Raw genomic sequence first — 230,686 nt, forward strand, 5'->3', positions numbered from 1 at the left:
TAGCGGTAAGTAAGAACGATCCCCTTGCCAAGGAAAGTTTCGTCCCCTTGAGCAGGCTGCTTGCTTTGAAGCTGGTCATGTTCCCACCAGACCATCAATGCCGAAAACTGATCGACCGTTTTTGCATGGAAGCCGGATTTACTTTGCAGCCGCATATAGTAACTACAACGTTATCTTCCCTGCTTCAGATGGTTCAGAGTGGAGTTGGCGCTTGTGTACTGCCTCGATTGCTGCTTGATAATCTTCACAATTTGGACATCAAGGTCGTGCACCTAAGGAATCCTACGCCTTCTCAAGACATTTGTCTGATCTCTCGGAGTGATAGATATGTCGGATACGCCATGCGCACATTCATTAAGACTTTGAAAGAATATATAAAGACAGCTATTACTCATGCGAAGTCTTCATAGATCAGCTCTCCAATAAACAAAAAGAGGTAAAGGGAAAATCCCCTTACCTCTGCTCAGACGTACTACTTCAACCTATTATGATTTGCCGTTAAGAATTTTGCCCTTAAATATGGCGACGACCATCACCAAGAGTAAAGGAACAACAAATGCTGCCGAACCCCATATTGGATGTAAAACGGATACGATCTCTGTCCATTCGGCACTGCCATCAAACCCTACAAGGGTAATCATAAACCCGAGTAGTGCCAGAGGCATTATGAATATGCGGTTATCGCTTAACTTGAACAATTGCGTCAAATATAAGCTGAGCACGTACAAGGTAACCGTCGTTTTCATAAAAGAGCCGAGAATGAGTGAGATTCCGATGATAGACTCAATCCTTTGGACGATTTCTTGAAACTCGACAATATGGGCAAGGGAAAAGAGGGCATATGGCCTTTTACCAGCAAGCGGGCCAAACGCCATGATGGTGCAAATGCTGGATATACATATGATGAGTACATTCAAAGCCAAAGAAGTTAATAACGTACGCGGAAGTTTTGGAGACGTTTCTTTGCTGACAAACGGCAGAAGCATGGCAATAAGGAAAACTTCTACATAAGGAAAGCCAAAGGTGAAGTATGCTCCATGAAGAATCGGCTTCATTCCATCCGGCATAATCGGCAGGAGGCTAGACGGATTATAATGATTCAATGCCAGCACAAGCACCAAGCCGATCATTAATAAAAGAACGATCGCGATCAACGTAAACATGCGCGCTATAACTTCTATTCCAGCATAAGCAGTAGCAGCCGAAATGGCGAAGGCAAGAAAAGTAAACACGTATAGCGGTGTTTCCCTCATCATCGAACTGACCATAAAAAGTCCGATATCCAGGACAATACCTGAAATCATTTGAAGAAGAAATGACAATGTGAAGATAGAAATCATTATAGTTAACCATGTTCCGATCAATCGCTGGCCGCATTCGACGAATGATAAGCCTGGATAGCGTTGATTCAGAAACAGGATACAAGCCAGAATGCAAAATCCTAATGCTCCCGAGATGAGAAGAGACAGCCAGGCACCATTGTACGCCCGTCCAATCAAAGGGCCGGGGATGTTAATGATCGAAGAACCTGTCATATACGCAAAAAATATCACTCCCAGTTGAAAAGAACTTATCTCCTGCTGCTCTGGCTTCCTATCTGACATCAACGACCCCTCCTCTCATCTGCTCCTTAATGGTTATTTCAAGAATGAATCAATTTCCCTTGCAGTTCCTTTAAACAGCGGCTCGAAGACATCATAATAATCAATCCAGTCACGGTTCATGACATAGTCCACTCCCATGTATAAGGAGAGTAGAATGAGCACGAGATAGATCGACATATCTTTTTTTGAACCTTTTTTCTTTACGTGAAGATAGTCAAAAAAATAAACATAACCAAACGCAACAATAATAACAATGTAACGTTCCATTATAGTTGCTCCCCCTTGAACTCTTAGCTCATGGCTCGGATGTCACCGGCTTGCTGATCACCGTTCCTCCTGTAACTAGCCTTAGCTTTACTTCGACGTTGAAGGGAATCTCCGCAAATGTATCATCCCATCCGTTACTTAAATTTTTCCACTGCTTTGGATGCTTCCGATAGATTAAATTACCGATCCCGATGACGTCAATCTTATTTTTCTGCAGATAATGAACCGTATTCCGTATTTTTGTTTTTATGGCTTCCTCCACTTTGTGAATGAATACAGCTTCTTCCTCCTTATTTTTGATCGAAGTGCATTTCAATTCACCGATCGCGCCATCACCTTGAGCTTTAACGTGTACAGTGATCTGATCACCTTTTATATGGGTCTTGATTTTAGTCTGCAGATTTATAATCTCCAACGTCTCCATTTCCTTGGATGGACTGTCACAAGGCAACTGAATAACGCCATCATCATACTCATTGCGAAGCATAACCAGGCCTTCAGTTTTCTTAGGTGACATAATGATTGCGAGCTTGCCCCCTTTGAACAAAGCAAGTCCGGCAGCTGAGAATACATCCTTGTTATCCTTGTTCTCGTAAACGTACGAAATATAAGAGTCGTTATGCGCACTTAACGACTGCAGCACCCATTTAAGCAAAGTCGTATCTATTGTTTTCGCTGAGGCGGAAGCGGCGAATTTCTTCGCGCTTAACAGCTGCTGTCCCATCGTCTGTTCGATAATAGGCTGTTTGTTCAGCATTTCACCAGCTCTGCCTTTAGCAATCATCAGAGAAACGGTTACCCTAGGCTCGTGATCGCGATAGAAAAAGTCAAGAAGTTCACCCATGTTGACGCTTCTGGCAAGTTGTTCTCCGATTACTATAACGCGCATATGACTCCATTGAGCTTTACGCCCTAGATGAATCGGGATATCGCGCACCGCTTCCATAACCGTAGTATCCGTCGTCGTAATATTAAGTCCTGCAGTTCCGTTTCCTGAGCTTGGTAAATCATGGCCGCCATGAGCCGGCTGAGGTCGGTACACCTGCGTCGTCATTTCGATTTTTCCGTTCTTGCCCTCATCCAGCGCAACACCCATCACGAACCCGCGATCAGGAAGTTCAAATTGGCTCCAACAACCTGAAAGCAAGGCGAGAATAACCAAAACGATTAGTAACTTTGCTGCTTTGTTCATTGGCTACTCCTTCGGCAGCAATGTAGTTGTTAGGGATCGGAATGAACCCGGGAGGATTGCAACAATTTTCGTAACGGCATGCGGACTAATACATCCCGAAGACCTCCAGTCCGTAATGGTCCTAATGGAGCCAAATAAGGCTGCCCTAGCGTTCGCAATCTGCAGAGATGAAGCAGCATGAATAGCAGGCAGACCATCATCCCGAAACCTCCTAGCAGCGCAGCGGAAAGCATTAACGGGAACCTCAATACCCGAAGTGCAATTGCAATGTTATATTGCGGAATAGCAAATGAGGCAATGCCGGTCGCTGCAACGATAATAACCATAATTGGAGAGGCAATCCCAGCTGAGATGGCTGCATCGCCGATAACGAGTGCGCCGACAATACTCACTGCTGAACCAATTGGTTTCGGAAGCCTAACCCCAGCCTCGCGAAGAAGCTCAAAGAAAAATTCCATTAATGCCGCTTCAAACAGAGCAGGCAGCGGCAAACCCTCCCTCGCGTCAATGATAGCAAGCAACAGGACTGTAGGAATGAGCTCTGGATGGAAGGTCGAAAAAGCAACATAGAGGCTGGGCAACAGCAAAGCCATCATGAACGCAACAATCCGAAGCCACCGAATCATCGTTGAATACACCGTACGTTGGTAATAATCCTCACTAGACTGGAAAAATTCCGTAAACAATCCCGGACATAACAGAATTCCTCCCGTGCCTTGCACCAGGACCGCTATTTTCCCCTCAAGCATGGCGGCTACCGCTACATCTGGCCGCTCCGTATACCGATGCTGCGGAAACGGCGTATAGGTAGAGTCCTCAATGAGCTGTTCGATATATGAGGTTTCGAGAATGTCCACTTCCTTGATTTTTTCCATTCTTCTTTTGAATTCCGTCAGCATTTCGGAGTCCGTGACACCGTTAATATAACCGTAAGCGACTGTCGTATTTGTTTTACCGCCGGCATCCATGATCTTGATCTTGAAATCTGGCGTTTTCAAACGAAGACGCAGAAGAGCAATGTTTTTAACCAGATTCTCAACTGTCGCTTCCCTTGGTCCCTGAACGACTGACTCGTTAGCCGGCTCAGTTACCTGCCTCGTCTCAACAGCAAGCACCTTGAAATCGAGTGCCTTATTCCATTCATCGAAGAAGATAACGAGATGACCTGCAGAAATATGTTCGATAGCCATGTTAAAATCAGTCAGCAGGTTTGGTTTTTTAGATGACACTACTCCCTGCTCAAAAAAGGATATAATTTGTGTTGGCGTAATAGCTGCTGCCGGACCAATCTCATAGGTCACCAAATCCTGCAAAGAGGACTTCATAAAGTTAGCTGTGTTTTCTTGTGCCAACGATGAATAATAGACCGAACAAGCTGAATACTTCTGATCCGGACCATAGTTCCAGTGCTGAAATACGATATCCGAGCAGTCTGCAAAAATAGCCTCGAGTCGCCGAATATTGTCTGGAAGAACTTCGGATATCCGATCTTGCGGTTCAGATGATGATGAATCTTCTTCTAAAGTAGGCTCATGGTTTTGAGTTAGCGAGCTATGTGGCATGCCGATATCTTTCTTGGTCATCAATACCCACCTTTTTTTACCACTTCGAATTAAATTTAGTGTGCGGAATTTCCATTTTTTTATACAAAGCCAGTCGAATATTCTAGATATTAAGGCTCTGTCACGCTTAAATTCTCACCAAAAATAGCCGCCAATCGTGCCGGCAGCCAGGTAAATATTGAACGACATAGTTCCCTGTTTAGATCAATGTTCAAATTGTATCCCTTGCTATAGGTTTAAGGCTGGCGGGAAAACGGGTAAGTAGATATACAATCTACTTGCGAGGGGTGAGAGCAATGAACGCATTCGAACGAAGCGTCGACCGCCGGCGCGAGCAGCAAGGCAAGCGCGACAATCCGGAGGGTATTCCGACGGAGAAAGAAAGCCTCTTCGACAAGTTCGTCAGCGAGCGCACGGTCGATCCGATCCCTGTCGAGGACCAAACCATTGAGCAGCAGGACGAGAAGGACAAAAAACGCACGAAACGCGATTCTTCCAGCGAGCGTAAGTATCGAACGGGGATTTGACTTTGGTCAAATCCCCGTTCGACGCCAGAGGACGGCGGAATCATTCGCCTTTAAGTTGCTCCCCGATTGTACACGCGCATCGCAAAGATATAAGCCACGAGCATAATACCGATGCACCACGCTAGCGCGATCCATATATCATTGCCCACAGGCTGATCTGACAGCAGCGAACGGATGGCCTCTACGATTGAAGTTACCGGCTGATTATCGGCAAAAGCGCGAACTGCCTTCGGCATCGAATCGGTCGGCACAAAGGCTGAGCTGATAAACGGCAGGAAGATAAGCGGATAGGAAAATGCGCTTGCGCCTTCCACCGATTTCCCGGATAATCCGGCTATCGCCGCCACCCAAGTCAGAGCCAGCGTAAACAGCACGAGTATACCGGTTACGGCGAGCCATGGCAGGACCCCTACCGACGAACGAAAGCCCATAATGAGCGCTACGAGAATGATGACGATAAGAGAAATGACGTTGGATACCAACGACGTCAGCACATGCCCCCACAGCACGGCGGAACGCGAAATCGGCATGGAGTGGAAACGCTCAATGATACCCCGTTGCTTATCCATAAACAGGCGATAAGCTGTATAGGATATACCGCTTGCAATCGCAATCAGCAGGATCCCGGGTAACAGGTAGTTCACATAGTTGTCCGTACTGGTTTGGATGGCGCCGCCAAACACATAGACGAACAGCAGCATCATCGCAATCGGAGTGATGCAGACCGTAATGATGGTGTCCATGCTGCGGAAAATATGCCGCATGGAACGTCCAAGCATAACGCTCATGTCGCTGAAAAAATATTTATTCAAGGTTTCTTACCCTCCCAAAATGAATGATCACCCTCGAAAGCATTAGCTGCCAATAATTGCGAGAAAAATTTCCTCCAATGAAAGTTGTTTTTCCACATATTCTACTTTTGCTGGCGGGAACAGCTTTTTCAGCTCCTCAAGCGTGCCAGTGATAATAATCCGACCTTCATGCAAAATGGCAATTCGATCGGCAAGTTGTTCAGCTTCATCCAAATACTGAGTGGTCAGGAATACCGTCGTGCCTCCGTCGGCAAGCTCCTTGACAATCTTCCAAGCCTCCATGCGTGCCTCGGGGTCAAGCCCCGTGGTCGGCTCGTCGAGGAAAATGAGCTGCGGCTTTCCGATCAAGCTCATGGCAATATCGAGTCTGCGGCGCATACCGCCCGAATAAGTGGACACTTTACGGTCGGCAGCGTCGGTCAATCCAAAGCGATTCAGTAAATCAACCGCGACCTGACGCGGATTTTTAAGGTGTCGCAGTTTTGCAATCATGATCAAATTTTCTCGCCCGGTCAATATCTCGTCTACGGCAGCAAACTGCCCCGTCAGACTGATCGACTCTCGTACACGGTCAGGCTTTGACGCGACATCATATCCGTTGACGGCGGCGGTGCCTCCGTCCTGTTTGAGCAACGTGGTGAGGATTCTGACTATCGTCGTCTTGCCCGCGCCGTTGGAGCCAAGCAAGGCGAAAATCTCGCCTCGCTTCACTTCGAAATCGACGCCTTTTAGGACTTCGGTGTCCTTGAAAGACTTTCGCAGACCTTTCACTTCAATTGCATTTTCCATCCCGAACCCCCTTTATTTCTTCTTATCCTTAACCTTCTTGTCGAATTCTTTGTCAATCGCTTCTTGAATGATGTCATCATAAGTTTTTGAATCTTTGATTAGATCATCGCAGAAAGCCGCTACATCACTGCCCGTCACTTCAAGCACGCCTTTCCCCAAGGCAGCGCCCCCTTCGAATAACTCGACAATCCCCGAGAGTAAACCTGTACCTTCGGTCAGCTCCACAGGGCCGACCTTAAAGAAATATTTTTGAATCTCCCTGTAAACAATCTGATAATCTTCCGGAAGCGCTTTGACACGCGCCACATGCGCTCGCCACTCTTTTTTGCCTTCGATCATATCTCGAATACTCATTATTTCACCCTCCTAGAGCTGTTTGTAATGATTCTAGCTTAGAATAGATAAATTATTTGCCTAATTTTTTAGCGATATTTTTGTTGAGCTGCTCGCGCCACTTATCTCGAATAGTCTTTGCCCCTTCTTCGCTTGCTAGCGCGGAACAGAAGCCTTTGATATCGTCCCCCAAAACCTCTTGAACGCTCTGACCGTCCGCCGCCGTTTCTTCGAGCAGGCCAAGCACGCCGTCCAGAATTGGTATGAGGTTGCGGCCTGTAAAATCGGAGTGCGGCCAAAGATTAGCATTAATTTCCCCCCATGCCGCTTGATAATCAGCCGGCAGCTTTTTGACTCGCGATTCAAAAGATTTCATTTCTTTCGTCATGTCGCTGCCGGTAATTTTTTCCCAAAAATTCATGATTGTCTCTCCTTTAACTCGTTCATTTTTGATGATACGAACAACCATTTATCCCAGAACCTCCGCAGCTCCTCGCGTCCCGCGTCATTAATCGCGAAAAACTTTCGCGGCGGTCCCATGTCGGAGGGCTTCTTGGTAATCTCCACCAGCTTATTTTTTTCAAGCCGGATCAGGATGGTGTACACCGTTCCCTCCACAACATCCGTGAAGCCGAGGGCGTTCAGGCTCCGCGTAATTTCGTACCCGTAGGTTTCTTTGCGGCTTATAATTTCAAGGACACAGCCCTCGAGAACCCCTTTGAGCATTTCCGTCAGGTTTTCCAACACAATCACTCCTTGCTATTCTGTACCACTGGTATTCAGTGATACTTACTACAGCTATAAAGTAACACTTAGTAGTTGAGTTGTCAATAGCGTTTGCTCACGGATATTGCTTTTCTTAAATATCCTATCCGCGGACGCTGCCTTTCGGTACAATGGACATGATAACTACTACTCAAACCGTTAGAGCCAGGAGGAACTTTCAAGATGAACGAACAATTCGAGCAGCTTTTTAATTCGGCTGAGGCACAACAACTGCTGGAGCAGATGTACGGCAGCGAAGAACGAGAACGACAGATCGACAGGTACCGGAAATGTATGGATGGATACCGTGCGCAATATGGAAAGACAGAGTCATTGAAATACTTCAGTGCGCCGGGTCGCACAGAGATTGGCGGCAATCATACGGACCATAATAACGGAAAGGTACTGGCAGCTAGTATTCAGTTAGATACAATTGCAGCGGCATCAGCCGTGGACACCGGAGTCATTTCCGTCATTTCCGAAGGGTATCCAGGTATATCCGTCATCCATCTAGATGATCTGGAGCCGCAGGCAGGCGAAGGCGGAACGGCTGCTTTGATCCGCGGTATTGCACACGGTTTCCAGCAGCACGGATACCGAATCGGGGGATTCAATGCTAACGTCAGCAGTAACGTGCTTCCGGCATCAGGCCTCAGCTCCTCTGCATCTTTCGAAGTTCTGATTTGCCAGATTTTAAATACTTTTTATAACAACGGAGAGATGGATGCGGTCATGATGTCTCGCATCGGCAAGCATGCCGAAAATCTCTATTGGAACAAGCCATCAGGGATGCTTGACCAGATGGCCTGCTCGCACGGTGGTATGATCACAATCGACTTTAAGAATCCGGCAGAGCCACGGATCGAGCGTATTCCAGGTACCTTTGAAGCAGCAGGCTACAGCCTTGTGATTGTCAGCACCGGTGGTAACCATGCTGACCTGACGGAGGATTACGCTTCAATCCCCAGAGAGATGCGGGCGGTGGCACAAGCCTTCGGTGTTGAGGTATGTCGCGATTTGACGGCAGAGATGATCTACGACCGGCTCGCGGAACTCCGCGCAACTGCCGGAGATCGAGCGGTGCTTCGGGTGCTGCATTACCTGGATGAAAATGACCGCGTCGGGCGGCAGGTAGAGGCTATTAAGGCTGGTGAGTGGCAGGACATGCTGAAGCATATTACCGCTTCAGGTAATTCCTCGTGGAAATGGCTGCAGAACATCTACCAAGAATCGGTATCCCGTGAACAAGGGATTGCTCTTACACTCGCCATTACCGAACGTTTCATCAATCAGTTGGGCGACGGTGCATGCAGAGTACACGGTGGCGGCTTCGCCGGCGTCATTCTCGCCGTTTTGCCACATGCGGCGGTAGCGGAATACCGAGAACTAATCGGGCGTACGACCGGAACGGAACTGTTCAAGATACGCGTGCGCGAAATCGGAGCGGTCTGCTTGAATACGCAATTGTAGGTTAGACAGCATTGAAGGCTCCCCTTATACGAACAGGTTAATTGCAATTACCTGTCTATCGTAAGGGGAGCCTAAACATGCGGTGAGCTGCCATTAGTCTTATCTGGATTACATTTCCTTTGGTTCAACGAGACAATCCTCACAAACCCGTTTAATCTCTAGAATAAGCCAAAACCGTAATACGTCGCTGCCGCGAATAAAACAGTCCAGAATACAAGACTCACAGTCATCCAGATGAGGACGTTTTTACGCGGGGCATTAAAAATCATGGCGAAGACGACTGCAACTTCCGTTCCAACAAGCAGCGGACCGATTACGGCGAGGCCAGGCAGTCCATACTTAACGAACACTTTATGCGCGCGTCTGCTCTTTTTGCTTTCCTGCAGCTGCCTCTCGTCGTACATGCGTTTTTTGTTCCTCCACTCCTGCCACCTGTGGAAGAGGAAGATCATCAGCAGAACGGTAAGCCAATTGCCCGTAAAAGCAAGAATTGTCGACCAGACAGGATTTAAACCAAGCGCAATCGCCAGCACGACAACCGCCGAAGACTCTATCCAGGGCAGCGCCGACAAAACGAAGACTGCCAAGTAAGACCATTCTTCAAGATATTCTCAAGCATCGTTGACCTCCTTCTAATCTTGATGACCTTTATTTATATGGTTAATTTGCATGTTTTTGTTCAAATGCGAGAAAATGTTTCAGTTATGTCCTCATGGTGAATCAGCCGCTGAAGAAGCAGCTGGGCACACTGGCGCGTTCACTCTTCAACATTTTTGATCTGATGGTTATGAGCTTTCTGGATGATCGACGCTATCCATAGAATAAGTGGAATTAAGAGCCCGCAAACAGGAAATAATACGTAATTCCACAAGCTAAAGAACAGATCAAAGATAGTCGCTACAGGACTAATAAGAGCTGTAATAAAAATGATTGGCGTGACGATCCAAATCACAACGCGCCAGTCTTCTATCCTAAGCCACTGCGCTGTTTCATAGCTTATAACGAATAAATAGATAGACAACGTGCTTGTGATTCCAAATATCCATAGTGAAAATATAAACGTATCGATGTTTTGAATGAAATCCATAATATCGACCGACCTGGAGTAGGAAAAATAGAGATCCTGCATTTTGGCTGCCATCGACGGTCCAAATACCGATATACCAAGTACGGTTATAATAACGAACGTAATCGAACATAAAGCGACGGCTCTTAACGACCAAGCCGATGCCTTTTTGGCTTCATTATTCATAAAAGGAATTAGAACCAATAAAAGCATCGATCCTCCAGCAAAAAGAGGAGCATGAGGCACTGTTCCTTTTATGATGGTCAGCCATCCTGTATCATAATAGACGGGAAGCAATCTTCCCCATCTTATATTTTGCATATTCAGAAAAAAGGTCGCAAAGATCACAGCAAAAAAAAGCGGTCCTACAATATCATTAAACCTCCCGATACCCCCGATTCCTCCACTTGTCAAAAAAACCATCAAAATCACTATGATCAACATGATAATCCATTCGGGAGCCCGATCAAGCAACGTACTGTGAATAAATTCTCCCGAGTAGCGCAGCATCATAGAGCAAATCAATATCCATGCAATGAAATAAGGTAAAACGACGACTCGCCCGAACCACCTGCCTAGAACCCTCTGACAGAATTGGACCAAGGATTGATTAGGGTTGTACAATCGAAGACGGGCTAGCAGGTAGCTAAAGACGGCAACCGCCATTCCGCCTAAGGCGATTGAAATCCATGCATCCTGCTTTGATATGACAACAACTTGTTTGATGAATGGAAAGACCAGGCTCCAATTAATGATTTGGATCAGCCAGAATAATTGAATCCCCGAAAGTACCATGTACCCTTTCGATCTCACCGATAATCCCCCCAACTACTTACTTTAATTCAACGGGTGCCGTAACTTGCCCTGGTGTTTTGCATTTCATTTTCACTTTTACCGAAACTTGAAGCTCGGAAAAGTAATTATCCCATCTCCCTTTGAACTTATGCCATTGGCGCGGGTGTTGATAATGCAGGGCTTCTCCAAATCTGAAAATATCAGAATGATATTGCTGCTGAACTTTTTTGATTAACTGTTGGACTTCCTTCTGTATCTTGCTATTGATTATATTTTCAAGTAAGCGAAGTTCTTTTCGCATTGCCGGATTCAAATTCGTGTTGTTTTCAGCGACGGTTCCGCTGCCGGTTAGGTAAAGGTCTACTTTTATCTGTTTATTGACAATTCGAGTATGGACCCGATATTCCAAATTCGTAAAATATAAACTGATATTGTCATGTTCTTTTCCGGCAATATTCAAGGAGTAATCAAAACTGGATTGCCTCCCAGTCATCCAATTGGTATACACGGATTCTTGATCATCCAAAAAACCAGCCAATTTTAACCCGTTTGTCTTGTTGAATACGGCGATGCCATAATAATAAGGCTTGGAGTCAGCCGTGAGAGCAATCGCAGGCGCGGATGGATGTACCCCTTCTGTAAAAGTATCTGCCATAAAATCACGGAAGTACATATAATGCAAGCTGAGCACATCTTCTTGACGCTTAAGCGCAATAGACATGTACGGTTCAAATACAGATTTTTTAGATAAGATTTTTTTTGCTTGAGCATCTTTTACAACAAACAGCTTTGAACGCAGCTCCGACCGAGGATTGCGAACGAATTGATCCAATAAATGGCCGATTCCTTTTTCCGCCAAAGGCTGGCCAATAACTACAACTTCGCGATGTCCCGGAAACAATTCCCTAGACAGTTTCTTTTGCATGTTCCGCATGGCATCGGAAACATTGATTCCGGTAGCGCTCGTCAATTCGAAACTTTTATCTGTTCCCCCTCCCCCGCTATCCTGCCCGCCGCTCAACCCCGCTGGTATTGCAATTTGAAAGCTCACCTCAAGCTTTCCGTCATCTGTCAGGTCTAAGCCTTCCCCCATATCGAATGCAAGACGATCCGGCTCCCTTCTGTTTTGGGTGCAACCGGTCATCATGGAAAGTAACAAGAGAATCAGCATCCATAGTTTACATAATCGCCTCATGCGTTTCCGCCTTTTCTCCTCTGATCTGCGTTTTTTGTAATTTTATACGGCCAACGAATCCACCAATCCTTAAGCCATTGTCCGGCAATTGGAGCCACCGGGGAAAGGTAGGGCATCCCGAAGGGGCGCAGCTGAACGAGATGAATCAAGATGGCAACAATTCCGGCCACCAGCCCAAACAGGCCGAATAAGCCGGAAAGAAGGATCAAGGGGAACCTAAGTATTCGTAGCGGAATCCCGAAGCGATACCGTGGAATGATGAATGAAGCGATACCGGCCGCCGATACGACAATAACAATGGGTGAAGATATGATCCCGGCGCGAACGGCCGCCTCACCGATGACGAGTGCACCAACCACACTCACAAGTGGACCAATCGTTTTTGGTAAGCGAATCCCAGCTTCCCGCAGTCCTTCAAACATAACTTCCATCATGAGTACCTCAATTAAGGTCGGAAAAGGCGCTCTTTCACGAAGGGCTGCGATGCTGATCATTAATTTGGAAGGGACCAGCTCTTGGTGAAAATTAGTCAATGCAATGTAGAATGAGGGTAAGAGAACTGAAAAGAGGGAGAAGAAATAGCGGATTGTCCGATTCAAGAAGACATACAGAAACCGCTCGTAATAATCATCCGGGGCTTGCAGCCCGCTCCAGAAGGTCATTGGAACAACAAGGACATAGGGCGTACCGTCTGTTAGAATGGCTACTTTTCCCTCCATTATTTCGGCAGAGACGACATCGGGCCGCTCCGTGTTTAGCATCTGCGGGAAAGGAGAAAAATGCGTATCCTCTATAGACTCTTCGATATACCCGGATTCAAAAATACCATCCATTTCAATGCGGTTAATTCTGGCAAGAACTTCATCCAGCAGGTTCGGGTCTACTATGCCCTCAATATAAGCGACGACTACATTCGTTTTTGTAAGCTTCCCTATCTTTATTGCTTCCAATTTCAGCTTCGTCGTCGCGAATTTTTTGCGGATTAGAACCGTATTCGTCCGGATGTCTTCTGTAAAGCTTTCTTTCGCACCTCGAAGAGTAGGCTCTGAAGTCGATTCTTCAATACTGCGAGTGGGCACTTTTTTGACCTGGGCGACGCAGGCAACCCCTTCCCCATCCGCTAATATGGCTAAATCACCTTTTAAAATGTGCTCTGCGATTTCGTCAAAGTCGGATAGTTTCTTCACTTGCAATCCTGAATAAAGTTCCCGCTCGCACATGTTGGTGATGTCCCCAATTGCGCCGAACCCTTGTGCTTGCCCTTCGAAAAGAATCGGCTTTAGCAGATTGGATTCGATAAGCTCAACATCAATCATGCCGTCGACATAGATTAACAGGATCCTGATTTTTCTGTGCGAATTCATTTCACGAAAAACAATATCCGAACACTTCTCAAACGCTTTCTTAAAATCCGACTTATTTTGATCTATATCTTTCGTTATCGGTTGATTTGAGGCTTCCATTTTTAATTTAGACAAGACCAATTGGAGGCTCCCCTTTCATTCCGCTTACATCGGATGATCGCCTAGTGTAGGATAGATTTTCCTGTAACGATAACTATTATTCATGTGCCACGGCCTGTAATATTCCCCTGATGTCAAGACACGAGGCGAAATAAAGCCAACGACCTTGGAGATAAGTTCTTATCATTTGCTCAAAACTAGAACTTATTTAAATAAAAAAAAAGCCGCATATTATTATGCGGCTTTCGATAGGTTTAGCAAATTAATCAATTGCAGGCTTCGCTAATTGCTGCGAGAGCTCGTATGCGCTTCGCTCTACCCAATTGCGGGCGAGCTTACCATCGCGAACCTCCCATACTGCGATGCCGGAGAGCTGAATCGGACGATCGTCGGGAGGAAAACCGAGAACACCTTGGTTATACCCCGTGACTACCCAGCGCGAAACGACGCGGGTACCGTCGGCGCTGCTGAACATGTCGAGGCTCTTTAGACTGATGTCGCGGATCTTCGAGGTGAAGGTTCGCGCCCACTCCTTAAAGGCAGCGCGGCCCACGACATCACCACCTGGGTTCGAGAGAATAAAGTCATCGGTGCAGAGACGGTCGATTGCGTCAAGGTCCTGCGGAAGGTTGTAAACTTTGGCCCAGAACTCCGTGAGAAGCTCTTCGCCGTGGCTGCTGAATGATTCCATCTGTCAAAATCACCTCATTCAAATATTTAGTTAAGACGGAACAGCCAGATTTAGTACTAGGCTGTCCCGTTCCTCTTTTTTTAATTAATGTTATGAAGTCCAATTGTCAGGTTCCAAATATTAACGGGATTGCTGAAGGATCGGAGGCCCAATAATTAGAGTATCATTCTGCTCGGCCAGCCGCCCAATTTCCTCGAGTGAATTTCGGCCGATTTCTGCGAAGAAATCGTCAATACCGCCAGGTGCAAAGGTGAAAAGGATACGTCCCATTTCGGATCCGACGTTAGCCCACGCGTGTGGTACACCGCGAGGAACCACGACGCTCGTTCCTGGAGTAGCATCAAATTCCTCTTCCCCGCATTGGAAACGGAAAGTTCCTTCAAGAATCTCGAATACCTCTTCCCTTTCCTTATGAATATGCTTCGGTGGACCAATTAAAGCTGGCACACGCGCTTCGATAACGGTTATCGCTCCTCCAACTTGATTGCTGTGGATGCGAATGGCCATTTGTTCGCCCGGCATCGTGTCAAACCATTCCAGATCCTTGGCGAAAGTAACGACTGCACCGGCTACGGCTTTATTTGTCTGTTCCATCTCTCATTCTCCTTAGTAAAGATGTTCTGTTGCCCTTGCAACTTTTCTTTTATATCGCAAACGTTATTCCTAGCAGCTGTTCACTAAGGCTCCAGAGCCGATCTGCTGACTCGGAATCGACTGCATATGGCATCACGCCTGAGTCCGTTAATGTCGAATTGTTGTCCAAATAAAATTCGGACTCTGCATCATGCCCCAAAGTAGCGATATCGCAGTTCTCACAATAGACGCCGCCCATATTGACAAGCTGTGGGCTCGTCGCGCACCATACGCTGGTAGCTGCTCCTTGCCCTACCGTCTTGAGATTTTTCGTTGGGTCGAGGACCGGCTGTCCATTCTCGTCGATGACACCTGCCGCGAGCAGTTCCTCCTGCGAAAGATGTTTTTCGAGACCAGTGCCGACGATGCTGCCCGGATGAAGGGAAAAGGCGCGCACGCCGTCGGCCTTGCCGCGTTTGTCCAGCGCGACCGCGAAGAGAATGTTGGCCGTCTTCGACTGGCCGTATGCCCCCCAGCGATCATAATCGCGCCGTTCGAAGTTGGGATCATCAAACACGACAGGGGAAAAGTGATGTCCCCAGGAGGAAACGGAAACCACACGTGCGCCATTCGCTTTACGAAGCGCAGGCCACAGCCGCGCGACAAGCTGGAAATGGCCCAGATGGTTAGTCGCGAATTGCGATTCATATCCACGCGAATCGCGAGACAAGGGAGATGCCATAATGCCTGCGCTGTTTACCAGGATGTGCAGCGGCTCACCTGAGGCAAGAAACTTATCAGCAAAGGCATTAATCGAGGCAGGGTCCAGCAAGTCCATCACTTCAATTTCAACCCCATCGATGTCCGCCAGTGCGGTCGTTGCTTTGTTGAGATCACGCGTCGGGACGATGACCTTGGCGCCAGCCGAACGCAGCACCCGCACGGTCTCAAGTCCGAGTCCGGAATATCCGCCGGTGACGATGGCCGTTTTGCCGGACAGGTTAATATATTTAATAACGTCTTCGGCTGTTGCTGAAGCTCCAAAGCCGGAGCCGATAGGTGTTTGCAATGTTGTCATAGAAAGTTCTCCTTTAAATGTTATTATAAAAAATGACTTAAATATCCTCGATAATAATGTCCGCAAGTCCACCAAATACGGTTTTGATTTATGTTGTTGTCATGTAGTAGGACTCCTCACTTAGATATTTAGACAATATACGTAATCTGTCTATATGACTATAGTATACGACTAGACAAACTTTGTAAAGTGTATAATAATAATTTCATGGACGACAAAAAGAAGCTTCATATTCTATCCGTTACATTGGACGTGTTTTTCAAGTATGGCTATAAGCGAGTGTCTATGAATGAAATTGCGGAGGCAGCAGGTATTTCGCGTGCGAGTCTCTATCTGTACTTCAAGAACAAGGAGGAAGTTTTTAACGCGACGATTCTTCATTATGGCGACATTCTCATTAAAGAAATTGTGGGAGGCCTTCCTTCCAGGAAAACGCCTGAAGACAAAATTTTATATGCGTTCGAGGTATGGTCAATAAACAATTTCGATCAATCGTTGAACTCGCCGGAAGTAAAAGATATGACTGACAGCTCATTTTCCTTTGCTCAAGAGGCACTCGATGCAAGCTACAATAAGCTTGAAGTCGTTCTGATCTCAATATTGGAATCTCAGACAAAATCCGACGGCAAACTTAACAGCCTATCTACAGAGAAATTGGCGCATCTTTTAACAAGCGCATTGCGCGGGTTTAAAATTGTCGCCAAAAACTCGTCGGAGCTTCGCCAAATGATTAAAGACTTGCTGCTAATTATTCTGAATAAGTAGTAGAGGCTGTTTCTTCTTCTGCTACAGGGAAAGCCGAATATAGAGCGGCTTAGTCACCTGAAAAACGAAACTAAGGCTGCCAATAGCTGGCAGCCTTAGTTTCATTTTTGCTATTATATCTAACTATTCATTACTCATCCCATCTGGAATGAAATACCTGATGACAGAATTTAAGACGCCTAAACCCGGCAGAAGCAGTTCGCACACATCGGCGTTAGTCGTGCCGCAGGTCTAATTTCCATGAGCAAGGATGTTGATAAGCTTGCCGAAAGGATCGCGGACATAGAATCGCCGAACTCCCCATGGCTCATCAACAAGTCCGTATTCTATCTTATATCCAGCACTCTTCATGCGTTTAAACATTGCATCGACATCATCAACTTCAATCGAAAGATCGGGCGTAGGCGTATTGGAGCCGCCCTGTGAGGCGAAACTTATTTGAACGCTCTCCTCCCCCAGCAAGCCATATGTTTCAATCCAACCATGATCCATTAATAAGTCAAGTTCGAGCATGTCCTTGTAAAAACTTTTTGCTGCCGAAACATTGTGTGAATGAATATTGGCAACTATTCGTTTTACCCTCATTTTAAGACCTCGATCCTAATAGTATATGAACCAATCATTATCCGTTGGCGCAAGCAACACAAAAAACGAGTTCATTCTAATGGTCTATACTGCAGTCACGATGATTGGCCGATTCTTTGTCACAATTATGGTGTGCTCGTGTTGTGCCGCAAAGCTGTTGTCGGGTGCACATAATGTCCATCCATCCATTTGCTCATTCATATAAAACACAAACCTGCCGTATACGGAAACGGGATCGGGAATATTTCCTGGTAGACCTGGACTAAGGACGGCAGCGTTACGTCTTCTGTTCCGGCACGGCCAAAGATCAACCCAATCAATTCCTCTTCGCTCAAATCTACCGGAGGTCGGTCTGTAGCATCTTTTAATTGCCAGAAACTGTTCTCCTTCCGGGTCAACTGAAGACCGGTTGCACCTGCATGCTTCTCCAGCCAAGGAGATAATTGGTCGATCAAAGCTTCGCCGCTCAGGATACAGACCGTGCCTGGTTGATTTTCCAGCGTCGACGGAATTGAAGATAACTGCGCTTGAATATCCTTCTCGTGCCACGGAATGGGAATCTCTAGCGACTGTAAGCCGTAGCGGCCAACAGCTTCGACGAACAGTCTCACAACCGCATCTGAATCGCCGCCATATTCCAGCACTGCCCCGTTTGGATTAGTCTCCGATGACACTCCAATAATCGCAAAGCTTGATATCTTCCCGTCTGACTCCTCTACCAGTACCCGCTGACTCATTCTCATTACGCTTGCGATGGCTTCCGCCTTAAGCAGCGTGCCGAACTCATTGACGCCAAGCTGATAGCGGACCATCCGGGTTTCCGCTGCCTCCTGCACGGCAAACCAATCGTCCGGCCGCATCTCCCGGATCTCGTTTTTCATTCCGGAGTTGCCTAGCAAAGACTCCGCTTGCAGCCCATTCATGCGGTAGCGGCTAATTTTCCCGAACAGTGCGCAGCCTGCCCGCGTATACAGCGAACGATCTCCGGAAACAAGCAGCAAGGATGCTCCTGCTTCTCGCGTGAATGACTGAACTTTTTCCAAAAGCAAGCTTGCATAACCTTTGCCTCTTGCCGACGTTTCCGTACAGACTGAACCAAGCGAGGCTACGCGCAGTGCAGCTTCGCCGATTCTGACCGTCCATAGAACTACGCCCATAAACGATACCAATTTTCCGTCTTCCTCGAATGCGCCGTAAGATAAATGCATGGCCGCATCGGAGAAAAGGAAAGGAAACAATTGGCCCATGGATGTCTGATCATCATCTCGGAATGTTGCATCCGACAATCGGACTGCTTCTTGCATTTCAGCACCTGTCAATCTTCGGATCTGTACCATTTTCATTCCTCCGCTCTCGACTCTATTAACCGTGGTTCCTGTCAAACTTCTTCGCCATATCGTTCAGCAATTCCTTTACCCGCTGCTATGTTTATAGGATTGGAGTAGATCTTGGATTCGTTTGAAAATCATGAAAAAACGGCCGTCACATACTCCGAAAAACGTTTCGCCGACGGCGCCAAAAATTTATCCCGTTTCTTGACGAGTCCGATTTCGCAGATGCTTCCTTCGTCTTTAATAGGCAACCACACCAAACCGTCGAGCATTAATCCGCTCGTTTTGGGAAGGATCGATAACCCGAGTCCGGCAACCACAAAACCCGCCACTGTCATCAAGTCCTCCGCTTCGTATGCTACGGCCGGTTCAAAACCGACCCGGCTGAAGCAGCTTTCGAGTGTCGACTTAAGCCCGCAATAATGTTTTACTTCGATAAACGGTTCGCCGGTCAGCTCCTTAAATTCGATTGTTTCCCGCTGCGCAAGTCGATGTGAAGGAGAAACCACGACATACAAGGGCGCCTTCACCATCGGTAACCATTCATAATCGTCCGATTCCAACTTGGCGGATGAAATCATAAGATCACAATCGCCGCTTTCCATATTCCCGCTAATGAATGTATGATTCCCTTGCACCAATTCGAACCGGATCTTCGGATGCCTCTCACGAAACCCTCGAATAAGCTTGGGTACCAGCTCCGCGCCAAGAATATTCAGATAGGCGACCCGGATGACCCCTGAATCGGGATTAGCTTGTTCTTCAAGCGCTTGCTTTCCCCTCTCCAACTCGGACAATGCGCGTTCCACCGATTCGGCAAACATTCTTCCATAACGGCTAACCTGGATATTCCTGCCTCTTCGCTCGAATAGCGGCACCCCCAATTCTTCCTCCAATTTGGATATGGAATGGCTTAAGGCCGGCTGCGTAATCGCCAACACTTCGGAAGCCTTCGTTACATGTTGAAACCGAACGACGGTAAGAAAATAATCAAGCTGAGTCAGCTCCAATTTAGTCATCCTCCAATTCATAAGTTAAATTCATGGTAATTATTATTATAATAAATTAGACGTTATGAATGATCAAGCGTAAGCTATAGCAAAGGAGATGATACAGATGACAACAACATTAAACTTAAAGACGATTGAAATCGATACGAACTTTCGAGGCATGCAGGAAGTACTGCATCCCGTGCTGATTTGGGACAATCGGGAGGCCGTCTTGATCGATGTCGGAATCCCATTCCGGTTGCCGTTGTTTCTAGAAGCTATGGCTCAAGAGGGAATCCCCTCTCACATGCTCAAAAAAATCATTTTAACCCATCATGATTTGGACCATATCGGAGGGTTAACGGAGCTTCTGAACGCTTTCCCGCATAAAATCGACGTACTCTCGACCGAAGAGGAAAAACCTTATATTCAAGGGGAGCAGCCGCATTTGAAGATTACCCCCGCATTCATCGACCAGTTTCGCGCCGCGCTACCCGCCGAACTACCTTCGGAAAGACGGAATGCAATCCTTCATTTATTGGAACATCCCCCCACGGCCAAAGTGGATCAAATAGTAACCGATAGAGAAGAACTCCCTCTCTTTGGCGGAATCGAGGTCATTCATACGCCGGGCCACACCCCCGGACATATCAGCCTCTATCTGAAGCAGCACAAGCTTCTAATTGCCGGAGACGCCATGATGATCGATAAAGGGCGTTTTGTGGAACCCGACAACTGCGTAGATGCGGATTTGGCAAAATTATCGCTAAGAAAATTGTTATCCTACGACATCCAAGCCGTTATCTGTTATCACGGGGGGCATTGCGAGGATAACGTTAAACAGCGTATCGAGCAACTGGCTTACAGTTAAATTGTTAAAAAGTAAATACAGGAATAAAAACAGCGGCCGCTATGGACAAAAAAACAGAGTCCTAGTACGCCGCTGTTTTATTGAGCTATCGTCTTTCGATTTCAATCTTCAAAACTTCACTCCTTTTATCATCGCAACTCCTGTCTTCCCTCAGATTTTCAGCTAATCCATAACCATGTCAACAGCCTGTTTCGCAAACGCAGCATAGGCTTCGACCCGATCCGGACATTGATCTATAGCCCATCTGAGGGTGTCGAAAGCTTTTAATAGCAGCAAATGCCTCATGTCAGCAAGGTCATTTTCACTTATTCCGTACCCGTCTAAAAACGCTTTGTATTCCTCCCTATTCGGGCTTTCTCTTAGTCCCAGCATCTGGCCCTGCATCAGCTGAGCAAAGGTTCCATGTGGTACCGCGCTCACTTCCGCATTGCACCAATCCAACAAGAAAACCTGGTTTGCCTGATTGATAATCGTATTTTTCAGAGAGATATCTCCATGGTTTAAGCCAAAACGGAACGCTTCTCTCTTCAATCGCTCAAACCGTTTTCTTATACGCTGAGAGTCCTGCATAGTTATTACCCCAAGCTGAATTAAGCGATCATGCTCCGTCAAACTATCCATATTATATTGCAAATATCCTTGCCAACTGCCGTCAGAACCTGAATGGGGAGGCGACTGAAACTCACCTTCGACGGGATCAATCAAATTTTCTCCGAAACCTTTTACTTGAATAGAATGAATAAGCCTGGCATATTCGCCGAGTTGTCTCCACACTTCAGACTTGTTAATTTCACTGTCCAATCCATTGTCGCCATCTATAAAGGTTTGAATCATATAGGCTGTATCTTCAAAGATACCAATGGACAATACCTCCGGTCCAAGAACACCGACTGCGGCCGCTTGCTCAATACACCATTTCTCTTTGACAAAGTTTGCGAACAAAGCTTTATCATTCATGCGGACAACGACTTTGCTATGCTCTGTTATCACTACGCATACCTGATTATCCATTCCTTTATCCATAATCTGGTATGAATCTTTTACCCGTTCCCGAAGAAAATCGCCTGCAATTCGTTCTGCCTTGGTAACTATGGAGTCTTCCATCATTGTTTTCATTCTCCTTATGTACTTTACTCCAACGACTTTACGTTCTAATGCTCCCTTTACTGTTTTATATAAGTATCTCCTATGTCCATTAACCCTTTTACAAAGATACGCTTATGAGCGATATCACCTTTGTAACCGTACACCCATTCTGGCCAAATGTAATCGGTGATTCCCCTTTTTCTACCTTCGAAATACGCAATACCTATTACCTTGCCAAGATGATCTGTGTCGGATTCTTCATATACATAACGATTATTCTCAAATACTATGGTGTCACCTCTAATTTCGTACTGATCAACCCAAACTCTTGTATTTAGAAAATAAATCGAAGCAAATAACAACAAAAAGAGAATAACTGCTGCCGCCCCTATTTTCCACTTTTTCACACCGATCCTCCTTTATCTCGTCGATTTTCGGAATATCTCCGACGATTTATTAGTAAAAAAGCAGACTGCCCTAGTCGTGCAATCTGCTTTTGGTTTTATTGCGATGCTCCATGCTGAATAAGAACCTGTTGCACATCCTCGCTACCTGCTGCTTGATTTGGAAGTTTAGCGCCTGCTTGGACGAGAGCTTTGATTACCGCAGCATAATTTCCGTTTGGATTTCGAATATGAAGCGATCCCCAGATGCAGCTGTTCAAAGGAGTTCCCCCGAATTCATTCACTGCATCCACAGAGGCGCCATGCTCAATAAGCAGGTGGACGATATCAGTATCGCCTTGTCCCGCGGCATGATGAAGGGCGGTAGCTGAACGTTCATTGCGCCGCGCATCGACATGGAAACCAACTTCGAGCATGAGTCGAACCGCATCTATTTGATGACTCCATGCCATATCTGCAATGACGCTCTGTTCTTCCGGCTGAAGGGTTTGGACGATTCCCGGATATTCTTCTAATAGAAGATCAACTGTTCTTCGGTCTGCCCGCATACAGGCAAGCAGCAGTCTATGCTCAACTGAACTATAGGTCAGCATCAGCTCTGTCATAGCATCATGACCTAGCTGCTCCGCGAGAAAGAGCGGTCTCGCAGCTCGTCCGATATTGTATTCGTAGATATGCCCTCCCGGAGCGGTGAAGTCCCCTTTTCCAACCTGTACCTGTAGAGAATTTGGATCTTCCTTCAACATACGGCGGACAAGCTCGATGTCCCCTAGCTTACAAGCCATAAAAATATCCGTTTGGGCTCCGCGTTGCACGAGATGCCTGCACTGGTCCAGATGGTTCACCGCATATTGAGCAGGAGTACCGTTATGGTCTAAATCTCGTTTATCAATATCAGCACCGTTATTCAGCAGGAAATCGATAATCACATGCGAACCTGCATAATGCAGTGGAACCTGCCCATCCGGCCCGCGAAGATTGACGATGTCCGGCTCCTCTTCCACCATTTTCTGAAGCGTTTCCAGCATTCCCAGTGCAGCCGCGACATGAGGGTCCACATGGGCTCCCCGTTCGATAAGATAACGGGATAATTCATGATGATTATGATGCAGAACGCCGAAGCCTCCCGCCCACCAGCTGCTTTTGACATTGATGTTCGCCCCGTATTCCAGCAATACATCGACCATCTTGCGGTCTCCCTTATGTGCGGCACTAACAATCGCAGGCGTATCAAAAGCAAACCAGGGTTCGTCGATTCGTGCTGTGAGCGATGGATGATGTTGCAGTAGCTGTCCTACAGCTTCGGAGTCGCATTCGTTTACTGCCTGTTTGAATTGTTCAAGGACACTCGTTTCCAGCTCATCATTTGAACTCGTCATATGGTTCTTCTTATTAGTCATAATACGATTATTCCTCCCAGCGTGCTGAATCGAGACTTGTCCTACAGCTGCTATAAATAGTTTATACGAGCTTTAAATGAAATATTGGATAGCCGGATATGATATTACATTTCTATCTCTATACATGGAGGTTATTGCATCGCTATGCGTGCTTAATACTCCGTTCTGCAAAATTACGGGTTTAAACCCTCTTTCAACTGCTCCGTTATAAGTAAACACCACACATTGTTCTGCAGCATTCCCGGAAATAATCAAGAACTCTATGCCCTGGTCTGCTAATATTTGATCGAGTTCTGTTTTCCAGAATGCGTTTGAGTATTCTTTCGTTACAACCAAGTCAGTATCTTTCATTTGAACATCCGGAATGGTACGATATAAGTCTTTATTTGATTCTAAAATCCCTTCATTATCTTGAATATGTATAATCACGTGCCTTTTAGACCGAAGCATGTCAGATACATGATTGATGTACTCACAAGCTCTATTTATTACCTTCTTTTCAATACCCTGCAGATGGATGGCTTGCATATCAATAATTAGAAATCCTATTTTCATCGAAGCTGCTCCTTTATGAATGAATCATCTATGAACCATTCTCTTTAATTCTATAAAAATGGCAGCTTATCCTGTATCGAAGGTGTTAAACCAAAACAAAAAAAAAGCCGCAGGATATGCGACTTTCTTTGTGAAAATATTCTTGTCGCTCCGCGAGGTCAGGACAGGCTATTCGCCGGCGCCTCATTCCACCTCGCGCTCGATATACAACGGGTTCGTCAGGCAGGTCATGACGGACTGGGCTGTGCTTGCTCCGTCTCGGCGAGCTTCCAGCCGGTAGAACAGCCGATCGGCCTTCCCTTCGAACCGCAAGCGGACACGACCGTCCGGAGCCTCGGCCGCCGGAACGTGCACCGCGGACGTCCCCATGGCAGCGGCAGCGGTCATTGCCGGAGCACCAAGCTCGCGCAGCGCGGCGATCTCGCGCTGTACGACCCAGCCGCCGTCCGAAACGTCCGCTTCCCACGCCTTCGCCGGAACTTCAGCCGATGCGGCGATGTGCCACGCCGCTTCAATTCCGCGATCCGACCACAGTGTGACGTGGTCACCCCGCGCGCCTTCCACGTCGATGACAAGTGGAATCGCTCCCGTCCCGTCGATCTCCGCCCGCGGCATCTGATCGCCGACGCCGTACGCCCCGGACGTCAGGTTCAGGAATGTCTCGTCGGGATCGAACGACAAGACGACGCGTCCCCGCCGAATGCTATCCAGCACGCCCTGCGCCGTCCCGGTATCCGTCCGCACGGCAGCCGTTGGCCGGCCATGCTTCACGAACCGGTCTTCGGCATGCGTATCGCTACCCCCGAGCGCGATCAGGCGGCGTCCGGCCGCCAGCTGTTCCTGCCACCAGGCGACGGCATGCTCGTTGAGCGCCCGCCACGGGCCGTTCCAGACTTCGATCGCGTCGTACGGCAAATCAAAGCCAAGCTCCCAAGGGCAGGACGGACAGAACGGATGGTTTAGCGACACGAAGCCGCCCTTCGCCCGAATGTCGCCCAGCTCCGCTTTCGCTCCCTCCGGCGTCGTGACGCGGAAGTCCCGCAGCGCCTCCGGCGCTCCGTACACGTTGGCATGGCCGAAATAGCTCGTCAGCTCTACGCCTGGCAGCAGCAGCAGTCGCTCATCGGGCACAAGCGCGGACTGGTTCTGCGACAACGTATTGTGGTCGGTCAGCGCCATGAAGTCAAGTCCTCGCGCGGCGCACGACGCTTTGGCCGATTCTATCGTATACCGCCCGTCGCTATGCACGCTGTGCATGTGCAGGTCGCCTTTCATCCATCTTTCGTGCGGCTCGGTCAGCACGACGTCAACCGTCACCATCGTACCGTCCGCGGGAATTTTGTACGCTCCGAGCAGCACAGCCCATTCGCCTTCGATGATCGGTCTTGCCAGATAGCCCGGCGTCGCAAGCTCCGTCCCGACAAAGAACGAAGCACGGGCGCCGCCGCTCCAGCCGACGATCCCATCCGGTGAACATAGACCGATGTCGACGACCGCCTCCGCCCCTGATTGCTCATAACGGTAAGACACATCGATGCGCTCCACGCGCCCTTCCAAATGAAACGGAACCTCCAAATAGGAGCGTTCTTCGTCCTTGCCGATCCTTCTGTGCATAGTAAGCCGCCGTTGTCCCTTCTCCATCGTTCACCCTCCTATTCTTTGCTGGCACCGAGCAGAATGCCCTTCATGAAATATTTCTGCACGAACGGGTATATGGCAAGCAGCGGAATAATGCTGATGACAATACCCGCCATCCGAACATTCGTCGTGACCAAATAGGTACCGGAGTTGCTGCTCGTGTCGATGATCATTGCTTTCAAAGCGACTTGAAGCGTATATTTCGTGGAGTCGCTGAGGAACATAACCGGCGCCGTGAACATGTTCCACCTTCCGACGAACTCGAACAGCGTCACGGTCGCAAGCCCCGCAGCCGCAAGACGCAAGTACATCGTCAAAAAGATGCGGAATTCGCCGGCGCCGTCGATCTTGGCGGACTCCGACATCTCATGCGGAATGTTCAGGAAAAAGTTACGCATGAGCAGAATCGAAAAACCGGATACGAGACCCGACAGCACAAGCGCGGTCAGCGTATTAATCAGGTGCAAATCCTTGTTGACCACGTAGAGCGGAATCATAATCGCTTCCTGCGGCACCATCATCGTAATCAGAATGAATGTAATCATCAGCTTTCTGCCCGGCAGACGGGGATAGATGAAGACATAACCCGCCAGACTGGACAGCAGCACGTGCAGAGTCGTGCCGATCAGCGTCACGATGACGCTGTTGAGCAGCGGCCGCCATATATCGAGGCTTTTCCATACGATCTCGTACCCTTCCGCATTGAACTGCTTCGGCCACAGCACGATATCCGGCTGCATGGAAGCGGTGCCCGATGAGAAGGATAGTGCCAGCACGTTAACAAACGGGACGATCATGGTCAGCATCAAGACTAGCAAAAACAGCGCGTTTAACGTATCGAATGCTTTATTCTTCCAACCTAACCGTTCGAATCGATCGGACATTGTTTACACCTCATCAAATCGTGTCATTCGCCGCACGACGAGCGTCAGTGCCAGCGTTATTATCAGGATGAAGAAGCTGGCCGCGGCCGCGGGGCCGAGCTTGATCTCCAGAATCCCTTTCTGGAACGTGTACATCATCAGCACATCCAACTTCGAGGCGACCGTAGGGTTGCGCAGAATGAACACCTGGTCGAAAATCCGCAAGACGCCAAGCGTATTCAGCAAAAAAACAACCTTCATCGTGTTGCCGAGCTGTGGGATCGTCACGTAAATCAGCTGATTCCAACGCGACGCACCGTCCATGCGCGCCGCTTCGTACAACGACGGATTTATGGACACGATGGCCGCCAGGAACAGAATGCAGGTGTAGCCCATTTCCTTCCAAGCGGTGAGGAGAATGACGATCCATCGCGCTAAGGTTGGGTCCGACAAGAAATTGATCGGCGATATATGAAAAAAATGAACCAATAACATATTGACAAGGCCGTTGTCCGGCGACAATAGGAAGATCCAGATCCCCCCAATGACGACCCAGGACAGCAAATGCGGCACATACAGAATCATTTGGGTCAGCTTCTTGTACCAGGCCTGCAGCACTTCGTTGAGCGACAGCGCGAGGATCAGCGGCGCGATGAAGCTGAAGAAGAGGATGCCTCCACCGATAACGAGCGTGTTGACCATGGCATCCCAGAACGTCGAATCGTGCAGCACGGCGTTGTAGTTCGTAAACCCGACATAGGGCCGGTCGCCCATCAGCTTGTAATCCTGGAAGCTGGTCTGCAGTCCTTTCACGAGCGGGTAATAAGCAAATACAAGAAAATAGGCGACGACCGGCACCATCATCACGTAAAGCGCGCCGTATCTCTTCAAGATCTTCATGACTTTATCCACGTCCTTATCTGGTAAAAGAAACCAATATCGGGAAGAAAAGCGGGCAAGCAGGGGATTCTTGCTCCCCTGCCTGCCTCATCGTGCTATGCAAGATTTGCGAATCCGATCCCGCGGGCGGCGGACTCGAAAGGCCTATTCGTCGATCAGTTTTTTGCCTAGCAGCTCGTCGTGCATTTTTTTCACGGCTTCGGCGGCGTCCATTTGGCCGGACATTGCCTTGAGCGCGTAATCATTTACGATTTTTTCCGCATCCGGCCATGTCGGCAGCGTCAGCTCAAGCGTCGCGTTCTTCGTCACGAGATCCTGCGCTTCTTGGACACCAGGCAGTTTGCCGAACGGATATTTGACGTTTTGGTTGTACCAGAACGGCACCCCGTGGTCCATATTGTGCTCCGTGCCGGTTGGCGTCAGCTTGTACGCGTCGCCTTCCTTGGTATAATCCTCATTCTCAATGCCCAGGCTGCCTAGCATGATGCCCGGTTCCGTATGCCAGAACTCCAGGAATTTCTTCGCGGCGTCCGGATGTTCGGCGTTGGCTGGGATAATCCAGAAGTCCGGATCCCCGCGGCGCATAAGGATACTGCCGTCAGCGCCCGGAATGCTCTCCAGCGCTTCCGCCTGGAATTTGGTGTTCGGGTCTTCCGTTTTCTTCATGCTGTTGAACATGCCAACCCAAGCATCCCAGTACGTAACCATGCCTACGCGGTCTGTGAGGAACAAGTTACGCATCTTTCCGCTGTCGTTCGTGACGAAGTTCGGATCCATGATGCCTTCTTTCACGAGCTTCGCGAACCATTCATACATCGGGACCGCTGCTTCCGTCGCGTACGGGATCGTGCGTTTGCCGTCTTTCATCACGTAGCGGGCTTTAAGACCCGCCGCGCTCATGAAGCCTTGGATATCATATAAACCGGATGTGCTCAGACCGTACGTATCGTTCTTGCCATTGCCGTCAGGATCATTTTCTTTGAACGCTTTTAGGACGTTGTAAAACTCATCGAGCGTCTTAGGTTCTTTCAGACCCAGCTTGTCGAGCCAGTCTTTACGGACAATCGGCATCGTGCCGCCCTGGAATTTACTAAAGACGGCCACGATATTTCCGTCCTTGCTCTTCAACTGATCCCATTCACCCGCCGGAACGACGGCCGGATCGGACAACACCGGAGATTTGGTGACAAAATCGGTCAAATCCGACACGACTCCTTGGTCGACGAAGCTTGCCAGCTTGTTAAGATCGCTGAGCTCGATCAGGTCATACTTCTCGCCGGAGCCGAGTGCGGTCAGCACCTTTTGGTCGTAATCGCTTGCCGGTTTCTCGAGCTTCGCTTCAATGCCTGTCAGGCGTTTGATCTCCGCTTCGAACTTTGCGTTCTCTTCCGGCGTCTTTCCGCCAATGTTGGCGTCGAGAATGCGCAGCTTCATATCTCCGGCCGGGGCATTCGCCGGTGCATTGGCTGGCGCGTTGGCGGCATTGCCGCCTGTATTCGCCACGTTACTGTCGTCGCTTTCCGAGCCGCAGCCCGACAGAAGCATTGTTCCTGCGACGGCGACCGTCGACATCGTCAACCATAATTTGTTCTTCATTTCGTTTGTTACCCTCCTGAACACGCGAGCATCATGCGTGTTGTGTGATGTGTGATGGATCGTAAACGTCGTGAACCAAGCGATTGACTTGTAAGTTAAACGGCAATTAAATAAGCGAAACGAGCATGGCGGGCAGACTTGCAAAGCGTCAACCGTGCGAGGCCGGCCGAGTTCGATTGACCAGCGTTCTATGGATATATTGGCGCCGGCGGGGCGCAGGAGCCGCGTATTACGAGCTCCGACGGTACGAGCACCCGCTTGACGGATTTCTCCGCTGTGCCGAGCTGCTCGAGCAGCAGCCGAGTCGCCTCGGCTCCCAGCCGGTCGGCATGGAGCCGAACGCCCGTGAGCGGTGGCGAGAATTCCGGAGAGAGTACGGAATCGTCGCTGAATGCGAATACCGACAATTGCTCCGGTATGCGCAGTCCGAGCTGCTCCGCCGCCTTGTATACGCCGAGTGCCATCGTGTCGGTATCGGCGATAACGGCCGTCACGTCCGGCGAAGCCGCTAAAGCGGCGAGCGCCGATTCGTAGCCGAAGGCATGCGAGGGCGAGTCTTGCAGCGGCTTGTACAGCATCCGCCCTGACTTCGGTTCGAGACCCGCCTGCCAGAAGGCCGCGGCATAACCCGCGCCGCGATCCGCCGATACGGTGCTTCCGGCGGGAGCGTTCAGGAACAGGATGTCCCGATGCCCGAGATCCAGCAAGTACCTCGTCACTTGAGCCGCCATGCCAATGTTGTCGTTGTCGACGTAACTGACCTTCCCTTCGTAGGGTCCCGGGGGGCGGCCCACAATGACAACGGGCAGGCCGATATGGAACCGGTCCGCGATCCGCTCATCCCCTTCGAGGGGATCCAGCAGGATCTCGCCGTCGACCGGATCGGAGGCGATGTGCTCGACCCGGCTGAGGTACGCGGGTGACAGGGTGTTAACGAGAAGTCTGTAGCCATGCTCGTAGCAGACGCGCAGCACCCCGTTCATTAGAGACAGGTGAAATTGGCCAAACTGGAACGATTCGCCCCGGATATTCAATCCGAGTATACGCGTCGAACGGTTGACGAGGCTTCTCGCCCAGTAATTCGGCTTATAGTGCAGCGCTTTGGCCGCCGCGAGAACGCGCTCGGTCACTTCTTTGCTGATGGGCCGCTTCCGGCTGAATACGTTCGAAACCGTGCCCTTGGATACGCCGGATGCCTTCGCTACGTCGTCGATGGTAGCCAAAAATCGTCGAACCTCCCTTTCATTGTCTTGCTCCGATGCGTGAACGGTAGATACCATTCTGAATATAAGCTTAAACCGGTTTTGTAAAATTCGTTTTAAATATATGATTATTTTTTGTAAATTCGGGATTTTCCATAATTACTCACGCATATCCAGATAGTTTTGGGTATATTTTCCCATTAAATAGGATAAAAGTAGCATTAAACCGTTTTAACAAATTCTTATCCTTTCCGGAGGCATATACATGCTACAATGAACCAATCTTGATCCGGAAAGGATGCTGAAGCATGAAGAGAGGTACGATGTTCAAGGGATTAAACGGAATTGCCGTAGGGGCACACCGCGGCGCATCGGCGTATGCGCCGGAGAATACAATGGCTGCATTTGAACGCGGTCTGGCTTGCGGGGCGGATCTAATCGAGCTCGACGTGCAACTGACGAAGGACGGTGAAGTCGTCGTCTTTCACGACCTGACGGTTGACAAAACGACGAACGGACATGGTCCGTTGCATGATTATACGCTTGCGGAGCTTCGCGCGCTTGATGCCGGCTCGTGGTTCTCGAAGGACTTTACCGGCGAGCTTGTTCCAACGCTTGAGGAGGTGCTTGCCTGGGCGCGGGACCGAATCCGCCTCAGCATTGAATTAAAGCAGCCGGCGGATCGTGAAGACCCTGCCCTCGCCCACCGGACGGCCCGGCTTGTCGCCGAGCACGGCATGAACGGTCAAGCGCAGATAATGTCGTTCCGGCATGATCTGGTGAAGGCCGTACGCGACATGAATGCGGACGTTCTGACGGCCGCGATCTGCGCGCGCGAGGTCGACAAACCAATCGAGCTGCTTGAGGAGCTCGGGGCGCAAATCTTGAATACGCCGCTTCAGTTTCTATCCAAGGATCGGGTTTCGCAGCTGCACGACCGCGGCTTCTACGTCTACGGCAGCATGTCCGACGATCCTGCCGTATTCGTGCAGCTGATGGCGATGGGCGTCGACGCGATGGATACGAATGTGCCGGACGTAATGGTCGAGCAGCGCCGGAATAACCGTACTGGCGAGGTCTCGATCGGCGCATCGCAGTAAACCGCTTGAAAGAGGAAGCAAAAGCAAAAAAAAACCGCTCGGCCGTGCGCGATGCACGGACCGGAGCGGTTTTTCGTATTTGTATAGCTAAACTTGGCATTCTTCACATAGGCCATAGACTTCAAAACGATGACGCAATATTTTAAAATTGCCGGGAAGTTGTACGCCAAGCTCCATTGGACAATCTTCAAATGCGAGTGTTTTTTCACAGTTGACGCAAATTAAATGATGATGGTGATGGGAATTGCAGCTTTCCCGGAATTTCAGACCGCCGTCAATAAAATAAAAATGCTCCAGTACTCCCATCTCGCTTAACATACGAAGGTTTCGATAAACCGTGTCAAAACTGACGTTTGGGTAATAGTTGGATAATTGGTCATATACGTCTTTCGGCGATAAATAACCGTCATGGTCGACAAAAATTTGAGCCAATCTTTTTCGCTGCTCGGTAATTCTCCAGCCATGCCTGGACATGGTATTTACCATTTCCAGTACTTTGCTGTGCTTATCCATAAATTTCCGTCTTCCTTTCGTTGTTATGCTGTTTTCGGTATATATACTAGTTTTAAGCATACCAAATAAACAGAAATTATTTCAATACATGAGCTAAGCCGGCTCTCCTCCCTGCGATTCCAATACAAAAAGCAGCCAAAACCTGCTAGACAGATCCTGAACTGCTTCCTGATTTTATAAAATCCTCCTGTGCTTTAGCTATCCAAAGTTGCCGCGCTGGACAATTTCCCCCGTCGGTCGTATGAGAAGACTGCCATTAAGACACCGAGAAAAGCACAAATCAAATACATAACGGAAAAAGAAGTTAGATCCGCAAGCGGACCCATTGCGGCACCTCCCATCGAAACTCCCAAATCTGCCATAGCGATAAATAAGCCCAGAAGCACATTGCGTCCCTGCTGCGGAAGCACGAAGGACAAATAGGTTGTTAACGTCGGATATAGCAGCGCTTGAGAGATTCCCATTAAACATGCGCTTATATAAAACAAGATTGTCCCGCCCCAGACAGAGCCGCTTACGCAAACGCCAAGCGATGAAGCTGCTACAATAAGCGCAATGGTCATGACATAACCAGCATGCCATTTTCCATCAGACGGGATTCTTTTCCTCAGGAAGAACCGGGCAGCTACAATGGTTCCTGCTTGCAACGTAAGGTATACAGCTGCGCTGCCGTTTGGAATCTCCGCGGCGTACAAAGGAATAAACGTAGTTATGGCTCCAAATACAATGGATGCGATTAGCATAATGACACTGCATCTAAATAAATAAGGATTGGTATACAGTTGGCTAAAGGATCGAAAGTGCGATACTCTCTGTTCCGTCGGTCCGGGTGCAGAAACTTGCGGATTGTCTATTCGAATGCTAAAACCCGCAACCCCCGTAAGGATGACAATAGCTAACATCGTCCATGCAAAAGAAGTCATTTCTCCAGACTGCCATATTCCTACCGCCAATAAGGGACCAATTACATTGGGGATTGAAGCAAATAAGGAATACAGGGAGATTCCTTGCGAACGTTCCTTATCCGGCAACGCATCAATAATGCCGAGCTGAAGAGCCATCGAGAAGAAGGCCGTACACGCTCCCTGTAGCATGCGAGCAAAGAAGTAGCCTTCCAGACCGGTAAAAGTATATAAAATCAGAGCCAATCCGTTAATAACGATGATTGTACGCAATACCTGAACAGGTCCCTTTTGTTGAATGATATGGCCTGCCCAAGGCCGGAGTAACATGGTTGTAAATAAGTACGCTCCCATTATGAGCCCAATTTCGGTATTGCTTGCCCCCAATGAATCTCCTTTTAAGGGGATAAGGACGTTTAGAATCGAATTCGCGCTAAAATATAATAGGGATAATAAATATAAACGCAGAAACGGCCACGACAAAGCACCTTTCAATGCCCCGCTCCTTTCTAATAACACGTTAATTAATAATCATCTGCAGCATCTTCCTGGCATAAGGGGATTGAACGTTATTTAAATGTTCAATGTTCACAATTTCCTCGACCTGACCGCTTCTCATGATCATGACTCTGTCGCATATAAAAGCTGCGGCTTTTATATCATGGGTTATAAAAATATAACCAAGCTTATCGTTTTCCTTGAGTTTTTTCAGTAATTGCAATACTTGCATTTGAACGGATCCATCCAAGGAACTAATCGCTTCATCCAATAGAATGCATGGAGATTCCGTCGCAATTGCTCTTGCGATGCATACTCTCTGGATTTGACCTCCCGATAACTCGTGCGGGTACTTATAGCGGCAAGACGGTTCCAAACCTACATGCTGCAAGAGATGATCGACTTTGCTTTGGTTGAACTTCCGGCTGCTTGTTTTCATATTCAGAGATTCCATAACAGCCTGTTCAACCGTAAAATAAGGGTTAATCGAAGAGGTATAGTCCTGGAATACAGCGCTTATCCTCCCCTTTCTGGCGCTTTTCCTTCCTATATCCTCACCTTTTAATAAGATCGTTCCTCTCTCGGGCTTCTCTATTCCCATTAGCAATCTTCCCAATGTGGACTTGCCGCACCCGCTCTCCCCAATAATGCCCAGGCATTCCCCTTGTTCGTATTGGAAGCTGATATTTTTCAATACTTGCTGCTTTTCACGAGAGAACATGCCGCCTTTTCTATAGGACATATTAACGCGATCCACGACTAACATAATCCGGCCCTCCCATTACCCTCCTAAAATGGTCATTAAGCTCCGTCTGCGAGGATACTAAAAACCGCGTATATTCATGCTTGGCTTCTGAAAACAAGATCGAGGCATCCCCTCGTTCGACAATGTTGCCGTTTCTCATCACGAGAACCTCGTCTGCCAGCCTTCTGACTACGCTTAAATCATGAGATACGAAGATCATGGAACACCCTATCTTCTCCCGTAAACGAACGAACTGTTCCATAACCTCGTATTTGGAGACGGAATCCAGTGCCGATGTTGGTTCATCCGCGATAATAATATCGGGTTCCAATACGATGGCCAAACTAATCATTACCCGCTGAAGCATTCCACCTGACAGCTGGTGAGGGTACTTATTCATGATCTCAACCGGGTCTTGCAGCCGTACGCTCAGCATCGCCTGCTTCATTTTCTCAACGATTTCGCTTCGATTCCAGCCATAATGGTGCATTAGCGTATCCCTTATGTGAACGCCGATAACACTCGTCGGATCAAAGGCTCGCATTCCGTTCTGCAGAATCATGTAAAGCTGCTTTCCCCTTCTTCGCCTCATTTCTTTCTCGGCAAGCTGGTTTAAACGGACTCCATTACATGAAATATCGCCGGATTGGCGGATCGTTTTTTTATTCAGTTTCATGATTGCTCTGCAGGTGAGAGATTTTCCGCTGCCGCTTTCGCCGACGATAGCCAAACAGCTTTCCGGCTTAAGCTCGAACGAACTATTCGGGACTAATACTTTTCCCGTAATGCCGTCCCAAATTCGCAAATTCGATACTTGTAGGATACTCATACTTGAATCAAGCCTTCCCATGCAGATTCGCCGCTTGGTATATTCCTTTTCCTTGCTTCTTCTTAGTGACAGACATTAATTTAGGATCCAAAGCGACTTGAAGCGCATCGGTAAAGAAATTGACGGCCGATACGAAAATAATGGTGGTTATCCCCGGTGCCAGCATCAATTCCGGTCTTGAGAACATGACTTGCCTTGCCTCATTCAACATCATTCCCCACTCTGCTTGCGGAGCCTGAACCCCCAAACCAAGAAAAGAAAATCCTGAAAGTTGCAAAATCATGGAGCTGAAGGCGCTGCTAGACGTAACCGCAATGTCCGGAAGCGAGACGGGCACGATATGCTTCCACATAATCCTGAAGCTGCCGACTCCCAAAGCCTTGGAGAACTTTATGTATTCTGCATTGGAATACTGCATAACAGAAGTGCGAATGATGCGCGCAAACCACGCCCATTTCATGAGCACGAATGCAAGGAGAATATTTTCCAGCCCCACCCCGAGAACGCCGATGATTGCCAGAGTCATCACGTACCCAGGGAAAGAAAGCGCGATATCGCAGACCCTCATCAAGAGGGCATCAATTTTCCCTTTGAAATATCCCGATATAAATCCTATGATGGTGCCTATTCCTAATGAAATGGCAAGTGTGACTAGTACCCAAAGAACACTGGGGCGGATGCCGTAAATTAATCGCGATAAAACGCAGCGCCCCAAATGATCATTACCCAGCAGATACTCCCAACTGGCAGAGGCAAATCTCAGTTCCATATGAACCTCTTCCGGATCGTTTGGTGCAATCCACGGTGCAAATACCCCAGCTGCTAACGTGCTTGTTATAATAAAGACGGACAGAAGAGCCAACCTATCCTTAAAAAGATAATGGAATCGTTTCATTACATATCTTCCCTTAATTTAGGATTTATCAGCGCGTTGATTATATCGGAAAATGTGTTGACCACAACAAAAGCAGCCGCCAATACGAGCACGTACGCTTGGATAATGGGGAAATCTCTGCTTAGAATCGATTTGACGCTCAGCATCCCGAGTCCGGGCCAAGCAAACAGATTCTCGATAACAACCGTACTCCCCAGAATGATTGGAATAGCCATGCAAAATACGGAGATGGCTACCTGCAAGGAATTCCTCAAGAGGCGAATCTTGATTCTGCCTTCAGGCAACCCGCATGCCCTGCCGAATAGCACATAATCTTCATTCAAATTAGCAAGCATAGCGCTCCTGACGATTCGAAAATAGATCCCCGCATAGTTTATCGTGATAACGCTGACAGGTAAAATATAGCTTTGAATGGAATCCATCCCGTTAGTCGGGAGCCAATCGAGTTTTACAGAGAAGTACCAGACTAACAGGGCTGCCAACAAGTAGGGAGGCATGGAAGTCAGGACAAACGCCACGCCTCTAATTGATTTATCTAAATTTTTACCTTCCGTTAACGCGCTGATCATTCCTAATCCAATAGAAAGAGCGATAACGGCTACTACCGAAATAATCGTTAATTGCAAGGTGTTCAAGAAGGCTGGCCCCAGCAAGGACCATACCGGCTTGCCCGTGACATAAGAGTTGCCGAAGTCTAACTGCAAGCAGGAAAGTAACCAGTCGAAATATCGGATAAGAAACGGTTGTTCCATTCCGAGAGCCCTTCTTGTCTCCGCTAGCAGCTCATCTGTTATTCGGGGTACGCCTTGCGCGTGAAGCACGACTTCGGCCGGATCCATCGGGGAAAGCGCATTTAGAACAAACGTTATAAAAGAGATGGTTAGCAGCAATGGAATCGCAAGCAAGGATCTCTTGAGGATATATCCGCCCATGAAATTCTCCTTCTTTATATAGAAAGGGGAAGTCCCGTTCTATTTAACATATCTTATTGGAAATACATTTGCTCGAACGGCAATTCGAATTGCGTTTGCTTAAAAGAGATGCCCTTCAAAGCTGTCGGAGCGACAACCGTCACGCTTCCGTTCGTAATCGGAATGAAGACGGCCTCGTCATGAACGATCGTTAATATATCCTTATAAAGTGACTTGCGGGTCTCTTCATCGGAAGATACCATGACTTCATCGATTTTTTTGTAAAGCTCGTCGGCTTGGGGGATTCCGCTTGTTGTATGGTAGTAGGCCGCTTCTGAGGTAAAAGAAGCAATCGTACTTTGCGGATCGTATGCAAGTCCCCAAGTTTGATTAAACAGCAAATCGTACTCTCCGGTTGATCGCCTGCTCGCGATAGAGGTGGATTCCTCTCCGAATAGATTCAATTGGAAGCCGATCTTCTTTAACGCGTTCTGAAGCATTTCTGCTTCTGCCTTTTGAGAGGAAGAACTGGCGTCGTAGTAAAGACTCATGATCAACTCTCTATTGTCTTTCTTTCTGATTTCGTCCCCAGCCTGCAAGGTCCAGCCTGCTTCATCCAGAAGCCTCATAGCGGTTTCTGCGTCATATGCCCTTTTCTTCAAATCAACGTTGGCATAATTGACATTGGATGAGAAGAGGGTTTCGGCAGGAGCCTCTGTCCCGTTAAAGAGCTCCCTGCTAATCGTTTCTCTGTCAATGGAATACCAAATCGCTTCGCGAACGGCTTTATCGGCTGCGGGACTTTCCAATCTGCTGCTATTGGCGACGATCATTTTCGTATTCATGGGTTCGCTTCTGATCAATTGAAATTCCCCGGTATCCGCCAGCATGTTCATGGCTTCAACATCTATGCTGTCCGCTCCCCGATCGTCCGTAAACACAAAATCAACTTCCCCCTTCTGCAAGGCCAAGAAAGTCGTCTCTCCTGCAGGTAGCACTTTTGCCGTAATTTTGTTCACGCGAGGCACGCCATTCCAATAATGCTCATTCGCTTCGAAAGCAGCATATTGATCGGTCTTGTGCTCAATTAATTTATAAGGACCCGTACCGTTAAAACCATTAACGCCGTCCTTCGTCTGGCCATTTATGAAATCATTCGGCGAAATGAAAACGTATGGCCTGGTCATGGACAGCTCAAGCAAGGTCGGATAGTAAGGCTCTGATAATACCAACTGTACGGTGTGCTCATCGATTACCTTCGTTTCCGCGAGCTTTGAGGATAGTTTAATCCAAGCATGCTTCGTTGCATTTTTTTGCACGGCATCGATGTTTTTCTTTACGGCTTCCGCGTTAAACGGAGCCCCGTCATGGAAGGTTACGTTCTTCCGGAGACGGAACGTATATACTTTGCCATCCTCCGAGATCTCCCATGATTCCGCCAGTAAAGGTTTAATGCCGTCTACTGTATTCTCAACCAATGATTCATATACGATGCCTTGTGCCGGCATCGATCCTGGATAGAGATGAGGGTTCATATCATTGATGTCTTTGGCCGTAGCATAGACCAGTTCCTTGGAGGGCACGGTATTTGCCTCCTTATTGGTGATACTGTTGTTGCTGCTAATCGAGCTGCATCCAGCTAATAATACTATCGCAAGCGACAGTGTAAACGGAATAAACCTTTTCTTAAACATTGCATTATCCCCCTGATCTACTTGTTCACGAATTCTTCGCCAATCCTGCGCCAGTCCTCTTCAAAGCTTTGAACGATAAAAGCATCGGACAACCGTTCATCCTTAAATTTTTGCAAGGTGTTTTCGATTTTACTTTCATAGGTCGCTATGAATTTATCGAGAGTCGGAGTGCTTGATCCGGTTATTCTAGCCATGCCCTGTATAATCTTGATCCGATAATAATCTTCTTTGGGCATACGAGGGATATCCCAGTACCCTTCTTTATTCACATAGATTTGCCTTATGGGGACAGCCGAGAAATCGAAATATCTCCCCTCTTGGTCCGGTTGAGAGAATGGATCTATCAACAAGGAAGCATATCGGACATATAACAAATATTCTTGGTGAATGGGACCAAAGCCGGTAAAATGATCGATATCATGACGGGACAGGCTCTCCGGTCGTACCGGATAATTATCGTCTGTCATAAATTTCAGCAGATTTACGGTACTTAATTTCATCTTTTCCAGCATGATTGAGATTTCTTTCCAATAGGAACGCATATCCCTGATGAGCTGTACCGTGATAGGTCCTTCGGGGTAAAGCTTATAAACGTATTTCTTCGCCTCTTCTTCTTTAAATACAACTCTTAATGAGTAATCATTCATGAACAGAGGCGGGTGCACGTATAAGGAGATGTTTCTCGATTCTGCTTCGATTGGAGAATCCATGACCTTCAGTGCCATTCCCAAATTTGCGTATAATTCTCGAAGTTTGCCGACGTTGGCAGATGGGAGCCGTGACGAGCCTGCATAAATCACTTTCTTGACTCCGGTCGTCTTCACTTGATTGGACGGCCTTTCATGAATCCACCTTGTATCGCCTAAGTAAGTAGAGAGGCTTATGACTTCCGCATCGGATTGAATTCCTTTTAAATAATGTCTCACCATGCTGTTTGATCCGAGAGTCGGAGAGATCAACATCATGCACCTTGCCTGCTTTAGGACCTGAACGTCGATTTGTCTGAGAACCTGTATGTATGCATCCGTAGTAACCGCCAATATAACGGTATCCCACTCCCCCGTTACGGCTGCATATCCATGAAAGACTTGCTCGAGCTGACACCTCCCTTCCAACCGCCGATGCTTATCATTTTGAACCACAACATTGATCCAATGATCGTTTTCATTTAATGCTTCGAAAAAGGGAGCCGAACGAACCGATTCCCGACCAGCGATTCCGACGCAACTCTTTAAATAGGTCTTTAACAATACGGCAATTTGAATGCTGACAGGTCCCGTGCCTAGAACTAAAACGCGATTGAAATCACTCATATAACCCTCCTATTCTCCGTGTTGAGTAAGTTTTTCTTATACAAGGCGACATCAAATACATGCTGAGGATGAATGATGGTATCGGTAAGCTCCCACTTCCGAGGATCCGCGTTTTGCTTCGGATAATTGAATAAAGACTTCAATTGGTCTCCGTATCTCATCGCCACGACCACATGCTCATTGGTCAAAGGGTGTAATTGGTCAAGCAAGTCATATTTAATGGCAACCGTTGAACTAAAGATGATATGGGTAACCTCTCTGATGTTTTCAATCTGATCCAGGAATTTGTTCTCAAGCTGGATTCTTAAATTTGCCCCCAGCCTATCGATCACCTTTCTCCCCAAAGCGATTGCCTCCTCATCGATATCGATGCCAATCACTTCGGCTCCGGTTTGCTTCGCTATATAAAGTGGAGTCATCGGAAATGAACCCGAACCCACCAATAAAACCGTGGACTGCGAATGAACGCCGAATCCTCCAAATTCTTCTCTAATACTGGACTCGATATTGCGAAAGTAATCGGTTCTGTCAGCTTCGCCGTTCAACAGTCTCTGCGCTCGATACTTTTCCATCATGGCCACGCATAGAGCAGATGTTTTTCTTAACTCATCCATAAAAGTGATAAACTTGGAAGTCGCTTGCCGTTCAAGCTGTTCCCATTCGATTTGGTTGCTTTCATCGATAATGAAGGCGGAGTAATCGTTAATTGTCCTCTCTAATTCCAAGCTATTGGGAGAACTCCCCTCTTTTGGAGAAGCTAGGGCTAAGAACCTTCTATGAAAATCAACCAAGCACTGCTGAAGTCTGGTGGCTGTTTGCACTCCGTTCACTCCCTTCAAGTTCGATAAATGCTTTACCTTGTGCCACTATGCTTACAACGCCTTCGATAACAAGACTTGTTATTTCTTGTTCCGAGCAATCGGCCTTAACGAGAATAGTACCGCCAGGCTGGGCAACTTGGGAGGTAATGGCCCCGTTGTTCTTCCAAGATAAATAGGCACCTAATGAAGCCGTCCCGGATCCGCATCCTTTCTCCCAAACCATGCTGTCTAACTCCGGAAGATAAATGAGCGGAGCCATCGCATTCGATTTCGGTTCAAACAATAAAATGCCGATTAAGTTAGATCCCAATGTTAAGCCTAACAATCTGGCTAATCCTTCAGCTCTGCTCCTCCATACAGGACTGAATGATTCTACTTCAATCACAATATGAAAAAAGTTATCGTACCTCACAATCGCCATACTTAAATCCTCTCCATCGTACATAACGGACTTCTGTTCTACCTTGTTGGGAAGAGGCATCGTCACCTGACAACCATACTTTTCGTTGACTTTATTCACGCGGCAAGCGACTAAGCGTTCCGTTCCCGAACTCTCCAATGTGATCTCCATTGTGGCATTTGGTTGAAGACCGCTCTCGACAGCCAAATAAGCAGCCATGGCCATACACGCATTGCCGCAAAACTCACCTCCCGCCATTTGCAGGCTTGCGTCTGCTCCTTTTTTATTCGGCTTGTTGATAAAACCAACTTGTTCGGCATACACGCTGTCATAAGACATTAATCGTGAAGCAATTGGTATGTATTCTTCCATGGGATGAATTGTCTTTACAAGAATAGTCATATTTTGAGTCGGGTTGACTTTCACAAAATCGATCTCCTGTTTCATTTCACCAATCCCTCCGTTTAATTGTAATAATTACTACTAAACGGCATGCATATCCGAATTCAAGCCGTTTGTTCGCCATTAACACATGAACTGAATTTCTAAATACCTACCGAACCGCTTAATAGTAATTATTACGATATGAAGATACCAGTCATAGGTTATTTTTGTCAATCCTTTCTTTTGAAAATTTTCCGGCTCACTATAACATCACGACAAAACAAATGTTTTGGTTGACTAATATATATACACGACTATAATAAAAATGAACGGTCTGTCTTTTTTTGTTTCTATATACTTTCTGTAAGCCAAAAGCTTCATAATCCAAGGAGGAATTATATTATGAGTAAAGTATGGTTTATTACTGGCACCTCAACAGGGTTCGGTCGACAATTCGTAGAGCAGTTGCTTCAAACGGAAGATAAAGTTATTGCAACTGCGCGTAACTTAGAAGCAATTCAAGATTTCAAATCTATTTCTCCTGATAAAGTGAGTATTGTAGCGCTTGATGTGACTGACAAAGAACAAATCAATACCGCCGTTCAAGAAGCTGTTGATCGATTTGGTAGGATCGATGTAGTAGTTAACAATGCGGGTTATGGGCTCTACGGTATGATTGAAGAATACTCCGATGAACAAATTAGAAAGCAATTTGATGTCAATGTGTTCGGAGTATTGGATATTATCCGTGCAACGCTTCCTATTTTAAAGAAACAAAATTCAGGACATTACATCAATTTTTCATCCTTTTTCGGAACTTGGGCAATGCCGCCGTTCAGCCTCTATGCTGCATCAAAATTCGCAGTCGAAGGGTTTTCCGAAGCAATGGCTATTGAACTAGCCGGATTCGGCATCAAGACAACAATCGTTGAACCAGCCGTGTTCGCTACCGATTTTTTGGGACATTCACTTGAACATACCGACAGAAAACCTGAATATGATTCTATATACGAAGCCTATAACGAAGGGATATCTTCGTTAAAAATAGGCGATCCCGTCAAAGCTGTGAAGACGATTATCGATATGATTAACAGCGAAAATCCTCCTCTTCATTTCCCTGTTGGTTCCTTTGCATCTCACAGTATCCGTAACGCTTTTAACAAAAGAATCGAAGAAATTAACGCTTGGGAGAAATTATCGATTGAAGCTGATTGAATGATGAACCCAACCTATATAGACAGTTCTGAATCATAAATGAATAATTACATTATTTTGGCGCCGATACTCCATCGGTGTCATTTTTTTATTAAGAATGTTTTTATTCTGTCTTCGTTGATTTTTTTTGTTTCAACCATTTATGTTAAAATAAATGAATGTTTGGACTTGGATTTGAAACATGTTCTTGAATGGAGGGAAAGAAAATCCGAAAAGGTGAGAAAACAAAGCACAGTGTTATTGAAAAAACTGCACTATTACTTAACCGCCAAGGCTATTTAACTACTTCTCTAGCTGAAATTACAAATGTAACAGGCTTGCAAAAAGGCGGGTTATATAACCATTTCAAAGATAAAGAAGAACTCATGGTGGAATCATTTAAGTATTGCTGTGCTCTCATTGATGAACGAATTAAGTTAGCTCTCGAATCGGAAACGACTTCTATTAATAAATTAATCGCTTTCGTTAAGCTTTATTGTGGATTGGATTTCCCGGGAGGTTGTCCCATTGCAAATGCGGCCGTGGAAGCAAGTTCGGCTTCAACTTCCTTATTTCAACATGCTCAAGAAGCAATGAATCAATTGTTGAACATACTTGAAAAGATTATTATTACAGGTATATCTAAGAAGGAAATTCAACCACATATTGATCCTGAAGAGACTGCTTTATTTATTCTTTCGTCTGCTGAAGGGGCGTTATTGATGTTAAAGCTTTTCCCTACCAACTCATCCATAACGGTTATAAAAGATCAACTTATCCGATATATAAATGATGACTTAAAATTTACTGACAACACCTAATATTTATGTATTAAAAAAGTAAGGGGACGATAAAAAATGCACCTCCATTATTAGTCGTTTCTAACAATGGAGGTGCATTTTACATTTAGATCGGTTGCTTTTTTATTTTATTAAATTATACCCTGAATAGAATGAGGTTCCAAATATTCAAGCATCCGGCCATCGGGATGTCGAACTATAATTAGAGTCCCAACCGGATTCCAATTACGGCGAATTCAAGCTCAAGCTCTGGCGCCTCCCATCGTATCTCAATAGGCTTGCCGGTTAGTTCACGATAAAAAGGCAACGCCTCATCCAACTGATTTACATGTATTGTTACATAAACGTCTTTGATCTCCATAGTCTTAAACCCTCTGTTAAATAGCAAAGCGAACGCCCGTTAATTCTACGCTTACGTTCCATAATCGGATGGCGTTATCGGGATCAATGGCATATGAAAAAACACCTGAGGCAAATCGAGTCTCCGTTACGCTAGCGATATCCATTCCATCGCAATAAACGCCGCCCTTATCATTTAGCTTCGAGCCGGTCGCACACCATACAATCGTGGCCGCTCCTTCGGTAAGGGTCTTGTTCTCATCGTTAGGTGGAAGCAAGGGACATGATCATCCCTTTTACCGCGAGAGCATTGAACGAGCAACCGACGGAGAAGTTGAAACGATCTTTCTGGATGACATTACAGGGAAAGATGATGTCGTGAATGAGGCCGCTCAGCGTTCCGATATCATTATCACAACCTTAAATCATGCGGAGGAAGTTAAAGCTCTTTTTGCGCGCCTCCACGATAAGATTGTTGTGATCGGGGCAACAATTGACTCTTCGCTGCTGCTTGAAATCGCCAGACTGAAGCAAGGCAGCCATGTGGCCTTTGTTTGTTTGGGAAAAATCGGAGGAGAATGGATGGCCAGTCGGATTCGGGAAGCCGGTATTAGCGACCTCCACTTCGAAACCATAGGGTTAAATGAACGCGAAAGTTTTAATGTTGACGCTCAGGGCTTGGATAAAATTTATGCCTCTACGGCCGTAGTTTCAGAGCTCAAAAAAATGTATCCGGATAAAACGGAGCTATTTCCGATGAAACTGGAACAAAGCAGTGAAAATTTATTATATGAACTCGCATCACAAACAAAATCAAGAGGCAGTTAGACTACTGCCTTGATAACTAGTTATATTCTCGATATACGAATGAACCTTCTTCTTCCTTCAAGTCTGACATTGACAATAAATTAGCAGCCGATTTTTTTCGGCTGCTGTTTTTGGTGTATTCAACTCAGTCTTTCGAATTGCTCCGTACCGATTGATGGGTAACTTCAAATGAAGTGAGATCAATTTGAAGATCCTGAAGCTGCTTCAAATGCACATCCGATAAAAGACCCAAGAGCTCTGTGCCTTTATCCGTTAATGCAATAAGAACGCTTCTTGCATCTTCTGGATTAGGCCGCCGCCTGATCAGATTTGATTTCTCGCAGCGGGACACTAACCCAACACAAGCATGGTGTGTAATCCTCAGCTTTTCAGCCACCTCAGAGATGGTTGCGTAATCACGTCCTGGATAGCCTTGAATGACAAGCATTAATTGGTGTTGTTGCGGGGTTAGACCTACCTCCCTTGCAGCGTTTTCACTGAAGTGAATAAATACACGCAGCTTATACCTAAAATTCGCCAACTGCTCATATAAGGATTTGGTTAAGTTTTGATTTGGCATTTATACATGCTCCTCTACATATTTATATCGTATTACGATACAAATTCCAGAATTCAATCCATTCAGATTTGGGGATGATTTCATGAAAGTAAGTGAGGCTTTTAAATCCATTTCCTTCGGATTTATTGTTTGCTATTTTTGCTGTTGGTCTGTTACCCTTCTTAGTCGTCTACAGCACAGCAGAGTTATATGGATTGATGGAATATTATGAATGGGGAGGAACGCCTTATCTCCTCCTGTTACCCAGATTGAAAAAGAATACCAAAAAAAAAGCAGGTTGATTATTCCTTTTTATATTCCAATTCATATTCAACTATTCTGTCTATTCATTGAGAATAGGCAGCTGGTCACAATAACAGGCGAAAGTGTGATGATTGTGCTAGTAGCGAGAACCCATTACCACAGCATAAACAGCAGCTGATTTAATGCCAGCTGCTGTCGTTATTGATTTATATAGCTTTATTTAAGAATTTGTACTCTTACCAACAACTGTTTTTTTGTCCAAATCAACAAAAACCATAAGATTACCAGAAGAATGTGTTTCAGTATGATTAAAAGTAACTATGTAGACTTCATCTAAATTATAGTTTTCAGCAATTACCAACTCTATTTCATCATTCACGGATACTTTTTTTACAATTGAATCTTTAAGGCTTGCCGGTATCCGTTCCTTTTCTTCATCAGTCAGGCTACCAAATGCTATCATCTCGATTGGAATGACATTATTAGATTCAAACATGCCACAACCAGCCATAGTTAATGCTAAAAAATGCAGTATTGTAATAAACCTTAATTTTCGCAAATTATCCCCCCGCATGCTAAATCTTAGTTTCTTCTTTGACGAATAATCGAAAAGCTTTGTTGCGTTATACTCCCCTTTTGCTTAAATAACTCGTACTATTTCGTGGATGCGCAACCGTATACAGATTCTTGTCCTAATACGGCTATTAAAAACAAATCAGCGTTACCGTTATGACGGTAACGCTGATTTGTTTACATTTATAATCACCCTGCGCACTGGTCTATTTCAGCGATCGCCTTTTGCAGGACTGCGTTCAAGCCGGCTCCAAAATGTCCCGCTTTCACGAATGCGATCAGATCCGGCTTCCATATAACGCCGTCCGCGTCGAAATCGGCCTTGGGATTGTAATGGAGCTGCCCTCTCTTCGTCCCGAAGGTGCGCAGGAATTCAATGGCATCCTTCCCGTTGACCTGACCATTGCCGTCTAGGTCAGCCGTTGGTGCAGGGTCCGTTCCAGGGTCCGTACCCGTTACCTCGTACCACGTGGTACCGAGATAGACCTGCCAACCGTCATTCCAATGCACGTTCGCTTGTTCCGTGACGATCCGCTCGGATGGCAGCCTGCCATCCTCTTGCAGACGGCTCAGCCAAATGCCTCGCGGAGGGCGCAGCTACGCAAATTACGCCTAATGACGGGTTCGCCTACCGCTCACCGGTCATGGACGGCGGCGTGCTGCTCTATGCGCGGAATAACCTTTCGACGAACAGCTCCGCGCTCGTCGTTGAGCGGGATGGCGCTGCGGCGGATCTTGCCGGCGCATCTTCAGTGGCTGGGGCCATTGTTTCGACAACGGGTACCTGGGAGTTGACCGTAACGCGGACAAGGAAGCGATCGGGCACGAAGGAATTAGCCGTCGGAGTCTCTACCACCAGTCGCGGTACCGAAGCGGCGCGTGCCGGCTGAACTAGAATGCTGAAGAGGCCAAGCAGCAGCAGGACGGCCATCGCTGCTTTCGCGAGCCGCCCTCTATGATTGATCCTGGTGTTCGAATTCTCCATTCTTTGATTTCTCCTCCTTATCATTCGGAACGTAGTCCTGCATCTAAAACGCAGCAAACGAAGCCCCGAAAAAAAGGGGAACTTCTCCTTTTGCCCATGCAAGACTATTATGCCTGTCCGAAACGGGGGGCGTACATAGGGAAATACCACTATTTGGAAGAACCATTTTACAGGGCCTAAGGCGTCACGGCAGCGGGACTATTCGGATGCACGGGCGAGTGACAAGATTCGACTTCTGTTGAAGCGCTGCTCGTTATGCCTCTCCCTTCAGTCCAAAGGTCTGCAACGGACCGAAGGTGGCCATGCGGGTCAGCAACAAAGCCATCTCTCGAGGTGAAATCTGCATACCGTGTTCCAACCAGTGCTGAATGACACCTAAATTTGCGGATGCCAAATAAGCAATAATGAACTCGCGCGGCACCGTTATTTGTTCGGATTGAAGCAAGGACAACTTATTAAATATATGCTTTTGCATAATCTGTCTCACTTGGATGGGATAAGCGGGATCACCTTTAGGTCCTAAGAGAACTTTGAAAAACACGGCATGCTTGGTAAAGAATTCGAACAATTCCAGAAAAACGGGATGAGGCTCGTTACGTGCGGCACATTTCATGATGTGACATACCTACCTTGCTTTTTCAAAAAGCAATTGTTTGATTAAATACAAATCTAATTTGATGGAGATGTTGAAGATGAATGTAAATGAAATGACAGGAAAATGGCTTGGCTGGATCGGAATAGTGTTAGCGGTTATCGGGTTTTTCTACGCTCCCGTATGGATGGGCACCATTGCCATTATCCTTGGACTCGTTTGTTTAGTTACTCCTAAAAAGGGATTGGCGTGGTGTTCGATTGGTCTCGGAGTCATTGCGTGTATCCTTCCATTCTTAATGTAATGAAACCCGATACGCAGTAACTGTTTAAACAGGTAGGTATGTGACATCATGGCAACCCTTGCACAGCAAGGGTTCTTTGATTTTCGGGCAACGGCTTTGAATAATTTTTGTTAAAGCATAAAGGAGCTCCAGTTACGGAGCTCCTTCATTACAATAGCATTTTATTTTTAACCATGATCAAATGAAATTCCTCATCTATCTGCCGCAAGTCTTTTCCGCTTTAATCCCTTTATATTTCATGACCTACCATTCCGCAATACTTCCGTCTTTATGGCGCCACACCGGATTTCTCCAGTTATGTCCGACTTCGGCCATTTTTCTAACATAGTCTTCGTTAATTTCGATCCCGAGCCCTGGTCCTTGCGGAATCGTAACATGACCGTCCTTGTAGTCAAATACGGTTGGATCCGTCATATAGTCCAGCAGATCACCCGTCTGGTTGTAATGGATGCCAAGGCTTTGTTCCTGGATAAAAGCATTATGGGCAGTCGCATCGACCTGCAGACAAGCGGCCAGAGCAATTGGCCCGAGCGGGCAGTGAGGCGCGAGCGCTACGTCATAGGCTTCAGCCATGGATGCAATTTTCTTACATTCGGTAATTCCGCCTGCATGCGACAAGTCCGGCTGAATGATATCCACTACCCCGTCGCTCAATAGCTGCTTGAAGTCCCAACGCGAGAACATCCGCTCGCCGGTAGCGATAGGAATGGAGGTATGCTTGGTTAGTTCCTTTAAAGCCTCGTTATTTTCCGGCAATACCGGCTCTTCAATAAACATCGGGCGATAAGGCTCCAATTCCTTTGCCAGAATCTTGGCCATTGGCTTATGGACACGACCGTGGAAGTCGATGCCGATACCAATTGATGGACCACAAGCATCACGTACGGCTGCAATCCGGGCAACAGCTTCATCAATCTTGTCATATGAATCGATATACTGGAGCTCCTCTGTTCCGTTCATCTTCACCGCTGTAAAGCCGGCAGCTACGATTCTCTTCGCTTCTTCAGCCACTTCGGCAGGCCGGTCCCCGCCAATCCAGGAGTAGACACGCATTGTATCCCGGCATGCGCCACCCAGCAGCTGATAGATGGGAGCATTATAGAATTTGCCTTTTATATCCCAGAGAGCTTGGTCAATTCCTGAGATCGCGCTCATCAGAATCGGGCCACCCCGGTAAAATCCTGAACGATACATCATTGACCAATGATCTTCAATCCTCATCGGATCTTTGCCAATCAAATATTCCATTAACTCGTGGACACAAGCTTTTACCGTTTCTGCACGTCCTTCTACGATTGGCTCGCCCCATCCCGTAATTCCTTCATCCGTTTGAATCTTCAGGAACAGCCAGCGCGGTGGAACTTGGAACAATTCATAGCTTTGGATTTTCATAATGTCCTCCTGGAGTGTGTGTTTGAAACCGCTTCAAATAACATATTCTTCAATCACCCTGCCATTTCCCTCCTCCTGCAAAAAAGAAAAACGTGCTCGTCTAATTAGACGGCACGTTCATTCTTAATAATTAATCATATGGGCGATGACGATAAGAACAGCCCCAATGACGAACCACATACACATGAGCGGCCAGAAAAACTTGACCCATTTCTGATACGGAATGCCTGACACAGCCAAGCTTCCCATCAGCGCTGATGAAGTTGGCAAAATCATATTCGAGAAGCCATCTCCAAGCTGGAAGGCAAGAACGGTAGTCTGGCGCGTTACGCCGATAATATCCGCAAGCGGCACCATGATTGGCATCGTTGTTACCGCCATGCCTGTACCCGATGTAATAAAAATGTTCATGACATTTTGGAACAGGTACATACCAAGCACCTGAATTGGACCTGGAAGCTCGCCGACCAAGGTGGACAGACCATAAACAATCGAATCGATCACGCTGCCTTGGTCCAGAACTACCATAATTCCACGTGCGAAGCCGATAATTAACGCACCATACGTAATGGCTTTTGCTCCCTTAACGAACTCCGCAGCAATACGGCTTGGTCCGTAACCGGCACAAAAACCGCTGACGATACCCATCGTCAAGAACAACGCAGCAAGCTCCTCCATCCACCAGTCTTTCTTGGATACACCCCAGACGAGAGCTGCAAAGCCTGCGGCGACAACGATAAGCGTCAAATAATGCTTAAGCTGCATGCGGGGAAGCTTATTAAGATCGAGTTCCTTCGTTTCCACTTCCCTCTCGAGCTCGCTAACGAGGCTCTTCTCCGGATTGCTGCGCACCTTGCCGGCATAACGCACGAGATACAAACTCGTTACGGTGATCAAACAGACGAGCAAGATGATCCGCAACCAGGCTCCGGAAAACATCGGTACTTCAGCTATTGCTTGTGCCAATCCTACGTTAAACGGATTCAGAATACCGGCTGTAAAACCGCAAGAAGCACCAAGCGATACCATAGCTGTACCTGTCAGTGCATCAAACCCAAGAGCCCTTGCCACGGCAATGCCAATCGGGACAAATACCATGACCTCCGTAGACATCCCCATCGTAAAGCCTGCTACGGAGAACAACAGGATGAAGATCGGGATAACCCATCTGCCTTTATTGGCAAAATTCCTCGCAACACGGCCCGTTAATGCCTCAATCGTCCCTGTCGAGGAAATGATCTCGAACGTACCACCGATAATCAGGATAAAAAACACGACGTCCGCAGAATCAATCAGTCCATGTACGATGGCCTTCGGAATACTCACAATACTGACGGGACTTGCATCAACCTCATGATAAGATTTCGGTACAACCAGTGTTTTTCCAGTTGCCGCATCCTCTACCCGGTCAAATTCGCCAGCAGGGACGACATAGGTTAATGCCGCTGCGACGAGAACGAGGAAAATGAGAATAACATACGTATGAGGCATTTTAAACCACTTGCGGGATGCTGTTTTTGTCGGGTCGTTCATTGCCTTATCCCCCATTTTTTTGTTTCTTCCACTGCTCAAATTCGTCACGCACGACTCTGAAGGCTTCTTTGTCGGTACATAAGTCATATGCGGTCATCGCAAGAGCTTTAGCTGCATAATTCAGCTCTATCATTCCTTCCTCCGATCCTGCTAATAAGGCAAATTCCGGAGTATGCGTATTGGCATCACCTAACCGGATGTAAGGATGGATAACGGCAGTCATCTGACTGACATTTCCAATGTCCGAAGAACCAACGCCTCCCTTCTGCGGCGGATCGCAAACCTCAAGCCCAAGCTCATCCTCCAAATTTCGGGCAAACAATCTTGCTAATGCTTTATTATTGTTCCGCTCTGCATAGATCAGACCTTCGGTAATGTCGACCGTTGCCCCTACACCTTCTGCTGCGCAGCGGACTGCCCGGTATACCTTTTCTCTGACGGTTTCCAGCTCCTGCACCGTTGAAGCTCTTAGAATAAATACCGCTTCTGTCAGCTCCGGCACCACGTTAGGCGCATCTCCGCCTTTTGTAATAATGCCGTGGATCCGTACGTCTTCCTTCATAAACTGCCGCAGCGAATTGATCGCCACATATGCGTTAACAAGCGCATCGAGCGCGCTAATGCCTTTTTCCGGCGATGAAGAAGCATGCGCCTGTCTCCCGTGGAACGTAAACGTTGCGTCAACACACGCCAGTGCGCCGCGAAGCACCATCGTTTTATTCTGAGGATGGACCATCATGGCCGCATCAACGTCGTCAAATACGCCGTCATCGCACATAATGATTTTTCCTCCGCCTTCCTCTTCAGCAGGTGTTCCTAGCACAAGGATTTTGCCCGGCAGCTCGGGAAAAGTATCCTTTAGCGCCAAAGCCGCTCCAACTGCAGCAGTTCCGATGAGGCTATGGCCGCAGCCATGTCCCAGACCTGGCAGCGCATCGTACTCCGCAAGCAATGCGATTGTTGGTCCTCCCGCTGACCCTTCCCAGGTTGCCCGGAACGATGTCTCCAAACCTGAAATGCCTTTCTCCACTTCGAATCCGGCTTCAATCAACGGCTCGGTGAGCCACTGTTGAGCCTTGTGCTCGTAAAAGCTAAGCTCCGGATTCGAGTGAATATTCAGCGACAGCGCCCGCAGCTGTCCGTCTCGCTCGTCAACTGCCTGTGCAATGCGGCGCTTAATTTCGTTTTCTGTATGCATGCTCATGAATTTCCCACCCGTTCTACTAAATCCGTATATTTATGCATCAATATGTATCAAATAATAAGGAAACATGCCCGATAAGTACAATTAATTGTTTTTTGGGGGACTGCATAACAATTTTTATGGTCTTTATTCAAAATGAAAAGCTCTGCTTCAAATAAGAAGCAGAGCTTTCTGTATGTTTAATGCTCGGATTTCATAAAATCAACAAACTTGTCTACGATCGCAAGCTCTCGCGTATGCTCCCGGTACAGCATCCAGGTATTCCGGCGGATTGATTCCCCGTTCTTCAGCTTAAGTTCGAGAGAATACACTCCATCCTCCGGTGTTACGAACACTCCTGGAACGATGGAATATCCTAGTCCTTGCTTGACCAATTCCTTGCAAGTCTCATAGGCATCTGCCTGCATCGCAATCAACGGAGGGACGCTGTAATGCTCATGCCACCATGTTTGTATGGTTTGACCAAGCGAGGAGGCTGCAGCGCGAACGACCTTCGACTTCGGCTCACTATACAGAATTTGCGGCAGCTCCGGTAATTTATCCAAATCAATCGGTTCACGGGAGATCAGGCAGATAGGCTCATCGTGCAGGAGATACTTTGCTTCCGGCCATTGATAATTCCCGCGGACGATGCCCACATGGATCTCCTGCTCCGTTAACAAATCTAGAATTTCCGCGCTTAACGCGCAAGTCACATTAAATTGCACCTCGGGATACAGGTCCTTGAACTTCCGCAGCAGCGGCGGCAGCTTGTATAAGCCATAATAGCTGGCTACGCCAAGACGAAACGTGCCTTTTACCTGACGGCTCATGTTAAGCAGGTAATCCTTCATGGCGTTCATCTCATCCCGCATCTTTTTGGCAAAGGCGGCCAGCGCTTCACCCTCCGGAGTCAAGTAAGTTCCCTTCGCATGCTTCATGATGATGGGAACTCCAAACTCACGCTCCATTTGCTGGATCCGGTACGTTAATGCAGGCTGCGTCATATATAGCCTCTCCGCTGCTTTAGTCAAGCTCTGCTCCTCGGCCACATACTGCAGAATTACCGCATCTTTCTCATTCAAACCAAACAGGCTCCTTTAACTTAATCAACTGATAATATTGCATCTATCTCTCCGCATAATTTCACCCAGTCGAAATGCTCCCTGGCATCCTGCTGCGTGCTATAGCAGACATCTTTAAGCAACTCCCCATTATTGCAGGCGCCAATCAATCTATGCGCTAATTCCCTATAATCACCTACAGCGTGGAGTGAGCCATAATCCAAAAGGCGATTTCCTTGTTTATAGGAATCCTCCAGAAGAACAAATCTACGTTCATGCTTGGTGACAGCTTCCCGGCTAGACTCTATATCTGATGTAATGAGATAACAGCCAAACGCTTTTGCCTCAGATACGACATGGGCGGATGCTTCATACAACGATGGCAGCGCAAAAATCTTCGCGCGGCGATACCAGTCTTGAAGCTGGTGTTTATCTTGAATAAATCCGGTAAGAACGATCCTGTCTTGCAGCTCCGGATTTGCCTGCAGAAACGCCTTCAGATGAGGCTGGAAAGCCTCATCAACACCCCCAATCAATACAAGCCTCCAGCTGTCAGGAATGGACAATGCGGCTATTTTAAAGGCATCCAATAATTGATCGGTTGCCTTAGCATGATTGCCTAAACGACCGACGGTTAGAATCAGATTCTCTTTTTCCTCAAACCTGATGTAGGAATCTATTTCCTTACCAAACGAATAAGAGCCGTTCGGAATGTAGTGAATGGGAACAGACCATTTCCGTCTGATATATTCGACCATTGATTCGCTGCTGATCAAATCACATTGTCGCAGGAACTGTAGAAAATAATCATTTAACGGTGTCCGATTAATCCAATGGATATTAGCATCCAGCTTTAAATAAACTTTACCCTTTGGATTAAGCTTCTTGTAACGGTCTACCGCCGCATAATAAAAAGGATAAAACCCGAACAAAAACAATATATCCATATGTGCTGCATGATCTTCTATGTATTGAACCAAGTCTTTGCTGCAATCATGAACATTGGCTCCAAATATCGTCTCAAGGGCGCGGTCCGGATGATAAGTGAACGCTGCTTCCAAATAGTTAAATTCAACATTTTCCTCGAACATGTTCAGGGAAGGCCAGGTAATAGATTCATCGCTAGGTTTATAGGTAACATATACCGCTTTATAGCCGTAATATTTCTGCATGAGATACGGAATAATCCCTACATCTTTCGTTAAGAGCGCATCGGTCAAACATGGTGCCAGCAAATAAAAGGTTTTTCTCTCCCTCATGACACACCTCTATTCTAAAATGCACGCCGCAGCACAATCCCCTACTTTATTCGTAAAATCTTATGGTCGTTTCGATTGGAATATACCGATTCCTAATCCCTCGGATAACTCACGCTCATAATGTCCATGAACGGCACTTTATCCAGCCCGGAAGTGGTTTCGATATGCACTCTTCCCGTTCTGGAATCCATCGTCTTGATGATTCCTCTGACAGACTCTTCTCTTCCCCAGACCGTCAGAAGAATGGTAGATTTTTCGTAGAAAGCTTCGCTCAATTGATTCCCGATCTCTTCTAATACAAACTCGTCTCTCGTAGGACGTTTTGGCACTTTTGCTTTAGCCATATGATAGATTTACCTCCAAATCAGCCTTCTTATTGTTGTCCAATCATAACACATTCTGAAGGCGTTGAAGATAGTCCCAGCATTTTACTCCAGCTAAGAGAATACATATAAAGGTGGATAGATTCTGATTCGGAGGTTGAACCATGGATAATAATCAAGGATTGCCTGAAAATAATGCCCCGATGCCAGACAAGAAGCCAGTTAAAAAGGAGCATCCTCACGGGCTATCTCCCTCGCAATGGGGCGCCATTGACAGTCCGGCAACGCTTCATTCGCAAACAGTTGGCGCACGCGGCCCGGTGCTGGAACAGGATAGTGTGTTGCATGAGACGATGGAGACCTTTATACATACCAAAATTCTGGAGAGACCCGTGCATGTCAAGGGCTGGGGGGCGTTTGGCTACTTCCAGACCGTGCATTCCATGGCTGAGCATACAAAGCTCTGCTTCTTGCAGCAGCCTGGCTATCAGGTTCCGGTAACGGTAAGATTCTCTCTTGCGGTTAGCAATAAAGGGACGCCGGATACGTCACGCAATGTGCGAGGATTTGCCACCAAGTTCTACACGGATCAAGGCGTCTTCGATATGGTGTTCAATCATATTCCGGTCTTTCTGGTCAGAGACCCGATGCGCTTTCCCGAGTCGATAAGAGCCTTTGAGCCTTCGCCAATCAACAACCTGATTGATCCGGAACGGTTCTGGAGCTTTATTGCAAGAGCACCGGAATCCACTCATTTTGTATTATGGCTGTATTCCGACGCCGGTACCGTCAAGAGTCTCCGCCACATCCCTGGTCACAGCGTTAATACGTATGTGTGGAGGAATGCGCAAGGTGTCCGCACGTATGTCAAATATCACTGGATTCCGTATGCCGGAGTCCAGCACATCGATCGTCAGGAGTCTGCCGAGCTGAGCTGTCAGAATCCGGATTATGCCGGTCAGGATTTATATGACACGATTGCTGCCGGAAAAACAGTTGAGTACGGCCTGTACGTACAGCTGATGGATCCAGCCGATGAAGCGAGACTCCCCTATGATCCACTTGATGACACGAAGATTTGGGATGAAGATCAGTATCCACTTCTGCCGGTCGGCAAGCTGGTCTTGAACAAGAATCCTGACAATTACATGGAACAGGTCGAGAAGCTGGCTTTCTCCCCTTCCAATCTGCTGGAAGGCGCCGAACTGTCCGATGATAAAATGCTGCAAGGACGCGCAAACATTTATTCCGATTCACAGCGCCATCGGATCGGATCCGACTTCCGCAAAGTGCCGATCAACCATCAGGCGAATTGGACTCCCGGATCGATGCAGACCAGCGGCAACGGCAGATACGTAGAAGGACATCTGGTACGGTCGGAAATTCCGAAGCCTGACGATTTCTCGCAAGCCGGTGACTATTACGACAGACTGCAGCCTGTTCAGAAAGATCACTTGGCAGAGAATCTGGCACTTGATCTTGCAGGCGTATCCCCAGAAACGCAAAGCATTGTGCTCAGTTACTTAAACAAAGCTTCAACCGAATTAGGTGAACGCGTAGCCCGCCAGATTCAGTCTCTGACTGACAAGAAATAGCGAATAAAAAATCCGTTCCCTGCCGGGAACGGATTTTTTCGATTATGCGGTAACTTTTGCAGCAGTCTGAATGCGATAAGTTCCCGAACCAAGCGTCAGCACCAGCTTGCCGTCATGTTCTAGGAAATGAAGCACGCCTTGAGCTTGATGGATTGCGGAACCGTTAACCGAGATGGCAGCTTGGGATGCTTCCTGCAGCCTCACTTCGGCTGTCGTATTCGGAGGCACTTCGAACTCGTACGTCACCGCACCTTCGTCACCGACACGCCATTCGCTGCGGATTAAGCCATATGCCGATTTATAAGTAGCTTTGGCAAAGTTAAGTCCCGAATCCGGGCGCGGACGGAGGAGAATCCGCTTATAACCCGGCTCCGATTCATCCAGATCAAGTCCGGCAACAACTCTATACAGCCACTCCCCAATCGAGCCGTAAGCATAATGATTGTAAGAGTTCATATCGTCGCTCCAGAATGTGCCGTCTGCCTTGATTCCGTCCCAATGCTCCCAAATCGTTGTTGCGCCTTGATGAATCGAATACAGCCAAGATGGATAATCCTCCTGCTGCACGAGCTTGACAGCCACATCATGGTGGCCGTTCTCCGTCAATACATGACACAGATACGGGGTGCCAACAAAGCCGGTCGTCAGATGGAATTTCTGTTCCGTGACATATTCGGCGAGCGTTTTTGCCAGCCGTTCACGAACCGTCCCCTCAACGAGACCAAACATTAACGGGAGTACATGCGCCGTTTGGGTATGTGCTGCAAGCCGTCCATTAGGGGTGATAAATTCCCGCTCGAATGCCTCGATGATCCGATTATACAATTCGCGGTACGTTCTGACGTCCTCAGTGCGGCCAAGCACCTCTGCAGTTTGAACAAACAACTTGGTAGAATAAGCATAGAAGCAGGTTGCGATCAGATCACGAGGCGTTGCTCCCACATAATCGCCTTCCTTGGCATCCAGCCCCAGCCAATCGCCGAAGTGGAAGCCGGTATTCCACAAGTGCTCATCCTGCCCTTGCTGACGCATGTACTCCACCCATGCCTTCATGCTGTCATATTGCTCTTCGAGAACTCTCTTATCTCCATAGCTCAGATAGACGACCCACGGACAAATGACTGCAGCATCGCCCCATGCAGCGGAAGAATACGAGCCTTGATCCAGCACATGCGGAACAACGAAGGGGACTCCCCCGTCATTGCGTTGATCGGCCTTCAGATCCCGAAGCCATTTAGCGAAAAACGGTGCAACATCATAGTTAAATGCCGCCGTGCGAATGAACACCTGCGCATCGCCGGTCCATCCAAGCCGTTCATCCCGCTGCGGACAGTCGGTTGGTACATCAAGGAAATTGCCGCGTTGTCCCCAGATGATATTTTGCTGAAGCTTGTTAAGCAGAGGATTAGAGCATTCGAAGGTTCCGGACGGTTCCATGTCGGTATGAATGACATGACCGGTGAACGTATCTAAATTCAGCGGAGCTTGCTCCGGCCAGCCTTCTACCTTCACATAACGGAAACCCTGGAAGGAGAAATGCGGCTCATATTCTTCTCCTCCCCCTTTGCAGACATAACTGACGGTCTGCTTCGCTTTACGCAGATTGCCAATATAGAAGTTGCCTTCCCGATCAAGAACCTCGGCATGCTGGAACGCAAGAGCGGTACCGGCTGGCAAATCTACGCGGAAATGAAGACGTCCAACCATATTTTGCCCCATATCCAATACGGTTTCACCCGATGGTGTCTTTATGAGCTCAATTGGCTTCAGCTTTTCTGTTATTCGTACAGGTTCATTTTCCTGCATAACAAGGATTTCCTTGGAATGTGCCACTTCAGCAACTTCTGTCCAGTCCTTGTCTTCATAAGCGGTCTCCGTCCATCCTGTCTTCTCCAAGCGGGCATCATAGGTCTCGCCATGATACAGCTCGGACATCAGAATGGGGCCGGTAGAAGCACGCCATGACGGGTCCGTGCACACAACCTCGGACGTTCCGTCATCATAATCAATATGCAATTGAAGCAGCAAAGCGCGTGTATTGCCATAGATGCTTTTCTGGTTATTCCAGGCCAAATCGCCCTTATACCAACCGTTTGCAAGCGATGCTCCTATGGCGTTACTCGTTCCGGCGAGGATTTGCTGGGTTACATCGTAAGCTTGTACCTGGAGTCTGCTAGAGTAACTCGTCCAGCCCGGCGTGAACTGCCAATCACCGACGCGCTGACCGTTCAGCTCCAGTTCATATAATCCAAGCGAGGTGGCATACACAGTCGCACGGCTGATGCTGCTGCGTGTATGGAAAGTTGTTCGGAGGAGGAAGATCTCCTCCGCTTGCGGATCAATAGCTGTGCTGTCAGGCGTAATCCACGCTGCTTTCCAATCCGAGACGTCCAGCAATCCCATTTCCCAATAGGCTGCTTCGCTCCAGTCTGATTCGCGGCCTTTGTTGTCCCAAACTTTAATCTGGTAATAGTAACGACCTCTTGATTGAAGCGGCTGGCCGCCATACTCCACGAGTACGGATTGATCGGATTCTACTCTGCCGCTGTCCCATACAACCGCCTTCTCATCTACACCATCAAATCCGCAGGATACTTGAATCTGATACGCAAGCTGCAACACATGAACATCATCGGTTTGGAGCTGCCAGCTGATTCTGGGCGTCCTGACGCCAAGTCCAGTAGGATTGTACCGGTATTCGCAGCGCAGGTGCGTCACTTGTAACAAAGTCATATTTTGAAATCCCCTTCCATCATCACTTATATGCCCAATCTGACGTTGGCATCTGTACCTTGATTGTATGGCAAGTTAGAACCCCTTTCAGGGGATGATTCGGACATTTTTATAGGTGGATCTGGACTTCTTGCAAACGGTTTCGTACGATGGAGAAAGATACTCGCAGGTGGTTATAAAGGAGGGGGAAGAAAATGAGCATTAAGCGCAGCACGTATGTTATGACCGGAGATTCATACTTCGAGCCGGGGGTTCCGATCTACGTGAACCGTGCTTATGAAAGCTTCGATATGAACGAGCATTCACATGAATTTGTCGAGATTACGTACGTCAGCGAAGGTGCTGGCGTTCATTATATTGCCGGGGAGACTGTACCTGTAGAGCATGGTACCTTATTTTTTATCCCTGTCGGGCAAAGTCATGTCTTCCGTCCCACAACGCCAAAAAAAGACCGGCCCCTAATCGTCTACAATTGCTTGCTGCCGGCTGCGTATTTTTCCGAGCTTCGAAATAGCTTTCCGCATGCATCGGTCATTTATGACGGTTTTGATGAGGGGTCCTGGTTCTCGATGAAGGATACGACCGGAGAATATCATGCGATGTTCCGCGAGCTCTACCAGGAATTTTCGGCCAAGCCGCCAGGTTACTTCGTTATTCTGGCCTCTCTTGTGATGCGGATCTTAACCGGAATGTACCGGCACAGGCTGCAGATCGCTGCCCCTGCCGGAGACCGTCCGCAATGGTTAACAGTCGATGAAGCCATCGCTTACATCGACTGTAATTATGCCGCTGAACTTAAGCTTGGTGAACTTGCAACGCAAGCAAGACTTAGCGAACGGCAATTCAGCCGCTTATTCCGCCGTCAGACGGGAATGAGCTTTATTGAATATGTGCAAAGCATCCGTATGGATGCGGCATGCCGGCTCCTGATCTCCAGCCATAGCAGCGTGGAAGACATAGCTGGCGCGGTCGGATATGCAGATCTCAAGTTTTTCTACCGGCTGTTCAAGAAAAAAACCGGGGTTACCCCCCGGCTCTATCGTGAAGCGATGAGGAATTAGCCATTCAAGACAGCGCTTTCCGTTCACCCTTTCATTTATTTAATCCGGAACGAATCTCCGTCGTCGACTACATCATAAATTTTGCAGCGGGATTCCGGCATGCGGAATGGCGAGTGCAGGATGAGCTTCCATTCCCCGGCAAAGGTCTGGAATAACATGCCATGCCCGCTGTCATCGTAGACAAGCGGCTCCAGCTGCTCCCACGGTCCTTCCAGCTTGCCCGTTGTTGAACGTGCAATCGTCTGAACGTAGCTGCCCTTCTCGTACGTTGACCATAACATAACCAGCCGGTTGTTCTTCGTCCGGTATAACTGGCAGCCGTCTGTTACAAACACGGATGGCGAACCGTCCTCCTTATGATCACCATTATCCCAAGGGGCTTCCGAACCGTTGAAGAGATGGATCGGATCCGAAGCACGGTCCGTCAGGTCGCTTGTTAATTGAACCGCTTCTACCGTGCCATCGGCTGTCTGAACCCATTCATGACAGTAGACCATCCAGGGAATGCCCTCTTCATCCACATACAAGGAACCGTCCAGCGTCATATGCTCTTCCGGCGGCACCGGTGCATCAAGCTTTATTATCTCGAAAGGCCCTTCTAACGAATCCGCTACCGCAATAACCGATCCCCTCCATTGAAGCGGGTAACCGCCATGCCCTTGACCTTCCAGCTTCTTGTCATTATTATGCAGCGTAACAAACAGATAATAACGGCCGTTATAGGCATGAACTTCTGGTGCCCATGCACCATGTTTCGGGTTAGCCCAGATGCCGTCGGGAATCGTGAAGACTACATAAGGCCCCTCCCAACTGACCAGGTCCTTGCTTTTATACGTAAGAACGCCATACCTGTCCATCCCATGTATTCTCGGGCCGCCGCCCGTGTACAAATAATAGGTTTGTGTAGACGGGTCAGCTGCCACGTACGGATCATGCGCCGGAATATCCGCCAGCTGATGGCCTGCACTTGGGTTTGCAATGTCTGAAGCGGTGTTATACACGTTCATATCAACAATCCCTTCCTATGGGTTGTAATCCTTATGAACATTTCTTTATAGATACTGCGATTCCTTTAGCTGTCCTTACATTTTCTATAAAAGCTAATCCAGATGCACCCTCCTGTACTCGCCAGGCGGAATTCCCATCCGTTCGGTAAATACGTTTGTAAAATAATGAACCGATTGAAATCCCGAATGAGCGGCAATTTCCTTGAGCGGAAAGATCGAAGTCTTCAGCATCATTTCCGCATGCTTTAGCCGTTCATTACGCAAATAAGTCAAGAAAGTATCTCCCCCGTCCAACTGAAACAGCCTGGACAGCTGCCTAGTTGACAGATTCATATACTCTGCAACCTCCTCAATCTTAAGCGGTCTTGACAGATTATCTCTGATGTATTGCTTGGACTGGCGAAGAACGGCATATCGGGTGGAATCCGTTGGCTTGGCCGGGTTTGGCTCGGAGACATCCCTCTCATAGCCCAGCGGCCGCACCAGACTTGCCAGCAGGAGGCCCGCCATCGTTCTCAAATCTTCAATCTCGTGATAAGGCTGGGTTGAAGCATGGTGATACAAGCCCAGCCAATAATGAATAGCCCGATCATCAAGAGCATCCTTGAATACCACATCACCGGTTTCCAGATTCTCCCCATACCGTACATACTCTTCTTCACGTGAACCAAGCTGGTCAAGTTCATAGGCCACATAGATTAGACACATTCCCGTCTCGCTGCGGATTTGATGCCAAACACCCGGCCGGGATACGAACAACGTTCCTGCATGCAGGTCATAGACCGTATCCTCATCCTGATATTCACCTTCGCCCGTCATTACGTAACACACTTCATAGAAAGAGTGCTTGTGCACATGATTGCTGTAATGCAGCTGTCTCCAGTCCCAATAATGGACCCGGAAAGCGAGTGTGCTCGTACGGCAATAGGTGAGCATCTCATTTAGAAAACGGCTGCCGTTATTAATAGCCTCGACATTCAATAAACTCACCGCCTGGCGCAAATTCTTAAAAGGATGGCTTTTTTCGCTAAATACACTAGCTGCCTTCAATCCTATAATCAAAGTATAAGTAACCGCTTACCTATACTTCAAGACGAGGAGCGAAAAAAAATGATTAATCAAGCTGATGTAGATTTTTATAAAGAAAATGGCTATTTGCTTGTCCGGGGTGTATTCTCTCAGCAAGAGGTTGGAGAAATGAGAACGGCACTGGACGGTATCCTTAACCGTGCCGCTCAATCCAAGTTCGATTCGAATGCCACCTGGCAAGGTGACTACCTTCCTCCCGATCAGTTGAAGAAGCTTGTTCTGAAAGGCTTCCATGATGTGCAATACCAGGATGCAGCCTTTACTCGCGCAGCCATCCATGCGAATATGGCGGCGGTCTTATCCCAATTGATTGGTCCTAACGTTCAGCTTCATCATAGTAAAATGCTCGTAAAACCGCCTGAAAATGGCGCTGCGTTCCCTCTTCATCAGGACGCTCCATACTTCCCGCATGCCACGCATTCCATGCTGGCGGCAAGCGTCCATCTGGATGATTCCGATATGGAGAACGGCTGTCTCTGCGTTATTCCCGGCAGCCACAAGAACGGCATGATGCCGCATGTCGGCCGTCATTACCTGGATCACAGAGAATATCCGATCACGATGGCGACGCCTTGCCCTGCACAAGCCGGGGACGTTCTTTTCTTCAACTATTTGACCATTCATGGCTCGGACATTAACCGCAGTACCCGCAACCGCCGCAATGTACTCTTCCAATACCGCGATCCGATGGATCTTCCAACGGCAGACGTTCACGTGAACTGGGGCCAAGGCCTAATGGTATGCGGAGAAAATCCGACTTACCGCGAATATCATGCAAACTATACCCTTCAAGCTAAATAAAATCATGAAAAAGGCAGCCCTCTCAGGCTGCCTTTCCTCTTTCTAGCAGAGCGCTTTACATACATCATAATCGCCAGCATCAATCTCTAACTCCATCCCTAATGCCAGCTTGGCTAACTGGCTTCCGATGAATGGCCCGGCTGTTAAGCCAGAAGCGCCCAGTCCATTGCCTGTGAGCAGATTATCCCAGCCTGGGACCTCGCCAAATACGGGCAGAAAATCAGCCGTGAATGGCCGGAACCCGACTCGCACTTCCAGGAACGTGCTGCCTGCAAGCTCCGGAGCGAGCGAAATCCCTTTATTCAAGATTTCCTGCATCCCGCCAGCCGTAATCCTTGTATCGTAACCGGAAATATCATTCTCATGGGTAGCTCCAATGACGATTCTTTGTTGATCAAAGGCAAGCAGATATTGGTCCGTTGGCGGCATAATAACAGGCCAATTGTCTGTCTGTTGATCGCAATTCTCAAGCTGAACATGCATAATCTGGGCTTTCTGATAGCTTACCTTGAAATCAATTCCAAGAGGCTGAAGCAAGGATCCCGCCCATGCCCCCGCACAAACAATAACCTTGTCTGCCATGTAATTCTCTGTACCAACAGAGACCCCTGTCACATGATCCGATTCATATTTAATCACGGCATCCCCGTAAATAAGCTTCGCGCCATTGCGCAGAGCGGAACGGATCAAGGCATCGCGCAGCGCCCGGCCGTCCACTCGGGCACCGCCGCTAATATGGACAGAAGAATATCCGGCTGCGAGCAGAGGGAACTGTTCTACGGTCTCTTTCTCATCGAGACAGGTGATGGTGCCGATTTCCGGTGCATCCTCCAGCCTTTGAACAGCACGCTCCTCCATTTTTGCTACTTTATCGGAATCCATATGTACGCTCAAGGCGCCAACCCGGGCATAACCGGTATCCGTTTCCCCTTCGGCTTCAAGAGCTGCGATTAACTCCGGATAGTATCGTGCACCGGATTTGGCAAGCTGATACCACGCTTTGTTGCGCCTTTGGGACAGCCAAGGGCAAATAATGCCGGCTGCGGCATCCGTAGCCTGTCCCTTGTCTTTACGATCTATGATTAGAACCTCAGCTCCCGACTTAGCCAGCTGATAGGCTGTTGATGCGCCAAGGATTCCCGCGCCAATAACGATGACTTTCATGCCTAACTCTCCTTCCTTCTGTACCTATTATAGCGGTAAGCATATAAAAAACGACAGCGAATCGCTGCCGTTTTCTCCGGATTCATTTCCTTAGGAGCTTATGATAGGTCTGTTCGTCCGATACAACAAATAATCTGGCATCCGCTGGAATAGGTTCATTCAATTTACGGTTGATCCCGAGATCCCCTCTGTCGGACAGAAGGGTTGCACCGTACTCCAGGGTGCCGTGGAAAGCATCTTTGTATGTTTTCCACTCCGGCCTAACCGGAATTTCATAGATGTCGTCCCCTACTTCCCGCCTGATCAGCTGGTTAATGATTTCCGAGCTTCCTTGTTGAAGCGCTGCCCTTACCGCAAGCCTGGAGACGGCATCATACGAGAGGACAAAATCATTCACGTGAACATGGCGGAAGTTCTTGGTGTTCTTGTCCTGCGTAATCTCCACCGTAGTATGTACGCTTGGATGCAGCCGCTCGATACTGGAGGCAATCAGAAGGGTCTTTCCGTCAGCCAGCGCGGGTTCGTCAATCCGTGTATCTGCAAAGATAATAACCGCCTTCGCCTGCTTGATCATCGCTTTCTCCAGTACTTCCTCAGATGACGGGTCTCCGCTTATAAAGTGGATCTCATGACGATCTGTGACCGGATGCTTATCCGATTCATCTATAATGACAATATGCGAGGACGGCGAGAAAGACAGAATCTCTTCAATGGCATACTGGGCTTTTTTGCTCCAGTTAATAATAATAATGTGATCTTTCCCGTGAAAATTCAATTTCCCTGCCTCCCAATGCTTATAGATGGTAGATAAGAGATCTATGATTTTGCCCATAATCAAGCTTAGCAGACCAATTCCAAAGACATAAATAAAAAGGGTAAAGATCTTTCCGGCTAAAGTTTTGGCAAAATAATCGCCATAGCCAACCGTGGCCATCGTGGTCATGACCCAATACAGCGCATTAAACCACGTATGGAAGGTAGACGGCTCAAGGGCATATGCGATGCTGGCACTGCCGAATACAAAGGCGATGACCATGATGAAGATGGTCCGGTTAGGCACCCGCATTACTTTCATCATCGTCCTTATAAAAAAAGGCAATTCACAGTCCTCCTCCAGACTAATTACGGATAGATTGCTGTTAGATTGTATTCGGCATAGCCTGCGCATTTCCTTTTATAACAATTGCCAATTCTCTTCCGTCAGTTCCCCCATCACCGACATTGCTGCTTTGCTGCCGGAAGCGGCGGCGTAAATTAATTGGGAAGGCATCACGTAGGCGGTATCCCCGGCTGCAAACACGCCTTCGGCAGTTGTCTTGCCCATAGCATCTATCACAATTCCGCCGTTGTCCTCGGTTTGATAACCCAACGCCTCTTTGAAATCGATCTTAGAAATTTGAGCGGGGTCAATGAAGCCTCCGCTGCGCTCAATGAAACTGCCGTCTGTGAAATGAACCTTCTCCAGCATGCCATTTTGTCCGGTTAGCGTGGCTATTGGCGTATCGATCACGCGAATCCTTCTTGCTTCAAGCTGCTCCCGCTGATCTGAATTAAGAATGTCTGCCGCTCCATTCGTGCACACGATCACGTCCCGGCTCCAATTCTGAAGAAGCTTCACTTTATGGAATGCCATCGGATTGTCCGAGATAACGACAAGCGGTTGATCCCTTAGCTCCCAGCCGTCACAGAACGGGCAGGCAAACAAGCTTTTCCCATAATAATCGGCAACTCCTTCAATGTCCGGAAGCTTTTCCTTCAAACCGGCAGCCAATATAACCTTCCTTGCCTGTATTTGTTCCCCCGCCTTGGTGTAAATGGTAAAACCATCCTTTGTTCTCCGGATATCTGTCACATCTGTTTCCCAATGCTGTACCGTTGGGTAACCTAGGACTTCTTCATAGGCAATGCGGCGGAATTCTGCCGGCTCAACACCGTCTCTCGTAATAAATCCATGGGAAGCGTGCGTGACCATATTTCTTGCCTGGCTGTTGTCGAAGAGCGCCACCTTCCTTCTCGCTCTGCCAAGCACCAGCGCGGCATTTAGTCCCGCGGGACCGCCTCCAACAATCGCAGCATCATATTTCATTTCCTTTTTCCCTCCAAATTGTTTTATAGACTTTATAGACTCTTAATATCTGTAATAAGGGTAAAAATAAACATTGCCCCTTAGGACAAGGGCAATGTGTTATCTCAACAACAGATCGACCAGCTTCGTATCCTTGAGCTTTTGCTCCATCGTATTTTCGGCCGACATCATCACCTGATGAATGCGGCACTCCGGATTCCCGCTGCTGCAGCATTCGAAGAGCGAAGTTGTACCTTCGATGGCATGAATGACATCGAGAAAAGAAATGTCTTCCTTCTTGCCTCTAAGCCGGTATCCGCCATTGGCGCCGGTAGCAGACTCAATCAGTCCCGCTTTAACCAGCTTTGTCAGTATTTTCGACAGGTATGTTGGAGAAACCCCCTGCCGATCGGCAAGCTGTTGAACGCCTACCGGTTTATCCGGCGCTGCAGCAACCATAAAGGCCATGGTGTGAAGAGCATAATTCGTCGCTTTTGAATATTTCATGTTGATCTCCTAATTACAGACTTTATGTATCTATAATAACTACAATCAAGCGGAGCCGTCAAGATGCTTTACTTTTACAAATGGCTGAGCACATAACCTAAAGCGATTACACTTATGATTATCGCAATAATGCTTAACACTAGGGCGATAACCAGTATTTTTGAAGTGTACTTCATTCTCGGCCTCCCGTCTATATGCATTACTTCTATAAACGTTTAGTGCACAAGGTTTGTTGCTTTGCTTCCGGTCAACAACAAAACAGCCGGATATCACGGCTGTTTAAGCTCAATACTTTTTATTTTTAATCCGATTGGTAAACGGCTCTCCTCTTATGCCGGAACGCTGAACATTCACCCTTACTTCAACTTCTACATCAGCGCGGGCAAATTCTTCATTCCAACGGTCCTTCACCTCTTTGAACTTTTTATAATCGGATATCCGTAATTTCTCGCCAAATCCGAAGATATCGGATTTATATTTTGTCTGCATGTTGATAATCGTGGCTGTAAGTTCTTTCTCAATCGTGCGATCCAACTCTTTGTTAATCTTTGTATATTCAACGGACTTGCCGGTAAAATAATTAGCGCATTGAATCGAGTTAATCGTTCCTGTGGCATGCATATAGACTTTCAAGACCGGTTTATTCTGCCGATACATGACTTTTTTGTTCACGGCAATATACTGAAGTGCGCTGCTTATCGTTTTTTGGGCATCACAGCTATAATTGTATATCGTGTTTTTTGCCTGATTTTGAAGAACGATCACATTTCTGGCTTCTCTATCCTTTAATTCACCTACCATCTTGTCCTCCCGGAAGACGGCAATCGCATGCAAATCCATCTTTGTTTGCTTATCCAGCTGTTTAGCGTAATCCATGGACTCCGCTTTATCGCTCGGGTTCGTAATTTGAGCGACCGGAAGAATGGGATTGCGTCCGGATTGGGTGAGATTATTAATGAATTGCAGCAAAGAAGTCGGGTAATTGCCTCCAACCTTCTCATGCAATTCATTTAATTGCATGAGAATTCGAAAGGACGGAATCGTTAGGCTTGGTGATGTCGTGGAGAAAATAGGCTTCATCGCCTTATCTTTTACCGCAATCAGGGTAAGGTTGTTACGAATCTGGTCGAAGCGGTCGGCAAAATCCAAATAATCGTAATCCCCTTCTCGCAGGAGTTCATCATCGATAGCAATTAATTGCATATGACTGAACTCCGGTTTGAGCGGTATTTCTTGCGAGATAGCACTGATCGCGCCGGATAAAGCATCCGCTTCATTATCAAACAGAAAGGAATTGGAGATGTTCTGGCGTTTCGTCTCCGTGAATTCGGAAGGATTGATCCCTTCGAAATAAAAGTGGTAACGAAACTTCTCGCCTTTGGCAATACCAACTGCGGTTATGACAAGTAAATTGCCAGGCTCGATCCGATCGGCACATCCTCCAAGCGTCATCATCAACACCGTACACACCAATCCGGCCAGAAGCATTCGAAGTTTAATCATAACAATGACCTCTTACTGTTCATTTGAAAATAAGGGTAACCGAAGGAACGCTGATTAACCAAGTACGCAAACAGGATAACGCAGCCAAGGAATACGCCAAAGATACCAAGTATACTTGCAATCCCGATGAATACGAAACGCAGCAATCGGATACTAAAAGCAAAGTTGTAATAAGTGAAGGCATAGCTGCTTAATCCGGTTAAGGCAACGATGATAACGACCACAATCGAGACAACACCGGCCTGCACCACTGCTTCGCCAATCACCAAGGCCCCTACGACGGTCAGGGCATTGCCTACAACTTTCGGCATTCGGACGGAACCTTCTCTCATAATCTCAAATGCCGCTTCGACTAACAATAATTCGATGACGGAAGGAAACGGCAGATTACTTCGAAGACCGGCAATTACAATAGCCAAATTAATGGGAATGATCTCATAATTAAAATTGATCACCCCAATGTAAATACCCGGCAGCAATAGCGTTATAAAAAACGCGCAATATCTCAGAAGCCTCATAAACAACATCATTGCAGCCGGAACATAAGCATCCTCAGGCGATTTAAAAAAATCCTGGAATACAGCCGGCAAGATAATGCCTTGCGGACTTCCCTCCATAAAAACAACAGCTCTGCCTTCGAGCAGCTGGGCGACACAAGAGTCCTGGCGCTCATTAATCATAAGTGTCGGGAAAAAATTCGCTTTCTTGTCGTCTCTTAATCCTTCCAGCAAGTGGTTAAGTGTCGCAACCTTCTTGCCTTCCATCCTTTGAATTCTTTGTCTGGCTTCCTGAAGCAATTCTGGTGCAATCACGTCATCCAGATAGACAAGCACTGCTCCTGTAACCTTGTCGCTCGAAAGGTCATAAGATTCAATCTGAAGGGATTTGGTGCGCAATACTCTTCGCATTATACTGATATTGGTTTCAATCGACTCCGTGAAAGCAATTTTAGGTCCATAGATGCTCTGTTGAATTTCCGGTTCGCTTATTGACCGTTCCGTGTAACCTCCAATTTCGATAGACAGTGCTTCGTATTCGCCTTCCACCAGGATACAGACGGAGTTTTTATTTAATTGGCGCGCAATTTGGATCCAATCGGTCAAATACATATAGTTGATGGAGGCAAGCGCTGCAGCACGGAACTGCTCCAGACTTTCTGCCTTCCCGGCATGTTGACTAAACGGCAGCATAAGCTTGCTGGACAAGTTCGCACTCCCGACCAGACTGGAATAATAGAGAATCCAGCACTTTCGTTCGTTGAACATTACAGGCACCTTAACAAAATCCGTTGTTTTGCCAAAGGAATGCTCGAAAGTCGATTCAAGCTCTTCCCATGTTTTATACAATAGACCGGTCATTCTGTTTCCTCCATCTGGACTTGATAAGAATGAGGATGAGCAATAGAGCAGGAATAACGAACTGGAGCGGAATATGGATAAAGACCGGAATAAAGCCAAGTCCCACTATAATATGTTCCGACATATTGTTGGAGACATAGTAGGATATTACGGTCGTTAACAGAAGATAAGGGATGATCAGACTCTTATATGCTTTTCCCGTATACCAGACCACGCCTTGAAGGGCGGCGTAAGCAAATATGCACACCTTTACAATCGCGGCAAGCATAATGGCAAAAATGACAAGCATTTCGATTCGTTCTATGAAGTTGCCAATGGAAATATTTCTCGCTGCGCTTACAAGCGGGAACAATGCACGCTCCCGAATCGATGGTCCAAATGTGATCAGCTCAATGAGGATTGTCAATGTAATCAAAAGCCCCGAGATGAGCACGGAAAAAACCCCTGCACGCACGACCTTGCCGGGCAGGTTCGGGAACATGGTGCCGGCAAATGCGGTAAACGCAATAAGCTCACCAAAAGGGAATTCCATAACTTGCGTAAAGGTTGATGGCAACAATGGCCCAATGCCATCACCCATGATCGGCAGCAGATTGTGGAAATCAAACTGACCGTCGGCAATTACGAGTACAACGAACACGATAAAGATAGCCGCAACCGTATACCCGAAGATGACAAACAGGTTAATGAAATTTTGCTCCCCGATCCATAACACGTACATGACGGTTGCCATAAAGCATAATGTGATCCATTCCAAAGGCACGGACGGAAGTACGGCATTGGTAATCAGTTCGGAGAAGTCACGCATATCACGAGCGCAGATATAGATAAAATACGTGATATAAATGACTCCCAGTATTGAGCCGCCTGCCTGGCCTAACGATTGCTTGAATAAGCTGTATATCGTTTTTTGCTCCGAATGACGGATGATGTACAAAAACCACCAAAAGAGGAACATGCCGATGAAAGTACAAATAAGAGGTACAATCCACGCATCACGACCAACGTCTGTCGCCAGATTCATCAATATCGCTGTTCCTTCAATAAATAGGAAGATTACAACAGACAGTTGAAACGGCGAATAGCTATCCATTTTTTTGATCACGGAGTGCTTCCCTTCCGTCGCCTGGCTTTTTCCGTTCTTTCCAATCCATTACCGCGCAATAAATAATGGCAGTAATCATAAGCAGAATGGCAACTACGAGCTTTTTGCTCTGAGAATACATCACTAGAAAGTTCCACTGCTCGTTCTGAAACAGACACAAAATATCCAGTGCAGTAACCAGAAGAAACATAAGAATAAAGAAGTACGTTCGCTTCATGTCCGCTCTCCCCCTATTTATTTCCTTAGGATGCCATGGGTTCTGGAAAAACATGCACAAAAAAAGAGCCATGCAAATGAATCCACGACTCTTTGGGCTAGATACTTTACTTGCCCGATTTGCTCATACAGCTTTACGATCATATCCTCCAGAGCATCCATGGCGTCTGCTTCATTCTTCATATAAGAATAGGCCAGCCGATAATACGCGTCTTTCTCTGCCATTATTAATTGCAGCAAGGCCTCCTTGTCCCCTTTTTTCGCTTTCTTCACTTGCTTGACGAGCTTCATGTTGTCACCTCTCTTTTACTCTAAGAGCATCGGCCGGCCCAAAAGGTTCATTTCATCCGAAAAAAATTATTATCTATTCTTCAATCGCGTTATGTTGCCAAAATAAAAAACCGCGTTTCCGCGGTTTCCTTATTTCACCTTCGCTCCGTGCGACATCGCAAACAAGACCGTTTGCTCCCGATCCATTCTTACGCCGGCAACCGAGAAGCTTTTGAAATCGACACCGTCTAATTTGGCCCCTCTTACATCCGTATCCTGCAGCTTGGCTTTGGACAGCACCGCCATCGTCAGATCACAGTCGCGCAAATCCGCTTTCTCGAGATTGGCGCCGGACAAATCCGCCTCATGAAATTTGATTCCGCGCAGATCCTGTTTGACCAGACGCGCATGCCGCAGGTTTGTATAAGACCAATCCCCTTGAATAATGCTGATCCCATCCATCGTGGAGTTGGTAAAATCCGACCCGGTCATCTTGCAGGCATCAAATTTCACGACAAACAGATTTGCTCCGTTAAAGTTGCAATTCTCGAATGCAGACTCCTTATGAATCGAACCATTAAGCATCGCTCCGCGGAAATCACATTCAATAAACCTGCAGTTTGCAGATGTCAGCTCATCGAGTGAACCATTGGCGAAGGAGCAGCGGTGAAACGTACAGTTGATGAGCTCTCCAAATCTTAAATCTTGCGCACCGAAATTAACGCCTGTATATGGTTGATCACTATATTGAAACATCTTTTTCCTCCCATGCAACTTCATACGTATTTTACTATAGCACACGGCTGTCAAGCCCCCGTATGAACGCTCGTGAAAGTCAAGCCATTTATTTTTCTATATAAAATAAATAAGCCGCGTTAGGCCGCGGCTCATTTTACAGGTGCTTGGTACATCGTTTTCAAGATTGAGCTAAGCTGCTCACTCATATGCTCAGGAGTTTGACTGAAGCCTTCTTCGCTCCACTGAATGAGCAGGCCCATTATCGCATTCACTTGATAAGCAATTACAAACATATTACTCAATCCGCTTGCCCCGGTGCTTTCGATCATTAGCCCCTTAATCTTCTCAAACAAGGAGTAGTAATAGGATATCGAAGATTTTTTGTCAAACACGATCTCATAGAATGGCTGATACTTCTTTACATGGTGGAAAATCCGGATCGTTGCCGGATCCAGCAGGCTGTGATTCATTTCCGTTACATGCTTGTAAGGCTCGTAATATGACTCCTCCAGATCCTTGAGCAGATAATGGAGATGCTCGTCAAACAATGCGCCTACATCGTTGTAATGCAAATAAAAGGTGCCTCTATTTACACCCGCCTCACGGCATAACATGGAGACCGAGATCGATTCCAATGTCTGCTTCTTCAATAAGGCAAGCAATGCCTGATGCAAGGCTCTCTTCGTCTTTACAATCCTCAGATCATTCTCATTCATGTCCTGCTACACCTCATGACTATCGGTTTATCGCAAATTCCAGTCCTATTAGTATAGCATCATCTGAGCAGAAAAAAAGTTGCAAACCTAACGGCTCGCAACTTCATTGATAGCTAATAGATTAGAATGCCGAAGTCCAGCCTGCGTCAGCTGCAAGAACAATACCGTTCACGAAGCTGGATTCATCCGATGCCAGGAACAAGGCCACTTGTGCAATTTCCTCCGGTTGTCCAATGCGGGGAATGACGCCTTGCGTCACTTTTGTACGGGATGCGCCAAACTCGTTCACATTGTTCATTGAAGCCGTGATGTTAGTCATTGTAGCACCCGGAGCGATCGCATTGCAGCGAATTCCTTTTTGAGCGTACATGAAGCCTGTGTTCTTCGTAATCCCGATTACGGCATGCTTCGAAGCCGTGTAAGCCGCACCTGCATGCGCACCGCTGAAACCGCCGGTCGACGCCGTATTAATAATAACGCCTTTGCCCTTCTCCAGGAAGATCGGGAGCGCTTTGCGAATCGCGCGCATTACCGCTTTTGTGTTAACGTCAAAGATCAGATCCCAACGGTCATCCTCCACGTCGCCAATAGCCGCCATGTTATCCATAATACCTGCGTTATTAACCAGAATATCAAGTGTTCCGAATTCTTGAACAGCTGTGTCGATCATCGTATGAATATCGTTCAGATCTGCAACGTTTGTTTTTACGGCAATAGCTTGTCCGCCGCTTGCTTTAATGCCTGCAACTACCGCTTCTGCGCCTTCCACATTCAAATCCGAGACAACTACCTTTGCCCCTTCTTTTGCGTACAGCTCAGCAATTGCTTTCCCCATGCCCGATGCAGCCCCGGTTACGACCGCTACTTTACCTTCCAAACGCATAACAAATCCCTCCGCATAAGTAAAAGTTATTGTACAGTTGTTCATTTAAATTATAAATAAGTAATAGACAGTTTGTCAAATAAAGAACAGTTGATTATGTATGGGACCACGACAGCTATAAATGTCCAATATTGCAACTCTGGTTGTATGCTTGGACGTATCGGCGAAAGTTATTCACAAGCTGCCTTTGATCTAATGCAAAAAAACGGAGCTTATGCCAACAACATTCGTTGTTCATAAGCTCCGTATTGTATGCACTCTTATTCAAACCACTCGCTGAAATGCTTGGCCAAATACGCCAGCTTTACTTCTGTCTGCCTGGAGCCGCCGCCCTCATGTCCGTTAAACGGATAGACGATGATCTCCTTCTCCGCTTGAATGCGGTTATACGTGGCAAAGTACATTTGAGCCGGACAAGTCTCATCCTTGAGCGCAACCGATGCGAGAACCGGGCAGGTAATCCGGTCTGCAAGATTCATCGTATCGAAGTAGCTCAAATTATCGACGACAAGGTCGGTCTGTTCCGGATGCCGCTTCAAATATTCGGCCACCGCACCAAAAGCTCCGTGGTTGCCTTCAATCCTTGCGACCAGATTACTGTTGCTTGGTACATCCACCATCGCCAGCTTTGGACGGCTATCCAGCGCGACAACAGCCATGCCCAGTGCGCCGCCCTGGCTTCCGCCTTCGATTACGATTTTCCCGGCATCGATGTCGGACTGCGCAATGGCGAAATCGATGGCCTTCAAACAGTCCATATAGGCATAACGGTAGTAATACTCCCATTTGTTATGTACACCTTTGCTAGCGACATTCGAGAGAAAACCATGTGAATAACTGGTGCTGTTGCCAGTCGGACCGCCCTGATCCCGGCAATCTACCGCCAGGACAGCCATCCCCATCATTGCCCAATGCATGTGCTCCGAAGGTTTCCCGCGGCTCCCCGAGAAACCATGATAATGAATGAGGCATGGATAGGATGCTTTCTTGAGAAAGGCCGGGATAATAAGCCAGCCGCGAATTCTCGTATCATCCAGACCATTATAGGCAATATCATAGACTTTAACATGTTTGCTCGGATAGTCTATCTCCGTCCGTTCAGGCTGCAGCGGAACACTCTTCGCCTGCTCGATTGTTGCGGTCCAGAACGTATCCAGATCATCTTTCCCCGTTAGTGGAGGAAGGTATTGATATAAGTCCTTTGTTACTTCTTCAATGTAACCCATCCGGAGACCCCTTCGCTTTTCATGTGATTAATGATTAATCCCATTAACTAAATTCAATGGCCGACGTATCCTTCACTTTCGCAAAGATACCAAATGCGTCATTGTGTTGTTCGATAATTTGTTCAGCCGTGAGGGGGCCTTGTCCAAACGTACTATGGGCATCCTTTACGACCGTCACGTCATAGCCCAATTCGACTGCTCGGCGGCAAGTGGCGTTAATGCAATAATCCGTCTGTAAGCCGGACAGGACAAGCTTCTTGATTCCTTTTGCCGCTAACTCCTGCTGCAGATTGGTCTCATAGAAGGAGTCAGGTTCGCGCTTCTGGATGATCAGATCCTGTGCAGCCGGGGGCGTAACCGCGGAGTGAATCTCCCAGCCAGGAGTATTTGTTTGGAGCGGCGTTCCTTCTGCTTCATTATGCTGGACATAAATGACGTTAATCTGGCTTTCTCTCGCCTTCGCAAGGAGTACGTTAATACGGTCTAACAATTGGTCAGCTGCATGGAGAGGCTCAGCCTCCTCAAACATCGCTTTCTGTACATCGATAACCATCAAAGCTGTATCTTTGCTCATACCCATAATCAGCCTCCTTAATTACCATTTAGGATAAGTAAGAAGTTCGCTTCTGACCAGCGGGTATCCTTTATAAAAAAGCAATTATATCAGCAAAATTGAAGCACCAAGCATCGGCGTCAGCACCATGCAAGTCTTGAGCATGACCACCGGCACACGCTTCGTGAATTTGGCGCCGACATAAGAGCCCAGCATCGTGCCGATGACGACTGCTATCAGCAACTGAATGTCCAGATAGCCAACCGAGTAGTAGCCGGCTCCCCCCGCCAGTGCAATAGGCATAATGACAAGCATCGTTGTCCCCGCGGCAAACCGCATGGACAAGCCTAGAATAAGCATAAGTCCCAGCTGTATAAACGGCGTTGAACCGATCCCGAACAAGCCGGACAATGCCCCGGTTATCAGCCCTATAGCGGCAGCGGACAAATAGAACTTCATCCCCTTTGCCTGCATGGGTGCTGATTCCGCCTTCCCGGCATGTTTTGCCTGATAGGCCATTCTGAACCAGAGCGCCAGTCCGGAGCTGAACAGCATCCCCGAAGTCATCCAGCCTAATTGATCCTCCGGAATAAAGGAAGACCAGCTGGAGCTGGCCCAGGCGCCAATCGCTCCTGCCAGACCAACGATGCCCCCCGTCTTCAGCATCATGTTCCCTTCGCGGTAATGGCTGACGGACCCCGATAAAGAAGAAAAGAACATAGCAGCAAGTGCCGTTCCTAAAGCCGTATGAATCGGATAACCGAACACAACGGTCAAGATCGCGATAATAAAGCCGGATCCCCCTGCCCCAACAAAGCCTAGTAGAAGTCCAAGAAGAAGCATCGTAGCTGTCACTTCGACCAGCATCATTGCTTTATGCCCTCCAAACCTGATGGGCTATTCCGATCGGCGGCGTCAGGCTTTCCTGAACATAGCTTTTTAAATCCAGCATCATGACGGATTGAGTATCGTTATACACCGGCCAATCAGGTAATACGGAGATATTCGGGTTACCGTTGTGAACAAAAGCATTCCAGGCCGATCGCATGCTGGTAGCCAGCTCCGAAGCTTCTGCTTGCACATAGTGCGGATCGGCGGATAGGGTAGCCGAATCACGTGTTGGATCCTCCATATAATGAATCAAGCTTCCTTCATAGCCATGTGTTGCACCTAAAGTTCCCCCGTAAGCAAGCCTATACATCCATACAGAAGAGCCCGTTACTGCAATCGCTTCTGCCAGCTGCAAACAGCCAATCGTATAGAGATGCTCGGACAAAGCTTTACTCCATGCCTTGTCTACGGGCAATGTCTCGGAGTAGCGGGTGAAGGTGTCCCACACAACAAGCTGGTTTTCACCAAACAATCTCTCCAGAGTGCCCGCATCCGGTTTCTGAAGCCCGGTATCGTAATAAATAAACATGGTTGCTTCATCCTCGTTGGTTCCGATCAGCAGCGGAGGCAGATTTCCCTCTTCCCTTATGGAGGCAAGAGGATCAAGCGGAATTTGGATGCCGTCCGCAACCGGACCAAACATATGCAAATTTCTCGAGGTATCCGATCCTACCTTCATTTGCGCTTCAATCAGCTGATCAGCGGGAAGCTCCAGAAGCTTCGCAGCCTCCTCCGGCTGAAGCCCCAAAGCTTCTAATAGCCTGCCAGTCGTTACTGCAGCAGTCTTCTTATCGCGTATCGATTGCGTTGCGCCGCTTTGCGCAATAGCCTGCCGGAACAATCCTTTGGCTGCTTTCATGGTATACAGAGTCGCCGTGCACTTGGCGCCTGCGGAATTACCCAATACGGTAACACGGGCAGGATCTCCGCCAAACGCTGCGATATTCGCCTGTACCCAGCGCAGTGCCTCGATGATATCCAACATGCCGTTATTTCCCGAAGCCGCGTATTCTTCTCCCAGAATATCTCCCAAGTAAAGAAAGCCTAACGCTCCCAGGCGATAGTTGAGGGAAACGTAGACGATGTCATCCTCGGCGGCATACCGGGAACCGTCACAATCTGCGCCTTTCCCGGAGGTAAAGCCGCCTCCATGAATATAGACCATTACTGGGCGAGGCTGATCTGCCGGACCGGTTGTCCATACATTCAAATTCAGGCAATCCTCTGAATGCTCGAGCCCCGGCAAGAAGCTATTCGGGTCATTGTACTGATGAGCGATTGGACCATACTCGCTGCAATCTCTGACCCCTTCCCATGCAGGCGGAGCCTCCGGGGGCTTGAATCTCAGCTTCCCGACCGGTGCGGCTGCATAAGGAATACCTCTAAATACGTACGAACCGTTTAGTTGAACGCCTTTTACTTGGCCAGATGACGTTTGAATAATCACTTGAGCAATTCTCCCATCCTGTTAGGTGATGTGACCATTATAGTCTTGAGAATCGATAAACTCTAATATATATTTAGGCATAGCAACTATAACTAAAGGGTTATGACGAAACGGAAAGTTAAGGTGAACAAAATGGAACTCCTGCAATTGAAATATTTCCAGACAGCCGCCCGTATGCAGCATATGACGCAGGCCGCCCAGCGGCTTCACATCTCCCAGCCGGCCTTGAGTAAAATGATTGCTTCCCTGGAAGCCGAATTAGGGGTCAAGCTATTCGAGAGAACGAATAAAACAATCCGGCTCAATGAGCACGGCAGGCATTTTCTAAGCAAGGTCGATATTGCTCTGCAGGCCTTGGAAGACGGCAAGCGGGAGCTGAGGGATCTGGCGGAAGCTCCTTCCGAGTTTATTACACTGGACGTTCGGGTCTCCTCCCACCTGCTTCCCGGTCTGCTTGCGGAATACCGCAAATCAAAGCCGGATACGCAATTTCATCTGCTGCAGCATGCCTTGCCCGGTGATCATGCCTTTGAATTTGACTTATGTCTGTCGGACGGCGCCACACCTCCGCCTGACTGCAACTCGGTCTCTTTGCTCCGGGAGTCCATTGTTGTGGCCCTGCCTTCCGACCACCATTATGCCGCGCGGGATCGTATCAGTCTGGAGGAATTGAAGGAGGAAAGATTCATCAGCCTTCCTCCGGGCAAATCGCTCCGTGAAACAACGGATGCGTTCTGCCGGCTTGCCGGCTTCACGCCACATATTCAGTTCGAGAGCGATGATCCTGCCACCGTCCGCGGTCTCATTCGGGCTGGACAAGGTCTAGCTTTCCTGCCAGCCATTACTTGGGGAGGCTCTACCGGGCCGGACGTCGTAACGATTCCTCTGCAGGAAAGTTACTGTGAACGCTCCATCTCTCTTCACTGGCCCAAGGGACGGTATTTGACCCAAGCCTCTGCTTCCTTCAGAGATTGTACGATTCAATACTTTGCTGAGTTGGCGAATGCTTATTCCAAGGCTTGAACCTCATATAATTCTTTGTTCACGGAATTCAGATAAGGTGCCCATTCGCCGTGGATATAGAGATTCAGCAGGTGCATCGCACGAGTACAAGCCGTATAGAAGAGCTTCCGCTCACTTTCACGGTTGTACGCTTCCGATGATGCATCATAGATCAATACGGCATCAAATTCCACGCCCTTAGCCAGATAAGCCGGGATAACCATCGCACCGGTCTCGAAGGTAAGGGTGTCTTTCGTAACGAGACGAATTTCTCCCAGTCCTAACGCTGTCAGTGCCTCATAAGCTTCCTTACTTTCGGCCGCAGTCTTCGTAATAACGGCAATGGAACCAAGGCCTTCTGCTTTCATGGCCTTCAGATCATGAGCGAGTTGACCGATCAGGGAGTTACGGTTATGTGCGGTTGTAATGACCGGCTTCCGGCCTCTTCGGTCGAACGGCTGAATCTCCTCTCCGCCTGGCAGCATGCTTCTTGTGAATTCCACATTTTCCTTGGTCGACCGATAGCTTCTTAATAAAGCGATTAACGAAGTTTCCGATTCTCCGTACAACCTTACGAGTGGCGTATCTCCGCCTTGCAGATTCGTTGACTGCGTGAAGATCGCCTGCCCAAAATCGCCTAATACGGTCATTCGGGCGTTAGGGAACAATCTCTTCAGAAAAGCATATTGGAATGGCGAATAGTCCTGCCCCTCATCTACAAAGATGTGCCGGACGATCGTATTCATCCTGGCTCCTTCAATTAACTCCTTCAAGAACAGATACGGCGTTGCATCCTCATAGTACAGCTCCTCGCGGCCCAGCTTCTCCCGTGTTTGTCTGGCTATCTCAAGCCAATGCGGCGGCACTTCTTCACCATCTGTCATGGCAAGATAGGCCGATTCCTTCTCATCAAACAGCTGGCCGTACAGTCCGTTTATATCCACGAACTTCATCCGCTTCACCATCCGCCGCAGCGGCTTGAAATGCTCTTTCACAATCATTTGGCGAAGCATAACCTCCTGCTGATCCGAAAAGTCGAAGACATTATCCTCTCCCAGATTCTCAAACTTGCGGAGCCGGTCTTGAACCTCAGCATACCGCTCGGATATTTCAAACATTTCCTCGTCGCGCTGGAACTTCTTAAGGAGCTCACTGTACGCCTCAGCGTATTGGTCATTATCGAGGTAATCCAGCTCATCGCCAACCCAGTCTGCCTCCTGCTCCCTGCGCGCAATTCTCTTCAGTTCCTTCAGCAGCCATTCCTGCAGCAGAATAACCCGGTTAGACAGCCTGACGGAAGCATCATAGCTGTAGAATTGCTCTGCTATCTGTTCGGCCGTAATCAGATCGCGATTCTGGAAGCGGATGCCCGTAAATCGCATGCCTTCTTTGCCCAGCCACTCTGCATAGTGCTGAAGGGCATGCAGGAAAGCTTCCGACGCTTTGTAGCGGATACCTTCAATTCTTGCTTCATATCCTTCGGTTTCCTGAGCTGTCAGGACATACTCGATCTGGTCAAACGGATCCTCAAGCTGCATCTCTCCTCCAAGCCAATGTCCCAGATACTCCTGGAAGGTCGTCTGCTGCATATTCTCCTCGCCAAGCTCCGGAAGAACGGTCGATACATAACTGTTAAACATTGAATTAGGCGAGAAAAGAACAATCTGATCGGCCTTCAGCCGCTCCCGGTGTTTATAGAGCAAATAGGCGACCCGCTGCAAGGCTGCCGAGGTTTTACCGCTTCCGGCAGCTCCTTGCACGATCAACATCCGGCTCGAATCATTGCGTATAATTGCGTTCTGTTCCTTCTGAATGGTGGCTACAATGCTTTTCATCTGATTATTGGCGCCTTGACCAAGCACCTGCTGCAGCAGGGAATCGCCAATCGTAACGCTCGCATCAAAGAAATTGATCAGTTCATTGCCTTTAATCTGATATTGCCGTTTAAGTTCCATCGTTCCTGAAATCAACCCGCCTGGTGTTGCATAAGCAGCAGGACCTGGAGAATGGTCATAATAAAGACTTGCAATCGGCGTACGCCAGTCGTAAATCAGGAAATCCATCCCGTCCGATGCAAGGAAGGAAGATACTCCGATATAAACTTGTTCGGTGTGGCCAAGACCTTTCTCCGTAAAATCAATTCGACCGAAATAAGGAGATTGCAACAGCCGCTTCATGTTCTTCCATTGCTGCAGGCGTTTCTGATGGCTTCGCTCCCGTTCGGACAGCAACGCAACCTGCTGTTTGATACTGAAGTAAGATTCCTCGAAATCTTCCTCTGTACTTGTATTAACCGTGACCTCCTCCCAGAAATGCCTGCGCATATCCGATGCCTGACCATACAGCTGATCCACTTCGGGCTGAAGCTCGGCCATGCGCTCCTTCAGCTTTTCCGTCACTTTGTTTAACCGGTCTTGCTCCAGTTTCCATTCTTTCTCCATCATTGCTATACACACTCTCCTTTTCGAAAAAAAATTCGAAAAAAATGATTTGACATTTGAAGACACTGCATGCTATTATATAAGTATAGATAAGATGTAATAACTATGCATAACATGAATAGATCTGCAGAGATCTTCTAACTATAGCACGATTCTTTTTGTTGCGCAATCATTTGTTCAGCCCTGCTTTCATGCAGGGCTCATTTTATTTATTAAGTACAAATAGGCCGCCCTTCGAAACCGAAGGGCGGCCTATTCCTATGCGCGCTGGCATCACAGCTCCACAATCTTGGTAGCGATATTTTCACAAAATGCCCTGTCATGCTCCACGAACAAGATGGTTGGCGAATGCTCCAGCAGGAGCTCTTCGATCTGCATCCGGGAGATAACGTCAATAAAGTTGAGCGGCTCATCCCAAATATGCAAATGAGCTTTCTCGCAAAGACTTTTGGCGATCAGAACCTTCTTCTTCTGCCCTCCGCTGAAGGCGGAAATATCCTTCTCGAACTGAATCCTGGAGAAATCCAGCTTGCGCAAGATGGCTTTGAAGAGACTTTCATCAATGCCATGGTCCCTGGCGTAGTCCGTCAGATTCCCCTGCAGATGGGATGTATCCTGAGAAACATAGGATATTTTCAGCTGGCTCCCTTTACGGAAAGTACCGGTATACGTCAGATCCTCTCCGCAGATGAGCTTGATGAGGCTCGACTTGCCGGAGCCATTCTTGCCGGAAAGCGCGATACGCTCCCCTTGTTCAATCGTAAAGCTGATATCCGAGCATGCTTCCTTCTCGCCGTAATAGATCGTGACATGCTCCAGTTCCACAAGCTGAGGCTTATGATAAGCAAGCTGCGAGATCTTCAAGCTGTCCGAGCTCTCGATGTTTTTGAGCAGTTTGGATTTATCGTCAATCGCGGACTGCTGTCTCTGCTCCATCGACTTTGAGCGTTTCATCATTTTCGCTGCTTTATGCCCGACATACCCTTTATCCACCTTGGAGCCGGAGTTTCTTGTGCCGTTTTTGGTCTTCTCTACTTCATGCGACCAATTATTCGTGCGTTTGGCTGCATCGGACAACCTTTTAATATCTTTCCTGAGTTTATCATTCTCTGCCAGCTCATAGTTATCCTGACGTTCTTTGTTCTCCCACCAGTCCGAGAAGTTGCCCTTCTGAATCTCAATATTCGTCTTATTGATGGAGAGAATATGGTCAACGCAGTCGTCCAGGAAGGTACGGTCATGGGAGACGAGGATAAAACCGCTCTTGCTGTTTAAATACTGGCTGACCAGCTTTCTGGCGTTCATGTCCAGATGGTTGGTTGGCTCGTCAATGAGCAGGAAGCTGTTTTCCTTCAGGAATAAAGCGGCCAGCAATATTTTCGTCTGCTCCCCGTTGGATAAAGTATTAAACGGCCGGTAGAGGACGTCATCGGACACTTGAAGCAGCGTTAACTCGCGCATTAACTCCCACTGCTTATAATCCGGATAGATTTCCTCCACGACATCGGTCGTGAGATATTCCGGATGCTCCACATGGAACGGAAAATATTCAAAGCTGACGCTTGCCGAAATATTCCCGTCGTATTCGTACTTCCCAAGCAGCAAATTCATAAAGGTGGTCTTCCCTCTGCCGTTACGGCCGGTAAAACCAAGCTTCCAATCCGTATCGATCTGAAAGCTTACATTCTCAAAAATATAATCGTAGCTGCCGTCATGGGCAAACGTAAGGTTCGTTACATTAATCATTGACATATAAATTCCCCCTGTAGATCAAAAAGAGCTGCAAGAAAGTTACCTTTCTCACAGCTCAAATAAATACAGCAAATCCATCCCCGGCATTCCATATGCTGGGCTGGAAAGGGATATTCATTGAGTGAAAAAGATGTAGTAACTTTCTCGCGCATAAAAAAATAAAACAACCGTTATCGTTGAGGCTCTGGTTTGTTTTATTAATTTTTATCATCGCAAGAAGGTTCTACATTTTTTCAACCCCAATCCTTAAATTACAGGTATCTTAACATACCCGTTTTTGAATATCAACCAAAGGGCTCGTTATTAATCTCAATCATCCTCTTTTCCTCTGCCCTTCCCTCCTTTATGCTCATCTGCTTTTTTATGATCTTTATCATCCTTGCCAGGACGGTCAGGTTTAGGCTTTTTGTCCGGCTTTTTGTCCGGCTTCTCACCTTTTGGCTTCTCCGGTTTTTTGGATTTGGCAGGCATACCCGGCGCTTTAGGGAAAGCCATCACAGATTCATTCACGAGTGCTTCGGTCATCAGCCTCTGGAATACGGCTGCCGCAGCCTTGGACGTAGTCGTCAAATAATGGCTCTCATCCGTATGATCATATCCGAGCCACACGGCTCCGACAAGCTGCGGAGTATAGCCGACAAACCAGTTATCCTTCATGCCTTGTCCGCCCGTCCCGGGCATTTCCGTCGTGCCCGTCTTACCGGCTACCGGTCGGTTCCCAAGTGATGCAACATCGCCGGTCCCTTCCTTCACGACCCCTTCAAGCATTGCGGTCATCGTGCGGGCAACCGCTGGTTCCGTTACTTTTACGCTATTGTTCGTATCGGCCTCGGCCACAAGCTCCCCTTCCGCCGATTCAATAAGCGTTATGGAATGTGCAGGTATCCGTGTCCCGTCATTCGCAAATACACCAAACGCCTCAGCCATATCTAAAGGGGATACCCCTTCCTGAAGCCCGCCAAGCGCCAGACCAAGCGTCCGGTCCTGATCGGTAAGCTCAATCCCGAACCGGCCTGCTGCTTCCATGCCTGCTTCAATACCCATCTCATTCAACAAAGAGACAGCAGGCACATTATACGAATGAATAATCGACTCATATATCGTTACTTCGCCATGATAGCTGCCGCCGGCATTCTTAGGCTGATAGCCCCCGAAATTAACCGGTTCATCCATCAACGTATCCTCTGGCGCGTAACCTTGTTCTAATGCCGGCGTATACACCGAGATCGGCTTCATCGTTGAACCCGGCTGGCGTTTCAGTTGAACGGCCCGGTTAAATCCGCGGAATGGCTGTTCGCCCCGACCGCCAATAAGAGCCCGGATTCCGCCATCTCTTGGATCAACCAGCACAGCTCCGCTTTGAATAATCCGATCGGAACGGCTTGCCGGGAACAGACTGTCCTGCGAATAGACCTTCTCGGCGGCTTCCTGCATTTGAGTGCTCAGGGTCGTATAAATCCGGAGACCGCCGTGCAGCACTTCATTTTCCGTCAGTCCGTACATTTGACCTGCTTCACGAATCACTTGATCGATGAAATAAGGATATTTGATTGCGTCACTGCTGCTTGGCTTCGAATCCCGAATATGCAGCGGTTCCTTTATCGACGCTTCGTAGGTCGACAGATCAATTTTGCCCTGATCCTTCATGAGCTTCAGCACCACATTCCTGCGGGCTTTCGCCTCTTCCGGATGGCTATATGGCGAAAGCGCGGAAGGTGCCTTGACGATACCCGCGAGCAGCGCAGACTCCGTAAGGGTCAGATCATCCACATCGACGCCGAAGTACACTTGAGATGCTTTCTTAATTCCCCAAGCTCCTTCTCCAAAATAAATCTGATTTAAATAATAGGTGATAATTTGCTGCTTATCGTAGTTTTTCTCGATCTTCTCGGCGAGCAGGAGCTCCTTCCATTTCCTTGTCCATGTCCGCTCCTGGCTGAGAAATACATTCTTCGCCAGCTGCTGCGTAATGGTGCTTGCCCCCTCCACCGTTCTGCCATTGGTCAGGTTAGTCAGCAAGGCGCGGCCAATCCCCTGAAGATCCGTCCCGCTATGCTCGAAGAACCTTCTATCCTCTACGGCGACAACCGCTTCGATTAGTTGCTCAGGCAAGTTGTCATAGCTGACGGCTTCGGCTTTTTTAGGTGAAATTCGCAGGACTTCCTTTTTGCTCTGATCGTAAAAAATAGTGGCCGCCGGCAGCGGCTCCTCCAGCAAGGATACATCTTGCCTCGCAACCAGCATGTTAAAAATGACCATGCCCGCAGCGGCAATCGCTATGCCTGCAATAACAACGGCAAGAACGAGCTTTTTCCAGATGCCTCGTTTCTTTGCTTTCTGATGATGAATGGCTGATCTCATACAACTTCCCCCAAGCTTTGAAGCAACATCCTGTTACTTTTGTCTTGGATAATAGTTCGCAGGTGAGATCTTTTTTCTGTACGTTATCCTCATGCATTTTCTTTCCGTTCTGCTCTTAAGTCATTAATGAGAATGTCCAGTCTGGCAATGATCCGTTCATCATTCCTCAATTTTTCCTTAAGTTTATGCTCCAAGCTGATGATTCCCATTATGACAATAACCATAAATATAATGATAATAATGACCATTCTATAAGTCCCTCCTGACCTGCGTCCACGCTTCGTTTCCACATTTTAACATGACGAGGGCTGATTGGAATAGATTGACCTTTATAAGAAAGCCCGCAACAGCATGACAGATACAACTCCAACGACAATCGTTCCCAACAAGCTGCGGGTAAAAATAGCCACAAGAAAAGTTGGCAGAGCGGCAAATAATTCAATATTATCCTTAAGGGAGGTCAGCTTCCCGTCTGTCATCAGCAGTTCATTGCCAAGCAAAGCGGCCATAACGGCAACCGGTATATAACTTAACCACCGCATCGCCCAATCCGGTATTTGCAGGCGGCTAAGCACCATAAGCGGAAGCACCCGCGGAAGAAAGGTAACTATTGAAGCACCAAGAATAACAGCGAATATCTCCCATCTTATTTCCATCGTTCAATCAACACTCCTATTGTTGCTGCACTTACGGTTGCGATAATAACCGCAACACTGCCCGACGTCACCATGCCGACTCCTACAACGATGCCAACGGCACACAGGATGACGACCAAATCTCTTGCCAGCTTCTTGCGCCCTATCATCTGCAGAACGAGCAGTCCAATAAACATGGCAGACAGGGCAAAATCAAGCCCGAACTTCTCGGGATTCGTAATCCATTGCCCCAAGAAAGCACCCGCCATCGTGGCAAGGATCCAATTGAGATAAGCTGTCACGTTAAGGCCGTTCATCCATGACTCGCTGAGCGCTCTCGTATTGGCTGCCTTGTTAATAGCAACGCCAAACGTCTCATCCGTAAGCAAGGAACCAATGATCATCGTCTTAAAGGCCGTCAAGTGTCGGAAATAAGGAGACACTGCCGCACTTAACAGGAGATGCCGAAGATTAACGATAAATACCGTAAAAATAATTGCTGCTATCGAGCCTTGCGCCGCCACCATTCCGGCAATAATAAATTGTGCAGAGCCTGCATAAATAAGGACGGACATGAGGGTAACCTCAAGCACGCTTAATCCGGAGGTATGACCAACAACGCCTGCCGCGAATCCGATGCTTAGATAACCTAATAACGTGGGTACGCAATCTTTTACTCCTTGAAGGAAGCTGTCCTCGTTCCTTTCCATTCTAAGCTGTACGTTCTCTTGCTGCATGTACTTCCCTCTCTTACATTAAACTATCCTGTTATAGTAGCATAAAAATAAGCCGCCAATTACGGCGACTTTACGAAAGTTCATGCTGCATCCCTCTCTGCTTCATCTCTTTGGGCTTAGATTTGAACAGAAGGAGACCGGCGATGAGCGCGGTTACCCCGATCGCTTTCTGAGCTGTGAATGGCACTTGCTCCAGCCCGAACCAACCAGCCGAATCCCACCATAAAGCACATAATAGCTGCGATGTCATGACGATCGTCGTCGCATAGCTTGGGCCTAGCAGCCGAACCCCCTTAACTACGCAGGTGACCACGCCTATACCAAGCACGCCGCTGAACCAGAACCATGCCGGCATGGCCTTCCAGCTCAGAAAATCCGCTCCTTCAAACAAGAAGCCCATACAAAGCGAAGCGATAAAGCCCATTCCTAACACGAGGGCCGTTGTTGAATTCGAATGCAGAACCGTATTTACATTGTTGTTGAACAAGGTCTGAACGCTGACGAGCGCCCCTGCCAATAGAGCCAAAAGAATGCCCGTTATCATCTATGCTCCCTCCGATCTCCATTCTCGTATATATTCCGCCCGGCTGCGGCTTCGAGCCCCTTGCGGTCCTTCACGACCAGGGTACCGCGGTTACGTTCAATCAGGCTCATGCTGCAGAATTGCAGAATAACCCGGTTCAAATGCCGATAGCTGGTGCCGATCAGATTCGCCGTATCCTTCAGATTAGCGGTGCTTACCTTCGCATCATCAAGCGTGGTGACAGACAGCAAATAGCTTGCAAGCCGGACTTCAACCGGATACAGAAGATTAAAGCTAAGCGATACCGATTTATTATAAAACTTGTGCGTAACCAGCTGCAGCATAAATTGCAGGAACGGTACTTCCTCCCGATACAGACGCAGCCAGCGTTTATGAAAGCCTACCGCCTCTACTGGCGTGACCGCAGATACCGTATTCAGATTCTCCAGCTCGTTCAGACACTCAATCTCTCCGATGACGCCAAGCGGGGATGTGAAATTAATTAGCAGCGTCTTGCCCTCTGCCGACGTGGTATATACTTTGACTTTTCCGCGCATGAGAAAAAAGATATATTCCGGCACCTCGCCTTGCGTGCATAGCGCTTCCTCCGGCTCGAACCGGTACAAGGCCAAGTGCTGCCGCAGCGAGCTTGGGAAAACATCGTCCAACGCATATTCGGTTAGATACTGGTGTATCCGCTTGGTATCCATCATTTCTTTCATCACTGCATCTCCTTCTTATTGGATATTTTAACCTCTCAGAAGGATAAACATAAGATGCCGGTTATCATAAGTGCTATTCCGATCCATTGCGGAGCTCGGAGACGCATTGCGGAATGACCGAACCATCCGGCTTTCTCCATTCCCAAAGTGACAAGAATTTGGGCGATCAGAACAGCCGAGACTGTTACTGCAGCGCCATTATGGTGAAATGCGGTGATATTGCTGAAAATAATAAAGGCCGCAAGTGCCCCGCCGAAGCGATAAGGCAGCTTTACCTGTCTCAGCTTTTTCCATGAGCGGTCCCCGGTCAGCCATACGATAAGCATGGCAGCAGCAAAACCCGTTCCTTGGGTTAAAGCCGCAGCCTGCCAGGTCCCGAGTTGATCTCCGATTGCCGCATTAGCTGTACTTTGCAGCGTTAGGAATACACCGCCCAATACAGCATAAATTATGCCTTTCATTCCCGTCTTCCTCCCGTTCATCATGCTCCCTCTATTAAACGATGAGCGGCGGATTCCGAAAAGGACATATGTCCTGAATGGTATTCGACGAAATAAAAAAAGCATCATTGCCTCTTAAGCAGCGATGCTTTCCTTATCTTTTTCTTTGTTATCATCGGTATTGCCTTGCATTTGATTATTCAAATCACGCAGCTCCTGCAGCTTGGTATCCAGTTCGGAGCGAAGCTGATGAAGCTCGCTTTTGCACAGGAATTGAAGCTTATCCAGTTCACTTGTACTCATGTTGCCCATCCGAATTTGATAAAGCAGCTTGTATTGCATCGATTCGCTTTCGCTGATCCGGTACTCCGGCATTCTCACGGGTTCGGTTTTTTGCAATTTAATTGTCGACATTGGTTAATTGGCTCCTTTATGTTTTTTTCTATCATAAAGGAACTGTATTAACCGCGTATTTGAACTGTGTTAGAAAAATATTAACTTTAAAGCGGATTGTTATTTCCTTGCTCTTACAATGAGGAACCATGGATACGTCATCAATCGTTCATACCAGCGCCCATACCAGTCGGCCGCTTCGGGAAGATTGATAAAATCCTTGCTCGGTTGCGGTTCAATCATCTGATCAAGCGTAAAATGCTCCGCGGTCGCGTTAACAATATCCATCATCGGTCTCCGATAGAAGGTCACCTCGATGGGACCCGTCTCCTTCTTCTTCCACACATCGGTTAACAGCTCGTGAGCGAAATAATCCGGCCGTTCAAAATGCTGATAATCCATAAACGGATGATGAATTGAAAATTGCAGGGTACCGCCTGGCTTCAGCACACGGCGAAACTCACGGAAGGTAGGACCCCAGTCCTTTAGGTAATGAAGAGTAAGCGAACTGACAATAAAGTCAAAGGACTCATCCTCAAACGGCAGCGGCTCGCTGAGATCACAGACGGATACGTTGGCCTGGTCTCCAACTCTTCTTTTGCATGCGGCAACCATCTCGGGGCTCAAGTCAATGGCGGTCACTTGCGCTCCGCGTTCCGCAAACCGCGCGGTATACCAGCCGGCAGCACAGCCGGCATCAAGTACGGTCTTACCGGACAGATCTTCCGGCAAAAGCTTCATCATAGCCGGCCGTTCATAGAAAGCGTTATGACCGCTGCTAAGATCAACCGTCTGTTCATACACGGCAGCGAGCTGATCGAAAGCCTGGACAACCTTTTCTTTCACGTATTATCACATCCTTTTTCCAAGGTAAGCTCCATTCGTCTGATCTTGGTCTTAAACGTCATGGCAAGATGTCCTTTCTTTCTTAGAAGCGATATTTCGCATGTCCTTTGTTCTTAAAAGACTGCACACCCTCCAAATGGAGCAGCTCTTCTTTCATTTGCAATCCGCCTCTAAATCCGGTAAGCGTATTATTCTTGCCAATCACCCGGTGACATGGAACAACAATAGGAATCGGATTCATGCCGTTTGCCGTGCCAACCGCCCGAACTGCCTTTGGCTTACCGACACTTTCCGCGATTTCTGCATAGCTTCTCATCTCCCCGTACGGGATGTTAAACAAAGCCTGCCAGACCGAATTCTGAAACGGGGTACCGCGAAAATCCAACGTGAACGTAAATTCCTTTCGTTTACCATCCAGGTATTCCTGCAATTGAAGCTTATAAGGTGCCACCTTAGCAGGTTCTTGCATAAGAAAAGCATTCGGAACTTTTTTCATCACCCATGCCTGAACGTTCTCCAAAGAAGATTCATGAGGGAGTGTTACTTGAACTAAGCCACAGTCGGTTGTTACCAGATAGATTGGCCGATTATCTAACACGGGATGAACCAATGTATCCCAGTAAACTTGCGTCATTTGTTTAATACTCATCAATTCTTGCCTCTTTCCTCTTATATCCTGCATCATTACGGTAATGATAATCTTACCATTCCTAAAACAAAACAAAAAGCCGCGAATATCGCGGCTTTCCCAAAGAACTCTATTCAACAATCAGCTTGCCAACCATCTTGCTATGTCCGGCACCGCAGACAATGGAGCATTGGAATTCATGCTCACCGGCTTTATCTGCAACAAACTCGGCTGTGCCGTTATTTTCTTTGATGTCTACATTAAAATCAGGAATCGCCAGACCATGGAAGCCTTCTGCGTTATTTAAAGTGATTTTGACTTTATCGCCTTTTTTGACGCGGATTTCTGGCTGATCAAATTCGAAATTGGCAGCTTTGACAGTGATGGCTTTCTCTCCGCCCCCACCCGAGGCATTATTGCCTGCATTGTTACCCGTTCCCACATTATTACCTGTTCCGGCATCAGTGCCGGCGTTATTGCCTGTTTCGGCGTTTGTTCCTGTGTTGGCGTTGTTAGTTTCATTGTCTGAGCCTGAACCGCAGCCTGCAGCAGTCCCCATTACGGTGACGGCAAGCGCAGCGATCATAAGCAGCTTACGGAATTTCATGGCAGCTGTCTCCTTTTTTGTTTTAATTTTTTGACTGGTCCAGTTCAATAATGTTCGATTTGGCTTCAGGCTCATCATCGGCAATCCCTTTGGTGGAATTCCGGAATTCACGAAGCGTATCGCCAAAGGCCCTTCCGAGCTGCGGCAGCTTTGCCGGTCCAAACACGATTAAAGCGATGGCTAATATGATAATCAGCCCAGAAACCCCTACATTGTTAAACATAACTTTTCCCTCCACAATTAAGTCGTTTGTACAGCAAGTTTCCGTTTATAGTAACGCGTCGAGATAAAAGCACTAATCTCGAAGAGTATGATTAGTGGAACGGTCACAGACAAATGGGATACAAAATCCGGAGGTGAGATAAGTGTTCCCACAACTGCCAGACCTACATACGCAAATTTTCGAACCTGCTTCATCTTGCCAGGAGTCAGTAACCCGATACGGGTCAGAAAGGTCATGACAAGCGGCATTTCAAAGGCGACCCCCATCGGCAGCAGGAAGCTGATGAGAAACGACATATAATGCTGGATGCCATAGACCTCTTGGGCTCCCATCGACTGATTAAGCTTGACCATGAACCGGATCATCATCGGCAAAGCCACCGTATATCCGAACAACACGCCGCATATAAACAGCACGGATGAGGTTGGTACATACAATAGGGTGCTTTTGGCTTCGGCCTCGGTCATGCCCGGTCTTGCGAATGCCCACAGGTGATACATCAGGAAAGGCAGCGTAAGAATGATCCCGACCAGCAGTGCGCATTTCATGTATACCGCAATGCCGTCCGACAGAGCAAAGACGCTCCATTCCACTTCAATAGAACCCAAGTGTCCTTTGACAAACGTCAGTATTTTTGGCGCTGCGTACAGCCCCGCACATAACGAAGCTATAAACCAGCCTGCCACATAAATGAGGCGCTTGCGGAGCTCGGACAAATGACTGATCAGATCGCTGTCGATCGTATCCGTCTGATTGCTCACACGAGTGAACCGCCTTTATCCAAATATTTCTGAATGCCTTCAGCTGTCCGATAAGCCAAAGCGCCTACCGTTGAGGTAGGGTTATATCCGCTGTTATGCGGGAAGTTAGAGGCTCCGCAGATAAACACATTCTCTGCATCCCACATTTGCAAATAATTGTTTACGACCGAGGTTTTGGGATCCGATCCCATAATCGTTCCTCCCGTGTTATGGGTAGACTGATAGGGCACAATATTATATTGCTTGATCGAATCGTGAATCTCCGTTTTGGTTGCCCCCATCTGATCAGCGATATCCTTCGTCTTCTGGGCAATAAACTTCACGAGCTCGCGGTCCTGGTCTTCGAAATCGAAGGTCATCCGGATAAGCGGCAAACCGAGCGCATCCTTATATTCCGGATCCAGATCCAGGAAGTGATAACGGTTTGGCATGCTTGCGCCTTGTCCGGTCACCGATAACACCCGATTCGTGTTATGAATCGTAGCCTTCTTGAATTCGGAGCCCCACTTCGGCGTACCTGCCGGAACGGGCTGGTATTGAATCGGTCTTAAGCCCGTCTGCGTAAAGCGGATGTTCGCGCCATGCAGAAATTTCAAGTCGCTGTGGTCGAAGTTATCGCCGTTGAAATCATCGATGCTGCTGCCAAGCGCTCCTGCTCCCATAGCGAGATTAAATTCACGGTCTTCGTAAAAAGCACTCGTGCTTGCCCCATTCACCTGGTAAGCATAGTTGCGTCCAACTGATCCTTTGTCCGTTTTTGGATCATAGGGCTCTCCCAGCTTGGAGAGTAAGAGCAGTCTCACATTCGTAAAAACATATCCTGCCAGAATGACGACATCGGCAGGCTGGGTATACTCTTCCCCTGTTGGCGTATGTATATAAGTAACGCCTGTCGCTTTTTTTCCGTTATGAATGATTTGAGTGACATTCGAATGGGTCCTAAGATCGAGCTTGCCTGTCTGCTTGGCAACCGGCAGCACCGTAACGACAGGATCCGCTTTCGCACCGTATTCGCAGCCAAACCTTTCGCAGTACCCACAATATTGACAAGGAGCGCGCTCTACGCCATCCGGATTTTTATAGACCTCTGACAGGTTAGCTGACGGAATGACATAAGGGTGGTAGCCCAGCTTCTTCGCTGCTTCTTCAAACAGCTTCATTCCGGGTGATTTCTTCATCGGAGCTGTTGGATAAGGGACCGACATCTTGCCAACCGTAGGCGGTACTTCCTTTTCTCCCGAGATGCCCGCCATCTGTTCGTATTTCACGAAGTATGGCTCAAGCTGATCATAGGTAATTCCCCAATCTCGGAGCGTCATATTCTCGGGAATTTTTTTCTTGCCGTAACGCTCAACGGTTTTGCTGTAAATCTCGAAATCATAAGGCAGGAACCTGTAATATTGACCATTCCAGTGAACCCCCGCCCCTCCAATCCCGTCGCCGAGCAAGAATGAACCGTAAGTACGCATCGGCAATGCTCTCATCTTCATTGTGTTTCTGAATGTGACCGTCTCTTTGGACAAATCCTGCATCAGCTCATAACGCGCTGCGTAACGAAGCTCGTCATGTACGTGATAATAATCCTGCGTATTGCGGCTTTTGCCCCGCTCTAATCCAACAACGGGAATGCCAGCCTTCGTCAGTTCGGCAGCGATAATGCCGCCGACCCAGCCCATTCCGACAATGACTACAGGAACCTTTGGTAGTTTAGTCGCCATTTTTGCTACACCCCTTCTCTATCCTAGCTCCAGATGATCATGCAAGCTTAACGGTTCTAGTTTCACAAACTCTTCTTTATCGATGTACTCGGTATAACTCATCTGGTTGCCAGGGAAATTCCTCATTTTCCAGCCCGCCATATTTCTATTTCCGCCGTACAGCGGGTCAGAGTATGCCCCCTCCAGCGTCAGATTAAGAAACATCGCGAAGAAGTTGGAGGCGGGAACATCCTTGATTCCAATATCATTCTTCTCGAATGCCGTCAGAACCGCATCCTGTTCCTCCGGCGCAATTTCTACAAACGGCTTCTTGTACTTGGTATTACTGTATTGATTCATGGCATCAAGTCCAAGCGCGATCAGCTCTCTGCGCTTAAAGATCAGCTGATAACCCTGGGTCTCTTCAGACTTGTAATAAGGCGGAAGCATATAGTCCCTTGCATTATAGCCATATTGACTATCCATCTGATGGTCCATGAAAAAGGCTACCCCAAGCTCTTTCGCCCCTGGTCCCAGATCATCGGCAGGGAATAAGCGCTCAGCGGCTGCTTCTGCCGTCAGGAATTGATCCTGATTAAAGAACATCAAAGCCTGGTTATAGTCTTTGTTGTCTGCTGCTGGCTGCTTGCCTTCCGGAGCCGGTGTCTTTTCCTCCGCATTGTTATTGAGATTAGAGCCTACAAGTCCGCCGATAACTCCCCCGAGGACTACGCCGCCAAGAGCAGTGCCTGAATACTTAAGAAACCTTCTGCGCGATTCGTCCTGAGGCTTATTCGGTTTATCATTCGCCATGTTCGTTGTCTCCTTGGTATCCGATTTAGAAGGTTTTCTAATTTTCTTCCAATTGATGCAAAATTATTCATGAATAATAAAACAACTCTGTTGTTTTTCATTTAGTACCTTGCAATAAACAGTACCGGGTGGTATATTGTAATAGCGTCATCCATAGATATAAACAGGTACTGTTCAATGTATAGTACTATGCTATAAACAAAACGAGGTGTTTACCCATTGAATGTCCAATTTAAAAAGGGTGTGTTGGAATTATGCGTGCTTGTCTTGCTGGATAAGCAAGACCGATATGGATATGAGTTGGTTCAAAAAATATCCAGCCAGATTGAAATTTCCGAAGGCTCCATCTACCCTATCCTCCGCCGGTTGACGAATGAAGAATACTTCACAACCTATTTGCAGGAGTCTACAGAAGGACCTTCCCGGAAGTATTACAGACTGACAGACAAAGGAAGAACTTATCTCTATGAGCTGATAGCGGAATGGAATGAGTTTGCAAATGGTGTCAATCAATTGATTAAGGAAGGTGTGAACAATGACGAGAAATAACTTTTTGCACCAATTAGATGCTGAGTTAAAGGGGATTCCCTCGCTGGAGCGTGCGGATATTTTACATGATTATGAAGAGCATTTTGTATTTGGGCTGGAGGAAGGAAAATCCGAAGAAGAAATTGCGGCCGCATTAGGCTCCCCTGCTCACATCGCCAAAGAGCTGCTTGCCGGTTATCATGTGAAGAAGGCTTCGGCAAGCTCATCTGCCGGGAGTATTATTCGAGCGGCTTGGGCCGTAATCGGATTAAGCTTTTTCAATTTGGTTATCGTGCTTGGCCCCGCTGTTGGAGTAGCTGGCGTGATATTCGCCGGATGGGCGGTATCCTTAGCCTTCCTAGGTTCACCGCTTCTTGTTATTGTTGATGCTTTTTTTCACCCTGACACCTTCATCCTATTCGATTTATTCTTCTCGCTTGGCATGTGCGGAATAGGCATCCTGATCGGAATGGGTATGTGGTATGTGACCAAGCTTGCGAAGAAAGCATCGATCAGTTATTTGAAGTATAATGTTGCTCTTGTTAAAGGAGGGCTCAAGCATGACAACTAAGAAAAAATTATGGGGTGCAGCGGCCGTCCTCATCCTTATTGGTTTGGCGGGGAGCTTGTTTACTTATCAGTACGGTGATGAAGGCAGAGAAATTTCGGAGCAACAAACGGTTCCCGGCGCGCAAGTTGCTGCCATTGCTATCAACTCTGATAATACCCGTGTCGAAATTCTCCCCTCCGCCGATCAGGATGTAAATATTCAGCTAGACGGAAAAGTAATGTCCAACGTAAAGCCGCAATTAAGCGTTAAAGCGGAAGATTCAACCTTGTTTATTAGCATGAATAAAGATCACCACAAATGGTTTAACTTTAGCTTCCATCAGGATTCTTTAACCTTGAAAGTTTATTTACCTGAAAAGCAATACAATGAACTAAAAATCACCAATGATAATGGCTATATTATGGCGAAGCAGCTCAATGTCGCTTCGATTCAAGCCTCAACCGACAATGGACGAATTGAATTCAGCGACACCGCATCTCAAGCGGTGAAGGTCAAAGCCGACAACGGGAAAATCACTTTGGATCATGTCACGGGAGTGTTGGAAGGAAGAACGGACAATGGCTCCATTACGGTGCTGACCAAAGAGATCACACAGAACATCACCCTTGATACCAACAATGGCAGAATCATGATTCAGACGGAAACGGAGCCAACGGACGTCTCCTTCTATACCCATGTTGATAACGGAAGAATTAATATCTTCGACAAGTACAAAGGCAATACCGTTGTTGGAGACGGGAAAACGCTTGTTAAGCTTACGGCCGACAATGGAAGTATTACGGTGAAAAAACAATAAGAATCAATAAAGCCGCCTCTTCGCTATGAAGGGGCGGCTTTATTCCATTAACGAAGAACATTTGCCGGTGCACCGGCTAGATAAGCTTCGATATTTTCTACAATCCCTTTGTAAAATCCCTGGTAAGCCGCTTCCGTCACATAACCGATATGCGGTGTTGCAAGCACATTCGGCAGCGTGCGGAAAGGATCATCCTGAGACAGCGGCTCCTGCTCGAACACATCGATCCCCGCCCCTGCAATTTTGCCGCTGCGAAGAGCGTCCAGCAAAGCTTCGCGGTCAACGATTGGTCCGCGGGAAGTATTGATAAGAAAGGCTGTCGGTCGCATCCGCTCAAGCTCTGCGGCGCCAATTAATCCTCTCGTTCGATCGCTTAATACAAGATGAATCGAAACAATGTCACTGCTCTCCAACAGCTCTTCCTTGGAGGAAGCCAGCGTCACACCAGCTGCTTCCGCTTTCTCGGCGGTAAGATTCTGGCTCCACGCCATCACCTCCATGCCGAAGGCTTGTCCGATCCTTGCCGCGTTTGTCCCGATATGGCCAAGACCAAGCAAGCCAAGTCTTTTGCCGCGAAGATCTACGCCAATCGTGCTTTGCCAGCCGCCGGATCTTACGACTTCATTCTCAAACACCAGGTTTCTTGCAAGGCCGAGAATCAGTGCCCAGGTCAGTTCGGTTGTCCCCTCGCCTCCCCCTTTAGTTCCGCATACCGTAATGCCTTGTTCAGCAGCAGCCGCAAGGTCGATAGAAGCGTTACGCATACCGGTTGTCACCAGTAGCTTCAGATTAGGCAGACGCTGAAGGAGATTTCTTCGGAACGGCGTTCTTTCGCGCATGATGACAACAATCTCGCAGGCTTCAATGGCCGCCACCAGTTCATCCTGATCCTCGAAATGATGATTAAATACTTGCAGCTCAAGCCTGTCCTTCACAGCCGACCAGTCCGCCATACTTAAGGCAACGTTCTGGTAATCATCCAGGATTGCACATTTCATCTGTTATTCTCCTCCTTGTCTAAAAGCAAAGCAGCAAGCTCCTTACCAGCTATTCTGGGGGAGCTTGCTGCATGTATCGCTATTATTTCGCTTGGATATAACCTTCTGCTTTGAGCAGTTCGGCGATCAATACAGCACCGCCGGCTGCGCCGCGAAGGGTGTTATGCGACAAGCCTACGAATTTGAAATCATACAGCGAATCTTCGCGCAGACGGCCGACGGACACGCCCATGCCTTTTTCAATATCACGGTCGAGCTTCGTTTGCGGTCTGTTCTCTTCTTCGAAGTACGTAATGAATTGCTTAGGCGCGCTTGGCAGACCCAGCTCTTGCGGACGGCCTTGGAATTCGGACCAGCGCGCAAGAATGTCTTCCTTCGAAGGTTTGTTGTCGAATTTCACGAATACAGTAGCCAGATGTCCGTCCGTCACCGGAACACGGATACATTGAGTCGTGATATGCGGCGAGCTTGCTTTCACGACTTCGCCGTTCTCTACGCTGCCCCAGATGCGGAGCGGCTCCTGCTCACTTTTCTCTTCTTCGCCGCCGATGTAAGGAATAACGTTATCCAGCATATCCGGCCAGTCCGTAAAGTTCTTGCCGGCACCGGAAATCGCTTGGTACGTCGAGGCAACAACCGTTGTTGGGTTAAATTCACGCAAAGCATGAAGAGCCGGAACATAGCTTTGAATCGAGCAGTTTGGTTTTACGGCAATAAAACCGGTAGTTGTACCGAGACGTTTTCTTTGTGCCTCGATCACTTCGAGATGATCCGGGTTAATTTCCGGAATAACCATTGGTACGTCCGGCGTCCAGCGATGAGCCGAGTTATTGGATACTACAGGAGTGCCTGTTTTGGCATAAGCTTCTTCCAGCGCCTGAATTTCTTTCTTAGGCATATCTACCGCGCAGAATACGAAATCTACGCCAGAAGCCACCTCTTCGACTTTCGAAGCGTCCTGCACTACGATATTTTTAACAGCTTCAGGGATTGGCGTATCGAGCTTCCATCTGTTCTGAACAGATTCAACATACGTTTTGCCAGCCGAGCCCGCGCTCGCCGCAATCGCCGTTACTTCAAACCAAGGATGCTGATCCAGCAATTGAACAAAGCGCTGACCAACCATGCCTGTTCCCCCAACAATACCAACTTTAAGTTTTTGTGACATAAGTTTTTCAAATCCTCTCCGTCTGATTTTGTATGCCGTACCTTACATGTATGCGGTATATTTCCCTTTGCTTGCAGAAAATAAAAAAATCCCACCCCCAAGACCGTAGTCTCAGGGACGAGATTGGAATCCTCGTGGTACCACCCTAAATTCGCAGGTATGTTGCCATACCAGCCTCTTCGAGTACGGCATTATCAATGGAATGCTTATACTCTAGCTCTATAACAGGAGCTCCTGTCGCACCATCCCCTTCATGTACCGGTTCCGATGCGCTGCTCAGAGTCTTTCTTCAATAAATAACTCTTTGCTCCTTTTCAGCGTACCGGAGCTCTCTGGGAAAGAATTGATTTACCTACTCGTCTCGTCAATGCATTTCATATTGCAGTTATAATAACAAAAATCCATTCCGAGGTAAACCCATTTCGACAAAAAAATTACGGCTTTCAGTCGCCAGCCCGTTAAGCTTCTATAGGCCTTCTTATAGACCCGGAATTAATCGAAACGAAAAAACCAGCCGGACTCCCTGTGGATCAGGAATCTTTGCTGGTTTTCGCTTGATTGCTGCTTATAGACGTACTAAAGGCTTCTCGGCAGGTCCCTCAAGCACTTCGCCGGTAATCGAGAAGCGGGATCCATGGCAAGGGCAATCCCAGGTCCGCTCCCCGTTGTTCCATTCCACTTCACAACCCATATGGGTACAGGTCGTATCCACGAGAAACAGCTGACCTTCCTTGTCCCTGTATCCGCCAGCCCGCCGACCATGTATTTGAACAACGCTGCCCTCATCCTTCTCAAGCTGCTCCGGTTGTTTCTTAACAAATTCGAGCTTGCCTGCGATCAAATGCTTGGCAACGTCCGCATTATCCGTGATGAGCTTGCCAACCGTCTTCCAGGACAAGGAACGCGAAGGCGAGAATAGGCCTGCGTACGGATCTTCCCGCTCCAGAATAAGATCGCGGATGATCAGCGCTGCTGCAGTCCCGTTCGTCATCCCCCATTTTCGATAGCCTGTTGCTATAAAGATGTTCGGATTGGACGCCGTGATCCGCCCGATGAAAGGAATCTTGTCTCCTGTTACGAGATCCTGCGCCGACCATCTGTAAGCAATTTCTTTGAGCTTGAACTGGTTCTCCGCAAATTTGCGAAGCTCTTCATAGTGATTGATCGTGCAAATTCCCTGCCCCGTCTTATGGCTCTGTCCCCCCAGAATGATGAGCTTGTTCTGGTCATCCAGAGGTGCATAACGGATGGAGCGCTTCGGATCCTCCGCGCTTAAATACATCCCGCCGGGATATTCTTCTTCTACCAACAAACCAAGCACATAGGAACGATCCGCATGCATTCGGGCAAAATAAAATCCCTGACCGTCATAGAACGGAAAATGGGTGCAGGATACGACGTATTTGCAATTGATCCGGTGCCCATCGTTTGTCATCACTTTAGGCGTATCTACCTGCTCCACGTCCACGGCTGTTGTATGCTCAAAGATCCGGCCGCCTGCCTTAAGGAATTCCTGAACCAGCTTGAGCAAATAATTCAGCGGATGAAACTGCGCCTGGCCGTCCATTCGAACGGCTCCAAATAACGGAATCTGCAAAGGCATACGGTCCAGATAAGCGCCTGGAATCCCAAGCTCCTGATAAGCCTTCGCTTCATTCTCCACCTTCACGGTATAGTCCACATGATGAGTGTATACATAGGCATCCTGCTCGTTATAGCCGCACTCGATCTGAAGCTTGTCTATCGTTTGATGGATGAAATTCATCGCGTCTTTAGCTGCCTGATAATAAAGCGAAGCTTTTTCCTTGCCTTCCGAACGGATGAGCTCATCGTAGATCAGATCATGCTGAGCGGTTATTTTGGCCGTTGTATGAGCCGTTGTTCCGTTAAGAATCTCGCCGGCTTCCACCAGCACAACACGAAGCCCCTCTTGGCTTAACAGATACGCCGTCGTTATACCGGATATTCCTCCCCCTACCACAACAACGTCTGCTTCAGTGTCTTGCTCCAGCTTCGGATACTTGGGACGTTCATGCTGGCTCGCAGTCCAATAGGATTCCGGAAACTGCGGCAGGTCTTTATGATACGACATGGTCGTACTCCTCTCGTAGGCAATTCGATTTCCTTAATTTGCACGATTCAGAGGAATTTATGTGCCGCTCGCCTATCTGCTAACCTCCCTGCCTCCAAGTCGCAGCAGCAGAAAGGTTCCGGCTATAATAATGACGCCGCTAAGGGCGTATACCGCCAACAAGGACCACGTCTCCTTGAGATAACCCGACAGGAACATGCCAATAACCATCATCCCCATAAAAACAGGCATGATTGCCCCGGATACCCTGCCCATATAGGCGAGCTCCGTGTTTTGCACAATAAGCGTCTGAATACCTCCCTGTATGGACGGATACACCAATCCGCTGATGATTAATAAGACAATGGTCAGCCAAATAAACGTGGATGCGCCGATTCCGATTGTACAGACAGCCGTAATGAGCAGGCCCGTGATGAACAGCAGCTGCGGCTTCGCTTTTTTCGCTAATCTCATCAGCGCAATCCCCCCAATTAACATAGCAGCACCGTTCGTCATTACCAGCCATTGCAGGAAAGCTGTATCCTGTCCTAGCTGCTCGACAACGATGAAAATTTGAAGCGGCTGAGTTAGTCCGGATGCAAATCCGACTACGGCAAAACCGAGACACAATGCTCGCAAGGCTGTATTCGACCAGACATAGCGTAATCCCGCTGTTAACTCTTTCATGAAGCTGGAATTCGTCTCTGTGTTTGACTCCTCCGTATCTCGAGGCAGTGTCGCCAATATGAAGGATGAACCCAGGAACAACACGGCTGTCATAATTAGAGAGACGTGAATACCAAGCTTCAGATAGACAAGGGTGCCGATAACCGGACCAAGTACCATAAAGATCGCAACAAGCGTTTGGGACATCGCCATAACCCCTTGCAGCTGTTCGGGCGGGACATGACGTTTGTACAGCTTCATGGCCGAAGGCTGGGAGAATTGAGACAGGCTGGCCGAAATAAACGATCCGATAAGCAGGGCGGTCCAGCCGCCGTTCATCAGCGCAAGCAGGACGGCCACTGCCGATATGGCTGAGAGCAAATCACTCCCCGCCATCGTCCTCTTTGGCCGCCATCGGTCAGCTAACGTTCCGCCAATTAGGGCGAACAGGAAGATTGGGGCGAATTCCGCTACCGAGATGAGGGATACATAAATCGGATTATTGCTGGTCAAATCCGTTACATACAGAAGGACGGCATAATTACGGATCCATATCCCAAGGTGCAGCAGCACCCGGGAGCAGATAATAGTTCGGACATAACGATTGGAAAACATATTGATTACCTCGAACTTTCTTTCATCATTGGATTGGAATGAGTCCGCGGGATCATTCATTAGTTTACTGATTTAGTAATTTACTAAATAACTGGTGTTAGTGTAAAACGGATTGCCGCTTTAGTCAATCCGTTTTTTTTTCAAAAAAACTTTCGCCCCCCTGTCACAAATCCGGTCTATTCATTGTCTTAGATAACAAAACCAACCCAATACGTTTAATCTGGAGGAACCGCATTGCGATCGCTGCGGGCATTTTCAGGGCTGCTTCGAGAACTAATCCCGCCAAGCAGCCGCAAGAAACCACACCTCAACAATGAGGGTGGTTTCTTGTCGTGCGTTACGCTATGATCATTTTAGTTAATATTTGGAGGTCGATGTGAGTTGACGGCAAACGATACAGCATTGGAAATTGAACACCTATACCGGGAGTATAAACCGCTGCTCACCTCAATTGCTTACCGGATGCTTGGTTCTATGAGTGAAGCGGAAGATGTCGTCCAGGATGTGTTCGTTACCGTCAGTAAGTCGGATGGGATCGACATCGTGCATCCAAAAGCTTATCTGGTCAAGCTGCTAACGAACCGTGTCTTAAATCTGATGAAGTCAGCTCCGCGGAAGCGCGAAAGCTATCCCGGGCAATGGCTTCCCGAGCCCGTGATGGATGGAGCGCCGCAATCATCGCCGCTTGATAATGTTATCCAGCATGAACAACTGGGTTACGCCCTGCTCGTTCTATTACAGACCTGTACACCGCCTGAACGTGCCGTATTTGTACTGCGTGAATCCTTTGGTTATGAGTATGCCGAGATTGCTGCCATGCTGGACAAAACCGAAGCGGCCTGCCGGAAAATTTTCAGCCGTGCATCCGCCAAGATTGGTCACTCCACTGCTCAGGACAAGGACAATAAAGCCGCGTTAGACGAGTCGATGACCCGCTTTGTTCAATCCTTCTCCGAAGCCATCTATACCGGCCGTCTGGAAAGCTTTATTCATCTGCTTACCGATGATGCCGTAATGTTAGCTGACGGCGGAGGCATTGTACGCTCTGCCTTTAATCCGATCATTGGTCCTCAAAGAATTCTTGCTTTCCTGGAAGGCATTGCACGAAAAGGCGCCTTCGAAGGAAGCTGGCGTCCGGCAATCATCAGCGGCCAGCTAGGCTTACTGCAACTAGAGGATGATAAACCTGTGAAAGTCTACCTCTTCGAGCCCGATGAACAGGCCAAAAAAATTCGTTCCATTTATTCGGTCTCCAATCCGGAGAAGCTGGCATGGGTCCAATAATCAAACAGACCATTTCTCGCATTTACGAGAAATGGTCTTTTTTTCATTGCAAAATCGCTTCTTTCAAGGTAAAATAACCAAACATCCTACGTTTGAACGAATGGAAAGGAGCTTCAACATGTTAAAGCAAACAAAGCGGTTAACGCTTGTAGAGCAAGTTGCCGAGCAAATCGAAAGCTTGATTGCTTCCGGCGCATGGGCTGTCGGCACGAGAATCCCCCCTGAGCCTGAGCTGATGGAGCAGCTGCAAGTCAGCCGCAATACTTTGCGCGAAGCGATTCGAGCATTAACCCATGCCGGTTTATTAAAAACAAGACAAGGAGACGGTACATACGTGTGCTCCTCCAGTGCGCTTGGCCCGATCTTAAAGAAACGGATCCTGCGTTCCAATTGGCTTGAAACGCTGGCAGTCAGACATGCACTGGAAAGAGAGGCTGCTCACCTTGCAGCAGAGCGCCGGGACAAAGAAGATTTGGAGCGGATGGCTCATTGCCTCAAGCAGAGTAAGCAGGCTATTCAAACCGAAGACGCTCATGCTTATGCCCGATGGGATCTTGAGTTCCACCAGACCATAGTCTCCTCTTCCCGCAACGGATTGCTCATCGAGCTGTATGATTACATTTCAGACAGCTTGCCGCCTATTCTTGTCGAGATGTTTAACCAGGTCGATTTTCTGTCTTTCTATCACAACCATGCGTTGCTGCTTGAAGCGATAACCGATCAGAACAGCACCAAGGCGGCAGCGTTGGTTCAGCAATATATACACGAAACACAGGAGCATTTTCAGAATGAAGACATCACCGGAGGACTGAACCCGCATGGAACAGATCAATAAAATAGCAAAACCGGATATTAAAAAAGCTTCTGGACTGCTTCTTGCCATAAGTATTATATTTGTCGCCGCCAATTTAAGGGCTCCAATAACGTCGGTTGGACCACTCGTCAGCTATATCCGCGAGTCAACTGGGATATCCAATTCGGTAGCAGGACTGCTGACTACGGTTCCCTTGCTAGCTTTTACGTTTATGTCCCCTTTTGCCGCGCAGCTCGCCCGGCGATATGGAGTCGAACGCGTCATTATGTGTGCGCTTATCTTTATCGGGGTCGGAACGCTATGCCGTTCCATCTCAAGCAGTGTTGCCCTGTTTGGCGGCACCATGATGATCGGCTTGTCTATTGCCGTTTGTAATGTGTTGATTCCCAGCCTTGTCAAAAGAGATTTCTCTAACAAAATAGGCTTAATGACCGGGATCTATTCGGTATCGATGAATATATGCGGAGCGCTTGCTTCAGGCATCAGCGTTCCGCTTGCACGTGATGCCGGCTTTGGCTGGCAAGGTGCCCTCAGCTGCTGGCTGGTGCTGACAGCGGTTGGCATCATCTGCTGGCTGCCAAGAATGAGCTATACCCGGCAAGGGATGGCTGCCGTTTCCCAAGCTAACAATAGCGCGGGAGAAGCCAAGCTGTGGCGCTCCCCACTTGCCTGGCAGGTAACCTTATTTATGGGGCTGCAATCCTTTATCTTTTATAACCTGGTTGCCTGGTTTCCGGAAATATTGAATAGCCGGGGGATGTCGAGCGACTCAGCAGGCTGGATGCTGTCGCTTATCCAGTTCTCCATGCTGCCTTTCACCTTCGTTGTTCCTATTATCGCGAGCCGGATGAAGAACCAGCGAATGCTCGTCGCCATCACGACACTGCTGTATCTTCTGGGCATTGGCGGACTGCTTATAGATAACAATTCCCTTGTCCCTCTATGGTCCGTGCTGATCGGCATTGCGGGGGCAGGCTCCTTTAGTCTCGCGATGCTATTCTTCACCTTACGCACCCGTACGACACAGGCTGCAGCCGAGTTGTCCGGAATGGCGCAATCGGTTGGTTATCTGCTTGCTGCAGTTGGTCCGCTTGTCTTTGGCGTCATTCATGACGCAACGCATCATTGGACGGTATCGATTGCGATGCTTATAGTTGCAAGTCTGCTGATCTTTGTGTTTGGAATGGGTGCTGCGCGTAACCGTTTTGCTGGTGAGCAAGCCAAAAGCCAAATAGATTAAAAAAAACAACTCCGGGGATCGGAGTTGTTTTTTTATCAGCCTTCCACAATATCCGCTTCAAGCTCGCTTGCGATCTCCAGCATCTTGGGAATGACTGCTTCGTTGCTGCCTGATACATACAGGTCTCCGCTATAGAGCCGGAACGGAATCTGGACATCCCCAAAGCTCCACATGAAGAAATCTCCTTCGATAGACATTGTGCTTTCAGGGCCCTTCACGGTAAAGACAGCGCTATATTCAAAATCCGGCTTGGATTCAAAAAGCTGTTTGCATTCTTCTAAAGTCAGGTCTTGCACATTGCCTGTTTCTTTCAACGATCTAGTAATACGGTAACGCTGGCTCATCGGAATAGGCCTCCTAAATATGATGTAAGTGCCTATTAGTATACATGACTTGAAGTCAGCCTTCAAAACCAAAATACCCGGGAAACCGTCTCAGCGGCTTCCCGGGTATCTCACATTAAAGAATAACGCCGTCTTTGAAAATGGCAATTTCACGGAAACCGTTGCGTTCGTTATGGGTCTCCCTGTCTCCAGAAGCCAGCTCAACGATCTGCTCAAGCAGCTCTTCCTGCAGCTCTTCCATTCGCTTGCCTTCAATTAGCTGGCCGGCGTTGAAGTCGATCCAATTCTTCTTGCGTTCCGCAAGCTGGGTGTTCGTCGAAATCTTCACCGTTGGCACAGGGCCGCCAAACGGTGTTCCGCGTCCCGTCGTAAACAGGACAATATGTGCACCTGCCGCCGATAACGCCGTAACCGACACAAGGTCGTTGCCTGGCGCCTGCACAAGGTTTAAACCAGGCTTCCTGGACGGTTCGCCGTACGGCAGAACGTCTGTTACGGTTGCATGCCCGCCCTTTTGCGTGCATCCAAGCGACTTCTCTTCCAGGGTTGTAATACCACCGTCTTTATTGCCCGGTGACGGATTCTCGTAAATCTCCTGCCCGTGACGGATGAAATAGCCTTTGAAATCATTCACTAAATTAACGATTCCATGGAAGACTTGTTCATCAGCCGCACGGTCCATCAATATCGTCTCCGCGCCAAACATTTCCGGCACTTCCGTTAGCAGCGCCGTACCGCCAGCAGCCGTTATAGCATCCGCTACACGTCCGACAAGCGGATTAGCGGTAATACCGGAGAAGCCGTCAGAACCGCCGCATTTCAGACCGATACGCAGCTTCGAGAGAGGCAGCTCCTGACGTTTGAACCGACCGGCATATTCGACCAGCTCTTCGATCAGCTTCAGCCCTTCTTCCAGCTCATCTTCAACCTCTTGGGATTTCAGGAACTTCACGCGGTCAGGATTATAGTCCCCAATCTCCTTCTTGAAGACATCAATCTGGTTATTCTCACAGCCAAGGCCAATGACCAGCACGCCCGCAGCATTACCGTGCCGGACAAGTGCCGAAAGCAGCTTCTGCGTTGCCGTCAGATCATCTCCAAGCTGGGAGCATCCGTATGGATGCGGGAAATGATACACGCCGTCAATCTCCCGTCCTTCGAACTGCCGGCCGGCGAGTCTTGCGAGGGTTTCACAAGTCTTATTGATGCAGCCAACCGTATTAATAATCCAGATTTCATTGCGGATGCCTACCTCGCCATCTTCGCGCACATAACCTTTGAAGGTTTTCGGGCAGCTGGTTTGGGCAGCTGGAGTTGAAGCCCCCGATTCTTGCATGGGCTTATATTCGTACTCCAGAACCTCACCTAATCCGGTACGAAGATTATGGGTATGAACCCAGCGGCCAGGCGTAATATCCTCTTTGGCAACGCCGATCGAATAGCCGAATTTATGGACATGAACGCCTGCAGCAACCGGTTGGATAATGATTTTATGACCGCGGGGAATCGCATCCGCAACAGCAACGGATTGCTCGCTGCCGTCTGCTGCCGGCCATCTCACGATCTCGCCAGGCTCGATATCGCGTAATGCGATAACTACATCATCCTGAGGATGAAGGAGTGTTGCGTTAGTAATGGTCGTATTTCTCATGCTTGTTCCTCCATTATTGCAAACTCATCTGCCAGTGATTCTAGCAAGCCATTCATCTCATTTAGATTACTGCCCCACCAGGATGACCGGCCTAGAATATCCGACAGCAGTTCTTTCACGCTGATCTCGCCGCTGTCCGCTTTATTCCATAACGCGGCAAGCTCCGAAAGAACAGCGGCATCATCACGAATAACCAGTTTACTGCCATCTAATCTAGTACCTGCAAAAGTGCCTTCTTCAGTCTGGCGAACACGGTACAGCTTGAGCAAGGAAGCAAATGCTTTAACAATAAACGGCGGCAGGTCACCTCTCCGCTCATAATAAGCCGCTAATGTCGGCAGCAGGCGGACCTTAAACTTGGATAGACTGTTCATGGCAATATCCGTCAGCTTATGCCGGACATAAGGATTGGCGAAGCGCTCCAGCACCTGCTCGGCATACACCTTCATCTCCGCTTCCGGAAGCGGCATTGACGGGATGATCTCATGAAAAACAACTTGGCGAAGTTGCTCGCCGATGGCCGGATGCTCAACAACTTCTCTTACTTCGCTCAAACCGTGAAGCAGTCCGTAAGCGGCCATCCATGTATGGGCGCCGTTAAGAATACGGACCTTGCGAAGCTGATAGGACTGCAGATCATTCGTCCATACGACGTTTAAGCCGGCCTTCACGAACGGCAGCCGTTCATCCAGCTCCTCTTCCCCTTCAATCGCCCATATATGATAAGGCTCAGCCGCATTAAGGAGACGGTCCTTGATTCCCCATTCCGCATAACGGTCATCTGCTTCCTCTGCCGGGAAGCCGGTAACGATCCGGTCAACGAGCGAATTCAGGAAACGGTTATGCGCGCGGATCCAATTGGCAAAAGCTTCAGGCAGCTTCCAATCTGCCGCATGCTGCAATACGATGTCGCGAAGCTTATCTCCGTTCCGCTCCACGAGCTCGCAAGGCAGCAGAAGCAACCCCTTTGACGGCTCGCCTCCGAAATGCTCAAATCTGCGATACAAGAGCAGCGTCAGCTTGCCCGGGTAAGATAAGATCGGCTGATCCGGCGCCCAATCGGAAGAGTGGTACACCAAGCCTGCTTCCGTTGTATTGGATACAACCAGCTCCAGCTCCGGGTTAGCCGCCATAGCGAGAAATCGGTCCCATTCCTGATAAGGATCGATAAAGGCCGAAAATACGGAAATCAGCTCGCGCCGGTCAACGAGTTCCCCCTCATGCAAGCCTCTGATCCACTGATAATAGAGTCCGTCCTGCTCTTTCAGCTCTTGCAGCTTCGCTGCACCCGTTGGGCGCGGCTGCGACACCGCAATACTGCCCTCGAAGAGCCCTTGCTCATTGCAGCGGTGAATCATCCAATCCACAAAGCCGCGGAGGAAGTTGCCTTCGCCAATTTGCAGCACCTTAACGGGATAAGACTTCATCCTGTCATAGGATGAAGCCTCTCCTTCCTGAAGGCTGGCGTAATTAAGCTGCGGAAGATCATTGATCAATCGGCTCATTGTGCAACCTCCGCCTGTACTTTTATGCTGGAAGATTCCGAGCCGAACCGGAAATATTGCTCGGCATTACGGTAGCAGATGCCTTCTACGATTGATCCGAGAAGCTCCATATCCGCCGGCACTTGACCGGACTCCACCCAATCGCCCAGCAGATTGCATAGAAGGCGGCGGAAGTATTCATGGCGCGGATAAGACAAGAAGCTCCGCGAATCCGTCAGCATGCCGACAAACCGGCTGATCAGACCCATATTCGCAAGGGATTTCATTTGAGCAAGCATGCCGTCAATCGTATCGTTGAACCACCAAGCCGAACCAAGCTGGATTTTGCCAGGAATCGTACCGTCCTGGAAGCTTCCGATGATCGCAGCCAAAACGTCGTTATCCGATGCATTCAAGGAATACAAAATGGTACGCGGCAGCCCTCCGTTCTCCTCCATGCTGTCGAGCAGCCGGACAAGCGGTCCCGCCAGCTGCCCGGTGTTGATGGAATCGTACCCCGTGTCGGGGCCAAGGCGTTTCATCATCGCCGTATTGTTATTGCGGTGGGCATGAATATGGAGCTGCATCGCCCAGCCATGATCGGCATAAAGACGGGACAAATACACCAAGGTATACGTTTTGTACTGCGCCTCTTCCTCCGTACTTACCGCCTCACCGCGAATCGCTTTCGCATAGATCGCTGCCGCTTGCTCTTCTGAAGCATCGGCATACATAACCGTATCAATGGCATGGTCGGACAATAGACAGCCGGTCTGGTGGAAGAACTCTACTCTTTCCTTCAAAGCTTTCAGCAGCAGGCTATAATCGGTTACATCATAACCGCAGACCTCCTGCAGTCGGCTGATCCATGGCAGGAAAGTAGCGCGATTGATCTCAAGCGCCTTGTCCGGACGGAACGAAGGCCGTACTTGGAAGCCATGGCGGTCTTCTTCCATCAGCTTGATATGATATTCAAGAGAATCCGCAGGATCATCCGTTGTACATACGACACGGACATTCGATACACGAACCAGCTCCTGAGGCGTCATCCCTTTGCCTTCGAACACTTTGCTCGCTTTCTCCCAAATGACCGGAGCATTCTTCTCGTTAATGATCTCTTCAATGCCGAACAAACGCTTCAGCTCCAGATGGGACCAGTGGTACAGCGGATTGCCGATCGCCATCGGAACGGTGCGGGCATAAGCGAGAAACCGGTCATAATCGCTGACTCCATCACCGCCGGTCACATACTCTTCTGCATTTCCGTTAGCACGCATCGCACGCCATTTGTAATGATCCCCGTACAGCCACACTTCCGTCAAATTGCTGAAAGGTTTGTTCTCGTAGATCGTTTTTGGATCCAGATGGCAATGATAGTCGATAATCGGCATCGGCTTTGCGAAATGCTCGTATAAACGGACAGCGGTGTCGCTATTCAATAGAAATTGATCATTCATAAAACCCTTCATCCGTCTCACTCCTATTCGTAAAATCGTACCAGGTCATCGACTTTAACCGATTGGCCTGTACGGATCGATTTGTTTGCTGCAATACCCGTGAGAATGGAACGTGCTCCATCGATATGGTTGGCTGCGCGTTTGAAGCGGTCTTCTACCGGTATGCCAAAGATATCGTTCAGGAGAACCGGATCTCCGCCGCCATGACCGCCTTCGCCTTCCTCAAACTCAGCTTTGTAAGCTTCGCCGAACATCGGGAATACGATGATGCTTACGCCTTTAACCGCGCCTTCGAGCGCCTTATCACCGCCGGAGTTGACGTAAGACTGCTCAATAACGGTCATTTCGATACGGCCTTTCGTACCGTTGAACGCAATCCGGTAGCCTTCCCAAGGCAGGTAGGCATTAAGCGAATAGGTCAGCAAAGCTTTGTTCTTGTAGCGAACCATGACGCTCATCGTATCCTCGATCGAGATGCCGTCGCCGAATACGCTCTGGTCGCGGCGATAGCCGTCTTCCTTCTCCGCATCGTAATACATCGCTTTCAGATGCTCGTTGTCATCAAGCGGCAGCGCAAACGGGTCGTCCTTCGCATTCGGATTGCCGGTTGCACGGTCATAAAATTTCGTTACCCCGCGTTTCTCCGCATTTTCCCTGCCGTAGAAGAGCAGGTCTCCCATGGCAAATACGGTTTCCGGCTCCGAGCCGATCCAGAAGTTAACGAGGTCAAAGTGATGGGTCGACTTGTGAACAAGCAGTCCGCCGCTGTTGCGCTTGTCGCGGTGCCATCTGCGGAAGTAATCCGCGCCATGCTGGATGTTCAGCAGCCATTCGAAATGAACGGAGGTCACATCGCCGATGGTACCGTTTTCAATAAGCTCCCTGGCTTTCGTATGATGCGGCGCATATCGATAATTGAACGTTACGCGCACCTGGCGTCCCGTCCGTTCCACGGCATCCAGAATCTCCTGGCATTTCTCCTCATCCACCGTCATCGGCTTCTCCGTAATGACATCGCAGCCAAGCTCCAGCGCACGGATAATATACTGATGATGGGTACGGTCAACTGTCGTCACAATAACAAATTGCGGCTTGATTTCTTCGATCATGCGTTCGAATTCATCGCTCATATACGTCTTGACTGCCGGGTAATCATATTTGTCTTGCAGAAGCTTGTTCGCGTAATCCATGCGGGTCTGATTCATATCGCAAAAAGCAAGCAGCTCCGACGTTTCGCGGTAGGTAGTGGCAATCGCCCCATAAAAGAATTCCGCGCGGCCTCCGGTTCCGACTTGCACATAGGTTTTCTTGTTAGACATGAACGTACATCTCCTTATTGGCTGGAATATGATTTCTTATATTCAAAATGTACAGCAATATCTGCTCAATATCTCCGCAATATATGCTAGAATTAATTCTATACCGCATATTTTGTCATACCGGGGGTCTTCCATCATGCAATTAAGTAACGAATTGATCTATGGAGATGCAGAGGATTTATTTTTTCTGGAGTATAACAAGCGCAAGGGGCATTTCACGATGTCCGTCGAGCATATACACGGCCAATATGAGCTCTATTATTTGTTTAGCGGGGAACGGCAGTATTTCATCAAAGACCGTACTTATCCGATTCAAGCCGGTGATCTGGTCCTGATTCCGGGCAACGAGCTGCACAAAACTTCGGATACGGGGGTCCCGAACCATGCAAGGATCGTCCTCTACTATAATGAAAAATATTTCGAGCGGTACGCGAAGGAAGAAGCCGCGCTGCTTCTGTCTCCCTTCCTTGGCTCGCGCCGCGTACTGCGTCTTGCTCATCAGGAACGCCTTCGGTTCGAACAGCTGCTTTACGGTCTGCTCCAGGAAGTGCAGGAGCGTCCCCCGGGACATGAAATGCCGATCCGCCATGCCGTAGCCGAAGCGCTCTTGTTCGCAGCCCGCCATGCGATTAATATGAAGCCGGAGTCTAACGACAGTTCCGCCCCTCCCTCCCCGGCTGCTGCCAAAGCAATGGAGATAGCCAGCTATATCGCCGGACATTTTCGGGAGCCGCTTACATTGGACAGCTTAAGCCGGCAGTTTCATCTCAGCAGCAGTTATCTCAGCCGAACGTTCAAGAAGTACACCGGCTTTGGATTAACGGAATATATCGGCATTACCCGCGTGAAGGAAGCGCAGCAGCAGCTTAAGGAGACGGATGAACGAATTACGGAAATTGCGGCTGAGGTCGGATTTGAAAGCTTGTCCCAGTTCGAGCGTGTATTCAAGACCCATGTCCGCCTCTCCCCTAGGGATTACCGAAGCCAGTATGGGCAAAAGGGATAGCATAAATAGTCAAAAAATATCCTTCGTCTTTTGAGCAAGGCTTAAGGTATAATAGTGGCTTACATCATGTTTAACATTCAGGAGCCTGTAACCACCATGAGAACATTATCGCAATACCCGAAAGAGATTAAAGTTTTCCTTCTCGCAAGTCTTATTAACGCCATCGGCAGCGCGCTGATGTGGCCGCTGGTCACGATGTTTGTCTTCGACCAGCTTGGACGCAGCATGTCCGATGCCGGTCTCGTCATTCTTGTACAATCCATTGGCGGGATCGCGGGTCAGCTGCTTGGCGGTGCGCTTTATCACCGTGTTGGCGTAAAAAAGCTCATCATTGGCGCCTTGGCCTTAAATGCAGCGGGTCTTCTGCTCCTGCCGGCGCTCAGCCATGCTTGGACGGTATTTATCGTCATGATGGGCTTAATCGGATTGTTTAACGCCCTTTCCATGCCGGCCATCCAGGCTTTTATCGGCTTCCGCTTTGCCGATCAACGGGGCGAGCTCTTCAATATTGTCTACATTGCCAACAATATCGGAGTGGCGGTAGGTACCGCGCTCAGCGGCTTTCTCGCCGATGTCTCCTACTCTCTCAGCTTTGTCTTGAATGGCGTTACATCCGGCGTGTTTTCCTTGTTCTTCCTCTTCTATCTTCAGCGGATCGGAACCGGCGGCGGGAATGACGCGGCAATAAAGCTGAAGAAGCGTGCTTCAGCGGGAACAAGCCTGTGGCTCCTTATGACCGACGTGCGGCTCTACTTATTTATGGCCCTTGGAGGCATGCTGATTAATCTGGGCAACAGCATCTGGAATACGGGCGTCTCTCCTTTTATTATCGAGCACGGGATGTCGAAGCAGATGTTTGGCTATCTCTGGACGCTAAACGGTATTCTGATCTTTGTCGCCCAGCCGGTAACCAAACTGATCAAACGCGTTGCGGCAAACTCCATAAAAGCTCAGCTGACCTCCAGCGCTGTTCTATATATGAGCGGCTATGTCGTCATTCTTGCGATGCACAGCTTCCCGGGAATGGTGCTCGGCATGATTCTGACTACATTTGGAGAGATGCTGATTGCTCCGGCCATACCAGCGTTTCTAAGCGAGAACAGCGGAAAACATGCCCCGTTCTACCTTGGTCTCACCGGCGGAATCGGTTCAGCCGGACGGGTAATCGGCCCGTATATGATGGGCGGATTATATGATGGCGGCGGATTGACGCCGGTGGCATGGCTTGCTGTCATTACGGCGGCGCTGTCCGTTACCACATTCCTTATTCATTCCATGATTAATAAAGAGAACACGGTCTCATCCGGCGCTCCGCAGTCCAGGCCGGTCAGTTCTTGATCAAAAAGGCTTGAACCTCAATGGTTCAAGCCTTTTTTTGATCCCCATTATCTAATTAGTAAAGAAAAGTTTTTAACCCGGCCTATTGCTCATATGAATGGAAGGAAGTCATAAAGCAGCTGTTTCTGCCCTCATTGACAGATTCATGCGAACTTGAGGGGGTGATACCGATTCCTCTTGTCACTCGTGCGACATTTAATGCTACCGGAGCGATTACGTTTACCGGCAATACGCTTGGTTTAAGCCGTTCCGAAGTGGCGGGTGTGCCAGGTACGCTGGATAGTATAGGTGCGTTTACGACAACCAATACCGCATCTGTCTATGGTACATATCCCGCCGGTACAACAAACGCTTATGCCAGCAACAGCTCTTCTGCCATCTTGACCTTGCCGGCAGGCAGCACCATTCTCTATGCAGAGCTGATCTGGGGCGGCTCTTATATTAATGCGACGGTTGATCTAAGTGCGTTTATTAATAACCCGGTTACTTTTACCACGCCTGCCGGAACGTTTAGTATCTCACCGGATTCGGCGACAAGCAATCAGGTCAATCTGGGTAACGGAGCTTTTGCTTATGTGCGGTCAGCCAATGTCACCTCACTCATTACACAAGGCGGTGCTGGAACTTATAGAACCGGCAACGTTGTCGGAACGATTGTTCTTGGCGGTGAAACAACGGCGAATCATTGCGGATGGACGCTGGGCGTTATTTATCAGAACACGTCTCTCCCCTTCCGCAATATGTCGCTGCGTGCCGGAGCTGTACTTGTGCAAGCTGACTCCGGACCTGTATCAACCACTCTAACAGGTTTTGCAACCCCAATTTCCGGCACTCTCGGGGGAAGAGCTTTATTCAGCGCCCAGGAAGGCGACGCGAACCGGACGGGAGATCAGGCTTTGTTCGGCCCTACAACGGGAACAGCAGCAGCCTTATCCGGTACAAATAATTTTGCGAATAACTTCTTTGCATCCCAAATCAATAATGACGCAGGTGCATTGAATACGACCGGCACATTCGGCAACCGCAATCAGACCAACGGTGCTCCGGGATCTAATATTTCAGCTGGAAGGCAAGGCTGGGATATTACCAATGTCGATGTTTCCGCACGCCTCATTAATAACCAATCCTCTGCCGTTCTAATCCTGACAACGTCAGGAGATGCCTATGTCGTTAATGCCAATGCCATTCAGATCAATATTAACTCGCCAATCATAAACGTTGTGAAAAGCGCAAGTGTCGCTGGGGCGGTTGTTGGGGATACGATTACGTACACCGTAACGGTCAGCAACACCGGTACAGCCAATGCGGCGAGCGTCGTTCTCACCGATGCACTGCCTGCGGGGCTTACCTTTGTCGGAGGCAGCGTAACCGTAGGCGGAATACCACGGCCGACGTACGATATTTTGTCAGGTGCTCCATTAGGAGCGTTGAATTTGAACAGCTCCGTTGTGATCACCTATCGGGCAATCGTCAGCTCGCTGCCAAGCACTTTCCTGTTGCCCAACAGCGCAAAAGCGGCCTTTACGTTCCAGATGGTTGCGGGCGGACAGAATATTACCGGAGTAATCCCTTCCAATACGGTCTCGACGCCGGTCTATTCCCCGATTATCGGGATTGCCAAAAGCTCTAACCGAACTACAGCCACGGTAGGCAGTACAGTGACGTATACCCTATTAGTCTCGAATACCGGGAATAGAGCCGCGAATGTCTCGCTTACCGATAATATTCCAACCGGCAGCTCCTTTATAACCGGAACCTTCCGGGTAAACGGATCTGTCGTAGCGGGTGCCAATCCTGCCGCTGGCGTTGCCATTGGATCGGTCGCTGCGGGTGCAGCCTCTACCGTCACCTTTGATGTTCAGGTCAATACTTTGCCTTCTCCGCCTCAATTTGTGGATCAAGGCACGGCGACATATACCTATTCGCCCCCGGACGGCCGAACGATATCCGGCTCTGCAGCATCCAACACATTAACGCTTCCCGTATCACTGCCGAATGTAACGGCAGCCAAATCCGTCAATGTAACGGATGTCGCAGTAGGCGAAACGCTTACTTATACGTCAGTTATTACGAACAACGGAGCGGAAGCCGTTACCAATGTATCGCTTACAGATGTATTGCCGGCAGGAACTGCCTTTGTACCGGGAAGCGTTACGATTGACGGTACGCCTCATGCGACTGCGAACCCGGCTACGGGAATTGCCGTCGGAACAGTTGCTGCAAACAGCTCCGCAACCGTTACCTTACAGGCTGCAGTCAGCTCGATGCCGGCCAGCGCACAGCTTATCAATCGCTCCAATGTTTCTTATACCATTGGAATCTTCTCTGGAACGGCGGCATCCAACAGTACAACAACGCCGGTCTATCAGCCCGTTATCCCTTTAACCAAATTGGCCAGCAGCACGGCAGCGACCGTCGGCGATACGATTACGTACACCATCCTTGCCCGCAATACCGGCAATCTGGCAGCAACCGTCACTCTCTTGGATAATATCCCTGCAGGCTCGAGCTTTGTTCCAGGCTCCGTGACGATTAATGGCGTTGCCAGTCCCGCGTCATCGCCTTTATCAGGGATCGTAATCGGCAGTTTGGCGCCTAACGGTCAATCAACCGTTACCTTTCAGACGCTATTGAACACCTTGCCGTCTCCACCTGTACTCGTTGACCAGGCAGCCTCTACTTATTCCTATACCTTGCCGAGCGGCAGAACATTAAACGGAAGCAGCAGCTCCAATTCCATTTCCATTACGGCTTCCTCGCCAAATGTAACGATAACGAAAACAGTCAGCGATACGGCAGCTGCCCTGCAGGATGTACTTACTTATATGCTTCTCGTTACGAATAACGGGATTGCTCCCGTCACGAATGTGGTGTTATCCGATCCTGTACCGCCAGGGTCAAGCTTTGTAACGGGAACTGTATTCATTAACAGCGTCGCTTCACCTCTGGCTAATCCAAATGCTGGCATATCACTGGGAACGATTAATGCAGGAGTGACGGTTACCGTTGCTTTTCAGATTCGCGTTGTCTCTCTGCCTGCTTCCGGGACCCTCAGCAATGCCGCAAGCGTCGGCTTTACTTCAGGTGCCTTCACCAGCACTTCCATCTCGAATACCGTTACTACTCCGGCCTCGGAAGCCGTTGTTTCGATCAGCAAATCAGCAAGTACGGACAACGCGACAGTTGGCGATACGTTCTCCTACAGCTTTACATTAACCAATTCCGGGAATACAGAAGCAACGGCCACGTTGACGGATACGGTTCCAGAGGGAAGTGTCTTTGTTGAGAACAGTGTATTGATCAACGGTGCTCCTACTCCCGACGCAAGTCCGGTAACCGGCATACCTGTTGGCGTGATACCTGCCGGAGGCTCCGCGGTTGTCAGCTATGTCGTCAATATTGTGGCCTATCCGGCATCCAGACAGCTGGTGAATCAAGCGGCTGCTTCCTATACCTTCACGCTTTCCAATGGACGCATCATCAATCGCTCAGCCTTATCCAATACCGTTACCGTGCAAGTTGCTCTGCCGAATGTCTCGCTTGTAAAGAGCGTCAGCCGGACAGTTGCAGTAACGGGCGATACAATGACCTTTACGTCCGTTCTTACAAATAACGGCATCGCAGCGGTAAATAACATTGTCCTTCGTGACCAGCTTCAAACGAATGCGGCTTTTGTACCCGGAAGTGTATTGGTTCAAAATGTTTCCCGGCCGGCAGCTTCTCCGGAAGCCGGCATATCTCTCGGTAGCCTGGCACCAGGGGCTTCGGTTACCGTAACATTCGAGGTGAGCATAACGATGGCAATCCCTTCAGAGATTACGAACCAATCGACAGCCAGCTTTACGTCCGGTACCTTCTCGGCGACAACCGCCTCCAACACAACGGTTACACCGGTCACGCAGCCGCAAATTGCTATAGCCAAAAGCGCAAGCACCGGCAATGCCACGCTTGGCGACTCCATTATCTACACATTGTCCGTTGCGAATACAGGCAACCTGGCGGCAGCGGTTATAGTGACGGATACCATTCCGGCAGGCACAACCTTTACGGAGAACAGTATAATCGTAAACGGTGTACCTTTTCCGGGCATCTCCCCTGTCACGGGCATCGATATCGGCTCCGTCGCACCCGGCGGAACAACGACGGTCACCTTCGGGGTTGTAGTCACTGCTCTTCCATCGCCGCAAGTCATCAGCAATACGGCAACGGCTGCTTATTCGTACACACCTCCGGATGGACGGACGCTTAACGGTTCCGTCAATTCCAATACGGTGAGCTTCCCTGTTTCCGCGCCTAATGTCGGGGTCGACTTAAGCGCGAACTACACCGCTGTAACGATAGGCGATACCATCGTCTATACGGCTGTCATTTCGAACAGCGGAATCGAAACGATAAACAATGTTCAGTTTACGGACCCTGCTCCGGCCGGAACCTCCTTTATCCCTGGGACTGTTACGGTTAACGGAACACCGGTGCCCGGTGCAAGTCCAATTGGCGGTATTCCGGTTGGCTCCATACCTCCTGGCGGTACGGTAACGATTATCTTTAGTAACAGTGTCAATGCGGTTCCCGACCCTGCTGTGCTCAACAATACAGCTTCGGTCACTTTTACTTCGGGAGCCTTCTCGGGAACGGCTTTCTCCAACACCGTATCAACACCGGTCTATCGGCCTGTTGTGTCGGTGGTGAAAAGCTCCAGCACTTCGAATGCCTCCGTTGGCGAGACGGTTACGTATTCTTTTCTTGTTTCGAACACCGGCAATTATCCGTCTACAATTACGTTAACCGATAATATTCCTGCCGGTACATCCTTTGTGCCAAACAGTGTTATAGTTGGCGGAGCTCCCGTCCCCGGCGTTGATCCGGTAACGGGGATTCCGATTGGTTCCGTCGCTGCAGGCGCAACAGTAGGCGTCATGTTCTCGGTCGTTATCGACACGCTGCCAAATCCTCAGCAGCTTACCGACACTGGCACAGCGAGCATATCGTATACCCTTCCTGATGGCAGGCCCTTTAACGAAACGGTTGTCTCCAATACGGTGACCTTCCCTGTCTCAGCGCCAAATGCTGCCGTCGTGAAGAGCACAACGTCCACTGCGGTATCGATAGGCGATACCGTTACTTATGCAACCACCATTACGAACAGCGGGATTGCCACGATTTCCAATGTCTTGTTTACGGATCCTATTCCAGCCGGATCCAGCTTTGTTGCGGGATCTCTTACCGTTGACGGTGTCCTGAGGCCGGCAGCAAATCCGGCAACGGGCATCATCATTGACGCGATCTCGCCGGGTGCAACCACTGCGATTGTTTTTAATGTCATCGTAACTTCCCTGCCTGCTCCGGCTGTACTGAATAACCAGTCCTCTGTTACCTTTACTTCGGGTGCGTTTTCGGGAGTCACGTTCTCGAATACGGTCTCGACGCCGGTCTATCAGCCGATCCTAAGCGCAGCGAAGACCGGAAGTACGACCAATGCTACCGTGGGCGATACGGTTACGTACACGGTGGCCATATCCAACACGGGCAATTACGGCGCGGATGTCACGATTACAGATACCATTCCGGCCGGCACCGTTTTTGTTCCGAATAGTGTAATTGTCAATAATCAGCCGGTACCGGGTGTTGATCCTTCAACGGGCATTCCGCTCGGAAACGTGACAACGTCTGCAACGGTCTCCTTCTCCGTCATCGTTCAGTCGTTGACAACGGGCCAACAACTTACGAACCAGGCTTCCGCGACGTATGCGTATACGCTTCCGGACGGGCGCACCTTAAACGGATCGCTTACTTCCAATACGCTTGTTATTCAAGTGTCCGCACCTAACGTAGCCGTTGTCAAAGCTGCTGCCGTACCAACTGCTGTCGTTGGGGATACCGTTACTTATACGATTGGGGTAACGAATAACGGCATAGCACCAATTAATAATGTCGTTGTCGGGGATGCCATTCCTGCCGGCGCTGTGTTCGTCGCTGACAGCGTAACCGTAGACGGACTACCTAGGCCCGGAGCGTCTCCTGCAGCAGGTATTTCGGTCGGCACGATTGCTCCTGGCATCACATCAACCATAACCTTTAATCTGACCATTACTTCGCTTCCGTCGCCGGCACCGGCACAGCTCAGCAATCAAGCCAGCGCTACCTTTACATCCGGTGCGTTCTCCGGATCAACGTTCTCCAATACCGTCAACCTGCCGGTCTATCAGGCCATTATTGCAATACAGAAGGCAGCCAATACGACCAATGCGACAGTTGGCGATACGGTCACTTACGATTTGCATATTACGAATACCGGCAACGTTCCGGCACAAGTCACGTTGACTGACCCGGTTCCTTCCGGCGGCGCCTTTATACCAAACAGCGTGCAGGTTAACGGAGTACCGCAGCCTGGCGCCAATCCGTCCGCCGGTTTCTCGGTCGGTACTGTTAATCCAGGCGATCTGATTGTGGTATCCGTCTCCTATGAAGTCATTATCCAAACCCTGCCGCCATCCCAGCAGCTTGTCAATACGGCAACCGGCACCTATTCCTATCTCGTGCCCGATGGCAGAACGATTGCCGGCTCGGTCAACTCCAATACGCTGTCTATTCCGGTATCCTCTCCGGATGTGTCCGTCGTCAAGAGCACATCCGCCATTGATGCCGTCGTAGGCGATGTCATCACTTATAACATTGTGGTGACGAATCTTGGAATAAGCCCAGTCAGCAATGTGATATTGGTCGACCCTGTTCCGACAGGCACCGTGTTTGTGCCTGGCAGCGTAACGGTGAACAGTATACAGGTGCCTGCGGGCAACCCGAATACGGGGATCTCGATTGGCACAATTGCAGCAGGCGCCTCCGCAACCGTAACCTTTAATGTTCAGGTGGTCGCGATATGACCCCGCCCAAAGACTTCAAGCTTCTGAACCAGACGCATGTCCGGTTCAGAAGCGGAGCCTTCGAGAGTGTCGCTTATTCCAATACGGTACAGACCCCTCTGGTCGGTCCGATCCTTACAGCCCATAAAACCGCTGCTCCTCTGAAGCTCATTTTGAATCAAACGGTAACGTTTAACATACTCATCTCCAATACCGGCAACCGTTCTGCTGAAATGAGGCTGGTAGATACGCTGCCGGCCGGTTTATCCTTTATTCCGAACAGTGTTCTGCTGGATGGCTCCCCGTTGCCGGGAGTCTCCCCTCTTAACGGAATCCCGCTTGGCAGCATCCAGGTTGGCAGCTCGGTACAGGTCATCTTCCAAGCTATCGTCATCGCTATTCCGGCATCCCATCTATTCCGGAATGAAGCAGAGCTGGTCTACAACTTCAGCACTTTGGACGGAAGAGTCGTCTCGGATTCGGTCATGTCCAATCAGGTAACTCTTGAAGTGGTACCGTTCCAGCTAGCTGTCCATGCCAGCTTAAGCTCGCCGGTAACCTTCCTGGGAGACGTGATCTTTTACGATCTGATCATTCGCAATGACGGCCTGCTGCCGATGGAAAATGTCATCGTATTTCTTCCCTTGCCGGAAGGGTTTGAATTTATCCCCGGCAGTGTAGTTATCGACGGTGTTCTTGTTCCCTGGATTGATCCTGCTGCGGGAATTTATATCGGATATCTGGCGCCTGGTGCAGTCGTTGCGGTCCGGGTAGCTATCCGGCTTGCCCAGATGCCCGCCGAAACCCAAATTCCATTCCAGGCTAATATCGAATATACGGTCAACGGGACATCTTACCGGACGCCTGCAAATCTGCTTATCCTGAGCGTTACCATTCCATCCTTAACGGTAAGCTTAGCTGTCGATCATCCCCGGACAACAACCGGCTCAAAGCTGACCTATACCGTAACCGTCACCAATGATAACAGCTTTGCAGTAGATGCCTATCTCTCCCGGCTTATTCCGCAAGGGACCACCTTCGTCCCCGATAGTTTGACGATCGGTGGTGCCCCGCGCAAGGGAAATTCACTGGCTGCAGGAATTTCGCTGGGAACCTTGGTAGCCGGTTCTACTACTGTTGTTGCTTATCAGGTAATTGTTCCGCCCGGTTATGCCGGTTCCGCCGATCCGCCGATTCTGAATCAGGTTGAAGCCACTTACACCTACAGACTGACAGACGGCAGAGTCGTTAAGCAAAATGCCATGTCCAATCCGGTTGCTACGGAAATTAACGCGCCAGTTATAACGGTTCATGCCCATGCCAAGCCGATGTATTATGAGGCTGAACGCTCTGTCTACTTCAGCATCTCCGTACAAAACACAGGAAATCTCGCTGCCGAAGCAACCTTATACCGGAGTGATTATCCGCTGGGCTTCTATCTCCTTGATCCGCAGCTCAATGACAATCAGATACCATCCTTTATGCTCACGGAAGGTGTGTTTCTTGGCCTTCTGGCTCCCGGGTCAACGGCTATAATCAGCTATTGGATTTATGTATCCGACTCCGAAGAGATCGCCAATGAATCGCTTACCCAAGTCGCAACACGCTACACCGCCCGCTATAACTACCATTATGAAGACGGCTACTACAACGGTGAAAGTCTGTCGAATGAATTGATCCTGCCGATTGAACAGAATATCGAATAACATATCGATTAGTATAAAAAAAGCAGAGGCTGGCAGCCCCTGCTTTTTCTAGTTCAACCTATTCCACATCCGGATTTACATTACATTCTTCAAGCTTTAACAGCTTCGTTTTGTACTTCCATTTGTACCCCAGCCATATCGCCAGGAAGAATGGAATGCCGATATAAGACGCCAGCATGAACATCCAGTCTACTTTGCCGTCCGAGAACGCGCTCACGCTTTGCCCGACAATAACGATCATACACATGATGCCTGCCAGAATAGGACCATACGGATACCATAAAGAGCGGTAAGGCAGGTCTTCCACTTTATGGCCTTGTGCTACATAAGCTTTGCGGAAACGGTAATGGCTGATCGCAATTCCCAGCCATGCGATAAAGCCGGACATGCCAGATGCATTGAGAAGCCAGATATAGACTTGTCCGTCACCGAAGAAGGACGCGAGGAATGCAAGCATGCCAATTGCAGCTGTCGCAAGCAAAGCGTAGACCGGAATGCCGCGTTTGTTCAGCTTCGAGAAGATCTTGGGAGCCTTGCCTTCCTTCGCTAATACCCAAAGCATGCGGGTCGAAGCGTACATACCCGAGTTGCCTGCCGACAAAACCGAGCTTAAGATAACGGCATTCATGACGGATGCTGCGACGCTTAAGCCGGCTTTTTCGAAAATAATCGTAAACGGACTTGCCGCAACGCTGTCATCCGCAAGCGTATCGGTTGTAAAGGGTATAAGCATCCCTACAACAAAGATCGCCAGGATGTAGAACAGCAGTATTCTCCAGAATACGCTGCGGATCGCGCGGGGTACATTTTCCCGCGGATTCTCGGACTCCCCTGCTGCAATACCAACAAGCTCCGTTCCCTGGAACGAGAAGCCCGCCGCCATACAGATCCCCAGAACAGCAAGCCAACCACCTGAAATGGGAGCATCGCCGGCTGTAAAGTTGCTGAAGCCAACAGCGTCACCTTTCCAAATCCCGACGATCATGAGCAGGCCAATTACAATAAATACAATAACAGTAATAATCTTGATCATTGCAAACCAATATTCCGATTCCCCGTAACCTTTAACAGACAGCAAGTTAAGACCTACCATCAAGGCAAGAAAAAGCGCGCTCCATATAAACGATGGACTGTCCGGAAGCCAGAATTTAATAATTAACGTTGCCGCGGACAGCTCTGCTGCTATCGTAATAGCCCAGTTATACCAATAGTTCCAGCCTAGCGCAAAACCGAAGGATGGATCTACGAATCTTGTTGCATACGTACTGAATGTGCCGGATACCGGCATGTAGGTTGCCATTTCACCAAGGCTTGTCACCAGGAAATACACCATGATGCCTATAATGAAATAACCTAGCAGCGCACCGCCTGGACCAGCGTCATGAATCGCTCCGCCGCTCGCCAGGAACAGCCCCGTACCGATTGATCCGCCAAGGGAAATCATCGCCATATGCCTTGCTTTCAGGCCTCTGCGTAACGTGTTCTCTTTCACGAACTTATACTCTCCCTTATCTATTTTTCCATTAGTGTCCCAATAAATAGCCGCCTTAAAACGCAAAAAAGCCGCCTTTCTTCACGAAACAAGAAAGACCGCCTTATCTTCCTCACTTTCCAAATATCAAGATAGCACAACATATTGCCGATGATTGTAGCAATATGACAGTTCCGTTCCTGTTCGGATACGGCCCCAGCCTGTCACGGTCAGTATACCGGACGGCTTCGGCGAGGGTACCTTTCTATCGGGATCGATGGTCTTTACTGGACCTTCCCCGATGTACTCATTAACATCGCAACCTCTACCTCATCTTGGTGGATGAGGATTTACTATTTAATTTGACTGACAATGTCTTATCATATAGACCTCTGGCTCATAAATCAATGGATAAATACGCCAGTTAGCCGTTTTGAACAAATGATTAAAGCAGCCACGGAATGTGCCTGCCTCTAGTTTGCAAAATTTCAATTTTATAAGAATCCATGTTGTAATCCGGGTTATGATTTAAAAATCCTTCCGTCTGATTGCTAACAACCCTGCGGCAAGAAAAATCAGGAAATAAACAGCCGTGTAATATAAAAAAGCATCAGATGGCGGGTTAACGACAGAAAAATAACCCAAAGAATCTCTGGATGAGAACCCTCCGCCCAAGCTCTTAACCTGGAACAGTTCGGATAACATCCTCTGCTGCAGCGCATCTGTTGGAATAAGGAGACGGATCAGTCCTGATACAATCTCGAGTGTATCGGATGCTTTCGTCGTTTCGTCCGTCCGGAACATTCCCGTTGCAATAACCCGGTCAAGCATTGTACCCAGCCAGCTCATCCCAAACAGCATCACCATTGCAACCCCGTTGCCAAGCGGCGCAAGCCAGCAGGACGCAAACATCGTAAGCGTTACCATTAAGAAAACGGGACTCATAAACAAAACAAACGCAGGCCCTATTGTGGACCAGTCAGGATGAGCACCTGCCGCGTAAGTGACAATAACAAGGATAGATACAAATAGAAGAAGAGCATAGGCGAGACAAAAAGTGACAAATCCAAGCCATCGTCCCATGTACCAGCGTGTTCGCGGAATCGGTCTTGCCAATACGGACTGCAGCACCCCATGCTCCGCTTCACCCGCAACAGCAGCAACAGAGCTGAAAATTGCCAGAAATCCCGTTGCGATTGATCCAAAGAAGAAACCGATCGAAAGCAAAATAGCGCTTCCTCGGAAGCGTTCAAGCAAATCATCTAGGCTTATGATGCCGGATTCAGACTGCGCAACAGATGCGCCTACGCTCTGCGCTATAAAATAAAAGGCGATCCAAAACAGGACCGTTAGCAGCAAAGTCATCAGGGTTACTTTTTTTCGAACAAGCTCTTTCCATGTTAACATCCAAACGGCAATCATCGGTTTTCCCCCCTATGCTCCAAACCCGATACTGCCTGTAAAAACCATTCGTCCAGGCTAGACTTTACTTTCTGTGTCTCGTATAAAGTCATGCCCTGTTCAATAAGAAGACGGTTAAAATAACCAACCTGCTCGTCCTCGGCAAGCCCGGCTTCCAGCCAATGCTCTCCCCATGCCGGCATTTCACTATTCTCCATAGGAACGATATCGACAGCAACGATCATCGTTTCGCGAAGCCAGTCCAGCATCTCGGGAGTCATTCCCCCTACTCGGAACCGCCAGCGCGAAGAAGCCCGGAGTACATCCGATACGCGTCCTTCCGACAAGATCCGGCCATTGTTCAGCAGAGCTACACGATCGCATAATTGTTCAACGTCCTCCAGTAGATGCGAGTTCAGGAAAATCGTTTTGCCTTCCTTGCGAAGACGCTGCAGCAGCTCACGCACTTCATGACGGCCAACAGGATCCAGCGCGGAGGCTGGCTCGTCCAGAAATACGATATCCGGATCGTTCAGAAGCGCGCAGGCGAGACCTAGCCGTTGCTGCATCCCTTTGGAATAACCTTTAATGCGGTCACGTCCCCGCTGTCCGATGCCAACCTCGTCCAGGAGCTGATTGATCCGGCGTTTTGCGGTCGAGCCCTTCATCCCGCAAAGCTTTGCATGGAACTGCATCGCTTCTTCTCCGCTTAACCATCCGGGATAGCGGAATAATTCCGGTAAATAACCGATGCGCCGCCTGGCTTCCACCGATCCCGCAGGTTGGCCAAACACTAACGCTTTCCCGTCCGTTGGCGATGTTAAGCCCACAAGCATTTTGACGATGGTGCTTTTACCAGCCCCGTTAGGGCCAAGGAAGCCAAAGGCTTCCCCGGCAGGAATGCGGAGCGTGACATCGTGACAGCCACGTCCGTTCCCGTAGTTTTTCGTTAAGCTGAATGTTTCGATCGCATAACTCATTGGACAATCAATTCCTTCACAATCTTTTCTGCGTCTTCACGTGCTTTAGCATCATACATGGTTACATGCTTGACCAAACCTTTTTCCAGCCATGTCGCACTCCAGCCTCCGCCCCAGCTTTCACTGTTTTCGAAGTATACGTCGGTGCCCGCAAGGACCGTCTTCGTCACTTTTCCGTCCGTAATAATCGGGAAAGGTACTTCTCCCTCGGATATCCGCGTACTTTGCATCAATACGTTTTTCAGGCTTTCCGGCAGAACAGGGAATCGGATTAAAGCTTCATAGGCATCTTCTGCTTCAATGGCAGGATCTATTTCCAGAACCGGAACCGGAGAAATGTTGACTCCAATATAACGCTCCCTGTCATCCGAATCTACAAAGCTGTAATCAGCACTAACCCCTTTATCCATTCGAAGTGTAATCGGCTTGCCGTCTACAGAAGCAGGCAGCAATTGCTTCGCTCCAAGCTTCTTCATTACACCGTTAATCGCATCGACGTCCAGACGGAATGTTAGGGCTTGCCCTTGCTGACCGTTGATCCGAAGCTCGGTTTGCTCGCCAAACGGCAGGTTCAGCTTCGCTGGCACCTGAATGCCGTATTGCTCGAGTGCTTGCGCAGCTGTTAACTCAGGATATCCTTCTCCAGTAACCGTCCGTTCGAATTTACCGAATTTGTTGCTGGACTCTGCCGATACGTCCGATCCAAAGAAGCCTTCCAATGCCGTCCTGAAATCATCCTCTTGAACGACCGCAATCTGGTTCATCTTAAACTTGCCCAAAATTGACGCCAGCGCTTCATTGGTGGACGGGATGGCGATAGCTGCGCAGATAAGGACAGCAGCAGCGGCAACACCCGTTTTCATGCCATGCTTTCTCAACCAGCTGCGATTAGGTGCCAGCTTCACCTCACGGCTTTCCTTTTTCTCTACAGCCAGACTCTCTGTAGTCGCATCAAGACCCTCTGCAGCTACTTGCGACTTGCCGCCTGCTTTATGCTCCGTATCTTCCGCCGTTACCCCTTCTTTCATCCATGCTTCCCAAATTGGAGAGCTTACTTGCTCTTTAAGCTTGAGCTCCAGCTTCGCCCAGGCTTCATTGGTTTCCTCCGAAGCCGGCAAGTTTAATGGCTTCCGCTCCAAGGCGTCCGTTTTAATGAACGGTTGATTTGTCATTTGCTTCCTCTCCTTATTCATGCGTCCATTGGTTTTCGTGCTTCAACGCTTGCTTGCGTAATCTTTCTCCCGCCCGCTTAAGCAGCATGCCTACCTGAGGCTGCTGAACATTTAATTCCTGCGCAATTTCGGAATAACTGTAGCCCGAATACCTCAGCAGCAGCATCTCTCTGTCCCGTTCCGGCAGGGAGTTCAACCAGCCTTGAACCTGCTCTTCATCCCCCTGCTTGATCACGGCGTGTTCGCCGGATTGGTAGGACTGCGGCTCTGTCATCAACTGCTTTTCCTGACGCTGCACCAGCATTCGCTCCCGCGCCTTTTGATCCAAATAATCGTAAGCACTTCTCGTAAGCACGCGATGCAGCCATGCCCCCACGGCTTCCGGAGTTGACGGCGGGTTCCTGTACAATTTCAGGAAAACCTCCTGTGCCAAATCTTCGGCGGCTGCCTGATCGCGCAGCAGTGCTGTCAGTTTTCGTATGACGGACGGATAATGCTTATGAAATATATGTTTAAACAAATCCGGCGCCGGATCTTGTTTGTTCATTTGTCCTTTGCCTCCCTACTATTCATTGCCTTCACGCTTGCCCCGGGCTCAACGTTGACATGTATAAGACGGGTCTCAAGTCTAATTTGTAACACCTTACATTCAGATATTTATAGAATGCCATAAAAAAGAATAAAAAGAGACTGTACCTTAGCCATCGTGGATGACTTTCGGTATAGTCTCAGTCTGAACAATCATGTGGTTATACGTTTACGGTATGCTTCTCGCGTGCAACCTTGGTGGCTTCAACCATATTGCGCAAAGACGCGATTGTTTCCTCCTTGCCGCGTGTCTTCAAACCGCAGTCCGGATTAATCCAGAACAGCTTAGGATCAAGCACCTGGAGCGCGCGGTCGATCATCGTCGTCATTTCCTCAACATCCGGAACCCGCGGGCTATGAATATCATACACGCCTAGACCGATGCCATGTTTGTACGTATTCACTTCAAAGCTGTGGATCAATTCGCCGTGACTGCGGGACGTTTCAATCGAGATCACATCGGCGTCCATTGCTTCAATGGAATCAATCATGTCATGGAACTCGCAATAGCACATATGAGTATGGATTTGCGTTGTATCTTGAACGGTGCAGGTAGTCATCCGGAAAGCTTTAACCGCCCAGTCCAAATAATGCGCCTGCTCTTCTTCCTTCAGCGGAAGGCCTTCCCGTACGGCTGGCTCATCCACCTGAATCATTCCGATTCCGGCATTCTCAAGAGCTTCAACTTCCTGACGAAGGGCGTAAGCCAGCTGGTAAGCGATCTGCTCCCGTTCGATGTCATCACGAACAAATGACCAGTTCATAATCGTGATCGGACCGGTAAGCATTCCTTTCACCGGACGATTGGTTTTGGATTGCGCATAGACCGTTTCCTCAACAGTCATCGCTTCTTTGAAGGCAACATCACCGAATATTACCGGCGGCTTCACGCAGCGGGAACCATAAGATTGTACCCAGCCGTTCTGGGTAAATGCAAAGCCTTCAAGCTTCTCCCCGAAAAACTCAACCATATCCGTCCGTTCAAATTCGCCATGGACGAGAACGTCAAGACCAATCTCTTCCTGATAGCTGATCCAGCTGTCAATCTGAGCTTGAATGAAGCTGGAATATTGCTCGTTGTTCCATTCCCCTTTGCGCCACGACTGACGTGCTTTGCGCACTTCTGTTGACTGCGGGAAGCTTCCGATCGTAGTCGTCGGGAATAGTGGCAGCTGCCATTTGTGCTGCTGGGCGGCATTCCGCGCTGCAAACGGAGATTTTCTGGCAGGCTCCTGCGTTTGAATACGTGCCACCGCCGTATGGACGTCTGCACGATTCCGGACATCGGACTGCTCCAAGGTCTCGAGCGCATGCTTATTCAATGCCAGCTCTTCAGCAACCGAAGCTTCCCCGTTATTTAAAGCTTCCGTAAGCAAGACCAGCTCATCGAGCTTCTCATCCGCAAAGGCAAGTGCGTTTTTCAGTTCAGGCGGCAGCTTGGATTCCGGCTTTGTTGTAACCGGTACGTGCAGCAGACTGCATGAAGTCTGAACAAGCAGCTTATCCGACGAAACAAGTCCTTGCAGCTCTCTAAGCAGAGCAAGCTTCTCGCCAAGCGGGGCTTTCCAGATGCCGCGGCCGTCAATGATGCCAGCTCCAAGCACCTTGTCTGCCGGGAAGCCGTATTCACGGACAGCAGACAGATTACCGCGAAGACCATGAACGAAGTCGAGTCCAATACCTTGCACGGGCAGCTTCACAATCTCCTTGTATTGCTCGAGTGAACCGAAGTAGGTCTGCAGTAAAAGGTTGAGCTGAGGAACGGCTTCCGCAAGCTTGCCATATAACGTATGCAGCCGTGCTACATCATCATTGCTTAGCTTGGTGACGAGTGCCGGTTCATCAATCTGAACCCACTGAACACCTTCTGCCACAAGCTCCTGAAGCACTTGCACATACAGCTTAAGAAGAATCGAGAGCCATGTGTCTACCTCGGATCTGCCATAACCCTTCGACAGCTTAAGGAACGAAAATGGACCTAGAATAACCGGCTTTCCTTCGATTCCGAGCTTCTCTTTTGCCTCGCGGTAAGCTGCAAGCGGTCTATTCTCGGTAAGGACCGGCTCCGCTCCGTAAAGCTCGGGCACGATGTAATGATAGTTCGTATTGAACCATTTCGTCATTTCACTCGCTGCTGCTTCCTTGGTGCCGCGTGCGACGCCGAAATAGACCGATAGCGGAACTGCACCGCCGTTATAGTTAAACCGCTTCGGAATAATTCCGAACATGGCGGCTGTATCAAGCACTTGATCGTAATAGCTGAAGTCATTAACCGGAATGTAGTCAATGCCTTTTTCCTGCTGCTTGCTAAGATGCTGAAGACGGATTTGCTGAAGCTGCTGATGAAGCTCTGTTTCCTCCAGCTTGCCTGCCCAGAATGCTTCCAGCGCTTTCTTCCATTCGCGGTTCTCACCGATTCGAGGGTACCCCATTACACTGCTCTTTGCCATCTTGCAACAACTCCTCAACATTTGTTACAAGAAAGATAACATGGTTTCAGAGTTATAGTGTAACTGTAAAATACTATATCTAGTTATAGCCAAAAGCTATATCATGGAACCGGCGAGATCGCGTGATGCAAGGCTTCTATATAAGCGGTTCCAAGCTTGGATAATGCCGTGCTGCGATGGGAAATCCAGCCTACATTAATCGTTTCGTCATTATCAAGCGGTACCGGAATAATCTCATTCCCGTTCAAATCCGCGCTTAATACACCGGTGGAGATGGTATACCCGTTCAGGCCGATCAGCAGATTAAACAAAGTCGCTCGGTCGTTCACACGAATGCTTTTCTTATGCGATAACGTGCTCAGAATCTCCTCTGCGAAGTGGAAGGAGTTATACTCTCCCTGGTCAAAAGACAAATAAGGAAATTCCTCCAGCTGGTCAATTGTTACCTTGGACTGCTTCGCCAGCGGATTCTTGATGCTGATGAATATATGCGGCTTTGCCGTAAACAGGCTCGTAAACTGCAAATTCGAGTCCTTTAGCAGCTTGTTAATGACTTTGCCATTGAATTCATTCAAATAAAGGATGCCGATCTCGCTTCGCAAGCTCTTCACATCTTCAATAATCTCATAGGTCTTTGTCTCGCGCAGGGACAGCTCATACTCATCCTGCCCGTATTCCTGCACGAGACTGACAAAGGCATTAACCGCAAATGCATAGTGCTGCGTCGATACGGAAAAATGCTGCGGTGACGGCTTCGCGTTCAAATACCGGTTTTCCAGCAGCTCGGCCTGCTCCACCACCTGACGGGCGTAGCTAAGAAACTCCACTCCCTCCTTGGAGAGAGCAATTCCTTTATTGGAGCGCTCAAATATCGCGAGCTGCAGCTCCTCTTCCAGATCCTTAATCGCATTCGAAAGCGTAGGCTGTGAGATAAACAGCCGCTTGGCCGCTTCATTGATGGAGCCGCGGCTTGCGACCTCGATGATGTATTTTAATTGCTGCAGTGTCAATGCTGTTCCTCCTTCTTAAGCATCCGAGTTCCCCGGCCGCCATCCGGTTTCTTGTGACCAGAGATGGGCCTTATGTACAATATCCCAGACGATTGGGCCTTTTCCCTCCACATACTTGATACGATCATGCTTATATTGCTGCATTAACCGGTGCTTCTCTGCAGCGTAGCGCAGGCAATCCTCCGGATGCTGCCGCAAATAATCCCGGAACAGCAAATTCAATTGCTCGGAGAAACTCCCTGCTTGTCTCACATGAACATGAGTTCTCCGCATGCCGGGAACTTCCCGGAAATATCGCTTCGTTAGGTCGGCATTGTCTTCTCTTAATACAAAACCATGCTGCTCAATCCGGGATCTAAAGCTGGGCAGATCTTCCAATCGGGGTACCGAAATTTGAATATCGATAACCGGCTTTGCGTCCAAGCCGCTGACAGAGGTTGATCCGATATGATCAATCCGAACGGCGATGTCCCCGAGCGCTGCTCTCAACCTTGTTGCTATAGCAAGAAACAGCGTACGCCAATGCGGATCGTGCTCCGCGATTATCCATTGATTCTCCAATGTTCCTGCCGCCTCCGTTCAGCCTTTAATCTTCAAACAGCTCTTGCAGCACGGTCTTCCGGTTCTCCAGAAATCTCCGCGTAACGATGTAATGAAGCGTGTCTTCATAACGGATCTCCTCTACCGGCTGCTCGTCAAAATTCAAAATTTGCGCTTCCGGATAGCCAAGCAGAATGGGCGAATGCGTGGCGATAATAAACTGTGCGTCAGCGGACAAATCCTTGATTACCCTCATTAAAGCAAGCTGTCTGGCCGGAGATAAGGCAGCCTCGGGCTCGTCGAGGAGATAGATCGCTTTTTTTCCGAACCGGTGCTTGAATAACGACAGGAATGCCTCGCCATGCGATTGATGATGCAAGGAACGTCCACCGTAATTGCTTAATACATCCGCATCGAGAGTATCAATATAAGAAGCAAAGTGATAAAAAGTTTCTGCCCGCAGAAAAAATCCGTTCGTCACCTTCGGCATCCAGGAAAGCCTGATGGCATTGCCTAATATAGCAGCCGAGGAATCCACCTCATATTCGTTATTCCTTCCGCCTCCGGCGGTATGAAAGCCGCATTGATAGGCAATGGCCTCAAGCAGTGTCGATTTGCCCGAACCGTTCTCTCCAACCAGAAACGTCACATTCGAGTGAAAATGAAGCTTGTCCAATGCCTTAATCGCGGGGATTGAGAAAGGATACTCCCTTTCATCCGTATATTCATCCCGCCTGATCTCCACGCTTTTCAGAAACATCAACGGTCAACTCCTATTGTCCTAATATCGTTGATTTGCCTGCCTTCAGATCTTACCTGTATTCCAGCTTAATTGTATACTTTCATTATCGCCGTCCTCATGAAGATCAGCAACCTCCATTACGGGATCGTCAACGCAATATCATTCAAGCTTGTTAGCTGAACCTGTTCTGCACCGCTATTTGAACTGCAGCTGCATCATAAAAGAATCAGCTCCATACGAAAAATGACTATCCCGACAGGAGATAGTCATTGAATAATCATATCATTAAGGTTGGATTCTAGGTTTATCCGCTTGGCAATTCGGATTGGGAACGAGCCCCAGCTGGGCAAGCTTCGTCAAATAGTAGCACTCTTCCCTCATCATATGATCCGGCATCAAGGGGCTGATCCGATCCAGCACTTCATCTGACAATTCAAGCTCTTCAAGCTCCTTAAGGAAGCCTGTGAACAGCTTCATCTCCATGTCGATCTCCTTGTGAAGCCTGCGGAACGCCGGGAAGTCTCTCAGCTCCGTCCTCATGTAGCCGGCCAGCTCAACGCTTTTTAAATACAGCTGGTTGAAATGCTCTTCGAATTGCTCCGTTCGTTTGATTAACGGCTTCTCCACCAAATCCAGATCACTTCCGATCGCAGCCGCATGTCCGGCCGCATCGGGAAGCCATAAGAAATCATGATGAAGCGCGTCAAATGCCGGAACCGGCTTGCCTGCCACAAGCTCATTCAGAATCCTTAAATATTCCTCCAGCTCATTGACCATATGATTCAGAAATGTTGGAGTAAGCATGATCATCACTTTGCCAAACAGCTGTCTCTCCAGAATATCCAGCTTGAATGCCCGGAATTCCGTTGTTAATTCGCAAGCCTGCTTGCTGATGAATTGACAATCCGCCTCTGACGAAGACTGTCTTGCGTACTCCAGCAGTTGGTCATAAGCGGTAATAAAATAGCCTGCTGTTTTAATATCCTTGGCTTCCACCGGTGATAGCGTATTAAAAATAAACCGGGCATGGTCCCCTAATATTTGCAGCCAGAAGCGATGCTCATACCATTCAGACTGTGCCAAACACGGATCCCTCCCTCTGCGCTTACATTCTTTTAGAGGGTATGACGGGAGCCGCGGATATATAACGGAGACTAGTTACTCTTCGGCTTAATTGTAATTAGCGCAATAACAGCAGCAACGAAGCAGCAGGCTGTTAAGACCCAGAATAACGAAGATTTGGATTGCTCAATAAGCAATGCGGCTAATGGAGGTCCGGCCGCAACCCCAAGAAACCGAATACTGCTGTAGAATGACGTTACGGTACCGCGCTGCTCCTTCTCAATGCCTTCGGTGAGCAGCGCATCCAGAGTTGGAAGGGCAGCCCCTAGGCCAATGGAGCCTGCGAATAAAAGCGTTATAATGACCCACAGCGTATCCCTGCCGCCAAAAGACAGGAACAGCAGACATCCGGCAGCTTCAAGAAATCCGATTACGCAGATCCATTTCATTAGCTTCTTTTTCTGGCCAATCCATTTGCCAATTGCCCATGATGTAGTACATAAAGCAACAAGAGGGATCGCTACAAGGCAGCCTTTAACGATTCCATGAATGCTCCGTTCCTCCAGTGTCTCCGACAAATAAAATAAGGAGGCAAATATCGCAAACATGTTAATACCGCCTGATACATATACCCCCCAAATCCATCTGCCCTTTTCCCGGAACAAGGAAACCACAGAATGAACAAATGTCTTGAAAGGAACGGCTGGCTTCTTATCCTTGGGAGCTTTCACCCATACCGCAACAAGAATGAACGAAATCAGACTGAATACCGGAATGAACCAGAATGGCATATACCAGGTCCACATCGCTAAAGCTGATCCGATAATTGGGGCAAGCACCTTACCAAATGTATTCGCGGTTTCAACGATACCAAGACCGCTGCTGACATCCTCTTCCTTTTTGAACAAATCGCCGACAAGCGGCAGCACAACCGGGAAACAGGCTGCTGCTCCCAAGCCTTGAAATAAACGACCCGTCATGACAAGCGCATAAGGTTTATCAATGGCGACTGCAGCCCATCCGCAAAAAGCACCGGAGGCCGCAACCAGCAGCAAACCTGGCAAAATGACCTTTTTCCTGCCGATCCGATCGGACAGATATCCGGTAATCGGGATAAACAAGATGGCAATAACGGCATACGACGTAATTAATAAGCTGGACTGAAAGGCGCTTATCCCCATTGCTTTTTGCATAGAAGGAAGAACCGGAATAAGGATGGAATTGGCTAAGGTCATCGTCAGCGGTATAGTTGCAATTGAAGCGAGATCTCTTTGCTTCTTGTTCTCCATGACTTCCTCCAAGTAGATCAGTCGGGATTAAAAAACACGCTGAAATTTAGAGTCTCCACTCCTGCATGATTTATGAACCAAGATTGAGTTGAATATTAATCGCTTGAGAAGGGATTCTAAATGTGTTCTTAAACCAAAGGAGGAATTCACAACATGCAATTTTCCAACAACCAAGCAAGCCAATCCCTTCACCAATGTGAGCAAATGATTCAACAACTCGTTAATCAAACGCAGCAAGCGAGCCACAATTATCAAATGCTGCTCCAACAGGAACAACAAAATGCGCAGCGTCTCGAGGAATTGGCTGCACGCGAGCAAAAAGCAGCTCAGATCATTCAAACAGCTCTGCAAGGTCATCAAACGGCCGTTCAACAGCTGCAGCAGGTATCGCAGATTTGCAAACAAGTGGAGAGCATGATTCACTCGCAATACAACTCCCCGATTTCGCAATCGTATACCCAAACTCCTGGCATCAATCCAGGTTATGCTGCGCACTCGTATAACAGCTTCAACGCTCACAACAACGAGGGCATCCATTCCAATACCAATTCCCAATTCAGATCCATGCAATAAGCTACAGGATCAATATGTAACAAGCCCGCAGCAGGCCTTAATGGCCTGAGCGGGCTTGTTTCCTGTTCGTTCTACCTGATTTTCCCGTAATCTTTTGCTTTAAAATGAATCTGACAGTCCACCTTTATGCGAGGATATTCTTCGCTCCAATTCAAGGCTTTCCAGGCTTCATAAGACATGCTGTTGCGGACATGCATCCCAATTCCCAGGCTATCGACATTGTATTGCTGCAATTGCTTGACCAGCCGGTTCCCCCGTTCAGACAAGATCTCTGAAACCTTCTTCTCTACCTGGTGCCGATCCGCATCTTTGCTTAATTTCAGATCGCCAATGTATTCATGAATGGATCCTTTGAAATTCGCTGCAATGGTCACATGGATAGGTCCGTTGGCATTATGTTTAACATGAACGGCCCGGTTGCTGACAACCGAAGTGAACATAATGTATTCATGGGAACCGTCATTATCGCGAACACTATCCAGATCAAGACCCATGTCCCCTTTCTTAAACTTGCCCCGCAGGATGGAGAATAACAAGACGTCCTTGTTATAGATTTTGCCAATGTATTTATAACCCCTGAATAACCCGATTCCATCAACCGTAATATCTTCGGCTTGTTCCTTAAGTATAGGTGCAATCGGATCAATCCCGTCATCATAATAATCGCGTTCAAATTCATAAAGAGTGGTCTTAGGTATGCGATTATTAGTACTGGCCTTCTCCAATAAACGGTTTATATATTTGTCAGTGGATAAATGCTGTTTATAGTCCTTGAACAGCATATCTTTTGCATTGCCATTAACCAGAGAAATTTTCACCAAGGGAGAAATCGAAGTATCCCTCAAAATACTGTTGATCTCATTAGAGAGATCTTTGCGGGCAAGAGCTTCCGAATAAAGAAGGACTCGGATTTGACCGTTCACAAGAAGCAGATCCGTCTCGTTGGCAAATTTTACTCTGGCATCCTTGGAGCTTTTTCCTACTGCGGAATGAAGCTCTCTCACAAGATCAATGGTTGGATCGGCTCTAGGGATACTGATGCCGATCTCGACTTGATTCTCCGGTGCCGCATCGTAGCTGGCTGCATAGGTGAAGCCTATTCTCTCCAAGATCCGGTAATCGCAACCAGGCAGCATAATGAGTATCGTCACAACTAGCAAGATCCTCATTATTTTATTCATGTGCCAGCCTACTTCCCATACTTTGAAACATCAGTACAATCAGCAGCAAAAGCGGTAATCCAAATGCAATTCCGCATTCAATCATGCTTAACGTACTAAGCCAATCTCCTACATCGTTAATCGTGTCCGGAATATAAGCAACGATAAAACACATTAGCATGAGCATAAAGGCAAGAAAGTTTGCTTTCAATTTGGGAAATATATGCTTCAGCATTTCCAAAGCACACCACTCGTACATCAGAATGGAGAACAGAACCGTAAATAAGATAAACCCGAAGAGCAGGTTCTCCATCCGTTCCATAAACGGAAATCGGATATAAGCCATCATTTCAAGCACCGGAAACGCCTTGTTCTTCAATTGCCCCAGACTATATACCCCAAAAGTGATGAATGCAAGATAACAATAGGTCAAGGTTGTAACGCTATTCCCGATCAAAGTGGCCTTAATAAGCTTGGTCTTCTGATTGGTATAAGCAAACAAGAGAAGAACAATCTCGTAACCAAGGAAGGAAGAATAAATATCAAGGCTCTCCAGATACGTAAACTTTCCTCCCTTGAACAAGAATGGCGTCAGCCGTGCCCAGTTAAAATCAGAATAGAAAAAGAAAGCCAGCAGCACCATCCAGATAAACAGCCAGAAGAATATGGTTGAGGTCTTGGTTATATTGTACAACCCTTTCGTTAACAGCCAGAATACAAGCAGATCCATAATAAGCTTGAATTCCATCGGGTTTGTTGTCGGGAAAGCATACATTTGAAAAATCAAGATATATTCCTTTCCCGCCATACATCCAAGCAGAGTCCAGACAACCGCCAGCGCAAGATATATGGGAATAAGCATAAATCTCGGGATGGACTGCTCCAGGATTTGAAAGATGGAGCGGCCCTTTCCAAGCTTGTACACCGCGGCAATCAGAAGGATATTCACGGTAGCAATAATGCCGAACCCAAATACGGTAATCCAGCCGTTTGTTCCAAACGTTTCCGCGAGCAGTTGCGGAAGGATTAGCGCCATGACTCCGCTCTGTATCATAAATACCAAGATCGTGGTATGAAAGGGGGAGAGCTTTTCATTGTTCTCCATGTTGATCTCTTCACTCCTTGGTTTTATTGCGTACCTTGTTAGGTGAATCACTCTGCGTTGGTCTCTCTCGCAAGGACTTGAACGGAGCGCGAATGAAGATATCCTTCCAGTCCTTCGGTTCAAATGGAGCAACGGGATTCAGGTAAGACGATCCCATGCTAGTAAGACCGCTTAGATGAATGACAATCGCTGCGATGCCAAACACCAATCCCAGATTTCCTAAGAAGCCGGCCAACAAGATGAGACCAAACCGTATTAACCGAATAGATGCACTCATGACGTAGCTGGGAATAACGAAAGAAGCAATGGCCGACGAGGCTACCGCAATGATCAGAATATTACTCGTTAATCCCGCCTGAACGGCCGCTTGGCCAATAACGATACCGCCTACGATACCAATCGTCTGACCGATCTTGGTCGGAAGTCTGGCCCCTGCTTCTCTTAGAAGTTCTATCGTTATCTCCATAAGCAAAGCTTCGTATAATGGAGGGAATGGCACTCTGCTTCGCGATTCCGTCAAGGTTAGCAGAAGATTTTCCGGAATCATCTCGTAATGAAAGGTTGTCACGCTTACGTACATCGCCGTGAAGCTGATCGTAATCACAAAGGCTATGAAGCGCAGCAGCCTGATCGCACTCCCTAGTATCCACCGCTGATAATAATCGTCGGAAGAAGAGAAAAACTCGAAGAACGATGTTGGCAAGGTGAATGCGGAGGGGCTTCCGTCCACAATACCGGCAACACGTCCTGATACCAGCTTAGATACGATTGCATCCGGCCGCTCGGAGGTAAGAAACTGCGGGAAAATCGAATATTTGCTGTCATCCATGTATTGAATGAGCATATTCGTGTCCAGCATGGCATCAACCTCAATCTCGCTGATCCGCTTCTTGGCCTCTTCCACAAACCGCATATTGACAATATCCTTCACATACAGCAAATACACATCCGTCTTGGTAATTTCACCAACGGACAGTCTCAGCACCTTCAGATGTGAACTCTTCAATCTTGAGCGAATCATGGCAAGGCTAGTACTCACTTGTTCCGTAAAGGCATCATGCGGACCGGTAATAACGGTCTCCGTCTCTGACTGGCTGATTGCCCGATTTTCCGGACTGTATACATTAAAGGCATAAGCATCCTGCCCGTTAAAAACCGCCACTCCGCCAGATAAAATTTCAAGGATTAACGACTTGCTGCTCGTCATTCTGAAGGGCTGCAAATGCTGAAGCATCTTCGCAACTTCCTCATCATTGCCGCTAAGCAAAGGCTTTAAGATATGACGGCTTAATTTATCCTTGTCGGTCATCTGATCAAAATAGATGAGATCGGTCTGATGATTGGGAAAAGTTAAATGTGTAATATCACTGCAGTCCTGAAACTCCTCAAGCGTGTGCGCAAGTGTCGGCGGCCTAATATCTTGCTCTGGAGGAAGCTGCTCCTCCTGTCCGGAGTTCTTCCCTGAATCCTTGATCATCATGGTTCGCAATACTTGAGAAAATGTCATTTGCACACCTCGGGATAGGATAGGATTGTTCTTATTTTGCATATTCTTCCTGAAAATTAACCAAAAAAAACCGCGATCATTGATCGCGGCTTCGTATATACGTTATATCGTCCGTGGCAACACCCTTATGACCACAAAAGAACGAAGGTATCATCACCTCCGTCCTTAATAAGATTCCAATTATTGCGACGGTACAGAGAAGCCGTACTTCACGAATATATCAAACGCTTCCCGTGATTGCAGGTAAATATAGAAGTCTTCTGCTTCCTTGCTGTGCTTTGTGGCTTTCACAATACCTATGGGGTATTGGATCGCCGTGTAGGCCGCCGGGTCTACCGTAAAAGCGATCTTCGCTTTATTAGAAGTCAAAGCATCCGTCTTATAGACGAAGCCTGCATCAGCATTGCCCGTTTCTACGTATTGCAGCACTTGTCTGACGTCTTTGCCTTGCACGGCTTTCGATTGAACTCCGTCCCATAGCTTGGCATTAATCAAAGCTTCTTTAGCGTAGCTGCCTGCCGGAACACTCTCCGGAATACCAATCGCAAGATGTCTAACCGAAGCCTTCGTCAAATCTGCCATGCCGGCGACAGCACTCTCTTGATCACCTGGAACGACAACAACTAGTTCATTGGTTAACAAATTGGTCTGTTCTGCAATCAACTGCTTATCCATAAGTGCCTGCAGGTTCTTCGTGGCAGCAGACAGGAACAAATCCGCCGGAGCTCCTTGCTCGATCTGCTGCTGCAGCGCACCGGATGCGCCAAAGTTGAAGCGAAGCTTGATGTTTGGATGTTCTTCTTCATAGGTTTTCTGAATCTCATTCAGCGCATCAGTCAAGCTCGCCGCAGCCGATACCGTAAGCTCAACCTGACTTTGGGCATCATTCGTTGCCTGTTCGTTCCCCTGCTTCTCCCCGCTGCATCCGGCAAGGATAACGACAATCATAACGAGACATAACCAAACCTTCTCCACGTCATTCCATCTCCTCCAAAGCACAACCAATTATATCTATTTAAATCTAGTTTATATCATACATCACTAACTAGGCCAATATTTAATGGACCATTTAACATATTTAAAAAGAAGCGGCCGTGCAGGAACAGTACCCGCACAGCCGCTTTTTCGATTCCGCAATCTCAGCTCAAGCAACGCCTTCGCATCTCCGGGCTCTAGCATTCTTAAGCAAATCTTGCTGCTGTTCATTTCCTTATTCCTTCGACCGTTCTACCTTATGGACAAACTTGTCCATAAGTTGCTGCAGCACTTGCAAGGTAGCAAAATCGGATAAACGGCCCTCGTCGTCAAACTTCATATGAGCTTGGGAGAGCTTAAGCTCAGGACGGTTGACCGGATCCATATCAAGCGCGAAGATAAGCTGGCGCAGATTCGTTTGCGCACGTGCCGTTCCGCCCGGACCAGTAGTAGCGCCCATAATGGCGACGGGCTTGGTGGCAAGCGGCGCACCGATATTTTTCCGGGATACCCAGTCAAGTGCATTCTTAAGAACACCAGTAATTAAACCGTTAAATTCAGGCGTACTGATCAGGAAACCGTCAGCTGAGCTGCACAGCTCGGCGAATTGCTTCACGGATTCCGGCAGATCTTCCTCCAGGTCCTGGTTATAGAGTGGCAGCTCGCCAAGGTCGGCGTAGGTATATGTAAAGTTTTCCGGTAGAAACAACGCCGCATTTTTTAATAACGTTTTGTTCATGGAAGCTTTACGCAAGCTGCCTGTCAGGCCAACAATATGATAGGATTGCGTCATGATGATAATCTCTCCTTCTCACTCACTTATACGTGTACAACAAGGCTGTACAACAATATAAGATTAACCGATTTCATCCTCCTCGTACATAGCCGCCTCCCTGTCCCGGATATGCCGGCGCAGGGTCGACGCAAGCTCGCGGTCTATGGTTCCTTTCTCATACAGGGATTGCACTTCATCCCGTTCCGCCTGGATCGCCACCCAATGCAGCTCTTTCCGAGCTTCATGGAAATCATGCGTTTTATTCCTCGAATGAATCGGCATGGCTTTCATCCGGCTAATAATTTGATGATAGTAGGCGGTTACGCATTCGGTTGGATCGTCCTTCGCTTCCGGTGCGCATCTAGCATCCATCTCTTCCAGCACCGCTTCCGAGCATTGCAATCTGAGTCCACGCAGGGCGGTAATATCCGCATCCGTAAAAGCAAGCTTATAACCGCTGCCGTTAAAGCTCGCTTTCACTTTATTCCATAACCCCTTCAGCACCATTCTCCACAAATGGAGACGGTTCGCAAGAATCAGCTCAATTTGGTCCAGCATTTTGAAGTAGAAGTTGGCATGCTTCTCACTGATGGCGCCTTTCTCCAATTGCTCGTCGACATATTTCCGCTCAATATCCAGCGCAATGATCCGCATCTCCAGCTCTTTCTGGCGTCGGCTCGGCAGCTGCCTGTTCTGATTCTCGATCATCTCCATCTGCAGAATCATCCGGCGGTATTCAGCAATGACAGACTCGATCGCTTCCTCGTTCGCCTCATGGCTCACATGCTCCAGGTGACGGATAGCCGCTCCCATGACTTTCATTTGCCATTCCCGTTCCTCATGGGCCTGCTCGGTTTCATCCGCAATCACTCGCTTCTTCGCAATTAGAGGCAATAGAATGCTGGCCGTCAGCAGCGACAACAGAATAATAAAGGCAGCGAGGAAAATAATGAGATCTCTCTGCGGGAACGGACTCCCGTTATTAAGCAGCAAAGGAACCGAAAACGCGCCCGCAAGCGTAACCGCTCCCCTCACACCGGAGATCGTCGTCAGGATAATCACCTTGAAGCTGAGCTTATCCTTGCCAATCCAGGTAAACAAGAATGTCCAGACAAAGCGCAGCACAAGCAGCAGAACGAAAATAATGACCGCATAGCCGATCACTTCCAGATTGTTAAAACCGGGATCCTTGAAAATCACCGTTGTAACCTGGGGAATTTGAAGGCCCAGGATAACAAAAACAAGCCCGTTCAGAATAAACAGGATAACCGACCATGTATTCACGGATACCGATTTGAGCCTAGGCATACTGTGATCAACCCGGTCATCCTCGATGGCATGTACAATCCCGCCTGCAACTGCTGCAAGAATGCCGGATACCCCTAGTTCTTCCGCCACAAGGTAAAGCAGAAATGGCGTGACAAGCTGAAGCAGCATATGCATCGTCTCGTCCTCCAGCCCTGCCCTTCTGAGCAAGTGACGGATGCCGATAATGATAAAAGCCAACACGGCGCCGACAAGCAGCCCGCCAGCAGCAATGACAATGAAGCTGAATGATGCCTTTTGCCAGGAAAAAACACCTGTCATAGCTGCCGCAACAGCAAATTTGAACGCTACAAGACCAGATGCGTCATTCATTAAGGCTTCGCCTTCCAGCAATCGCATCAGGCTTTTGGGCAGCTGAATCCGTCCGGCCAAAGCCCCAACGGCTACTGCGTCCGTTGGCGACAGAATGGCAGCAAGGCCAAAGGCTGCGGCAAGAGGAATAGTCGGGATCATCCAATGTATGGTATAGCCAATCACAAAGACCGTTACGAAGACCAGTCCGACAGACAGCAGCAGGATTGGCGCGCGCAGACGCCACAGCTCATCGCGCGGCGTATTTTTGCCATCGTTGTACAGCAAGGGAGCGATGAACAGAATAAAGAACAATTCCGGCTCCAGATGAAGATGTACGCCAAATGGAATAACGGTAATAACCGCGCCTAATACAATTTGGATAAGCGGTACCGGAATGAATGGAATATAACGATAAATGACATTGGAGACGCCAATCAGAACAAGCATGACGAGAACGATAACAAAAATTTCCAAGCCGCTACCTCCATCCTTTTTGTATGCAAAAGGGATCAGACGCCCGAGCGTGAGATCCCTTCTGTCTTAAACGTTTATCTGCCCATGTCCGTCAAGCCTGGAGCGTGTTCATTTGGCAGCTCCGGATTGTACGGTACAGCATAGCCTTCCGGAGGCGGTGTAACCTGAAGCTCTCCGCCGTTACGGCTAGGCGATTTACCGCTGAAGACTTCAGCAATTCTAGTGTCATCCAAGCGGAAGTTAAATTGCGCGTTGTGGAAGCCCATATCAACATACTTCCGGCATTCTGGATATTTGTTAATATCGTAGTTCGGTACCGGGAACAGATTGCCCCAGCTTACGCCAAGCGTTTCGAGTGCCTTCGCGAACGCATTCTGATGAGCGTTATCCCGAACGATCAGGAAAGCAAGTGTTTCTCGGAATGTTTTATTGGAGCTCATCTCGTAAATTCGTGTTTTTTGCAGTACCCCTGTTGATTCAAGCAGCAAATTATCCAACAAATCGGCAATCAAATTGCCGTGATTGTAGACATAATTGCCCATCCACGGGTTGCCGCCGGCATCAACCGGAAGCGAGCCTTGCGCGCCAACAATAAAATGATGCGGGTTCGCATGCTTGACCGCTTCATCCAGCGGAGCTCCATCTACACCTGCATTACCCGGAGTTTCTTCTCCTGAACCAGTTAACAGCTGATTAATCGTGGTTTGCACCAGCTCGACATGGCTGATTTCCTCCAGGAATACCCCTCGGATCAGATCGCGATACTGCGCCGCGTTTCCTCTAAAGTTCGTGCTTTGGAAAAAATACTGCATCATCGTGCGCATCTCGCCGTAATGACCGCCAAGCGCCTCCTGCAGAACCTTCGCTGCAGCAGGATCCGGCTTATCCGGAACGATCATATTGATCAAATCTTGTTTGTAGAAATACAAGGTTTATCCCCCTTTTGTTGGCTTAAGCGATAATAGCTTGCACCGCAGGAGAGCATTTCATTCTATGCTAATGATTTGCTCTGTAACGGGACAAATTATGGTCATCCATGAAAGCGAGGGAATTCGATGCATGAAGATATGACCTACGGTGAGGATTATCATTTTCTCCCCGTTACTTCAATGAAGAGCGGTTTTGGACAAGAGGTTCAACCCGACCTATTCTGCCTGACCATCCAAATCGTAAATGTCTGTTTTATTGGCGAGCCGGGGAGAAAGAACTGGGTACTTGTTGATGCAGGCATGCCGCATGCGGCTGATGAGATTATCTCTGTTGCTGAAGAACGATTTGGTGCAAATAATGCTCCGGCAGCTATTCTGCTTACTCACGGTCATTTTGATCATGTCGGGTCGATTATTGAACTGGTCAAGCATTGGAATGTGCCTGTCTATGCTCATCCTCTTGAGCTGCCCTACCTGACGGGAGAGCGCAATTACCCCACACCCGATGCAACCGTGGAAGGCGGGTTAGTCGCAAAGCTGTCCCCTCTCTTCCCTAACGACGCTATCGATTTAGGCCATCATGTATCTACGCTGCCAGAGGACGGTTCACTGCCAAGACTGGAAGGCTGGCGGTGGATCCATACTCCCGGACATACGCCTGGACATGTATCCTTTTATAGGGAAAGCGACCGCACCCTTCTGGCTGGAGATGCTTTTGTTACCGTGAAGCAGGAATCACTATGGAGCGTTATTACCCAGGAATTGGAGATCAGCGGTCCGCCGCGGTATTTGACGACGGATTGGACGAAAGCTTCTGACTCCGTTCGCAGGCTAGAGGCTTTAAAACCCGCTGCCGCCGTGACCGGGCACGGAATGCCGATGACAGATCAATTATTAGCAGACAGCTTGGAGAAGCTGGTACGGGAATTCGACAGCATTGCCGTTCCCGAGCACGGGAGATACGTACAATAATGAAAAAAGAAACCGCGGATTCCCGCGGTTTCTTTCTTTTCACCCTATGCTTCATCCGCAACCAGATGAACTTTGTCGCCTTGTTTGACAGTGCCGGTCTTCACAACGGAAGCATACACGCCAAACTGCAGATTGAACTCTTCATTTACTTTTCTGAGCAGCGACGGGTCCTTCACCTGCGTGTCGGGATCCATCGTAATAAGAACACAACGCTCACAGAAGCTGTCTACTTGCAGCTCTACTTCCCCAATCGCAAGCTTGCGCCCCAGCCAATCGCTTTCCGTAAACGCATCATCACTGACCTTTACGACGAAATTCGCGCGGAAGCGGCGTTCATCCAGCTCTCTGCCCCATGTTTGCTGCAGCTTGTTTAAGGAATGATCTGTTATAATCAAAATACTCGCCCCGTCAACGGACAACAGCTGCGGATGCTCCGGATGTGCTTCCTTCCAGTCTGACATCGTAAGACGCGTGGCCGTCTGGCTTTGAATGTCTTCTAATAAATGCTCATCCCAGCCGAATATTCTTCCGTCCGGTGAAGTAATACGAATTGTGCCGTCTTGAAAATTTGCCCGATAGTTAAGCAGATTGGGAATATTTCTTGCTGTTATGTATTTGTACCAGTCCTTCTTGGTCTCATCGTAGAGGCTGACAAACCGGTCTCCAAGCATGCCATATTGTTCAATCACACAATCCGCAAGCTTCTCGCCTGCAAATGATTTAACCGGGTACCGGTAAATCTCCAGAATCTCGCCTATCTGCACGTTCTTATGCTCCTTTATCTCATAAGTGAAGGTTCATTATTAGTCTATTCTAACGGATGTTACGGCAAAACGAAAAATGGTTATTATTATTTATTCTTCCAGCGTTATAATAGTAGTCTAATTCTATTTCTATACGGAGGGATATTCATGAAAGCAATCGTCATCAACGCCCCTGGGGCTCCGGATACATTTACTATGGCAGACATGCCTGTTCCTCAGCCAGGGCCAGGAGAAATCCGTGTTCAGAACAAAGCAATAAGCCTTAATCCGGCTGACTATAAAATGGCGGCAAACGGCAATCCGGCATGGCAGTATCCGTTTATTCCCGGTCTCGACGCAGCCGGAATCGTTGACGCCGTTGGCGAAGGCGTTACGAGGTGGGCTGTTGGCGACCGTGTCGCCTATCACGGCAGCTTCATGAAGCCCGGTACCTATGCCGAGTACAGTGTGACGAATGCCCGGACCGCCGGACGCATTCCGCAAGGGGTATCTTATGAAGAAGCTGCTGCCTTCCCTTGCGCAGGACTGACCGCCTATCAGGCGTTAATTGACAAGATGAATGTAAAAGCCGGCCGTTCCATTCTGATTCATGCCGGAGCCGGCGGCGTTGGCGGGTATGCGATTCAGCTCGCGAAGCTGTTAGGAGCATCCCCTATTCTGACTACCGCATCAGAAGCAAATAACGAATATCTGCAGCAACTAGGCGCTGATGTTGTTATTGACTACCATACAGAGGATGTTGCAGCCAGAGTAAAGGAAGCAACAAACGGTCTAGGCGTGGATTACATCCTGAATTCCCTTAACCGGGCAACAGCCCAAGCTGATCTCACCATGCTTGCTTTCGGCGGCCAATTAGCATGCATAGCCGGTGCTCCCGAAACAGTTGCCGATTTCCAGCCTTCCCATAAAACTTTCTCCGTTCATAAGATGATGCTCGGCGGCGCCCATCTGTCCGGCGATGCCCGCGCTGAAAGTGAGCTCGCCATGATGACGGAAGAGTTCATGCAGCTCATTGACGACAGGATGATAGATGCGATGGTCGAGAAAACCATTAGCCTGGCGGAAATTCCGGCGGAACTTACCCGACTGTCCCAAAGACATGTTCGCGGCAAAATCGTTGCAGTACTATAAATCGGGGGGTATTGCTATGAACATAAAAGAATCCGGCATTATATTATTTGTTGAAGATTATCCGGCATTACTCGACTTTTATGCTCGTCAGATGGGTCTGCCTGTCCGTGAACAGCAAACGAATCTTACCGTATTTGAATTTGGAGGCAGCTATCTGATGCTTGAGAGCGGCGGCGTTTCTTCCCCGGCTGCCAAGTCGCGTGCTCAGAACCCTACTGTTCTTCGGCTTGATGTGGAAGATTTCGAACAAACGGTACAGGAGCTTACGGATCGCCAAGTGACAGTGGACGTTATTACTCATAGCTGGGGAATAATAGGAGTCCTTATAGATCCGGAAGGCAATCGGATTGAGCTGAAAAAATCCTCATCTTAATCGTTCCAGTAATTCGACTAGCCGCTTATATTGCCACTCCCGCTCACGGTCTGTAACGATATCGGCTTCCTTCTTGTCTGCAAAGTCCCGGATCGCCGTAGCTGCGTAAGCAGCCGCATGCACAGCGTGATTGGCCACATGGGCCGTTGCTGCAGCATGTCCGGCTGCCCGGGCGGCGCGGGCTGCTGCGCTGCTCGTTTCGATAACGTCACGCGCTGCGGCATGTGCAGCAATGGCCGCTTTCCGCGCAGCCGTCATAGGCAGCTCGCCGCGCGACCATGCGCGGGCCGCATGAATGGCCTCCTGCATACGGTTATCCTCAGCCCAAATAGTCTCAAAGCAAGGCTTGGCACGATCGGCACAATCTGCTGCCCATAAAGCTAGGACGCGATGGTCCACATGTTTGACCAGTTCGGCTATTCGTCTGTCCTGCCCGATCAATCCTTTCATCTATTATTCAACTTTCGATGGTCATTTCGCTCCATATTCTTCGATCTCCTTTAATTGACGCAAATGATGGCGGGTATGCATGTCAATCAGATCAAACCACTCTCTTGCATTCAGCCAGCCAAAACCGCCATGTCTGAGTTTGTAATCTGGATGAATGCTATCAATCTGCTTATCCGAATCTCTCATCTTCTCTAATAACTGATTCAAATCTTGCAGATGTTCCTCTTTGCTTTTCACATCGTTAGGACTATACTCCATGCCTTCAGGCAATTTAATCTTGACCGGAGGAAAAGCACCCGCGTTAAACAGCGTATCTCCTGCTGCCGTCTTGCCCTGCGACTGTTTACAGTCAGAGGCACTACACTCCTCAATGTGGTCCAAATATTCCAGAGCTACGTCTACAATATGAGAATAGACCTGACCGATGGACCAGGTTCCTGGTCTAATCCGGTAACGTAATTGCTCTATCGAATAATACTCAAGCTTGCCTATATAAGTGTTTATAGCCTCCAGACCTCTCATTAGCCACCTCTTTTTATTCGCATCTTCTTATTCAAGTAAATAACGTGCATCTGACAGGATCATCTCAATGATAGGGACCAGAGATTATCTACCCTCCCGGAAAAAGAAAAACGCACTTTCCATCAAGGAGAAGTGCGTCTGTCTATAAAAATTATAATGTTTTGGATTTAGCAGTGTCAATCCGATTATATGACAATGACAACTCCACTATAGCGACGCTTTGGCAGTGTCAGCTGCTGCGGCCAGTGCTTTCCTCCAGCCTCCGTAGGAGGTGATGTCCTCTGCCCCGACTGTTCCATATGCCTCGCAAATAAATCCGGGAACGACGGTACCGTCTTCGAGCTCAACCTTCCCGATTCCAAGCGGTGCGGGAATAGCTGCCGTAAATGAACCGAATGCGGCAAGCGGCATCTCCCATACCTCCACTTCAATGGATGCCCCGCCTTGCGGCAGCTTCAGAAGCCCCGGCTTTGGCGGAGCCGTCTGCAGCTTCATCAATTTATAGGTTGCAGAAGTCCGGTCCTCCCGGATAAAAGTTGCGCCATGCTCCAGCATCTGGCGCTCAAGGGGCAGACCTCGCATATGCAGGCCACATACGGCTACAAGCGTGGAAGGCTGGGGCTCCTGTGCTTTGCGGACCGTCTCAGCCAGTTCGAAAAGCATTCCTTCTGAGCCGGAAGCTGCAAATAGCGTTATTCCGAATGGCAATGCCGCCGCGGCTTCGCCGGATTGAATGGCCAATGCGCTAAGGTCTAGCAGGTTGCAATGATTCGTATAAAGTCCCATCGCACTGTTTGTTCCGATCGGATCTGCGGCCACCTGCTCGCGTGTCCATGTTCCTCCTGCAGTCGGCATGACAAGTATTGCATCCTTGAGCAGCTGCCGAGCCTTCAGCTTGTAGCCTTGCAGCTTATGAAAAGCCGTAAACACTGAGGTTGCATCAAATTCCGGCTTGGTTGCACCCCGCAGCACCTTCTCCGTTACAGGGAAAGTCACACCTGGATTGGCATCGATGAACGATCCAAGCGCCGACCAGCGCTCCGCCACCCATGGCCCGTCATATAATAAGGCAGCAGCAGCCTGGAATAATTGCATATCCACGAATTCAACCGGCAGCTTCATTTCTTTTAATAGACGTACCGACTTCTCCCAAGCCTCCATATAAACATCTGCAAACGGACCATAGAAAGTCAGCTTACCTTCCGGGAGCAGCAGCTTTGCAGGCAGCTTTCGCTCGCCAATCCCAATCTCCTTCGACCACGGATCATCCACTTGGAAACCGCGAACCACCTGGTCAACAAGCTCGGCATCCTCCAGATTATGGGCAAATACCGTGACGCAATCCAGACTCTCGCAGGCTGGTACAACCCCTTTGCTCGGCCATGCGCCTACACTTGGTTTAAGGCCAACAAGATTATTAAGGGCAGCAGGCACTCTGCCCGATCCGGCCGTATCTGTACCGAGGGAAAATGCCGCATGCCCGAGAGCTACTGCTACGGCCGAGCCTGAACTGGAGCCGCCGCTGATCAACTCGGGACGCAGCGCGTTTTCCGTCTCGCCGTACGGGCTTCTTGTCCCGACCAGTCCCGTTGCGAACTGGTCGAGATTCGTCTTGCCGACTGGTATTGCTCCGGCTTCAATCAGGCGTTCAACCACTGCCGCATGCTCAGCCGGCAAATAAGCGTATTCCTCACAGCCCGCTGTAGTAGGCATGCCGGCCACGTCGATGTTATCTTTTACCGCAAACGGAATTCCCCACAGAGGCAAATGCACACGGTCAAGCTCCTTCAAACGATCCAGGTAACACTGGATGTAGGCGAGGGATGGCGAAGTAATCCAAATATTCTTCCCTTTATCGGCCTCCGCACGTTCAATAATGGTTTGAATGACTTGCTCAGGAGTCAAGGTACCGTTCAAATAACGCTCACGCAGCCAGGAAATGGTGACAGGCCATTGCATTTCGCTCATACGCGGGTCAGCTCTCTTTCCGATAATTTCGAAATTCCGACGATTAATTGACCGGCATTTACGCCGTCACCAGGCTTGACATGAACGGAATGTACAACGCCGTCAAACGGAGCGCTTTGGGAGAACTCCATCTTCATCGATTCCACGATAATAAGCGAGTCGCCCTTCTTAATGGAATCGCCGGGATTAACGAGTACCTTCCAGACGCTGCCCGGCATCGAACAAGTCATCGCATCTATCCCGGTCGGCAGCTCTTCGTCATTGACGGGCTTCGAAGAATCCTGATCGGATACGTACTCCGCAAGGCCAAGCTCCTTCCAGCGCTCGCGCTCTTCATTAAACGACTTTTGCTGCTGGCTCCGGAATTGTCCGGCACTCTCCTCGATCGAATCGAGGAACTGCAAGTATTCGCCAAGGTCAAAGGTTGTCTCCGTAATCTCTGCTTCAAACCGTCCGCGCGGGAAATCCTCCCGAAGCTGGAGCAGTTCCTCTGCCGTTACCGGATAGAACTGAATTTGGTCAAAGAAACGGAGCAGCCATGGCTTGCCGGCTTTGAAGCTTTCCGTTGAACGGAGTTTGTTCCACATTTGAATCGTGCGGCCAACGAATTGGTACCCGCCTGGACCTTCCATCCCGTATACGCACATGTAGGCACCGCCGATTCCAACGGCATTCTCCGGAGTCCAAGTCCGTGCCGGGTTGTACTTGGTAGTAACAAGACGGTGGCGCGGATCAATTGGCGTAGCAAGCGGCGCTCCCAGATAGACATCACCAAGACCAAGCACCAGATAGCTTGCGTCGAACACAATGCGCTGTACATCCTCAATACTTTCGAGTCCGTTCACGCGGCGGATAAACTCCAGATTGCTCGGACACCATGGCGCATCCGGACGAACGTTCTGCTGATAACGGTCAATGGCCAGCTGCGTAGCTGGATCATCCCAGGATAGCGGAAGACGGACAATTCGGGATGGCACGCGAATGGATTCAAGCGGCGGCAGGCTGCTGTCGATCGCAAGCAGCTGCTTGGCAGCTTCACGTACATTCATCCGTTTGGCATCAATATGCACCTGTACCGAACGGACACCAGGCGTCAGATCGAGCACCGGAATTACTCCGTTTTCACGGATTGCTTCTATTAGAGCATGCACCTGGAAACGCAGAAGCAGATCCAGCTCCAGGGAGCCATATTCGACTAGCAGATTCTCATCTCCGCTGCAGCGGATTGTAATCGGGAATTTCCGTCCTGCTTCCTCGCGGTACAGGACCGGATATTCCGGCGAGAAAGTCGAATGAATCTCCGGCAAACTGCCTGCATGAAGCTCATCAGCATGACCTTGCTGAATCGTATCAAGAAGCTCTTCCTGCAGCTTGCGCAGCTCTTCCGCTTCCTCCAGTGTAACAAGCTGGAAGCGGACTTTATCGCCGGGATGCAGCTGTCCAAGCTTCCAGAATTCAGCCGAAGCCGTCGTAACCGGGCAGACAAATCCGCCAAGACTTGGACCGTCCGGGCCAAGAAGGATCGGCATGTCGCCGGTCAGATCCAGCGTTCCGACAGCATAAGCATTATCATGGATGTTGGAAGGATGAAGTCCTGCTTCTCCTCCATCCTCTCTCTCCCATAGCGGCGCCGGGCCAATCAGACGGACACCGGTTCTCGAGCTGTTGAAATGCACCTCGAAGCTTGTATTCGCCAGCTGTTCCAAATATTCCGGCTTCAGGAATTCGCTTGTGCAATGTGGTCCCGGAATAACGCCAATCGTCCACTCACGGGAAATGGCAGGCTGGAGCTGCGCCGGAAGTGCATGCTGCACCTTAATCAAATCTGCTCCTTGATGACGGTTCACGCCAAGCACGTCACCGGTACGGAGCGCACGCCCTCCATGTCCGCCAAAGCCGCCAAGTGTAAAGGTAGCTGCGCTGCCCAGAATAAGCGGCATATCAAACCCGCCTTCAATAAGAAGGTAAGTGCGCAGGCCAGCTTCTGATTCCCCGAAGCTAAGCACTTGTCCGCGCTCTGCTCTTACCGGTGTATACATCGGAACAGCCACATCATCCAAAGCCGGCTTCATATCTGCACCCGTTACGCAGAACAGCATGCTGTTGCGGAATTTATAGGAGCCGCCGCGCAGCGTCAGCTCAAGTCCGCTTGCCTCATCCGCGTTACCGAGCAGCTTATTGCCAATTCGGAAAGCCAGTGGATCCATCGGTCCACATGGCGGCACCCCTACATCCCAATGGCCGACACGGCCAGGGTAATCTTGAACCGTTGTTTGAATACCGCCATCCAGCACTTCAAGGGCCGACTCGGAAGGCGCGAAGCCGTTCAGCATCTGCGTAAATACATCTCCCGTAGCGAATTGCTTCTCATCCAGAAGCGCTTGAACATATTGCAGATTGGTCGTAATACCATAGAAGCGCGTCTCGCTCAAAGCCTGCTTCAGCTTTGCGATCGCATCCTCCCGGTTCTCGCCATGGACGATAACCTTGGCCAGCATCGGATCATACAGCGTGGTTACCGTGATGCCGTCGCGTACCCAAGTTTCCGTACGAGCCTCACGGGCAAATAACGCCTGATCCAGCTGACCTGCACTTGGGCGGAAACCTTGCAGGCAATCCTCGGCATAAATACGGGCTTGAATGCTATGTCCTTTGGACGCTGGGACTAATGCTTCCAGGCCGTGCAGCTCACCTGCTGCCTCCTTCGCCATCCACTCCACGAGATCGAGGCCAAGCACTTCCTCCGTAACCCCGTGCTCCACCTGCAGGCGGGTATTCACCTCAAGGAAATAGAATTTGCAGCTGGACGGATCATACAGAAACTCAACGGTTCCCGCACTGCGGTATCCTGCCACAGCAGCAAGCCGCTTCGCGCACGCAAGAATTTCTGCCCGGACTTCAGCCGGGAATTGCGGAGCAGGGCTCTCCTCCACTACCTTCTGATTGCGGCGTTGAACGGAACAGTCACGTTCGCCAAGAGCTACAACTTCCCCAAATTCGTTGCCAAAGATCTGAACTTCGACGTGACGGGCTTTCGCAATATATTTCTCCAGGAACATGCCGCCGTTTTTGAAATTCGCTTCAGCCAGATGGCGTACACTATCGAAGGCAGTCCGCAGAGCTGCTTCATCTTCGCATACCCGCATGCCGATTCCGCCGCCGCCTGCTGTGCTTTTCAGAATAACCGGATAGCCGATTTCCGCAGCATGAGCCGCTGCTTCATCAAGCTCCGTCAGAAGAGGGGTGCCCGGAAGCAGCGGAACATTCGCTCTTTCAGCGAGCTCCCGCGCGGAATGCTTCAGGCCAAAGGCCTCCATCTGCTCAGGCGTTGGGCCGATAAAGACAATACCATTCTCGCGGCATGCACGGGCAAAATCCGCGTTTTCGCTCAGGAAGCCATAGCCGGGATGAATCGCTTGAGCTCCGGTGTCTTTGGCAATCTGGAGGATAAGATCCGCGTTCAAATAGCTTTCCTTCGCAGGTCCATCGCCCAGAAGCACCGCTTCATCCGCTTGGTCGACGTGTTGGCTGTCCTGGTCTGCTTTCGTATATACAGCCACAGAGGCAATTCCCATCTTGCGAAGCGTTCTTTCAATTCGGACGGCAATGGCGCCCCGATTGGCAATCAATACTTTTGTAAACATAGAAACCTCTCCTCTTCTCCCAGGATGTCTAGTTATTCCAGATCAGGACGCGAACCGGCGTCGGATTATAAGCATTGCACGGGTTATTAAGCTGCGGACAATTACTGATAAGGACCGCGGTACGGCCAACCGATTGCATTTCTACGTACGCTCCGGGCGAAGAGACGCCATCATCGAATTTCAGTCCGCCTTCAGGCGTAACCGGCACATTCATGAAGAAGTTAACATTCGGAGCGAGATCCCGTTTGCCATACGGTTCGCCGCGCTGCGCCAGCTGCAGCATAAACGTATCCCGGCAGTTATGCATGTGCAGCTTCTCATGCGCGTATCGTACGGTGTTGCTTTGCGCGGAGCAGGATCCGCCTACCGTATCGTGTCGTCCGCAAGTATCGGCGACGATCTTCACGAGTTCCTTGCCTGATTCCGCGAGCAGAACCGAGCCTGTTGTTAAGTAAATGTTCTGTTGATTCGTAATCGTGGCAACCGCGCTGTAATGATCCTCCGGGTTATCTGCATCGAAGAACAGCGTATCTGCTGCCTGATTTCCTTCCAGGTCCACAATGCGAAGCACCTGACCGGGCTCCAGGTCATACATCCAGCCATCCCCTGCCAAAATCACTTCATTATAGATCGCTGCCTCAGGCAAGCGTGTGCTCTCAACTCGGTTAAAGCTTCCCATTGGTTGTTTCCTCCTAAAATGAATTGTGAAGCAATTCATGCTTCGAAAGCGTAGGCTTTATGAATTGTGAAGCAATTCCTATATTTATCGCAATATTCCGACGATTATAGATCAAGCAATTGATGATAGCTCCATGTATTCTCGAATGCTCTGCGGTTCTCCGGTCTGTAATTCAAGCAATAATCTTCTTCGTCTACTGCGTCTGCTTCCGATACTTCAATGCTCACCGGGACCGAAGGATAATCGGTACGAGGATCCAGCGGGCTTGGCGTATTGGACAAGACGAACAGGACATCCATTTCCGTACGAAGAACGACCGTAGCTCCCGCCGGGCAATGATCAACGTCATAATGCATCTGCCCTTCATCGTCTACATACACCTTGGAGAACAGATTCACGACCGGCGACAGGTCTCTTACTCCAAGTCCGTTGCGAGTCAGCTCTACCGCGAAGTTCTCTTGCCCCGACCTGCGCCATTCATTACGCAACTCCTGATAGGTCGTCTTCCCGTATTTGCGGTCGGTTAGTGCTCTTGTTGTGTAGCCGCTTAGCGTATCATGCCAGCCCAGACTGTCCTCCACGATACTCGCAAGCACCCTTCCGTTATCGCTCATTAATGTGTTGCCTCTAGTCAAATGGGCAGTATATTGCGCTTTTAGTGAATCCGGCATATTGTAGCGTTCCGTTAAGTCCTTCGCGTTAAATAGCATGATCGACAGGTTAGCGCCTGCTTCCAGAGCGGTGAACCGGATCAGTCTGCCGCGTCTGACGACTCCGGACCATTTCTCCCCTGCACGAATCGATGTTTTCCAGATGCTGTTCATCGCATTTCCCCCTAAATGTTGATAATAAAAAAAGCCCGGGAGAATGATCTCCCAGGCTTTTATCCTTCCGTGTCATATGGCCGGCCGCAACTTCCAGCTTCCGCCATACGCCGTCTCTCGGACCAGCCTTGACTTTACTCGTCAACGGAACCCTAGACAGCTTTGCCGTTCTGGGTTATGTAACCTTCCAGAACTTATATTCAGATGTGATGATTGCTAACATAGCCCAAGTATAAGTGGATTGTTTTTCCGTGTCAATATACATTACATAAAAAATTATTTCAGGTCCGATTCCATCGTAGCGGATGTCGGAAAGAGCGGCGTTGCGCTTGATTCCCGTGCTGCACGAGTATGCCTGGTGCGGAACAAGTAATAAGTTACGCCAAAGACAAGCCATACACATCCAAGCAGCAGCGCCTGGGTATCAAGCAGCGTAATCAGCCAAATGATAAACGACGCCCCGATCAACGGGAAGATCAAATATTGGAACGTTTGCTTCAAGGAACGTTGTCTGCGCTTAATGAAGCACTCCACAATGACAGATATGTTAACAAAGGCAAATGAGGTTAAAGCGCCAAAGCTAACGAATTTAACCGCCATATCCAGACTAATGACGAGTGCAAGCAGAGAAATGATCGAGACAAGCACGATATTATTGACCGGCGTGCGGTATTTCGGATGAAGCGCCCCAAAAAACTTTTTCGGCAGGATCGAATCACGTCCCAACACATACATCAGGCGCGATACGCTCGTAACAGAAGTGAGCCCTTGCGTGAAGATTGCAAAAATTAAGACGGTCGTAAAGATTGCGCCAAGCGTTGCTCCTCCAGCGAGCTTCATCAATTCAAAACCTGCAGCATCCATGTTATTGAATGTCAGGTTAGGATATCGCATCTGGATAAGCACGGAGGTTGTAATGTAGAGGATGCTTGCGATAAGAATGATGAGCATAATGGCTTTTGGTATCGTCTTCTTCGCGTTGATTGTCTCCTCCGACAGCGTTGATACCGTGTCAAAACCGAGGAAAGAGAAGCAAATAAGCGAAGCGCCGGCAAGTAATGTGGACAACCCGGCATCCATATGCGTGAACGGCAGTACCACATCCTGCGCACCAGACAGCCCTTTGAACATATAGCCACAGAACAATGCGATAAACACGATTTGGAAGAGAACAAACATCTTGCTTAAGCTTGCGGAGAATTTAATGCCTGCAATATTGACGACAGCCAGGATGACATTCAGCAGGATGATCCAGACATAAGCCGGCACTGCAGGAAATTGGGCATTGAGATATATGCCAAAGGTCAGGCACGCGATAATCGGGGAGAACAAGTAGTCCAGCAGAATCGCCCACCCTACCGTAAAGCCGGGAATGGGGTGCAACGATTTCTTTACATACGTATAGGAGGAACCGGATCCCGGAAAAATCTTGGCCATGACGCTATAGCTGTAAGCCGTGAAGAAGATGGCTACGATCGACAGCGAGTATGCCTCCGTGATCATGCCCTTCGAAGCATCATAGGCAATTCCGAATACCGAGAAGTAAATCATTGGCGTCATCCAGGCCAGCCCGAGTGCAACAACCTGAACGAGTGTAAGTGATTGGCGCAGCGTAATTTCTTGTTTCATCTCCATACTCCTCCCTCAATCTGGACAAAAATAAAAAGCCGCGGGAAGATATTGTTCATATCCTCCCGGGCTTTTCTCCCTCCGTGGACACAGCCGCCTGGCTGTGCGTCCTCTCTCGGACCAGACCAGCGGCATGCCGCTGCGGAACCCTAGAGAACAATTGGCTATTCAATTGTTTAATCTCACGCGAGGTAAGCTCACATGCTTCGTTTCAACTTGATGTTATCTAATATAACATGAAATTCATGCTTTTCAAGACCTTTTTAGAAATTTATTCTTTTAATGTTCGTATTGTTCACATTGAAACGTTTTCCTTTACCTTTATAAAAAAGAAGCCTGCTCTACTTGGTGTAGAGCAGGCTTCTATCAATACTTCTACCAAATAATCTGCCAACTGTCTGTATCCATAGCCTTAATAATGCCTCGAGAACGAATATATTCAGCTGCCAGTTCTGCCATATCCGCTGCGCCTTCATAGAGGATCGGCTTACCGCGGAACATATCATAATTACCGCCCCCTCCTGCACGGTAACTGTTCATAACAACCGTATACTCGGCGTCCCTGTAAAGCTCCTCGCCATTTCGGGTAAGTCTCGTAATGCGTTCGCCAACAGGGAATGACAAGTCAATGTCATATTCAATTCCTGACCACATGTCGTAATTGTAATGCTGTGCTTTAGGTGTAAGATAATCCTCGCTTACTTTCAGCCGTCCATCTTGTCCGAGGTCAAAATAAGCCGCAGACTGCTCCAATGCCAACCTAATATCCTCACCTGTCAATCGCAATACACGCAGTGTATTCGGATACACGAAAGCAGACAGCACATCTCTCATGGTGATGATCGCCTCAAAGCCTCTTGACTCTTCGCTGAGCAGGGCCGCAACCGATAATTCCGCACCGGTAGCCTCTATCTGGACCTGATGGATGAATTGCACGAATGGATGTGGTGCCTTCCGGCATTCAAAAGGATCCTCAATTAACAGTTTCCCTTCCGTCCTGCCGATGGGTTGGTCCAGCCACTCTTGAGTCCTGCGCTCCACTTCCTCCGTAAGAGCCATCACTTGTTCGTCTGCTGCTATATGCAAACCGGGCTCGAGCAGACGGACAGTCTTCCCGCTAACCTCCCAGCGTCCCTCTTGCCGCTGAGCATCAACCGTTATTTGCCCCAAAGCCTGACCATTACATCCCGTCTGCACAATGGCAACACCATTCCATTCACCCGCTAGACAACGATGCTGATGACCCGTTATAAGGACATCAATCCCCGGCACCTCCATGCAGATGGCATAGGCCTGATTCTCGCCGGTTAACCGCTCCGTCGCTTGACCGGTATCCAGATGACGTTCAAACCCTCCATGATAACTGACAATCAGCAGATCCGGTTGTTCATGCTTCCGTATGTAAGCTGCCCACTCCTTGACCGATTCAAGAGCATCGAGGAACGCCAGTCCTGCAATATGACTTGGGTTCTCCCAATAAGGAATATAATGGGTTGTTACGCCAAGAATAGCCACCTTTAGTTTACCGCCTATCGACTTCACCAGATAAGGCTTCCCAAAAGCCGGCTCCCTTTCAGATACGATATTGGCAGCCAGCCAAGGAAATTCAGACCCGGACACCGCTGACCGAAGCTTGGCAAGTCCAAAATTAAACTCATGGTTCCCGGGCACTGCAGCGTCATAGCTAAGCCCATTCATCACTTCAATACAAGGATGAACCTTCGCACCGTAAGCGGCAGCATAGGCCGCAAATGGCGAACCTTGCAGCATATCTCCATTATCAATGAGCAACAGTTCCGGAGACTTTTTCCTCTCCTCTTTGATCAATGCTGCCAGCTTGGCAAGTCCCGATGAAGTCTCTTCCCCTGTCCGATAATCCAAAGGATGAATATAGCCATGTATATCGCTTGTGACCAAAATTACGCATTGCATGGTCTCCCTATTCATTGTCTGACCTCCCGAGCTTCTAAGAATTCTAGCGTCATTGTAACAGAGACCTATTATCCAAGATATGACTTTATAACCATTTACAAATACTTATCTCCTCTTTGACCTCCCGTTAATAGAACTTCCCTATAGTGGACAGGTATTAAAAAATAGAAATATTTGGAGGGTTTGGAATTGAAGAAACTGCATCTAATCGTCTTACCACTGTTATTGCTAACGCTGCTGATGAGCGCCTGCGGCAATAACAGCACGAACAACGGCAATAACGCTGCAAGCAGTAATGAAGCTAGTCCATCGAACACTGCATCAACTGAACCATCCCCGGAAGAAAGCAAAGCTCCGGAAGGCTATGTGCCAACTGAGCTGACTGTACAATTTGTACCCTCGCAGAATGCGGATACACTCGAAGCCAAAGCAAAGCCGCTTGAAAAGCTGCTGAGTGATAAGCTGGGCATCCCGGTTAAGGTCAGCGTATCGACTGACTACAACACCATTATTGAAGCTATGGCATCGAAAAAGGTTGATGTAGGCTTCCTGCCTCCAACGGCTTATGTTCTGGCGAAAGAAAAAGGCGCTGCCGAAGTTATGCTGCAAGCGCAGCGTTTTGGCGTGGATGACGCTACCGGCGCTCCTACAACCGATTTGGTGGATAACTACAAATCGATGATTATCGTGAAGAAAGATTCGCCGATTCAATCCGTTGCCGATCTCAAAGGCAAGAAAATCGCTTACCAGAACGTTACTTCCTCTGCCGGTTATGTGTGGCCTGCAGCTTCGCTGATGGATGCAGGACTTGATCCGCTCAAAGACGTTCAGCCGATTACGGTCAAAGGCCATGATCAAGGCGTACTTGCCGTACTGAACGGCGACGTGGATGCCGCTGCTATTTTCCAGGATGCACGTACCATCGTATCGAAGGATTATCCAAAAGTATTTGAAGATACACGTGTACTTGCATTTACGGAACCAATCCCTAACGATACAATCAGCGTTCGCTCGGATATGAATGCAGATTGGGTTGCAAAGATTCAACAAGCCTTTATCGATATCGGCACTGATCCCGAAGGCCATCAAATTATTTTCGACGTTTACTCGCATCAAGGCTACGTGAAGTCGGATGACAGCGTGTTTGATATCGTTCGCCAGTATAACGAAAAAGTTAAAACCGAGTAGTACCTGTCTTCTGTTGCCCATTCAGGCTTCGGACAAGCCAGTACAACGCCGCCTGCGGCCTGTACTGGCTTGTGCCGTTATCCGAAACTATCAAAAAGGATGATACTCATGATCGAGCTTCGCCATGTGACGAAAATTTACCCGAATGCAACCAAAGGGTTAAATGATATTAATCTGACCATACAGGAGGGCGAATTTGTCGCTATTGTCGGGTTGTCCGGCGCAGGCAAATCCACCCTCCTCCGCTCTATTAACCGTCTTCATGATATTTCTGAAGGAGAAATTATCATTAACGGTCATTCCATTACGAAAGCCAAAGGCCAAAAGCTTCGGCTGATCCGGCGGAATATCGGCATGATTTTCCAAAGCTTTAATCTGGTTAAGAGATCCTCCGTTATTCGGAACGTATTAGCCGGACGGGTCGGCTATCACTCCACGCTTCGAACGTTAACCGGACGTTTTCCGAAGCTGGACATTGAGCTGGCTTTCGAAGCGTTAAGCAGGGTTAATATCGCGGAGAAAGCCTACTCTCGGGCGGATGAGCTGTCAGGCGGGCAGCAGCAGCGCGTGGCGATTGCTCGTGTTCTTGCCCAAGAAGCCAAGATCATTCTGGCAGACGAGCCGGTCGCCTCTCTAGATCCGTTAACGACCAAGCAGGTCATGGACGATCTGAAGAAGATTAATTTGGAGCTGGGCATTACAACCATTGTTAACCTGCATTTTATCGATCTGGCCAGAACCTATGCCACCCGCATTATTGGGCTGCGTGCCGGTGAAGTTGTCTTTGACGGCCCTGTGTCCGAGGCCACAGATGAACGGTTTGCCGAAATTTACGGCCGTCCTCTTGGTCAGGATGAGCTGCTTGATGAGGCTGTCGTATGAGCTTACATATAAAGATGGAAACGAATGTGCATAACCAATCAGCTAGACCTAAGCCGCCGGGCCGAATCAAGCATTATTTGACCGCAGTCCTGATCCTGGCACTGATCTGGGGAAGCAGCAGACAAACCGACGCCTCATTTGCTGAGCTGTTCACGGGAATGCCAAACATGATGGATTTGCTGAAGCAAATGTTCCCCCCGCGCTGGAGCTACTTCGACAATATCGTGCACGGCATGCTGGAAACGATCCGGATGGCACTCATAGGCACAACGATCGGTACTATAGTCGCGATCCCGGTTACCTTGTTATGTGCCAGCAATCTGGCGCCGAGCCGCTGGCTGTACCACCTGTCCCGCCTGCTCCTTAACCTGGTCAGAACGATACCGGATTTGCTTCTTGCCGCCATTTTCGTATCCGTATTTGGACTTGGCCCCGTGCCGGGCATCCTGGCTTTGACGGTATTCACCGTTGGCTTGATCTCCAAATTAACGTATGAACTGCTGGAGACCATTGACCGCGGTCCGATTGAAGCGCTGACGGCTGCCGGCGGGAATTATATTCAAAGAATCGTGTACGGCGTTGTACCGCAAATTCAAGCGAATTTCATGTCCTTTGTTCTATATACGTTCGAAATTAATGTTCGCGCAGCTGCTGTACTGGGACTGGTTGGCGCAGGCGGCATCGGTCTTTATTACGAGGCTACACTTGGCTTTCTAGAGTATGACAAGACCTGTGTCATTATCCTCTTTACGTTAGCCGTCGTTCTGCTTATTGATTATGCGGGCACAAAGCTGAGGGAGAAACTGCTATGAATCAAGTTATGATCACTAAACCTAGAAAAAGCCCGTATCGCTGGCTTGTCTATATCGCCCTTCTTGCCGTATATATCTGGGCCTTCAGCGGAATTCCGTTCACCGGTATAAAGGAAACCGCAGGAACAGTTATTCAGTCGATCGCAAGAGGACTGTTCGCACCGGATTGGGACTATGTCTATCTCCCCGAAGGCGAAGATCTGCTGCGCGGTCTGCTCGACACCCTTGCTATCTCTGTACTCGGGACCGTTATTTCCGCTCTCGTAAGTATTCCATTCGCATTCTGGGCTGCTACGAATATAAACCGTTTCCGTCCAGTTTCCGGTACGGGAAAGGTTACACTTAGCTTCGTCCGCACCTTCCCGGAGCTTGTTATGGCCCTACTCTTCATCAAGGCTGTTGGCCCCGGCTCCTTCGCAGGTGTTCTTGCCCTTGGCCTTCATTCGGTCGGCATGCTTGGCAAGCTGTATGCGGAAGAGATTGAGAATATTGACCGCGGACCATCCGAGGCACTCCTGGCGGCAGGAGCCAATCGCCTTCAACTTCTGTGGTTCGCCGTACTGCCGCAGGTTCTTCCAGGCTTCTTGTCAATCAGCTTATTACGATTTGAGATTAACATCCGCTCCGCGACAATCCTTGGCTTCATCGGAGCAGGCGGAATCGGCACTCCGCTTATCTTCGCCCTAAACACCCGTCATTGGGACCGGGTTGGCATTATCCTGCTCGGGATCGTTATTATGATCACGATCATCGACCTCATCTCCGGCGCTGTCCGGAAGAAGCTGGTGTAATACGTAAGGCACGACAGCAAGCGGAAAGAAATACCCCGTCCGTACGCATATTCACTTACGTAACACTTAGCCTGGAGGGGCAAATGGAATTGGTCAAATGCCTCGGGGGCAAATACCCAAGCACTTCCCCTCCCCATACATATATTAAAGTATACTCCAGACGTAAGGAGGTGTTGTGAATATGTCAGGACTTGGTCATGGTTTCAATAACGTCGGATCAATTCTTGTGTTGTTCATCTTGCTGGTGATCATCGTCTGCGGTTGTGGTTTTGTAGGCGGTTGGGGCGGCGGTTGCGGCCCACAAGTTGGAGGCGTAGGTACAGGTAAAGGTTACTACTAATAACTGAAGCATCATGCCTCCATGATTGCGGACAAAAGTTATTTCTCTAAAAATATAATAACAAAAGACCCCTCCTCAGGGGTCTTTTGTTCGTTTGCGCGACAGGTCATCTATCTATCAAGGTTATTGATCCTCTAAGGTCAGTTGGAAATAGTCTTCTATCTAGCGGGTATTGGTCCAAGCAATTCATAACATAGAAGCATAATCTATAGTGTATTCTAAATTACTAGGAGGTTTTATTCTTAATGGCTTCTTCCGGTTTCATTCTTGTCCTGTTCATCTTGTTGGTCATTATTGCTTGCAGCTGTGGTATTTTTGGTGGCAGCAGCGGCTGCGGTCCTGTTCACGGCGGTTATCGTGATAAAAAAGAAAGCTAAAACAAACAAAACGGCCCCTCACGGGGCCTTTTGTTTGTTTATTTGCCGGAATCGGCCAGCATGGCATCAACCGATTTACTCATTTGCTTGAATATAAAATTTGGCGCCAATCGGCTCATTATCTTGAGCAGATTGCTTTGGCCTGGACGAATCTCAAGCTGATCCCGTTCCATGGCTTTGATCACATCATCCACAAGCTTCGCGACCTCCATCGGCACGCTGCCCTTCATATCATTCACCTCAAAAGCATCTACAAGCGTCGTTTTCGTTAATGGAGGTGCCAGCTCAAATACTCGAACGGTTGTATTCTTAAGCTGAGCCCGCAAGGATCGGGTATAAGAATGAACGCCGGCTTTTGTCGCGCCGTATACTGGCGAAATCGCGAAAGGAACAAAAGCAAGTGCCGACGACACGTTCATAATGGCGGCAGAGGGCTGATTTATTAATTGAGGCAGGAATTGATTTACCATGCGGATCGGACCGCTCAAGTTCGTCTCGATCTCGCGGTTAATGTCGATCAGATCGATCTCTTTGGTCTGCAGGTTGATTTTGCGCATTAACCCGGCATTATTAACAAGCATATTAAGCCCCGGGAACTGTGCGCATACGCGGCTGTGAAGCTCAGCAATCGCTTCAGGATCCGTAACATCACAGGCGAACGTATGCAGCTCCGGATATTGTATTTTCGCTCGCTCAAGCTTGGCCTGATCACGGCCGGATATAATAACCGTATTGCCCATTTCAAGCAAGCGGCCGGCAAGCTCCAGTCCGATGCCTGACGCACCGCCTGTAATTAGAATGATATTGGAATGAAGTTTCATTGGACTTGTCCCTTCGCTTTAACTTTATCGGCTGTATTTTACCATTTCGCGCTCCGTTTTGTCACCAAAATCAGGAATTTCGACTCTTTGGAAAACAAAAACAGAGGAACTAAAGTCCCTCTGCCGTTGGCTTTATTTAATATAGTTGTGGCTCACCAGATCGCCTTCAATCGCTTCCGTTGGAATGACAAACTCGACTATGCCCATAGAGCCCGGAGCAACCTCATATTTATTAAAGACGATAACCAATTTGCCGTCCTTGTTGATATAGAAGCTCTGATCCTTCTTTATCGACGAGAACGATTCCTCTATCGAGATATAGTCCGTTGCTCCGGCAATCCAATAGATCTTGTTGTCATCGCCTTTCATCTGCTCTTTCATTTGGGCAATAATATTGTCGCTTATTTGCTTAACATACTGTTCATCCTGGAACAGCATCGGCAGCGTAATCAGTCTCTGATTTTTCTTGTCAATGGTATCAAACTGCATCACCGTGGATGAAGATGCCGCTGTCTGCACGATATAACGGCCGATCGAGAATATCGTATCGTTATCCGTCTTCACTTCATATCCGGCATCTACACCGACATGTGCGTCGTTTAGACCTTGCTTCTTCAGTTCTTCAATCTCAGCCTGGAATTGGTCATACAACGCTTTACTCTCGTCCAAATACTTCTGATTCAATCCAAGCTGCAGCTCTTTGTTTTCCATGTTGGTAATCGCCGGGACTTTTATGTCTGCATCGTAATTCGATTCCTTCACCTTGAATTCTTGCAGCGTAAGGACCTTTATAATTCGTTCGACGCCAGGTATAGAGGAAAAAGCATTCGCAACCGTTGTACTGGCATTTATGGCAATCAGAAATACAAGAATAGCTGCCGCTGCCGTCATCCCTTTCACCTTCAGACGCTTCACTTTGCGTGTACGCAAGGCTTCCTTGATTGAACGGTTAACGAGCAGGTCCAGCTCCTCCGGAATGGGCACCGACTGGTACTCCTTTCGAAGATGCTCCAGTATATCATTCATTACTTAGTCTCCTTTAAGGAAGTATCCTTCAGTTTCACGCGAAGCAGCCTTAACGCCTGGTAGAGCCTGGTTTTGACCGTATTGACATTCTCGTGAAGCACGTCCGCTACCTCTTCAATCTTCAAATCTTCGAAATAACGAAGGACAACAACCTCCCGGTATTTAGAGGGCAAATCCTCGAGCGTTCTGGCCAGATCAATGTCCGTGTACGAATCTTCCGTACCCATTGCGTAAAATTCCAGCTTTTCCTGCTCCATGGAATGTACTCTCTTATGTTTGCGTAAGAAATCCAAAGAGGTATTGATGACAATACGGTAGAACCAGCTCTTGACTACCGCTTTATCCTTCAACAGCTCGATACTTGTCATCGCTTTATAAATCGCGTCCTGCACAATATCGAGTGCATCCTCTTTGTTTTTGACATAGCTATATGCCAGCCGGTAAATGTTTTCTTTGTTCTCCGTTATACAATCCGTCAGTATTTGATCGGTCTTTCTGTTCATGGCCGGCATACCCTTCTCTATATATGGTCACTTTGCGATAGCATCCATAAGCATAGCCGCATAAAACTCAGCGCCTTCCCGCTTTAAGTGAACGCCATCTTTGGAGAAATATTCGTCCTTCCCTTCACTTGCAGAATACCAGTCTACTACGGTGACATGACTGAAATCCTTGGCAATTTTAGGAATCATTTTATTCACCGCATCCTGCCAATTCCGCGGAACCCGCGTATTGACGAGGTAGATATGGTCTACCTTATCCAAGGACTGAATCAAAGCTATGAGCTGCTTGCTTGTAAACGCACCGTTCGTGCCCAGCTCAATAACAACCGTGCTGCCCAGTTTATTGTCAGCCTTCAACTGATCAATAACTTCCTGTGCCTGCCTCATCTGACGTCCGACTTTCCCGTCAATCACAATGCCTGGAAGATGTTTCTCCAGAAACGGCGCAGCATCCAGAATGACGGAATCGCCGATAACGGTAATGCCTTTGCCGGATTGATGCACGGGAGGTTTCGTTGTCTCTGGCGGCGGAGTCTGGTCCGCCAAGTCCTTATCCGGCTCTTCATTGGCGCCCTCCTCCCCGCCCGCAGGTTGTTCGGATGATGGCGGTGTTGACGGTTCCGTTGAAGGCTTTGTTGACGGTTCCGTTGACGGTTCCTTGGACGGCTCCGGCGTATGTTCCGGCTTAACGGTATGGTCTGGCTCTTTAGACGGTTTACCCGTACCCGTGTGATTTGTATTCTCATGAGCGTTACTGACATCAGGCGTCGTCTCATTCTCTTGAATGGGTTTATCGACGGTCTGATCATCCTCTTTACCCCCACCGTTTGGCGTTTGGGTTGGCGGCTGCACATTATAATCAGGCTTGCTGTCACTGTCTTGAGAAGCAACCGGTACAGATGCCGGTTTGGCCTTCAGCAGGTAATTTCCGAACGTGCTAGGTGCGAGCAATAAAGGAATAATGATAATAAGTGCTAGTGGCTGTACACCAAGCCATCTGACGGATAATACATTCCGAAGCTTCTCCCGAAGCGAGCCGCGGCGCAGCGGTTCCTCTACAAATTTGTAGGATAATGCTGCCAGTACAAAGCTTGCCGCAAGCTGTACGACAATCAGAAGTACGTTTGGATGACTTGCCTGGTTAGACGGATTAGTCAAGATAATAACGGGATAATGCCAAATATATAAGCTGTAGGAACGAACGCCAATCCAGCGGAGCGGACGGATTCCCATTGCTTTGCCCAGCAAGCCTGCAGGATGAGCAAGTACAGCGATCACAATAGCGGTCAGAATAGACAAACCAATAAATCCGCCCCTGTATAACGAAGCATCATATTCATTCATTCGGTACATCATGACGATAAGTACGATCAGACCGGCACCGCCAAGAATATCCATCGTATACCGGGAAGCTTTTGAAACGGTTGCATTAAGTTTATTACTTGGCCATATAACAGCAAGCGCAGCTCCAATCAAGAGACCAAACATGCGGGTATCGGTTCCATAATAAACGCGGCTTGGGTCGGAACCGGGTACATACAGAAAAGCCATGGCCAATGCCGATGCGACTGCTGCCCCAAGAATGAGGATAAACAGCTTACCGCGGCGGTGAGTCAAGAGCAGGAACAGCGGCCATATCAGGTAAAATTGCTCTTCAATGGACAAGGACCATAAATGACCGATTGGGGACGGCGGACCAAAACTTTCGAAATACGAGACCTGATGAAAGATAAGCCACCAATTGTTAAAGTAGAATATGGAAGATAAGTAGTCACCTTGCAAATGGTTCAATCTATTGGGATCGAGGAACAACAGCCATATGGCAACAAACAGCAGCATACAGAACATCGCGGGAAGTAACCTGCGAGCCCTTCTTATCCAGAAGTCCTTGAGGTCTAGCTTACCGTAACGCTGTTTCTGGATTAAGATTTGATCGGTAATGAGGTATCCGGAGATGACAAAAAAGATGGCAACTCCTATTAATCCCCCTTGCGCCCACTTCATGTTCAGATGGTACGCGATAACGGCGAGCACCGATAAAGCCCGTAATCCGTCTATTCCTGGCATATAACGTTTCTTGCTGTTCATGTTGTCTTCCATTGCTGCTTCCGTCCCTTACTTATTAAATAATTGCTATGTATTCAAGACGCAACAGCCCCCCAAAAAGTTTGCTCTCCTAGATGGAAATTTCAAACAAAAAACCAGCATTCCTTGTCTTCAAGGAATGCTGGTTGCAAGCTGCCGAATACCCTTCTCCATCTGCTTCAATGTGGCATACGAATAGGACAGCCGCAGATGTTCCTGATCCGTTTTGTCATAGAGATAACCGGGATTAAGCAATACCCCATTATTAAGGGCGGCTTCGAATAATGCCGGGATGGATATACCGCTATTAAGTTTAAGCCAAATATAAAACCCTCCGCCAGGCACCTTCCATTCTGCCTTTCCCTTCAAATAATGCTCCAGCAGCTGAAGCATATAGGAACGACGGGTCCGAAGCTCCTTCCTGACAAAGTCCAAATGCTCCCCATATTGCCTCTGCCGAAGAAATTGCATGACCGTCCACTGGGATAAGGTGCTCGCTCCATAGTCCGACTGCATCTTCACGTCCGCAAGCCGATGGATAACCTGCTCCGGTCCAATCACCCAGCCGATTCTCAGCCCGGGACTTAATGTCTTCGACATACTTCCGATATACAGGACAAGCCCGTTCTGATCCAGTGCCTTGATCGGCGGAGGCGACGGCTCATCCAGCCAAAGATCGCGATAAGCATCATCCTCCATCATCGGGAGCTTTTGCTGCACGCACAATTGATAGATCTCATGCCTTCTCTTGTCGGACATGACCGTACCCGTAGGATTATGGAAGCTTGGAATCGTATAGAGAATCGTTCCTTTCCCGCTTCTTGCGTAATGCTCCAGCCCCTTCACGGCCAATCCCTCTTCATCCATCGGCAGACCGGACATGCTCATTCCGGCAGATTGAAAGACCTGAAGCGACTGCAGATAGGACGGTGATTCCGTTAACACGGAGGAACCGTTCTTAAGCAGACCAAGTGCGATGAGCTGCAGGGCTTGAAGAGCACCGGATACGATAAGAACCGAATCCGGAGATACTTTGACGCCATATTGAGCCATATGCCTGCTTATTTCCTCGCGAAGGGTATAAAGCCCACGTGGCTCAGGATAGCCAAAATCCTTCATCTGTGATGGCATCTGCAGCAAAATTCTCTCCATCGCTTGCGGATAGAGATCCGGCGAAGGTTCACCCGTACCTAGACGGATAATGTCAGGGATAAACTCTGCATGGTTAATATCCTGAATCGTACGTTGGTTGGGCCGATGAACCCCCGTCTTCACGTAAGATTCCCAGTCCGGCAGCTTGGGTATGTTCTGATCGCCCATTATGGCAGCAACGATTGTCCCGCTCCCGCTCTTCCCAACAATCAGACCTTCTGCCGCAAGCTCCGCGAAGGCTTGTACAACCGTGCTCCGATTCACGTCAAAAGCTTTCGCAATGGCTCTCTCTGTAGGAATACGGCTGCCTGGCGGCCATTCTCCACGTTCGATTTTGTCCCGGACATAGTCTATGATTTGCCGGTACAGCGGTATTCCATTGTCTCTGACCGGCCTCCAATTGGTTTCAAACTTCATCGGTTTCCCCCATTACGCTTGACATTGGTTTGGTTGGGCTGACAACCAGCCGTTTGGATGGCGACAACGCCAGGTTAACCCTATACAATGAGACCATATTTCCAACATTGAAAGGCTGTGTTACCGTTGCCGTTCCTGCATGGTTTATTGCTTGCCATCGGTTTGATTCTGCCCCTCGGGGCGCAAAACGTATTTATATTTTCCCAAGGCGCGCTGCAGCCCAGATTCCGCATGACCCTGCCCGTCGTCATTGCTGCGGCGTTATGTGATACGGTGCTCATTCTGATGGCGATTCTTGGAGTCTCTGTTCTTATTATAAACGTCCCCGTCCTCAAAACCATTCTTATTGCAGCCGGGGTTATCTTCCTTGCCTACATCGGATGGGCGACCTGGCGTTCTGCAGGAAGGCTGCAAGCGACAGACGAGCGATACTCTCCCCGTAAACAGATCATGCTGGCCGTCTCGGTCTCCCTCTTTAATCCACATGCCATCATGGATACGATTGGGGTAATCGGTACAAGCTCCTTGCATTACAGCGGGCTGGAAAAAGGAATGTTCACCTTGGCCTGTATTATCATTTCGTGGCTCTGGTTTTTCTCTCTCGCCTCTGCCGGTCGATTGCTAGGCAAGCTGGATACAAGCGGGAGACTGATGAAAATAATGAACAAACTGTCGGCAATCCTCATCTGGACTTCCGCGGTCATCATGGCGGCAATCAATCTATAGCCTCGCAAACGCATGAAAGACCAACTGCTGTTGGTCTTTCATGGTCTCTCTTATGGCCCGATCTGTTCTTTCTCGACCTTCTGAGTCTTCAGATCAGGACGCCTTAATGTGAAATTGCTTTTCACTTCTACGTCCGCTCTCGTAAACAACGAATTCCACTCCTTCGCGATCGGTTTGAATTTGCGGAAATGATAGCGGTAATAATGCTGGCCAAAGCCAAACACATCTAGCCCAAATTTCTTTTGAACATAACTAACCGTCTCTTGCATCTGTTCATTGACGTAATTGGAGGTCATCTGCTCAATCGTTTCGTAGCCTTTAATCGTCGTCAGCTTCATGTTGCGGTCAATGCTTGTGATTTTTCCGTCCCCTTGGATATTAACCACTATTTTCGGCTTGTCGCCGTTCATCTTGACATGCATATGAGCGTGCATATGGTAGAACTGAACATCAATGCCACCGGGACTTGTTTGCTTGCCTCCCGGTCCAGGAATCGCAAACAAAGTGTTATTCACATAATCACCTGCCAGCATGACCATTCGGGTATGCTCATTCGACAAATATCCGATCAGCTTATCGCCTCGAAATACGGCTGCCCCTGCCATCTTGACAACAGCCGCCGGAGAGATCGTCTTAATGGCGTCAAGACTTTCACTTTTTTCAACATCACCCGATATTGTAATGGCCCCGAGCAGCAGCCCACGTCCTTCGGTTAGCAAAGCTTGTGCAATATCGAATAAATGGCTCCTCGGAACACCTCCGTATACTTTCCGGTAGGTCTCAACCTGCGTTTGTATTTTATACCCCGCATATAGTCCCCTTGCATATACTGTCTTCAGGAAATCTGACGCCGGAGCTCCCTTCCCCACCAGCACGATCACATCCTCACGGACATATCGGTTCCGCTGCAACACATCCATAAACTGATTGATCCCTTTGCGGGCAAGCCTTTCATCAATAATGATGACCCGGAAATGAGAAATCAGAATCATCCTTTCTAAATTTTCATTAATTCTCTGAGTAGCTTCAGCTATCGAATTTCCTTCCTTCGAGAAAATGACGGTAGGCGTCCCCCCTTTTCCCCCTTTGTTCGGATCGGTCTCCAAGGCATTGACAATTTCAAAGGTCACCTTATATTTCATATTATCCCCGGGCTCCAGTGCCATTCCGGTCACCATGGATGCCTTGTTCAACTCGGTTTGATCCCAGCACCCCGTACCACCCAGCACTACAGCTGTACATAGAATAAGAACAAGGAAGACACGGCAGGTTTTCATGTGACCCTCCTCTTATCCCACCGGGAGAATAGAGACATGTAAGGCACGCCAAAGGATTCAATCCTTGTCAGCTGTACCATCAGCAGGCAGCAGCCCAGTACAAGCCCATACAACCCGATTAGAGAGCTGAGCAGAATTAGACCAAACCGGAAAAACCTCACTTTGGAGCCAAACGTATAGATAGGTGCAACAAAGCCGGATATCGCCGTGAGCGATACGACAATCACATTAATGTTGGAGACAACCCCCGCTTGAACCGTTGCTTCCCCGAGGACAAGGGCCCCTACAATCGAGATCGTTGGTCCGACTAGACGAGGCATGCGTGTACCCGCTTCACGAAGAATCTCAAAGGTAATCTCCATGAGAAGGATCTCAATACTGGCTGGAAAGGGTATCCCTTCCCTCTGCGCTGCAATACTGGTCAGCAGAACGCTTGGAATAAGCTCCTGATGATAGCTGGTTACCGCAATGTAGAGAGCAGGTACAATAAGCGACAGTACAAAAGCGAAGTAACGGAGCCAACGGGAAAACACACCAATGACAACCCATTGATATTCATCCTCGGGAGATTGGAAGAAATCAGGGAAAATCGTCGGAACAATTAATACAAACGGGCTTCCGTCAACAATGATAGCAATCCGTTTATTAATCATGCAACTGCACACCGCATCCGGGCGTTCGCTGCTATAGACCGTCGGAAACAACTGAATGCCTTTCCCCTTGGAATGAAACATCTCTTCGATCCGTCCGGAATCAAATAGACTGTCTATGTGAGAGCTGCTCAGCGTTTCCCTCACCTGCTTCAGTATTTCCTCGTCCACCTCACCATCCAGATAAGCCATATAGACAGCGGTATGCGTCAAATAACCCAGTTCATACTTCTCAAAGCGGAGCTTCACATTGTTAAAACGTCTGCGGATCAGACTCATATTGGTATCGGCCGATTCCGTAAAGCCTTCCTTTGGCCCGCGGACGACATTTTGCGTCGAAGGCTCCTCAATTGATCTGGAGTTCAAAGTTCTGACATCAAGAACAAGGACTTGCGCGCATCCCTCAATGAAGATAGCGGCATTCCCAAGCACGATTTTGAACATCACATCGTCTATATTCTGCAAGGTTTGATGACTGAGCCCGGAGTAAGCGCTGATCTCGAGCTGTTGGAAGGTCTCCTCCTTGCTTATCGGCTCCTTATGCTCAGACATGGCCAGCTTCTTCACGACATGCTCCATAATAAAAGCGGAGTTTGTCATTGTCGTCAAATAGCACATAAGCCCCTTGTACTGCCCGACATCAACGGGTTCGACCGCAAGGTCCGTCGTTTCACCAAAAACCTGCTTGAGTTGCTTTTTTACTTTCTCCAAACTGTTCATCTGTTCGCCGGTAAGGCTTTGTTCTTCCGTACTCATGTGGCAGCCCCTTTCCGGTAACGGATTCGAAGCAGTATCAGCGTCAATAACGGTACCAGCAGTTGAAGAGGGATATGCATGGTATAAATAACGTACTTCAATCCCTCGGTTACATGCTCGGCGCTATTCCGAGTGACTAGAATCGAGAATGCACCTGCGACCAGAGCAAGAGGAAACGTTAACTTACCCGTTTTCACCTTGAAAATGCGGGCGATCCCCTCCGTGCAGGCGAATAGAAAGACAGAGCATTTCAAGAGCGTACCAAAAATGATGATCAGCGCGACCACGGCATCCATCCGGGTAATAATATTGGCAATGTTGATAAGCCGCGCCGCATCCAACAAGGCAAATACGGAGTACTTCTTGCTCTCGATCCCTAGCGACCAGATCTGAAGCAGATCTGAAATGGTCAGAATTATGCACGCGCTAATGAAGGCATATAACGTTATTTTCCGAAACCCCTTCGCTCCGCCAAGCTCCGGCTGGAAAACAAGAAAAACGATGATCTCTCCATAGGGGAACCAGAGTGAATGGGTAAACGCGGATTGGATAACCGGCCACATGCCTTTCGATAAGAACGGAAGCATTTGCTCCAGGATGATCGAGCTGCTGAACATTAAAAAGACGGCTAGTGTAACGAGCATCAGCAGGACAATGCATAAGATCAGCGATGCGAAGCGTGCGATGGCTTTAATCCCGCCTAAAGCCGTATATGCAATTAACATGATAAACAGTGATGTCAGAATCGGTACGGGGGTGATGCGCAGCAAAGCACTCATCACAAGCTCGATCATATCCCGGATATTACGGGCTGCAATGTATAAGAAATAAATGGCATAGAGGAGTACAAACATTTTGCCTGCGATTTTCCCCCAGGCTTTCTCCAGCATCGGATAAAGCCCCAAATCATGCTGCGACGATAACATGGCGCTATACAAGACAATAAAGAGGCATGCCGGGAAAAACGCGACAAGTCCAACCAGCCACGAGTCCGGAACCACACTAGGCGTTCCGAATATAATCGATGTACTCAGCAAAAAAACGAGCTGCAGCGTGAACGTATCCACCGGGTTAACTTTGCTTGGCGTCACGGTTCTCCTCACTCCCTTGCTTATTGGATTGTTTGCCGAATTTCTTCTTCAGGCGGTCGGTCATCTTGAAATCCACCCATGCGGCCATCACAAACGCAGCTGCAAACATAAAAACGGTCGAGGTGTCCGGGAAGACAGGCAGCAAATCCACAAACACTCGCACAAATGGTTGTTTAAAAACAAGAACATCCAAGCCTGCCATTAGCAGCAGACCGAGTACCGTAGCGACAAAAACCGCGAGGATGGTCATTCGGACACCCTCCCTAACTTTTAAGTTATTGTCATTTTGCTCCATTTGGGCTGGAAATATGTACAAAAAAAACACTGCGGTGTAACCGAAGTTACAACCGCAGCGCTTTATACTGCCTTATCTGTAAGAAGAAGCTCTTGATGTCTAGAAATAACGATGTCCATAATTTTCCGATAAATGTCTACAGCATATTCGGGCCTCAAGCCGTATTGCTCGGAGAGCTCAACAATTTTCTTGAACTGCTGCTCTTCACGATGAGGATCCTGTGAATGAAGCTGATGTTCCGCTTTGTATTCCCCTACTGCCTCTGTAAAGATAAATCTTTGTGCCAATAAAGCAATAATCTGTTGGTCCGTCTTATCAATGGCTGATCGCAGTCCTTCTAATGCTGTCATGTGCACCCTCCGTAGTCTGATGTCGCGTAGACGCTTTATAGCGATAAAGCATACATATATATTGAAGATAACATACAGATGCACCGCCTGTAAACGAAAAAAACCATCCATTCCTGAACAATTCAGAAATAAATGGTATTTTCGTTCGGATTAGTGTCCCATCATGACAGGTACTTCTACGTCTGCCCTCTCTTCATCGGACGAACGGACCGGTTTACGCAGCAGCAAGCCCAGCAATGCACCCGCAATGGCGATCACAACGACAACAAGGAAGGTCTCTCCATAAGAATGATATAACGCATGAACCGCAGGTGCTTGCCCCGGTTCCACAGCATCGTTAATTTTTGTAGTCAAATAGGTGCTGAGGCCCGCGATCGCAAACGACGTCATGACCTGCTGAGCTGCAGAAGTGAGCGACGTTACTCGGCCGACCAGACTTGGCGGCGATGCTAATATGAGATACGTATTCATCGGCATCATCGACAGCCCCATTCCGATTCCAAACAGGCCGGAGGTAATCAGAATAAGCGTCAATCCGTCATCAGCGGAGATGTTCGATAACAGGAACGAGGCACCCCCTACTACGCTAAGTCCTGTGACGATAAGCGGCCTCGCGCCAATCCGGTCAAACAGCCTGCCCCCGATTGGCATAAAGATTGCGGAGGCGATCGCTTGAGGCAGCATAATGAGACCGGATTCGGTAGCCGTATGCCCCTGTACCTGAATGAGCAGCATCGGAATGAGGAAGAACGTCCCCATCAGCGCGATTTGGGTAAACCATTGTACGATAATGCCCTTGCTGAAATCTCTGGAGCGGAATACCCGCAGCTCCAGAAGCGGCTGCTTGCTCCTAAGCTCAACGAAGATAAAGATAAACAAGGCGGCAGCTCCAACAATCAGCCCGGTTAATGTCTGAACCGATGTCCAGCTTGTTCCCCCCTCACTTACCCCATACGATAATGCCGCGAAAGCAAGCGGTCCAAATATAATGCCCGGAATATCCAGTGATTTCACCGCTTGTCGTTCAATATTCGGCAATGTACGCATGCCGGCAAAGATCCCTAGAATGCCAAGAGGGATATTAATGAGGAAGATCCAGTGCCAGGAAGCATAATCAATAAACACACCGGCTACAACCGGACCTAATGCCGGAGCAATCAGAACCGGGATTCCCAACATCCCCATAACGGATCCGACCTTCTCAGGCGGACTCAATCTGTAAATAATGGCAAAGGCAATCGGCATGACCATCCCTCCGCCAAGCCCTTGAATTACGCGGAACAAGATCAGCATTTCGATATTGCCTGCAAACGCGCATAGCAAGGACCCAACGGTAAACATCCCTACCGACACCAGGAAGATCCGTTTCGGCCCGAACCTGTCGGATAACCATCCGGCGAGCGGGATAACGGCTGCTTGTGCCAGCGCATAACCTGTAGTCGTCCACTGAACGACGGACAAGTCCTTCCCGAACTCCTTCATGAAGCCGCTTAAGGCTACGTTCATAGCGGTCCCATCCAGAATAACCATAAATAAACCAACAATAACAGCGATGAGCGGTGCGATGATCGACCTGATGGTGAACGTACTCGCATCCGGCACTTGTAGAACCGATCTTGTCATGTGTATCCTCCATTCGTGACTTCTGTCATTTGGATTATAGCCATAAAATGACCGTTGGTCAACATTAATTTATACCATTGGTCATTTTTATTATTGCTTATAATCGGTCTATATATTGTGATTTATGGAGCCATTACTCATTCAAATTGAATAAATCTATAGTAAAACTTGTACTTATGGTCATTAATTAATTGGACCCATTCCCATAATGGATATGTTATACTGTAGGCAATAACGGAGGATGATGGCTGTGAACCGAGAAGAGAAAAAGCTCGAGACCAAAAACCGAATACTTGAAGCGGCGATGTGCCTGTTTGCCGAACAAGGCTTTGAAGCCACTACCGTCGCCCAAATCACGGAAGCTGCCGGCGTTGCGAAGGGCACTTTCTTCAATTATTTCAAGACTAAAGAGGATGTCCGGGGTAAACTCGACAAATTAGTTACGATTGACGAATTAGTCAACCTGAAGGATAAACCCGGTCCCTACACTCCCCGCTTCCTGGCTTTGATCAAGACTTTAGGTGACTCGATGGCTGAGAATCACAGCATGCTGCTGTTATCCATTCAGGGCATGCTCGCTAACCATCAGAATATCGAAGAAAGCAAGGACGGGTTCTGTCTTATCATTGATAATCTTGTTCCCGTCTTTGAGAAAGGCCAGCAGACCGGGGAATTTACCACAACGATTCCGGCTCAAACCATGGCTTGTATTGCCACGCAAATCTATTTGGGCGTGATGCTGAATTGGGTGATGGGCATATCGAAAGACGGCTTCGGGGATCAGCTTTTGCTCTCCTTCCAAGTGTTTTTCGAGGGGATTTTGAAAAAGTAAGTAGAGGCAGACAAACAAGAAAAACCGTGCCGATGGCGCGGTTTTTCTTGTATCTTTAGCGTGTTAACCAGGGTGTGATGATTCTCATCAAGAATAGTCCAATGATTGCACCCAGCGTATTGAGAATAATATCATCAATGTCGAAGCTTCCTACTCTCGTTACCAGCTGAATCGATTCTACGAGGAACAGAATAAGAATAATGACCAGAAGGCATCTGACCACACGAAGCAGCCTGCGGTTAAGCACCGGGATAAATACGCCAAGCGGTATGAACAGGACAATGTTGCCGAACAGATTTTTCACCCAGGTATCCGTATTATAGGCATCCCGGTGATAAATCAAGGATTTGATCGTATGAAACGGGATGATGTTGTAATTATATTTGTTCCAATGGTAATAGTCCTCCCGGATAAACAGCAGCTTGAGCATAATTAGACTATACATTATGAATAGTGCCAGGATCATGAAGTTAACAGGCTTTCCCCAGCGCCAGCTTGTTTCCACCTGTTGCAAGCGATATTTAGCCTCCTTTCGGACACGCAGAAAAATAGCCCCTCTCCGCTTGTACACCGGCTAAGGGGCTTATCGTTATTTCGCCAAATTATAATCGTCTTCAATCTTGCCGCGTAATATAACCGTACCGTGCTTGGCATTCGTCAAGGCCGGCTTATCCGAATGCTTAACCTTTCGAACGATTTTTACTGGCGTCTTCTTGGGTTTGCTACCGAATAGTCGATCGAATAAGTTCATCTGGAATCGCCTCCCTCTACGTATAGTTTACGACAAATCGTACCAGCTTGTCCATATGTCCCAGCATCGTAAAGGGCCTTACGATATGCTCCCATTCCTGCAAATGCGCCTCAAGATCGATCGAATTCTCGATGGCGATCAGACAGCCCAGTCCCAGCTTCCCGCTATTGCGGATAAAGAGAAGCGTGTCGGAATCCGTATGGTCAAAATGACTTTTCACCTGTTCCCATGTCGGATAGGTCAGCTCGGTTTCAAGAAATTTGTCGATTGCTTTATAGTCCATACGGTCCTGGTCCGGCGTGCATGCACGGCCCCAGCGCCAGCTCGTCAGCTTATGCCTTCCCCGGTTGTTAATAACCAGAACAGCTCGTACGCCTGACCGCTGAACCTGGAACAGATGGCATACATCTTCAATCAGGGCATCAAACAGCAGATTGATTTTCTCAGCTTTGAGTTCACTCGTGGCATCCCGGCTGCTGACCGTTTCCTTTACATCTGCAATTAATCGCTCGTAATTACTGCGTGAACGGTATGGAGGCATTACGGCCGCATTCTCCCCCGATTTGCGTCTGGAAGCGAGAAATCCGGCTATTAGAGCTACAGGTGAAGCGTATACAATAAATAATATAATAAATTTCAGTCTGCCCTCGAGGGTATTGTCCGCTTTCCATTCGGCTAAGCGCCTGATAGGCTTGGACAGCATATCATTCAAGGCGAAGAGCTCTTCCAGCACGGCGGGAAGCATGACGCCAACCACAACCCAGAAGATGATCTGCCCGGCAACTGTGCCGAAGACGGCTTGTCCGAATTTTCTCAAGTCTAATCCCCTCCCGTCCTCATAACAGTATACTCGATGAAAAGTTTTCCAGGCAACAACAAAAAGCCCCTAATAATAGGGGCTAACGGTGCATTATTGTAGTTTGCCGCGTAATCGCACAGTACCATGAGAGGCTGGCGGAATCGGTTTATTTGTCTTAATTTCTGCAACAACCAGTTCCCTGCCGCTCGCCGTACGGATGGTACTCTGAGAAGCAACACGCAGCTGGAGCTTAGTTGTTTTCTTATTGCTAACGAACATGTAGGATCCCCTCCATTACCCATCATGGTCACATGCTTACAAATATATAACGAAGGAGACCAAATTATGAAACAGTTTGCCTCGCCAATTGAAGAACGGATTGAATAAAACGGCCCTTCCGCCCCGTATAGGTGATCCGTCATCAGGGTGCAGCAATGCCAGCTCTCTCTTCAGCTTATCGTATTCACTAAGTGTATGGGGATGTGCCTTCAGGTAGTCCCGGAACAACAGCTGATTCTGCCATTCTTCGCTGCCTGCCTCATAAACATGCAGATGATGAGTCCCGTTACGCCATTCCCCTTTACGGAAAAACCTCCGGTTCGGAAAGTCCGCCTTAGGCACATACTCATAACCAAGCCTCATCAGCGGTTCAATAAACGCATCCGCTTGAGCCAGCTCTTCTACACCAAGCGCAATATCAATAATCGGTTTGGCGGAAAGTCCTTGGACGGACGTGCTTCCGATATGCTCGATGATGCAGGTCTGTCCTACCAGCACCGATTGAATGGACAGCACGCGCAAAAAAGAGAGCAGCAGTCGCTGCTCTCTTCCTTATTTGCGGAAGGCTAGTCCCTTCTCGGCAAGTGCCTGACGAAGCAGCACGATGGCTGTTGGGCCCACGCCATGCAGCGCCAGCACCTCTGCTTCGGTCAATCCGGCAAACTGCTCAAGCTTCAGGTAGCCGGCATGGGTAAATGCACGCATAGCCGGCTTGCTCAGCTTGGCTGGCAATTCACTGACTTGATCCATGATTATCGCTCCAATCATTCTATAGCGCCGCTTCAATGCTGTCTTCTTGCTTCACCGTCTTCTTTCTTGGACCCGAAAAGTTAAGAAGCAGGAAGCCAGCAACAAAGATTAATGTACCAATTATAATATAGCTTGTAATCGGGTCGCGGAAGAAAATATAGGCCCACAGGATTGAGAACAAGACCGAGCTGTTGCCGACAATCGCCACAACGGCGAACGGCACCCGCTTCATCGCTTCAGCAAACCAGAAGAAGCTGAGGCCCGTAATCACACCCAGGCAGACAAGTGCGCTCCATGCTCCAACCGTTGATACTCCGGTAAATCCTTGCGTCTGGAACGGAATTGGAATAGACACCATCAAAGTTGCAAGCAAAAAGACGGAGAAATTCATGTTGCCGTTATTCATCGTCTTCACAAGCATACGCTGACTCAACACGTGAATAGCTGCGCCTATCCCCGCCAACGTGAATAGAACGGTCGTTAATCCGCTGCTGCCCAGCAGCTCGTCAAGCGGAACTCCGTTCCAGCCGACAACGATAACGCCGATGACGCATAATGCGGCGGACAACCAGCCTGCCCTGGTCACCTTTTCCTTGAAAATGACACTGCCCGCAAACAACAGAATGACGGTCTGCACAGGCTGAACGAGAATATTGCCGTAAGAGTAGCCGATCATGAGTGCGATGTTCTCGAAAATATAATTGGCAGACTTGCCTGCCGCCCCGAACCACAGCCATTTCATACGGTACCGGAACTGAATCTTGCCGTCTTTCATGAGCAGATAAATCGCGAGCACAATAACGCCAAAGAAGAACCGGCAGAACGATATTATTGAGCTGTCCACCATCGTGGATGCCGTCTTGACCAATACCCCAACAAAGCTCCAGGCTAATGTCGCCAGGAATAAAAACAAATAACTCACAAGCTGCCGCACCTTCTTATGTCTAGTTCAATTAATCAAAGTAAGCTTATAAAGTATACTCCTCGCGCCGGAAGCATGTCTATACAAAAAGACCGGCTTCACCAATCATTTAAGGTGATAGCCGGTCTTTGGTTATTTAGTTGCCCAGCTGTTCACGCCAGAAATATTTCGGCTGCCAGCCAAGCATTTTTTTTGCTTTATCGCTATTCAGAAGTGACTCATGGCCTTCAAGCGGCGCACGGAAATCTGTGACTTCCGGGTAACGGGCCGCCATTAGTTCACGGCTTGGTATATCCATACTGGACTCATCATTAGCAAGGTTAATCGCGACGGATCCAAGCCCTTCCGCTTTGATGGCGAGCTCGCAAGCCTCTGCAACATCACGTGTATCGATATAGCTCCACAGGATTCGCTCCCGCTCCACCGGGTTATGGATGAAGGACGGGAAGCGCTCGTACCATTCCGGCGGGATCACATTGCCGAGGCGCAGCGATACGACCTGCATGCCGGTACGCCGATGGAACATATCGGCAGTGGCTTCGTTAACGATCTTGGATAATCCATAGCTGTCTTGCGGCAGCTGCGGATGAGCCTCGTCCATCGGCACATATTGCGGACCAAACGGATGCTCCGCAAAGCAGATGCCGTAGGAAGACTCGCTGGAGGCAATAACAACCTTGTTAATCCCGAGGCCTGCCGCCGCTTCCAACACGTTATAAGTCGACATGACATTATTGCGGAAAGTAACCTCGGGCGGAACCATGCCTGCCCTAGGAATGGCTGCCATATGCACAACAGCGTCAGCTCCTGCCAGCGCACCATAAGTCTGTCCAAGATCTTCGAGATTTACAATCAAAGTCTGGCAAAGCGGCTCGTCCGGTTGCCTTGTATCTACGTTCAGTACTTCATAACCTTGGTCTACGAAATGCTTAACGATCCATCTTCCAAGCATCCCGCTTCCGCCGGTAACTACGACTTTAGCCATTTATTACGTCTCCTTCAGATCTTACTTCAGAATCGATTCAATTTGAGTCAGCACGTCTTCGCTCAAGGTAATGCCCGAAGCTTTGGCATTCTCGGTTACCTGATCCGGACGGCTCGCGCCTACCAGTGCGCTCGCTACATTCGGTTGACGCAGAATCCAGGCAAGCGCGAGGTTGCCTACGCTAATGCCAAGCTCAGCAGCGATGGCTTCCAGCTGGCGGACTTTGCCTATTTTTTCTTCCGTAATGCCTTTACCCATCCAATCGATCTTGGCGGCACGGCTGTCGGCAGGGAATTCGGTTGTTGAGGTGTATTTGCCTGTGAGCAAACCTTGTGCAAGCGGCGAGAATACAACCTGTCCGATGCCGGAACGTTCGCTGAGCGGGATGATTTCCTTCTCGATGTAACGCTCGAACATATTATAGATCGGTTGGTTAACGACAATGCGGTCGAGCAGATAACGGTCCGCCACGCCAAGTGCTTCCGCAATTTGCGAAGCTTGCCATTCACTTACCCCTACATACAATACTTTGCCGGAACGGACCAAATCATCCATTGCGCGCAGCGTTTCTTGAAGAGGCGTATCCGCATCATGACGGTGGCAGTAATAAATATCGATGTAATCATGGCCAAGACGTTTCAAGCTGGCATTCGCCTGTTCAATGACATGCTTGCGGGACAGACCGCGGTCGTTAGGGCCTTCGCCCATCGGCCAGAATACTTTTGTTGCCAGCACATAGGACTCGCGCGGATAAGCTTTAAGCGCTTCACCCACTAATTCCTCTGCACCGCCCCGTTCATACACGTTTGCTGTATCAAAAAAGTTAATCCCCAGATCATATGCTGTGCGAATTGCGTTTACCGCATTCTCGCGCTCCACATAACCGCCATATGTAAGCCAGCTGCCCAAGCTGATTTCACTAACCTTCAGACCTGTACCGCCAAGTTTCCGATATTGCATTGTTTTGCTCCTCCATTCGATAACTGAGATTAGAATAGCGTTTTCAAACCTAAACGGCTGTGCTCTCCTTAAGAGCAGCAACATACGTTATTCTAATGGACATCCGCCGGGTTGAAAAGAACTGAAATGTTTTTCATTAGATTGGTTCGAGGTTACCTACTATACTTGGATATACCTCAATAGGAATGCAACGCAAATAAAAAACGGCCGCCCATCAGGCGACCGTCTTCCTTGTAATCCTTATTCAAATTCAACGTTATGATAAACCTGTTGAACGTCTTCGAGGTCCTCCAGAGCATCAATCAGCTTCTCGAAGGAAGCCACCGCATCCTCAGGAAGAGTAACGAAGTTCTGCGCAAGCATCGTTACTTCGGCAACGACAAATTCCGTAATGCCGGCATTCTTGAATGCTTCTTGCACGGCATTAAATTGATCCGGAGCTGCATAGACCATCACGGACTCGTCTTCCTCCACGATATCGCGTACGTCAACGTCAGCTTCCAGCATAATTTCCATCACGTCATCCAGCGATTTGCCTTCGACGCCGATAACCGCCGTTTGATCGAACATATAGGATACCGATCCGCTTACGCCCATATTGCCGCCGGCTTTGTTGAAAGCCGAGCGTACTTCCGGAGCTGTGCGGTTCACGTTGTTCGTCAGTGCGTCAACAATGATCATCGAGCCTGCCGGACCAAAACCTTCATAACGAAGCTCGAAATATTGCTCATCCGAGCCGCCTTTTGCTTTCTCAATCGCGCGGTCGATAATCGCCTTTGGAACGTTATACGTCTTCGCGCGTTCTAGGACGAACTTCAGAGCGCCATTGGACTCCGGATTTGGCTCGCCTTTCTTCGCCGCTACATAAATCTCAAGACCAAACTTCGCATAAATGCGGCTTGTGTTGGCGTCTTTCGAAGCTTTTTTCTCTTTAATGTTATTCCACTTACGACCCATGCTGCACCACTTTCTTCATTTTTCTATACGCCTATTATAACGGCTTTTGGTTGTATTGGACAACTCCTAATCCAATCATAGTGCAGACATCCGCGCTGTTTAACGTCTAACGCGGAGCTTTTGAAGTCTTAAAGCATTTAGAACGACGGAGACCGAGCTTAATGCCATCGCTGCTCCCGCAACCCAAGGCGCAAGCAGGCCAATCGCCGCAATAGGAATGCCAAGCGTGTTGTAGCCAAGTGCCTAGAACAGATTTTGCTTGATATTGCGCATCGTCATCCGACTGATATAGATCGCATCCGGAATGCTTTCCAGATCACCGCGCATTAAAGTTACATCAGCCGCTTCCATGGCAACGTCCGTTCCCGTGCCAATCGCCATGCCGATATTGGCGGTTGCAAGTGCCGGAGCGTCATTGATGCCGTCCCCTACCATAGCGACGATATGGCCTTGCTGCTGCAGCTTTTTCACTTCCGCGGCCTTGCCTTCCGGCAATACCTCTGCCAGCACGTGTTCAATACCGGCTTGCCTTGCAATCGCGAGTGCGGTTCGTTCATTGTCCCCGGTTACCATTATGACCTTGATCCCAAGCTCTTTGAGACGCAGGACTGCCGATAAAGAGCTGTCTTTTATCGTGTCTGCAGCGGCAAGAATCCCTGCGTATTGACCATTGATGGCAACCAGCATCGCTGTTTTTCCCGCCTCTTCAAGAGCAGCCATCAATGGATATACTTCTTCCGCATAAATTCCGTTTTCCTCCATCAGCCTGCGGGTACCGATTCGTACAGATTTCCCTTCCACTACAGCCTGGATCCCAAAGCCTGGCAAGGCTTCAAACGATTCCGCAGCCGCAAAAGAGATACCCCTCTCCCGTATGCCATCGGCTATCGCAACAGCCAAAGGATGCTCTGACAGCTGCTCCGCACTGCCGACAAGCCTCAGGAACTCTTCCTCAGCCATGCCTTTCGCAACAACCAGATCCGTGAGCGATGGCTTGCCGTTCGTAACCGTCCCTGTTTTATCTACCATTACAACATTAACCTTATGTGTCTGTTCCAGATGTTCTCCGCCCTTGAACAGAATGCCCAGCTCAGCTGCGCGGCCGGAGCCCGCCATAATGGAGGTTGGTGTTGCCAGACCAAGCGCACAAGGGCAGGCGATAACCAGAATTGCAATAGCCGTCTCCAAGGCAGCCGTTATGTCACCAGGCTTAATAAAGATTAGCCAGACCAGAAAAGCAATAATCGCAATCCCCGTCACAATTGGAACAAAGATACCCGAGATGACATCTGCAACCCGCTGAATTTGCGCTTTGGAACCTTGAGCTTCTTCCACTACACGGATAATTTGAGCAAGAGCCGTTTCCGCTCCAACCTTCGTCGCCTGTACCTTCAGCATACCGTTGCCGTTGATCGTAGCTCCGATTACCGAATCACCGCGATTTTTTTCAACCGGAAGGCTCTCACCCGTCAGCATCGCTTCATCAACGGCCGAAGCGCCTTCAATCACGATGCCGTCAACAGGAATCTTCTCCCCTGGGCGGATAACAACAAGATCCCCTTTGATCACTTGCTCAAACGGTACGATCATTTCCTGTCCGTCTCGAACAACTGTCGCTGTTTTTGCTCTTAATCCCATTAGCGACTTGATCGCTTCCGAGGTACGGCCCTTCGCCAGTGTCTCGAACAGCTTCCCAAGCAAGACAAGTGTGATAAGAATGCTGCTTGTCTCAAAATACAACTCTGGTCCATGATGAACCGACGATCCGTCCGCTGCCCATTTGCCGGTTGCATACAGACTGTAGAAATAAGCGGCAGAGGTACCTAACGCGATGAGCACATCCATATTGGCGCCGCCGTTCCGCAATGCCTTATAGGCACTGACATAAAAAGAACGTCCGATATAAAACTGAACCGGTGTTGCCAGAATCAGCTGGAACCACGGGTTCATGAACAGCTCCGGCACATACAGCCAGGAGGTAAAAGAAAAATGGCCGACCATACTCCAGATGAGCGGAAGAGATAATAAGGCCGACAGAATCAGCTTTCTGATCTGCCCCCGTCTTTCGGGGTGATCCGCTGCGTCTGTTCTTTCCACGCGCTCCGCAGCGGCGTATCCAAGCTGCTCCACTTTGCGCTGCATGGCTTCGACGGTCACTTCATTTCCCGCATACTCCACACGGGCGGTTTCCATCGCGAAATTGACCGTAGCCGAGGCAACGCCAGGCAGCCTGTTTAACCCTTTCTCAATACGGTTAGCACATGCCGCACAAGTCATTCCGGTTATATCGAAGGTTGCCTGGTTATGTTCACTTGACTGCTTTGGAGGCATACGATTCACATCCATTTCTTATTTGATTCCGATGGCTTCAGTATACCCCCCACCCGTATATATGTCAATCATTAAAAATACCTATATGGGGTATACCGAAATCTCTCCCTATATATAAAAAACCTGCCTGACAACTAGCTGTCAGGCAGGTGCAGTTCATATATTATGCGTCAGCGGATTAGAATACTTTCGTGGTCCACGATTCGCAATTCCACGTATCGGTTACAACCTGTTTGTAGAATTCAGGTTCATGGGAGATCAGCAGAATGCTGCCTTTGTAAGCTTTCAGCGCGCGTGCCAGCTCTTCCTTCGCATCAACGTCCAAGTGGTTCGTCGGCTCGTCAAGTACAAGCAGGTTTGTCTCGCGGTTGATCAGTTTGCACAGGCGAACCTTTGCTTTCTCACCGCCGCTCAGTACAGCGATTTTACTCTCGATATGCTTGGTTGTCAGGCCGCATTTCGCAAGTGCAGCACGTACTTCGAACTGCGAATAGGACGGGAACTCATTCCAGATCTCGTCAATGCATGTGTTGTTGTTGGACTCTTTCATCTCTTGCTGGAAATAACCGATGCTGAGGATATCGCCCAGCTGGACGGAGCCTTCAAGCGCCGGAATTTCGCCAAGGATGCTGCGGAGAAGGGTTGTTTTGCCAATACCGTTAGCGCCAACAAGGGCAATCTTCTGACCGCGCTCCATCCGGAGATTCAGCGGTCTCGAAAGCGGCGAGTCATAACCGATAACCAGATCCTTCGTCTCGAAGATCAGCTTGCTGGAAGCTCTTGCGTCCATGAAGTTGAACTGCGGCTTCGGCTTCTCCTTCGCCAGCTCAATGACTTCCATCTTATCAAGCTTCTTTTGTCTCGACATCGCCATGTTGCGTGTCGCAACGCTTGCCTTGTTACGTTGAACGAAATCTTTCAGTTCAGCAATCTCCTGCTGCTGGCGTTTGAACGCCGATTCAAGCTGCTGCTTCTTCATTTCGTGAACTTCCAGGAAATGATCGTAATCGCCTACGTAACGGGTCAGCTCCTGATTTTCCATATGGTAAATCAGGTTAATTACGCTGTTCAGGAACGGAATATCATGGGAGATCAGTATGAAGGCATTCTCATACTCCTGCAGATAACGCTTCAGCCATTCGATATGCTGCTCGTCCAAATAGTTGGTAGGCTCATCGAGGAGCAGAATGTCAGGCTTCTCGAGCAGCAGCTTGGCAAGCAATACCTTCGTGCGCTGTCCGCCGCTCAGATCATTCACGTCCTTGTCCAGACCGATGTCCGTCAGACCTAGGCCGCGGGCGGTTTCGTCAATTTTCGCGTCGATCATGTAGAAATCCTGATTGGTCAGCGTATCCTGAATCGTGCCAACATCCTCAAGCAGCTTCTCGAGCTCTTCTGGCGATACGTCGCCCATACGGCCGTACATATCGTTCATCTCTTGTTCCATGTCAAACAAATATTGGAAAGCGCCTTTAAGAATATCGCGCATGGTAAGTCCTTTGCTCAGTACCGCGTGCTGGTCGAGGTAACCAACGCGCATCCGTTTGGACCATTCCACCTTACCGTCATCCGGCTGAAGCTTGCCCGTAATAATGTTCATGAACGTGGATTTGCCTTCGCCATTCGCGCCGATCAGGCCGATATGCTCCCCTTTGAGCAGGCGGAACGATACATCGTTAAAAATCGCGCGGTCGCCAAATCCATGGCTTAATCTTTCTACGTTTAATATACTCATGAATGCACCTTTTCTCTTTAATCTTTTTTCCTCGTTATATTATAAGCGTTAGAGGGTCCATAACTCAATGAAGGAAGTCAAGAAAAAATGAAAAAAGACGGCCTTTGGCAGGCCGCCTTTTCAGATTACGAATAAATCAACAAATTGATCTACCGCTGTACGTTCTAATGCCTCCTGATCCTGGCACAAACCGGCGATCCTCTCCGCCTGCTTCGCGGGGAACCGGGTCCGCAGATTGTCTGTAAATTTCTGCTCCAGCAGCGGAACGCCTTCCTCTCTCCTACTCCGGTGGCCGACCGGATATTCCACTTCTATTTTGTCCGTTGCGGAACCGTCCGTGAAAAACACTTGAACCGCGTTGGCGATTGATCGTTTGTCCGCAGCCAGATACTCCGCCGAATAGCGCGGATCTTCGACCGTACGCATGTTGTCCCGCAGCTTATCAATCCGGGGATCAGATGCCGCTGTATCCTCATAATGATCCGCCGTCAGTCCGCCATGAAGAAGGCCTATTGCAACCATGTACTGCAGACAATGATCACGGTCAGCCGGGTTATGCAGCGGCCCGCGCTTATCAATGATGCGAATAGCCGATTCATGAGTAGTGAGCTCAATTGCAGCAATGTCATCCAGCCGGTCTTTCACAAGCGGATGGAGCCGAATGGCTGCCTCCACCGCGGTCTGCCCGTGGAATTCCGCGGGATAGGAAATCTTGAACAGGATATGCTCCATCACATAGGATTCAAACGGACGTGCCTGCACGAGCGTCTTCCCTTTAAACAGCACATCCTGAAACCCCCATCCAGGAGCTGACAGGACGGAAGGATACCCCATTTCACCGCGGAGCGCCATCAAGGAAAGCCATACCGCCCGGCTTGTCGCATCCCCGGCTGCCCATGATTTCCTGGATCCCGTGTTTGGCGCATGGCGGTACGTCCGGAGAGCATGACCGTCCAGCCAAGCATGGGATACGGCATTGATGATTTCATCCTTGCTGCCTCCAAGCAGCCGGGCGACAACGGCAGTTGAAGCGATCTTGACGAGCAGCACATGATCCAGTCCCACCCGGTTGAAGCTGTTCTCAAGCGCGAGAATACCCTGGATTTCATGTGCTTTAATCATCGCCGTCAGCACATCGCGCATCGTTAACGGGGCGCTGCCTTCTGTCCTGATCTTACGGCTGATATAATCCGATACCGCGAGAATGCCGCCGAGATTATCGGATGGATGGCCCCATTCGGCGGCCAGCCATGTATCATTGTAGTCGAGCCAGCGGATCAGACACCCGATCTGGAAGGCTGCCGTGACCGGATCCGTCTGGATTGAGGTGCCCGGCACCCGCGAGCCGTTGGGAACAACGCTACCCGGCACAACAGGACTGATCAGCTTGGTGCATTCCGGATACCGAAGGGCCAGCAGACCGCAGCCAAGCGTATCCATCAGACATAGCCTGGCTGTATGGTAAGCTTCCGTGCTCGTCAGTTCCTTATGAAGAACATACTCCGCGATATCGACCAGCAGCGGATCGGGATCGGGCCGGTTATGATGAACCGTTACAGACATAATCGCTATACGCCTCCCTTACGGGTCTAGTTTCCTCTATCGCTGCGCGAGCGGCAGCCATTCTTGCGGATCCGGCCCGATGTAATCCGCGCTTGGGCGGATAATCCGATTTCTTGAGCGCTGCTCCAGGATGTGCGCCGACCATCCGGACAGACGGGAGAGAACAAAGACAGGCGTAAACAGCGAGGTTGGAATACCCATGTGGTGATAAGCCGATGCGCTGTAGAAATCAAGGTTCGGGAACAGCTTTTTCTCCCGGCGCATCACGTGCTCGATCCTCTCGGAGATATCGTACAGCCTCCGGTCACCGGCTTGCTCCGACAGGGCAAGGGACCATTGCTTAATCACGTCCGACCGGGGATCAGAGACCGAATACACGCGGTGGCCAAATCCCATGATCAGCTGCTTCTGCTGAAGAGCTTCCATGACACCTGCTTCTGCTTCATCCGGACTGGCATACCGCTCGATCAGCTCCATAGCCGCCTCGTTAGCGCCGCCGTGCAGCGGTCCCCGAAGCGTGCAAACTCCTGTTGTAACCGCCGAGTAATAATCCGACAACGTTGAAGCCGTAACTCTGGCAGCAAAGGTGGAGGCATTAAATTCATGCTCTGCATACAAAGTCAAGGACACATCAAGCGCTTTGGCATGCTGCTCGTCAGGCTCCTTCTGATGCAGCAGACTCAGGAAATGTGCAGCAACTCCGCCACCGCCGCCATAGGTATCGATCCGTTTTCCGGTTTGCTGGTAATGATACCAATAAAGAAGGATCGAAGACGTGCTGCCGATCAACCGGATCGCGATGTCCAGGGCAAGGCGGTCCTCTTCTTCCGGCTCAAAACAAGCGAGAGCGGAATAGCCGGTTCGCAGCACATCCATCGGATGGGTGCTTCCCGGCAGCAATTCGAGAATGCTGGTTAAGGCAGGCGGCAGAGCGCGGCTGACAGCAAGCTGTCTCTGGAACTGGATTAGCTGCTCTGCCGTCGGGAGCCAGCCATACAAGAGTAGATAGGCCGTTTCCTCAAAGGAAGCGAACTGGGCCAGGTCATAGATGGAATAACCGCGGTAGGATAATCCCTTCCCTTCCTTGCCGACAGTTGAGATGCCCGTCTGGCCGGCGATCACATCTGCTAGACCACCTTGCTTTTGTCCCGGCATTTATTGACCCTCCTTGTTATCCTTCTCGTTCATCCCGAAGAGCAAATCAAGCTTATGTTCATAATCATAGTAGTGAAGAAAATCGTACAGCTCGGCCCGGGTCTGCATTAGATTAATGACTTTCTGCTGCGAGCCTTCTTCACGGATAGTTCGATAGACGCTCAGCGCCGCCGCATTCATCGCCCGGAACGCCGACAGCGGATAAAGCGCAAGCCCAACGCCAGCCTCCCGAAGCTGTTGAGCGGTGAACAGAGGTGTTTTTCCGAATTCCGTGATGTTCGCCAGTATGGGGACCTGAACAGCTTCAGCAAACTGCTTATATTCGTTCAGATTGCCAACCGCTTCGGGAAAAAGCATATCTGCTCCCGCCTCCACATATTTGCGAGCGCGTTCAATCGCAGCCTCCAGCCCTTCCGATGCAAGAGCATCCGTTCGGGCCATAATAACAAAGCTGCTGTCTGTTCTGGCATCTACGGCAGCCTTGATCCGGTCTGCCATTTCATCCGTATGGACCATCGCCTTATTCGGCCGGTGACCGCAGCGCTTCTCCGCCACCTGATCCTCGATATGGACCGCAGCTACGCCAGCTCTCTGCATCTCCTTGATTGTACGGGCAATTTGAAACGCCCCGCCGAACCCCGTATCAATATCGACAAGAAGGGGGAGTTCCGTCACGCTCGTTATGCGGCGAATGTCTTCAAGAACGTCCTGAAGGGTCGTAATTCCGAGATCAGGAAGACCAAAGGATGCATTGGCAACTCCCGCACCGGATAAATATAGGGCCCGAAAGCCCACCTGCTCTGCCATCATAGCCGCGTAGGCGTTAATAGCTCCTGCTACCTGCAAAGGCTGCTCCGTCTTTATCGCTTCCCGAAACTTAAGTCCGGGACTCATACTCATAACGTCACCCTCATTTCATCAATCTGCTGCTGATTACAATGCGGTGAATCTCATTGGTGCCTTCATAGATTTGAGTCACCTTGGCATCCCGGAACAGCCGCTCGGCTGATAAGTCCTTCGACAGCCCATCCCTCCCCAATAGCCGGACAACGGCTCCGGATACCGCTACCGCTGTATCGGAAGCGAACATTTTGGCCATGGAAGCTTCCTTCGTGCATGGCCTGCCCTCCTGCCGCAAGGAAGCTGCCCGATAGACGAGCAGCCTGGCCGCTTCCGTTCTTGCTTTCAGCTCTGCCAGCTCTGCGTGGCTTTGCGTGTATTGAGCATGCTTGCCCTTTGGCGGCTGCAGCCGCTCCTGCAGAACCTGAACCGCTGCTTCGGCAATTCCTAACGCTTGTGCCGCTATGCCGATTCGGCCGCCGTCCAGCGAGCCTTTGGCAATCGCAAAGCCTTCGCCTTCCCTTCCCAGCCGATACTCTGCCGGAATACGCATCTGTTCGAAATGAAGCTCGCATGTATTAGAGCCATGAAGGCCCATTTTCCGCTCCGGCTTCCCGATATGAAGTCCTTCAGTATCACCGGGCACAATAAACGCCGTGATGCCACCCGCCCGCTTTGTTCCGTCTGTTACTGCAAACAGCAGATATATCCCCGCTGCCCCGGCGTTTGTAATAAACAGCTTTGATCCGTTCAGTTCATAGTCATCACCCTTCCGTTCGGCTGATGACCGTATAGCTGCAGCATCCGAACCGGCATGAGGCTCGGTTAAAGCAAAGGCGCCAATCGACTCGCCAATCGCAAGTCTCCGGACAAACTGATGACGCTGCTGATCTGTGCCATAATTCAGAATCGGAAGTGTGCAGACCGACGTATGCACCGATAAAATAACACCAACTGCCGCACTAATCCTCGAAACTTCATTGATTGCGATAATATAAGAGATAAAGTCCGATCCTGCTCCTCCCCATTGTTTCGGAATAGGAATCCCGAGCCATTCCCGCTCTGCCATCTGCCGGATCAATCCGATGGGAAACCGCTCTTCCGATTCCATCACAGGAACCGCTGAAGCAATCTCTGCTCTTGAAAATTGACGTATAGCCTGCTGCAGCTCCCGCTGCTCCTTCGTAAACCGGAGTTCCATGGACAATCGCTCCTTTCGGGTGCGATTCTAATCGTAGCTGTAAAAACCTCTCCCGGTTTTCTTGCCTAACCATCCGGCCGAGACATAATTGCGAAGCAGCGGACAAGGCCGGTATTTCGAATCGCCAAACCCTTCGTGCAGCGTTTCCATAATGAAAAGACAGGTATCGAGTCCAATAAAATCAGCCAGAGTCAGCGGACCCATCGGATGATTCATCCCGAGCTTCATGATCTGATCGATGGATTCCGGCTCCGCTACCCCTTCATAAACGGCGTAGATAGCCTCGTTAATCATCGGCATCAGAAGGCGGTTTGAGATAAACCCGGGATAATCCTCGACGCGGATCGCTGTCTTCCCGAGTGATTCTGCCAGAGCAACCGTTGTGGCGAGCGTTTCCTCTGAAGTGGACAATCCGCGGATCACTTCCACTAGCGGCATAATCGGAACCGGGTTCATAAAATGCATGCCGATTACCTGTGACGGACGTGTCGTCGCCCCCGCAATAGCAGTGATCGACAAGGATGAGGTATTTGTAGCAAGAATGGTCGAAAGAGGGCATATGCTGACTATTTCCCGGAAAAGTTTTTGCTTCAGCTCAAGCCGCTCCGGCACAGCTTCAATAACAAAATCTGAATTCCGGCAGACCTCAAGCGTGGTTACCGGCGAAAGCCTGTGCCACGCCGCTTCCCGCTCCTCCGTGGTTAATCGTCCTTTCTTCACCAAGCGGTCAAGTGAACTCGCAATGGCTGCCATTCCCCGCTCGGCGGCAGCATCGGTAATATCATAAAGCGATGTATCATACCCGTGCTGTGCCAGTGTCTGGGCGATACCGCTTCCCATTTGTCCGGCTCCAAATACGGTTACCCGGCGGACATGCTGTACCAGCTCCATAACTCTTCACCTCTGATTGATTCATCCCTCGACCTTCAGCAGAATCGCATCGCCTTGCGCTCCGCCGCTGCAAATGCCTGCGATACCCAGTCCGCCTCCCCGCCGCTTCAGCTCATGAATCAGCGTTAAGACGATACGGGCGCCGCTCGCTCCAATCGGATGCCCAAGCGCGATTGCACCGCCGTTAACATTGACCTTCTCCGGATCCCACCCAAGCATCTGACCGCTGATTAACACAACAGAAGCGAATGCTTCATTTACTTCAAACAAATCAATCTGCTCAAGAGGTATTCCCGTCTTCTGCAAAAGCTTGCGGATCGCGAGTGCCGGAACAGTCGCCAGATAAGCTGCTTCAGCACCGGCAGAAGCATGACCAAGTATCGTCGCAAGCGGCTTAATCCCTTGACGCGCCGCTTCCTCGGCAGACATGACGGTAACGGCTGCCGCACCGTCATTGACACCGGGAGCATTGCCGGCTGTGATCGTCCCGCTCTGGTCAAAGGCCGGCTTCAGTTTGGCCAGCTTAGCGGCATCCGTGTCCGGGCGCGGACCTTCATCCATGGCGAGCTGCGTGCCGTCATCCAACGTAACGGGGACTATCTCCTCAGCGAAGCGGCCAGACTGCTGAGCAGCTACCGCACGAACATGACTCCTTAGCGCCCATTCATCCTGCTCCTTGCGGCCGATGCCAAATTCATCAGCTACCCGGTTGCCGAGCGAACCCATGGGAACCTGATGGAAGGCGCATAACAAACCGTCATTACTCATCAAATCCACCATCGCCGCATTTCCCATTCTTGCTCCCCATCGGGCTGAAGGAACCGCGTATGGCGTCCGGCTCATGCTCTCCATACCGCCTGCCACCAGAATATGGGCATCACCCGAGCGGATCATTTGATCTGCCATCGTTATCGCTCTTAGCCCGGACGCACAAACTTTGTTAATCGTCTCCGATGGTACATCCCAGCTCAAGCCGGCAAGTCTCGCAGCTTGCCGGGATGGAATTTGGCCGGTTCCTGCCTGAAGCACCATGCCCATAATGACACCTTCGACCTGGCTTGCAGGAACACCGGATCTCTGCAGCGCTTCTTGAATGACGGTTGCTCCAAGCTGAACGGCCGGTACGGATTTGAATTGTCCGCCAAACTTGCCAAACGCTGTTCTTGCACCGGCTACGATTACAGACTGACGTGTAGACATGCCGTCAGTTCCTCCTATTCCGCCTCCAGGCTAGTGAATATAGCCGAGTACGAATATTCTTCAACGGCTTCGAGACTTTTGGCATCCCGCAAAAAACGTTCCACCCGATACTCGCGCATATAGCCGTATCCGCCAAAAATCTGTATCGCATCAATCGCGGTGGTTACCGCATGTTTTATCGCAAAAAACTTCGCCAGGGCTGCCTTTCCGCTGCCCAACTTAGCCAACGACCATGCCGCATCATAGACAAGCCATCTTGATGCCTCAACATTCGCCGCCATATCAGCCAGCTTAAACGCGATTCCCTGCTGGCGGCCTATCGGTTTGCCGAATTGCGTCCGTTCCTTTGCATAAGCAAGCGCAGCCTCTAACGCACCTTGAGCAATTCCCGTGGCCTGTGCGGCGGCGCCAATATCTCTCATATCATTAATGGCATTAATTAAACGAGAATGGCTTGATTTAGAAGGCTTGGAATTTTCGTTAACCACATTAAATAAATGGGATTGAAAACGGAGCTCTGCGGATGGCACTCCGCGTAAACCAAGCTTGCTGTTTGATGATCCAACGGTAAGACCAGCGGAATCATGAGGAATAACTCCAAGCGATACCCGGCCTCTCGTGTGCTTAATCAGAACAACATAGTCATCCGCTGTGCCAGCCAATTCAACCGACGGAATATGGCCCTCAAGGATATAAGAATTCCGGTTCTGAACCATTCTTTTGGACCTTAGATGCTGGTCACCGCAGGCAAAAGCTCCTAGCCTCGCCCCGGTAGTTAATGGCATTAATTTATCTTGCATCAACCGTTCGTTCCCACATTGACTGACAGTCCATGCAGCTGTTGTATGCGCACGAAGAACAGCTGACGTTGAGGCACACACGCGTGCCAGCTCCTCCAGCACGATGGCATACATCAGCAAGTCACTCCCGGCACCGCCCCATCGCTCGGAAATGGGAATACCCGTCAAACCCATCGCTGCCATACTGTCAAACAAGCTGCGATCTACCCTCTCGTATTCATCCCGGTCAATAGCCCCGGGGGCAAGCTCACCGTCAGCGAAATCTTTTACGGCCGCGCGGGTCAACTCGTATTCCTCGTCTAACTGAAACCGCATCTCCCCCTCCCCCTCCCCCTCTCTGCAAAGGACAAACTATTCGACGGATTCCGAGTCTAATTCAATATATGAGGGAGCCTTCCGCTAACATGCCGCACATAACAAAAAACCGCAGTCTATAAGACTGCGGTGCACAATTGCGGGTTGAGGCGCATATGACCGTTGTCTGTAAGACTGCGGTGAACAATTGCGGGTTGAGACGCAATATGACCGTTGTCTATAAGACCGCGGTGAACAGACGTGAGGTTATCCGCGTTTTGGCCGCTGCCAATTGGCTACGGTTGAATCACTCCGGTGTAAATATGAATCGCATCTCGCAAGAAAACGGCCATTCCCGGCTGCTCGGTATCATAATAAGCGGTGAACCGCTCATCATCCACATACATTTGGGCTAGCCCGGCATGGGCTTCCTTCGAATACTCTTTCCAATAATAGCACAGCCAGCGTTTATGGAGGTCTGCTGCTTTTTGTGCCAGATCACCTGCAGGATCTCCTGTTTTGAACGCAGCTGCCAGTGTCGTTTTGACCTCTTCCGCCAGCTGAGTTACTTCTTCAAATTGCTCCTGCGTCATATGACTCAGCTTGGCGTTAGACGCATTCACCGTGTCATCGCCGTATTTCTCGCGAATTTCCTTGCCGTATTTCTTCTCGTTCTCATCAATCATCTTCTGCTTGAAGCCTTCAAATTTCTGCTTGTCAGACATGTTTATTCTCCCTTCCGCATGTTCAATGGACAACTCGACATTCCGGATGAGCTCATCCAGCTGCCGTCTACGGTCGAGAAGCTGCTCGTGGTGCTCCTTCAGCGCATTGGCCTTATCAAAGGACGGATCGGTAACGATCTGCTTAATCTGTTCAAGACCAATGCCAAGCTCGCGGAAAAATAAAATCTGCTGCAGCAGATCAACCTCCGCCTCGCCATAAATCCGGTAACCGGATGAACTTACTCTTGCCGGCTTCAATAATCCAAGTTCATCGTAATACCGCAGCGTTCTTGTGCTAACACCTGCGAGCTGTCCCAGCTTCTGTACGGTATATTCCATCTGCTCACCTCCCGACAACCTTACTGTACACCTTGACGTAACGTGAAGGTCAACACCTATTTCGTTAGGATTTCTTAGGAACATTATACAATGCATGAAACCGTTCCCGTACGCTCAACCTAGTAGGGGTGGAGGTGAGAAATCATGACAGGACGTAATAATAAGCCCGATAATGATGGACCTGCAGCTAGTCCGTCACGCCTTGACCAATTTGGCGATAAGCTGGCTGACAACTCGGGATCCGTACCGAAAAAGCCGAACAAAAACAACAACAGCTGCAATTGAGCAAACTTTTCCGCAGAAGCAAAGGCTGCCCCAACAGGGCAGCCCAACTTCTCTTTAGGACTTCGCCGCGGCTGATTCTGCCGACGCCTCGTCCATATATAATTCCTTCATGATGGATTCAATCGGGATAACGTCAATTGCCATATCGACAATGCCATAGACTTCATTAAACTCCCGGATAAACCTTTTCAAGGGCAGCAGAGATGTGTCAATCTCCAGCGCGATCTCCAGAGGACCAATCCGTTCTGTAATCGTAATGCCCTGAATTCGAATGTCCGGTACCGGGGATTCCGTTGTCAAACGGACCGACTTCTTATCTCCCAATCGGCTCCGCAGAACTCCAAGCGAATCATCTACTACAATCTCGCCATGGTTAATCACAATGACTCTTTCCGCCAGCATCTCCACATCCTCCAGATCATGCGTGGTCAGGATAAACGTAACTCCCTGACTGTTCATGCTCCGGATAAAATGACGGATGTTCTCCTTTGCAATCATATCCAGCCCAATCGTTGGCTCATCCAGGAAAACAATTTCCGGGCGGTGCAGCATCGCCATAATAAATTCGCATTTCATCCGTTCCCCAAGCGACAGCTGGCGGGTAGGCTTTCGGATAATATCGCCAACGCTCAATAGCTCCGTTAAATCGTTCAGCGTCGATTGATACTGCCGTTCCGGCACCCCATAGATTGCTTTATTCATATAAAAGGCATCCACTGGAGGAATATCCCACAATAACTGCGATTTCTGGCCAAATACAGCCCCAATCCGTCCGACATATTGCCGTCTTTGCTTCCAAGGGACAAGCCCGAGAGCTCTTACTTCTCCAGCTGTCGGGTGCAGGACGCCGGTCAAGATCTTGAGTGTCGTTGATTTTCCGGCGCCATTCGGACCAAGGAAAGCAAGCATCTCTCCCTGAGGCACCGTAAAAGAAAGATCATGGACCGCTTTGATCTCCTTCATCGGCCTTCTGATCAAGTTACGCGTCACTTCTCGCAGCGTATGGCCGCGTTCATGGGTCATATAGGTCTTCGTCAGATTACGAACTTCAATCATATTAACCTGTATCCTCCTCTCCCAATCCGTCGTTAGCTGTCAGCCTCCCGCACTTGTATAACCTCGCAGCATACGGTTCCAGTACACCATGCCAAGCAGCAGGAAGCCCGCCGCGGGCAGCAATGCCCACAGACCCTCCCATCCGCTTCTGCCAAGCAGAGCTTCAGCCGGGACAAAAGCGATGAGCCCTACCGGGAGCACGTAAGTTAATACGTTCTGCATCGACTTCGAGAAGATTGTTCCCGGATACATGCCGAAGCTTGTAAAAGCATCGAATATATCAAAGACGCGGCTGCTGCCCACCCAGCGGAACAGCATACCGGACAGGAACAGGGATACCGCGCAGAGCATGGTTACCGAAGCCAGGAAGAGCAGACCGAATTGGAGCCATGATTCGCCACCCGGCATTGCCATCCCGCTCAACGCGTAAACAAATAACACCGTGCCGCTGAACAGCCTTCCAAAATCATCCGGATCAAACCCGGTAATCATGGCCATCAGCATAACAGGTCGCGGCCGGAGCAGAAGCAAGTCAAAGGTTCCTTCTCGGACATGGCCAAGTGTTGTGCCGACCATTCCAAAGAAGATTGGAAAGGCAACACCCTTCGACAAAGCAAATACCGCTTGAATGAGCAGGGCCTCATGCATCGTCCACCCGGGGAACGAAGCGCCGGACTTATAGACGAGCAAGGTAACCAGCGGAACGACAAGATCGCCGATAACAAGCATAATAACACTGATAATGAAATGACTGCGGTAAGCCATTTGTTCCGCAAATTTCGTCCGGATGACAGCTCCAAATAAGCCCTCTCTCATACGCCCACCCCCGTAAATCTCCTCATTGCCGCGTTGTACAGGAGAGTCATTGTCAGAGCGGTTACGACAACAGCAACGGCTTGAAGGCCAACGGCCTGTGCAAGGGTCAGATGAATGCCGGCAAGCTCATATTCTCCCCCGTACACCCTTGTCGGAAGATAGGTAATGAACTGGAATGGCAGGAAAAAGAGGATCTTCTGCAAGACTTCCGGGAAGAAGGACAGCGGAATAAATACGCCGGCGCAAATATCCTTCAGCAGCAGGAAAACCCGGCGAATCCCTTCTGCCCGGATGAGCCAGAAGGCGGTCAGCCCAACGCAGTAATTCACCATAAAATTCATCAGGAAGCTGAACACGATCGAAAGCAGTGCCCATCCAGGTGCGGCAGGCTGCATATTCACATCAAACACAAAGATAAACAGCAAGAGAACCGGCAGCACTTCAACCCAAATCGCTAACGATCGGTGTCCGATTTTCTGTGCGAGCGCAAACAGCCAATGCGGCAGCGGCCTTAAGGCAAAGGTGACGAACTTCCCGCTTCGTACCAGCATTTGCAGGTTCCAATCCGCGAAATCAAATGAAATATAATGAATGAGGCTTGCTACCCCGTAATACGTGAGCATTTGTTGATACGTCAGTCCGTTTAGCGTATCATGTCCCTCGTAAATCGCCTTCCATATGAAGACCTGCACGAGGAACATTACCGGACCAACCAACAGCGATGCCGCCATATGCGACCGGAACGCTGCCCACTCCTTGTAGGTAGCGAATCCGATCGCTTGAATGACGGCGGTCAGCCGCCTCACAGCCAGCCGGAGCCGATGATGTTTTGCGTACCGTTTATCGACTCCGGGCACCAATCGCTATTAGAAGGAACAAAGAAGACAACGACCGACTGATGCTGCGGATCCACGATCAGCTTGCAGCGGCCCGCGCCTTCATGTCCATAGGAACCGACCGGCAGCCAATCGTCATGTCCGGTAAGATTGGCTCCAAGTCCATACGTAAAGTTCTTGATCCGCCCTCCCCAGCAAAAGCCCTCAATCCCGCTGTTTAGAACATTCGAACTCATCTTCTCGACCGACTTGCGGGACAAGATTTTAATCCCGTCAAGCGTGCCGTTATTCAGCAGCATTTGCCCAAAACGGAATAAATCATCAAGCGTCGAGCTCATGCCGCCGCCTGCTCTTGGAGGACTGTAAGTTCGGTCATGTTGCTTAGTATCCCGATTCACGTCATGCTCATTGATCCAGCAAACCTCGGCGTGCAGCTCCTGCGGAATAACAAAGAACGTACGGTGCATGCCAAGCGGCTGGACAATCTTCTCCATCACATATTGCTCGAACGGAATCCCGCTAGCCCGGGCTACAATCTCGCCAAGAATACAAAATCCGGCAGAGGAATAGCTCCACTCGACACCTGGCGCTGACAACGGCTGACCGGATAACAAAGCACGAAGCCACTGGCTGCGCCGCTGCTTCTCCAGCTCTTCCGGATCGGTTACCGCATAAGGTCCTTCTGTCTCTGGTTCAAAGGCAAACAGGAGATCCCACCAGCCTCTTGGATAAGGCTCCTGAAAGTAGCCGGGATCCGCCTGAAGTCCTGATGTATGCGTCAGCAGATGCCAGATTTGAATTTTGTCATAGGTAGGATTCTTGAACTCCTCAATCCATTCCGAAACCGACTGTCTCAGAAACAGCTTACCCTGCTCTACCAGCTGGAAAATCGCCGTAGCGGTAAACAGCTTAGTCACCGATGCGATTTTGCGGATCGTTTCTTCCTTGTACACCGAATCAGGAGCATCATGCTTGAGCTGTCCAAAAGCGCCTTTCGCAAACACCGTCCCTTTCGCGGAGATCAGATACGCTGCGCTTTGAATTTGCTCTTGCTCAATCAGCTTCTTGAAATGCTCTTCCAGCCGAATCCGCGCATCCGGATCAAATCCGGTCTCCTGCGGCTGTATTGCTGTATATACGCCCGATGTTGACATGGGCAACCCTCCCATACATGGCTATTTGTTATTCCAAACCGGACCATACGATAGCTCGCGGCGTTAATACGGATTCATTCGTATAACCCTTGTGGCTTGGGACAAGGAAAGCAAACACCAATTCTTCAACCGGGTCAACGTACAACCCGCAATGGCCGTAGCCCTCGTGCGAGAAGGTTCCTTGGCTTGACAGGTCATAATGATCTACAGACCAGCCGAGGCCGTATTTGAAATCGGTATGGAGATTCCCCCAGCCTTTGCTCATTAACCCGTGCAAATGATTAGTTGTTTGCAGCTCAATAGAGCGCTTCGATAAGACGCGGTTGCCGTTACCGCTCCCGCCGTCCAGCATCATCTGGCCAAACTTCCACAAATCCTCTAGTGAAGAATACAGACCATTGCCAGCTACGTTTGGCATTTCGGCTGTCCGCTCGCGCGGGTTATAAATCTGGCTTTTCTCCCACTCATTCGTACAGCAGACCGAATCTCTGCGATCCTCGGGCACCTGGAAGAATGTATTCGTTAAACCAAGCGGAGTCAGAATCTCGTCTTGTATGTACTGCTCATAAGACTTTCCGGATACTTTGGCTATAATCTCGCCTAATACCGCGTAACCGCTTGAACAATAAATCCATTCTTTGCCCGGCATGCGCTGCATAGGTCCGGAGATCACAACCTGCAGCCAATTTATATGCGGATATGCTTTCTTCGCTTCTTTGGCCATCCACTCATACCATGGCAGACCGTATGGCTCCGTGTAAAAGCCGGGATCTCCCTGCAGGCCGGAGGTATGGGTGAGCAAATGGAATATGGTAATGTCTCGATGTTTATCATTGTCAAACTCGGGCAAGATCCGGCTGACAGATTCGGACAGAAAAATCTGCCCCCGGTCGATCAGCTGATGGATAGCCACGGCAGTAAATACCTTGGTGATGGAATAAATCTTGCGGATGGAATCCGGGAGCATATCAGCGCTGTCTTCTTCAGAACGGAGTTTGCCAAGAGACCGGTGAGCAAACACCTTTCCTTTTCTGGCGATAATGTAGCTTGCTGCTTGAATCGTGCCGCTGGTAATGATGGAAGCGTAATGATCATCGAGCCGGTTAAGATTCTGTCTGTCGAAGCCGGCTTCCTCCGGACTTGCGCTCGTCCAGCCTTCATGAATGTGAATCATATCCTGCATGCGAACGGACCCCTCCCTTTATTGGAGAATCATGGAAAATGGAAACATATCCCTATTCTAAGGGTACGAATGTTCGTATGTCTATGCAAAATTCGTATAAAACGAAAATATATTTTGCGGTTTAGTTTAAACCCTTGCACTTATCATGGGCCATAAAAAAATGCAGAACAAACGCACGAAGGTGCCTTGTTCTGCATTTCGGTTTCCCTATAAATTCTGCTCGCTTACCCCGGCTTCCGGATCAAAGGTCAACATCTTCGTTCCTATCTTATCGATAAAGAACCGGTCATGACTCACGGTTATAACCGCTCCAGGGAAATGAATCAACGCCTGCTCCATTACCTGAATGCTTGTTAAATCCAGATGATTGGTTGGTTCGTCCAAGATGATGACGGCTGCCCCTGAGAGCAGGCATTTGGCCAGTGCAACACGCGCCTTCTGCCCGCCCGATAAGTTGCCAATAAATTTGCTGAGATCCATCTCCGAGAATTGAAGCATGGACAGGAACTTATTCACCTTTTTCCGCGGGGCATCCAGTCCAAGACCATAGGTGTTCACCGCGTGGCTGACCGTATCCTTTGGATCAAGCTCCTCCCACATCCGGTTGAAGGAGGCGTAGCTTACGCCTCTCTCCCAGATGACTTCGCCCGACTGAGGCTTCTCCTGTCCCGTCAGCACTTTAATGAGGGTGGATTTCCCGCTTCCGTTAGGACCAACGATGACCAGGCGATCTTCCTTCTGGATATCGAAGCTGACATTCTCGAAGATCTGCCTGCCGTCATAGGTCTGGCTAATTTGCTTCACTTCGCACAGCTTGTCCGGAAAACGCAGCTTCTCGTAAATATCGGTGATCAGCACATTAACCGGATGCGGCTCGATCCGTTTCTTATTATCCGCCAGCTGACGGGAAAGCCGGTCTTTCGATGTCTTTTTGCTGCCGCGGCTGTCAATCTCCTCAGCCTCCATGAGGAGAAGCTCCTCTTCCCACTCGAACTGGCGGTCCAATTCCTTCTTGCGCATTTTTTTCTTACGAACATAATCGGTATAATTGCCGTCATACTCCTGGAAATGATAATTCTCGATCTCGATCGTTCTCGTAACCACTTTGTCGATAAATTCTCTATCGTGGGATACCAGAATCATGGCTCCTTTGAAACGGAACAACCACTGCTCCAGCCATGCGATCCCTTCCATATCGAGATAATTCGTTGGCTCATCGAGCAGAACGACATCCGGCGATTGAATCAGCATTTTGGCCAAGGCTGCGCGGTTTCTCCAACCTCCGGACAACTCATCGACCGGCTGATGGCGGGAAGTGTCATTGAACCCCAGCTTCGTAAGAACGGTATTAATCTCGACAGACACATTCCAGCCGTCCAAATGCTCCATTTGCTCAAACAGCTCCGCCTGCCTCGACAGCAGCTTGTCCATCTCACCGTCATCGGTGACCAAGCCCAGCTTCTCCGCAACTTCCTGAAGCTCACGCTCAATAAGGGCAACCTGCTCGAAGCACATTTCCAGTTCCCGTTGAACGGATAAGCTGCCGCTCAGCTCCGAGAACTGCGAGAAGTAACCGATTTTCACTTGCGGATCTATTTCCACCTTACCGGACGTCGGCTCGTCTTTGCCCATAATAAGCTTGAACACCGTCGATTTGCCGGCACCATTGCGTCCAATCAGGCCAACACGCTCGCCTTGACTCAGACGAAAATAAATATCGCGAAAGATCATAGCGTCTTCATATTTCTTCGTCACGTTCTCTAGTCTAATTACGCTCATCGCTATCATCCTTTCATTCATCTAACGATTATATCACTATCAGGAGCGATTCCGGGTATAATGAATAAGAGAATATCATGTAGAAGAGGTTGAAGATGACGGTATTTAAGGATTTGAGCAAGGAAATTACGACGGCTTTAAGCAGTTTGGGCTTTGACACTCCGACAGAGGTGCAGACGAAGGTCATTCCCATTGCGCTCGAGAAAAAAGATCTGGTCGTTAAATCGCAGACAGGCAGCGGTAAAACTGCCGCTTACGGCATTCCGCTCTGTGAGCTCGTGGAATGGAACGAGAATAAGCCGCAGGCTTTAATTTTAACGCCAACCCGTGAGCTTGCGGTTCAGGTCACGGAAGACATCACCAATATTGGCCGGTTTAAGCGAATTAAAGCGATAGCCCTTTATGGGAAATCGCCTTTCCATATTCAAAAAGCTGAACTGAAGCAAAGAACCCATATGGTTGTTGGTACTCCGGGACGAGTGCTCGATCATATTGAGCGCGGCACGCTTGCGCTGGAGAAGCTTGCTTATCTGGTAATCGATGAAGCCGATGAAATGCTCAATATGGGATTCATTGAACAAGTGCAATCAATCATTCAAGCTTTGCCAAGCGACCGGGTAACGATGTTATTTTCCGCCACCTTCCCTGAGGATGTAGCCAAGCTGTCACGCCGGTATATGGACAACCCTGAACGAATTGAGATCGAGGCAAGCGGGTTAACAACAGCAACCATTGAACATTCTCTCATTGAAGTGAAGGAAGCGGATAAGCTTGCGTTGCTTCAAGATATTCTCGTTGTGGAGAATCCGGACAGCTGTATTATTTTTTGCCGGACACAGGAAAATGTCGATAAGCTGTTCCGGTCGATGGCCGAACTCGACTTCCCATGCGACCGCATCCACGGCGGTTTGGAGCAGGAAGAACGATTCGAAGTGATGAATGCGTTCCGAAGAGGCCAATTCCGCTACCTGATTGCAACGGATGTTGCAGCGAGGGGGATCGACATTTCGAATATCACCCATGTTATTAACTACGATATCCCGCTTGAGAAGGAAAGTTACGTGCATCGTACAGGACGTACGGGACGTGCCGGCAAGAACGGAACGGCGATTACTTTCCTCGCGCCAAATGACGGCAGACGCCTGGCAGAGATTGAAGACTACATCGGGTTCGCGATCCCGAGAGTGAAAGCTCCTTCCGAAGAAGCGGTTGACCGCCGCCGGGAAGATTTCGAACGCAAAATCAATGTTGGGGTTGAACTAAAAAAAGACCGCCGCGAACAGTTGAACAAGCAGATTATGAAGCTTAACTTTAATGGCGGGAAGAAGAAGAAATTTAGAGCGGTAGATTTTGTGGGGACGATCGCCAAGCTTGAAGGGGTTACCGCTGACGATATCGGCATCATTACGATTCTCGACCATGTGACAGATGTTGAGATTCTGAACGGCAAAGGATCTCTGGTGCTTGAGCTGATGAAAAATACGACCATAAAAGGCAAGCAATTAAAGGTACGCCGAGGGAACAAATAAACCTTCCTAAAAACAAGAAAGCCGCTTAAGCTCTATGTGAATAGATCTTACGCGGCTTTATTATTAGAATACGCGAGGACGAAGTGTTTCTCTCTTTTCCCCGAATACACGTTGTTCCAGATCCTCAAGGCGGCGTTTGATCATAAAGTAATCAAATGCTTCCTTATCCTTCATCAGTTCTTTATGTATATTCGCCAGATCGGCTTCAAATTTCACGATCAGCTCCTGCATGCGGCTGTAATCCTTGATAATCTCATCCAGGAACTCATCCACCTGCTCTTGGTTGTAACCTCTCATCTTCTTCTCGAACTGCTTAGCATGTATTGTTTGCGCCGTTAATTGGATACCGTAGTTGCTCAACTCGCTCATGGTATAAATGCTCCTCTCAGACTTCAATAAAAAATAAATCGAATGACACCTAATCTATATAATACGACGAAATTCGACTTTCTGCAAAGCAAGAGCTTCCAGCAGCAAAAAAGGACTGCCTGACGCATGGTAGCGCCGAGCAGTCCCGGATTCGTTCATCCTTATTTCAGATAAAATACTTCTCTCAAAGGCCGGATCGGTTCCGCCTCACGGAAATCGAAGGAGCCTTCCACCATTTGCGAAGTGATTGCGTTCCACCGGTTGCACGGCTCGCTCTCGGCAATCATGCTGAACGCCTTCTCTACATCATCACATTCAAAGCAGTAGAAAAACTGGTTGCCATTCTGAAAGATCGAATAATTGCGGATACCCGCGCGCGAATGCTCTTCCATAATCTCCGGCCAAGGCGCCAGATGCATCGCTACGTATTCTTCAAGCATTTCCTCTTTAATTTTCCATGTCCAAGCGAATTTATTGCTGTTTTCCATGTGCTTCCTCTCCTTCTGAATCCTTGGTTTCAAGGTGCCACAATGACGATTCCCCGGGCTTGTCCTCTTGAAGACGTTTACAAAAAAGCCGACAGGTTCAATATAGGTTATCCATGTCATGGTGTAAAGAGAAGATTTTTCACGCCATATTCGGGGCGGCATGCGGGCAATCTAATCTAGCCACAGGATGTAGGCGCCATTCTATCGCAGGGAGGAATTAAATCCATGTCGCATAATAAACGACGGTCTTTCCAAGGTAAAATGCATGCACTGCAGTTCAACTCGTTAGAAGCTGAAAATAATGTGGCGGGCTCAACGGACCGCAACCGGAATCAAAAAGGCCATGTTCCGAACAGCCCATCAACAGGCTAGACTCGTTTTTTGTGCCAAAACGGCCGGAACCCTTGTCTATCAAGGATTCCGGCCATTCCTTATTTATTGCACATAATCAATGACTTCACTCCAATTGGCCCTGCCGTAATAGTCCTGGGCAACAGTCAGCTTGGGAATCCAGCTTAATGATCGTCTCGCGCCTTCTTTCAGCAGTTTTACTTCAGCGGAGCCTTGGCCGGATTGAACAAAAGCGAGCATCCCGTTATTCATAATGGTCGGAGCATAGTCCCCGTAGCCATCCATCCCGCGCGTCAGGTTTTTATGCTGGCCGGTACGGACATTAACCCTGGTCAATAGGGGCAGCGTTCTATCCTCTTCATCGCTCGACCATGCCGCTTCTTTTCTTCTCGATACAATAATCGCCTCATCCCGATCCCAGGTAAAATCGTTGTCGGCATAACCGGCTGGCGTCAGGACATGTTTTTTTAACGCAGCTATATCCTCCAGGATCGTCAGCTTCTTGTTCGAGGACGCTTCCCTGCCAATGCCTTCGACGAACGCAAGTTTGCCGCTTGTTGGACTCCACTGAAACCAATCCGTATAGCCTAACATCTGTCCGGCCTTCACAAAACTTTGGCCATCCGAGGATAACAAGATTAAAGTATTCGCATCTGAAGACAGAGAAGCGGTCGGCTTCGCAATAAAGGCGATCCATCTCCCGTCAGGCGACCACTTGAACGGGCTTGTCTGAATGGCGAAAAAATCATCTGATTGCCCGGGCAAACGGTAGAACAGCTGCTTCGTCCATGCTCCTGCCGAATCCGGCTTTAGTACATACAGTTCAATTGGCGCCCAGCCGCCTTCAGGCTGCAGCTCAGGGGCTGTGGAGACAAGCAGGCCGCTGCCGTCCGGCAGCCAAGAGAACTCCCCTACATTATCCATTAGCCGATCCTGCGAGTGATCGCTGGGCCGATCCGCCGAGACCACGCTGAGCGTTCTACCCGACAGGATAGCGAGGCGATTGCTGTTCGGAGCCCATTTGACATTCGAGCCCTCCCCCAGCTTTCGCATGCCGCCGGTCGCCGCTTCATACGTCCATACCTCCGGCCGGTTCTCATCCCGCAGGAAAGTCATCCATTTCCCATCGTCTGACCATTGCGGATAGCGGATATATTCTTCCTTGGTCAGCGGTTTTTGCACCTCATCGGCAGCCAGCCATAAATCATTGTTGCGAACAAAGGCCGCCCGCAGCGCTTCCCCTTCCCCTTCCGTTGCTGCTCCTGCCCCTGTTGCCATAATCATCTGAACACTGACAGCTGCAGCGACAATGATTCCCGTTAACTTTATCTTCACCGTTGTAACGCCTTCCCTTCATCGATGAAATCATGCTGCTGTGACCTAAACGCGATTTCCTCCGGCAGCTTCTTCGACATACTAGGTATGTCACGGCGTTTGTACTCAATAAGCTCCGATGAGTAGACCGATACGAACACACGACCGCTGCCGGCAAAAGCCCGGATGAGGATCGGCTGATTGTATTCGTTCCGGAAGACGAAATCCGGACCGTCCCAACTGACCGTGGCATCCCGTCCCGGCAACACATACGGTACATGCCTGCTATGTGAATACCGCTGTATGATTTTAAGCCCTGCGTTGTCAATGGCGTTAAACAAGGTGGAGGATACCTGGCAGATGCCTCCTCCTACCCCTTCGGACAACTCACCGCGGACGATTACCGCAGCGCTCGTATAGCCCTTCTCAACCGTTCGTGGTCCAACCGTACGATTAAACGAGAATGTCTCACCGGGAAACACGACGGTGTTGGAGATCGCTTTGGCGGCTAACGAGATGTTAAGGGAGCGGTTCTTATTGCTGCTGTTGTAGTAAGTGACATAATGGCCGATCGCTTTCTCCTTAATGCTGGCAAGCAATTCGCTGTCCACCTTCGCATGAATCGGTGTAAGTGGAAGAGCAATGGTCGAAGGCTGGTTATTAAAGAAATAACCGTAAAATTGGGTTGCGAATTGATCGCGATCCAGTTGATAGCCTGTTTTTTCAGGGACAATATTACCCCGGTCACCGATATATGCATTAACTGGCGGAACATTAATCTGTTGCTCCAGCTTGGCTTGCAGCTTGTTGAATTTCCCGATGTCCAGGAATGATGTTCCCGGAAGACCATACTCCTGCCGCTCGATATGGGCGAGCGGTTGTCCGCGGTGCTCAATCGTTAATTGCTCTGATAATAGTTGAGGTTGCTCAGGCTGCACGGGTTGTACAGGCTGCTGCAACAGGATAGCAAGGCTTGCTATCCAAATTCCATTTAATCCCATTCCTCACTTCTCCTATCCTCACATAAGCGCCATTACACCCGAGAATAATAATGGACAAGGAATAGTATGGTTCGAAGGCGCTTCAATTATTTTGAAACAGGAGGAAATTATGTTTTTCATGCGATTCAACCGAAATCTAGCTTGCGGGATCTTCGTGCTTTTTCTTAGTCTTAGTCTGGCCTTCTTGCCTGAAGCAGGTTCAGCAGCGGGTATGGAAGAGAACAGCGCACGTTCGGGTCTGTTATTATCAGTCAGAACAAGCCCATCTGCTCAATTCGAGAACCATGTAGCAATCGATGACCCGGATATTGTTCAAGCTGTTAAAGTTCCAAAATGGCACGCGACGGATGAAATGCCTCGCTTTACGGATCTGTATATTTCCAGGGAAGGCGTATCACCTGTGCTTCTTCGCGTAGATACAAACGGGAATTTATGGAATGAAGCTCAAATGAAAATGATCGTTCTCTCCGGGAAAGCAGCAGTGAAGCTAAATCAAGCAGCTGCTTCATTGCGTGAGCAGCATTATGGCCAATTGCTCGATTGGCAGGAAGCGGAGAAGCTGTTTTCCCGCAAAGCTGTTTTTGTCATCAAGGATATGGAATCGGGTCTTTCGTTCCGCGTACAGCGCAGAGCCGGCCATGATCACGCCGACGTACAGCCGGTGACCAAGGCGGATACGGAAATCATGAAGCAAATTTACAACAAGGGCTGGACGTGGGACCGGAAAGCGATTATCGCGGAGAAAGACGGCAAGCAAATCGCCGCATCCATGAACGGGATGCCGCATGGCGGGGACGGTATACCGGAGAACGGCTTTTCGGGGCATTTTTGCGTTCATTTTCTGAACAGCTCCACCCATAAATCCGATGCACCCGATTTGCCGCATCAGCTGATGGTTTATAAAGCTGCGGGCAAGCTGAGGAGCTTTATGGCTGATGCCACTCCTTATCAGCTAGGGGAAAGCCTCATTGAAGCCATCCATCATGATGAATACGAGATGATTCGCCTAATGACGGAAGGGTTGTCCAAAGAGCAGTCGGAAGCGTTGTTACGGCATAAGACAGATTGGCGGTCCATCCGGAGAAAGGATGGTCGTGAGCTTCCCCAAGAGGAGTCTCTGCTGTCCGAGGCTCAACTGGAAGCCGAGATTCTGCATTCAACCAGGGGGAGAAGATTTGTGCACTTCCATTCCCGATATGTAAGAACAAGCCCGATCAGTCCATGGGAGCTGAAGGAATTAACGGTTATATAGAACAAAGAACGTCCGCCACCTTATCGAGCAAGGTGACGGACGTTGTTTTCTTGTTTCTTAGAACGGGCCATTAACCGATGTCCCGTGAACATTAGGATTTGCCATATTAGGAGCAACCATATTCGGGCTTACCATGTTCGGACTAGTCATGTTCGGCTGAACATTTGGTTGTGCATTTCCTTGTGCCAGGGATTGAGTTGCCGGCATATCCATGTATGTTTTGTGGCAATACATATTGGAAATACGCGGAATAACTACTGTCTCGCCATGCTTCAGTGATTTTGGATTCGCAATGTGCAAATTGGCTTCTTCCAAGAGAGCATTCGGGATGTTGTAAGCATGAGCGATTTGGTCCATCGTATCCCCTGCTTGTGCTTGGTGATGAGCGTAATAATAGTTGCGGTCATCTTCCCGGATGAATGGAAAGAAGAACGGCGAGAAGAAAAAGAACGGGTACAAGAAACGACCAGGGAAGAAAGGATGCGGGAATGGCCTGAAAGGTGGACGGAATCCACCGCCAAATCCGCCTCCACCAAATCCGCCTCCGCCAAATCCACCGCCGCCAAAAGGTGTAAAGCCACGATTATCCATCAATATACCTCCGTTATATAGTCATTTGACTATATAACTTATTGAATCATGGGCGAAAAGGTTCCTATTTTCCCGTAACTTAAGCTACAGCTTTTTATAATCACGCTTCATAATGTTCATCACTAGTCCCGCCCATTTCGGATTGGCCGGGCAATACTTGCTTGCCACTTTATCAATCGTTGTAAAGCCTTTAGCAACATAGTTCTTGGCCAGCAGCTGGCCGAATTTGCGGACGCTGTCTCCCTTCGTAGCGAAGGAGAAGGCTTTATTATACTTGTCACTGTCTATTGCATTAAGCCCAAACAAATTGTTCTTCTTCTTGGCCAGCGTGCTTTTGCCGTTGCCGCTTTCCAGCTTCATAACCGCAATCGTAAAGTAAGCGTTAATGCCGTATTCTTCTTCAATATCAAGAATGGCTCTCTCCAAACCGTGGTTGGCAAGAGCGGTTTTCTCAAACAGCTTCGCTATATGTTCTTCGGTAAGCCCCGAATCCGATTCTACAGCTGAAGATGGCCTCACCGGTTCAGAACGCAGTTCTTTATGCGGTTTTATCTTTAATGTATCATTAGGCGGCACTTCAATGGCTTTGGCCACCGCTATTGTATTCGCTTTCGCAAGCACTGCCGGTGCAGCTGCCGCCACTGCTGGTGTCTCACTCTCTTCAACCAACTCTGCGTAACGCCCATGGACAAACCCCTGATCAGCCAATGCCAGCCAGCCGTTATCGGTTGTCTGACTCACCTTAATGGTGTCCCCTTGCTTAAGTACTTGAATTATATTGGAGTTTGCATCCGGCTGTTCGCGGACGTTGAGGTAATACGCGGTTACTTCGTATGTATGAACAGGTGGAGCTTGCACAGAGGGCGGTGCGATCGCGCTTAGTATTTCGGGGATGGTACTTGGTTCAGGCTCCGGCAATGATACCTCTTGCCTCTCTATTTGGTTAATTTCAGCAGCTTCCGGCAATTGCGGCGTGAACAGCTGTAAGGCTTCACTTTCCACGATATTGTCCCCGGCGATCGTCAGATGAGCCGCTGATAGATCATGCGTTACTTCGGCAGATACTTTATTTGAAGGTAAAAAACGCGTGCCCAAGGTCATGAACAAAGCTATACAAAGTACATATACAAACACTTGACGATTTAATTTTGTATGCATCGTTACACCTCTTCCCTCGTTTTGTAAATCAGACATACCTTCTGTGGTATAGGTTAGATTGTACATAGGAGGATTTGAAAAACGTGTCAAATATCCTGCGCGGCTCACTTGTTTCTTTGTCGGAGTTTAGGGTTAAACTTTGACCGAAAAAGCAGTTTTTGAACATATGCCGTCCATTCCAATCGGTTAAACCGATACCTGCTCGAAAAACTCGCTCCAATATGACCCTATACGTGAAAATTAGTAAAATAAAAACAAAAGAACCGCACAACCGTGCGGTTCTCTAGCTGTATTTGTACTATTCTTCCGACATTCGAGGTCCAGAATAGGACTTTAGAAACTTCTCAAGCTCCTCAAGCGTCCAACTTGGCTCTTGAAGGAGTCTGCCGCTCCGCGTTTCCTCGAGAAGCTCCAGCAGCCACTCCTTCTCTGTCTCCCCAAACTTCATGATTCCTTCGATCATCATTTTGGAACCATTCGGAATATAATCCCCCTTGAAGGATAGGACAGCTTCCATCCGTTTGATCCGTTCTTCGCATGCCGAGAGCTGCTTCAACAGCAGCGGTTCCACCTGTTCCTGGTTGCCGTATCGGATAAACGGCAAGGTAAGGAACACCGGATGCTGCGGGTAAGAAACCTGGCTGAGCTGCTCGTATAACAGCTTATCGAATGCTGCCTTCCCGCTTTCCGTAATCCGGTAGATCGTTTTGTCCGGGCGGTTCTCACCTGGTACCGCCACGATCTCCGCAGCCTCAATCTGCCCGTGATCCCGAAGCTGGTCTACGGCATAATACAAGGAGCCGTCACGAAGTCTAAAGCACTCATTCCAGTTCCGCTGCTTGATGGTTTGTCTAATATCGTACGGATGCCTGTCCCGTTCCATAAGTAGCCCCAGTATTAACAGCTTCATTGACATTAGGCTTATCTCCCCGAATAGGAGGGCTCTGGCTTCCCAGCTTCCTCTTTGCCTTGTTTCTGATTTGGTTTAGGAGCGAGTTCAAGACGTGCGCGTCCCATCATAATAGCAAAGACGAATGCCAGAACCGGCAGCAGCACGTTCCATTGGAATATAAACAAAATGGAATCTGACAGCTTGCCTAGCAATACCGAAACGAAATCTGCCGGCAAGCCCATTTGGGCTTGAACAGTTGGATCCAGAAGGGCCTGACCGCCTTTAATCTGCTCCGCCATTTCCGGCTTTATGCCCTGAACCTCCGACAGCGAATTCTGGAAATGCGACTTCTGCATCGTGCCGAATACGGTAATGCCGAGTGCAGAACCGATTGTACGGAAGAAGGTAATCAGCGACGAAGCGGAGCCTTTATATTGCGGAGGCACCGAGTTTAGAGTCGAGATGTTGAGCAAGGAGAACGATACGCCAATACCGAGACCGACGATAACCATAAAGACAGTAATCAGGCCGCGGCTGGATGAGGCATCCATCACATAGCCAAGCAAATACGTACCCGCCATTAGAATTATAGAAGAAACAATCATGACGTCACGATACCGGAATTTGTTCGCGATCCGCCCGCCGACTTGCGCGCTTACCACAACGCCAAGCATCATTGGTGTCAAAACGGTACTTGTACTCGTCGCCGACAAATGGAATACCCCTTGCATAAACAGAGGAATATAGGTAGCGACAGCAATCATAATGCCGCCGTACAACATGCTGATCATCATACTGCTTGTAAAGAGCTGTTTCTTGAACAGGGTAAGCGGAATAATCGGGTCTTTCGCCATTTTCTCAACAAAGAGAAAGACTACGGCAAGAATTCCTGCACCGGCAAGGAGCGAGATCGTCTTCGCCGAATCCCATGCCCAGCCGTCTGTACCGCCAAGCTCAAGACCAAACATCAAGGACAGGACTGCAGCCATCAGAATGATTGCACCGGCCCAGTCAATCACTTGCTTCCGGTGATTTTTCGATTCCTGATAACCTCTCGTAATGAAGATCAGAGACAGGATACCAATCGGTACATTAATGTAGAAAATCCATCGCCAGCTGATATTGTCTGTAATCGCTCCGCCCATAATTGGACCAAACACGCTCGAGATGCCAAACACGGCGCCGAACAGACCCATCATTTTGCCGCGCTTCTCAGCCGGGAACAGATCGAAGATAATCGTGAAGACAATCGGCATAATCGCCCCGCCGCCCACGCCTTGAATCGCGCGGTAGATAATGAGCTGAGTCATATCGGTTGCCGTACCGCACAGGATAGAGCCAATCAAGAAAAAGATTAAGCCTGAAATAAAGAAACGTTTGCGTCCGTACATATCGGACAGCTTGCCGAAGATTGGTGTAGCCACCACCATCGCGATCATATAAGCGGAATACACCCATACGAATTTATCCATCCCGCCCAGCTTCTCTATAATCTTGGTCATAGCGGTCGAAACGATCGTCTGGTCTAATGCTGACATAAACAGTCCAAGCAAGAGGCCCGCGATAACTAATTTGACACTGCTTTTTTTCGCGTCCATAAGAACTTCCCTTCTCTAGTCAATTATCCGTACTCAAATTTGAATATCCTAGCCTATTATACTCAAATTTGAGTGAAATTCAATCCTAAAAGGAATAAATTCTTTGTTAAGTTTTCTGGTGTATAATGACTATGAGAACTTAAAAGTTAGGTGGGATTTGTACATATGTCTTATTTATCGTTAAGCACGTGGAGCCTTCACCGGAATCTGGGACCTCTTCGCTGGACCGTTTGGAACGAAGAGAACGGCATTCATGATACGTCTATTCAAGATCAGCCTCAGATTCACTCGCTGCTGGAGCTCCCAGCAGCAGCAGCAAGACGCGGCTATCAGGCCATAGAAGTCTGCCACTTCCACTTCCCTTCCACAGAACCGGATTATTTGGCTCAGGTGAAGCAAGCTTTCGAGGCGGCTGGCTTGTCCTTTGATACCCTGCTGCTCGATTATGGGGATATTACTTCCGCTAATGATCAGCGCGTAACGGCCGATCTGGTGCTAATCCGCAATTGGATTGAGGTCGCATCCCTATGCGGCGCCAAGCAAATCCGGGTTGTAGCCGGCGAAGCCCCTCCAACCGATGAAGAGGCTCTCTCCTTGTCCGCAGCAAGACTTTCCGAGCTTGCGGATTACGGCCGCACGGTTGGCGTCAAAGTCGTAACAGAAAACTTCAAATCCCTCACTTCCACGGGAGCAAGCTGCATGAAGCTGTTTGGTCAATGGGGTGAGCATGCCGCTACGATCACGGACTTCGGCAATTTCCATGGCCCTCTTAAATATGAGGAGATTGCCCTTACGACACCTTTGAGCGTATCCGTCCACGTGAAGCCGCAATATGATGAGAACGGATTCCCCGATGAAGCCGAGCTTCGTAAATGTTTGGATACCGTCACTTCCGCTGGCTTCAACGGAGCTTTTGTTCTGATCTACGATGGTCCCGGTGATATGTGGGAAGGTCTGGAACGCGTGAAACAGATTGCTTCCGCTTATATCTCTTCATAAACATAAACAGGGCCACCCCAAACGGAGGTGGTCCTGTTTTTTTTGCAATTAGGATCATTCGTAATCTTAGGATTGCATTCCGGAAGAATGGGCTGCGATGATGCGGTCAATCTGCTCATTCCATGCCTCGTCCTCCGAACATTTGTCCGGATGGGCTTCGAACCAATCAACCGTTCGTTTAATCCCTTCTGCGAAAGGAACGTTTGCTGCAAACTCCGGCACCAGCTTCTTGATCTTACCGTTGTCGAATACACCGCTGACCGCTTTATCTCCAAGCAGGCCGCCTTCCAGATCGGGATCATGAGAGATCAGGAAGTCGGAAGAAATATGTACAAGCCTCGGCTTCACACCGGCAGCTGCACCAATCGCTTCATAAATTTGATTCCAGGTCAGTACTTCGTCGGATGTGATATGATACGCCTCGCCAATAGCGGCCTGCTTGCCAAGCAGCCCGACAAAACCTTTTGCGAAATCGGAGTTATGAGTCATTGTCCATAACGATGTTCCGTCGCCGTGAACAATAATCGGCTGTCCCTTGCGCATACGCGCAACCAGCGACCAAGGATGTGGCCAGCTGTTCAGGGATGCCGGAATCATCGTGTCTCCATAGGTGAATGACGGACGGACTATCGTAACCGGGAAGCCGGATGCCTCATACTCCTGCATGAGAAGCTGCTCACAGGCGATTTTGTCACGGGAATATTGCCAATACGGATTTTCAAGCGGCGTCGCTTGCTCGGTTATGATATAATGCTGCAGCGGCTTCTGATAAGCAGATGCCGAGCTGATGAAGATATATTGCTTCGTACGGCCTCTGAACAGTTCAATATCCGTCTGTACATGCTCCGGCGTGAAGGCGATCCAGTCTACTACCGCATCGAACTCGTAGCCTTCGAGCGCAGCTGCTGCAGACTTGGAATCTCGGATATCTCCCGCGATAACTTTTGCACCTTCCGGCACAAAGCCGTCCCGGTTGCCCCGGTTGAACAAATAGAGGTTGATGCCTTTCTCTACAGCAAGCTTCGATACCGCTTGGCTGATTAAGCCTGTGCCACCGATAAACAATACATTCATCTGATCATCGCTCCTTAAAAGAATTGCCACACTGACTTTCAATTAACAGTTTAAAGCTTGAAAGCGACAGGAGCAATGTTTACGGTATAATAGAGTAACAGATCAATAGAATAGGAGATAAGTTATGGACATTGTACAACTCCCCTTGGGCCACATTGACGAGGATACGGACCAGCCCCGCTACCAGTTCGACGAGGAAGCGCTAGTCGAGCTGATGCGCAATATTGAAGAAATAGGTCTGCTCTCCCCTATCAAAGTAAGAACAATTGACGGCGGAAGATATAAGATCATTTACGGCAACCGCCGTTATAAAGCATGCAAACGTTTAGGCCTTGCCACGATTCCTTGTATCGTAACGAATATGACTGACGAGCAGGATATCTATATGGAGCAAATCGCAGAGAACCTCACCCGTCAAGGCTTCTCTCCGATTGAAGAGGCGGAAGCCTTTAACAAGCTGATGACCGATCCGAAATTTAACCGCTCGGTCAAATTCCTCGCCAGCAAATTTGGCAAACCGGAATCTTACATAAAGAACAAATGCGAGCTTCTGAAATTTGGTGCTTCCGTACGAAAGATTATTATTGGCGGTACCGAAATCCGTAAGGACCGACTAACGGAGGATCAACTTCTGCCTCTGAAGGATTTGCCGATGGAGCATCGGGATCCGCTCGCTCTAATCATGGCCAGGGACGAGATGCCGGCCACCGATGTGAAGAAGATTGCCAAGCTGTTCAAGGACAAGGATATATCCGCCGCTACAAAGGACAAGCTCCTGTACAAATCCGGCCCCGGATTGCTGGAAACGTGGTCTATCCAACAGCATAACAAGGCAGAGAAGGCTAAGCCTGTCGAGCCGAAAGCGCCAAAAGCCGAGAAAACCGAGAAGGCTCCCTCAGCCGGCAACACAACAACCGAGACTACAGCATCCACCTCTATGCCAACGCCGGTAAATCCATACGAAGCGATGGACCGGAAGCTGAACCAGCTGCTTGCCGCCCTGCCGGCTTTCTCTCCATTGCCAGAGGAATCGGCTCTATCTTTGCAAGAGATGGATCCGGAAGAGAGAGCGGCCTTGATCCGGCGGATGGAAGCCCTATTAGATCAGTTGCGAAGCCATACCGAGGAATGGGATAAGCTGAAAAAGATCGCAGCAGCCAACTAGTTGGCTGCATTTTTTTTAACCTGCCCCAAAATCCAAATCAGGATGGGACAGATAATCCCAAAGATCATCGCATAAAACGGCCAGATGCGGTAACTGGTAACGAGTACAGCCGTATTTGGCCATACCACTCCCGCCAATACATAGGCTATCACTCCTAGCGGGATTAATAACGAGCGGTAATTCCCCAATTGGAATACCGAGGCAAGCCCTCTTGCGCTTACGTACATCAACAAGGACATTCGGAAAAAAATCGCAATAAACCAGACAACGGACACAGCAACCTCAAATCGTTCGAAGAATTCGCTAAAGCTTATCGTCCGTACTACAAAATAACTCGAAAAGGTTAAGCTCGATACAACCCCCGGGCTCAGAACCGTAATAACGATTAGCGTCACATATAGAAATAAAACGCCGGAATAGAGCGAGCTTTTCATAACAACGTTCCTCCACTTCTCCGGCTTCCGATCCTGAACCGTGAAATAGAGGAACAACACACTCTCGATATAGGGAAAAGCAATGTTCGTAAACGAAGCATTCACAATAGGCTTCCATCCAAACTCGAATACCGGCAGTAAGTTGGATACCTTTGCCGTCGGCAGTAATGGCAGATAGCCTAAAGCAAGCAGAGCCATTACAAGAAAAAACAATACTTCAGCTGCTCTGCCAATCGTGGTCACTCCGCAAAACACAACGTAAATGACAGCGCCAAGCATTAAAGCAAATATAGCTTCTTGCGGAGTTTCTGGCATAATGACCGTAGTTAGATACTCCCCCAGATCTCTTAAGGAAAGGCTCATAATCAGGAAAGGAAACATTAGACTGAACAACAGTAAGAACAGCTTTCCAAGCCATTTCCCAAGCAGCTTCTGGATGTATTCCTCAAACGGCACCCCATTAAGGTGCTTCATTATTCCTGTGTAGACCAGAATCATCATCATTTGGACGGTTAGCACAAGCAATAAAGAAATCCAGGCGTCTTGCTTTGCAACGGATGCGAGATGAGTGGGCAGAACCAGAAAGGCACTGCCCAGCTGATACAAGATAAACCACATTGTCATTTGCCGGATCGTAAGCTTTTCTGACCTCATGCCTTCCCCCCACACTTCTACGACTCTGACTAGCTAAGCAGCCTGGACACGAATGTTTCTACGGGCTTGAATATATTCTCAATTCCCTTCATCGGGCTGGGCAATGGCACATCGAACTGCTTCAGCAAGATGAAGGATGCCCCTACCGCCAGAAAGCAAGAGCTTACAACGATGTCGCGGACTGCTTGCTGCTTCAGCAAGGCACGATATTGCACATAAGCCCCGCTAAGGAACAGCAGCAATATAATCATGTTCATCGATATTCCTTCTTCCTTATGGCTGCTAATGAACGCTATTTGTGATTTTACCGGTCTTGCGAAGCTCACTCTTGACGATAACCTCAAACTTCAGCTCATTCTGAAACACGTCTGGCCATATCTTTTTCCAAGCCTGCCATTGTCCCGGATATTTCATATGGAAGTACTCCCCGAACCCGAAGATATCCGCTCCGAATCTTTTCTGGACATGAATAATACTATTTTCAAGCACTTTCTTTTGCTCTTCCCTAGCTGCTTGCTGCAGCTGGCTGAACACTTGTATTTCCGTTAAATCAGCCTGACAGTGGTATTCACCAATATTAGCTTCACTGCGCAATTCAACACTGACAAAGGGCTTCCCGTTCCTTATAGAAGGTGTTATCTTAACCTTCGAATTATATACTTCTACCACAAAATTCCCCTTCGAATCTGGACAAGCAACATGGCCCACGGTGCTATGTACATTGTTTGTAATAAAGCTGTAGCCTTTGCTGTCCGATTCATTCAGCCATCCAACAATCCGATCATCAAGCATTACACCAATGCCGGTATAGTTGTACTCTGCCAGAGACCTCGGCTGCTTGATATTATCCATTTTCATCCCTTTTTTTCGGTTGCCAACGAGAGTAATGCCTGTAAGCACGGGCTCAATGCCATCTTTCGTTGACTTCTGCATCATATCTACAACGTTAACAGCCGAAGTAGGTGCCCACGCACGCTCCGACACCTTGAGCGACTTATACAGATCCATGGCGGGCAGTACTTCCATGGGGGTAACAAAAGAAAGAATTTCCTTCGCCGAACAGCCTCTCGCAACAACCATGTGAAAATCCGGACGGACCTCATGATCGCGAAACAAAAAGTCGAGCGGATTACGAATTCCTCTCTTAGCCACCTCTTCGTCCAGGATGACGATCCGCATATGGGACAGATACATTCTTCTTGAGGCTTTCGTCGTAATCTTGCGAAGGGCTTCAAAGATTGTTGGTGCACGCTCTGTAAAAACGATAGCAGGCGAGCGCTCGCCTACAGATCGATTGATCGACATTTGCGAAGGATCCGATACTTGAACGGATATTTGATATTGTTTGTCCACCCAATCGATGCCCATCGCAAGAACAACCGAGATGGCATTCAGCTCCCGCCGATTCCAGCAGCCAGTTAATAACATAACCAGCATAATCATGGCCATTATGACAGCCCCAATTCGGGTAAGGACATTCATGATGACTTATCCTGCCTCGTCTGTCCTTTCGAAGACCTCCAGAACGGCATGCGGAATATGGCGTCATTCTGATTGCTCGCATGAAAAGGTGCGGCTGGACTTAAATAGGGAATGCCAAAGGACTTCAGATGGCTGAGGTGTACGACAAGCAAGATGATGCCGATTGTCAGGCCGAATATGCCAAATGAAGCCGATAAGGCCATAAAGACAAAACGAATGATCCGTATCGGAATGGACATGGAATACGATGGAATGACAAAGCTGGCTATTGCCGTAATGGCTACAATAATGACCATGGCTGCCGATACAATGCTTGCTTCCACGGCAGCTTGGCCAATTACAATCGTTCCAACTATGGATACGGCCTGACCAATGGTTCGGGGCATACGGATTCCGGCTTCCCTTAAGATTTCGAACGTCGCCTCCATCAGCAGAGCTTCAATAAAAGCCGGCAATGGTACGCCTTCCCGCTGAGCTGCTAGACTAAGCAGCAGCTGTGTCGGCAGCATGTCCTGGTGGAATGTGGTTAATGCGATATAAACAGATGGCGCTAGTAAACAAATGGCTAATGAAACATAGCGAAGCATCCGAATCAGATTGCTGTATAGAGGACTTTGATAATAGTCTTCCGCTGATTGTATAAAGTCGATGAATAACGCAGGAGTGAGCATGACAAATGGAGTCCCGTCAACAAACAGCGCAACCTTACCTTCCATAATCCCAGCCGCAATGGAATCAGGCCGGTCCGAGTTGTAAATGGTCGGAAACAGGCTAACCTGCTTTTTAACATGCAGAATCTCTTCCAAATACTCCCCTTCCAGTACCCGGTCCTGCTTGGAAGCTTGCAAGCGGCCAATAAGCTGTCTAACCAGCTTGTCATCCGCCATGCCATCCATGTACATAACGGCCACATCTGTTTTGGTCATTTTTCCAACCCTGAGAGAAATTAATCTCAATCGTGTATCCTTCACCCTGCGTCTGACAAGTGTTGTATTTGTACGAAGCGTTTCGGTAAAGGAATCCTGCGGTCCGCGGACAACGGATTGGGTTTTCGATTCTGTAATGCTCCTGTCTTCCCAGCCGGGCATCGTTACACCCAGGCCATCCACGGTACCGTCCAGCATGATAAATAAGCTGCCGGAAAAAATTTGCTCCAAAGCAGCCTGAACGGTACGGATCACTTGTACTTCGCCTGCATCCAGCACTTGATCCTTCAGAAATTGAAGATTAACCGAATCAACAGGCGTCCGATCGAGCAAAGCGGAGATTACGCCGTTCTGAAGCTCCGTTTTATCAACCATGCCATCGAGAAAGAAGATAGCTGTCTTCTTATTGCCCGCAATAACGAGCTCACGAACGATAAAATCCGAGCTGTAGCCCATGAGCAGCTTCATTCTTTCCATGTTGGCATGCAATAATGGGGAAAAACCTTCAGCTGTCATCCCCGCTCCTCCTTCCTGACACCAGCATTATACGCGGTCCGGATCCATTCCCTTTGTTTCCCGGCCAAACAACAAAACCGTAAGCGCGCCAATGACAATCGCAATAAAGAAAATAACAAACACGGAAGTGATAGACGTTCCGTTACTGATCAGCAAACCAACCAGGTAAGGTCCGATAATGCCGCCGATCCGGCCGAATGCTGCAGCAAAGCCAACACCGGTGGAACGTATACTTGTGGGATACAGCTCTGGTGTGTAGGCATACATCGCTCCCCATGCTCCCAGGTTGAAGAAAGACAGGAAGATTCCTGCAGTGAGCAGCATTCCTGCTGTCCCGGCATTACCAAACCATATGGCACATACCGCAGTCAGAAGCAAATAGACGCCAAGTACGGCTTTCCGCCCTATTCTTTCAATTAAATAAGCAGCTGTAAAATAACCCGGCAGTTGGGCTAATGTGATAATCAGCACATATTGAAAGCTCTTAACAAGCGTAAATCCTTTCAGCACCATAACGGTCGGAAGCCATAGAAACATGCCGTAATAGGAGAACACGACCGTAAACCACAGAATCCACAAGGTAATTGTCGCCCGTTGGTATTGGCCGGACCAGATGGAAGACATCCTCTGGCTGAAGCTAAGCTTTCCCTTGTCTGCCTGCTCCTTGTAGCGAGGGGAATCATCGATTGCTCTTCTAAGGAATAAAGCATACAACGCAGGTAAAGCCCCGATGACCAAAGCCAATCTCCAGCCATAATGCGGAATAAAGAAATACGAAATAAGAGCGGCCAGGATCCAGCCGCCAGCCCAGAAGCTCTCGAGCAGCACGATCGCTTTCCCTCTTACCTTCACGGGCACCGATTCGGATACAAGCGTTGATGCGACAGGAAGCTCACCTCCCAGACCAAATCCCGCAATGAAACGAAAGACGGCCAGGACAAAGAAATTCGGTGCAAGGGCGGATAAGCCGCTCGCTACGGAAAACAACAGCAACGTCCACAGCAACACCGCTTTGCGGCCGTACCGGTCAGCGAGCGAGCCGGAAACAGCAGCGCCAAACGCCATCCCGGTAGAGTTAATGGCGGCCAGCAGGCCAATCTGCTGTGCGCCAAGATTCCAATCAACGCTTAAGGCCGCTGCGATAAAGGAGACCAGCCCGACATCCATGGCATCAAATAGCCAGCTGAAGCCGGCGCTTAACAGCAGCTTTCGGTTCTTCCGTTCACGGAACAATGAAGTCTCGCTCATGTTGACATTGCCTCCAGCTTTAGCATGATAGTTATTTACAATGTGCCCTGGAATGAATGCCATTATGTAACAGGTACTCCGAATGGGACAATGCTGATCCGAAATAGGATGGATAGAGATAATAAAGGCTCGAGGAGGCAGGAATGAGAAATAAACAGACTTATGTTATGGTCGTCATCCCCATGGCGGAGGTAAAAAAATTCATTTTAATTGATGTGATCTTCAGTACAGCCGCTTATTACGCGATAATCATTCCCTTTCATTCCATTATTGCCGCGACAGCCGGAAGCATGACGTTACCCGTAATGATCCGGCGGACGTTAAAGCATCGCGGCAGACGTTAGCATAGAAGCCTATTTATTTGTTTATCCACTCGGAAAGAGTCTGGCGCAGCAAGTAGACAAAGCTGCTGTTCTTTTGCAGCACTTCACGAAATCGGTCCGGATAATCCGTATAGATTCCGTCTACTCCCCAGTTCAGCGCACGGTCCATGTTTAATTGGTAATTGACGGTATAGGGATAAATGCGAAGGCCGGATTTCTGAACCTTATGAACATAGGCGGCATTGATTTTCGGAAAATTAGGGCTGATCCCTTGCGCATATTTTTTAATTTTGCGCAAAGAGGCATCGCTGATCCGGGCCGGCGTGTTATACCACATCAGCTGGAGTAAGACGATCCGGTCATTCACACGATGGATTTTCTTCAAGCTCTTGGAGTCAAAGGACTGAATAATGACATAATCCTCCAGTCGGAATTGACGGATTACCGCCAGCAGCTTTTCTTCAATTCCCGGGTTGAACTTGGTATCTTTAATCTCCAAAATATAATTCGTTTTCTTGCCAAAGGCCGCGAATATATCTTGGAGCGAAGGAACCTGCTGCTTTGCGAATTCTTCTCGCGCATACATTGGATAATGCTTGTTGAACCAGGAGCCCGCATCAAGCTGCTTGACCTGATCAAGCGTCATTTCCGCTATTTTGCCCTTTGCGTTGGTCGTGCGGTTAACGGTATCATCATGCATCGCGATAATGTGGCCATCCTTGGTCAGCTGCAGATCAATTTCCAGATAATCCGCACCCGAATCTATAGCGCTGCGAAAGGAAGCAAGCGTATGCTCGGGGGCATAACCGGATGCGCCGCGATGCGCAATAATGGCCGAATGCTTCGTAAACCGTTGACCTGCGGAAACGGCAGGATGCTCGGCCAAAGACAAGATAAGAACAAGGACAACAGCAATAAGCAAGCCATGCAGCATATAGAAATAAAAGGACGAAATTTCTTTCCTTCGCATTGCTGAACGCCTCCCTTCTGTTGCCCTTAACGTCTCACGGCATTTCCCTTTTTATGCGATTTCTCCCGACGAAAAAAAGCTGCTCCCCGTAAAAAACGGAAAGCAGCTTCATGAATTCGATTAGTAAGTCGCGCCTTGCAAAAACTTGACCCTCTCGCCCATCGGAGGAATTTCATTACCCTCGACATTAATTTCGACCACTATCGGGCCTCTCGATTGGTCGAACCATTCCTTCGCAAGCTCCGGCCGGAGCTCGTCCAGCGATTCCGCCTGCGCATAACGAATGCCAAGCGCTTTGGCAATATCCGCGATACTTGTCCGCTCTTGGGAGAAATCTTCCAGGCAGCGTTTGTACTGCATCATATGTCCATGATACACCATGCCAAGACGCGCATTATTTATGACAACGAACACAATCGGGAGATTGTATTCCTTAGCCGTCAGTACTTCCATGCCATGCATAAAGAAGCAGCCGTCCCCGGTAACGCTGATCGTCGGACGATCCGGCTCCGCAAGCTGAGCGCCTAATGCTCCGCTAATGCCTGACCCCATACCGCCAAAATTAATATTGATGTCAAAGGCCTGATTCTCGCGGATCACGAGATTCTGAATCGAATACGTCATAAATTCACCGATATCCACGTAATACCGTGCGTTGTCCGGAGCGATAAGATTCAGCTGACGAATAGCCGATCTTGTACTCCAATCCTCCGTCCCCGGACCCGCAGTTTCCACTGCGGCAGCGGCTTCTTTATAGGCACTTGTTATTTCCTCAAGCTGTTCTTCCTGCACACCAGAGGTCAAGCGGTCAATCAATTGCCGGACGACCAGCTCAATATCCCCATGTACCGGATAATCCGTATCGAAGTTTTTGCCAAGCTCACGCTTGTCGTGATCAATATGGATAATCTGCTTGCCGTTCACCAGCCGCTCATCCCAGCTGCTCGTCGCGGACTCCCCTAACGCGGAGCCAACGATCATTAACAGATCATGTTGATTGCCGCGGAGATAGTCAACTGCAGAGTCATTGCTCGCCAATCCGTATACGCCAAGGGCAAGCGGATGATTTTCCGGGAATGCCCCTTTGCCGCGAGGGGTGGTAGCCACATGCCAACCCGTCAGCTCGGCAAACCGCCGCATCGTATCTTTAAATTGTTTGGAGCCATGACCTAGAAGTAAAGCTCCGCGGCGTCCCGCTTTCGCAATAGCAGCTGCCGCTGCTTCCACTTCAGCAAGAACAGGTTGAACTGGCTGCGTCAGAACAGCTGTTACTATTTCCGGCTCCCCAATGTCCGTCATTTGCATATTAATCGGAATCGTAATATGTACCGGACCCGGTATCCCGCTGATTGCCGTGTTATAGGCTTCCGCCAGAACGCGCGGCAGCTCCTTGGGATCGGTAACGGTCTTGCTTAATTTGGTGACGGACGCGAAGATTGGATCGGCGTTAAGCTCCTGCCCTCCGCCCCGTCCGAATTTAGTTGTAGGAATAGCTCCTGTCAGGAAAATAACCGGAAGCTTCTCGCGCCATGCATTTGCAGCAGGTGTGACCAGATTGGTTGCGCCGGGACCGCTCGAACCGACACATACGGATGGAATACCTGTAATTCTTGTATAGGCTGCCGCCATATACCCTGAACTTGACTCATGCTTGGCTACAATGGATGTTAATTCTGGAAGTTCATGCAAGCAATCATACAATGCATTGATAGAGCCCGCCGGGACTCCGAAAATGTACTTGACCCCTTGACTAACCAAAAATCTTAACCCCGCTTCAATTGCTCTCATCTTATTCTCCTCTATCTATTTTTCCTTATTTCATCACGGTAAATTTAAATATAGAGCCTTCGCCTTCCGTTGATTCGAATGAAATTTTTCCCCCGTGCATTTCTATTAGTTGCTTCGATATCGCAAGGCCAAGGCCAGTACCGTTAATTTGATTATTAACCTGGTAGAACTTAGTGAATATATTTTTCTGTTTCTCCATCGGGATCCCGATTCCGGTATCGATGACTTCGATAGTCATCCCGCCGGCTTCCATATACGCTTTAATCGTAATTTTACCTCTCTGAGGGGTAAATTTAATGGAATTGGAGAGCAGGTTCAATAGAATCTGCAGGATCCTCTCACGGTCCGCACGCATCGTTTTGCCCGCGTCGGCGTGAATTTCAACGGCAAGCTCAAGCTTCTTCTTATTGATGAGAGAGTCAACAATATGCGTTGCTTCACGAATCATCTCTTCAAAATCAAATTCCGAGTAAGTAAGCTCGAACTTCCCGTTCTCCATCTTGGCGAAATCAAGCAGCTCATTAACTTGATTCAGCAGGCGTTCAATGGATTTACCAGCCGTCTCAAGCAGATCGAGCTGGGAATCATTGAGCTTGCCAAGCACTTCCTTCCGCAAAATATCAACTGTGCCTTTCACCGCCGTAATTGGCGTCCGGAGCTCATGTGACAGCGTTGCGATGAAATCACTCTTCAGTTCGTTCAAGTACTCGAGCTCTTTCACAAGGCCTTCCAGCTTGAAGTTCGCCTGTTGCAGCTCCATCGAACGAACATTAACCGAATAGTCCAGATTCTCGGTATGGATCGCATTCGCAAGCGCAGTGGCGGTAACATCCGCAATGGATTGACAGAATTCAATCTCTCCCTGCTCATATTCACGGCACTTGTGCATCGTGGGGATGACGACATCGCCAAATACGCGATCCTTCGCCACTAACGGGATGATCAGCAGGCTCTTAATGTTGAACATCTCGCAAGCCCGGTGGTCCGGACGCGGATCCGCATAAACATCAGAGATCGCAACTGCTTTTTTCTCCGTTACAACCTCATAGAACAGCTTGTCTTTATCGATGCTCAGCTTGATTTCCTCGCGGTGTCTATTCTTCCATTCCTCTTCCGTTACGCTGACCGAGGAAATATGATAGGGCTCAATCGTACGGTCTTTCTCGTTATACAGATGGATGCCAACCTCGTCAGAGCCTGTAGCCCGCTTCATATAATGGAAGCAGGTTTTCAGTACTTCGCGGACAGACAGCGACTTGGACAAAGCCTTTGTCGCATCAAGCAGCAGCTGCTGCTTGTCCACCAGGTTTTTCGTATTTTCGAACATTTGGATATTATGAATAGCAACGCTGACCATGTTGACGAACGCTTCCGTCACTTCAATCTGCTCGCGCGTCAGATTCATCGGCTTGCCGAAATCATGAACAAATACAACTCCAAAGACAGCATCGTTCACAATAACCGGAATACCCAGGATGGATTGGATCTTCATAAGGAGCTTCTTGTCATCGTCAATCCGTTCATCAATACTGGTATCCCCGATATAATCGCTTGCTCTTCTCTCAAGAATATCCCGGACGAAGCTGTCCTTCTGCGGATCAATCAGCAGTTCCGTAATATCGATGGACATCTTGTTTCCTTTGTAACCAATAAACGTGCCGTCAGGCTGCTTGAGGAAAAAGCCGACCAGATCCGCCTGCGTAATTTCACTTGCGATCGCATCAACGAATACCTGCAAAATATCGGAAAGCTCAAATTGCGAATTGATTACTTTCGTCATCAGAAACAATTTCTTGAAGCTCTTTAATTCCATCATAATTATTCACCTGTCCATCCGTTTAATAGATCGTGATCTGATTTTTGCCGCTTTGTTTGGAACGCAGCAAGGCTCGATCGGCAAAGCCTATTATCTGTTCAAAGGAATCATGATTAGAGCTCTTCGTAACTCCGATGCTGACTGATGCTTTAGCCCCTTGTTCCACCAGCGAGCCGATAGCCAGCTCATTCACCGTTCGGATAATCTCCTGCGCGGTTTCAACGGCCACATCTCCCTCGTGCAGCAGCACAAGAAACTCGTCTCCGCCAAAACGGAAAGCAAGATCACTCTCAGGTGTTATCGCTTTCTGGATGATAGCAGCAATCTCTTTCAGCACTTGATCGCCTACAAGATGGCCATAGGTATCATTGATGGATTTGAAATTATCCATATCGATCATAAGCATTGCGCCAAAATCCGATAAGCTAACCGATGATTCTAATAAGACTTCGTTGAGATACATCCGGTTATAGAGTCCGGTCAAGGCATCGGTATTAGCCCTCTCGGACAGCTTTTCCGTGGCGCTTATTAACCGCTCAAGCTTTTGCTTTTGCCCCAAGGCAAAGTTCACCTTCATCTCGAGCAGGTCAAGATCGTAAGGCTTGGTCAGATAATCGAAGGCGCCAAGCTGCAGGCCTTGCAATATATCCTTCTTCTGCACGTTTGCAGACAAGAAGATGACCGGTGTATCAAACCCTTCCCGGCTCATCCACTGCTTGCAGACGTCAAAGCCCGACATATCAGGCATCATCACGTCCAGCAAAATGAGATCCGGTCGAACCTCATCGTACATCGCTAATGCTTCAGAGCCGCACTCTGCCGTATGTATGCTGTAATTTAAAGAGTTCAAAAATATACGAAGAATCTGTACATTATGCGGTTCATCGTCTACGATGAGTATCTTTTCACGCAATGACATACTCCAACTCTCTTTCCGATTTCATTCACCTAGGGTTAAGGTTCTCATCGTCATTTGCTCGTCGATGATGTCAAGAAACAGATTGACGAGCTGTTCATCAAACTGTGTATTTGCATTTGTTATTAATTGCTTCCTTACTTCATCCACATGCAAGGAACTTCGGTACACACGGGTTGAAGTCATCGCGTCGAAAGCATCAGCCAGGCTTACGATCCGGACAAGAAACGGGATTTCATCACCCTTGAGTCCATCAGGATAACCTCTCCCGTCAATCCGCTCATGATGCCATCTGACAATAGGCAGAATGTCCTGTACTTCCGGCAAATCCTTCAGCAGTTCATAACCTATAGCCGGATGCTGGCGGATGACGCCAAACTCCTCGTCCGTCAGCCTGCCGGGCTTCATCAGAATATGATCCGGAATCGCAAGCTTGCCGATATCATGCAGGAGAGCCGCCACCTTCAGCAGCTCAAGCTCAGACGGGCTAAGGCCAATCTTTTCTCCAAGCAATAAGGAATAAAAGGCGACATTATAGCAATGGTCCACCGTAAAGCTGTCCTTCATCCGCAGCGTATTAAACAGGCTCTCGTAAGACTGCTCTTTCAGAAATTGCTTGCGGAAGTAGATCTTGTCGATGAGCTGATCCATATGCAATTTGTTAATTCGGCAAATTTGAAGCTCTTCAGGTGTCAATGATCGCTGAGTTTGAAAACAGAGCAGGAGTGTGCCATACGTTGAATTACGTTTAATATGGAAGGGATATATGGTGTGAAAAGACGTCTTCTCAAGCGAGATTCCGTCTATCTTATCATCTTGTCGAAGTGGTCTTCCATCCGGGATACGCTCGAAGAAATCAGCCTCAACCGCCAGCTGTTGAAGCTGATTCGTATCCACTTGCAGCATATTATAGGTATACGCTGCAGGCTCCTGACGCTGTGAATCTTCCATTAGAAACAGGCAAATATGCTCACAGCCGATCGTCTCTTTTAAAAAATGGCCAAGAAGCCCCATTGAATCAAAGATGGAGTTTGAGTTAATGACGCTCTTGAAAAATACCGAATTTTGCATGCTTCAACCTCTATTTCTCAATAATACATGAAGCTTTAATCCTTATTTCATTCGACATATAGTTATTTTCTCCTCTATTTGTATAGAAAAAATTGTCGTTTCCTGCAAAGCTGATATATCGGCCTATTCTCTTGCCTCTTCCCTTAACGGCATCGCATCTACCGGAATATGTTTCAGCGGTATTAATTGAGCTTCAAAGCTTCCTTCGTAATGGAAAACCGTGCCGAATACGGGGTTAGTCACAAGCACGTTAATCCGGTATTTCTTCATGTCTTCGTCATACCATTCCATGACATCGGCCGTTCCGGTCAGCTGCGGCGGACAGGTAAATTGAATCAGCCCTTCGTAAAAACGCTGGTCGCCCGAGCGGATCCGGATTCCTCCATTGCTTGCTGCCGTAATGTCCAAGTCTACCGCCAAATGCTGTTTGTTTCCTAAATAATCAACGATTCTTTCCCTCTCCGTGCTGTAAATCATTGTCGCGTCAAAATGCCGAACAGCCCGCTTGAATTGAAACTTGCGGATCCAGGTTACGGTCTCCCTGCCATGACCATCCTGATACGCATAATTCTCAATCGTAAAAGGTATGCTGCGGCCGCCTTGCGGGAACATGATATGCCGCGATGCTCCGACAGCGAGCGGTAAAGCTGCCCACTTCGCAAACCAGATCCGGTCCATCACGCCTTGACCGATGGATGCGACATGATCCTTGCTGCTGAATCCAAACCGCTCCTGAATACGCGGATGGAGATTTTCGAATTGCGCGCCTAGAACTTGTTCATAGATGGATCTGGTCATTTCTTCATTTCCCCTTTCTTCCGTATGCAATTACTAGCGTTAGGCAGCTCCCGGCAGGTCCACATGCCCGTCAAACCGAGTCCAATCATCGCGGCACTAAGTACTAACGGATTAAAAGGCTCCGCCAAGAGAGAAGATCCGCCAACTAATGCACCTGCAGTAAGGCCTAGCAATCCGATAAGCTGTAGCCCATAGATCCACTTCGAGCGGTGATAATGGAGCAGGAGAAGTCCGAGAAGAATCTCTGCTCCACCCAGCCATTGCAAGGCAATCAGTTCAGTCCCCTGAAATATGTTCATGCTTTGCATAACGGCAAGCTCACCGGCTTCCGGAAACATCCATTTCGGAATGAGGCCTTCATACAGCCATAGAAAACTTAATATTGCTGTACTTAAGTAATGGAGCATGATCCGCTGAAGACTGACTGACGGAGGAATTTGCTTCTCCAGCCATAACCGCAGAATATCAAAGCTTAAGGCGGTAGCCCATCCGAACAAAGGCCGGAACAGCAGCCGGTCGAACCATTGTCCAGGTATTCCAAACCGGGTTGCGTAATCATATTTGGTAAGGAAAGTAACGGAGTCCGCGTTCGGCCGGTATTGCCAGTAACCCGCCCCATGACGGATTAATGAAATCGGCTGCTCCGAGCCAAAGGCAAGCGTGGATAACCTACCTCCTGTCTCGCTATGAACGGATGATTTCGT

222 protein-coding genes, 2 pseudogenes, 3 riboswitches and 1 other annotated feature (2 of these 228 running past the window's edge) are annotated in these 230,686 nt (G+C 48.8%); of the genes and pseudogenes, 45 read left to right on the forward strand and 179 right to left on the reverse strand.

The annotated features are described in order from the left end of the window. On the forward strand, nucleotides 1–410 hold the end of the coding sequence (locus BM200_RS06410; protein WP_091182745.1) for a LysR family transcriptional regulator. The gene continues 493 nt to the left of window position 1, outside the view; only the last 410 of its 903 coding nucleotides appear in the window; its start codon lies off the left edge, out of view; its stop codon occupies nucleotides 408–410. A 75-nt stretch (nucleotides 411–485) separates the two neighbouring features. Here the strand turns inward: BM200_RS06410 and BM200_RS06415 are convergent, their stop codons facing one another. Genes BM200_RS06415 through BM200_RS06430 form a run of 4 tightly spaced genes read right to left on the reverse strand, consistent with a single transcriptional unit; the run spans nucleotide 486 to nucleotide 4,646 of the window. Further along, nucleotides 486–1,604 (reverse strand): GerAB/ArcD/ProY family transporter, encoded by a 1,119-nt coding sequence (locus tag BM200_RS06415; RefSeq protein WP_091182747.1) that lies wholly within the window; start codon nucleotides 1,602–1,604, stop codon nucleotides 486–488. Between the two features lie 33 nt (nucleotides 1,605–1,637). Beyond that, nucleotides 1,638–1,871: a hypothetical protein gene (locus BM200_RS06420; RefSeq protein ID WP_091182750.1), complete on the reverse strand. Its 234-nt coding sequence runs from the start codon at nucleotides 1,869–1,871 to the stop codon at nucleotides 1,638–1,640. A gap of 28 nt (nucleotides 1,872–1,899) precedes the next feature. After that, complete coding sequence (locus BM200_RS06425) at nucleotides 1,900–3,063, reverse strand: Ger(x)C family spore germination protein (RefSeq protein ID WP_091182753.1); 1,164 nt, start codon at nucleotides 3,061–3,063, stop codon at nucleotides 1,900–1,902. A 29-nt stretch (nucleotides 3,064–3,092) separates the two neighbouring features. After that, nucleotides 3,093–4,646, reverse strand: a complete 1,554-nt coding sequence (locus tag BM200_RS06430; protein WP_245772915.1) for a spore germination protein — start codon at nucleotides 4,644–4,646, stop codon at nucleotides 3,093–3,095. 275 nt (nucleotides 4,647–4,921) lie between these two features. Between BM200_RS06430 and BM200_RS06435 the strand changes: the two genes are divergently transcribed. Continuing rightward, a complete protein-coding gene (locus tag BM200_RS06435; protein WP_091182754.1) occupies nucleotides 4,922–5,152 on the forward strand; it encodes a hypothetical protein in 231 nt (76 codons plus the stop codon). Between the two features lie 50 nt (nucleotides 5,153–5,202). Here BM200_RS06435 and BM200_RS06440 read toward each other — a convergent pair whose 3' ends face one another. The 5 genes from BM200_RS06440 to BM200_RS06460 form a co-directional block, all read right to left on the reverse strand. After that, nucleotides 5,203–5,940 carry an ABC transporter permease gene (locus tag BM200_RS06440; RefSeq protein ID WP_091183556.1) on the reverse strand — a complete coding sequence of 246 codons (738 nt, stop codon included), beginning with the start codon at nucleotides 5,938–5,940 and terminating at the stop codon, nucleotides 5,203–5,205. A 66-nt stretch (nucleotides 5,941–6,006) separates the two neighbouring features. Next, nucleotides 6,007–6,753 (reverse strand): ABC transporter ATP-binding protein, encoded by a 747-nt coding sequence (locus tag BM200_RS06445; RefSeq protein ID WP_091182757.1) that lies wholly within the window; start codon nucleotides 6,751–6,753, stop codon nucleotides 6,007–6,009. Nucleotides 6,754–6,765: 12 nt separating this feature from the next. Then, nucleotides 6,766–7,107 (reverse strand): DUF1048 domain-containing protein, encoded by a 342-nt coding sequence (locus BM200_RS06450; RefSeq protein WP_091182759.1) that lies wholly within the window; start codon nucleotides 7,105–7,107, stop codon nucleotides 6,766–6,768. 52 nt (nucleotides 7,108–7,159) lie between these two features. Next, nucleotides 7,160–7,507 carry a DUF1048 domain-containing protein gene (locus BM200_RS06455; protein WP_091182762.1) on the reverse strand — a complete coding sequence of 116 codons (348 nt, stop codon included), beginning with the start codon at nucleotides 7,505–7,507 and terminating at the stop codon, nucleotides 7,160–7,162. Continuing rightward, on the reverse strand, nucleotides 7,504–7,812 hold the full coding sequence (locus tag BM200_RS06460) for a PadR family transcriptional regulator (protein ID WP_281248350.1): 309 nt from the start codon (nucleotides 7,810–7,812) through the stop codon (nucleotides 7,504–7,506). The genes BM200_RS06455 and BM200_RS06460 overlap by 4 nt, the downstream gene beginning before the upstream one ends. A 222-nt stretch (nucleotides 7,813–8,034) precedes the next feature. Here BM200_RS06460 and BM200_RS06465 point away from each other — a divergent pair, with 222 nt between their 5' ends. Beyond that, the gene (locus BM200_RS06465) at nucleotides 8,035–9,321 is read left to right on the forward strand and encodes a galactokinase (RefSeq protein ID WP_091182765.1); all 1,287 of its coding nucleotides are present in this window, start codon (nucleotides 8,035–8,037) and stop codon (nucleotides 9,319–9,321) included. A gap of 158 nt (nucleotides 9,322–9,479) precedes the next feature. On the opposite strand, the gene BM200_RS06470 is transcribed toward BM200_RS06465, so the two are convergent. The 7 genes from BM200_RS06470 to BM200_RS06500 all read right to left on the reverse strand — a co-directional run bounded on the left by BM200_RS06470 (nucleotide 9,480) and on the right by BM200_RS06500 (nucleotide 16,182). Then, nucleotides 9,480–9,908: a small multi-drug export protein gene (locus tag BM200_RS06470; RefSeq protein ID WP_091182768.1), complete on the reverse strand. Its 429-nt coding sequence runs from the start codon at nucleotides 9,906–9,908 to the stop codon at nucleotides 9,480–9,482. A gap of 170 nt (nucleotides 9,909–10,078) precedes the next feature. Then, on the reverse strand, nucleotides 10,079–11,200 hold the full coding sequence (locus tag BM200_RS06475; RefSeq protein ID WP_091182771.1) for a GerAB/ArcD/ProY family transporter: 1,122 nt from the start codon (nucleotides 11,198–11,200) through the stop codon (nucleotides 10,079–10,081). Between the two features lie 19 nt (nucleotides 11,201–11,219). Then, nucleotides 11,220–12,377 (reverse strand): Ger(x)C family spore germination protein, encoded by a 1,158-nt coding sequence (locus BM200_RS06480; RefSeq protein ID WP_091182773.1) that lies wholly within the window; start codon nucleotides 12,375–12,377, stop codon nucleotides 11,220–11,222. Continuing rightward, the gene (locus BM200_RS06485) at nucleotides 12,374–13,855 is read right to left on the reverse strand and encodes a spore germination protein (protein ID WP_139230757.1); all 1,482 of its coding nucleotides are present in this window, start codon (nucleotides 13,853–13,855) and stop codon (nucleotides 12,374–12,376) included. The genes BM200_RS06480 and BM200_RS06485 overlap by 4 nt, the downstream gene beginning before the upstream one ends. 247 nt (nucleotides 13,856–14,102) lie before the next feature. After that, nucleotides 14,103–14,531, reverse strand: a complete 429-nt coding sequence (locus BM200_RS06490; RefSeq protein WP_091182777.1) for an ester cyclase — start codon at nucleotides 14,529–14,531, stop codon at nucleotides 14,103–14,105. A gap of 120 nt (nucleotides 14,532–14,651) precedes the next feature. Further along, nucleotides 14,652–15,125, reverse strand: coding sequence for a cupin domain-containing protein (locus tag BM200_RS06495; RefSeq protein WP_091182779.1), 474 nt, complete (start codon nucleotides 15,123–15,125; stop codon nucleotides 14,652–14,654). Between the two features lie 49 nt (nucleotides 15,126–15,174). Beyond that, complete coding sequence (locus BM200_RS06500; RefSeq protein ID WP_091182781.1) at nucleotides 15,175–16,182, reverse strand: oxidoreductase; 1,008 nt, start codon at nucleotides 16,180–16,182, stop codon at nucleotides 15,175–15,177. Between the two features lie 207 nt (nucleotides 16,183–16,389). On the opposite strand from BM200_RS06500, the gene BM200_RS06505 reads away from it, so the two are divergent. Then, complete coding sequence (locus tag BM200_RS06505) at nucleotides 16,390–16,947, forward strand: TetR/AcrR family transcriptional regulator (RefSeq protein ID WP_091182783.1); 558 nt, start codon at nucleotides 16,390–16,392, stop codon at nucleotides 16,945–16,947. A 231-nt stretch (nucleotides 16,948–17,178) separates the two neighbouring features. Here BM200_RS06505 and BM200_RS06510 read toward each other — a convergent pair whose 3' ends face one another. From BM200_RS06510 to BM200_RS06525, 3 genes are all read right to left on the reverse strand, one after another. Then, entirely contained in the window at nucleotides 17,179–17,532 is a 354-nt protein-coding gene (locus BM200_RS06510; protein ID WP_091182785.1) for a glyoxalase superfamily protein, read from the reverse strand. 197 nt (nucleotides 17,533–17,729) lie between these two features. Next, a complete protein-coding gene (locus BM200_RS06520; RefSeq protein WP_175532757.1) occupies nucleotides 17,730–18,869 on the reverse strand; it encodes a GNAT family N-acetyltransferase in 1,140 nt (379 codons plus the stop codon). Nucleotides 18,870–18,997: 128 nt separating this feature from the next. Beyond that, nucleotides 18,998–19,882, reverse strand: a complete 885-nt coding sequence (locus tag BM200_RS06525) for a LysR family transcriptional regulator (RefSeq protein WP_245772916.1) — start codon at nucleotides 19,880–19,882, stop codon at nucleotides 18,998–19,000. 97 nt (nucleotides 19,883–19,979) lie between these two features. Here BM200_RS06525 and BM200_RS06530 point away from each other — a divergent pair, with 97 nt between their 5' ends. Beyond that, on the forward strand, nucleotides 19,980–20,723 hold the full coding sequence (locus BM200_RS06530) for an MBL fold metallo-hydrolase (protein ID WP_091182791.1): 744 nt from the start codon (nucleotides 19,980–19,982) through the stop codon (nucleotides 20,721–20,723). A 162-nt stretch (nucleotides 20,724–20,885) separates the two neighbouring features. Here the strand turns inward: BM200_RS06530 and BM200_RS06535 are convergent, their stop codons facing one another. The 9 genes from BM200_RS06535 to BM200_RS06575 all read right to left on the reverse strand — a co-directional run bounded on the left by BM200_RS06535 (nucleotide 20,886) and on the right by BM200_RS06575 (nucleotide 30,388). Next, the gene (locus BM200_RS06535) at nucleotides 20,886–21,830 is read right to left on the reverse strand and encodes a phosphotransferase (RefSeq protein ID WP_245772917.1); all 945 of its coding nucleotides are present in this window, start codon (nucleotides 21,828–21,830) and stop codon (nucleotides 20,886–20,888) included. A gap of 56 nt (nucleotides 21,831–21,886) precedes the next feature. Further along, on the reverse strand, nucleotides 21,887–22,216 hold the full coding sequence (locus BM200_RS06540) for a hypothetical protein (RefSeq protein WP_091182793.1): 330 nt from the start codon (nucleotides 22,214–22,216) through the stop codon (nucleotides 21,887–21,889). 95 nt (nucleotides 22,217–22,311) lie between these two features. Beyond that, nucleotides 22,312–23,613, reverse strand: a complete 1,302-nt coding sequence (locus BM200_RS06545) for an ankyrin repeat domain-containing protein (RefSeq protein ID WP_091182795.1) — start codon at nucleotides 23,611–23,613, stop codon at nucleotides 22,312–22,314. Nucleotides 23,614–23,685: 72 nt separating this feature from the next. Next, nucleotides 23,686–24,168, reverse strand: coding sequence for a cysteine hydrolase family protein (locus BM200_RS06550; RefSeq protein ID WP_091182797.1), 483 nt, complete (start codon nucleotides 24,166–24,168; stop codon nucleotides 23,686–23,688). 183 nt (nucleotides 24,169–24,351) lie between these two features. Beyond that, nucleotides 24,352–25,809 (reverse strand): CehA/McbA family metallohydrolase, encoded by a 1,458-nt coding sequence (locus tag BM200_RS06555; protein WP_091182799.1) that lies wholly within the window; start codon nucleotides 25,807–25,809, stop codon nucleotides 24,352–24,354. Nucleotides 25,810–25,820: 11 nt separating this feature from the next. Beyond that, a complete protein-coding gene (locus tag BM200_RS06560; protein ID WP_091182802.1) occupies nucleotides 25,821–26,690 on the reverse strand; it encodes a carbohydrate ABC transporter permease in 870 nt (289 codons plus the stop codon). A gap of 3 nt (nucleotides 26,691–26,693) precedes the next feature. Then, nucleotides 26,694–27,569, reverse strand: a complete 876-nt coding sequence (locus BM200_RS06565; protein WP_091182803.1) for an ABC transporter permease subunit — start codon at nucleotides 27,567–27,569, stop codon at nucleotides 26,694–26,696. A 144-nt stretch (nucleotides 27,570–27,713) separates the two neighbouring features. Beyond that, entirely contained in the window at nucleotides 27,714–29,165 is a 1,452-nt protein-coding gene (locus BM200_RS06570; RefSeq protein WP_091182806.1) for an extracellular solute-binding protein, read from the reverse strand. A 188-nt stretch (nucleotides 29,166–29,353) separates the two neighbouring features. Continuing rightward, on the reverse strand, nucleotides 29,354–30,388 hold the full coding sequence (locus BM200_RS06575; protein ID WP_091182807.1) for a LacI family DNA-binding transcriptional regulator: 1,035 nt from the start codon (nucleotides 30,386–30,388) through the stop codon (nucleotides 29,354–29,356). Between the two features lie 287 nt (nucleotides 30,389–30,675). Between BM200_RS06575 and BM200_RS06580 the strand changes: the two genes are divergently transcribed. After that, nucleotides 30,676–31,467: a glycerophosphodiester phosphodiesterase gene (locus BM200_RS06580; protein ID WP_091182810.1), complete on the forward strand. Its 792-nt coding sequence runs from the start codon at nucleotides 30,676–30,678 to the stop codon at nucleotides 31,465–31,467. Between the two features lie 87 nt (nucleotides 31,468–31,554). Here BM200_RS06580 and BM200_RS06585 read toward each other — a convergent pair whose 3' ends face one another. From BM200_RS06585 to BM200_RS06630, 10 genes are all read right to left on the reverse strand, one after another. Next, the gene (locus BM200_RS06585; RefSeq protein WP_091182811.1) at nucleotides 31,555–31,980 is read right to left on the reverse strand and encodes a Fur family transcriptional regulator; all 426 of its coding nucleotides are present in this window, start codon (nucleotides 31,978–31,980) and stop codon (nucleotides 31,555–31,557) included. A gap of 194 nt (nucleotides 31,981–32,174) precedes the next feature. Next, nucleotides 32,175–33,377, reverse strand: coding sequence for a staphylopine family metallophore export MFS transporter CntE (gene cntE / locus BM200_RS06590; protein ID WP_091182815.1), 1,203 nt, complete (start codon nucleotides 33,375–33,377; stop codon nucleotides 32,175–32,177). A gap of 25 nt (nucleotides 33,378–33,402) precedes the next feature. After that, the gene (locus tag BM200_RS06595) at nucleotides 33,403–34,146 is read right to left on the reverse strand and encodes an ABC transporter ATP-binding protein (RefSeq protein WP_091182817.1); all 744 of its coding nucleotides are present in this window, start codon (nucleotides 34,144–34,146) and stop codon (nucleotides 33,403–33,405) included. Beyond that, nucleotides 34,124–34,954 carry a staphylopine uptake ABC transporter ATP-binding protein CntD gene (gene cntD / locus BM200_RS06600; RefSeq protein ID WP_091183561.1) on the reverse strand — a complete coding sequence of 277 codons (831 nt, stop codon included), beginning with the start codon at nucleotides 34,952–34,954 and terminating at the stop codon, nucleotides 34,124–34,126. Before cntD ends, BM200_RS06595 begins: the two co-directional genes overlap by 23 nt. Nucleotides 34,955–34,961: 7 nt before the next feature. Further along, nucleotides 34,962–35,849 carry a staphylopine uptake ABC transporter permease subunit CntC gene (gene cntC, locus BM200_RS06605; RefSeq protein WP_091182820.1) on the reverse strand — a complete coding sequence of 296 codons (888 nt, stop codon included), beginning with the start codon at nucleotides 35,847–35,849 and terminating at the stop codon, nucleotides 34,962–34,964. Further along, complete coding sequence (opp1B, locus tag BM200_RS06610) at nucleotides 35,849–36,781, reverse strand: nickel/cobalt ABC transporter permease (RefSeq protein WP_091182822.1); 933 nt, start codon at nucleotides 36,779–36,781, stop codon at nucleotides 35,849–35,851. The genes cntC and opp1B overlap by 1 nt, the downstream gene beginning before the upstream one ends. Before the next feature lie 53 nt (nucleotides 36,782–36,834). Beyond that, a complete protein-coding gene (cntA, locus tag BM200_RS06615; RefSeq protein WP_091182824.1) occupies nucleotides 36,835–38,454 on the reverse strand; it encodes a staphylopine-dependent metal ABC transporter substrate-binding lipoprotein in 1,620 nt (539 codons plus the stop codon). Between the two features lie 17 nt (nucleotides 38,455–38,471). Next, entirely contained in the window at nucleotides 38,472–39,767 is a 1,296-nt protein-coding gene (locus tag BM200_RS06620; protein WP_091182826.1) for an opine metallophore biosynthesis dehydrogenase, read from the reverse strand. Next, a complete protein-coding gene (locus tag BM200_RS06625) occupies nucleotides 39,764–40,588 on the reverse strand; it encodes a class I SAM-dependent methyltransferase (RefSeq protein ID WP_091182829.1) in 825 nt (274 codons plus the stop codon). The genes BM200_RS06620 and BM200_RS06625 overlap by 4 nt, the downstream gene beginning before the upstream one ends. Continuing rightward, nucleotides 40,551–41,435, reverse strand: coding sequence for a histidine racemase CntK family protein (locus tag BM200_RS06630; RefSeq protein ID WP_091182832.1), 885 nt, complete (start codon nucleotides 41,433–41,435; stop codon nucleotides 40,551–40,553). Before BM200_RS06630 ends, BM200_RS06625 begins: the two co-directional genes overlap by 38 nt. Nucleotides 41,436–41,774: 339 nt before the next feature. Between BM200_RS06630 and BM200_RS06635 the strand changes: the two genes are divergently transcribed. After that, nucleotides 41,775–42,587 (forward strand): SDR family NAD(P)-dependent oxidoreductase, encoded by an 813-nt coding sequence (locus BM200_RS06635; protein ID WP_091182834.1) that lies wholly within the window; start codon nucleotides 41,775–41,777, stop codon nucleotides 42,585–42,587. Nucleotides 42,588–42,778: 191 nt separating this feature from the next. Then, on the forward strand, nucleotides 42,779–43,387 hold the full coding sequence (locus BM200_RS06640) for a TetR/AcrR family transcriptional regulator (protein ID WP_091182836.1): 609 nt from the start codon (nucleotides 42,779–42,781) through the stop codon (nucleotides 43,385–43,387). A 356-nt stretch (nucleotides 43,388–43,743) separates the two neighbouring features. On the opposite strand, the gene BM200_RS06645 is transcribed toward BM200_RS06640, so the two are convergent. Continuing rightward, nucleotides 43,744–43,983, reverse strand: a complete 240-nt coding sequence (locus BM200_RS06645) for an SDR family NAD(P)-dependent oxidoreductase (RefSeq protein ID WP_091182839.1) — start codon at nucleotides 43,981–43,983, stop codon at nucleotides 43,744–43,746. A gap of 100 nt (nucleotides 43,984–44,083) precedes the next feature. Here BM200_RS06645 and BM200_RS06650 point away from each other — a divergent pair, with 100 nt between their 5' ends. Further along, nucleotides 44,084–44,533 carry a hypothetical protein gene (locus BM200_RS06650; protein WP_139230758.1) on the forward strand — a complete coding sequence of 150 codons (450 nt, stop codon included), beginning with the start codon at nucleotides 44,084–44,086 and terminating at the stop codon, nucleotides 44,531–44,533. Between the two features lie 124 nt (nucleotides 44,534–44,657). Here the strand turns inward: BM200_RS06650 and BM200_RS06655 are convergent, their stop codons facing one another. The 3 genes from BM200_RS06655 to BM200_RS06665 form a co-directional block, all read right to left on the reverse strand. Further along, nucleotides 44,658–45,092: a MarR family winged helix-turn-helix transcriptional regulator gene (locus tag BM200_RS06655; RefSeq protein ID WP_091182844.1), complete on the reverse strand. Its 435-nt coding sequence runs from the start codon at nucleotides 45,090–45,092 to the stop codon at nucleotides 44,658–44,660. A 463-nt stretch (nucleotides 45,093–45,555) separates the two neighbouring features. Next, entirely contained in the window at nucleotides 45,556–45,894 is a 339-nt protein-coding gene (locus tag BM200_RS06660; RefSeq protein WP_091182847.1) for a hypothetical protein, read from the reverse strand. Between the two features lie 203 nt (nucleotides 45,895–46,097). Beyond that, entirely contained in the window at nucleotides 46,098–46,418 is a 321-nt protein-coding gene (locus BM200_RS06665; RefSeq protein ID WP_091182850.1) for a hypothetical protein, read from the reverse strand. A 29-nt stretch (nucleotides 46,419–46,447) separates the two neighbouring features. On the opposite strand from BM200_RS06665, the gene BM200_RS29640 reads away from it, so the two are divergent. Continuing rightward, a complete protein-coding gene (locus BM200_RS29640; RefSeq protein WP_139230759.1) occupies nucleotides 46,448–46,798 on the forward strand; it encodes a hypothetical protein in 351 nt (116 codons plus the stop codon). Between the two features lie 348 nt (nucleotides 46,799–47,146). Here the strand turns inward: BM200_RS29640 and BM200_RS06675 are convergent, their stop codons facing one another. Then, complete coding sequence (locus tag BM200_RS06675) at nucleotides 47,147–47,506, reverse strand: TetR-like C-terminal domain-containing protein (protein ID WP_091182854.1); 360 nt, start codon at nucleotides 47,504–47,506, stop codon at nucleotides 47,147–47,149. Nucleotides 47,507–47,585: 79 nt separating this feature from the next. Between BM200_RS06675 and BM200_RS06680 the strand changes: the two genes are divergently transcribed. Beyond that, complete coding sequence (locus tag BM200_RS06680; protein WP_091182856.1) at nucleotides 47,586–47,789, forward strand: C4-dicarboxylate ABC transporter; 204 nt, start codon at nucleotides 47,586–47,588, stop codon at nucleotides 47,787–47,789. Nucleotides 47,790–48,032: 243 nt separating this feature from the next. Here the strand turns inward: BM200_RS06680 and dgoD are convergent, their stop codons facing one another. The 6 genes from dgoD to BM200_RS06710 all read right to left on the reverse strand — a co-directional run bounded on the left by dgoD (nucleotide 48,033) and on the right by BM200_RS06710 (nucleotide 54,564). After that, nucleotides 48,033–49,181 carry a galactonate dehydratase gene (dgoD, locus tag BM200_RS06685; RefSeq protein WP_091182858.1) on the reverse strand — a complete coding sequence of 383 codons (1,149 nt, stop codon included), beginning with the start codon at nucleotides 49,179–49,181 and terminating at the stop codon, nucleotides 48,033–48,035. Nucleotides 49,182–49,304: 123 nt separating this feature from the next. Beyond that, nucleotides 49,305–50,714, reverse strand: coding sequence for a YfcC family protein (locus tag BM200_RS06690; protein WP_091183563.1), 1,410 nt, complete (start codon nucleotides 50,712–50,714; stop codon nucleotides 49,305–49,307). Nucleotides 50,715–50,718: 4 nt separating this feature from the next. Next, entirely contained in the window at nucleotides 50,719–51,918 is a 1,200-nt protein-coding gene (locus BM200_RS06695) for a M20 family metallopeptidase (RefSeq protein WP_091182860.1), read from the reverse strand. Nucleotides 51,919–52,097: 179 nt separating this feature from the next. Further along, complete coding sequence (locus tag BM200_RS06700; protein ID WP_091182861.1) at nucleotides 52,098–52,982, reverse strand: LysR family transcriptional regulator; 885 nt, start codon at nucleotides 52,980–52,982, stop codon at nucleotides 52,098–52,100. Between the two features lie 20 nt (nucleotides 52,983–53,002). Continuing rightward, nucleotides 53,003–54,220: a glycosyltransferase family 4 protein gene (locus BM200_RS06705; RefSeq protein WP_091182864.1), complete on the reverse strand. Its 1,218-nt coding sequence runs from the start codon at nucleotides 54,218–54,220 to the stop codon at nucleotides 53,003–53,005. 92 nt (nucleotides 54,221–54,312) lie between these two features. Next, a complete protein-coding gene (locus BM200_RS06710; RefSeq protein ID WP_091182865.1) occupies nucleotides 54,313–54,564 on the reverse strand; it encodes a YolD-like family protein in 252 nt (83 codons plus the stop codon). Between the two features lie 182 nt (nucleotides 54,565–54,746). Here BM200_RS06710 and BM200_RS06715 point away from each other — a divergent pair, with 182 nt between their 5' ends. After that, nucleotides 54,747–56,138 carry a catalase gene (locus tag BM200_RS06715; protein WP_091183565.1) on the forward strand — a complete coding sequence of 464 codons (1,392 nt, stop codon included), beginning with the start codon at nucleotides 54,747–54,749 and terminating at the stop codon, nucleotides 56,136–56,138. Nucleotides 56,139–56,180: 42 nt separating this feature from the next. Here BM200_RS06715 and BM200_RS06720 read toward each other — a convergent pair whose 3' ends face one another. Next, entirely contained in the window at nucleotides 56,181–58,871 is a 2,691-nt protein-coding gene (locus BM200_RS06720) for a glycoside hydrolase family 78 protein (protein ID WP_091182868.1), read from the reverse strand. A 194-nt stretch (nucleotides 58,872–59,065) separates the two neighbouring features. Between BM200_RS06720 and BM200_RS06725 the strand changes: the two genes are divergently transcribed. Continuing rightward, complete coding sequence (locus BM200_RS06725; RefSeq protein ID WP_091182870.1) at nucleotides 59,066–59,932, forward strand: AraC family transcriptional regulator; 867 nt, start codon at nucleotides 59,066–59,068, stop codon at nucleotides 59,930–59,932. 35 nt (nucleotides 59,933–59,967) lie between these two features. On the opposite strand, the gene BM200_RS06730 is transcribed toward BM200_RS06725, so the two are convergent. Both BM200_RS06730 and BM200_RS06735 read right to left on the reverse strand, forming a co-directional pair. Continuing rightward, nucleotides 59,968–60,939 (reverse strand): glycoside hydrolase family 43 protein, encoded by a 972-nt coding sequence (locus BM200_RS06730; protein WP_091182872.1) that lies wholly within the window; start codon nucleotides 60,937–60,939, stop codon nucleotides 59,968–59,970. A gap of 93 nt (nucleotides 60,940–61,032) precedes the next feature. Continuing rightward, nucleotides 61,033–61,920, reverse strand: a complete 888-nt coding sequence (locus BM200_RS06735; protein ID WP_091182875.1) for an AraC family transcriptional regulator — start codon at nucleotides 61,918–61,920, stop codon at nucleotides 61,033–61,035. 129 nt (nucleotides 61,921–62,049) lie between these two features. Between BM200_RS06735 and BM200_RS06740 the strand changes: the two genes are divergently transcribed. Beyond that, nucleotides 62,050–62,829: a phytanoyl-CoA dioxygenase family protein gene (locus BM200_RS06740; protein WP_091182876.1), complete on the forward strand. Its 780-nt coding sequence runs from the start codon at nucleotides 62,050–62,052 to the stop codon at nucleotides 62,827–62,829. 42 nt (nucleotides 62,830–62,871) lie between these two features. On the opposite strand, the gene BM200_RS06745 is transcribed toward BM200_RS06740, so the two are convergent. From BM200_RS06745 to BM200_RS06820, 16 genes and pseudogenes are all read right to left on the reverse strand, one after another. Continuing rightward, a complete protein-coding gene (locus tag BM200_RS06745) occupies nucleotides 62,872–63,993 on the reverse strand; it encodes an NAD(P)/FAD-dependent oxidoreductase (protein WP_091182879.1) in 1,122 nt (373 codons plus the stop codon). Nucleotides 63,994–64,075: 82 nt separating this feature from the next. Beyond that, nucleotides 64,076–65,092, reverse strand: a complete 1,017-nt coding sequence (locus tag BM200_RS06750; RefSeq protein WP_091182881.1) for a potassium channel family protein — start codon at nucleotides 65,090–65,092, stop codon at nucleotides 64,076–64,078. 75 nt (nucleotides 65,093–65,167) lie between these two features. Further along, nucleotides 65,168–66,079 (reverse strand): NAD(P)/FAD-dependent oxidoreductase, encoded by a 912-nt coding sequence (locus tag BM200_RS06755; protein ID WP_091182883.1) that lies wholly within the window; start codon nucleotides 66,077–66,079, stop codon nucleotides 65,168–65,170. 99 nt (nucleotides 66,080–66,178) lie between these two features. After that, nucleotides 66,179–66,565 (reverse strand): Rrf2 family transcriptional regulator, encoded by a 387-nt coding sequence (locus BM200_RS06760; protein ID WP_091182885.1) that lies wholly within the window; start codon nucleotides 66,563–66,565, stop codon nucleotides 66,179–66,181. Between the two features lie 285 nt (nucleotides 66,566–66,850). After that, complete coding sequence (locus tag BM200_RS06765; RefSeq protein WP_091182887.1) at nucleotides 66,851–68,068, reverse strand: Ger(x)C family spore germination protein; 1,218 nt, start codon at nucleotides 68,066–68,068, stop codon at nucleotides 66,851–66,853. After that, entirely contained in the window at nucleotides 68,065–69,426 is a 1,362-nt protein-coding gene (locus tag BM200_RS06770; protein ID WP_091182890.1) for a spore germination protein, read from the reverse strand. Before BM200_RS06770 ends, BM200_RS06765 begins: the two co-directional genes overlap by 4 nt. Continuing rightward, nucleotides 69,407–70,531: a GerAB/ArcD/ProY family transporter gene (locus tag BM200_RS06775; protein ID WP_091182894.1), complete on the reverse strand. Its 1,125-nt coding sequence runs from the start codon at nucleotides 70,529–70,531 to the stop codon at nucleotides 69,407–69,409. The genes BM200_RS06770 and BM200_RS06775 overlap by 20 nt, the downstream gene beginning before the upstream one ends. Further along, nucleotides 70,512–70,748: a hypothetical protein gene (locus tag BM200_RS06780; RefSeq protein ID WP_091182895.1), complete on the reverse strand. Its 237-nt coding sequence runs from the start codon at nucleotides 70,746–70,748 to the stop codon at nucleotides 70,512–70,514. Before BM200_RS06780 ends, BM200_RS06775 begins: the two co-directional genes overlap by 20 nt. A gap of 104 nt (nucleotides 70,749–70,852) precedes the next feature. Next, nucleotides 70,853–71,038 (reverse strand): annotated as a pseudogene (locus tag BM200_RS06785) (RNA polymerase sigma factor); the annotation flags it as partial. A gap of 129 nt (nucleotides 71,039–71,167) precedes the next feature. Next, on the reverse strand, nucleotides 71,168–71,773 hold the full coding sequence (locus BM200_RS06790; protein ID WP_091182898.1) for a pentapeptide repeat-containing protein: 606 nt from the start codon (nucleotides 71,771–71,773) through the stop codon (nucleotides 71,168–71,170). Between the two features lie 131 nt (nucleotides 71,774–71,904). Then, on the reverse strand, nucleotides 71,905–72,471 hold the full coding sequence (locus tag BM200_RS06795; RefSeq protein WP_091182900.1) for a TetR/AcrR family transcriptional regulator: 567 nt from the start codon (nucleotides 72,469–72,471) through the stop codon (nucleotides 71,905–71,907). A 121-nt stretch (nucleotides 72,472–72,592) separates the two neighbouring features. Beyond that, a complete protein-coding gene (locus BM200_RS06800) occupies nucleotides 72,593–73,354 on the reverse strand; it encodes an SDR family oxidoreductase (RefSeq protein ID WP_091182903.1) in 762 nt (253 codons plus the stop codon). Nucleotides 73,355–73,614: 260 nt separating this feature from the next. Beyond that, the gene (locus BM200_RS06805) at nucleotides 73,615–74,580 is read right to left on the reverse strand and encodes an acetylxylan esterase (RefSeq protein WP_091182906.1); all 966 of its coding nucleotides are present in this window, start codon (nucleotides 74,578–74,580) and stop codon (nucleotides 73,615–73,617) included. A gap of 43 nt (nucleotides 74,581–74,623) precedes the next feature. Further along, nucleotides 74,624–75,154, reverse strand: coding sequence for a cysteine hydrolase family protein (locus BM200_RS06810; protein WP_091183567.1), 531 nt, complete (start codon nucleotides 75,152–75,154; stop codon nucleotides 74,624–74,626). An 84-nt stretch (nucleotides 75,155–75,238) separates the two neighbouring features. Beyond that, complete coding sequence (locus BM200_RS06815; RefSeq protein WP_425434535.1) at nucleotides 75,239–76,000, reverse strand: sulfite exporter TauE/SafE family protein; 762 nt, start codon at nucleotides 75,998–76,000, stop codon at nucleotides 75,239–75,241. A 7-nt stretch (nucleotides 76,001–76,007) separates the two neighbouring features. Continuing rightward, the gene (locus tag BM200_RS06820; protein ID WP_091182948.1) at nucleotides 76,008–77,471 is read right to left on the reverse strand and encodes a carboxylesterase/lipase family protein; all 1,464 of its coding nucleotides are present in this window, start codon (nucleotides 77,469–77,471) and stop codon (nucleotides 76,008–76,010) included. A gap of 132 nt (nucleotides 77,472–77,603) precedes the next feature. Here BM200_RS06820 and BM200_RS06825 point away from each other — a divergent pair, with 132 nt between their 5' ends. Beyond that, nucleotides 77,604–78,494, forward strand: coding sequence for a LysR family transcriptional regulator (locus tag BM200_RS06825; protein ID WP_091182954.1), 891 nt, complete (start codon nucleotides 77,604–77,606; stop codon nucleotides 78,492–78,494). On the opposite strand, the gene helD is transcribed toward BM200_RS06825, so the two are convergent. From helD to BM200_RS06905, 17 genes are all read right to left on the reverse strand, one after another. Then, nucleotides 78,479–80,917: an RNA polymerase recycling motor HelD gene (gene helD, locus BM200_RS06830; protein ID WP_175532759.1), complete on the reverse strand. Its 2,439-nt coding sequence runs from the start codon at nucleotides 80,915–80,917 to the stop codon at nucleotides 78,479–78,481. The two genes, BM200_RS06825 and helD, sit on opposite strands and share 16 nt — an antisense overlap. 270 nt (nucleotides 80,918–81,187) lie before the next feature. Then, nucleotides 81,188–82,666 (reverse strand): Lsa family ABC-F type ribosomal protection protein, encoded by a 1,479-nt coding sequence (locus BM200_RS06835; RefSeq protein ID WP_091182956.1) that lies wholly within the window; start codon nucleotides 82,664–82,666, stop codon nucleotides 81,188–81,190. A gap of 309 nt (nucleotides 82,667–82,975) precedes the next feature. Continuing rightward, the gene (locus tag BM200_RS06840; protein WP_091182959.1) at nucleotides 82,976–85,027 is read right to left on the reverse strand and encodes a transglycosylase domain-containing protein; all 2,052 of its coding nucleotides are present in this window, start codon (nucleotides 85,025–85,027) and stop codon (nucleotides 82,976–82,978) included. Nucleotides 85,028–85,116: 89 nt separating this feature from the next. Continuing rightward, nucleotides 85,117–85,275 carry a hypothetical protein gene (locus BM200_RS29905; protein WP_175532760.1) on the reverse strand — a complete coding sequence of 53 codons (159 nt, stop codon included), beginning with the start codon at nucleotides 85,273–85,275 and terminating at the stop codon, nucleotides 85,117–85,119. 81 nt (nucleotides 85,276–85,356) lie between these two features. Further along, nucleotides 85,357–85,683, reverse strand: a complete 327-nt coding sequence (locus BM200_RS06845; protein ID WP_091182962.1) for an AzlD domain-containing protein — start codon at nucleotides 85,681–85,683, stop codon at nucleotides 85,357–85,359. Continuing rightward, a complete protein-coding gene (locus tag BM200_RS06850) occupies nucleotides 85,674–86,399 on the reverse strand; it encodes an AzlC family ABC transporter permease (RefSeq protein ID WP_091182965.1) in 726 nt (241 codons plus the stop codon). The genes BM200_RS06845 and BM200_RS06850 overlap by 10 nt, the downstream gene beginning before the upstream one ends. Before the next feature lie 70 nt (nucleotides 86,400–86,469). After that, nucleotides 86,470–86,943 (reverse strand): DMT family transporter, encoded by a 474-nt coding sequence (locus BM200_RS06855; protein WP_091182968.1) that lies wholly within the window; start codon nucleotides 86,941–86,943, stop codon nucleotides 86,470–86,472. Continuing rightward, nucleotides 86,940–87,644 (reverse strand): Crp/Fnr family transcriptional regulator, encoded by a 705-nt coding sequence (locus BM200_RS06860; protein WP_091182970.1) that lies wholly within the window; start codon nucleotides 87,642–87,644, stop codon nucleotides 86,940–86,942. Before BM200_RS06860 ends, BM200_RS06855 begins: the two co-directional genes overlap by 4 nt. Nucleotides 87,645–87,679: 35 nt before the next feature. Further along, complete coding sequence (locus tag BM200_RS06865; RefSeq protein ID WP_091182972.1) at nucleotides 87,680–88,105, reverse strand: DMT family transporter; 426 nt, start codon at nucleotides 88,103–88,105, stop codon at nucleotides 87,680–87,682. Nucleotides 88,106–88,219: 114 nt separating this feature from the next. Next, nucleotides 88,220–88,498, reverse strand: a complete 279-nt coding sequence (locus BM200_RS06870; RefSeq protein WP_091182976.1) for a hypothetical protein — start codon at nucleotides 88,496–88,498, stop codon at nucleotides 88,220–88,222. Between the two features lie 99 nt (nucleotides 88,499–88,597). After that, nucleotides 88,598–89,323, reverse strand: a complete 726-nt coding sequence (locus BM200_RS06875; RefSeq protein ID WP_091182978.1) for a class I SAM-dependent methyltransferase — start codon at nucleotides 89,321–89,323, stop codon at nucleotides 88,598–88,600. Between the two features lie 82 nt (nucleotides 89,324–89,405). Continuing rightward, nucleotides 89,406–89,972, reverse strand: a complete 567-nt coding sequence (locus tag BM200_RS06880) for a methylated-DNA--[protein]-cysteine S-methyltransferase (protein ID WP_091182980.1) — start codon at nucleotides 89,970–89,972, stop codon at nucleotides 89,406–89,408. 109 nt (nucleotides 89,973–90,081) lie between these two features. Continuing rightward, nucleotides 90,082–90,558, reverse strand: a complete 477-nt coding sequence (locus BM200_RS06885; protein ID WP_091182981.1) for a cupredoxin domain-containing protein — start codon at nucleotides 90,556–90,558, stop codon at nucleotides 90,082–90,084. Nucleotides 90,559–90,580: 22 nt separating this feature from the next. Beyond that, nucleotides 90,581–90,781, reverse strand: a complete 201-nt coding sequence (gene tatA / locus BM200_RS06890; RefSeq protein WP_091182983.1) for a twin-arginine translocase TatA/TatE family subunit — start codon at nucleotides 90,779–90,781, stop codon at nucleotides 90,581–90,583. A gap of 17 nt (nucleotides 90,782–90,798) precedes the next feature. After that, a complete protein-coding gene (gene tatC, locus BM200_RS06895) occupies nucleotides 90,799–91,542 on the reverse strand; it encodes a twin-arginine translocase subunit TatC (protein ID WP_175532761.1) in 744 nt (247 codons plus the stop codon). Next, complete coding sequence (locus BM200_RS06900; protein ID WP_091182985.1) at nucleotides 91,539–93,260, reverse strand: GMC family oxidoreductase; 1,722 nt, start codon at nucleotides 93,258–93,260, stop codon at nucleotides 91,539–91,541. Before BM200_RS06900 ends, tatC begins: the two co-directional genes overlap by 4 nt. A gap of 18 nt (nucleotides 93,261–93,278) precedes the next feature. After that, nucleotides 93,279–94,052: a gluconate 2-dehydrogenase subunit 3 family protein gene (locus tag BM200_RS06905; protein ID WP_091182988.1), complete on the reverse strand. Its 774-nt coding sequence runs from the start codon at nucleotides 94,050–94,052 to the stop codon at nucleotides 93,279–93,281. Between the two features lie 219 nt (nucleotides 94,053–94,271). Here BM200_RS06905 and BM200_RS06910 point away from each other — a divergent pair, with 219 nt between their 5' ends. From BM200_RS06910 to BM200_RS06920, 3 genes are read left to right on the forward strand one after another with little or no spacing between them, the layout of a single operon-like run. Next, nucleotides 94,272–94,601 (forward strand): PadR family transcriptional regulator, encoded by a 330-nt coding sequence (locus tag BM200_RS06910; protein WP_091182992.1) that lies wholly within the window; start codon nucleotides 94,272–94,274, stop codon nucleotides 94,599–94,601. Further along, nucleotides 94,588–95,151 carry an HAAS signaling domain-containing protein gene (locus BM200_RS06915; protein ID WP_091182994.1) on the forward strand — a complete coding sequence of 188 codons (564 nt, stop codon included), beginning with the start codon at nucleotides 94,588–94,590 and terminating at the stop codon, nucleotides 95,149–95,151. Before BM200_RS06910 ends, BM200_RS06915 begins: the two co-directional genes overlap by 14 nt. Continuing rightward, a complete protein-coding gene (locus tag BM200_RS06920) occupies nucleotides 95,141–95,947 on the forward strand; it encodes a DUF4097 family beta strand repeat-containing protein (protein WP_175532762.1) in 807 nt (268 codons plus the stop codon). The genes BM200_RS06915 and BM200_RS06920 overlap by 11 nt, the downstream gene beginning before the upstream one ends. Nucleotides 95,948–95,994: 47 nt before the next feature. On the opposite strand, the gene BM200_RS06925 is transcribed toward BM200_RS06920, so the two are convergent. From BM200_RS06925 to BM200_RS06940, 4 genes are all read right to left on the reverse strand, one after another. Then, nucleotides 95,995–96,945 carry a D-2-hydroxyacid dehydrogenase family protein gene (locus BM200_RS06925; protein WP_091182999.1) on the reverse strand — a complete coding sequence of 317 codons (951 nt, stop codon included), beginning with the start codon at nucleotides 96,943–96,945 and terminating at the stop codon, nucleotides 95,995–95,997. Between the two features lie 82 nt (nucleotides 96,946–97,027). Beyond that, nucleotides 97,028–98,113 carry an aspartate-semialdehyde dehydrogenase gene (gene asd / locus BM200_RS06930; RefSeq protein ID WP_091183001.1) on the reverse strand — a complete coding sequence of 362 codons (1,086 nt, stop codon included), beginning with the start codon at nucleotides 98,111–98,113 and terminating at the stop codon, nucleotides 97,028–97,030. Nucleotides 98,114–98,223: 110 nt separating this feature from the next. Then, nucleotides 98,224–98,490 (reverse strand) — a binding site (T-box leader). A gap of 188 nt (nucleotides 98,491–98,678) precedes the next feature. Next, on the reverse strand, nucleotides 98,679–100,205 hold the full coding sequence (locus BM200_RS06935; protein ID WP_091183009.1) for an FAD-dependent oxidoreductase: 1,527 nt from the start codon (nucleotides 100,203–100,205) through the stop codon (nucleotides 98,679–98,681). Nucleotides 100,206–100,277: 72 nt separating this feature from the next. Next, nucleotides 100,278–101,465, reverse strand: coding sequence for an MFS transporter (locus tag BM200_RS06940; RefSeq protein WP_091183011.1), 1,188 nt, complete (start codon nucleotides 101,463–101,465; stop codon nucleotides 100,278–100,280). Between the two features lie 381 nt (nucleotides 101,466–101,846). Between BM200_RS06940 and BM200_RS06945 the strand changes: the two genes are divergently transcribed. The 3 genes from BM200_RS06945 (at nucleotide 101,847) to BM200_RS06955 (ending at nucleotide 104,803) form a co-directional block, all read left to right on the forward strand. After that, nucleotides 101,847–102,749, forward strand: coding sequence for a sigma-70 family RNA polymerase sigma factor (locus BM200_RS06945; protein ID WP_091183014.1), 903 nt, complete (start codon nucleotides 101,847–101,849; stop codon nucleotides 102,747–102,749). Nucleotides 102,750–102,867: 118 nt separating this feature from the next. Next, nucleotides 102,868–103,584, forward strand: coding sequence for a FadR/GntR family transcriptional regulator (locus BM200_RS06950; RefSeq protein ID WP_091183016.1), 717 nt, complete (start codon nucleotides 102,868–102,870; stop codon nucleotides 103,582–103,584). Continuing rightward, nucleotides 103,568–104,803 (forward strand): CynX/NimT family MFS transporter, encoded by a 1,236-nt coding sequence (locus BM200_RS06955; protein ID WP_091183018.1) that lies wholly within the window; start codon nucleotides 103,568–103,570, stop codon nucleotides 104,801–104,803. The genes BM200_RS06950 and BM200_RS06955 overlap by 17 nt, the downstream gene beginning before the upstream one ends. 35 nt (nucleotides 104,804–104,838) lie before the next feature. Here BM200_RS06955 and BM200_RS06960 read toward each other — a convergent pair whose 3' ends face one another. From BM200_RS06960 to BM200_RS06980, 5 genes are all read right to left on the reverse strand, one after another. Further along, a complete protein-coding gene (locus BM200_RS06960) occupies nucleotides 104,839–105,147 on the reverse strand; it encodes a hypothetical protein (protein ID WP_091183020.1) in 309 nt (102 codons plus the stop codon). Nucleotides 105,148–105,262: 115 nt separating this feature from the next. Beyond that, on the reverse strand, nucleotides 105,263–106,798 hold the full coding sequence (locus tag BM200_RS06965) for a UxaA family hydrolase (RefSeq protein ID WP_175532763.1): 1,536 nt from the start codon (nucleotides 106,796–106,798) through the stop codon (nucleotides 105,263–105,265). Continuing rightward, nucleotides 106,795–108,303 (reverse strand): tagaturonate reductase, encoded by a 1,509-nt coding sequence (locus BM200_RS06970; RefSeq protein ID WP_091183023.1) that lies wholly within the window; start codon nucleotides 108,301–108,303, stop codon nucleotides 106,795–106,797. Before BM200_RS06970 ends, BM200_RS06965 begins: the two co-directional genes overlap by 4 nt. Further along, nucleotides 108,300–109,751: a glucuronate isomerase gene (uxaC, locus tag BM200_RS06975; protein WP_091183025.1), complete on the reverse strand. Its 1,452-nt coding sequence runs from the start codon at nucleotides 109,749–109,751 to the stop codon at nucleotides 108,300–108,302. The genes BM200_RS06970 and uxaC overlap by 4 nt, the downstream gene beginning before the upstream one ends. An 11-nt stretch (nucleotides 109,752–109,762) precedes the next feature. Further along, the gene (locus BM200_RS06980) at nucleotides 109,763–111,058 is read right to left on the reverse strand and encodes a Gfo/Idh/MocA family protein (protein ID WP_091183027.1); all 1,296 of its coding nucleotides are present in this window, start codon (nucleotides 111,056–111,058) and stop codon (nucleotides 109,763–109,765) included. Between the two features lie 136 nt (nucleotides 111,059–111,194). Between BM200_RS06980 and BM200_RS06985 the strand changes: the two genes are divergently transcribed. The 4 genes from BM200_RS06985 to BM200_RS07000 all read left to right on the forward strand — a co-directional run bounded on the left by BM200_RS06985 (nucleotide 111,195) and on the right by BM200_RS07000 (nucleotide 121,968). Beyond that, the gene (locus BM200_RS06985; RefSeq protein ID WP_175532764.1) at nucleotides 111,195–112,064 is read left to right on the forward strand and encodes an AraC family transcriptional regulator; all 870 of its coding nucleotides are present in this window, start codon (nucleotides 111,195–111,197) and stop codon (nucleotides 112,062–112,064) included. 96 nt (nucleotides 112,065–112,160) lie between these two features. Further along, nucleotides 112,161–113,402, forward strand: a complete 1,242-nt coding sequence (locus BM200_RS06990; RefSeq protein WP_091183032.1) for an MFS transporter — start codon at nucleotides 112,161–112,163, stop codon at nucleotides 113,400–113,402. Between the two features lie 161 nt (nucleotides 113,403–113,563). Continuing rightward, nucleotides 113,564–120,283: a DUF7507 domain-containing protein gene (locus tag BM200_RS06995; protein ID WP_091183577.1), complete on the forward strand. Its 6,720-nt coding sequence runs from the start codon at nucleotides 113,564–113,566 to the stop codon at nucleotides 120,281–120,283. Then, nucleotides 120,280–121,968: a DUF11 domain-containing protein gene (locus tag BM200_RS07000; RefSeq protein ID WP_091183035.1), complete on the forward strand. Its 1,689-nt coding sequence runs from the start codon at nucleotides 120,280–120,282 to the stop codon at nucleotides 121,966–121,968. Before BM200_RS06995 ends, BM200_RS07000 begins: the two co-directional genes overlap by 4 nt. 58 nt (nucleotides 121,969–122,026) lie before the next feature. On the opposite strand, the gene BM200_RS07005 is transcribed toward BM200_RS07000, so the two are convergent. From BM200_RS07005 to BM200_RS07055, 11 genes are all read right to left on the reverse strand, one after another. Beyond that, the gene (locus BM200_RS07005) at nucleotides 122,027–123,418 is read right to left on the reverse strand and encodes an amino acid permease (RefSeq protein WP_245772942.1); all 1,392 of its coding nucleotides are present in this window, start codon (nucleotides 123,416–123,418) and stop codon (nucleotides 122,027–122,029) included. 166 nt (nucleotides 123,419–123,584) lie between these two features. Further along, nucleotides 123,585–123,775: riboswitch (Lysine riboswitch) on the reverse strand. A 192-nt stretch (nucleotides 123,776–123,967) separates the two neighbouring features. Next, the gene (locus BM200_RS07010; protein WP_091183040.1) at nucleotides 123,968–124,861 is read right to left on the reverse strand and encodes an ABC transporter permease subunit; all 894 of its coding nucleotides are present in this window, start codon (nucleotides 124,859–124,861) and stop codon (nucleotides 123,968–123,970) included. Beyond that, nucleotides 124,858–125,820: an ABC transporter ATP-binding protein gene (locus BM200_RS07015; protein ID WP_091183042.1), complete on the reverse strand. Its 963-nt coding sequence runs from the start codon at nucleotides 125,818–125,820 to the stop codon at nucleotides 124,858–124,860. The genes BM200_RS07010 and BM200_RS07015 overlap by 4 nt, the downstream gene beginning before the upstream one ends. Beyond that, on the reverse strand, nucleotides 125,817–126,992 hold the full coding sequence (locus tag BM200_RS07020; RefSeq protein WP_091183044.1) for a hypothetical protein: 1,176 nt from the start codon (nucleotides 126,990–126,992) through the stop codon (nucleotides 125,817–125,819). Before BM200_RS07020 ends, BM200_RS07015 begins: the two co-directional genes overlap by 4 nt. Before the next feature lie 13 nt (nucleotides 126,993–127,005). Further along, complete coding sequence (locus BM200_RS07025; protein ID WP_091183046.1) at nucleotides 127,006–127,539, reverse strand: sigma-70 family RNA polymerase sigma factor; 534 nt, start codon at nucleotides 127,537–127,539, stop codon at nucleotides 127,006–127,008. A gap of 202 nt (nucleotides 127,540–127,741) precedes the next feature. Further along, a complete protein-coding gene (metE, locus tag BM200_RS07030) occupies nucleotides 127,742–130,030 on the reverse strand; it encodes a 5-methyltetrahydropteroyltriglutamate--homocysteine S-methyltransferase (protein WP_091183049.1) in 2,289 nt (762 codons plus the stop codon). Between the two features lie 101 nt (nucleotides 130,031–130,131). Then, on the reverse strand, nucleotides 130,132–131,040 hold the full coding sequence (locus tag BM200_RS07035) for a LysR family transcriptional regulator (RefSeq protein ID WP_091183052.1): 909 nt from the start codon (nucleotides 131,038–131,040) through the stop codon (nucleotides 130,132–130,134). Nucleotides 131,041–131,055: 15 nt separating this feature from the next. After that, the gene (locus BM200_RS07040) at nucleotides 131,056–131,601 is read right to left on the reverse strand and encodes a GrpB family protein (protein WP_091183053.1); all 546 of its coding nucleotides are present in this window, start codon (nucleotides 131,599–131,601) and stop codon (nucleotides 131,056–131,058) included. A gap of 25 nt (nucleotides 131,602–131,626) precedes the next feature. Next, nucleotides 131,627–132,340 carry an AAA family ATPase gene (locus BM200_RS07045; RefSeq protein ID WP_091183056.1) on the reverse strand — a complete coding sequence of 238 codons (714 nt, stop codon included), beginning with the start codon at nucleotides 132,338–132,340 and terminating at the stop codon, nucleotides 131,627–131,629. Nucleotides 132,341–132,607: 267 nt separating this feature from the next. Next, nucleotides 132,608–133,405, reverse strand: a complete 798-nt coding sequence (locus BM200_RS07050) for a DUF2935 domain-containing protein (protein ID WP_091183058.1) — start codon at nucleotides 133,403–133,405, stop codon at nucleotides 132,608–132,610. 71 nt (nucleotides 133,406–133,476) lie between these two features. After that, nucleotides 133,477–134,673, reverse strand: coding sequence for an MFS transporter (locus BM200_RS07055; RefSeq protein ID WP_091183061.1), 1,197 nt, complete (start codon nucleotides 134,671–134,673; stop codon nucleotides 133,477–133,479). 153 nt (nucleotides 134,674–134,826) lie between these two features. Between BM200_RS07055 and BM200_RS07060 the strand changes: the two genes are divergently transcribed. Continuing rightward, the gene (locus tag BM200_RS07060) at nucleotides 134,827–135,246 is read left to right on the forward strand and encodes a hypothetical protein (protein ID WP_091183063.1); all 420 of its coding nucleotides are present in this window, start codon (nucleotides 134,827–134,829) and stop codon (nucleotides 135,244–135,246) included. Nucleotides 135,247–135,317: 71 nt separating this feature from the next. Here the strand turns inward: BM200_RS07060 and BM200_RS07065 are convergent, their stop codons facing one another. The 7 genes from BM200_RS07065 to BM200_RS07095 all read right to left on the reverse strand — a co-directional run bounded on the left by BM200_RS07065 (nucleotide 135,318) and on the right by BM200_RS07095 (nucleotide 143,791). Next, entirely contained in the window at nucleotides 135,318–136,427 is a 1,110-nt protein-coding gene (locus tag BM200_RS07065; RefSeq protein ID WP_091183066.1) for a Ger(x)C family spore germination protein, read from the reverse strand. Then, nucleotides 136,420–137,511: a GerAB/ArcD/ProY family transporter gene (locus BM200_RS07070; protein WP_245772918.1), complete on the reverse strand. Its 1,092-nt coding sequence runs from the start codon at nucleotides 137,509–137,511 to the stop codon at nucleotides 136,420–136,422. Before BM200_RS07070 ends, BM200_RS07065 begins: the two co-directional genes overlap by 8 nt. A 10-nt stretch (nucleotides 137,512–137,521) precedes the next feature. Next, nucleotides 137,522–139,018: a spore germination protein gene (locus BM200_RS07075; RefSeq protein WP_091183581.1), complete on the reverse strand. Its 1,497-nt coding sequence runs from the start codon at nucleotides 139,016–139,018 to the stop codon at nucleotides 137,522–137,524. 180 nt (nucleotides 139,019–139,198) lie between these two features. Next, nucleotides 139,199–139,966 carry a molybdate ABC transporter substrate-binding protein gene (modA, locus tag BM200_RS07080; protein WP_091183583.1) on the reverse strand — a complete coding sequence of 256 codons (768 nt, stop codon included), beginning with the start codon at nucleotides 139,964–139,966 and terminating at the stop codon, nucleotides 139,199–139,201. Between the two features lie 262 nt (nucleotides 139,967–140,228). Then, nucleotides 140,229–140,786 (reverse strand): NADPH-dependent FMN reductase, encoded by a 558-nt coding sequence (locus tag BM200_RS07085; RefSeq protein WP_091183069.1) that lies wholly within the window; start codon nucleotides 140,784–140,786, stop codon nucleotides 140,229–140,231. Between the two features lie 63 nt (nucleotides 140,787–140,849). After that, nucleotides 140,850–142,862 (reverse strand): Na+/H+ antiporter, encoded by a 2,013-nt coding sequence (locus BM200_RS07090; RefSeq protein WP_091183071.1) that lies wholly within the window; start codon nucleotides 142,860–142,862, stop codon nucleotides 140,850–140,852. Between the two features lie 74 nt (nucleotides 142,863–142,936). Continuing rightward, a complete protein-coding gene (locus BM200_RS07095; RefSeq protein ID WP_091183074.1) occupies nucleotides 142,937–143,791 on the reverse strand; it encodes a manganese catalase family protein in 855 nt (284 codons plus the stop codon). Nucleotides 143,792–143,917: 126 nt separating this feature from the next. Between BM200_RS07095 and BM200_RS07100 the strand changes: the two genes are divergently transcribed. Continuing rightward, nucleotides 143,918–144,763: an MBL fold metallo-hydrolase gene (locus BM200_RS07100; RefSeq protein ID WP_091183077.1), complete on the forward strand. Its 846-nt coding sequence runs from the start codon at nucleotides 143,918–143,920 to the stop codon at nucleotides 144,761–144,763. A 44-nt stretch (nucleotides 144,764–144,807) separates the two neighbouring features. Here BM200_RS07100 and BM200_RS07105 read toward each other — a convergent pair whose 3' ends face one another. After that, nucleotides 144,808–145,527 carry an MOSC domain-containing protein gene (locus BM200_RS07105; RefSeq protein WP_091183081.1) on the reverse strand — a complete coding sequence of 240 codons (720 nt, stop codon included), beginning with the start codon at nucleotides 145,525–145,527 and terminating at the stop codon, nucleotides 144,808–144,810. A gap of 147 nt (nucleotides 145,528–145,674) precedes the next feature. Between BM200_RS07105 and BM200_RS07110 the strand changes: the two genes are divergently transcribed. Together BM200_RS07110 and BM200_RS07115 are read left to right on the forward strand one after the other, a co-directional pair. Further along, nucleotides 145,675–146,658, forward strand: coding sequence for a zinc-binding dehydrogenase (locus BM200_RS07110; protein WP_091183084.1), 984 nt, complete (start codon nucleotides 145,675–145,677; stop codon nucleotides 146,656–146,658). A gap of 16 nt (nucleotides 146,659–146,674) precedes the next feature. Then, nucleotides 146,675–147,031 (forward strand): VOC family protein, encoded by a 357-nt coding sequence (locus BM200_RS07115; RefSeq protein WP_175532766.1) that lies wholly within the window; start codon nucleotides 146,675–146,677, stop codon nucleotides 147,029–147,031. Here the strand turns inward: BM200_RS07115 and BM200_RS07120 are convergent. The 8 genes from BM200_RS07120 to BM200_RS07155 all read right to left on the reverse strand — a co-directional run bounded on the left by BM200_RS07120 (nucleotide 147,023) and on the right by BM200_RS07155 (nucleotide 158,694). Then, on the reverse strand, nucleotides 147,023–147,481 hold the full coding sequence (locus tag BM200_RS07120) for a putative immunity protein (protein ID WP_091183088.1): 459 nt from the start codon (nucleotides 147,479–147,481) through the stop codon (nucleotides 147,023–147,025). The genes BM200_RS07115 and BM200_RS07120 overlap by 9 nt on opposite strands. 21 nt (nucleotides 147,482–147,502) lie before the next feature. Beyond that, nucleotides 147,503–148,003, reverse strand: a complete 501-nt coding sequence (locus tag BM200_RS07125; RefSeq protein WP_091183091.1) for a DinB family protein — start codon at nucleotides 148,001–148,003, stop codon at nucleotides 147,503–147,505. A 207-nt stretch (nucleotides 148,004–148,210) separates the two neighbouring features. Beyond that, the gene (gene atzF / locus BM200_RS07130; protein ID WP_091183093.1) at nucleotides 148,211–149,971 is read right to left on the reverse strand and encodes an allophanate hydrolase; all 1,761 of its coding nucleotides are present in this window, start codon (nucleotides 149,969–149,971) and stop codon (nucleotides 148,211–148,213) included. Then, nucleotides 149,968–153,615, reverse strand: a complete 3,648-nt coding sequence (gene uca / locus BM200_RS07135) for an urea carboxylase (RefSeq protein ID WP_091183096.1) — start codon at nucleotides 153,613–153,615, stop codon at nucleotides 149,968–149,970. Before uca ends, atzF begins: the two co-directional genes overlap by 4 nt. A gap of 28 nt (nucleotides 153,616–153,643) precedes the next feature. Then, a complete protein-coding gene (locus tag BM200_RS07140; protein WP_091183098.1) occupies nucleotides 153,644–154,294 on the reverse strand; it encodes an urea amidolyase associated protein UAAP2 in 651 nt (216 codons plus the stop codon). Nucleotides 154,295–154,398: 104 nt separating this feature from the next. Beyond that, entirely contained in the window at nucleotides 154,399–155,118 is a 720-nt protein-coding gene (locus BM200_RS07145; RefSeq protein ID WP_091183100.1) for an urea amidolyase associated protein UAAP1, read from the reverse strand. 46 nt (nucleotides 155,119–155,164) lie between these two features. After that, nucleotides 155,165–155,285, reverse strand: a riboswitch (guanidine-I (ykkC/yxkD leader). Between the two features lie 109 nt (nucleotides 155,286–155,394). After that, nucleotides 155,395–156,747 (reverse strand): APC family permease, encoded by a 1,353-nt coding sequence (locus tag BM200_RS07150; RefSeq protein WP_091183103.1) that lies wholly within the window; start codon nucleotides 156,745–156,747, stop codon nucleotides 155,395–155,397. Nucleotides 156,748–156,807: 60 nt separating this feature from the next. Further along, nucleotides 156,808–156,911, reverse strand: a riboswitch (guanidine-I (ykkC/yxkD leader). A gap of 211 nt (nucleotides 156,912–157,122) precedes the next feature. After that, a complete protein-coding gene (locus BM200_RS07155; protein ID WP_091183106.1) occupies nucleotides 157,123–158,694 on the reverse strand; it encodes a bifunctional metallophosphatase/5'-nucleotidase in 1,572 nt (523 codons plus the stop codon). Between the two features lie 225 nt (nucleotides 158,695–158,919). Here BM200_RS07155 and BM200_RS07160 point away from each other — a divergent pair, with 225 nt between their 5' ends. The 6 genes from BM200_RS07160 (at nucleotide 158,920) to yjcZ (ending at nucleotide 163,069) form a co-directional block, all read left to right on the forward strand. Continuing rightward, nucleotides 158,920–159,867 (forward strand): phosphate/phosphite/phosphonate ABC transporter substrate-binding protein, encoded by a 948-nt coding sequence (locus BM200_RS07160; RefSeq protein ID WP_091183585.1) that lies wholly within the window; start codon nucleotides 158,920–158,922, stop codon nucleotides 159,865–159,867. A 108-nt stretch (nucleotides 159,868–159,975) separates the two neighbouring features. Next, nucleotides 159,976–160,749 (forward strand): phosphonate ABC transporter ATP-binding protein, encoded by a 774-nt coding sequence (gene phnC, locus BM200_RS07165; protein ID WP_091183108.1) that lies wholly within the window; start codon nucleotides 159,976–159,978, stop codon nucleotides 160,747–160,749. A 14-nt stretch (nucleotides 160,750–160,763) separates the two neighbouring features. After that, on the forward strand, nucleotides 160,764–161,561 hold the full coding sequence (gene phnE / locus BM200_RS07170; RefSeq protein WP_425434536.1) for a phosphonate ABC transporter, permease protein PhnE: 798 nt from the start codon (nucleotides 160,764–160,766) through the stop codon (nucleotides 161,559–161,561). Continuing rightward, the gene (gene phnE, locus BM200_RS07175) at nucleotides 161,558–162,352 is read left to right on the forward strand and encodes a phosphonate ABC transporter, permease protein PhnE (protein WP_091183114.1); all 795 of its coding nucleotides are present in this window, start codon (nucleotides 161,558–161,560) and stop codon (nucleotides 162,350–162,352) included. The genes phnE (BM200_RS07170) and phnE (BM200_RS07175) overlap by 4 nt, the downstream gene beginning before the upstream one ends. A gap of 181 nt (nucleotides 162,353–162,533) precedes the next feature. Then, nucleotides 162,534–162,692, forward strand: coding sequence for a hypothetical protein (locus tag BM200_RS29910; protein WP_175532768.1), 159 nt, complete (start codon nucleotides 162,534–162,536; stop codon nucleotides 162,690–162,692). A 245-nt stretch (nucleotides 162,693–162,937) separates the two neighbouring features. Beyond that, the gene (yjcZ, locus tag BM200_RS29645) at nucleotides 162,938–163,069 is read left to right on the forward strand and encodes a sporulation protein YjcZ (RefSeq protein ID WP_139230760.1); all 132 of its coding nucleotides are present in this window, start codon (nucleotides 162,938–162,940) and stop codon (nucleotides 163,067–163,069) included. Between the two features lie 38 nt (nucleotides 163,070–163,107). Here yjcZ and BM200_RS07180 read toward each other — a convergent pair whose 3' ends face one another. From BM200_RS07180 to BM200_RS07200, 5 genes are all read right to left on the reverse strand, one after another. Next, on the reverse strand, nucleotides 163,108–163,890 hold the full coding sequence (locus BM200_RS07180) for an SDR family oxidoreductase (protein WP_091183117.1): 783 nt from the start codon (nucleotides 163,888–163,890) through the stop codon (nucleotides 163,108–163,110). Between the two features lie 132 nt (nucleotides 163,891–164,022). Further along, nucleotides 164,023–164,916, reverse strand: coding sequence for an anti-sigma-V factor RsiV (gene rsiV, locus BM200_RS07185; protein WP_091183121.1), 894 nt, complete (start codon nucleotides 164,914–164,916; stop codon nucleotides 164,023–164,025). After that, on the reverse strand, nucleotides 164,916–165,419 hold the full coding sequence (locus tag BM200_RS07190) for an RNA polymerase sigma factor SigV (protein WP_091183124.1): 504 nt from the start codon (nucleotides 165,417–165,419) through the stop codon (nucleotides 164,916–164,918). The genes rsiV and BM200_RS07190 overlap by 1 nt, the downstream gene beginning before the upstream one ends. Nucleotides 165,420–165,446: 27 nt before the next feature. After that, complete coding sequence (locus BM200_RS07195) at nucleotides 165,447–167,519, reverse strand: acyltransferase family protein (protein ID WP_091183126.1); 2,073 nt, start codon at nucleotides 167,517–167,519, stop codon at nucleotides 165,447–165,449. Between the two features lie 117 nt (nucleotides 167,520–167,636). Continuing rightward, on the reverse strand, nucleotides 167,637–169,073 hold the full coding sequence (locus BM200_RS07200) for an aminotransferase-like domain-containing protein (RefSeq protein ID WP_091183128.1): 1,437 nt from the start codon (nucleotides 169,071–169,073) through the stop codon (nucleotides 167,637–167,639). A 126-nt stretch (nucleotides 169,074–169,199) separates the two neighbouring features. Between BM200_RS07200 and BM200_RS07205 the strand changes: the two genes are divergently transcribed. After that, nucleotides 169,200–169,799 carry a LysE/ArgO family amino acid transporter gene (locus BM200_RS07205; RefSeq protein WP_091183130.1) on the forward strand — a complete coding sequence of 200 codons (600 nt, stop codon included), beginning with the start codon at nucleotides 169,200–169,202 and terminating at the stop codon, nucleotides 169,797–169,799. Between the two features lie 50 nt (nucleotides 169,800–169,849). On the opposite strand, the gene BM200_RS07210 is transcribed toward BM200_RS07205, so the two are convergent. The 6 genes from BM200_RS07210 to BM200_RS07235 all read right to left on the reverse strand — a co-directional run bounded on the left by BM200_RS07210 (nucleotide 169,850) and on the right by BM200_RS07235 (nucleotide 175,841). Next, nucleotides 169,850–171,076: a Ger(x)C family spore germination protein gene (locus tag BM200_RS07210; protein ID WP_091183132.1), complete on the reverse strand. Its 1,227-nt coding sequence runs from the start codon at nucleotides 171,074–171,076 to the stop codon at nucleotides 169,850–169,852. Then, nucleotides 171,073–172,482 (reverse strand): spore germination protein, encoded by a 1,410-nt coding sequence (locus BM200_RS07215; protein WP_091183133.1) that lies wholly within the window; start codon nucleotides 172,480–172,482, stop codon nucleotides 171,073–171,075. The genes BM200_RS07210 and BM200_RS07215 overlap by 4 nt, the downstream gene beginning before the upstream one ends. Then, on the reverse strand, nucleotides 172,479–173,573 hold the full coding sequence (locus BM200_RS07220) for a GerAB/ArcD/ProY family transporter (RefSeq protein WP_175532769.1): 1,095 nt from the start codon (nucleotides 173,571–173,573) through the stop codon (nucleotides 172,479–172,481). Before BM200_RS07220 ends, BM200_RS07215 begins: the two co-directional genes overlap by 4 nt. After that, nucleotides 173,554–173,823, reverse strand: coding sequence for a hypothetical protein (locus BM200_RS07225; protein ID WP_091183139.1), 270 nt, complete (start codon nucleotides 173,821–173,823; stop codon nucleotides 173,554–173,556). The genes BM200_RS07220 and BM200_RS07225 overlap by 20 nt, the downstream gene beginning before the upstream one ends. A 107-nt stretch (nucleotides 173,824–173,930) precedes the next feature. Then, nucleotides 173,931–174,218, reverse strand: a complete 288-nt coding sequence (locus BM200_RS07230) for a chorismate mutase (RefSeq protein WP_091183140.1) — start codon at nucleotides 174,216–174,218, stop codon at nucleotides 173,931–173,933. Between the two features lie 150 nt (nucleotides 174,219–174,368). After that, nucleotides 174,369–175,841: an MDR family MFS transporter gene (locus tag BM200_RS07235; protein WP_091183143.1), complete on the reverse strand. Its 1,473-nt coding sequence runs from the start codon at nucleotides 175,839–175,841 to the stop codon at nucleotides 174,369–174,371. Between the two features lie 250 nt (nucleotides 175,842–176,091). Between BM200_RS07235 and BM200_RS07240 the strand changes: the two genes are divergently transcribed. Next, nucleotides 176,092–176,673, forward strand: coding sequence for a TetR/AcrR family transcriptional regulator (locus tag BM200_RS07240; RefSeq protein WP_175532770.1), 582 nt, complete (start codon nucleotides 176,092–176,094; stop codon nucleotides 176,671–176,673). Between the two features lie 55 nt (nucleotides 176,674–176,728). Here the strand turns inward: BM200_RS07240 and BM200_RS07245 are convergent, their stop codons facing one another. From BM200_RS07245 to BM200_RS07320, 18 genes and pseudogenes are all read right to left on the reverse strand, one after another. Next, entirely contained in the window at nucleotides 176,729–177,178 is a 450-nt protein-coding gene (locus BM200_RS07245; protein ID WP_245772943.1) for a VanZ family protein, read from the reverse strand. An 84-nt stretch (nucleotides 177,179–177,262) separates the two neighbouring features. Further along, nucleotides 177,263–177,424: a hypothetical protein gene (locus BM200_RS29915; protein ID WP_175532771.1), complete on the reverse strand. Its 162-nt coding sequence runs from the start codon at nucleotides 177,422–177,424 to the stop codon at nucleotides 177,263–177,265. Between the two features lie 16 nt (nucleotides 177,425–177,440). After that, nucleotides 177,441–178,241 carry a hypothetical protein gene (locus tag BM200_RS07250; RefSeq protein WP_091183150.1) on the reverse strand — a complete coding sequence of 267 codons (801 nt, stop codon included), beginning with the start codon at nucleotides 178,239–178,241 and terminating at the stop codon, nucleotides 177,441–177,443. A gap of 93 nt (nucleotides 178,242–178,334) precedes the next feature. Further along, entirely contained in the window at nucleotides 178,335–178,502 is a 168-nt protein-coding gene (locus BM200_RS29920) for a hypothetical protein (RefSeq protein WP_175532772.1), read from the reverse strand. Nucleotides 178,503–178,538: 36 nt separating this feature from the next. Then, nucleotides 178,539–179,018, reverse strand: a complete 480-nt coding sequence (locus tag BM200_RS07255; RefSeq protein ID WP_245772944.1) for a GrpB family protein — start codon at nucleotides 179,016–179,018, stop codon at nucleotides 178,539–178,541. A 36-nt stretch (nucleotides 179,019–179,054) separates the two neighbouring features. Then, the gene (locus BM200_RS07260) at nucleotides 179,055–179,252 is read right to left on the reverse strand and encodes a helix-hairpin-helix domain-containing protein (RefSeq protein ID WP_091183588.1); all 198 of its coding nucleotides are present in this window, start codon (nucleotides 179,250–179,252) and stop codon (nucleotides 179,055–179,057) included. 19 nt (nucleotides 179,253–179,271) lie between these two features. Beyond that, nucleotides 179,272–180,174: a DMT family transporter gene (locus BM200_RS07265; protein ID WP_091183155.1), complete on the reverse strand. Its 903-nt coding sequence runs from the start codon at nucleotides 180,172–180,174 to the stop codon at nucleotides 179,272–179,274. Between the two features lie 136 nt (nucleotides 180,175–180,310). Further along, the gene (locus BM200_RS07270) at nucleotides 180,311–181,159 is read right to left on the reverse strand and encodes an NAD-dependent epimerase/dehydratase family protein (protein WP_091183158.1); all 849 of its coding nucleotides are present in this window, start codon (nucleotides 181,157–181,159) and stop codon (nucleotides 180,311–180,313) included. 21 nt (nucleotides 181,160–181,180) lie between these two features. Next, a complete protein-coding gene (locus tag BM200_RS07275; protein ID WP_091183160.1) occupies nucleotides 181,181–182,119 on the reverse strand; it encodes an aldo/keto reductase family protein in 939 nt (312 codons plus the stop codon). Nucleotides 182,120–182,359: 240 nt separating this feature from the next. Continuing rightward, a complete protein-coding gene (locus tag BM200_RS07280) occupies nucleotides 182,360–183,076 on the reverse strand; it encodes a YebC/PmpR family DNA-binding transcriptional regulator (RefSeq protein WP_091183162.1) in 717 nt (238 codons plus the stop codon). A gap of 99 nt (nucleotides 183,077–183,175) precedes the next feature. Further along, nucleotides 183,176–185,368, reverse strand: a pseudogene (locus BM200_RS07285) (heavy metal translocating P-type ATPase); the annotation flags it as partial. Between the two features lie 217 nt (nucleotides 185,369–185,585). Beyond that, nucleotides 185,586–187,142 (reverse strand): ABC-F family ATP-binding cassette domain-containing protein, encoded by a 1,557-nt coding sequence (locus BM200_RS07290; RefSeq protein WP_091183165.1) that lies wholly within the window; start codon nucleotides 187,140–187,142, stop codon nucleotides 185,586–185,588. 120 nt (nucleotides 187,143–187,262) lie between these two features. Beyond that, a complete protein-coding gene (locus BM200_RS07295; RefSeq protein WP_091183166.1) occupies nucleotides 187,263–188,705 on the reverse strand; it encodes a bifunctional 2-methylcitrate dehydratase/aconitate hydratase in 1,443 nt (480 codons plus the stop codon). Nucleotides 188,706–188,741: 36 nt separating this feature from the next. Then, nucleotides 188,742–189,860 (reverse strand): citrate synthase/methylcitrate synthase, encoded by a 1,119-nt coding sequence (locus BM200_RS07300; RefSeq protein ID WP_091183169.1) that lies wholly within the window; start codon nucleotides 189,858–189,860, stop codon nucleotides 188,742–188,744. Next, nucleotides 189,861–190,760, reverse strand: coding sequence for a methylisocitrate lyase (gene prpB / locus BM200_RS07305; RefSeq protein ID WP_217649554.1), 900 nt, complete (start codon nucleotides 190,758–190,760; stop codon nucleotides 189,861–189,863). It abuts the gene before it with no gap. A 10-nt stretch (nucleotides 190,761–190,770) separates the two neighbouring features. After that, nucleotides 190,771–191,901: an acyl-CoA dehydrogenase family protein gene (locus BM200_RS07310; protein WP_091183171.1), complete on the reverse strand. Its 1,131-nt coding sequence runs from the start codon at nucleotides 191,899–191,901 to the stop codon at nucleotides 190,771–190,773. Nucleotides 191,902–191,928: 27 nt separating this feature from the next. Next, the gene (locus BM200_RS07315; protein ID WP_091183174.1) at nucleotides 191,929–192,792 is read right to left on the reverse strand and encodes a 3-hydroxyacyl-CoA dehydrogenase family protein; all 864 of its coding nucleotides are present in this window, start codon (nucleotides 192,790–192,792) and stop codon (nucleotides 191,929–191,931) included. A gap of 21 nt (nucleotides 192,793–192,813) precedes the next feature. Further along, nucleotides 192,814–193,992 (reverse strand): acetyl-CoA C-acetyltransferase, encoded by a 1,179-nt coding sequence (locus BM200_RS07320; protein WP_091183176.1) that lies wholly within the window; start codon nucleotides 193,990–193,992, stop codon nucleotides 192,814–192,816. Between BM200_RS07320 and BM200_RS30795 the strand changes: the two genes are divergently transcribed. Then, complete coding sequence (locus BM200_RS30795; protein ID WP_425434528.1) at nucleotides 193,882–194,115, forward strand: SWIM zinc finger family protein; 234 nt, start codon at nucleotides 193,882–193,884, stop codon at nucleotides 194,113–194,115. The genes BM200_RS07320 and BM200_RS30795 overlap by 111 nt on opposite strands. Here BM200_RS30795 and BM200_RS07325 read toward each other — a convergent pair. Both BM200_RS07325 and BM200_RS07330 read right to left on the reverse strand, forming a co-directional pair. Next, the gene (locus tag BM200_RS07325) at nucleotides 194,007–195,107 is read right to left on the reverse strand and encodes an acyl-CoA dehydrogenase family protein (protein WP_091183178.1); all 1,101 of its coding nucleotides are present in this window, start codon (nucleotides 195,105–195,107) and stop codon (nucleotides 194,007–194,009) included. The genes BM200_RS30795 and BM200_RS07325 overlap by 109 nt on opposite strands. Before the next feature lie 275 nt (nucleotides 195,108–195,382). After that, nucleotides 195,383–196,150 carry a MerR family transcriptional regulator gene (locus BM200_RS07330; RefSeq protein WP_091183180.1) on the reverse strand — a complete coding sequence of 256 codons (768 nt, stop codon included), beginning with the start codon at nucleotides 196,148–196,150 and terminating at the stop codon, nucleotides 195,383–195,385. A 144-nt stretch (nucleotides 196,151–196,294) separates the two neighbouring features. On the opposite strand from BM200_RS07330, the gene BM200_RS29925 reads away from it, so the two are divergent. Then, nucleotides 196,295–196,435: a hypothetical protein gene (locus tag BM200_RS29925; RefSeq protein WP_175532773.1), complete on the forward strand. Its 141-nt coding sequence runs from the start codon at nucleotides 196,295–196,297 to the stop codon at nucleotides 196,433–196,435. A 54-nt stretch (nucleotides 196,436–196,489) separates the two neighbouring features. On the opposite strand, the gene BM200_RS07335 is transcribed toward BM200_RS29925, so the two are convergent. The 6 genes from BM200_RS07335 to BM200_RS07360 form a co-directional block, all read right to left on the reverse strand. Then, nucleotides 196,490–197,491 (reverse strand): ABC transporter ATP-binding protein, encoded by a 1,002-nt coding sequence (locus tag BM200_RS07335; protein ID WP_091183182.1) that lies wholly within the window; start codon nucleotides 197,489–197,491, stop codon nucleotides 196,490–196,492. Nucleotides 197,492–197,530: 39 nt separating this feature from the next. Then, nucleotides 197,531–198,307: an ABC transporter permease gene (locus tag BM200_RS07340; protein ID WP_091183185.1), complete on the reverse strand. Its 777-nt coding sequence runs from the start codon at nucleotides 198,305–198,307 to the stop codon at nucleotides 197,531–197,533. Then, nucleotides 198,304–199,113, reverse strand: a complete 810-nt coding sequence (locus tag BM200_RS07345) for an ABC transporter permease (RefSeq protein ID WP_091183186.1) — start codon at nucleotides 199,111–199,113, stop codon at nucleotides 198,304–198,306. Before BM200_RS07345 ends, BM200_RS07340 begins: the two co-directional genes overlap by 4 nt. After that, nucleotides 199,110–200,297 carry a serine hydrolase domain-containing protein gene (locus BM200_RS07350; protein WP_175532774.1) on the reverse strand — a complete coding sequence of 396 codons (1,188 nt, stop codon included), beginning with the start codon at nucleotides 200,295–200,297 and terminating at the stop codon, nucleotides 199,110–199,112. The genes BM200_RS07345 and BM200_RS07350 overlap by 4 nt, the downstream gene beginning before the upstream one ends. A 28-nt stretch (nucleotides 200,298–200,325) precedes the next feature. Next, the gene (locus BM200_RS07355; protein WP_091183192.1) at nucleotides 200,326–201,480 is read right to left on the reverse strand and encodes a serine hydrolase domain-containing protein; all 1,155 of its coding nucleotides are present in this window, start codon (nucleotides 201,478–201,480) and stop codon (nucleotides 200,326–200,328) included. Between the two features lie 207 nt (nucleotides 201,481–201,687). Further along, nucleotides 201,688–203,259 (reverse strand): ABC-F family ATP-binding cassette domain-containing protein, encoded by a 1,572-nt coding sequence (locus BM200_RS07360; RefSeq protein ID WP_091183193.1) that lies wholly within the window; start codon nucleotides 203,257–203,259, stop codon nucleotides 201,688–201,690. 95 nt (nucleotides 203,260–203,354) lie between these two features. Between BM200_RS07360 and BM200_RS07365 the strand changes: the two genes are divergently transcribed. Beyond that, nucleotides 203,355–204,788, forward strand: coding sequence for a DEAD/DEAH box helicase (locus tag BM200_RS07365; RefSeq protein ID WP_091183196.1), 1,434 nt, complete (start codon nucleotides 203,355–203,357; stop codon nucleotides 204,786–204,788). Nucleotides 204,789–204,851: 63 nt separating this feature from the next. On the opposite strand, the gene BM200_RS07370 is transcribed toward BM200_RS07365, so the two are convergent. Continuing rightward, nucleotides 204,852–205,157: a DivIVA domain-containing protein gene (locus BM200_RS07370; RefSeq protein WP_091183198.1), complete on the reverse strand. Its 306-nt coding sequence runs from the start codon at nucleotides 205,155–205,157 to the stop codon at nucleotides 204,852–204,854. A 161-nt stretch (nucleotides 205,158–205,318) separates the two neighbouring features. Beyond that, a complete protein-coding gene (locus BM200_RS07375; RefSeq protein ID WP_015844351.1) occupies nucleotides 205,319–205,645 on the reverse strand; it encodes an L-rhamnose mutarotase in 327 nt (108 codons plus the stop codon). A 225-nt stretch (nucleotides 205,646–205,870) separates the two neighbouring features. Between BM200_RS07375 and BM200_RS29930 the strand changes: the two genes are divergently transcribed. Next, a complete protein-coding gene (locus BM200_RS29930) occupies nucleotides 205,871–206,017 on the forward strand; it encodes a hypothetical protein (RefSeq protein WP_165930719.1) in 147 nt (48 codons plus the stop codon). A 63-nt stretch (nucleotides 206,018–206,080) separates the two neighbouring features. Here the strand turns inward: BM200_RS29930 and BM200_RS07380 are convergent, their stop codons facing one another. Continuing rightward, complete coding sequence (locus BM200_RS07380; protein ID WP_091183200.1) at nucleotides 206,081–207,331, reverse strand: TolB family protein; 1,251 nt, start codon at nucleotides 207,329–207,331, stop codon at nucleotides 206,081–206,083. Further along, nucleotides 207,328–208,311, reverse strand: a complete 984-nt coding sequence (locus BM200_RS07385) for a VanW family protein (RefSeq protein WP_091183202.1) — start codon at nucleotides 208,309–208,311, stop codon at nucleotides 207,328–207,330. Before BM200_RS07385 ends, BM200_RS07380 begins: the two co-directional genes overlap by 4 nt. A 118-nt stretch (nucleotides 208,312–208,429) precedes the next feature. Here BM200_RS07385 and BM200_RS07390 point away from each other — a divergent pair, with 118 nt between their 5' ends. Then, nucleotides 208,430–209,563, forward strand: a complete 1,134-nt coding sequence (locus BM200_RS07390; RefSeq protein ID WP_139230761.1) for a hypothetical protein — start codon at nucleotides 208,430–208,432, stop codon at nucleotides 209,561–209,563. Between the two features lie 57 nt (nucleotides 209,564–209,620). Here BM200_RS07390 and BM200_RS07395 read toward each other — a convergent pair whose 3' ends face one another. From BM200_RS07395 to BM200_RS07410, 4 genes are all read right to left on the reverse strand, one after another. Next, nucleotides 209,621–210,154, reverse strand: coding sequence for a LysM peptidoglycan-binding domain-containing protein (locus BM200_RS07395; RefSeq protein ID WP_175532775.1), 534 nt, complete (start codon nucleotides 210,152–210,154; stop codon nucleotides 209,621–209,623). Nucleotides 210,155–210,238: 84 nt separating this feature from the next. Beyond that, nucleotides 210,239–211,312, reverse strand: coding sequence for a glucosaminidase domain-containing protein (locus tag BM200_RS07400; protein ID WP_175532776.1), 1,074 nt, complete (start codon nucleotides 211,310–211,312; stop codon nucleotides 210,239–210,241). A gap of 298 nt (nucleotides 211,313–211,610) precedes the next feature. Next, nucleotides 211,611–212,228 carry a PadR family transcriptional regulator gene (locus BM200_RS07405; RefSeq protein ID WP_091183210.1) on the reverse strand — a complete coding sequence of 206 codons (618 nt, stop codon included), beginning with the start codon at nucleotides 212,226–212,228 and terminating at the stop codon, nucleotides 211,611–211,613. A 5-nt stretch (nucleotides 212,229–212,233) separates the two neighbouring features. Beyond that, entirely contained in the window at nucleotides 212,234–213,802 is a 1,569-nt protein-coding gene (locus tag BM200_RS07410; protein WP_091183211.1) for an MDR family MFS transporter, read from the reverse strand. A gap of 165 nt (nucleotides 213,803–213,967) precedes the next feature. Here BM200_RS07410 and BM200_RS07415 point away from each other — a divergent pair, with 165 nt between their 5' ends. Then, on the forward strand, nucleotides 213,968–214,801 hold the full coding sequence (locus BM200_RS07415) for a sugar phosphate isomerase/epimerase family protein (protein ID WP_091183214.1): 834 nt from the start codon (nucleotides 213,968–213,970) through the stop codon (nucleotides 214,799–214,801). A 66-nt stretch (nucleotides 214,802–214,867) separates the two neighbouring features. On the opposite strand, the gene BM200_RS07420 is transcribed toward BM200_RS07415, so the two are convergent. Then, entirely contained in the window at nucleotides 214,868–215,875 is a 1,008-nt protein-coding gene (locus BM200_RS07420) for an SDR family oxidoreductase (protein ID WP_091183216.1), read from the reverse strand. Between the two features lie 124 nt (nucleotides 215,876–215,999). Between BM200_RS07420 and BM200_RS07425 the strand changes: the two genes are divergently transcribed. Beyond that, a complete protein-coding gene (locus tag BM200_RS07425) occupies nucleotides 216,000–217,040 on the forward strand; it encodes a ParB/RepB/Spo0J family partition protein (protein WP_091183219.1) in 1,041 nt (346 codons plus the stop codon). Here BM200_RS07425 and BM200_RS07430 read toward each other — a convergent pair. Genes BM200_RS07430 through BM200_RS07450 form a run of 5 tightly spaced genes read right to left on the reverse strand, consistent with a single transcriptional unit; the run spans nucleotide 217,037 to nucleotide 222,300 of the window. After that, entirely contained in the window at nucleotides 217,037–218,128 is a 1,092-nt protein-coding gene (locus tag BM200_RS07430; RefSeq protein WP_091183222.1) for a GerAB/ArcD/ProY family transporter, read from the reverse strand. The genes BM200_RS07425 and BM200_RS07430 overlap by 4 nt on opposite strands. A 29-nt stretch (nucleotides 218,129–218,157) precedes the next feature. Then, complete coding sequence (locus BM200_RS07435; RefSeq protein ID WP_091183225.1) at nucleotides 218,158–218,385, reverse strand: hypothetical protein; 228 nt, start codon at nucleotides 218,383–218,385, stop codon at nucleotides 218,158–218,160. 25 nt (nucleotides 218,386–218,410) lie between these two features. Next, nucleotides 218,411–219,610, reverse strand: a complete 1,200-nt coding sequence (locus BM200_RS07440) for a Ger(x)C family spore germination protein (protein ID WP_091183228.1) — start codon at nucleotides 219,608–219,610, stop codon at nucleotides 218,411–218,413. Further along, nucleotides 219,607–221,052, reverse strand: a complete 1,446-nt coding sequence (locus BM200_RS07445) for a spore germination protein (RefSeq protein ID WP_091183231.1) — start codon at nucleotides 221,050–221,052, stop codon at nucleotides 219,607–219,609. Before BM200_RS07445 ends, BM200_RS07440 begins: the two co-directional genes overlap by 4 nt. Nucleotides 221,053–221,079: 27 nt before the next feature. Further along, a complete protein-coding gene (locus BM200_RS07450; RefSeq protein ID WP_091183594.1) occupies nucleotides 221,080–222,300 on the reverse strand; it encodes an MFS transporter in 1,221 nt (406 codons plus the stop codon). A gap of 143 nt (nucleotides 222,301–222,443) precedes the next feature. On the opposite strand from BM200_RS07450, the gene BM200_RS07455 reads away from it, so the two are divergent. Further along, nucleotides 222,444–222,644 (forward strand): hypothetical protein, encoded by a 201-nt coding sequence (locus BM200_RS07455; protein WP_091183233.1) that lies wholly within the window; start codon nucleotides 222,444–222,446, stop codon nucleotides 222,642–222,644. Nucleotides 222,645–222,657: 13 nt separating this feature from the next. Here the strand turns inward: BM200_RS07455 and BM200_RS07460 are convergent, their stop codons facing one another. The 7 genes from BM200_RS07460 to BM200_RS07490 form a co-directional block, all read right to left on the reverse strand. Then, the gene (locus BM200_RS07460; RefSeq protein ID WP_091183237.1) at nucleotides 222,658–223,593 is read right to left on the reverse strand and encodes a glycerophosphodiester phosphodiesterase; all 936 of its coding nucleotides are present in this window, start codon (nucleotides 223,591–223,593) and stop codon (nucleotides 222,658–222,660) included. Nucleotides 223,594–223,713: 120 nt separating this feature from the next. Further along, nucleotides 223,714–225,381 carry a thiamine pyrophosphate-binding protein gene (locus tag BM200_RS07465; protein ID WP_091183239.1) on the reverse strand — a complete coding sequence of 556 codons (1,668 nt, stop codon included), beginning with the start codon at nucleotides 225,379–225,381 and terminating at the stop codon, nucleotides 223,714–223,716. Nucleotides 225,382–225,406: 25 nt separating this feature from the next. Further along, nucleotides 225,407–227,197 (reverse strand): GAF domain-containing sensor histidine kinase, encoded by a 1,791-nt coding sequence (locus tag BM200_RS07470; RefSeq protein ID WP_091183242.1) that lies wholly within the window; start codon nucleotides 227,195–227,197, stop codon nucleotides 225,407–225,409. 22 nt (nucleotides 227,198–227,219) lie between these two features. Beyond that, nucleotides 227,220–228,116, reverse strand: coding sequence for a GGDEF domain-containing response regulator (locus BM200_RS07475; RefSeq protein WP_091183244.1), 897 nt, complete (start codon nucleotides 228,114–228,116; stop codon nucleotides 227,220–227,222). Nucleotides 228,117–228,137: 21 nt separating this feature from the next. After that, nucleotides 228,138–229,184 carry an HD-GYP domain-containing protein gene (locus tag BM200_RS07480; RefSeq protein ID WP_091183247.1) on the reverse strand — a complete coding sequence of 349 codons (1,047 nt, stop codon included), beginning with the start codon at nucleotides 229,182–229,184 and terminating at the stop codon, nucleotides 228,138–228,140. A 123-nt stretch (nucleotides 229,185–229,307) separates the two neighbouring features. Continuing rightward, a complete protein-coding gene (locus BM200_RS07485) occupies nucleotides 229,308–229,982 on the reverse strand; it encodes a DUF4166 domain-containing protein (RefSeq protein ID WP_091183249.1) in 675 nt (224 codons plus the stop codon). Beyond that, nucleotides 229,979–230,686: the 3' portion of a DoxX-like family protein gene (locus tag BM200_RS07490; protein WP_342716296.1), read on the reverse strand. It continues 222 nt past the right edge of the window; only the last 708 of its 930 coding nucleotides appear in the window; its start codon lies beyond the right edge, outside the window — the gene reads right to left on this strand; the stop codon is at nucleotides 229,979–229,981. The genes BM200_RS07485 and BM200_RS07490 overlap by 4 nt, the downstream gene beginning before the upstream one ends.

It is taken from the genome of Paenibacillus catalpae (assembly GCF_900112695.1).
GTDB classification, from domain to species: Bacteria; Bacillota; Bacilli; order Paenibacillales; family Paenibacillaceae; genus Pristimantibacillus; species Pristimantibacillus catalpae.

What these genes read in the sequence shown, in the direction of transcription:
- BM200_RS07340 (WP_091183185.1), bottom strand. Translation starts at nt 198,307, where the DNA reads ATGAGAGAGGGCTTATTTGGAGCTGTCATCCGGACGAAATTTGCGGAA.
- BM200_RS06465 (WP_091182765.1), top strand. Translation starts at nt 8,035, where the DNA reads ATGAACGAACAATTCGAGCAGCTTTTTAATTCGGCTGAGGCACAACAA.
- asd (WP_091183001.1), bottom strand. Translation starts at nt 98,113, where the DNA reads ATGTCACAAAAACTTAAAGTTGGTATTGTTGGGGGAACAGGCATGGTT.
- BM200_RS07295 (WP_091183166.1), bottom strand. Translation starts at nt 188,705, where the DNA reads ATGTCTGTAACGGTTCATCATAACCGGCCCGATCCCGATCCGCTGCTG.
- BM200_RS07405 (WP_091183210.1), bottom strand. Translation starts at nt 212,228, where the DNA reads ATGTCAATGAAGCTGTTAATACTGGGGCTACTTATGGAACGGGACAGG.
- BM200_RS06425 (WP_091182753.1), bottom strand. Translation starts at nt 3,063, where the DNA reads ATGAACAAAGCAGCAAAGTTACTAATCGTTTTGGTTATTCTCGCCTTG.
- BM200_RS07230 (WP_091183140.1), bottom strand. Translation starts at nt 174,218, where the DNA reads ATGACAGCATTAGAAGGACTGCGATCAGCCATTGATAAGACGGACCAA.
- BM200_RS07480 (WP_091183247.1), bottom strand. Translation starts at nt 229,184, where the DNA reads ATGCAAAATTCGGTATTTTTCAAGAGCGTCATTAACTCAAACTCCATC.
- BM200_RS07045 (WP_091183056.1), bottom strand. Translation starts at nt 132,340, where the DNA reads ATGTTTCTGAAAAGCGTGGAGATCAGGCGGGATGAATATACGGATGAA.
- BM200_RS06970 (WP_091183023.1), bottom strand. Translation starts at nt 108,303, where the DNA reads ATGAGCCGATTGATCAATGATCTTCCGCAGCTTAATTACGCCAGCCTT.
- uca (WP_091183096.1), bottom strand. Translation starts at nt 153,615, where the DNA reads ATGTTTACAAAAGTATTGATTGCCAATCGGGGCGCCATTGCCGTCCGA.
- BM200_RS07385 (WP_091183202.1), bottom strand. Translation starts at nt 208,311, where the DNA reads ATGGGATTAAATGGAATTTGGATAGCAAGCCTTGCTATCCTGTTGCAG.
- BM200_RS06505 (WP_091182783.1), top strand. Translation starts at nt 16,390, where the DNA reads ATGGACGACAAAAAGAAGCTTCATATTCTATCCGTTACATTGGACGTG.
- BM200_RS06435 (WP_091182754.1), top strand. Translation starts at nt 4,922, where the DNA reads ATGAACGCATTCGAACGAAGCGTCGACCGCCGGCGCGAGCAGCAAGGC.
- BM200_RS07470 (WP_091183242.1), bottom strand. Translation starts at nt 227,197, where the DNA reads ATGATGGAATTAAAGAGCTTCAAGAAATTGTTTCTGATGACGAAAGTA.
- BM200_RS06675 (WP_091182854.1), bottom strand. Translation starts at nt 47,506, where the DNA reads ATGAAATGTGCCGCACGTAACGAGCCTCATCCCGTTTTTCTGGAATTG.
- BM200_RS07440 (WP_091183228.1), bottom strand. Translation starts at nt 219,610, where the DNA reads ATGAATGTCCTTACCCGAATTGGGGCTGTCATAATGGCCATGATTATG.
- BM200_RS06805 (WP_091182906.1), bottom strand. Translation starts at nt 74,580, where the DNA reads ATGGGTTACATTGAAGAAGTAACAAAGGACTTATATCAATACCTTCCT.
- BM200_RS07300 (WP_091183169.1), bottom strand. Translation starts at nt 189,860, where the DNA reads ATGCCGGGACAAAAGCAAGGTGGTCTAGCAGATGTGATCGCCGGCCAG.
- BM200_RS07410 (WP_091183211.1), bottom strand. Translation starts at nt 213,802, where the DNA reads ATGGACGCGAAAAAAAGCAGTGTCAAATTAGTTATCGCGGGCCTCTTG.
- BM200_RS06460 (WP_281248350.1), bottom strand. Translation starts at nt 7,812, where the DNA reads ATGCTCAAAGGGGTTCTCGAGGGCTGTGTCCTTGAAATTATAAGCCGC.
- BM200_RS07235 (WP_091183143.1), bottom strand. Translation starts at nt 175,841, where the DNA reads ATGACAAGATCGGTTCTACAAGTGCCGGATGCGAGTACGTTCACCATC.
- BM200_RS07355 (WP_091183192.1), bottom strand. Translation starts at nt 201,480, where the DNA reads ATGCAGGATATGATTCACATTCATGAAGGCTGGACGAGCGCAAGTCCG.
- uxaC (WP_091183025.1), bottom strand. Translation starts at nt 109,751, where the DNA reads ATGAAGGGTTTTATGAATGATCAATTTCTATTGAATAGCGACACCGCT.
- BM200_RS07435 (WP_091183225.1), bottom strand. Translation starts at nt 218,385, where the DNA reads ATGAACATGATTATATTGCTGCTGTTCCTTAGCGGGGCTTATGTGCAA.
- BM200_RS06565 (WP_091182803.1), bottom strand. Translation starts at nt 27,569, where the DNA reads ATGAAGATCTTGAAGAGATACGGCGCGCTTTACGTGATGATGGTGCCG.
- dgoD (WP_091182858.1), bottom strand. Translation starts at nt 49,181, where the DNA reads ATGAAAATCCAAAGCTATGAATTGTTCCAAGTTCCACCGCGCTGGCTG.
- metE (WP_091183049.1), bottom strand. Translation starts at nt 130,030, where the DNA reads ATGGCAAAGAGCAGTGTAATGGGGTACCCTCGAATCGGTGAGAACCGC.
- BM200_RS06880 (WP_091182980.1), bottom strand. Translation starts at nt 89,972, where the DNA reads ATGAGTATTAAACAAATGACGCAAGTTTACTGGGATACATTGGTTCAT.
- BM200_RS06725 (WP_091182870.1), top strand. Translation starts at nt 59,066, where the DNA reads ATGAGCATTAAGCGCAGCACGTATGTTATGACCGGAGATTCATACTTC.
- BM200_RS07155 (WP_091183106.1), bottom strand. Translation starts at nt 158,694, where the DNA reads ATGAATAGGGAGACCATGCAATGCGTAATTTTGGTCACAAGCGATATA.
- BM200_RS06840 (WP_091182959.1), bottom strand. Translation starts at nt 85,027, where the DNA reads ATGAGATCAGCCATTCATCATCAGAAAGCAAAGAAACGAGGCATCTGG.
- BM200_RS07260 (WP_091183588.1), bottom strand. Translation starts at nt 179,252, where the DNA reads ATGGATCAAGTCAGTGAATTGCCAGCCAAGCTGAGCAAGCCGGCTATG.
- BM200_RS06800 (WP_091182903.1), bottom strand. Translation starts at nt 73,354, where the DNA reads ATGCGTTTGGAAGGTAAAGTAGCGGTCGTAACCGGGGCTGCATCGGGC.
- BM200_RS07290 (WP_091183165.1), bottom strand. Translation starts at nt 187,142, where the DNA reads ATGAGTATATTAAACGTAGAAAGATTAAGCCATGGATTTGGCGACCGC.
- BM200_RS07160 (WP_091183585.1), top strand. Translation starts at nt 158,920, where the DNA reads ATGAGCGCCTGCGGCAATAACAGCACGAACAACGGCAATAACGCTGCA.
- BM200_RS06695 (WP_091182860.1), bottom strand. Translation starts at nt 51,918, where the DNA reads ATGAGCATGCATACAGAAAACGAAATTAAGCGCCGCATTGCACAGGCA.
- BM200_RS06580 (WP_091182810.1), top strand. Translation starts at nt 30,676, where the DNA reads ATGAAGAGAGGTACGATGTTCAAGGGATTAAACGGAATTGCCGTAGGG.
- BM200_RS06810 (WP_091183567.1), bottom strand. Translation starts at nt 75,154, where the DNA reads ATGAGCAAAGATACAGCTTTGATGGTTATCGATGTACAGAAAGCGATG.
- BM200_RS06525 (WP_245772916.1), bottom strand. Translation starts at nt 19,882, where the DNA reads ATGACTAAATTGGAGCTGACTCAGCTTGATTATTTTCTTACCGTCGTT.
- BM200_RS06445 (WP_091182757.1), bottom strand. Translation starts at nt 6,753, where the DNA reads ATGGAAAATGCAATTGAAGTGAAAGGTCTGCGAAAGTCTTTCAAGGAC.
- BM200_RS06860 (WP_091182970.1), bottom strand. Translation starts at nt 87,644, where the DNA reads ATGAAAGAAATGATGGATACCAAGCGGATACACCAGTATCTAACCGAA.
- BM200_RS06935 (WP_091183009.1), bottom strand. Translation starts at nt 100,205, where the DNA reads ATGTCGTATCATAAAGACCTGCCGCAGTTTCCGGAATCCTATTGGACT.
- tatA (WP_091182983.1), bottom strand. Translation starts at nt 90,781, where the DNA reads ATGTTTAACAATGTAGGGGTTTCTGGGCTGATTATCATATTAGCCATC.
- BM200_RS07425 (WP_091183219.1), top strand. Translation starts at nt 216,000, where the DNA reads ATGGACATTGTACAACTCCCCTTGGGCCACATTGACGAGGATACGGAC.
- BM200_RS06980 (WP_091183027.1), bottom strand. Translation starts at nt 111,058, where the DNA reads ATGTCTAACAAGAAAACCTATGTGCAAGTCGGAACCGGAGGCCGCGCG.
- BM200_RS06450 (WP_091182759.1), bottom strand. Translation starts at nt 7,107, where the DNA reads ATGAGTATTCGAGATATGATCGAAGGCAAAAAAGAGTGGCGAGCGCAT.
- BM200_RS07210 (WP_091183132.1), bottom strand. Translation starts at nt 171,076, where the DNA reads ATGAAAACCTGCCGTGTCTTCCTTGTTCTTATTCTATGTACAGCTGTA.
- BM200_RS07215 (WP_091183133.1), bottom strand. Translation starts at nt 172,482, where the DNA reads ATGAGTACGGAAGAACAAAGCCTTACCGGCGAACAGATGAACAGTTTG.
- BM200_RS06430 (WP_245772915.1), bottom strand. Translation starts at nt 4,646, where the DNA reads ATGACCAAGAAAGATATCGGCATGCCACATAGCTCGCTAACTCAAAAC.
- BM200_RS06885 (WP_091182981.1), bottom strand. Translation starts at nt 90,558, where the DNA reads ATGAAATTCCGTAAGCTGCTTATGATCGCTGCGCTTGCCGTCACCGTA.
- BM200_RS06655 (WP_091182844.1), bottom strand. Translation starts at nt 45,092, where the DNA reads ATGCCAAATCAAAACTTAACCAAATCCTTATATGAGCAGTTGGCGAAT.
- BM200_RS06715 (WP_091183565.1), top strand. Translation starts at nt 54,747, where the DNA reads ATGCCAGACAAGAAGCCAGTTAAAAAGGAGCATCCTCACGGGCTATCT.
- BM200_RS06790 (WP_091182898.1), bottom strand. Translation starts at nt 71,773, where the DNA reads ATGTTTCAATATAGTGATCAACCATATACAGGCGTTAATTTCGGTGCG.
- BM200_RS29925 (WP_175532773.1), top strand. Translation starts at nt 196,295, where the DNA reads ATGACAGGACGTAATAATAAGCCCGATAATGATGGACCTGCAGCTAGT.
- BM200_RS06960 (WP_091183020.1), bottom strand. Translation starts at nt 105,147, where the DNA reads ATGAGCCAGCGTTACCGTATTACTAGATCGTTGAAAGAAACAGGCAAT.
- BM200_RS06955 (WP_091183018.1), top strand. Translation starts at nt 103,568, where the DNA reads ATGGAACAGATCAATAAAATAGCAAAACCGGATATTAAAAAAGCTTCT.
- BM200_RS06595 (WP_091182817.1), bottom strand. Translation starts at nt 34,146, where the DNA reads ATGTTAGTCGTGGATCGCGTTAATATGTCCTATAGAAAAGGCGGCATG.
- BM200_RS07010 (WP_091183040.1), bottom strand. Translation starts at nt 124,861, where the DNA reads ATGATTGCCGTTTGGATGTTAACATGGAAAGAGCTTGTTCGAAAAAAA.
- BM200_RS29640 (WP_139230759.1), top strand. Translation starts at nt 46,448, where the DNA reads ATGGCAGCCTGCCATCCTCTTGCAGACGGCTCAGCCAAATGCCTCGCG.
- BM200_RS06755 (WP_091182883.1), bottom strand. Translation starts at nt 66,079, where the DNA reads ATGAAATATGATGCTGCGATTGTTGGAGGCGGTCCCGCGGGACTAAAT.
- modA (WP_091183583.1), bottom strand. Translation starts at nt 139,966, where the DNA reads ATGATTGTCGTTATCCTTGCCGGATGCAGCGGGGAGAAGCAGGGGAAC.
- phnE (WP_091183114.1), top strand. Translation starts at nt 161,558, where the DNA reads ATGAATCAAGTTATGATCACTAAACCTAGAAAAAGCCCGTATCGCTGG.
- BM200_RS07395 (WP_175532775.1), bottom strand. Translation starts at nt 210,154, where the DNA reads ATGGATAATCGTGGCTTTACACCTTTTGGCGGCGGTGGATTTGGCGGA.
- BM200_RS06915 (WP_091182994.1), top strand. Translation starts at nt 94,588, where the DNA reads ATGACGAGAAATAACTTTTTGCACCAATTAGATGCTGAGTTAAAGGGG.
- BM200_RS07125 (WP_091183091.1), bottom strand. Translation starts at nt 148,003, where the DNA reads ATGAGAGGTCTGGAGGCTATAAACACTTATATAGGCAAGCTTGAGTAT.
- BM200_RS06720 (WP_091182868.1), bottom strand. Translation starts at nt 58,871, where the DNA reads ATGACTTTGTTACAAGTGACGCACCTGCGCTGCGAATACCGGTACAAT.
- BM200_RS07025 (WP_091183046.1), bottom strand. Translation starts at nt 127,539, where the DNA reads ATGAACAAACAAGATCCGGCGCCGGATTTGTTTAAACATATATTTCAT.
- BM200_RS06495 (WP_091182779.1), bottom strand. Translation starts at nt 15,125, where the DNA reads ATGGAACAGACAAATAAAGCCGTAGCCGGTGCAGTCGTTACTTTCGCC.
- BM200_RS07195 (WP_091183126.1), bottom strand. Translation starts at nt 167,519, where the DNA reads ATGGAAGACAACATGAACAGCAAGAAACGTTATATGCCAGGAATAGAC.
- cntA (WP_091182824.1), bottom strand. Translation starts at nt 38,454, where the DNA reads ATGTTTAAGAAAAGGTTTATTCCGTTTACACTGTCGCTTGCGATAGTA.
- BM200_RS07115 (WP_175532766.1), top strand. Translation starts at nt 146,675, where the DNA reads ATGAACATAAAAGAATCCGGCATTATATTATTTGTTGAAGATTATCCG.
- BM200_RS06730 (WP_091182872.1), bottom strand. Translation starts at nt 60,939, where the DNA reads ATGAACGTGTATAACACCGCTTCAGACATTGCAAACCCAAGTGCAGGC.
- BM200_RS07190 (WP_091183124.1), bottom strand. Translation starts at nt 165,419, where the DNA reads ATGAACAGAAAGACCGATCAAATACTGACGGATTGTATAACGGAGAAC.
- BM200_RS29915 (WP_175532771.1), bottom strand. Translation starts at nt 177,424, where the DNA reads ATGAACTTATTCGATCGACTATTCGGTAGCAAACCCAAGAAGACGCCA.
- BM200_RS29910 (WP_175532768.1), top strand. Translation starts at nt 162,534, where the DNA reads ATGTCAGGACTTGGTCATGGTTTCAATAACGTCGGATCAATTCTTGTG.
- BM200_RS07450 (WP_091183594.1), bottom strand. Translation starts at nt 222,300, where the DNA reads ATGAGCGAGACTTCATTGTTCCGTGAACGGAAGAACCGAAAGCTGCTG.
- rsiV (WP_091183121.1), bottom strand. Translation starts at nt 164,916, where the DNA reads ATGAATGATATACTGGAGCATCTTCGAAAGGAGTACCAGTCGGTGCCC.
- BM200_RS07370 (WP_091183198.1), bottom strand. Translation starts at nt 205,157, where the DNA reads ATGAGCGAGTTGAGCAACTACGGTATCCAATTAACGGCGCAAACAATA.
- BM200_RS06985 (WP_175532764.1), top strand. Translation starts at nt 111,195, where the DNA reads ATGCAATTAAGTAACGAATTGATCTATGGAGATGCAGAGGATTTATTT.
- BM200_RS07315 (WP_091183174.1), bottom strand. Translation starts at nt 192,792, where the DNA reads ATGGAGCTGGTACAGCATGTCCGCCGGGTAACCGTATTTGGAGCCGGA.
- BM200_RS07275 (WP_091183160.1), bottom strand. Translation starts at nt 182,119, where the DNA reads ATGCAATATCGGAAACTTGGCGGTACAGGTCTGAAGGTTAGTGAAATC.
- BM200_RS29930 (WP_165930719.1), top strand. Translation starts at nt 205,871, where the DNA reads ATGTCGCATAATAAACGACGGTCTTTCCAAGGTAAAATGCATGCACTG.
- BM200_RS07110 (WP_091183084.1), top strand. Translation starts at nt 145,675, where the DNA reads ATGAAAGCAATCGTCATCAACGCCCCTGGGGCTCCGGATACATTTACT.
- BM200_RS06760 (WP_091182885.1), bottom strand. Translation starts at nt 66,565, where the DNA reads ATGAAATATTCAAAAGCGACGAATTATGCTCTTCACACCATGGCCTTT.
- cntC (WP_091182820.1), bottom strand. Translation starts at nt 35,849, where the DNA reads ATGAAACGATTCCATTATCTTTTTAAGGATAGGTTGGCTCTTCTGTCC.
- BM200_RS07415 (WP_091183214.1), top strand. Translation starts at nt 213,968, where the DNA reads ATGTCTTATTTATCGTTAAGCACGTGGAGCCTTCACCGGAATCTGGGA.
- BM200_RS06740 (WP_091182876.1), top strand. Translation starts at nt 62,050, where the DNA reads ATGATTAATCAAGCTGATGTAGATTTTTATAAAGAAAATGGCTATTTG.
- BM200_RS07320 (WP_091183176.1), bottom strand. Translation starts at nt 193,992, where the DNA reads ATGTCTACACGTCAGTCTGTAATCGTAGCCGGTGCAAGAACAGCGTTT.
- BM200_RS07225 (WP_091183139.1), bottom strand. Translation starts at nt 173,823, where the DNA reads ATGACCATCCTCGCGGTTTTTGTCGCTACGGTACTCGGTCTGCTGCTA.
- BM200_RS06640 (WP_091182836.1), top strand. Translation starts at nt 42,779, where the DNA reads ATGGAGGGAAAGAAAATCCGAAAAGGTGAGAAAACAAAGCACAGTGTT.
- BM200_RS06765 (WP_091182887.1), bottom strand. Translation starts at nt 68,068, where the DNA reads ATGATTAAACTTCGAATGCTTCTGGCCGGATTGGTGTGTACGGTGTTG.
- BM200_RS07310 (WP_091183171.1), bottom strand. Translation starts at nt 191,901, where the DNA reads ATGGAACTCCGGTTTACGAAGGAGCAGCGGGAGCTGCAGCAGGCTATA.
- atzF (WP_091183093.1), bottom strand. Translation starts at nt 149,971, where the DNA reads ATGAGCGAAATGCAATGGCCTGTCACCATTTCCTGGCTGCGTGAGCGT.
- BM200_RS07100 (WP_091183077.1), top strand. Translation starts at nt 143,918, where the DNA reads ATGCATGAAGATATGACCTACGGTGAGGATTATCATTTTCTCCCCGTT.
- BM200_RS07455 (WP_091183233.1), top strand. Translation starts at nt 222,444, where the DNA reads ATGAGAAATAAACAGACTTATGTTATGGTCGTCATCCCCATGGCGGAG.
- BM200_RS06710 (WP_091182865.1), bottom strand. Translation starts at nt 54,564, where the DNA reads ATGGCTAAAGCAAAAGTGCCAAAACGTCCTACGAGAGACGAGTTTGTA.
- BM200_RS07460 (WP_091183237.1), bottom strand. Translation starts at nt 223,593, where the DNA reads ATGCGAAGGAAAGAAATTTCGTCCTTTTATTTCTATATGCTGCATGGC.
- prpB (WP_217649554.1), bottom strand. Translation starts at nt 190,760, where the DNA reads ATGAGTATGAGTCCCGGACTTAAGTTTCGGGAAGCGATAAAGACGGAG.
- BM200_RS06795 (WP_091182900.1), bottom strand. Translation starts at nt 72,471, where the DNA reads ATGAATGAGAATGATCTGAGGATTGTAAAGACGAAGAGAGCCTTGCAT.
- BM200_RS06455 (WP_091182762.1), bottom strand. Translation starts at nt 7,507, where the DNA reads ATGAATTTTTGGGAAAAAATTACCGGCAGCGACATGACGAAAGAAATG.
- BM200_RS07145 (WP_091183100.1), bottom strand. Translation starts at nt 155,118, where the DNA reads ATGAACAGCATCTGGAAAACATCGATTCGTGCAGGGGAGAAATGGTCC.
- BM200_RS07465 (WP_091183239.1), bottom strand. Translation starts at nt 225,381, where the DNA reads ATGAGAGCAATTGAAGCGGGGTTAAGATTTTTGGTTAGTCAAGGGGTC.
- BM200_RS07375 (WP_015844351.1), bottom strand. Translation starts at nt 205,645, where the DNA reads ATGGAAAACAGCAATAAATTCGCTTGGACATGGAAAATTAAAGAGGAA.
- phnE (WP_425434536.1), top strand. Translation starts at nt 160,764, where the DNA reads ATGGAAACGAATGTGCATAACCAATCAGCTAGACCTAAGCCGCCGGGC.
- BM200_RS06815 (WP_425434535.1), bottom strand. Translation starts at nt 76,000, where the DNA reads ATGCTGGTCGAAGTGACAGCTACGATGCTTCTTCTTGGACTTCTACTA.
- BM200_RS06865 (WP_091182972.1), bottom strand. Translation starts at nt 88,105, where the DNA reads ATGAAAGGCATAATTTATGCTGTATTGGGCGGTGTATTCCTAACGCTG.
- BM200_RS07140 (WP_091183098.1), bottom strand. Translation starts at nt 154,294, where the DNA reads ATGGGAAGCTTTAACCGAGTTGAGAGCACACGCTTGCCTGAGGCAGCG.
- BM200_RS07430 (WP_091183222.1), bottom strand. Translation starts at nt 218,128, where the DNA reads ATGAGGTCAGAAAAGCTTACGATCCGGCAAATGACAATGTGGTTTATC.
- BM200_RS06770 (WP_091182890.1), bottom strand. Translation starts at nt 69,426, where the DNA reads ATGACCGGTCTATTGTATAAAACATGGGAAGAGCTTGAATCGACTTTC.
- BM200_RS06550 (WP_091182797.1), bottom strand. Translation starts at nt 24,168, where the DNA reads ATGAAAATAGGATTTCTAATTATTGATATGCAAGCCATCCATCTGCAG.
- BM200_RS06635 (WP_091182834.1), top strand. Translation starts at nt 41,775, where the DNA reads ATGAGTAAAGTATGGTTTATTACTGGCACCTCAACAGGGTTCGGTCGA.
- BM200_RS07060 (WP_091183063.1), top strand. Translation starts at nt 134,827, where the DNA reads ATGCAATTTTCCAACAACCAAGCAAGCCAATCCCTTCACCAATGTGAG.
- BM200_RS07280 (WP_091183162.1), bottom strand. Translation starts at nt 183,076, where the DNA reads ATGGGTCGTAAGTGGAATAACATTAAAGAGAAAAAAGCTTCGAAAGAC.
- BM200_RS06690 (WP_091183563.1), bottom strand. Translation starts at nt 50,714, where the DNA reads ATGAACGACCCGACAAAAACAGCATCCCGCAAGTGGTTTAAAATGCCT.
- BM200_RS07445 (WP_091183231.1), bottom strand. Translation starts at nt 221,052, where the DNA reads ATGACAGCTGAAGGTTTTTCCCCATTATTGCATGCCAACATGGAAAGA.
- BM200_RS06705 (WP_091182864.1), bottom strand. Translation starts at nt 54,220, where the DNA reads ATGAGGGAGAGAAAAACCTTTTATTTGCTGGCACCATGTTTGACCGAT.
- BM200_RS06630 (WP_091182832.1), bottom strand. Translation starts at nt 41,435, where the DNA reads ATGAAACAGGAGATCGATTTTGTGAAAGTCAACCCGACTCAAAATATG.
- BM200_RS07485 (WP_091183249.1), bottom strand. Translation starts at nt 229,982, where the DNA reads ATGACCAGATCCATCTATGAACAAGTTCTAGGCGCGCAATTCGAAAAT.
- BM200_RS06560 (WP_091182802.1), bottom strand. Translation starts at nt 26,690, where the DNA reads ATGTCCGATCGATTCGAACGGTTAGGTTGGAAGAATAAAGCATTCGAT.
- BM200_RS06850 (WP_091182965.1), bottom strand. Translation starts at nt 86,399, where the DNA reads ATGCAGCAAGAGAACGTACAGCTTAGAATGGAAAGGAACGAGGACAGC.
- BM200_RS07350 (WP_175532774.1), bottom strand. Translation starts at nt 200,297, where the DNA reads ATGTCAACATCGGGCGTATATACAGCAATACAGCCGCAGGAGACCGGA.
- BM200_RS06535 (WP_245772917.1), bottom strand. Translation starts at nt 21,830, where the DNA reads ATGATGGAAGACTCCATAGTTACCAAGGCAGAACGAATTGCAGGCGAT.
- BM200_RS06680 (WP_091182856.1), top strand. Translation starts at nt 47,586, where the DNA reads ATGAATGTAAATGAAATGACAGGAAAATGGCTTGGCTGGATCGGAATA.
- BM200_RS06745 (WP_091182879.1), bottom strand. Translation starts at nt 63,993, where the DNA reads ATGAAAGTCATCGTTATTGGCGCGGGAATCCTTGGCGCATCAACAGCC.
- BM200_RS06845 (WP_091182962.1), bottom strand. Translation starts at nt 85,683, where the DNA reads ATGGAAATAAGATGGGAGATATTCGCTGTTATTCTTGGTGCTTCAATA.
- cntD (WP_091183561.1), bottom strand. Translation starts at nt 34,954, where the DNA reads ATGAGTATCCTACAAGTATCGAATTTGCGAATTTGGGACGGCATTACG.
- BM200_RS07015 (WP_091183042.1), bottom strand. Translation starts at nt 125,820, where the DNA reads ATGAGTTATGCGATCGAAACATTCAGCTTAACGAAAAACTACGGGAAC.
- BM200_RS07005 (WP_245772942.1), bottom strand. Translation starts at nt 123,418, where the DNA reads ATGGCGATGATTTCCCTTGGCGGATCAATCGGTACGGGGCTGTTCCTG.
- phnC (WP_091183108.1), top strand. Translation starts at nt 159,976, where the DNA reads ATGATCGAGCTTCGCCATGTGACGAAAATTTACCCGAATGCAACCAAA.
- BM200_RS06415 (WP_091182747.1), bottom strand. Translation starts at nt 1,604, where the DNA reads ATGTCAGATAGGAAGCCAGAGCAGCAGGAGATAAGTTCTTTTCAACTG.
- BM200_RS07420 (WP_091183216.1), bottom strand. Translation starts at nt 215,875, where the DNA reads ATGAATGTATTGTTTATCGGTGGCACAGGCTTAATCAGCCAAGCGGTA.
- BM200_RS06500 (WP_091182781.1), bottom strand. Translation starts at nt 16,182, where the DNA reads ATGACAACATTGCAAACACCTATCGGCTCCGGCTTTGGAGCTTCAGCA.
- BM200_RS06620 (WP_091182826.1), bottom strand. Translation starts at nt 39,767, where the DNA reads ATGAGTGATTTCAATCGCGTTTTAGTTCTAGGCACGGGACCTGTCAGC.
- BM200_RS06990 (WP_091183032.1), top strand. Translation starts at nt 112,161, where the DNA reads ATGAGAACATTATCGCAATACCCGAAAGAGATTAAAGTTTTCCTTCTC.
- BM200_RS06835 (WP_091182956.1), bottom strand. Translation starts at nt 82,666, where the DNA reads ATGTCAATGATTAATGTAACGAACCTTACGTTTGCCCATGACGGCAGC.
- BM200_RS06440 (WP_091183556.1), bottom strand. Translation starts at nt 5,940, where the DNA reads ATGAGCGTTATGCTTGGACGTTCCATGCGGCATATTTTCCGCAGCATG.
- BM200_RS07150 (WP_091183103.1), bottom strand. Translation starts at nt 156,747, where the DNA reads ATGAAACAAGAAATTACGCTGCGCCAATCACTTACACTCGTTCAGGTT.
- BM200_RS07400 (WP_175532776.1), bottom strand. Translation starts at nt 211,312, where the DNA reads ATGCATACAAAATTAAATCGTCAAGTGTTTGTATATGTACTTTGTATA.
- BM200_RS06780 (WP_091182895.1), bottom strand. Translation starts at nt 70,748, where the DNA reads ATGAAGCGAACGTACTTCTTTATTCTTATGTTTCTTCTGGTTACTGCA.
- BM200_RS06420 (WP_091182750.1), bottom strand. Translation starts at nt 1,871, where the DNA reads ATGGAACGTTACATTGTTATTATTGTTGCGTTTGGTTATGTTTATTTT.
- BM200_RS07065 (WP_091183066.1), bottom strand. Translation starts at nt 136,427, where the DNA reads ATGAATAAAATAATGAGGATCTTGCTAGTTGTGACGATACTCATTATG.
- yjcZ (WP_139230760.1), top strand. Translation starts at nt 162,938, where the DNA reads ATGGCTTCTTCCGGTTTCATTCTTGTCCTGTTCATCTTGTTGGTCATT.
- BM200_RS06950 (WP_091183016.1), top strand. Translation starts at nt 102,868, where the DNA reads ATGTTAAAGCAAACAAAGCGGTTAACGCTTGTAGAGCAAGTTGCCGAG.
- BM200_RS06490 (WP_091182777.1), bottom strand. Translation starts at nt 14,531, where the DNA reads ATGGAATCATTCAGCAGCCACGGCGAAGAGCTTCTCACGGAGTTCTGG.
- BM200_RS06925 (WP_091182999.1), bottom strand. Translation starts at nt 96,945, where the DNA reads ATGAAATGTGCAATCCTGGATGATTACCAGAACGTTGCCTTAAGTATG.
- BM200_RS29905 (WP_175532760.1), bottom strand. Translation starts at nt 85,275, where the DNA reads ATGGTCATTATTATCATTATATTTATGGTTATTGTCATAATGGGAATC.
- BM200_RS07180 (WP_091183117.1), bottom strand. Translation starts at nt 163,890, where the DNA reads ATGAAACTTCATTCCAATATCATTCTAATTACAGGCGGTGCGTCAGGC.
- BM200_RS06555 (WP_091182799.1), bottom strand. Translation starts at nt 25,809, where the DNA reads ATGGAGAAGGGACAACGGCGGCTTACTATGCACAGAAGGATCGGCAAG.
- BM200_RS07475 (WP_091183244.1), bottom strand. Translation starts at nt 228,116, where the DNA reads ATGTCATTGCGTGAAAAGATACTCATCGTAGACGATGAACCGCATAAT.
- BM200_RS07270 (WP_091183158.1), bottom strand. Translation starts at nt 181,159, where the DNA reads ATGGCTAAAGTCGTAGTTACCGGCGGAAGCGGGATGCTTGGAAGATGG.
- BM200_RS07085 (WP_091183069.1), bottom strand. Translation starts at nt 140,786, where the DNA reads ATGACGCAATCCTATCATATTGTTGGCCTGACAGGCAGCTTGCGTAAA.
- BM200_RS06545 (WP_091182795.1), bottom strand. Translation starts at nt 23,613, where the DNA reads ATGACTAATAAGAAGAACCATATGACGAGTTCAAATGATGAGCTGGAA.
- BM200_RS07330 (WP_091183180.1), bottom strand. Translation starts at nt 196,150, where the DNA reads ATGGAATATACCGTACAGAAGCTGGGACAGCTCGCAGGTGTTAGCACA.
- BM200_RS06530 (WP_091182791.1), top strand. Translation starts at nt 19,980, where the DNA reads ATGACAACAACATTAAACTTAAAGACGATTGAAATCGATACGAACTTT.
- BM200_RS06900 (WP_091182985.1), bottom strand. Translation starts at nt 93,260, where the DNA reads ATGGCGACTAAACTACCAAAGGTTCCTGTAGTCATTGTCGGAATGGGC.
- BM200_RS06480 (WP_091182773.1), bottom strand. Translation starts at nt 12,377, where the DNA reads ATGAGGCGATTATGTAAACTATGGATGCTGATTCTCTTGTTACTTTCC.
- BM200_RS06825 (WP_091182954.1), top strand. Translation starts at nt 77,604, where the DNA reads ATGGAACTCCTGCAATTGAAATATTTCCAGACAGCCGCCCGTATGCAG.
- BM200_RS07360 (WP_091183193.1), bottom strand. Translation starts at nt 203,259, where the DNA reads ATGAGCGTAATTAGACTAGAGAACGTGACGAAGAAATATGAAGACGCT.
- BM200_RS06520 (WP_175532757.1), bottom strand. Translation starts at nt 18,869, where the DNA reads ATGGTACAGATCCGAAGATTGACAGGTGCTGAAATGCAAGAAGCAGTC.
- BM200_RS07020 (WP_091183044.1), bottom strand. Translation starts at nt 126,992, where the DNA reads ATGACAAATCAACCGTTCATTAAAACGGACGCCTTGGAGCGGAAGCCA.
- BM200_RS07000 (WP_091183035.1), top strand. Translation starts at nt 120,280, where the DNA reads ATGACCCCGCCCAAAGACTTCAAGCTTCTGAACCAGACGCATGTCCGG.
- helD (WP_175532759.1), bottom strand. Translation starts at nt 80,917, where the DNA reads ATGATGGAGAAAGAATGGAAACTGGAGCAAGACCGGTTAAACAAAGTG.
- BM200_RS07335 (WP_091183182.1), bottom strand. Translation starts at nt 197,491, where the DNA reads ATGATTGAAGTTCGTAATCTGACGAAGACCTATATGACCCATGAACGC.
- BM200_RS07120 (WP_091183088.1), bottom strand. Translation starts at nt 147,481, where the DNA reads ATGAAAGGATTGATCGGGCAGGACAGACGAATAGCCGAACTGGTCAAA.
- BM200_RS06570 (WP_091182806.1), bottom strand. Translation starts at nt 29,165, where the DNA reads ATGAAGAACAAATTATGGTTGACGATGTCGACGGTCGCCGTCGCAGGA.
- BM200_RS06965 (WP_175532763.1), bottom strand. Translation starts at nt 106,798, where the DNA reads ATGAGAAATACGACCATTACTAACGCAACACTCCTTCATCCTCAGGAT.
- BM200_RS07390 (WP_139230761.1), top strand. Translation starts at nt 208,430, where the DNA reads ATGCGATTCAACCGAAATCTAGCTTGCGGGATCTTCGTGCTTTTTCTT.
- BM200_RS07070 (WP_245772918.1), bottom strand. Translation starts at nt 137,511, where the DNA reads ATGGAGAACAATGAAAAGCTCTCCCCCTTTCATACCACGATCTTGGTA.
- BM200_RS29920 (WP_175532772.1), bottom strand. Translation starts at nt 178,502, where the DNA reads ATGTTCGTTAGCAATAAGAAAACAACTAAGCTCCAGCTGCGTGTTGCT.
- BM200_RS06855 (WP_091182968.1), bottom strand. Translation starts at nt 86,943, where the DNA reads ATGATAACGGGCATTCTTTTGGCTCTATTGGCAGGGGCGCTCGTCAGC.
- BM200_RS06905 (WP_091182988.1), bottom strand. Translation starts at nt 94,052, where the DNA reads ATGGCGAATGATAAACCGAATAAGCCTCAGGACGAATCGCGCAGAAGG.
- BM200_RS06510 (WP_091182785.1), bottom strand. Translation starts at nt 17,532, where the DNA reads ATGAGGGTAAAACGAATAGTTGCCAATATTCATTCACACAATGTTTCG.
- BM200_RS07075 (WP_091183581.1), bottom strand. Translation starts at nt 139,018, where the DNA reads ATGACATTTTCTCAAGTATTGCGAACCATGATGATCAAGGATTCAGGG.
- BM200_RS07365 (WP_091183196.1), top strand. Translation starts at nt 203,355, where the DNA reads ATGACGGTATTTAAGGATTTGAGCAAGGAAATTACGACGGCTTTAAGC.
- BM200_RS06870 (WP_091182976.1), bottom strand. Translation starts at nt 88,498, where the DNA reads ATGTCGACAATTAAATTGCAAAAAACCGAACCCGTGAGAATGCCGGAG.
- opp1B (WP_091182822.1), bottom strand. Translation starts at nt 36,781, where the DNA reads ATGGGCGGATATATCCTCAAGAGATCCTTGCTTGCGATTCCATTGCTG.
- BM200_RS06920 (WP_175532762.1), top strand. Translation starts at nt 95,141, where the DNA reads ATGACAACTAAGAAAAAATTATGGGGTGCAGCGGCCGTCCTCATCCTT.
- BM200_RS06585 (WP_091182811.1), bottom strand. Translation starts at nt 31,980, where the DNA reads ATGGATAAGCACAGCAAAGTACTGGAAATGGTAAATACCATGTCCAGG.
- BM200_RS07200 (WP_091183128.1), bottom strand. Translation starts at nt 169,073, where the DNA reads ATGAAGTTTGAAACCAATTGGAGGCCGGTCAGAGACAATGGAATACCG.
- BM200_RS07325 (WP_091183178.1), bottom strand. Translation starts at nt 195,107, where the DNA reads ATGCGGTTTCAGTTAGACGAGGAATACGAGTTGACCCGCGCGGCCGTA.
- BM200_RS06940 (WP_091183011.1), bottom strand. Translation starts at nt 101,465, where the DNA reads ATGTTTTCCAATCGTTATGTCCGAACTATTATCTGCTCCCGGGTGCTG.
- BM200_RS07055 (WP_091183061.1), bottom strand. Translation starts at nt 134,673, where the DNA reads ATGGAGAACAAGAAGCAAAGAGATCTCGCTTCAATTGCAACTATACCG.